The 230686-nt window shown below is 60.3% G+C and carries 193 protein-coding genes, 3 tRNA genes, 3 rRNA genes and 1 riboswitch (2 of these 200 only partly in view); of the genes, 103 read left to right on the forward strand and 96 right to left on the reverse strand.

The genetic code is table 11. The annotated features are described in order from the left end of the window. Nucleotides 1–90, forward strand: partial view of a type II toxin-antitoxin system VapC family toxin gene (locus tag ACYF6X_RS22900; RefSeq protein ID WP_130018329.1) — the final stretch only. Its footprint begins 390 nt before the window's first position; only the last 90 of its 480 coding nucleotides appear in the window; its start codon lies beyond the left edge, outside the window; its stop codon occupies nucleotides 88–90. Between the two features lie 34 nt (nucleotides 91–124). Here the strand turns inward: ACYF6X_RS22900 and envZ are convergent, their stop codons facing one another. The 4 genes from envZ to cbpA all read right to left on the reverse strand — a co-directional run bounded on the left by envZ (nucleotide 125) and on the right by cbpA (nucleotide 3742). Then, nucleotides 125–1495: a two-component system sensor histidine kinase EnvZ gene (gene envZ, locus ACYF6X_RS22905; protein WP_038881686.1), complete on the reverse strand. Its 1371-nt coding sequence runs from the start codon at nucleotides 1493–1495 to the stop codon at nucleotides 125–127. Next, entirely contained in the window at nucleotides 1492–2211 is a 720-nt protein-coding gene (gene ompR / locus ACYF6X_RS22910; RefSeq protein WP_004709363.1) for an osmolarity response regulator transcription factor OmpR, read from the reverse strand. Before ompR ends, envZ begins: the two co-directional genes overlap by 4 nt. A 257-nt stretch (nucleotides 2212–2468) precedes the next feature. Beyond that, nucleotides 2469–2774: a chaperone modulator CbpM gene (locus ACYF6X_RS22915; protein WP_049202813.1), complete on the reverse strand. Its 306-nt coding sequence runs from the start codon at nucleotides 2772–2774 to the stop codon at nucleotides 2469–2471. Nucleotides 2775–2779: 5 nt separating this feature from the next. Then, on the reverse strand, nucleotides 2780–3742 hold the full coding sequence (cbpA, locus tag ACYF6X_RS22920; RefSeq protein ID WP_107227974.1) for a curved DNA-binding protein: 963 nt from the start codon (nucleotides 3740–3742) through the stop codon (nucleotides 2780–2782). A 230-nt stretch (nucleotides 3743–3972) separates the two neighbouring features. On the opposite strand from cbpA, the gene greB reads away from it, so the two are divergent. From greB to ACYF6X_RS22945, 5 genes are all read left to right on the forward strand, one after another. Next, nucleotides 3973–4446, forward strand: a complete 474-nt coding sequence (gene greB / locus ACYF6X_RS22925) for a transcription elongation factor GreB (RefSeq protein WP_038878177.1) — start codon at nucleotides 3973–3975, stop codon at nucleotides 4444–4446. A gap of 157 nt (nucleotides 4447–4603) precedes the next feature. Then, nucleotides 4604–6937, forward strand: coding sequence for a Tex family protein (locus ACYF6X_RS22930; RefSeq protein ID WP_107227975.1), 2334 nt, complete (start codon nucleotides 4604–4606; stop codon nucleotides 6935–6937). A 606-nt stretch (nucleotides 6938–7543) separates the two neighbouring features. Then, complete coding sequence (feoA, locus tag ACYF6X_RS22935; RefSeq protein WP_025304553.1) at nucleotides 7544–7768, forward strand: ferrous iron transporter A; 225 nt, start codon at nucleotides 7544–7546, stop codon at nucleotides 7766–7768. A gap of 62 nt (nucleotides 7769–7830) precedes the next feature. Further along, a complete protein-coding gene (gene feoB, locus ACYF6X_RS22940; RefSeq protein ID WP_063991704.1) occupies nucleotides 7831–10146 on the forward strand; it encodes a Fe(2+) transporter permease subunit FeoB in 2316 nt (771 codons plus the stop codon). Continuing rightward, the gene (locus ACYF6X_RS22945) at nucleotides 10146–10385 is read left to right on the forward strand and encodes a FeoC-like transcriptional regulator (RefSeq protein ID WP_063991705.1); all 240 of its coding nucleotides are present in this window, start codon (nucleotides 10146–10148) and stop codon (nucleotides 10383–10385) included. Before feoB ends, ACYF6X_RS22945 begins: the two co-directional genes overlap by 1 nt. A 43-nt stretch (nucleotides 10386–10428) precedes the next feature. Here ACYF6X_RS22945 and ACYF6X_RS22950 read toward each other — a convergent pair whose 3' ends face one another. After that, nucleotides 10429–10713: a YdgH/BhsA/McbA-like domain containing protein gene (locus ACYF6X_RS22950; protein WP_004930765.1), complete on the reverse strand. Its 285-nt coding sequence runs from the start codon at nucleotides 10711–10713 to the stop codon at nucleotides 10429–10431. A gap of 270 nt (nucleotides 10714–10983) precedes the next feature. After that, entirely contained in the window at nucleotides 10984–11754 is a 771-nt protein-coding gene (gene bioH, locus ACYF6X_RS22955) for a pimeloyl-ACP methyl ester esterase BioH (RefSeq protein WP_130018328.1), read from the reverse strand. Nucleotides 11755–11794: 40 nt separating this feature from the next. Between bioH and gntX the strand changes: the two genes are divergently transcribed. Next, on the forward strand, nucleotides 11795–12478 hold the full coding sequence (gene gntX, locus ACYF6X_RS22960) for a DNA utilization protein GntX (protein ID WP_130018327.1): 684 nt from the start codon (nucleotides 11795–11797) through the stop codon (nucleotides 12476–12478). A 58-nt stretch (nucleotides 12479–12536) separates the two neighbouring features. Next, the gene (gene nfuA, locus ACYF6X_RS22965) at nucleotides 12537–13112 is read left to right on the forward strand and encodes a Fe-S biogenesis protein NfuA (RefSeq protein WP_025304558.1); all 576 of its coding nucleotides are present in this window, start codon (nucleotides 12537–12539) and stop codon (nucleotides 13110–13112) included. A gap of 69 nt (nucleotides 13113–13181) precedes the next feature. On the opposite strand, the gene malQ is transcribed toward nfuA, so the two are convergent. Beyond that, nucleotides 13182–15272 (reverse strand): 4-alpha-glucanotransferase, encoded by a 2091-nt coding sequence (gene malQ, locus ACYF6X_RS22970; protein ID WP_130018326.1) that lies wholly within the window; start codon nucleotides 15270–15272, stop codon nucleotides 13182–13184. Between the two features lie 9 nt (nucleotides 15273–15281). Next, nucleotides 15282–17687, reverse strand: coding sequence for a maltodextrin phosphorylase (malP, locus tag ACYF6X_RS22975; RefSeq protein ID WP_063991709.1), 2406 nt, complete (start codon nucleotides 17685–17687; stop codon nucleotides 15282–15284). Between the two features lie 460 nt (nucleotides 17688–18147). Here malP and malT point away from each other — a divergent pair, with 460 nt between their 5' ends. The 5 genes from malT (at nucleotide 18148) to glpD (ending at nucleotide 24844) form a co-directional block, all read left to right on the forward strand. Then, nucleotides 18148–20862 carry an HTH-type transcriptional regulator MalT gene (gene malT / locus ACYF6X_RS22980; protein ID WP_063991710.1) on the forward strand — a complete coding sequence of 905 codons (2715 nt, stop codon included), beginning with the start codon at nucleotides 18148–18150 and terminating at the stop codon, nucleotides 20860–20862. 82 nt (nucleotides 20863–20944) lie between these two features. Continuing rightward, nucleotides 20945–21271: a thiosulfate sulfurtransferase GlpE gene (glpE, locus tag ACYF6X_RS22985; protein WP_063991711.1), complete on the forward strand. Its 327-nt coding sequence runs from the start codon at nucleotides 20945–20947 to the stop codon at nucleotides 21269–21271. Nucleotides 21272–21442: 171 nt separating this feature from the next. After that, on the forward strand, nucleotides 21443–22279 hold the full coding sequence (gene glpG / locus ACYF6X_RS22990; protein ID WP_063991712.1) for a rhomboid family intramembrane serine protease GlpG: 837 nt from the start codon (nucleotides 21443–21445) through the stop codon (nucleotides 22277–22279). A gap of 50 nt (nucleotides 22280–22329) precedes the next feature. After that, on the forward strand, nucleotides 22330–23088 hold the full coding sequence (locus tag ACYF6X_RS22995) for a DeoR/GlpR family transcriptional regulator (RefSeq protein ID WP_004930797.1): 759 nt from the start codon (nucleotides 22330–22332) through the stop codon (nucleotides 23086–23088). A gap of 247 nt (nucleotides 23089–23335) precedes the next feature. Then, a complete protein-coding gene (gene glpD, locus ACYF6X_RS23000) occupies nucleotides 23336–24844 on the forward strand; it encodes a glycerol-3-phosphate dehydrogenase (protein ID WP_107227978.1) in 1509 nt (502 codons plus the stop codon). Between the two features lie 59 nt (nucleotides 24845–24903). Here glpD and glgP read toward each other — a convergent pair whose 3' ends face one another. From glgP to asd, 6 genes are all read right to left on the reverse strand, one after another. Continuing rightward, a complete protein-coding gene (glgP, locus tag ACYF6X_RS23005; protein ID WP_130018325.1) occupies nucleotides 24904–27351 on the reverse strand; it encodes a glycogen phosphorylase in 2448 nt (815 codons plus the stop codon). 141 nt (nucleotides 27352–27492) lie between these two features. Beyond that, nucleotides 27493–28923: a glycogen synthase GlgA gene (glgA, locus tag ACYF6X_RS23010; protein ID WP_063991715.1), complete on the reverse strand. Its 1431-nt coding sequence runs from the start codon at nucleotides 28921–28923 to the stop codon at nucleotides 27493–27495. A 135-nt stretch (nucleotides 28924–29058) separates the two neighbouring features. Next, nucleotides 29059–30336 carry a glucose-1-phosphate adenylyltransferase gene (gene glgC / locus ACYF6X_RS23015; protein WP_004930810.1) on the reverse strand — a complete coding sequence of 426 codons (1278 nt, stop codon included), beginning with the start codon at nucleotides 30334–30336 and terminating at the stop codon, nucleotides 29059–29061. A gap of 15 nt (nucleotides 30337–30351) precedes the next feature. Further along, nucleotides 30352–32334: a glycogen debranching protein GlgX gene (glgX, locus tag ACYF6X_RS23020; RefSeq protein WP_406880185.1), complete on the reverse strand. Its 1983-nt coding sequence runs from the start codon at nucleotides 32332–32334 to the stop codon at nucleotides 30352–30354. Continuing rightward, the gene (gene glgB, locus ACYF6X_RS23025) at nucleotides 32331–34517 is read right to left on the reverse strand and encodes a 1,4-alpha-glucan branching protein GlgB (protein ID WP_063991717.1); all 2187 of its coding nucleotides are present in this window, start codon (nucleotides 34515–34517) and stop codon (nucleotides 32331–32333) included. Before glgB ends, glgX begins: the two co-directional genes overlap by 4 nt. Before the next feature lie 443 nt (nucleotides 34518–34960). After that, nucleotides 34961–36064, reverse strand: coding sequence for an aspartate-semialdehyde dehydrogenase (gene asd / locus ACYF6X_RS23030; protein ID WP_049205578.1), 1104 nt, complete (start codon nucleotides 36062–36064; stop codon nucleotides 34961–34963). 193 nt (nucleotides 36065–36257) lie between these two features. Between asd and ACYF6X_RS23035 the strand changes: the two genes are divergently transcribed. After that, on the forward strand, nucleotides 36258–36851 hold the full coding sequence (locus tag ACYF6X_RS23035; RefSeq protein WP_060431488.1) for a YhgN family NAAT transporter: 594 nt from the start codon (nucleotides 36258–36260) through the stop codon (nucleotides 36849–36851). A 30-nt stretch (nucleotides 36852–36881) separates the two neighbouring features. Here the strand turns inward: ACYF6X_RS23035 and gntK are convergent, their stop codons facing one another. The 4 genes from gntK to ACYF6X_RS23055 form a co-directional block, all read right to left on the reverse strand. Next, nucleotides 36882–37409, reverse strand: a complete 528-nt coding sequence (gene gntK, locus ACYF6X_RS23040; RefSeq protein WP_063991718.1) for a gluconokinase — start codon at nucleotides 37407–37409, stop codon at nucleotides 36882–36884. A gap of 101 nt (nucleotides 37410–37510) precedes the next feature. Beyond that, a complete protein-coding gene (gene gntT / locus ACYF6X_RS23045; protein ID WP_033636339.1) occupies nucleotides 37511–38827 on the reverse strand; it encodes a gluconate transporter in 1317 nt (438 codons plus the stop codon). A 340-nt stretch (nucleotides 38828–39167) separates the two neighbouring features. Beyond that, nucleotides 39168–40163: a gluconate operon transcriptional repressor GntR gene (gene gntR / locus ACYF6X_RS23050; RefSeq protein WP_063991719.1), complete on the reverse strand. Its 996-nt coding sequence runs from the start codon at nucleotides 40161–40163 to the stop codon at nucleotides 39168–39170. Between the two features lie 291 nt (nucleotides 40164–40454). Further along, complete coding sequence (locus ACYF6X_RS23055) at nucleotides 40455–41150, reverse strand: pirin family protein (RefSeq protein WP_130018323.1); 696 nt, start codon at nucleotides 41148–41150, stop codon at nucleotides 40455–40457. 389 nt (nucleotides 41151–41539) lie between these two features. Here ACYF6X_RS23055 and ACYF6X_RS23060 point away from each other — a divergent pair, with 389 nt between their 5' ends. Then, the gene (locus ACYF6X_RS23060) at nucleotides 41540–42055 is read left to right on the forward strand and encodes a GNAT family N-acetyltransferase (protein ID WP_060441401.1); all 516 of its coding nucleotides are present in this window, start codon (nucleotides 41540–41542) and stop codon (nucleotides 42053–42055) included. Further along, nucleotides 42048–43226: a P1 family peptidase gene (locus tag ACYF6X_RS23065; protein WP_107227983.1), complete on the forward strand. Its 1179-nt coding sequence runs from the start codon at nucleotides 42048–42050 to the stop codon at nucleotides 43224–43226. The genes ACYF6X_RS23060 and ACYF6X_RS23065 overlap by 8 nt, the downstream gene beginning before the upstream one ends. Nucleotides 43227–43287: 61 nt before the next feature. On the opposite strand, the gene iolE is transcribed toward ACYF6X_RS23065, so the two are convergent. The 4 genes from iolE to iolD are packed head-to-tail and all read right to left on the reverse strand — an operon-like array spanning nucleotide 43288 to nucleotide 48164. Then, the gene (iolE, locus tag ACYF6X_RS23070) at nucleotides 43288–44184 is read right to left on the reverse strand and encodes a myo-inosose-2 dehydratase (protein ID WP_019455194.1); all 897 of its coding nucleotides are present in this window, start codon (nucleotides 44182–44184) and stop codon (nucleotides 43288–43290) included. Nucleotides 44185–44243: 59 nt separating this feature from the next. Beyond that, nucleotides 44244–45128, reverse strand: coding sequence for a sugar phosphate isomerase/epimerase family protein (locus ACYF6X_RS23075; protein ID WP_063991722.1), 885 nt, complete (start codon nucleotides 45126–45128; stop codon nucleotides 44244–44246). 40 nt (nucleotides 45129–45168) lie between these two features. Continuing rightward, nucleotides 45169–46182, reverse strand: coding sequence for a bifunctional inositol 2-dehydrogenase/D-chiro-inositol 1-dehydrogenase (iolG, locus tag ACYF6X_RS23080; protein WP_033649354.1), 1014 nt, complete (start codon nucleotides 46180–46182; stop codon nucleotides 45169–45171). A gap of 41 nt (nucleotides 46183–46223) precedes the next feature. Beyond that, on the reverse strand, nucleotides 46224–48164 hold the full coding sequence (iolD, locus tag ACYF6X_RS23085; RefSeq protein WP_107227984.1) for a 3D-(3,5/4)-trihydroxycyclohexane-1,2-dione acylhydrolase (decyclizing): 1941 nt from the start codon (nucleotides 48162–48164) through the stop codon (nucleotides 46224–46226). 546 nt (nucleotides 48165–48710) lie between these two features. Between iolD and ACYF6X_RS23090 the strand changes: the two genes are divergently transcribed. Both ACYF6X_RS23090 and ACYF6X_RS23095 read left to right on the forward strand, forming a co-directional pair. Next, nucleotides 48711–50642 (forward strand): bifunctional 5-dehydro-2-deoxygluconokinase/5-dehydro-2-deoxyphosphogluconate aldolase, encoded by a 1932-nt coding sequence (locus ACYF6X_RS23090; RefSeq protein WP_063991724.1) that lies wholly within the window; start codon nucleotides 48711–48713, stop codon nucleotides 50640–50642. 203 nt (nucleotides 50643–50845) lie between these two features. Beyond that, nucleotides 50846–51682, forward strand: a complete 837-nt coding sequence (locus ACYF6X_RS23095; RefSeq protein WP_004930856.1) for a MurR/RpiR family transcriptional regulator — start codon at nucleotides 50846–50848, stop codon at nucleotides 51680–51682. 41 nt (nucleotides 51683–51723) lie between these two features. Here the strand turns inward: ACYF6X_RS23095 and ACYF6X_RS23100 are convergent, their stop codons facing one another. The 4 genes from ACYF6X_RS23100 to ACYF6X_RS23115 form a co-directional block, all read right to left on the reverse strand. Beyond that, a complete protein-coding gene (locus ACYF6X_RS23100) occupies nucleotides 51724–52062 on the reverse strand; it encodes a type II toxin-antitoxin system RelE/ParE family toxin (RefSeq protein ID WP_038871444.1) in 339 nt (112 codons plus the stop codon). A gap of 14 nt (nucleotides 52063–52076) precedes the next feature. After that, nucleotides 52077–52346 (reverse strand): hypothetical protein, encoded by a 270-nt coding sequence (locus tag ACYF6X_RS23105; protein WP_033649358.1) that lies wholly within the window; start codon nucleotides 52344–52346, stop codon nucleotides 52077–52079. A gap of 174 nt (nucleotides 52347–52520) precedes the next feature. Beyond that, on the reverse strand, nucleotides 52521–53342 hold the full coding sequence (gene iolB / locus ACYF6X_RS23110; protein ID WP_033636349.1) for a 5-deoxy-glucuronate isomerase: 822 nt from the start codon (nucleotides 53340–53342) through the stop codon (nucleotides 52521–52523). A 77-nt stretch (nucleotides 53343–53419) separates the two neighbouring features. Beyond that, complete coding sequence (locus ACYF6X_RS23115; RefSeq protein WP_049202852.1) at nucleotides 53420–54925, reverse strand: CoA-acylating methylmalonate-semialdehyde dehydrogenase; 1506 nt, start codon at nucleotides 54923–54925, stop codon at nucleotides 53420–53422. 556 nt (nucleotides 54926–55481) lie between these two features. Here ACYF6X_RS23115 and ACYF6X_RS23120 point away from each other — a divergent pair. Continuing rightward, complete coding sequence (locus tag ACYF6X_RS23120; protein ID WP_130018322.1) at nucleotides 55482–56924, forward strand: sugar porter family MFS transporter; 1443 nt, start codon at nucleotides 55482–55484, stop codon at nucleotides 56922–56924. A gap of 32 nt (nucleotides 56925–56956) precedes the next feature. Further along, complete coding sequence (locus tag ACYF6X_RS23125) at nucleotides 56957–57793, forward strand: TIM barrel protein (protein WP_130018321.1); 837 nt, start codon at nucleotides 56957–56959, stop codon at nucleotides 57791–57793. A gap of 36 nt (nucleotides 57794–57829) precedes the next feature. On the opposite strand, the gene fetB is transcribed toward ACYF6X_RS23125, so the two are convergent. The 3 genes from fetB to ACYF6X_RS23140 form a co-directional block, all read right to left on the reverse strand. Then, entirely contained in the window at nucleotides 57830–58603 is a 774-nt protein-coding gene (gene fetB, locus ACYF6X_RS23130) for an iron efflux ABC transporter permease subunit FetB (protein WP_033645324.1), read from the reverse strand. Beyond that, the gene (gene fetA / locus ACYF6X_RS23135; protein WP_063991728.1) at nucleotides 58590–59267 is read right to left on the reverse strand and encodes an iron efflux ABC transporter ATP-binding subunit FetA; all 678 of its coding nucleotides are present in this window, start codon (nucleotides 59265–59267) and stop codon (nucleotides 58590–58592) included. The genes fetB and fetA overlap by 14 nt, the downstream gene beginning before the upstream one ends. A gap of 190 nt (nucleotides 59268–59457) precedes the next feature. Then, the gene (locus tag ACYF6X_RS23140) at nucleotides 59458–59745 is read right to left on the reverse strand and encodes a FaeA/PapI family transcriptional regulator (protein ID WP_063991729.1); all 288 of its coding nucleotides are present in this window, start codon (nucleotides 59743–59745) and stop codon (nucleotides 59458–59460) included. 1106 nt (nucleotides 59746–60851) lie between these two features. On the opposite strand from ACYF6X_RS23140, the gene ACYF6X_RS23145 reads away from it, so the two are divergent. The 9 genes from ACYF6X_RS23145 (at nucleotide 60852) to pdxR (ending at nucleotide 69765) form a co-directional block, all read left to right on the forward strand. Beyond that, nucleotides 60852–61382, forward strand: coding sequence for a fimbrial protein (locus ACYF6X_RS23145; RefSeq protein WP_063991730.1), 531 nt, complete (start codon nucleotides 60852–60854; stop codon nucleotides 61380–61382). Nucleotides 61383–61470: 88 nt separating this feature from the next. Beyond that, the gene (locus ACYF6X_RS23150) at nucleotides 61471–62022 is read left to right on the forward strand and encodes a fimbrial protein (RefSeq protein WP_060424946.1); all 552 of its coding nucleotides are present in this window, start codon (nucleotides 61471–61473) and stop codon (nucleotides 62020–62022) included. Nucleotides 62023–62101: 79 nt separating this feature from the next. Continuing rightward, on the forward strand, nucleotides 62102–64603 hold the full coding sequence (locus ACYF6X_RS23155) for a fimbria/pilus outer membrane usher protein (protein WP_130017738.1): 2502 nt from the start codon (nucleotides 62102–62104) through the stop codon (nucleotides 64601–64603). Nucleotides 64604–64633: 30 nt separating this feature from the next. Continuing rightward, nucleotides 64634–65377 carry a fimbrial biogenesis chaperone gene (locus ACYF6X_RS23160; RefSeq protein ID WP_063991732.1) on the forward strand — a complete coding sequence of 248 codons (744 nt, stop codon included), beginning with the start codon at nucleotides 64634–64636 and terminating at the stop codon, nucleotides 65375–65377. An 11-nt stretch (nucleotides 65378–65388) separates the two neighbouring features. Further along, nucleotides 65389–66000: a fimbrial protein gene (locus ACYF6X_RS23165; RefSeq protein WP_063991733.1), complete on the forward strand. Its 612-nt coding sequence runs from the start codon at nucleotides 65389–65391 to the stop codon at nucleotides 65998–66000. Next, nucleotides 65978–66922: a fimbrial protein gene (locus tag ACYF6X_RS23170; RefSeq protein WP_049209137.1), complete on the forward strand. Its 945-nt coding sequence runs from the start codon at nucleotides 65978–65980 to the stop codon at nucleotides 66920–66922. Before ACYF6X_RS23165 ends, ACYF6X_RS23170 begins: the two co-directional genes overlap by 23 nt. Before the next feature lie 8 nt (nucleotides 66923–66930). Continuing rightward, nucleotides 66931–67461 (forward strand): fimbrial protein, encoded by a 531-nt coding sequence (locus ACYF6X_RS23175; protein WP_233221940.1) that lies wholly within the window; start codon nucleotides 66931–66933, stop codon nucleotides 67459–67461. A 107-nt stretch (nucleotides 67462–67568) separates the two neighbouring features. Continuing rightward, nucleotides 67569–68192 carry a LuxR C-terminal-related transcriptional regulator gene (locus ACYF6X_RS23180; RefSeq protein ID WP_063991736.1) on the forward strand — a complete coding sequence of 208 codons (624 nt, stop codon included), beginning with the start codon at nucleotides 67569–67571 and terminating at the stop codon, nucleotides 68190–68192. 79 nt (nucleotides 68193–68271) lie between these two features. Continuing rightward, nucleotides 68272–69765 carry a MocR-like pyridoxine biosynthesis transcription factor PdxR gene (pdxR, locus tag ACYF6X_RS23185; RefSeq protein ID WP_130017739.1) on the forward strand — a complete coding sequence of 498 codons (1494 nt, stop codon included), beginning with the start codon at nucleotides 68272–68274 and terminating at the stop codon, nucleotides 69763–69765. Here the strand turns inward: pdxR and ACYF6X_RS23190 are convergent. Further along, nucleotides 69762–70601, reverse strand: coding sequence for a DMT family transporter (locus tag ACYF6X_RS23190; protein WP_242512536.1), 840 nt, complete (start codon nucleotides 70599–70601; stop codon nucleotides 69762–69764). The two genes, pdxR and ACYF6X_RS23190, sit on opposite strands and share 4 nt — an antisense overlap. Nucleotides 70602–70973: 372 nt before the next feature. Between ACYF6X_RS23190 and ACYF6X_RS23195 the strand changes: the two genes are divergently transcribed. From ACYF6X_RS23195 to ACYF6X_RS23215, 5 genes are all read left to right on the forward strand, one after another. Next, entirely contained in the window at nucleotides 70974–72224 is a 1251-nt protein-coding gene (locus ACYF6X_RS23195) for an SrfA family protein (protein ID WP_130017741.1), read from the forward strand. Continuing rightward, nucleotides 72224–75169 (forward strand): virulence factor SrfB, encoded by a 2946-nt coding sequence (locus ACYF6X_RS23200; RefSeq protein WP_165384373.1) that lies wholly within the window; start codon nucleotides 72224–72226, stop codon nucleotides 75167–75169. The genes ACYF6X_RS23195 and ACYF6X_RS23200 overlap by 1 nt, the downstream gene beginning before the upstream one ends. Next, the gene (locus ACYF6X_RS23205; RefSeq protein ID WP_130017743.1) at nucleotides 75166–77346 is read left to right on the forward strand and encodes a virulence factor SrfC family protein; all 2181 of its coding nucleotides are present in this window, start codon (nucleotides 75166–75168) and stop codon (nucleotides 77344–77346) included. The genes ACYF6X_RS23200 and ACYF6X_RS23205 overlap by 4 nt, the downstream gene beginning before the upstream one ends. A 94-nt stretch (nucleotides 77347–77440) precedes the next feature. Continuing rightward, a complete protein-coding gene (locus ACYF6X_RS23210; protein WP_130017744.1) occupies nucleotides 77441–77851 on the forward strand; it encodes a VOC family protein in 411 nt (136 codons plus the stop codon). Nucleotides 77852–78374: 523 nt separating this feature from the next. Then, nucleotides 78375–80072 carry an AIPR family protein gene (locus ACYF6X_RS23215; RefSeq protein WP_130018492.1) on the forward strand — a complete coding sequence of 566 codons (1698 nt, stop codon included), beginning with the start codon at nucleotides 78375–78377 and terminating at the stop codon, nucleotides 80070–80072. Between the two features lie 63 nt (nucleotides 80073–80135). Here the strand turns inward: ACYF6X_RS23215 and ACYF6X_RS23220 are convergent, their stop codons facing one another. After that, on the reverse strand, nucleotides 80136–81332 hold the full coding sequence (locus ACYF6X_RS23220; RefSeq protein WP_130018491.1) for a BaiN/RdsA family NAD(P)/FAD-dependent oxidoreductase: 1197 nt from the start codon (nucleotides 81330–81332) through the stop codon (nucleotides 80136–80138). A gap of 300 nt (nucleotides 81333–81632) precedes the next feature. Here ACYF6X_RS23220 and pitA point away from each other — a divergent pair, with 300 nt between their 5' ends. Then, nucleotides 81633–83135 carry an inorganic phosphate transporter PitA gene (gene pitA, locus ACYF6X_RS23225; protein WP_063991745.1) on the forward strand — a complete coding sequence of 501 codons (1503 nt, stop codon included), beginning with the start codon at nucleotides 81633–81635 and terminating at the stop codon, nucleotides 83133–83135. Between the two features lie 79 nt (nucleotides 83136–83214). On the opposite strand, the gene uspB is transcribed toward pitA, so the two are convergent. Continuing rightward, nucleotides 83215–83550, reverse strand: coding sequence for a universal stress protein UspB (uspB, locus tag ACYF6X_RS23230; protein ID WP_016930435.1), 336 nt, complete (start codon nucleotides 83548–83550; stop codon nucleotides 83215–83217). Between the two features lie 439 nt (nucleotides 83551–83989). Between uspB and ACYF6X_RS23235 the strand changes: the two genes are divergently transcribed. The 13 genes from ACYF6X_RS23235 (at nucleotide 83990) to ACYF6X_RS23295 (ending at nucleotide 97742) form a co-directional block, all read left to right on the forward strand. Beyond that, nucleotides 83990–84763, forward strand: coding sequence for an SDR family oxidoreductase (locus ACYF6X_RS23235; RefSeq protein ID WP_107227998.1), 774 nt, complete (start codon nucleotides 83990–83992; stop codon nucleotides 84761–84763). Nucleotides 84764–84828: 65 nt separating this feature from the next. Beyond that, nucleotides 84829–85098, forward strand: coding sequence for a hypothetical protein (locus tag ACYF6X_RS23240; RefSeq protein WP_063991747.1), 270 nt, complete (start codon nucleotides 84829–84831; stop codon nucleotides 85096–85098). Continuing rightward, on the forward strand, nucleotides 85091–86845 hold the full coding sequence (locus ACYF6X_RS23245; protein WP_130018490.1) for a monovalent cation:proton antiporter-2 (CPA2) family protein: 1755 nt from the start codon (nucleotides 85091–85093) through the stop codon (nucleotides 86843–86845). The genes ACYF6X_RS23240 and ACYF6X_RS23245 overlap by 8 nt, the downstream gene beginning before the upstream one ends. 5 nt (nucleotides 86846–86850) lie before the next feature. Continuing rightward, a complete protein-coding gene (locus tag ACYF6X_RS23250; RefSeq protein WP_197817126.1) occupies nucleotides 86851–87432 on the forward strand; it encodes a DUF924 family protein in 582 nt (193 codons plus the stop codon). Nucleotides 87433–87480: 48 nt separating this feature from the next. Continuing rightward, nucleotides 87481–88389: a LysR family transcriptional regulator gene (locus ACYF6X_RS23255; RefSeq protein WP_063991750.1), complete on the forward strand. Its 909-nt coding sequence runs from the start codon at nucleotides 87481–87483 to the stop codon at nucleotides 88387–88389. Between the two features lie 267 nt (nucleotides 88390–88656). Further along, nucleotides 88657–89094, forward strand: a complete 438-nt coding sequence (gene uspA / locus ACYF6X_RS23260; protein ID WP_004930988.1) for a universal stress protein UspA — start codon at nucleotides 88657–88659, stop codon at nucleotides 89092–89094. Between the two features lie 199 nt (nucleotides 89095–89293). After that, entirely contained in the window at nucleotides 89294–90637 is a 1344-nt protein-coding gene (gene gdhA, locus ACYF6X_RS23265) for an NADP-specific glutamate dehydrogenase (protein WP_460924773.1), read from the forward strand. A 329-nt stretch (nucleotides 90638–90966) separates the two neighbouring features. Beyond that, nucleotides 90967–91953, forward strand: a complete 987-nt coding sequence (locus ACYF6X_RS23270) for an autoinducer 2 ABC transporter substrate-binding protein (protein WP_033636379.1) — start codon at nucleotides 90967–90969, stop codon at nucleotides 91951–91953. Between the two features lie 105 nt (nucleotides 91954–92058). Beyond that, complete coding sequence (locus ACYF6X_RS23275; RefSeq protein WP_063991753.1) at nucleotides 92059–93558, forward strand: sugar ABC transporter ATP-binding protein; 1500 nt, start codon at nucleotides 92059–92061, stop codon at nucleotides 93556–93558. Next, complete coding sequence (locus ACYF6X_RS23280; RefSeq protein ID WP_063991754.1) at nucleotides 93551–94540, forward strand: ABC transporter permease; 990 nt, start codon at nucleotides 93551–93553, stop codon at nucleotides 94538–94540. The genes ACYF6X_RS23275 and ACYF6X_RS23280 overlap by 8 nt, the downstream gene beginning before the upstream one ends. 1 nt (nucleotide 94541) lies before the next feature. Beyond that, the gene (locus ACYF6X_RS23285) at nucleotides 94542–95495 is read left to right on the forward strand and encodes an ABC transporter permease (RefSeq protein ID WP_130018489.1); all 954 of its coding nucleotides are present in this window, start codon (nucleotides 94542–94544) and stop codon (nucleotides 95493–95495) included. A 10-nt stretch (nucleotides 95496–95505) separates the two neighbouring features. Then, a complete protein-coding gene (locus ACYF6X_RS23290) occupies nucleotides 95506–97143 on the forward strand; it encodes an FGGY-family carbohydrate kinase (RefSeq protein WP_130018488.1) in 1638 nt (545 codons plus the stop codon). After that, nucleotides 97143–97742, forward strand: a complete 600-nt coding sequence (locus ACYF6X_RS23295; RefSeq protein WP_060433490.1) for a KpsF/GutQ family sugar-phosphate isomerase — start codon at nucleotides 97143–97145, stop codon at nucleotides 97740–97742. Before ACYF6X_RS23290 ends, ACYF6X_RS23295 begins: the two co-directional genes overlap by 1 nt. Before the next feature lie 28 nt (nucleotides 97743–97770). On the opposite strand, the gene rsmJ is transcribed toward ACYF6X_RS23295, so the two are convergent. The 4 genes from rsmJ to ACYF6X_RS23315 all read right to left on the reverse strand — a co-directional run bounded on the left by rsmJ (nucleotide 97771) and on the right by ACYF6X_RS23315 (nucleotide 102678). Beyond that, nucleotides 97771–98517 carry a 16S rRNA (guanine(1516)-N(2))-methyltransferase RsmJ gene (rsmJ, locus tag ACYF6X_RS23300; RefSeq protein WP_063991756.1) on the reverse strand — a complete coding sequence of 249 codons (747 nt, stop codon included), beginning with the start codon at nucleotides 98515–98517 and terminating at the stop codon, nucleotides 97771–97773. An 8-nt stretch (nucleotides 98518–98525) separates the two neighbouring features. Next, the gene (gene prlC, locus ACYF6X_RS23305; RefSeq protein WP_063991757.1) at nucleotides 98526–100568 is read right to left on the reverse strand and encodes an oligopeptidase A; all 2043 of its coding nucleotides are present in this window, start codon (nucleotides 100566–100568) and stop codon (nucleotides 98526–98528) included. A gap of 118 nt (nucleotides 100569–100686) precedes the next feature. After that, nucleotides 100687–101148, reverse strand: a complete 462-nt coding sequence (locus ACYF6X_RS23310; RefSeq protein ID WP_107228001.1) for an HIT family protein — start codon at nucleotides 101146–101148, stop codon at nucleotides 100687–100689. An 87-nt stretch (nucleotides 101149–101235) separates the two neighbouring features. Further along, nucleotides 101236–102678 carry an amidase gene (locus ACYF6X_RS23315; RefSeq protein WP_242512576.1) on the reverse strand — a complete coding sequence of 481 codons (1443 nt, stop codon included), beginning with the start codon at nucleotides 102676–102678 and terminating at the stop codon, nucleotides 101236–101238. A gap of 106 nt (nucleotides 102679–102784) precedes the next feature. Between ACYF6X_RS23315 and ACYF6X_RS23320 the strand changes: the two genes are divergently transcribed. Then, on the forward strand, nucleotides 102785–103690 hold the full coding sequence (locus ACYF6X_RS23320; protein ID WP_033649404.1) for a LysR family transcriptional regulator: 906 nt from the start codon (nucleotides 102785–102787) through the stop codon (nucleotides 103688–103690). Here ACYF6X_RS23320 and ACYF6X_RS23325 read toward each other — a convergent pair. After that, a complete protein-coding gene (locus ACYF6X_RS23325; protein WP_063991759.1) occupies nucleotides 103685–104089 on the reverse strand; it encodes an ASCH domain-containing protein in 405 nt (134 codons plus the stop codon). The two genes, ACYF6X_RS23320 and ACYF6X_RS23325, sit on opposite strands and share 6 nt — an antisense overlap. A 135-nt stretch (nucleotides 104090–104224) precedes the next feature. On the opposite strand from ACYF6X_RS23325, the gene ACYF6X_RS23330 reads away from it, so the two are divergent. Next, the gene (locus ACYF6X_RS23330; protein WP_063991760.1) at nucleotides 104225–105067 is read left to right on the forward strand and encodes a 23S rRNA (adenine(2030)-N(6))-methyltransferase RlmJ; all 843 of its coding nucleotides are present in this window, start codon (nucleotides 104225–104227) and stop codon (nucleotides 105065–105067) included. Between the two features lie 130 nt (nucleotides 105068–105197). Continuing rightward, nucleotides 105198–106550, forward strand: coding sequence for a glutathione-disulfide reductase (gene gorA / locus ACYF6X_RS23335; RefSeq protein WP_063991761.1), 1353 nt, complete (start codon nucleotides 105198–105200; stop codon nucleotides 106548–106550). Nucleotides 106551–106627: 77 nt separating this feature from the next. Here gorA and ACYF6X_RS23340 read toward each other — a convergent pair whose 3' ends face one another. From ACYF6X_RS23340 to ACYF6X_RS23350, 3 genes are all read right to left on the reverse strand, one after another. Beyond that, nucleotides 106628–107146, reverse strand: coding sequence for a DinB family protein (locus ACYF6X_RS23340; RefSeq protein ID WP_063991762.1), 519 nt, complete (start codon nucleotides 107144–107146; stop codon nucleotides 106628–106630). Nucleotides 107147–107212: 66 nt separating this feature from the next. Continuing rightward, nucleotides 107213–108064 (reverse strand): PhzF family phenazine biosynthesis protein, encoded by an 852-nt coding sequence (locus tag ACYF6X_RS23345; RefSeq protein WP_063991763.1) that lies wholly within the window; start codon nucleotides 108062–108064, stop codon nucleotides 107213–107215. Nucleotides 108065–108100: 36 nt separating this feature from the next. Continuing rightward, entirely contained in the window at nucleotides 108101–108730 is a 630-nt protein-coding gene (locus tag ACYF6X_RS23350) for a LysE family translocator (protein ID WP_063991764.1), read from the reverse strand. Between the two features lie 137 nt (nucleotides 108731–108867). Here ACYF6X_RS23350 and ACYF6X_RS23355 point away from each other — a divergent pair, with 137 nt between their 5' ends. The 3 genes from ACYF6X_RS23355 to ACYF6X_RS23365 all read left to right on the forward strand — a co-directional run bounded on the left by ACYF6X_RS23355 (nucleotide 108868) and on the right by ACYF6X_RS23365 (nucleotide 112654). Continuing rightward, the gene (locus ACYF6X_RS23355; protein ID WP_130018487.1) at nucleotides 108868–110217 is read left to right on the forward strand and encodes an aminotransferase-like domain-containing protein; all 1350 of its coding nucleotides are present in this window, start codon (nucleotides 108868–108870) and stop codon (nucleotides 110215–110217) included. A gap of 161 nt (nucleotides 110218–110378) precedes the next feature. Continuing rightward, nucleotides 110379–110873 carry a putative pterin-binding protein gene (locus ACYF6X_RS23360; protein ID WP_033631849.1) on the forward strand — a complete coding sequence of 165 codons (495 nt, stop codon included), beginning with the start codon at nucleotides 110379–110381 and terminating at the stop codon, nucleotides 110871–110873. Beyond that, a complete protein-coding gene (locus ACYF6X_RS23365) occupies nucleotides 110870–112654 on the forward strand; it encodes an ATP-binding response regulator (protein ID WP_107228005.1) in 1785 nt (594 codons plus the stop codon). Before ACYF6X_RS23360 ends, ACYF6X_RS23365 begins: the two co-directional genes overlap by 4 nt. On the opposite strand, the gene ACYF6X_RS23370 is transcribed toward ACYF6X_RS23365, so the two are convergent. From ACYF6X_RS23370 to ACYF6X_RS23385, 4 genes are all read right to left on the reverse strand, one after another. Then, entirely contained in the window at nucleotides 112644–113495 is an 852-nt protein-coding gene (locus ACYF6X_RS23370) for a helix-turn-helix domain-containing protein (protein ID WP_063991767.1), read from the reverse strand. The genes ACYF6X_RS23365 and ACYF6X_RS23370 overlap by 11 nt on opposite strands. A 455-nt stretch (nucleotides 113496–113950) precedes the next feature. Then, entirely contained in the window at nucleotides 113951–116977 is a 3027-nt protein-coding gene (locus tag ACYF6X_RS23375) for an autotransporter outer membrane beta-barrel domain-containing protein (protein ID WP_460925818.1), read from the reverse strand. A gap of 202 nt (nucleotides 116978–117179) precedes the next feature. Further along, nucleotides 117180–120203: an autotransporter outer membrane beta-barrel domain-containing protein gene (locus ACYF6X_RS23380; protein WP_460924782.1), complete on the reverse strand. Its 3024-nt coding sequence runs from the start codon at nucleotides 120201–120203 to the stop codon at nucleotides 117180–117182. Between the two features lie 478 nt (nucleotides 120204–120681). Beyond that, entirely contained in the window at nucleotides 120682–121335 is a 654-nt protein-coding gene (locus ACYF6X_RS23385; RefSeq protein ID WP_063990809.1) for a TetR/AcrR family transcriptional regulator, read from the reverse strand. A gap of 248 nt (nucleotides 121336–121583) precedes the next feature. On the opposite strand from ACYF6X_RS23385, the gene ACYF6X_RS23390 reads away from it, so the two are divergent. Continuing rightward, a complete protein-coding gene (locus ACYF6X_RS23390) occupies nucleotides 121584–122801 on the forward strand; it encodes a Tm-1-like ATP-binding domain-containing protein (protein ID WP_130018748.1) in 1218 nt (405 codons plus the stop codon). A gap of 94 nt (nucleotides 122802–122895) precedes the next feature. Here the strand turns inward: ACYF6X_RS23390 and spy are convergent, their stop codons facing one another. Further along, nucleotides 122896–123384 (reverse strand): ATP-independent periplasmic protein-refolding chaperone Spy, encoded by a 489-nt coding sequence (gene spy / locus ACYF6X_RS23395; protein ID WP_063990806.1) that lies wholly within the window; start codon nucleotides 123382–123384, stop codon nucleotides 122896–122898. Between the two features lie 534 nt (nucleotides 123385–123918). On the opposite strand from spy, the gene pdeR reads away from it, so the two are divergent. After that, on the forward strand, nucleotides 123919–125913 hold the full coding sequence (gene pdeR / locus ACYF6X_RS23400) for a cyclic di-GMP phosphodiesterase (RefSeq protein ID WP_063990805.1): 1995 nt from the start codon (nucleotides 123919–123921) through the stop codon (nucleotides 125911–125913). A gap of 16 nt (nucleotides 125914–125929) precedes the next feature. Here the strand turns inward: pdeR and ACYF6X_RS23405 are convergent, their stop codons facing one another. Continuing rightward, on the reverse strand, nucleotides 125930–126796 hold the full coding sequence (locus tag ACYF6X_RS23405) for a crotonase/enoyl-CoA hydratase family protein (protein ID WP_063990804.1): 867 nt from the start codon (nucleotides 126794–126796) through the stop codon (nucleotides 125930–125932). A gap of 341 nt (nucleotides 126797–127137) precedes the next feature. Between ACYF6X_RS23405 and yhjD the strand changes: the two genes are divergently transcribed. The 3 genes from yhjD to ACYF6X_RS23420 all read left to right on the forward strand — a co-directional run bounded on the left by yhjD (nucleotide 127138) and on the right by ACYF6X_RS23420 (nucleotide 130678). After that, nucleotides 127138–128157 (forward strand): inner membrane protein YhjD, encoded by a 1020-nt coding sequence (gene yhjD, locus ACYF6X_RS23410; protein WP_130018747.1) that lies wholly within the window; start codon nucleotides 127138–127140, stop codon nucleotides 128155–128157. A gap of 328 nt (nucleotides 128158–128485) precedes the next feature. Continuing rightward, nucleotides 128486–129808, forward strand: coding sequence for an MFS transporter (locus ACYF6X_RS23415; protein ID WP_063990802.1), 1323 nt, complete (start codon nucleotides 128486–128488; stop codon nucleotides 129806–129808). A 102-nt stretch (nucleotides 129809–129910) separates the two neighbouring features. Then, entirely contained in the window at nucleotides 129911–130678 is a 768-nt protein-coding gene (locus tag ACYF6X_RS23420) for a CDP-diacylglycerol diphosphatase (RefSeq protein WP_107228010.1), read from the forward strand. Here the strand turns inward: ACYF6X_RS23420 and ACYF6X_RS23425 are convergent, their stop codons facing one another. After that, the gene (locus ACYF6X_RS23425) at nucleotides 130679–132718 is read right to left on the reverse strand and encodes an AsmA family protein (protein ID WP_063990800.1); all 2040 of its coding nucleotides are present in this window, start codon (nucleotides 132716–132718) and stop codon (nucleotides 130679–130681) included. 90 nt (nucleotides 132719–132808) lie between these two features. Next, entirely contained in the window at nucleotides 132809–133600 is a 792-nt protein-coding gene (pdeH, locus tag ACYF6X_RS23430; RefSeq protein WP_130018746.1) for a cyclic-guanylate-specific phosphodiesterase, read from the reverse strand. A gap of 240 nt (nucleotides 133601–133840) precedes the next feature. Between pdeH and kdgK the strand changes: the two genes are divergently transcribed. Further along, a complete protein-coding gene (gene kdgK, locus ACYF6X_RS23435; RefSeq protein WP_130018745.1) occupies nucleotides 133841–134776 on the forward strand; it encodes a 2-dehydro-3-deoxygluconokinase in 936 nt (311 codons plus the stop codon). Nucleotides 134777–134824: 48 nt separating this feature from the next. On the opposite strand, the gene ilvC is transcribed toward kdgK, so the two are convergent. Further along, nucleotides 134825–136300: a ketol-acid reductoisomerase gene (gene ilvC / locus ACYF6X_RS23440; RefSeq protein ID WP_038874693.1), complete on the reverse strand. Its 1476-nt coding sequence runs from the start codon at nucleotides 136298–136300 to the stop codon at nucleotides 134825–134827. A gap of 168 nt (nucleotides 136301–136468) precedes the next feature. On the opposite strand from ilvC, the gene ilvY reads away from it, so the two are divergent. Next, a complete protein-coding gene (gene ilvY, locus ACYF6X_RS23445; RefSeq protein WP_063990808.1) occupies nucleotides 136469–137359 on the forward strand; it encodes an HTH-type transcriptional activator IlvY in 891 nt (296 codons plus the stop codon). A 10-nt stretch (nucleotides 137360–137369) separates the two neighbouring features. On the opposite strand, the gene ACYF6X_RS23450 is transcribed toward ilvY, so the two are convergent. The 10 genes from ACYF6X_RS23450 to ACYF6X_RS23495 all read right to left on the reverse strand — a co-directional run bounded on the left by ACYF6X_RS23450 (nucleotide 137370) and on the right by ACYF6X_RS23495 (nucleotide 147713). Beyond that, nucleotides 137370–138071, reverse strand: a complete 702-nt coding sequence (locus tag ACYF6X_RS23450; protein ID WP_063990797.1) for a DUF2461 domain-containing protein — start codon at nucleotides 138069–138071, stop codon at nucleotides 137370–137372. Nucleotides 138072–138092: 21 nt separating this feature from the next. After that, entirely contained in the window at nucleotides 138093–138671 is a 579-nt protein-coding gene (locus tag ACYF6X_RS23455; protein ID WP_063990796.1) for a hypothetical protein, read from the reverse strand. Then, entirely contained in the window at nucleotides 138671–139666 is a 996-nt protein-coding gene (locus ACYF6X_RS23460; protein ID WP_063990795.1) for a hypothetical protein, read from the reverse strand. Before ACYF6X_RS23460 ends, ACYF6X_RS23455 begins: the two co-directional genes overlap by 1 nt. A gap of 112 nt (nucleotides 139667–139778) precedes the next feature. After that, nucleotides 139779–141323 carry a threonine ammonia-lyase, biosynthetic gene (gene ilvA, locus ACYF6X_RS23465; protein ID WP_033654502.1) on the reverse strand — a complete coding sequence of 515 codons (1545 nt, stop codon included), beginning with the start codon at nucleotides 141321–141323 and terminating at the stop codon, nucleotides 139779–139781. 5 nt (nucleotides 141324–141328) lie between these two features. After that, entirely contained in the window at nucleotides 141329–143179 is a 1851-nt protein-coding gene (gene ilvD, locus ACYF6X_RS23470; protein WP_033649965.1) for a dihydroxy-acid dehydratase, read from the reverse strand. Nucleotides 143180–143255: 76 nt separating this feature from the next. After that, the gene (locus tag ACYF6X_RS23475) at nucleotides 143256–144182 is read right to left on the reverse strand and encodes a branched-chain amino acid transaminase (protein WP_033636413.1); all 927 of its coding nucleotides are present in this window, start codon (nucleotides 144180–144182) and stop codon (nucleotides 143256–143258) included. 23 nt (nucleotides 144183–144205) lie between these two features. Then, on the reverse strand, nucleotides 144206–144463 hold the full coding sequence (ilvM, locus tag ACYF6X_RS23480) for an acetolactate synthase 2 small subunit (RefSeq protein ID WP_130018744.1): 258 nt from the start codon (nucleotides 144461–144463) through the stop codon (nucleotides 144206–144208). Next, nucleotides 144460–146106: an acetolactate synthase 2 catalytic subunit gene (gene ilvG / locus ACYF6X_RS23485; RefSeq protein ID WP_063990792.1), complete on the reverse strand. Its 1647-nt coding sequence runs from the start codon at nucleotides 146104–146106 to the stop codon at nucleotides 144460–144462. The genes ilvM and ilvG overlap by 4 nt, the downstream gene beginning before the upstream one ends. Before the next feature lie 142 nt (nucleotides 146107–146248). Next, complete coding sequence (ilvL, locus tag ACYF6X_RS23490) at nucleotides 146249–146347, reverse strand: ilv operon leader peptide (protein WP_013814970.1); 99 nt, start codon at nucleotides 146345–146347, stop codon at nucleotides 146249–146251. A gap of 133 nt (nucleotides 146348–146480) precedes the next feature. Continuing rightward, a complete protein-coding gene (locus ACYF6X_RS23495) occupies nucleotides 146481–147713 on the reverse strand; it encodes an MFS transporter (protein ID WP_063990791.1) in 1233 nt (410 codons plus the stop codon). A gap of 341 nt (nucleotides 147714–148054) precedes the next feature. On the opposite strand from ACYF6X_RS23495, the gene ACYF6X_RS23500 reads away from it, so the two are divergent. Then, nucleotides 148055–149578 (forward strand): YifB family Mg chelatase-like AAA ATPase, encoded by a 1524-nt coding sequence (locus ACYF6X_RS23500; RefSeq protein WP_107228014.1) that lies wholly within the window; start codon nucleotides 148055–148057, stop codon nucleotides 149576–149578. Between the two features lie 27 nt (nucleotides 149579–149605). Here ACYF6X_RS23500 and ACYF6X_RS23505 read toward each other — a convergent pair whose 3' ends face one another. Further along, complete coding sequence (locus tag ACYF6X_RS23505) at nucleotides 149606–149944, reverse strand: MaoP family protein (protein ID WP_004929946.1); 339 nt, start codon at nucleotides 149942–149944, stop codon at nucleotides 149606–149608. Between the two features lie 119 nt (nucleotides 149945–150063). Here ACYF6X_RS23505 and hdfR point away from each other — a divergent pair, with 119 nt between their 5' ends. Beyond that, nucleotides 150064–150891, forward strand: coding sequence for an HTH-type transcriptional regulator HdfR (gene hdfR, locus ACYF6X_RS23510; protein ID WP_063990789.1), 828 nt, complete (start codon nucleotides 150064–150066; stop codon nucleotides 150889–150891). Between the two features lie 260 nt (nucleotides 150892–151151). Here hdfR and ACYF6X_RS23515 read toward each other — a convergent pair. The 8 genes from ACYF6X_RS23515 to btuB all read right to left on the reverse strand — a co-directional run bounded on the left by ACYF6X_RS23515 (nucleotide 151152) and on the right by btuB (nucleotide 159711). Then, nucleotides 151152–151227: transfer RNA gene (locus ACYF6X_RS23515), tRNA-Trp, on the reverse strand. A gap of 51 nt (nucleotides 151228–151278) precedes the next feature. Then, nucleotides 151279–151355 (reverse strand) — tRNA-Asp (locus tag ACYF6X_RS23520). Nucleotides 151356–151449: 94 nt separating this feature from the next. Continuing rightward, nucleotides 151450–151565: ribosomal RNA gene (rrf, locus tag ACYF6X_RS23525) — 5S ribosomal RNA — on the reverse strand. A 106-nt stretch (nucleotides 151566–151671) separates the two neighbouring features. After that, a 23S ribosomal RNA gene (locus ACYF6X_RS23530) occupies nucleotides 151672–154579 on the reverse strand. A gap of 234 nt (nucleotides 154580–154813) precedes the next feature. Next, a tRNA-Glu gene (locus tag ACYF6X_RS23535) sits at nucleotides 154814–154889 on the reverse strand. A 206-nt stretch (nucleotides 154890–155095) separates the two neighbouring features. Continuing rightward, nucleotides 155096–156637, reverse strand: a 16S ribosomal RNA gene (locus ACYF6X_RS23540). Together the 16S, 23S and 5S rRNA genes with 3 tRNA genes alongside form the textbook arrangement of a ribosomal RNA operon. Before the next feature lie 373 nt (nucleotides 156638–157010). Further along, nucleotides 157011–157874, reverse strand: a complete 864-nt coding sequence (gene murI, locus ACYF6X_RS23545; RefSeq protein ID WP_107228017.1) for a glutamate racemase — start codon at nucleotides 157872–157874, stop codon at nucleotides 157011–157013. Next, nucleotides 157819–159711 carry a TonB-dependent vitamin B12 receptor BtuB gene (gene btuB / locus ACYF6X_RS23550; RefSeq protein ID WP_130017745.1) on the reverse strand — a complete coding sequence of 631 codons (1893 nt, stop codon included), beginning with the start codon at nucleotides 159709–159711 and terminating at the stop codon, nucleotides 157819–157821. Before btuB ends, murI begins: the two co-directional genes overlap by 56 nt. 69 nt (nucleotides 159712–159780) lie before the next feature. Next, a riboswitch (cobalamin riboswitch) is annotated at nucleotides 159781–160000 on the reverse strand. 115 nt (nucleotides 160001–160115) lie between these two features. Here btuB and trmA point away from each other — a divergent pair. Continuing rightward, nucleotides 160116–161219 carry a tRNA (uridine(54)-C5)-methyltransferase TrmA gene (gene trmA, locus ACYF6X_RS23555; protein WP_107228019.1) on the forward strand — a complete coding sequence of 368 codons (1104 nt, stop codon included), beginning with the start codon at nucleotides 160116–160118 and terminating at the stop codon, nucleotides 161217–161219. A 34-nt stretch (nucleotides 161220–161253) separates the two neighbouring features. Here the strand turns inward: trmA and ACYF6X_RS23560 are convergent, their stop codons facing one another. Both ACYF6X_RS23560 and fabR read right to left on the reverse strand, forming a co-directional pair. Further along, nucleotides 161254–161625, reverse strand: a complete 372-nt coding sequence (locus tag ACYF6X_RS23560; protein WP_049201879.1) for a YijD family membrane protein — start codon at nucleotides 161623–161625, stop codon at nucleotides 161254–161256. A 15-nt stretch (nucleotides 161626–161640) separates the two neighbouring features. Next, a complete protein-coding gene (gene fabR / locus ACYF6X_RS23565; protein WP_004931044.1) occupies nucleotides 161641–162273 on the reverse strand; it encodes an HTH-type transcriptional repressor FabR in 633 nt (210 codons plus the stop codon). A gap of 218 nt (nucleotides 162274–162491) precedes the next feature. Here fabR and sthA point away from each other — a divergent pair, with 218 nt between their 5' ends. Continuing rightward, nucleotides 162492–163889 carry a Si-specific NAD(P)(+) transhydrogenase gene (gene sthA / locus ACYF6X_RS23570; protein WP_004931047.1) on the forward strand — a complete coding sequence of 466 codons (1398 nt, stop codon included), beginning with the start codon at nucleotides 162492–162494 and terminating at the stop codon, nucleotides 163887–163889. On the opposite strand, the gene oxyR is transcribed toward sthA, so the two are convergent. Continuing rightward, complete coding sequence (gene oxyR, locus ACYF6X_RS23575; RefSeq protein ID WP_033636422.1) at nucleotides 163872–164789, reverse strand: DNA-binding transcriptional regulator OxyR; 918 nt, start codon at nucleotides 164787–164789, stop codon at nucleotides 163872–163874. The two genes, sthA and oxyR, sit on opposite strands and share 18 nt — an antisense overlap. A 151-nt stretch (nucleotides 164790–164940) precedes the next feature. On the opposite strand from oxyR, the gene ACYF6X_RS23580 reads away from it, so the two are divergent. From ACYF6X_RS23580 to ACYF6X_RS23595, 4 genes are all read left to right on the forward strand, one after another. Continuing rightward, complete coding sequence (locus tag ACYF6X_RS23580; protein WP_019452251.1) at nucleotides 164941–165672, forward strand: glutathione peroxidase; 732 nt, start codon at nucleotides 164941–164943, stop codon at nucleotides 165670–165672. Between the two features lie 72 nt (nucleotides 165673–165744). Next, nucleotides 165745–167193: a dihydrolipoyl dehydrogenase gene (locus ACYF6X_RS23585; RefSeq protein WP_130017746.1), complete on the forward strand. Its 1449-nt coding sequence runs from the start codon at nucleotides 165745–165747 to the stop codon at nucleotides 167191–167193. A gap of 162 nt (nucleotides 167194–167355) precedes the next feature. After that, nucleotides 167356–167616: a hypothetical protein gene (locus ACYF6X_RS23590; protein ID WP_063991336.1), complete on the forward strand. Its 261-nt coding sequence runs from the start codon at nucleotides 167356–167358 to the stop codon at nucleotides 167614–167616. Beyond that, on the forward strand, nucleotides 167603–167929 hold the full coding sequence (locus ACYF6X_RS23595) for a type II toxin-antitoxin system HicB family antitoxin (protein ID WP_019452249.1): 327 nt from the start codon (nucleotides 167603–167605) through the stop codon (nucleotides 167927–167929). The genes ACYF6X_RS23590 and ACYF6X_RS23595 overlap by 14 nt, the downstream gene beginning before the upstream one ends. A gap of 36 nt (nucleotides 167930–167965) precedes the next feature. Here the strand turns inward: ACYF6X_RS23595 and argH are convergent, their stop codons facing one another. The 4 genes from argH to argC all read right to left on the reverse strand — a co-directional run bounded on the left by argH (nucleotide 167966) and on the right by argC (nucleotide 172576). Next, complete coding sequence (gene argH, locus ACYF6X_RS23600; protein WP_130017747.1) at nucleotides 167966–169339, reverse strand: argininosuccinate lyase; 1374 nt, start codon at nucleotides 169337–169339, stop codon at nucleotides 167966–167968. Nucleotides 169340–169531: 192 nt separating this feature from the next. Next, entirely contained in the window at nucleotides 169532–170752 is a 1221-nt protein-coding gene (locus tag ACYF6X_RS23605) for an argininosuccinate synthase (protein ID WP_019452247.1), read from the reverse strand. Nucleotides 170753–170777: 25 nt separating this feature from the next. After that, complete coding sequence (gene argB / locus ACYF6X_RS23610; protein ID WP_063991333.1) at nucleotides 170778–171551, reverse strand: acetylglutamate kinase; 774 nt, start codon at nucleotides 171549–171551, stop codon at nucleotides 170778–170780. A 20-nt stretch (nucleotides 171552–171571) separates the two neighbouring features. After that, nucleotides 171572–172576, reverse strand: coding sequence for an N-acetyl-gamma-glutamyl-phosphate reductase (gene argC / locus ACYF6X_RS23615; protein WP_063991332.1), 1005 nt, complete (start codon nucleotides 172574–172576; stop codon nucleotides 171572–171574). Nucleotides 172577–172792: 216 nt separating this feature from the next. On the opposite strand from argC, the gene argE reads away from it, so the two are divergent. Then, a complete protein-coding gene (gene argE / locus ACYF6X_RS23620; RefSeq protein ID WP_165384375.1) occupies nucleotides 172793–173938 on the forward strand; it encodes an acetylornithine deacetylase in 1146 nt (381 codons plus the stop codon). Nucleotides 173939–174196: 258 nt separating this feature from the next. After that, on the forward strand, nucleotides 174197–176833 hold the full coding sequence (gene ppc, locus ACYF6X_RS23625) for a phosphoenolpyruvate carboxylase (protein ID WP_107228025.1): 2637 nt from the start codon (nucleotides 174197–174199) through the stop codon (nucleotides 176831–176833). Between the two features lie 104 nt (nucleotides 176834–176937). Here the strand turns inward: ppc and metF are convergent, their stop codons facing one another. The 3 genes from metF to metB all read right to left on the reverse strand — a co-directional run bounded on the left by metF (nucleotide 176938) and on the right by metB (nucleotide 181661). Then, a complete protein-coding gene (metF, locus tag ACYF6X_RS23630) occupies nucleotides 176938–177834 on the reverse strand; it encodes a methylenetetrahydrofolate reductase (RefSeq protein WP_033645217.1) in 897 nt (298 codons plus the stop codon). A gap of 228 nt (nucleotides 177835–178062) precedes the next feature. After that, nucleotides 178063–180498 (reverse strand): bifunctional aspartate kinase/homoserine dehydrogenase II, encoded by a 2436-nt coding sequence (locus ACYF6X_RS23635; RefSeq protein WP_107228026.1) that lies wholly within the window; start codon nucleotides 180496–180498, stop codon nucleotides 178063–178065. A 2-nt stretch (nucleotides 180499–180500) separates the two neighbouring features. Next, nucleotides 180501–181661, reverse strand: a complete 1161-nt coding sequence (metB, locus tag ACYF6X_RS23640; RefSeq protein ID WP_130017749.1) for a cystathionine gamma-synthase — start codon at nucleotides 181659–181661, stop codon at nucleotides 180501–180503. Nucleotides 181662–181965: 304 nt separating this feature from the next. On the opposite strand from metB, the gene metJ reads away from it, so the two are divergent. Continuing rightward, nucleotides 181966–182283 carry a met regulon transcriptional regulator MetJ gene (metJ, locus tag ACYF6X_RS23645; RefSeq protein ID WP_006317756.1) on the forward strand — a complete coding sequence of 106 codons (318 nt, stop codon included), beginning with the start codon at nucleotides 181966–181968 and terminating at the stop codon, nucleotides 182281–182283. A 77-nt stretch (nucleotides 182284–182360) separates the two neighbouring features. On the opposite strand, the gene rpmE is transcribed toward metJ, so the two are convergent. Further along, nucleotides 182361–182576, reverse strand: coding sequence for a 50S ribosomal protein L31 (gene rpmE / locus ACYF6X_RS23650; protein ID WP_004931078.1), 216 nt, complete (start codon nucleotides 182574–182576; stop codon nucleotides 182361–182363). A 199-nt stretch (nucleotides 182577–182775) separates the two neighbouring features. Between rpmE and priA the strand changes: the two genes are divergently transcribed. The 7 genes from priA to rraA all read left to right on the forward strand — a co-directional run bounded on the left by priA (nucleotide 182776) and on the right by rraA (nucleotide 190833). Beyond that, nucleotides 182776–184971, forward strand: coding sequence for a primosomal protein N' (gene priA, locus ACYF6X_RS23655; protein WP_130017750.1), 2196 nt, complete (start codon nucleotides 182776–182778; stop codon nucleotides 184969–184971). 291 nt (nucleotides 184972–185262) lie between these two features. Continuing rightward, nucleotides 185263–186291: a DNA-binding transcriptional regulator CytR gene (gene cytR / locus ACYF6X_RS23660; protein ID WP_063991329.1), complete on the forward strand. Its 1029-nt coding sequence runs from the start codon at nucleotides 185263–185265 to the stop codon at nucleotides 186289–186291. 65 nt (nucleotides 186292–186356) lie between these two features. After that, nucleotides 186357–187292 carry a cell division protein FtsN gene (gene ftsN, locus ACYF6X_RS23665; protein ID WP_107228027.1) on the forward strand — a complete coding sequence of 312 codons (936 nt, stop codon included), beginning with the start codon at nucleotides 186357–186359 and terminating at the stop codon, nucleotides 187290–187292. A 102-nt stretch (nucleotides 187293–187394) separates the two neighbouring features. Beyond that, a complete protein-coding gene (hslV, locus tag ACYF6X_RS23670; RefSeq protein WP_033649891.1) occupies nucleotides 187395–187925 on the forward strand; it encodes an ATP-dependent protease subunit HslV in 531 nt (176 codons plus the stop codon). A 12-nt stretch (nucleotides 187926–187937) separates the two neighbouring features. Then, the gene (gene hslU / locus ACYF6X_RS23675) at nucleotides 187938–189272 is read left to right on the forward strand and encodes an HslU--HslV peptidase ATPase subunit (RefSeq protein WP_025304663.1); all 1335 of its coding nucleotides are present in this window, start codon (nucleotides 187938–187940) and stop codon (nucleotides 189270–189272) included. An 82-nt stretch (nucleotides 189273–189354) separates the two neighbouring features. Further along, the gene (locus ACYF6X_RS23680) at nucleotides 189355–190272 is read left to right on the forward strand and encodes a 1,4-dihydroxy-2-naphthoate polyprenyltransferase (RefSeq protein ID WP_015379416.1); all 918 of its coding nucleotides are present in this window, start codon (nucleotides 189355–189357) and stop codon (nucleotides 190270–190272) included. A gap of 75 nt (nucleotides 190273–190347) precedes the next feature. Further along, nucleotides 190348–190833: a ribonuclease E activity regulator RraA gene (gene rraA / locus ACYF6X_RS23685; protein WP_038872664.1), complete on the forward strand. Its 486-nt coding sequence runs from the start codon at nucleotides 190348–190350 to the stop codon at nucleotides 190831–190833. Nucleotides 190834–190893: 60 nt separating this feature from the next. Here the strand turns inward: rraA and zapB are convergent, their stop codons facing one another. After that, nucleotides 190894–191133 carry a septal ring assembly protein ZapB gene (gene zapB, locus ACYF6X_RS23690; protein ID WP_004931092.1) on the reverse strand — a complete coding sequence of 80 codons (240 nt, stop codon included), beginning with the start codon at nucleotides 191131–191133 and terminating at the stop codon, nucleotides 190894–190896. Between the two features lie 524 nt (nucleotides 191134–191657). Between zapB and ACYF6X_RS23695 the strand changes: the two genes are divergently transcribed. From ACYF6X_RS23695 to glpX, 3 genes are all read left to right on the forward strand, one after another. After that, a complete protein-coding gene (locus ACYF6X_RS23695) occupies nucleotides 191658–192503 on the forward strand; it encodes an MIP/aquaporin family protein (protein WP_039569603.1) in 846 nt (281 codons plus the stop codon). A 42-nt stretch (nucleotides 192504–192545) separates the two neighbouring features. Then, nucleotides 192546–194054 (forward strand): glycerol kinase GlpK, encoded by a 1509-nt coding sequence (gene glpK / locus ACYF6X_RS23700; RefSeq protein WP_063991327.1) that lies wholly within the window; start codon nucleotides 192546–192548, stop codon nucleotides 194052–194054. Nucleotides 194055–194183: 129 nt separating this feature from the next. Continuing rightward, nucleotides 194184–195194, forward strand: coding sequence for a class II fructose-bisphosphatase (gene glpX / locus ACYF6X_RS23705; protein ID WP_130017751.1), 1011 nt, complete (start codon nucleotides 194184–194186; stop codon nucleotides 195192–195194). Nucleotides 195195–195234: 40 nt separating this feature from the next. Here glpX and tehA read toward each other — a convergent pair whose 3' ends face one another. Both tehA and emrD read right to left on the reverse strand, forming a co-directional pair. Further along, nucleotides 195235–196209, reverse strand: coding sequence for a dicarboxylate transporter/tellurite-resistance protein TehA (gene tehA / locus ACYF6X_RS23710; protein ID WP_130017752.1), 975 nt, complete (start codon nucleotides 196207–196209; stop codon nucleotides 195235–195237). Nucleotides 196210–196344: 135 nt separating this feature from the next. Beyond that, the gene (gene emrD, locus ACYF6X_RS23715) at nucleotides 196345–197529 is read right to left on the reverse strand and encodes a multidrug efflux MFS transporter EmrD (protein WP_130017753.1); all 1185 of its coding nucleotides are present in this window, start codon (nucleotides 197527–197529) and stop codon (nucleotides 196345–196347) included. Between the two features lie 297 nt (nucleotides 197530–197826). Between emrD and ACYF6X_RS23720 the strand changes: the two genes are divergently transcribed. Together ACYF6X_RS23720 and fpr are read left to right on the forward strand one after the other, a co-directional pair. Next, nucleotides 197827–198438 carry a helix-turn-helix transcriptional regulator gene (locus ACYF6X_RS23720; protein WP_063991323.1) on the forward strand — a complete coding sequence of 204 codons (612 nt, stop codon included), beginning with the start codon at nucleotides 197827–197829 and terminating at the stop codon, nucleotides 198436–198438. Nucleotides 198439–198441: 3 nt separating this feature from the next. Continuing rightward, nucleotides 198442–199188 (forward strand): ferredoxin--NADP(+) reductase, encoded by a 747-nt coding sequence (gene fpr, locus ACYF6X_RS23725; protein ID WP_107228031.1) that lies wholly within the window; start codon nucleotides 198442–198444, stop codon nucleotides 199186–199188. An 11-nt stretch (nucleotides 199189–199199) separates the two neighbouring features. Here the strand turns inward: fpr and ACYF6X_RS23730 are convergent, their stop codons facing one another. Further along, nucleotides 199200–199619, reverse strand: a complete 420-nt coding sequence (locus ACYF6X_RS23730; protein WP_063991321.1) for a DUF805 domain-containing protein — start codon at nucleotides 199617–199619, stop codon at nucleotides 199200–199202. Between the two features lie 199 nt (nucleotides 199620–199818). Between ACYF6X_RS23730 and ACYF6X_RS23735 the strand changes: the two genes are divergently transcribed. After that, nucleotides 199819–200403 carry a DUF1454 family protein gene (locus ACYF6X_RS23735; RefSeq protein ID WP_063991320.1) on the forward strand — a complete coding sequence of 195 codons (585 nt, stop codon included), beginning with the start codon at nucleotides 199819–199821 and terminating at the stop codon, nucleotides 200401–200403. 127 nt (nucleotides 200404–200530) lie between these two features. Continuing rightward, nucleotides 200531–201298, forward strand: coding sequence for a triose-phosphate isomerase (gene tpiA / locus ACYF6X_RS23740; protein WP_130017754.1), 768 nt, complete (start codon nucleotides 200531–200533; stop codon nucleotides 201296–201298). Nucleotides 201299–201363: 65 nt separating this feature from the next. Here the strand turns inward: tpiA and ACYF6X_RS23745 are convergent, their stop codons facing one another. The 4 genes from ACYF6X_RS23745 to cpxP all read right to left on the reverse strand — a co-directional run bounded on the left by ACYF6X_RS23745 (nucleotide 201364) and on the right by cpxP (nucleotide 205248). Further along, the gene (locus tag ACYF6X_RS23745) at nucleotides 201364–202353 is read right to left on the reverse strand and encodes a sulfate ABC transporter substrate-binding protein (protein WP_063991318.1); all 990 of its coding nucleotides are present in this window, start codon (nucleotides 202351–202353) and stop codon (nucleotides 201364–201366) included. 186 nt (nucleotides 202354–202539) lie between these two features. Continuing rightward, entirely contained in the window at nucleotides 202540–203502 is a 963-nt protein-coding gene (gene pfkA / locus ACYF6X_RS23750; RefSeq protein WP_004931116.1) for a 6-phosphofructokinase, read from the reverse strand. 231 nt (nucleotides 203503–203733) lie between these two features. Then, entirely contained in the window at nucleotides 203734–204636 is a 903-nt protein-coding gene (gene fieF, locus ACYF6X_RS23755) for a CDF family cation-efflux transporter FieF (protein WP_130017755.1), read from the reverse strand. A 132-nt stretch (nucleotides 204637–204768) separates the two neighbouring features. Beyond that, entirely contained in the window at nucleotides 204769–205248 is a 480-nt protein-coding gene (gene cpxP / locus ACYF6X_RS23760; RefSeq protein ID WP_004931122.1) for a cell-envelope stress modulator CpxP, read from the reverse strand. A 148-nt stretch (nucleotides 205249–205396) separates the two neighbouring features. Here cpxP and cpxR point away from each other — a divergent pair, with 148 nt between their 5' ends. The 5 genes from cpxR (at nucleotide 205397) to ACYF6X_RS23785 (ending at nucleotide 209599) form a co-directional block, all read left to right on the forward strand. Beyond that, on the forward strand, nucleotides 205397–206092 hold the full coding sequence (cpxR, locus tag ACYF6X_RS23765) for an envelope stress response regulator transcription factor CpxR (RefSeq protein WP_063991316.1): 696 nt from the start codon (nucleotides 205397–205399) through the stop codon (nucleotides 206090–206092). Then, on the forward strand, nucleotides 206089–207483 hold the full coding sequence (gene cpxA / locus ACYF6X_RS23770) for an envelope stress sensor histidine kinase CpxA (protein WP_048232185.1): 1395 nt from the start codon (nucleotides 206089–206091) through the stop codon (nucleotides 207481–207483). The genes cpxR and cpxA overlap by 4 nt, the downstream gene beginning before the upstream one ends. 42 nt (nucleotides 207484–207525) lie before the next feature. After that, nucleotides 207526–207999, forward strand: coding sequence for a tRNA (uridine(34)/cytosine(34)/5-carboxymethylaminomethyluridine(34)-2'-O)-methyltransferase TrmL (gene trmL, locus ACYF6X_RS23775; protein ID WP_063991315.1), 474 nt, complete (start codon nucleotides 207526–207528; stop codon nucleotides 207997–207999). A 50-nt stretch (nucleotides 208000–208049) separates the two neighbouring features. Next, entirely contained in the window at nucleotides 208050–208823 is a 774-nt protein-coding gene (locus tag ACYF6X_RS23780) for a CHAD domain-containing protein (RefSeq protein ID WP_130017757.1), read from the forward strand. Nucleotides 208824–208927: 104 nt separating this feature from the next. Then, nucleotides 208928–209599, forward strand: a complete 672-nt coding sequence (locus tag ACYF6X_RS23785) for a DUF3313 domain-containing protein (protein ID WP_063991313.1) — start codon at nucleotides 208928–208930, stop codon at nucleotides 209597–209599. Nucleotides 209600–209660: 61 nt separating this feature from the next. Here the strand turns inward: ACYF6X_RS23785 and cysE are convergent, their stop codons facing one another. From cysE to ACYF6X_RS23810, 5 genes are all read right to left on the reverse strand, one after another. Then, nucleotides 209661–210482 carry a serine O-acetyltransferase gene (gene cysE / locus ACYF6X_RS23790; protein WP_063991312.1) on the reverse strand — a complete coding sequence of 274 codons (822 nt, stop codon included), beginning with the start codon at nucleotides 210480–210482 and terminating at the stop codon, nucleotides 209661–209663. Between the two features lie 106 nt (nucleotides 210483–210588). Further along, entirely contained in the window at nucleotides 210589–211608 is a 1020-nt protein-coding gene (gene gpsA, locus ACYF6X_RS23795) for an NAD(P)H-dependent glycerol-3-phosphate dehydrogenase (protein WP_025304677.1), read from the reverse strand. After that, nucleotides 211608–212078 (reverse strand): protein-export chaperone SecB, encoded by a 471-nt coding sequence (gene secB, locus ACYF6X_RS23800; protein WP_025304678.1) that lies wholly within the window; start codon nucleotides 212076–212078, stop codon nucleotides 211608–211610. Before secB ends, gpsA begins: the two co-directional genes overlap by 1 nt. Nucleotides 212079–212135: 57 nt before the next feature. Next, nucleotides 212136–212384 (reverse strand): glutaredoxin 3, encoded by a 249-nt coding sequence (gene grxC / locus ACYF6X_RS23805; protein ID WP_004931142.1) that lies wholly within the window; start codon nucleotides 212382–212384, stop codon nucleotides 212136–212138. A 28-nt stretch (nucleotides 212385–212412) separates the two neighbouring features. Next, complete coding sequence (locus tag ACYF6X_RS23810) at nucleotides 212413–212847, reverse strand: rhodanese-like domain-containing protein (RefSeq protein ID WP_063991310.1); 435 nt, start codon at nucleotides 212845–212847, stop codon at nucleotides 212413–212415. Between the two features lie 297 nt (nucleotides 212848–213144). On the opposite strand from ACYF6X_RS23810, the gene gpmM reads away from it, so the two are divergent. Genes gpmM through ACYF6X_RS23825 form a run of 3 tightly spaced genes read left to right on the forward strand, consistent with a single transcriptional unit; the run spans nucleotide 213145 to nucleotide 216986 of the window. Next, complete coding sequence (gene gpmM / locus ACYF6X_RS23815; protein WP_130017758.1) at nucleotides 213145–214689, forward strand: 2,3-bisphosphoglycerate-independent phosphoglycerate mutase; 1545 nt, start codon at nucleotides 213145–213147, stop codon at nucleotides 214687–214689. Nucleotides 214690–214698: 9 nt separating this feature from the next. After that, entirely contained in the window at nucleotides 214699–216033 is a 1335-nt protein-coding gene (envC, locus tag ACYF6X_RS23820) for a murein hydrolase activator EnvC (RefSeq protein ID WP_130017759.1), read from the forward strand. 2 nt (nucleotides 216034–216035) lie between these two features. After that, the gene (locus ACYF6X_RS23825; protein ID WP_063991307.1) at nucleotides 216036–216986 is read left to right on the forward strand and encodes a divergent polysaccharide deacetylase family protein; all 951 of its coding nucleotides are present in this window, start codon (nucleotides 216036–216038) and stop codon (nucleotides 216984–216986) included. Nucleotides 216987–217027: 41 nt separating this feature from the next. Here the strand turns inward: ACYF6X_RS23825 and tdh are convergent, their stop codons facing one another. Next, nucleotides 217028–218053: an L-threonine 3-dehydrogenase gene (gene tdh / locus ACYF6X_RS23830; RefSeq protein ID WP_025304682.1), complete on the reverse strand. Its 1026-nt coding sequence runs from the start codon at nucleotides 218051–218053 to the stop codon at nucleotides 217028–217030. A gap of 9 nt (nucleotides 218054–218062) precedes the next feature. Then, nucleotides 218063–219259 (reverse strand): glycine C-acetyltransferase, encoded by a 1197-nt coding sequence (gene kbl, locus ACYF6X_RS23835; RefSeq protein WP_004931154.1) that lies wholly within the window; start codon nucleotides 219257–219259, stop codon nucleotides 218063–218065. A 239-nt stretch (nucleotides 219260–219498) separates the two neighbouring features. Here kbl and rfaD point away from each other — a divergent pair, with 239 nt between their 5' ends. From rfaD to ACYF6X_RS23865, 6 genes are read left to right on the forward strand one after another with little or no spacing between them, the layout of a single operon-like run. Then, nucleotides 219499–220428 (forward strand): ADP-glyceromanno-heptose 6-epimerase, encoded by a 930-nt coding sequence (gene rfaD, locus ACYF6X_RS23840; protein WP_060453247.1) that lies wholly within the window; start codon nucleotides 219499–219501, stop codon nucleotides 220426–220428. Between the two features lie 22 nt (nucleotides 220429–220450). Next, complete coding sequence (gene rfaF / locus ACYF6X_RS23845) at nucleotides 220451–221497, forward strand: ADP-heptose--LPS heptosyltransferase RfaF (RefSeq protein ID WP_130017760.1); 1047 nt, start codon at nucleotides 220451–220453, stop codon at nucleotides 221495–221497. A gap of 2 nt (nucleotides 221498–221499) precedes the next feature. After that, a complete protein-coding gene (gene rfaC / locus ACYF6X_RS23850; protein ID WP_063991305.1) occupies nucleotides 221500–222465 on the forward strand; it encodes a lipopolysaccharide heptosyltransferase RfaC in 966 nt (321 codons plus the stop codon). Beyond that, nucleotides 222462–223631: a glycosyltransferase gene (locus tag ACYF6X_RS23855; RefSeq protein WP_130017761.1), complete on the forward strand. Its 1170-nt coding sequence runs from the start codon at nucleotides 222462–222464 to the stop codon at nucleotides 223629–223631. Before rfaC ends, ACYF6X_RS23855 begins: the two co-directional genes overlap by 4 nt. Nucleotides 223632–223655: 24 nt before the next feature. Then, on the forward strand, nucleotides 223656–224897 hold the full coding sequence (locus ACYF6X_RS23860) for an O-antigen ligase family protein (protein ID WP_130017762.1): 1242 nt from the start codon (nucleotides 223656–223658) through the stop codon (nucleotides 224895–224897). Next, on the forward strand, nucleotides 224894–225871 hold the full coding sequence (locus ACYF6X_RS23865; protein WP_130017763.1) for a glycosyltransferase: 978 nt from the start codon (nucleotides 224894–224896) through the stop codon (nucleotides 225869–225871). Before ACYF6X_RS23860 ends, ACYF6X_RS23865 begins: the two co-directional genes overlap by 4 nt. A 36-nt stretch (nucleotides 225872–225907) precedes the next feature. Here the strand turns inward: ACYF6X_RS23865 and ACYF6X_RS23870 are convergent, their stop codons facing one another. Together ACYF6X_RS23870 and ACYF6X_RS23875 are read right to left on the reverse strand one after the other, a co-directional pair. Next, on the reverse strand, nucleotides 225908–227002 hold the full coding sequence (locus ACYF6X_RS23870) for a glycosyltransferase family 9 protein (RefSeq protein ID WP_130017764.1): 1095 nt from the start codon (nucleotides 227000–227002) through the stop codon (nucleotides 225908–225910). A gap of 8 nt (nucleotides 227003–227010) precedes the next feature. Further along, nucleotides 227011–227967, reverse strand: a complete 957-nt coding sequence (locus ACYF6X_RS23875; protein WP_130017765.1) for a polysaccharide deacetylase family protein — start codon at nucleotides 227965–227967, stop codon at nucleotides 227011–227013. Between the two features lie 210 nt (nucleotides 227968–228177). Here ACYF6X_RS23875 and rfaQ point away from each other — a divergent pair, with 210 nt between their 5' ends. The 3 genes in view from rfaQ to ACYF6X_RS23890 are tightly spaced (at most 2 nt apart) and all read left to right on the forward strand, a layout consistent with a single transcriptional unit that may run on beyond the window. Next, nucleotides 228178–229260, forward strand: coding sequence for a putative lipopolysaccharide heptosyltransferase III (rfaQ, locus tag ACYF6X_RS23880; protein ID WP_063991299.1), 1083 nt, complete (start codon nucleotides 228178–228180; stop codon nucleotides 229258–229260). After that, nucleotides 229257–230384: a glycosyltransferase family 4 protein gene (locus tag ACYF6X_RS23885; RefSeq protein WP_130017766.1), complete on the forward strand. Its 1128-nt coding sequence runs from the start codon at nucleotides 229257–229259 to the stop codon at nucleotides 230382–230384. The genes rfaQ and ACYF6X_RS23885 overlap by 4 nt, the downstream gene beginning before the upstream one ends. Nucleotides 230385–230386: 2 nt before the next feature. Beyond that, nucleotides 230387–230686 carry the beginning of a glycosyltransferase gene (locus tag ACYF6X_RS23890; RefSeq protein WP_130017767.1) on the forward strand. Its footprint extends 801 nt past the window's final position, so 300 of the gene's 1101 nt are visible here — the first part of the coding sequence; its start codon is at nucleotides 230387–230389; its stop codon lies beyond the right edge, outside the window.

The following is a 230686-nucleotide window of genomic DNA, read 5'->3' on the forward strand; positions in this document are numbered from 1 at the left end:
ATCGAGTTAATCGATCCGTGGCAGGCACCGACCGGCCGTCGGTTGCATGAGGATGCGGCGGAATACTACGTGATGAGCCGGAAGTCCTGACGGGGCCGCAACGATGCGGCCCGCGCCAAGAGCGTCAGGCGTTTTCTCTGGCGGTTTGATGGCCGTTGGCCGACTCTTTTTTCTCCATCGGCAACGGAATATACGCGCGGATCAATAGCCCGCCGCGCTCGCTGGTACCGATATCCAGCTCGCCGTCGTGCGCGTCGATAATACGCTGCACGATCGCCAGCCCCAGACCGGTGCCGCTGGTGCTGCGCGCGCTGTCACCGCGTACGAACGGCTGCAGCAGGTGCTTCAATTCTTCCGGCTTGATGCCCGGGCCGTCATCCTCCACCTGGAACCAGCCGCGCTGCAGCTCGCGGCCGCTGCTGACCTTGATCCAGCCGTTGCCGTAACGCGCCGCGTTCACCACCATGTTCACCGCCGCCCGCTTAATCGACAGCGGGTGCACGTTCATCATCAGCTCACCCGGCGACAGCGCGGTTTCAATCACCCGCTCATAGCCGCTTTCCGCCGCGACCACCTCGCCCAAAATGGCGTTCAGATCGCTGCTTTCGGTCGGCATCTCCTGCCCGGTGCGCAGATAATCGATGAACTGCTCGATGATGGCGTTGCACTCTTCGATGTCTTTATTGATCGACTCGGCCAGATAGCCGTCTTCGGCGCTCATCATCTCGGTCGCCAGCCGGATGCGCGTCAACGGCGTGCGCAGGTCATGGCTGACCCCGGCCATCAGCAAGGTGCGGTCATCCGCCAGCTGCTTGACGCCCGACGCCATCTGATTGAATGCGCGAGTCACCGATCGCACTTCGGAAGCGCCATACTCGCGCAGCGGCGGCGGAATGATGCCCTTGCCCACCTGCAGCGCCGCATGTTCCAGCTCCACCAGTGGGCGGTTTTGAATGCGAATAAACAACCAGGCGCCGCCGATTGCCAGCAACATGATCGCCAGCGTATAGCGGAACAGCGGAGAGAAGTCGCCCTGGTGGATTTCCGTCAGCGGCACGCGCACCCAGATATCGGGCTGCAGCCAGGTTTTCAGCCACACCACCGGGGAGTTCTTGTTCACCTCCACCCGCACATCGGTCGGCCCGCCGAGCTGCTGCGCCATCTGCTGACTGAGGAACTGATAGTGCTGCGCCCAGCGCAGGCCGCTCTCCTCCGCCGCCGAGTTGGTGTAAAGAGAGATGCCCAGTTCGCGGTAGATCTCACGGCGGAACGCCGGCGGCACTTCCAGCAGCGTGCCGTCCTCCAGCTGCAGCCGATCGGTCATCAGCATACGCACTTCGTACGCCAATACCTTGTTGAACTGCTGCAGGCTGGGCAGGATGGCGAAGTTCAGCACCACCAGATAGGTCGTCACCAGGCTGACGAACAGCAAGGTGACGATCAACAACAGGGTTCGGGCAAACGAGCTACGCGGTGAAAAGCGCAATCGCCTCATGCCTTGCTGCCGTCCGGGACGAACACGTAGCCGAGACCCCAAACGGTCTGGATATAACGCGGATGCGCCGGATCTTCTTCAACCATGCGGCGCAGGCGAGAAATCTGCACGTCGATCGAGCGCTCCATGGCGCTGTATTCGCGGCCACGCGCCAGGTTCATCAGCTTATCGCGCGACAGCGGTTCACGCGGGTGGCTGACCAGCGCCTTCAGGACCGCGAACTCGCCGCTGGTCAACGGCATCGGTTCGTCTTCGCGGAACATCTCGCGGGTGCCGAGGTTCAGTTTGAATTTCCCGAACGCGATCACCGCTTCTTCCTGCGAAGGCGCGCCCGGCAGTTCGTTAGCCTGGCGGCGCAGCACCGCGCGGATGCGAGCCAACAGCTCACGCGGGTTGAACGGTTTAGGAATGTAGTCGTCGGCGCCGATTTCCAGCCCCACGATGCGATCGACCTCTTCGCCTTTGGCGGTAACCATAATGATTGGCATCGGGTTGCTCTGGCTGCGCAGGCGGCGGCAGATGGACAGCCCATCTTCGCCCGGCAACATCAGATCGAGCACCATCAGATGGAAGGATTCACGGGTCAGCAAGCGATCCATTTGCTCAGCGTTGGCAACGCTGCGAACCTGGAAGCCCTGCTCGGTTAAATAACGTTCTAAAAGCGCGCGCAGGCGCATGTCATCATCGACAACCAGGATCTTATGATTCTCTTGCATGGTATTACTCCCAAAGGCTTTATTGCCTGACTCGAATATTGTTAGAAAACCTTGCCATTTGAGACAGCGTTTAATGGTATGTATTCTAGACGAAATTGTTACAAAGCTTATTCTTTTCCCCATTTATCAACAATTTTCATCGAATGTCGACGGGGGTTCGTCAAAATTTCGCCCTTTATCGGCGCAATGTGGGGCGGCGGCCCAATTTTACGCAATTTCGCCACCGGCGAACCGCACGGTGGCGTTTTGGCGGCGAGTCAGGAAGTCTGCAGGAAACGCGCCAGCTGCCGACGCAGCTGCCGGTTCTCTTGCTGCAGCGCATCAACCCGGTCGAGCAGCGTCAGCGCCATGGCGATCCCCGGCCAATCCAGATCCAGCTCGGCCCGCAGCCTGCGCGCACGCTGTAGATGGCTCAGCGCCGGGTAATCGAACTCCCAGCTCGGCTGCGCCGGCTCCAGCGGCACGATCACGCCCAGGCCGACGATCTCGACCAGCTCATCCTCTGAAATCTCCACCCGTTGGCACAGTTCCACCACGGTGAATGTGATCTCTTTTTTCATCATGTGCTTTACTCCCATTCCGCGCGCGGGTTGAACGCCGCCTGTTCAGCCAGTTCACGCCACAGGGCGCTGGCCTTCTCGTTCGGCTTCGGCGGCATCACTACCTTGAGAATGACATACAGATCGCCGGGCTCTTTCTTGCCTGCCAGCCCCTTGCCCTTGACCCGCAGCCGTTTGCCGCTTTGGCTGCCGGCCGGCACGGTCAGCGCGATTTTGCCGGTCAGCGTCGGCACCTCGATGCTGGCCCCCAGCGCCGCTTCCCACGGGGCGAGCGGCGCCACGATGCTCAGGTTGTGGCCGTCAATCTCGAACAGCGGATGCGGCGCGAGGCGGATGACCAGATACAGGTCGCCGTTCTGGCCGCCGCCCACGCCGGCAACGCCCTGCCCCTTAAGGCGAATGCGCTCGCCGTCGCCCACGCCGGCCGGGATTTTCACGTTCAGCGTTTTGCTGGCTTCGCTCACCTGCCGCCCCAGCTCGTCATACACCGGCAGCTTATAGGAGATCTCGCGGCTTTGGCCATGCAGCGTTTCCTCGAGGAACAGCGGCACCTCCATCTCGAGATCCTGGCCGCGGAAGCCATGTCCGCCGTGCGAGTGCGAAGCGGAGCGATGCCCGCCCGCCGCCCGCCCGCCGAACATGCTTTCGAAGAAATCGGAGAAGTCTTGCGCGTCGGCGCCGCCGCCGTGCCATGAAGCGCTCTGCTGGTAGCCGCCTTGATCGCCGCGCGCCTGGCGGCCAAAGTTCGGATCGTTGCGGTGCAGCCGGATCTGATCGTACTCAGCGCGGCGTTCTTCGTCCTTCAGCACCTCATAGGCTTCGGCCAGCTCCTTGAATTTGCTCTCGGCGTCGTCTTCAGTGCTCACGTCAGGGTGATATTTACGCGCCAGCCGGCGGTAGGCCGTTTTGATGGTTTTCAGATCGGCGTTGGGCTCAACGCCCATCGTTGCGTAGTAATCTTTAAATTCCATGCGGTAATACCTTCAATGTGTTGGGTTGTGCGCCAAAATTCCTTGTCTCTCTCGCCAGATATCCTCCTTTCGTCACATTCCTTTTCCGCTATCGCTAAGCATACTCCCGATTGTTAAAAGCTGCGCAAACTGAATAAAAACCGTGCGACAACGCACAGGCCCGCGCGCCATTTCTAAAGCCCCCCGCATTCACGTACACTGTGGCGGTGGCCCCATAAAGATAAATCACCATGAGAACTCAACTGATAACCCGTGAAGGGTATGACAAGCTCAAACAAGAGCTGGATTACCTCTGGCGCGAAGAACGCCCCGAGGTGACCAAGAAAGTGACCTGGGCCGCCAGCCTGGGCGACAGAAGCGAAAACGCCGACTACCAGTACAACAAGAAGCGGCTGCGCGAGATCGACCGCCGCGTCCGCTATCTGACCAAATGCCTGGAGCAGCTGAAGATCGTCGATTACTCCCCGCAGCAGGAAGGCAAGGTATTCTTCGGCGCCTGGGTGGAAGTAGAGAACGAAGACGGCGAGACCAAACGCTTTCGCATCGTCGGTTACGACGAAATCTTCGGCCGCAAGGATTACATCTCCATCGACGCGCCGATGGCGCGCGCCCTGCTGAAAAAAGAGGTCGGGGACGTCGCCACCGTCAATACGCCACTGGGCGAGGCGCAGTGGTACGTTAACGAGATAGACTACCCAAAGTAAGCTTTCAGCTTTTTCCGAACCGCCGCCAACGCCGCCGCCTGCGCAGTTCTCCACGCCGCAGCCGCGCGGCGGCGGCCCGCTCCACTGGCATTTTCCCCGATCAATCCGTATAACTGTCCCCTGTTTATTCACCGTTCTCAATACAGATACCAGACCTATGAATGACCCACTGAGCCGCATTATTGCAACAGAACTGCAGGCCCGGCCGGAGCAAGTCGACTCCGCCATCCGTCTGCTGGATGAAGGTAATACCGTGCCTTTTATTGCACGCTATCGTAAGGAAGTCACCGGGGGTTTGGACGACACCCAACTGCGCCAGCTGGAAACCCGCCTGGGTTATCTGCGTGAACTGGAAGATCGTCGCCAGACTATCCTGAAGTCGATCGATGAACAGGGCAAACTGACCGAACAACTGGCGGGGGCGATCAACGCCACGCTGAGCAAGACCGAGCTCGAAGACCTCTATCTGCCGTACAAACCGAAGCGCCGCACCCGCGGCCAGATCGCCATCGAAGCCGGCCTGGAACCGCTGGCGGACGCGCTGTGGCAGGATCCGCAACAGCAGCCGGAACAGCTGGCTGAACGCTACGTCGACGCCGACAAAGGCGTGGCGGACGTCAAAGCCGCCCTCGACGGCGCGCGCTATATCCTGATGGAGCGCTTCGCCGAAGATGCCTCGCTGCTGGCCAAGGTGCGCGACTACCTGTGGAAAAACGCCCATCTGGTGTCCAAAGTGGTCGAGGGCAAGGAAGAAGAAGGCGCCAAATTCCGCGACTATTTCGATCACCACGAACCGATTTCCCAGGTGCCTTCGCACCGCGCGCTGGCGATGTTCCGCGGCCGCAACGAAGGCGTGCTGCAGCTGGCGCTAAACGCCGATCCGCAGTTTGAGGAAGCGCCGCGTGAAAGCCAGGCGGAGCTGATCATCATCAATCACCTCAACCTGCGTCTGAATAACGCCCCGGCCGACGCCTGGCGCAAGGCGGTGGTCAACTGGACCTGGCGCATCAAGGTGCTGCTGCACCTGGAAACCGAGCTGATGGGCACGGTGCGCGAGCGCGCGGAAGATGAAGCGATCAACGTTTTCGCCCGCAATATGCACGATCTGCTGATGGCCGCGCCGGCCGGCATGCGCGCCACCATGGGCCTCGATCCGGGCCTGCGCACCGGGGTGAAAGTGGCCGTGGTCGACGCGACCGGCAAGCTGGTCGCCACCGACACCGTCTACCCGCACACCGGGCAAGCGGCCAAAGCCGCCGCCATCGTCGCGGCGCTGTGCATCAAACATAACGTGGAGCTGGTGGCCATCGGCAACGGCACCGCTTCGCGTGAGACCGAGCGCTTCTATCTCGACCTGCAAAAGCAGTTCGGCGAGGTCCGGGCGCAGAAAGTGATCGTCAGCGAAGCGGGCGCGTCGGTGTATTCCGCGTCCGAACTGGCGGCGCTTGAGTTCCCGGATCTCGACGTGTCGCTGCGCGGCGCGGTATCCATTGCCCGTCGCCTGCAGGATCCGCTGGCGGAGCTGGTGAAGATCGATCCGAAATCCATCGGCGTCGGCCAGTATCAGCACGACGTCAGCCAGAGCCAGTTGGCGAAGAAGCTGGATTCGGTGGTGGAAGACTGCGTGAACGCCGTCGGCGTCGATCTGAACACCGCGTCGGTGCCGCTGCTGACCCGCGTGGCCGGCCTGACGCGCATGATGGCGCAGAACATCGTCAACTGGCGCGACGAGAACGGCCGCTTCAGCAACCGTGAACAGCTGCTTAAGGTCAGCCGCCTAGGGCCGAAAGCCTTCGAACAGTGCGCCGGCTTCCTGCGCATCAACCACGGCGACAACCCGCTGGACGCCTCCACCGTTCACCCGGAAGCTTATCCGGTGGTGCAGCGCATTCTGGCCGCCACCGAGCAGGCGCTGCAGGATCTGATGGGCAACGCTTCGGCGGTGCGCAGCCTGAAAGCGGTCGATTTCACCGACGACAAGTTCGGCGTGCCGACGGTCACCGATATCCTGAAAGAGCTGGAGAAGCCGGGCCGCGATCCGCGTCCGGAGTTCAAAACCGCAACCTTTGCCGAAGGGGTGGAAACCCTCAACGATCTGCAGGTGGGCATGATCCTGGAAGGGTCGGTCACCAACGTCACCAACTTCGGCGCCTTCGTGGATATCGGCGTGCATCAGGACGGCCTGGTGCACATCTCCTCGCTGGCAGACAAGTTCGTCGAAGATCCGCACACCGTGGTGAAGGCCGGTGACATCGTCAAAGTGAAGGTGATGGAAGTCGATCTGCAGCGTAAACGCATTGCGTTGAGCATGCGCCTGGATGAGCAGCCGGGCGAAGGTTCACCGCGCCGCGGCGGCAACGCGCCTGCGCAGACGCGCGACAACGCCAACCGTTCGGCGGGCGGCAACAAGGCCAAACCGCGCAACGCGGCGCCGGCCGGCAACAGCGCCATGGGCGACGCGCTGGCGGCGGCATTCGGCAAGAAACGCTAAGTCGGAACCGACAGGGCGGAGCCTGCTCCGCCCTTTCCGATGAATAAAACTTGCGGCATTTCTTGACCCGCCTCAATAAACCGCCATCTTTTTATTTCCCGTTCCTGCGTGACCGCCCTCCCATTATTCAGACAACAAAAATGCCTTCTGCAGCCATTTATTAACAACTTTGTTAACACGCATTTTTCATCTTGCGAATTGTGAGAGAAACACAAATGGTTACCGCTCGCATTACGGTGGAATAATGTTATCGAATTGCCTTTAGGCGGAAATAAATAAAGGGAAAACATCATCGATATTTGCAAATGAGAGAACTCGGCTACAAATACGTAACTGATTTAACTCGCCATTCTCATTTGTTCCCGCTCGCAAGCGGTGGTAAAACGTCGTTAATCAAGACAACGCCATCAAAAACTGTCGCCGCCATAATAATTGGTTACAATACCCTTACTTTTTGTATTGAATGCGATAATGATAATTACTATTATTTGCGCTCATTTTATTGCATGACCTTATGGATGAATACCGCCGACGGCGTGGCATTTTCGCCGGCAACGTCCAATTATCATCAGCCCAATGTTCATCGGCACCCGGAAGGTTAATCACATGCAGCTTCAACCTAAACGCACCTATAAGATTGTCGGCTTTTCCGGTGAAATTGCGCCGGCCTACCGCCAGAAACTGTTATCGCTCGGCATGCTGCCCGGCTCTTCATTCGACGTGGTGCGCGTCGCGCCGCTGGGCGATCCGATAGAAATTAAAACTCGCCGCGTCAGCCTGGTGCTGCGCAGGAAGGATCTGGCACTGCTGCAGCTCGACGGCCAGCCCTGACCTCCGTTTGCCGACGCGCTCTTGCGCCGGCGCTGTTCTCCTTGAAGACGACACGCTGAACTATGAAAAAACTCACCATCGGCTTAATCGGTAATCCGAACTCCGGCAAAACCACGCTGTTCAACCAGCTGACCGGCGCACGCCAACGGGTCGGCAACTGGGCGGGCGTGACGGTCGAACGCAAAGAAGGCCATTTCACCACCCCGCAGTCCGATGTGCGGCTGGTCGATTTGCCCGGCACCTACTCCCTGACCACCATTTCAGAGCAAACCTCGCTCGATGAGCAGATCGCCTGCCACTACATTTTGAGCGGCGACGCCGATCTGCTGATCAACGTGGTCGACGCCTCCAACCTGGAGCGCAACCTCTATCTGACGCTGCAATTGCTGGAGCTGGGCATCCCCTGCATCGTGGCGCTGAACATGCTCGACATCGCCACAAGCCAGCATATCGATATCGACGTCGCCGCGCTGTCGGCGCGCCTCGGCTGCCCGGTAGTGCCGATGATCTCCACCCGCGCCGACGGCATCGGCGTGCTGAAACAGATGATCGACAATCATCACATCAACGAACAGCAGGCGCTGGTGAACTATCCGCCGCTGTTGCTGAAAGAGGTCGCCACGCTGAGCGACGCCATGCCGCAAACGCTGCCGGCGGTGCAGCGCCGCTGGTTGGCATTGCAAATGCTGGAAGGCGACATCTACAGCCACCGGCTGGCCGGTCCCGCCGTCGCGCTGTTGCCTGCGGCCATTCAGGCATTGCAACAGCAGGAGCAAGAAGACCCGGCGCTGGTGATCGCCGACGCACGCTACCAGTCTATCGCCGCCCTGTGCGACGCGGTCAGCAACTCGCAGCAGGCAATGCCCAACCGCCTGACCGAGCTGCTGGATAAAGTGATCCTCAACCGCTGGCTGGGCGTGCCGATCTTCCTGCTGGTGATGTACCTGATGTTCCTGCTGGCGATCAACATCGGCGGCGCGCTGCAGCCGATCTTCGATATCGGCTCGGCGGCGATCTTTATTCAGGGCATTCAGTGGCTCGGCTACACCCTGCACTTCCCCGACTGGCTGACCGTTTTCCTGGCGCAGGGCGTCGGCGGCGGCATCAACACCGTGCTGCCGCTGGTGCCGCAGATCGGCATGATGTACCTGTTCCTGTCCTTCCTGGAGGATTCCGGCTACATGGCGCGCGCAGCGTTCGTGATGGATCGCCTGATGCAGGCGCTCGGGCTGCCGGGCAAATCCTTCGTGCCGCTGATCGTCGGCTTCGGCTGCAATGTGCCGTCCATCATGGGCGCTCGGACGCTGGATGCCCAGCGCGAGCGCCTGATCACCATCATGATGGCGCCGTTCATGTCGTGCGGCGCCCGTCTGGCGATCTTTGCGGTGTTCGCCGCCGCCTTCTTCGGCCAGGACGGCGCCGGGGTGGTATTCTCGCTGTACATGCTCGGCATTGCGGTGGCGATCCTCACCGGTCTGGTGCTCAAATACACCCTCATGCGCGGCGAAGCCTCGCCGTTCGTGATGGAGCTGCCGGTCTACCATGTGCCGCACCTGAAAAGCCTGCTGCTGCAAACCTGGCAGCGCTTGAAAGGCTTCGTGTTGCGCGCCGGTAAGGTGATCGTGGTGGCCAGCATATTCATCGGCGGCCTGAACAGCTTCTCGTTTAGCGGCAAGACGGTCGACAACATCAACGACTCCGCGCTGGCCTCGGTCTCCAAAGTGCTGACGCCGCTGCTGCAGCCGATGGGCGTCCACAGCGATAACTGGCAGGCCACCGTCGGCCTGGTAACCGGTGCGATGGCGAAAGAAGTGGTGGTCGGCACGCTGAATACGCTGTATACCGCCGAGCACATCAACAAAGAGGCGTTCGACGCCGCCAACTTCAACCTGCTTGATGAACTGGGCGGCGCACTGAACGAAACCTGGGACGGCCTGAAAAACACCTTCAGCCTGAGCGTGCTCTCCAACCCGATCGAAGCCAGCAAGGGCGACGGCGAGATGGGCGTCGGCTCAATGGGTGTGATGAGCAGCAAATTCGGCTCCGGCATCTCCGCCTACAGCTATCTGATCTTCGTGCTGTTGTATGTGCCTTGCGTCTCGGTGATGGGCGCCATCGCCCGTGAATCGAGCCGCGGCTGGATGACCTTCTCTATTCTGTGGGGGCTGAACGTGGCCTACTCGCTGGCGACGCTGTTCTATCAGGTGGCCACCTTCAACCAACACCCGCAGTACAGCCTGACGGCGATCCTGGTGGTGGTGCTGGTGAATCTGCTGGTGCTGTTCGGCCTGCGAAGGGCACGCAGCCGCGTCACGGTGCGCCTGGGCAACGCCACGCCGGCGGCCTGTTGCCAGAGCGCCAAAGGGAGCTGTCACTGATGGCCGGGCTGCTGCAGGTGCGCGATGCGCTGGCGCTGCGCGGCAGCGCCCAGGCGCAGCAGCTCAGCCAATCGCTGGCGACGCCGCTGCCGCTGGTGCAGGCGATGCTGGACCGTTTGACGGCGATGGGAAAAGTGGAACGCATCGAACAGGATGACGGCGCCTGTCTGAGCGGCAGTTGCAAACGCTGCCCGCAGGGCCAGGGATGCAGCACGGTGTTCTACCGGCTGAAGGCCTGACGATCAGGGGCGCCATGACGGGCGCCCCTCTGCCGTTCAAGGCTTATTGCTTGTCTTTGTAAACTTCGGCGATGGCGCTGAATTTACCGTGTTCACGGCCTGCCAGGATCACGTAGTATTGACCGCCTTTTTCGTCCGCCAGTTTGGACAGCTCTTCCTTGGCATCCATCGGTGACGTGGTTTCCGCCGTCGTGGTGACGGTGCCGATCTTCTCGTATTTACCCGGATTCTTATCCAGATCTTCCTTGGTCAGCAGGGTTGCCGCCATGGAGCCGAAAGACACCGAACCCAGCACTGCCGCTGCAATAATCATCTTCAATGATTTCATGACACTAACCTCTCAATGGATAATTTATCTGTTATGAAAGCCGTCAAGAATCCATGCGTAGTACCGCAGGCTGCCGCGACATCCTCAGGCCTCGTTGCTTTCCCTGACGGGGCCTGTTTCCCAGAGACGAAACGCCAAAATGAGAAGCGCCGCACGCGGTCTTTTCATTTTGCAGCCAACGCATTGACTCACTAAGTATCGAACAGCTTTGTCTTTTATCCACCCGGCGGCGTTTTTTTTAGCGCTCTATCGTGCGTTTTCCCACCGGATTCAATGTGCTGCAATAAACGCTTCGATCATCGTCACAAATTCATCGGGATGAGAAATAAACGGCGCATGGGCGGCTTTGGCCACGATCTGCGACGCAGAATTCGGCCAGGCGGTATCGAGCAGCTCGGCGACCTTGCGCGGCACCAGCCCGTCCAGATAACCGTAGATCCGCAGCAGCGGCAGCTCCAGCGCGGCCAACGGCGCGCGCAGATCGGCGGTGCGCAGGATCTCCAGCCCGCCGTTCAACACCTCGACGCTCGGCGTCGGCTGGTTGAGCACCACCGCTTTCAGCTGGCGCGCATCCTGACGCGCGCTCTCGGTGCCCAGGGTCTGCAACGCCAGAAAACGCTCGACGGTGCGCTGGAAATCCAGGCTCAACTGATGCTGGAAACCGCTCAGCACGTCCGGGCGGATCCCCGGCCACTCATCGCGGGCGGCAAAGCACGGCGAGGAGGCCACGGTGATAAGCCCCTTGAGTCGCTCGGGCTGCATCAGCGCCGCCTGGCTGGCCACCAGCCCGCCGAGCGACCAACCTAGCCACCAGGCCTGCAGCGGGGCGGCCGCCAGCACGATTTCCGTCATCTGCTCCAGCGGCAGGGCGCCGAACCCCTGGCTGCGGCCATAACCCGGCAGATCGACCAGGTGCAGGCGAAAATGCGGCGCCAGTCGCGCCTGAATGCAACTCCACACTTCGGCGTTCAATCCCCAGCCGTGCAGCAGCACAAGATCGCGTTCGCCTTCACCTATTGTTTGCCAATACAGCGCTGTCATGGGTTATTGTCCTTTCATGCTTATCCGTCTCGGAGGCTCTATGCTATCAATCCGCAGCCGCTGTTGGCTATGCCGACAGCCGTTGAGCCTGATGCGTCATGGCATCTGCAGCTGCTGCCTGCGCCATCTGCCGGCCCACCCGCCGTGTTGCCCGTGCTGCGGATTGCCCGCCGGGGAAACGCAAATGCCCTGCGGTCGCTGCCTGCAACGGCCGCCGCCCTGGCAGCGGCTGGTGTTCGTCGGCGACTACGTAGTGCCCCTCAGCCAACTGGTAAAGAGGTTCAAGTTTCACCGCGCGCCCGAGCTGGCGCCGACGCTGGCACGCCTGATGCTGTTGCGGTGGCAGCAGGCGCGCAGAGAGCAGAATCTGAACAGACCCGACCTGATTTTAGCGGTACCCTTGCATACATCACGCTGTTGGCGCCGTGGTTATAACCAGAGCGATCTGCTGGCCCGGCCGCTGGCGCGCTGGCTGGGCTGCGTCTATCGCCCTGCGGCCTTGCGCCGGGTGCGCAAAACCGCCTTGCAACAGCGGCTGAGCGCCGGGGCACGCAGGCGCAATTTGCAGCGCGCCTTCGTCTGCACGGCATCGGTTGCCGGCCGGCATATCGCCCTGGTGGATGACGTGGTGACCACCGGCAGCACCGTCGCGGAGATCGCGGCGCTGCTGCGGCGGCAAGGCGCCGCCTCGGTGCAGATATGGTGCGTTTGCCGCACGTTGTAGTGCCACGGCAATGGGCGTATTATAACCGACTATAGAAGTCAACTATTGAGCTAATGCTATGATCCGTATAACAGATACTGCACAGGAACACTTTGCCAAACTGCTGGCAAATCAAGAAGAAGGCACCCAAATCCGCGTATTCGTGATCAACCCGGGCACGCCGACGGCCGAATGCGGTGTCTCTTATTGCCCGCCGGACGCGGTAGAAGCGACGGATACCGAACTGAAGTTCGACAAGCTGTCCGCCTATGTCGATGAGCTGAGCGCGCCGTATCTGGAAGACGCCGAAATCGACTTCGTGACCGACCAGCTGGGTTCTCAGCTGACGCTGAAGGCGCCAAACGCCAAGATGCGCAAGGTCGATGACGACGCGCCGCTGATGGAACGCGTGGAATACGTGTTGCAGTCGCAGATCAACCCACAGCTGGCGGGCCACGGCGGCCGCGTGACGCTGATGGAGATCACCGACGACAACATGGCGATCCTGCAGTTCGGCGGCGGTTGCAACGGTTGTTCGATGGTCGACGTCACGCTGAAAGAAGGCATCGAGAAAGAGCTGCTGCAGAAGTTCCCGGAACTGAAGGGCGTGCGCGATTTGACCGAGCACCAGCGCGGCGAGCACTCCTATTACTGATCCCCGGCGCTCGCGCCGCGGTGGATAACACAATGCCGGAAGGGGGAACCCGTTCCGGCATTGTCGTTTTCACCCCACCGACACCTTGCGTCGCCGTTTGTCCAAATCCTTCAGCAGCCGGTTTATTCGCGGATCGGCGAACATCTCCTCCAGCGTTTGGATCAGCTTGCGCCGCCAGTTAGGGTACTGGTCACTGGTGCCAGGAATATTGACCGGGTCTGCCATGTCCAGCCAGTCTTCCGGCTGCAGGCCGAGCAAGGCGCTGGCGCTGTCGGCGACATAGCGCTGCAGGCCGCGGTTGAGCAGCGGGCTCATGCCGAGCAGCGCCGCCTTCTTGCCCACCTTCTGCGGCACGCAGCCATAGCGATGCAACCCGTCCAGCAGCCCTTGCTTGGCGCGTTCCCGATCGGCGAACAGCTCCCGCAGGATCTCCGCGTCCGGATAGAGCCCCAGCCGGTCGCCGAGCGTCAGATCGCCGCTCTGCCAGTAACCCCGCAGCGTCGGCAGATCGTGGGTGGTGATGGTCGCCATCGCCTGCACCGGATAGGCCTGCGGCGCGCGGAAATGATGTTCGCCGTCGCTTTCGAAGTACAGCACTTTGTAGGAATAGACGCCGCTGTCGCGCAGCTTGCCGACGATCTCCACCGGTACCGTGCCGAGATCCTCGCCGATCACCATGCAGCGGTGGCGCTGGCTTTCCAGCGCCAGCACCGCCAGCAGATCGTCCACCGGGTATTTGACGTAGGCGCCGCGATCGGCGGTTTCGCCATAAGGGATCCACCACAGCCGCAGCAGCGCCATGACGTGATCGATACGCAACGCGCCGCAGCTGGTCATGTTGGCGCGCAAAAGATCGATGAACGGCTGATAACCGCGCGCCGCCATCACGTGCGGATCCATCGGCGGCAGGCCCCAGTTTTGCCCCAGCGGCCCCAGGATGTCCGGCGGCGCGCCGACCGACGCTTTCAGGCAGTACAGTTCACGGTCGCACCAGGTTTCCGCTCCGCCTTCCGCCACCCCGACCGCCAAATCGCGATACAGACCAATCGGCATCTGCTGCTGCCGGCTCTGCTCAAAACACTGCGCAAACTGCGTGCCTGCCAGCCATTGCAGCCACAGGTAAAAGCGGACCGCGTCCTGATGTTCGTCGCAGAATTGCCGCACCGCTTCGCTCTGCCCCCGTTGATAGCGCTCGGGCCAGGCCGGCCACCCCCACTGGCTGGCGTCTTTGGCTGCCAGATGGGCATGCAGCGCGTCGAACGCCGCCTGCTGATATAGGCTATCGCCGCCCTCAGTCACGAACCGTTCGAACGCCTGACGCTGCGCGTCGTTCGGCTTGCGCGCCTGAAACAGCGGGAACGCCAACTTCAGCCCCGCCAGCTTCAGCTGCATCACGGCGGTGTAATCCACCCACTCCGCGGCGCGCGCCTTGGCCAGCTGCTTCTGCGTCGCCGGCGTCTGCCACCAGCGCTGAGCCGCGTCGCTGCGTTGGAAATCCTCCACCGCGTTGACGTCGATATACGCCAGATTCAGCCAACGGCGCGACGAGGGGCTGTAAGGGCTGGCGCTCTCCGGGTTAGCCGGATACAGCGCATGGATCGGATTGAGACCGACGAAGGCGCCGCCGCGTTCCCCCACCTGCTCCACCATCAGGCGCAGATCGCCGAAATCGCCAATGCCCCAGTTGCGATCGGAACGCAGCGTATACAGCTGAACGCAGGCGCCCCACAGTTTCTTGCCGGTCAGCAAGGCGTCCGGTTCGAAGCAGCGCTTCGGCGCGACGATCACTCGGCATGGCCACTGCCGTGCGCCCTGGCTCAGCGTCAATTGGTGGTAACCCGCCGGCAGATCGCCCGGCAGCGTCAGGGTCTTGCGCGCGCCGACGCGCCCCTGCAGGCATTCGCCGTCTTCACGCTGCAGCGCCCACAGGTACTCGCCTTCGCCCGCCGGAGTCAGCGCCAGCGGCGCGCCCTGATAGAACACCTTGACCGCCGGTAACGGCGATGCCGCCCCTTCCTGCGCGGCATCGGCCCGGTTCATGGCCGCCAGCAGCTTGCGCTTGGTCTCCGCTTCAATCGCCTGCCGCTTGCCGTGGGCATTGATGAAATCGGCAGCGATCCCCGCCTGCGCTGCCGCCTGATCGATACGCTTGCGATCCATTCGCTCTCCTTAACGTTTGGCTTGCCAGATGCGCTGCTGGTAATCGCGAATCGAGCGATCCGAGCTGAACATGCCGACGCGCGCAGTGTTAAGGATAGTCCGCCGCGTCCACTCGTCCCGATCGCGGTACAGTTCATCGACCCGGCGCTGCGCCTGGCAGTACGAGGCGAAGTCCGCCAGCACCAGATAGGGATCGCCGCCTTCCAGCAGGCTGTGCAGCATCATGTCGAACGCGTGCTTGTCGCCGTGGCTGAACGCGCCGCTCGCCAGCTCGTCCAAAATCGCCTTCAGGTGCTTGTCTTTCTTGCGGTAGCTGAGCGGATCGTAGCCCTTTGCCAGTATCGCTTTCACCTGCTCCACGGTATTGCCGAAGATAAAGATATTGTCTTCGCCCACCTGCTCGGCAATTTCGACGTTGGCGCCGTCCAGCGTGCCGACCGTCAGCGCGCCGTTCAGCGCCAGCTTCATGTTACCGGTGCCGGAGGCCTCTTTACCGGCGGTGGAGATCTGCTCGGAGATATCCGCCGCCGGGATCATCAGTTCGGCCACCGACACGCGGTAGTCGGGAATGAACGCCACTTTCAGGCGATCTTTCACCAACGGATCGTGATTGATCTTCTCGGCCGCCTGATTGATGGCGTAGATGATGTTCTTCGCCAGGTAGTAGCCCGGCGCGGCCTTGGCGCCGAACAGGAAGACGCGCGGCACAATGTCCAGATTCGGGTTGTCGCGCAGCTGGCGATACAGCGACAGGATGTGCAGCAGGTTCAGATGCTGGCGTTTGTATTCGTGCAGACGCTTGATCTGCACGTCGAAAATCGCATCCGGGTCGAGCGTCAACCCCATCACACCGTGCACGTAATGGGCCAGCGCTACCTTGTTGTCGCGTTTGATCTGCTGATAACGCTGGCGGAACGCCGCGTCGTCGGCGAATTTTTCCAGCCCGCGCAACGCGTCGAGATCGTTCGCCCACTCCACCTTCAGCGTCTCGTCGATCAGGCCCGACAGCGCCGGGTTGCACTGTTTCAGCCAGCGGCGTGGCGTGATGCCGTTGGTGACGTTATGGAATTTGTTCGGCCACAGCTGGTGATATTCCGGGAACAGATCTTTCACCACCAGATCCGAGTGCAGCTGCGCCACGCCGTTGACCGCAAAGCCGCTGACCACGCACAGGTTGGCCATGCGCACCTGCTTGTTGTGGTGCACTGCCAGTTTGGCCCACACCGCCTCGTCGCCCGGCCAGTGCTTATCCACCTGCTTTTTGAACCTGGCGTTGATCTGTTTGATGATGGAGAAATGGCGCGGCAGCAGGCTGCGCACCAGTTTTTCATCCCAGCATTCCAGCGCTTCCGGCATCAGGGTGTGGTTGGTGTAGGCGAAGGTGTTGCTGGTGATCGCCCAGGCCGCCTCCCACTCCAGCTGGTGTTCGTCCAGCAGAATGCGCAGCATTTCCGGAATGGCGATGGTCGGGTGGGTGTCGTTCAGCTGGATCACTTCGTACTTCGGCAGCTCTTCAATCTTGCGGCCGGCCTGATGGTGCTTGCGCAAAATGTCCGCCACCGAGCAGGCGCACTGGAAATACTGCTGCATCAGGCGCAGGCGCTTGCCGGCCTGATGGTTGTCGTTCGGGTAGAGCACCTTGGTCAGCTTGTCGGCTTCTACGCCCTGCTTCTCCGCCTGCAAGAATTTGCCGTCGTTGAAATCGCTCAGGTTGAACGGATGCTGATGGGTCGCCTGCCACAGGCGCAGCGGCTGTGCCACGCCGTTGCGATACCCCAGCACCGGCAGATCCCAGGCTTCGCCGCGCAGGGTGAAGGCCGGGCGCCACAGTTCGCGGCCGTCGGCCTGCTTTTCCAGCTTGCCGCCGATGCCCACGTCCACCGCCAGCGCAGCGTTGTGGCGGAACCACGGGTAGCTCTCGCGCTGCCAGTTATCCGGCGCCTCTTGCTGCTGCCCGCCCTGGAACGACTGGCGGAACAGCCCGTACTGGTAGTTCAGCCCATAGCCGGTGGCCGGTTGCTCCACCGTCGCCATCGAGTCGAGGAAACAGGCCGCCAAGCGCCCCAGCCCGCCGTTGCCCAGCGCAGGATCGGTTTCCTGCTCCAGCAGATCCGCCAGCTTGACGTCCTGCTCCGCCAGCGCCTGCTCGACGGTGTCGTACCAGCCCAGGTTGATCAGGTTGTTCGCCGTCAGCCGGCCGATCAGAAACTCCATCGAGATGTAGTTCACGTGGCGCAGCGGTTTGGCGCTTTTGCGCGGCGCCGGCTGTGCGGCCAGCTGCTCGGCCAGCGCCGCACTGACGGCTTCCCACCATTGATGTTGCGTCATCTGCTGTGCGGAACTGAGGCCGAACCGTTGCCACTGGCGGGCAAGCGCCGCCAGAAAAGCATCCTTCTTGAGCGTAGGCTGTGACATAAGGAAAACTCTCTATCCAGTAAGTGGGTCAAATTGCCGCTATCGTGCCGGTGAGAAAGCCTGACGGCATCATCCCGCCTGGGGATTAGCTGGGGAGGAGGATTGGGGCGTAGCTGGAATTGTGATCTCAGGCACTTTTTGACTCCCTTGCAACGATGCAAAAAAGCCCGCCAACGCGTGCGGCGAGCACTGAGAACGTTAACCATGACGTTAGCACAAGTATTCGCGCTGCTGAAGTTTTGTCCATGGCCGGAAATGCGATCCGCAACCGCATCGCCGCGCGCCGGCGCTAAACGTAAAAAAGTGTGATCGATAGCAACTTAACTCCAAGCCGATGCGGAAGCTTGTTGCAATACGTTTAGGGTTGGCAGAAGTTAGGGGGAGCTATTAATTACGAACCATAAAATAATTAGCGCCACTCCAATCCCGGCGGGAACCGCGATTTATACCCTGGAATACTATGCTGATCCCATCAAAACTGAGCCGCCCGGTACGGCTGCAAAATACCGTGATCCGCGATCGCCTGCTGGCCAAACTGGCCAGCGCGGGCAACTATCGCCTGACACTGGTCAATTGCCCGGCGGGATACGGGAAAACCACGCTGATCGCCCAATGGGCGGCCGGCAAGGCCGATCTGGGCTGGTATTCCCTGGATGAGAGCGACAACCAGCCGGAACGCTTCGCCAGCTACCTGATCGCCGCGCTGCAGCAGGCCAGCGGCGGCCGCTGCGTCAAGAGCGAGGCGCTGAGCCAGAAACATCAGTACGCCAGCCTGTCGGCGCTGTTCGCCCAGCTGTTTATCGAGCTGGCCGACTGGCACCAGCCGCTGTACCTGGTGATCGACGACTACCACCTGATCACCAACGACGCCATCCACGAAGCCATGCGCTTTTTCCTGCGCCATCAGCCGGAAAACCTGACGCTGATCCTGCTCTCACGCACCCTGCCACCGCTCGGCATCGCCAATCTGCGGGTGCGCGATCAGTTGCTGGAAATGGGCACGCAGCAGCTGGCGTTTACCCATCAGGAGGCCAAACAGTTCTTCGACTGCCGCCTGGCGGCGCCGATGGAACAGCAGGACAGCAGCCGCCTGTGCGACGAAGTCGAAGGCTGGGCCACCGCGCTGCAGCTGATCGCGCTGTCGGCTCGCCAGTCCGCCTCGTCGGCCCAGCTGTCGGCCAAGCGCCTGGCGGGGCTGAACGCCAGTCACCTGTCCGACTACCTGGTGGACGAAGTGCTGGACCACGTCGATGCCGAGGCGCGCGCCTTCCTGCTGCGCTGTTCGGTGCTGCGTTCGATGAACGATGCGCTGATCGTGCGGCTGACCGGCGAAGACAACGGCCAGCAACGGCTGGAGGAGCTGGAACGCCAGGGGCTGTTTATCCACCGCATGGACGACACCGGCGAATGGTTCAACTTCCATCCGCTGTTCGCCTCTTTCCTGCGCCAGCGTTGCCAATGGGAACTGGCGCTGGAGCTGCCGGGGTTGCACCGCGCCGCCGCAGAGGGCTGGCTGGCGTTGGGATATCCGGCGGAGGCCATTCACCATGCGCTGGCGGCCAGCGACGTCAGCATGCTGCGCGATATCCTGCTGCAACACGCTTGGTCGCTGTTCCACCACAGCGAACTGGCCCTGCTGGAGGAGTGCCTGAACGCACTGCCCTATGAGCGCCTGATTCAGAACCCCAAGCTGGCGCTGCTGCAGGCCTGGCTGGCGCAGAGCCAGCACCGCTACGGCGAGGTCAACACGCTGCTGGAGCGCGCCGAGCGCACCATGCGCGAACAGAAAATCGAGATAGACCAAACGCTGCACGCCGAGTTCGACGCCCTGCGCGCCCAGGTGGCGATCAACGCCGGCAAACCGGAAGAGGCCGAACGGCTGGCGACCGAAGCGTTGAAATTCCTGCCGCTGTCCAGCTATTACAGCCGCATCGTCGCCACCTCGGTGACCGGCGAAGTGCACCACTGTAAGGGCGAGCTGGCACGCGCGCTGCCGATGATGCAGCAAACGGAGCAGATGGCGCGTCGTCATCAGGCCAACCACTACGCGCTCTGGGCGCTGCTGCAGCAGAGCGAAATCCTCATCGCCCAGGGCTTCCTGCAGGCCGCTTACGAAACCCAGGACAAGGCGTTCGAACTCATCCGCGAACAGCATCTGGAACAGCTGCCGATGCACGAATTCCTGCTGCGCATTCGCGCGCAGATCCTGTGGTCGTGGTCGCGGCTGGACGAGGCGGAAGACGCGGCGCGCACCGGGCTGAAAATCTTGGCGAACTACCAGCCGCAACAACAGCTGCAGTGCATCGCCATGCTGGCCAAGTGCTCGCTGGCGCGCGGCGATCTGGACAATGCCAATACCCACCTGCAGCGCTGCGAAACCCTGCTGCACGGCGCCCACTACCATCGCGACTGGCTGACCAACACCGACAAGTCGCGGGTGATCCACTGGCAGATGACCGGCGACACCGCTGCCGCCGCCCAGTGGCTGCGCCACACCGAAAAGCCCGGCATGGCGGACAACCACTTCACGCAGGGCCAGTGGCGCAACATCGCGCGGGTGCAGATCCTGCTCGGCCAGTATGATGAGGCCGGCGTGGTGCTGGATGAGCTGAACGAGAACGCCCGCCGCCTGCGGCTGGTGAGCGATCTCAACCGCAATCTGCTCCTCAGCAACCAGCTGTACTGGCTGCAAGAGCGCAAGGGCGAAGCGCAGCAGGCGTTGATCGAAGCGCTGTCGCTGGCTAACCGCACCGGCTTTATCAGCCATTTCGTCATCGAGGGCGAAGCGATGGCGCAACAGCTGCGCCAGCTGATCCAGCTCAACACGCTGCCGGAACTGGAACAGCATCGCGCCCAGCGCATCCTGCGCGACATCAACCAGCATCATCGGCACAAGTTCGCGCATTTTGACGAGAACTTCGTCGATAAGCTGTTGACCCACCCGCAGGTGCCGGAGCTGATCCGCACCAGCCCGCTCACCCAGCGCGAATGGCAGGTGCTGGGGCTGATTTATTCCGGTTACAGCAACGACCAGATCGCCGGCGAACTGGACGTGGCGGCCACCACCATCAAGACGCACATCCGCAACCTGTACCAAAAGCTCGGCGTGGCCCATCGCCAGGAGGCAGTGCAGCAGGCGCAGCAGCTGTTGAAGATGATGGGGTACGGCGCTTAAAAACCCTGATGTCCCTCTGGTCTTAAACGCCGCAGAGTTGGTTACAATAGCGGCGTCCCCCAATTACGAGGCAGTCAGCAGTATGGAACAGTTCGAAGCGATCAACGTTGAGCAGGCGTACAGCCGCTGGAAAGAGGGCAGTGCCGCCCTGGTCGACATCCGCGATCCGCAAAGTTTTGAAGCCGGGCATACGCCAGGCGCCTTTCATCTCACCAACGCCACCCTGTCGGCCTTTATGCAACAAAACGACTTCGAGCGACCGGTGATGGTGATGTGCTACCACGGCAACAGCAGCCGCAGCGCGGCGCAGTATCTGCTGCACCAGGGGTTCGACGCGGTCTACAGCATCGACGGCGGCTTCGAAGCCTGGGCTCGCCAGTATCCGCAAGACGTGGAAACCTCTGCCTGATTCCCGCCGCCCGCCGCTCGTCGGCGGGCTTTCCCTTCGATTTTATGCGCGTTTTCGCGGGTTTTTCGCAGATCCGTTTGCCAGCGCTCAGGATTTCGACGTTATAATCGGCCGTCAGGGTCGCCGACGAGCAAGCCGCGGCCAAAATCATTCACTTACGACGGAAGAGCAATGGTTAGAGTAATCGCCATATCCAACCCGCGCCTGGCGCTGGCCTTTGTCGACTATATGGCGACCCAGGGCATCCGGCTTGAGCTGCGCAACAGCGGCGAGGCGGCGGAAATCTGGCTGGCCGACGACGGCCACCTCGAACAGGTGCAGCACGAACTGCAGCAGTTTCTGGCCGATCCGCTCAACCGCCGTTATCAGGCCGCCAGCTGGCAGACCGGCCATACCGACGCCGGCCTGCACTATCAGAGCGAATCCTACCTGCACACCCTGCGCAGCAAGGCCGGGCCGCTGACGCTCGGCGTGATGGTACTGTGCATCGCGGTCTACATCCTGATGCAGGCGCTGGGCGACGACACCGTGATGTACTGGCTCTCCTGGCCACAGGACAGCAGCCAATACACGCAGCTGTGGCGCTGGGTCAGCCATGCGTTCCTGCATTTCTCCCTGCTGCATATCCTGTTTAACCTGATGTGGTGGTGGTATCTCGGCGGCCAGATGGAAAAACGCCTCGGCGCCGGCAAGCTGTTCGTGCTGGCGGTGGTGTCGGCCTTCTTCAGCGGCTGGGCGCAATCGCTGTTCAGCGGCGCGCTGTTCGGCGGGCTGTCGGGCGTGGTTTACGCGCTGATGGGCTATGTGTGGCTGACGGGTGAACGGGCGCCGGAGCGCGGCCTGATGCTGCCGCGTGGCCTGATGGTGTTCTCGGTGCTGTGGCTGGTGGCCGGATATTTCGATATTTTAGGAATGTCGATCGCCAACGCGGCACACGTAGCCGGTTTAGTGTTAGGGTTATTGATGGCATTTTGGGATACGCGTCATCGCGCACACAACGAACAATAACAGCCGGGAGCTGTGCCCAGCGGGCATAGCGGGCGTTTTAGGGGATTATCGTGAAGCAAACACAGCGTCATGACGCAATTATCGAGCTGGTGCGCCTGCAGGGTTACGTCAGCACGGAAGAGCTGGTCGAACATTTTGACGTCAGCCCGCAAACGATTCGCCGCGATTTGAATGACCTGGCCGACCAGAACAAGATCCAGCGTCACCACGGCGGCGCGGCGCTGCCCTCCAGCTCGGTCAACGCTGCCTATAACGATCGCAAGGTGATGTGGTCGGAAGAGAAAGCCCGCATCGCGCAGCGCGTCGCCAGCCAGATCCCGGACGGCGCCACGCTGTTCATCGATATCGGCACCACGCCGGAAGCGGTGGCCCATGCGCTGATGAACCACAAGAACCTGCGCGTGGTCACCAACAACCTCAACGTTGCCACCCTGCTGACCGCCAAGGAAGACTTCCGCCTGATCCTGGCCGGCGGCGAAGTGCGCACCCGCGACGGCGGCATCATGGGCGAAGCCACCCTGGACTTCATCTCCCAATTCCGCCTCGATTACGGCATTCTCGGCATCAGCGGCATCGATATGGACGGCTCGCTGCTCGAATTCGACTATCATGAAGTGCGCACCAAACGCGCGATTATCGAAAATTCCCGCTGCGTGATGCTGGTCACCGACCACTCCAAATTCGGCCGCAACGCCATGGTCAACCTGGGCAACATGAATCTGATCGACTACCTGTTTACCGATCAGTTACCGCCGCCGAGCGTGATGAAAATCATCGAACAGTACGACGTGCAGCTGGAGCTGTGCTGATTCAGCCTTAACCTGTGGGGCGGCGCGCCACCGCCCCGTTTCCCGCCCTCGCCCCCTTATCGACAGCCGTTTGCGCGCTCGCGCCATATCCACATCATTTATGTGACTATCATCACCAAACTGTTACCTCTATCACGCCTAAATGTTTTTGTTTGGTTAAGTCTTGGCTTGCTTGTTGGTTTTTGATTACAATCATGAGCGAAAACGAACATGAAAGAGCTATTTCGAACATCTGGAGGAAGATGACGTGGAAACCAAAGACTTGATCGTTATCGGTGGCGGCATCAACGGTGCCGGCATCGCGGCGGATGCTGCCGGGCGCGGGCTGTCGGTACTGCTACTGGAAGCGCAAGACTTGGCCTGTGCTACGTCTTCCGCCAGTTCCAAACTGATCCACGGTGGCCTGCGCTACCTGGAACACTACGAATTCCGTCTGGTGAGCGAAGCGCTGGCCGAGCGTGAAGTGCTGCTGAAGTTGGCGCCGCACATCGCGTTCCCGATGCGCTTCCGCCTGCCGCATCAGCCGCACCTGCGTCCGGCCTGGATGATCCGTATCGGCCTGTTCCTGTACGATCACCTGGGCAAACGCACCAGCCTGCCGGGCAGCAAGGGTTTGCGCTTTGGACCAGAGTCGGTGCTGAAGCCTGAACTGAAGCGCGGTTTCGAATATTCCGACTGCTGGGTCGACGATGCTCGCCTGGTGGTGCTAAACGCGCAGGAAGTGGAAAAACGCGGCGGAGAAGTGCGCACCCGCACCAAAGTGACCCGCGCATGGCGTGAAAACGGCCTGTGGATGGTGGAAGCGGTCGATATCGACAGCGGCAAAACCTTCACCTGGCGCGCCAAAGGCCTGGTGAACGCCACCGGCCCGTGGGTGAAAAACTTCTTCGACGACGGCCTGAAGCTGAAATCGCCTTACGGCATCCGCCTGATCAAAGGCAGCCACATCGTGGTGCCGCGCGTGCACGATCAGCCGCAGTCTTACATTCTGCAGAACGAAGACCACCGCATCGTGTTCGTGATCCCGTGGAATGACGAGTTCTCCATCATCGGTACCACCGACGTGGAGTACAAAGGCGATCCGAAAGATGTGAAGATCGACGAGAATGAAATCGCTTATCTGCTGAAAGTGTACAACGATCACTTCAAGAAGCAGCTGGGCCGCGACGACATCGTCTGGACATACTCCGGCGTGCGTCCGCTGTGCGACGACGAATCCGATTCACCGCAGGCGATCACCCGCGATTACACGCTGGACGTGCACGACGAACAAGGCAAGGCGCCGCTGCTGTCGGTCTTCGGCGGCAAGCTGACCACCTACCGCAAGCTGGCCGAGCACGCGATGGAAAAACTGGCCCACTACTACCCAGGCTGCGGCCCGGCGTGGACCAAAAACGCCACGCTGCCAGGCGGCGACATCGGCGGCGATCGCGACGGCTACGCGGCCAAACTGCGCCGTGCGCACGGCTGGCTGCCGGAAGCCCTGGCGCGCCGCTATGCCCGTACCTACGGCAGCCAGAGCGAGCTGATCCTGGCCGGCGCCAACGGCCTCGCCGATCTGGGCGAAGATTTCGGCCACGGTCTGTATGAAGCCGAACTGCGCTACCTGACCGAGAAAGAGTGGGTCGTAGAGCTGGCCGACGCCATCTGGCGCCGCACCAAGCTGGGCATGTGGCTGGACGAAGCGCAGCAGGCGCGAGTGCAAGCCTGGCTGGCAGAACACGCGAAAACGAAAGCGCTGTCTCTGGCTTCCTGAGCCACAGCGTAACGAAAAAGGGCCGGTTATCCGGCCCTTTGTTTTTTTCCTCTCCCGCTTTACAGCTTCACCGGCTGAATGTGCCAGATTTCGTCCGCGTATTCCTGAATGGTGCGATCGGAGGAGAAGTAGCCCATGTTGGCGATATTCAGCACCGCACGCCGCGTCCACTCGTCCTGATTGAGATACACCTCGTCCACCTTATCCTGCGTGTCCACATAGCTGCGGTAATCCGCCAACAGCTGATAGTGATCGCCGAGGTTGACCAGCGAGTCGAACAAATTGCCATAGCATTTCGGCTCTTCCGGGCTGAACACGCCGGTGGCGATCTGCGTCAGCGCCTGATGCAGCTCTGGGTCTTGCTCATAGTACTGGCGCGGGTTGTAACCGTTGCGGCGCAGTTCCTCGACCTGCTCGGCGGTATTGCCGAAGATAAAGATATTCTCCTCCCCCACGTGCTCGCGCATCTCGACGTTGGCGCCGTCCAGCGTACCGATGGTCAGCGCACCGTTCAGCGCGAACTTCATGTTGCTGGTGCCCGAGGCCTCGGTGCCCGCCAGCGAGATCTGTTCCGACAGATCCGCCGCCGGGATAATGATCTGCGCCAGGCTGACGCCGTAGTTCGGAATGAACACCACCTTCAGCTGGGTATGCACGCGCGGATCGTTGTTGATCACTTTGGCCACGTCGTTGATCAAGCGGATGATCTGCTTGGCGGCATAGTAGGCCGACGCCGCCTTGCCGGCGAAGATCACCACCCGCGGCACGCGCTCGATCTCCGGATCGTCCAGCAGACGGTTATACAGCGTGATGACGTGCAGCACGTTGAGCAGCTGCCGTTTGTACTCGTGGATGCGCTTGATCTGCACGTCGAACAGCGCATCCGGGTTGACCACCACGTTGAGCGTTTTGGCGATGTACAGCGCCAGCCGCTCCTTGTTCTGCCGCTTGGCGCGCTGCACCGCCTGCAGGAAACTCGGGTAATCGACGTTGGCTTTGATCTCGCTCAGCTGGCTGAGATCGGTGCGCCAGGTCTGGCCGATGCAGTCGTCCAACACCGCCGCCAGCGGCGGGTTGGCCAGCGCCAGCCAACGGCGCGGCGTCACCCCGTTGGTTTTGTTGCAGAAACGATTGGGGAACAGCCGGGCGAAGTCGGCGAACAGCGACTGCACCATCAGTTCGGAATGCAGGGCGGAAACGCCGTTGACCTTGTGGCTGGCTACCACCGCCAGCCAAGCCATGCGTACCCGGCGGCCGTTGGTTTCGTCGATGATCGAGACCCGCGCCAGCAGGTCGTTGTCGCCCGGCGCCACTTCCTGCACCATCTTGAGGAAGTGATCGTTGATTTCGAAAATCAGCTGCAGATGGCGCGGCAAGATGCGGCCAATCATATCCAGCGGCCAGGTCTCCAGCGCCTCGCTCATCAGCGTGTGGTTGGTGTAGGAAAACACCTGCTCCACCACTTCCCAGGCGTCGAGCCACTTGAATTTGTGCTCGTCGATCAGCCGGTGCATCAGCTCGGGAATCGACAACACCGGGTGGGTGTCGTTGAGGTGAATGGCGATCTTGTCCGCCAGGTTGTCGAAGGTTTTGTGCATCAGCCAATGGCGGTTGAGAATATCCTGCACCGTGGCCGACACCAGGAAATACTCCTGTCGCAGCCGCAGCTCACGCCCGGAGGAGGTCGAGTCGTCCGGATACAGCACGCGCGACACGTTCTCCGAGTGGTTTTTATCTTCCACCGCCGCGAAGTAATCGCCCTGGTTGAACTTGCCGAGGTTGATCTCGTTACTGGCCTGCGCGCCCCACAACCGCAGGGTGTTGGTGGCATCGGTGTCGAAACCGGGGATCACCTGATCGTAGGCGATGGCCACGACCTCTTCGGTCTCCAGCCAGCGCGCCTTGGCGCCCTCTTGCTGCACGCGGCCGCCGAAGCGCACCTTGTAGCGGGTGTTATGGCGCGGAAACTCCCACGGATTACCGTACTCCAGCCAGTAGTCCGGCGACTCCATCTGTTGGCCGTTGACGATGTTCTGTTTGAACATGCCGTACTCGTAGCGAATGCCGTAGCCGCGCCCCGGCAGCGCCAGCGTCGCCAGCGAGTCGAGGAAGCAGGCCGCCAGGCGGCCCAGACCGCCGTTACCGAGCCCGGGATCGTTCTCTTCCTCCAGCAGCTCCGCCAGGTTCAGCCCCATCTCGTTCAGCGCGTTGTCGATATCCTGATAGATGCCCATCGACAGCAGCGCGTTCGACAGCGTGCGACCGATCAGGAACTCCATCGACAGGTAATACACCTGCCGCACGTCTTGAGACAGCTGGGCGCGGTTGGAACGCAGCCAGCGCTCCACCATGCGATCGCGCACCGCGAACAGCACGGCGTTCAACCAGTCGTGCCGGTTGGCGATGGCCGGATCCTTGCCGACGATAAACATCAGCTTATAGGCGATGGAGTGTTTCAGCGCTTCCACACTGACCGTAGGTGAGGTGTAACTAAACGGTGAAGTCATGGCTTTTTAATCCCTTGTAGGGAGCCCAGCCATTCGCCGCGGAATAGCTGGCCCCGCTGAACATGGACGCGTTACGCCGCGCCCCGACAATCTACCCTTATGGCTGCCCGCCGCGCGTCAACCCGAGACGCGAAACGCGGGCTACAAGCGTTGATAAAGCGATAAATACTCTTTCGCCGCCACCGGCCAGCCGAAGTCCACGCTCATGGCGTGGCGCTGAACGTGGCGCCAGTGTTTCGGCCGGCTCCACAGCACCATGGCGCGGCGGATGGCGTTGCCCAGCGCGACGGCGTCGCAATCGTCGAACACGAAGCCGCTGGCGGTGCCGTCGGCCAGGTTTTCCAGCGCGCAGTCCACCACCGTGTCCGCCAGCCCACCGGTGCGGCGCACCAGCGGCAGCGTGCCGTATTTCAGGCCGTAGAGCTGCGTCAGGCCGCAGGGCTCGAAGCGGCTCGGCACCAGAATCACGTCGGCGCCGCCGATGATGCGGTGGGAGAAGGATTCGTGATAGCCGATCTGCACCCCTACCTGCTCGGGATAATCGGCGGCGGCGGCCAGAAACGCCTGTTGCAGCACCGCATCGCCGGCGCCCAGCAGCGCCAACTGCCCACCCTGCGCCAGCAGTTCAGGCAATGCCTGCAGCACCAGGTCCAGACCTTTTTGGCTGGTCAATCGGCTCACTACCGCGAACACCGGCAGCGATTCGTCCACCTTCAGCCCCATGGCCTTTTGCAGATGCAGCTTGTTTTTGACCTTGCTTTTCAGATCGTCGGCGTCGTAGCGGGCACTCAGCCGCGGGTCGTGGGCCGGATCCCAAATCTTGTCGTCCACCCCGTTGAGGATGCCGCTCAGCTTGCCCTGCCGCTGCCGCTCCTGCAGCAGCCCCTCCATGCCATAGCCGAACTCCGGCCGGGTGATCTCGCGCGCATAGGTCGGGCTGACGGCGGTCACGTGGTCGGCATAAAACAGCCCGGCCTTGAGGAACGACATCTGGCCGTAGAACTCCAGGCCATAAACGTCGTAAAACGACGCCGGCAGCCACAGCTCGGTCACGTGATGGCCGGAAAACAGCCCCTGATAGGCCAGGTTGTGTACGGTGAACACCGAACGCGCCGGGTGGCCGTTGGCGGCCAGATAGGCGCAGCTCAGGCCGGCGTGCCAGTCGTGGGCGTGCACCAGCTGCGGGCGCCAGTAGCGATCCAGCCCCTTGGCCAGCTCGCAGGCCATCCAGCCCAGCAGCGCAAAGCGGCGGTGGTTGTCGGGGTAGGCGTACATGGATTGATCGTGGTACGGGCTGCCCGGCCGGTCATACAGCCAGGGCGCATCGATGAGATAGATGCCCACGCCATGATAGGTGCCGTAACGCAGGCCGACCCGGCCGGCGAACGAGTCGATTTCCGCCACCAGCGAGGTGTCGGGGATGCCGTTGCGTACGTCAGGGAAAGCGGGCAATAGCACCCGAACATCGGCGCCTTCGGCGATTTGCGCCGCCGGCAACGCGCCAACCACGTCTGCGAGTCCGCCCGTTTTCAGCAGGGGGAACATTTCAGAACATACGTGTAAGACCTGCATTATCACTCCTGAAAGTCGGCCGAAGGCCTCTGGATAAGAAATAAAGCAGGCTTGCCGCTGTTATGCGTGCCGCGTTGCGCAAGCCATCGAACCGTTCATCAGGCGGCAGGCTATCGTTCTGCCGCCCACGTTAACTCACAATTTTGACAACATTTCGCGCGTCACCAGCACGATGCCGCCTTCCGAGCGATAAAAGCGCTTGCTGTCCTCATCGGCGTTTTCCCCGATCACCATGCCCTCCGGAATGTGGCAGGCGCGGTCGATGATGCAGCGCCGCAGGCGGCAGGAACGGCCGACGTTCACGTCCGGCAATAATACGGTAGAGTCGATGGTGCAGAACGAGTTCACTCGCACGCGCGGGAACAGCACCGAATGCACCACCACCGAGCCCGAGACGATACAGCCGCCGGACACCAGCGAGTTCATGGTCATGCCGTGGCTGCCGGAGCGATCCTGCACGAACTTGGCCGGCGGCAGCGGCTCCATGTGGGTGCGGATAGGCCAGGCGCGGTCGTACATGTCCAGCTCCGGCGTCACCGACGCCAGATCGAGATTGGCGCGCCAGTAGGCGTCCAGCGTGCCCACATCGCGCCAGTACGGCGGCAGATCGGGGTTGGACGTCACGCAGGACAAGGTAAACGGATGCGCCCACGCCGCCTGCTGCGCGGTGATTTTCGGGATCAGATCCTTGCCGAAATCGTGGCTGGAGCCGGGAGTCGACATATCCTCTTCCAGCAGTTGAAACAGGTAGGCGGCATTAAAAATATAGATGCCCATGCTGGCCAGCGACATATCCGGGTTGCCCGGCATCGCCGGCGGATCGGCGGGCTTTTCCAGAAACTCGATGATGCGGTCGCTTTCATCCACTTTCATCACGCCGAATTCGCCGGCCTCGCTGCGCGGCACCGGCAGGCAGGCCACGGTGCACTGGGCACCTTTCTCGACGTGGTCGATCAGCATGCGCGAGTAATCCATCTTGTAGATATGGTCGCCCGCCAGGATCACCACGTATTCGGCCTCATAGCGGCGGATGATATCCAGGTTCTGGTACACCGCGTCGGCGGTGCCCTTGTACCAATGTTCGGTGCTGAGGCGCTGCTGGGCCGGCAGCAGGTCGACGAACTCGTTCATCTCTTCGTTGAGGAACGACCAGCCGCGCTGAATGTGCTGCACCAGCGTGTGCGACTGGTATTGGGTGATCACGCCGATGCGGCGGATGCCGGAGTTCAGGCAGTTCGACAGGGCGAAATCGATGATGCGGAACTTGCCGCCAAAGTGGACGGCGGGCTTGGCGCGGGTGGAGGTCAAATCTTTCAGACGCGAGCCGCGGCCGCCGGCCAGGATCAGCGCTACGGATTTAATCGGCAACTGGCGCGCCAACATCAGGGGGTCTTTATTTTCAAACCTAACCATAGCGGACTCCTTTTATTATTTCCGTACCAGAACGCATAGCGAGCGCGCGTCCTGGTGCCAGGCGGGTAACACCGCCCGTGAGTCTTCCTGAGTGAACGGAGCGACAACCTGCCAATCGCCTTCCGGCAACCTCATCTCCACCGTTTGCGGCGTGGCGTTGACCAGCAGCAGCCAGCGCTGCGACAGCAGGATCTGCATGAGCAGATCGCCCTGCTCCCACTGCTGCGCGTCGAGCGGCTGGCCTTGCGCGTTCAGCCACTGCACGCAGCCATCGTCCTGCTGCCACCAGCGATCCTGTTGCAACGCGGGGATCTGGCGGCGCAGCGCGATCAGCGCCGCGACGTAGTCGGTCAGCGCGTCATCCGCCGTGGACCAGTCGAGCCAGGTGGTGGCGTTGTCCTGACAATAGGCGTTGTTGTTCCCCTGCTGGCTGTGTCCCTGTTCATCGCCGGCCAGCAGCATCGGCGTTCCCTGGGACAGCAACAGCGTGGCGAGCATCGCCCGCTGGCTGGCCCTGCGGCGTTGCACAATGGCGTCGTCGGCGACCAGGCCTTCCACACCGTGGTTGTTGCTGAAATTACGATCGCTGCCGTCGCGGTTGCCTTCGCCGTTCGGCTGGTTGTGTTTCTCGTTGAAGCTGACCACGTCCTGCAGGGTGAAGCCGTCATGGGCGGTCAGCATGTTGACGGTGGCGTATGGCGCTCGCCCGCGCTGGTTGTACACATCGCTGGAGGCGGCAAAACGCCGGGCGAACTGGCCGAGCGACACGCCGCTCTGCAGCCAGAAACGGCGCATGTCGTCGCGGTAATGGTCGTTCCATTCGGCGAAGCGGCCGGGAAACGCCCCCACCTGATAGCCGCCGGGGCCAACGTCCCAGGGTTCGGCGATCAGCTTGCAGCGCGACAGCACATCGTCCGCCAGCATCGCCTGGAACAGCGGGGCATCGCGATCGAACCCCGGCGTGCGGCCGAGCACGCTGCCCAGATCGAAACGGAAACCGTCGATGTGGCACTCCCGTACCCAAAAACGCAGGCAATCCATCACCCAGGCCACGCCCTGCGGCTGATCCAATCGCAGGGTGTTGCCGCAGCCGGTGTCGTTGACGTAGTCACCCTCCGGCGTCAGCCAGTAGTAGCTCAGGTTATCGATGCCGCTCAGCGACAGCATCGGCCCGTCCCTGTCCAGCTCAGCGCTGTGGTTGAACACCACATCCAGGATCACCTCGATACCGGCTTGGTGCAGCGCCTTGACCGCATCGCGAAATTCGTTCAGCAGCGTGCCCTCGGTGCTCAGGCTGGCGTAGCGGTTGTCCGGCGCATAGGGCGCCAGCACGTTATAGCCCCAGTAGTTGATCAGCCCCAGCCGCTGCAGGCGCGGTTCGGAGGTATGCTGCTGCACCGGCAGCAGTTCCAGCGCGGTGATGCCGAGGCGTTTGAAGTGGGCGATCATCACCGGGTGCCCCAGCGCGGCGAAACTGCCGCGCAGCGCCGGCGGGATTTTCGGGTGCAGCAGCGTCAGGCCGCGCACGTGCGCTTCGTAAATCACCGTCTGCCCCCATGGCGTGGCGGGCGGGCGATCGTCCTGCCAGTCGTACCGTTCGTCCACCACCACGCATTTCGGCATCAGCTCCGCGCTGTCGTGCGGATCCGGTTGCTCATAACCGCCGTGCAGGTGCGGGTGGTCCCCCACCGGCCCTTCTACCGCGCGCGCGGCCGGATCGAGCGCCAGTTTGTTGGGGTTGAAACGCTGCCCGTTCGCCGGGTCAAACGGGCCGTAGACGCGGAAACCGTAACGTTGCCCCGGCCTGCCGCCCGGCAAATAGCCATGCCAGATATCACCGCTGCGCGCCGGCAGCGGCAGGCGCACCTCGCGCTGCTGGCCGTCGAACAGGCACAGTTCCACCCGCTCGGCGTGCGCCGAATACAGGGTAAAGTTGATGCCTTCGCCGTCGTAATGGGCGCCCAGCGGCGCGGCGAGGCCGGCCGTCAGCTCCGTCATGACGCCTCCCGCAGCAAATAAATGGTCGCCAGCGGCGGCAGCGTCACGCAGATGGAAAAGTCGCGGCCATGGCTGCCGACCGCTTCGGAAGAGACCCGCCCCTGATTGCCGGCGTTGCTGCCATGATAGTGGTGCGAATCGGTATTGAGGATCTCGCGGTAGCCGCCGGCGCGCGAGAGGCCAATGCGGTAGCGGTAGCGCGGCACCGGGGTAAAGTTGCTGATGGCGATCAGCTCATTGCCCTGCGAATCGTAGCGCGCGAAGGCGAACACCGAATTGTCGTGATCGTCAACCACCAGCCACTCGAAGCCGTCCGGGCGGTAGTCACGCTCGTACAGCGGCGCCTGCTGCCGGTAGCAATGGTTCAGATCGCGCACCAGCCGCTGCACGCCGTTGTGCCAGTTATCCAACCCCTCCAGCAAATGCCAGTCGAGGCTGGTATCGAAATTCCACTCACGCCCCTGCGCGAACTCGCAGCCCATAAAAAGCAGCTTTTTGCCCGGATGCGCCCACATAAACCCGTAATAGGCGCGCAGGTTGGCGAACTTTTGCCAGGCGTCGCCCGGCATGCGGTCGAGGATCGATTTTTTGCCGTGCACCACTTCATCGTGCGAGATAGGCAACACGAAGTTCTCGGTATAGGCGTACAGCATGCCGAAGGTCATCTGGTTGTGGTGATACTTGCGGTGCACCGGATCGCACTTCATGTAATTGAGCGTGTCGTGCATCCAGCCGAGGTTCCATTTGTAGTGGAACCCAAGACCGTTGGCGTCCGGCGGCAGGGTGACGCCGGGATAGTCGGTGGACTCCTCCGCCAGCGTCACCGCGCCCGGCTGCGCCTGCCCGATAGTCTGGTTGGTATAACGCAGGAAGGCGATCGCCTCCAGGTTCTCGTTGCCGCCGTAGTAATTCGGCACCCACTCGCCGTCGGCGCGGCTGTAATCGCGATAGATCATCGACGCCACCGCATCGACCCGCAGCGCGTCGATACCGAAACGCTCCAGCCAATACAGCGCGTTGCCCGCCAGGTAGTTGCGCACCTCGTGGCGGCCGTAGTTATAGATCAGCGTATTCCAGTCCTGGTGGTAGCCCTCGCGCGGATCGGCATATTCGTACAGCGCGGTGCCGTCGAAATTCGCCAGGCCGTAGGCATCGCTCGGGAAGTGCCCCGGCACCCAGTCGAGGATCACGTTGATGCCCGCCTCATGCGCCGCCGCCACGAACGCCCTGAAATCGGCCGGCGTGCCGAAGCGCCGGGTCGGCGCATACAGCCCCAGCGGCTGGTAGCCCCAGCTGCCGTCGAACGGGTGCTCGTTGATCGGCAGCAGCTCGATATGGGTGAATCCCATGTCCTTCACATAGTCGATAAGCTGCACCGCCAGCTCGCCGTAGCTGAGCCAGAAGTGGTTATCGGTGTGGCGGCGCCATGAGCCGAGATGCACCTCGTAGATGGCGATCGGCTGGTCAAAATCGTTGGCGCGGCGGCGCGCCTGCGTCGACGGCACCACCTCCGGCAGCGGCGCCACCAGCGAGGCGGTGTCCGGGCGCATCTGCGCCTCGAAGGCGTAAGGATCGGCTTTCAGTTGGGTATTGCCGTAGCAATCGACGATTTCATATTTGTACAACTGGCCGGCCCGCACGCCGGGCAGGAACAGCTCCCAGATGCCGTTTTCACGCCGCAGACGCATCGGATGGCGGCGGCCGTCCCAGAAGTTGAACTCCCCCACCACCGAGACGCGCTGGGCGTTGGGCGCCCAAACGGCAAAGCTGACGCCGTCGACGTCATCCAACGTGGCGAGGTGAGCTCCCAGGCGTTCATAGGGGCGCAGGTGCGTGCCCTCGGCCAGCAGCCAGCTGTCGATATCCTGCAGCAGCGGGCCGAACCGATAGGGATCGTCGACCGTCTGTTGGTGATCGCGCCAGCTGACCTGCAGCTGATAGCGGAAAGGATTTTTGCGCCGCGGCACCACGGCACTGAAGAAGCCGCGCGGATCGTCGCAGTTCAACTGCACCAGCCGCCGGCCGGTTTGCTGTTCCACCAGCCAGACTGCGCCGGCGTCCGGCAGCAGCGCGCGCACCTGCAGACCGTTATCGGTCGCATGCATGCCAAGCAGAGCAAAGGGGTCGGCGTAATGGCCGGAGATGATCTGATCAATCACGTCACGATCGGGAAGTACAGGCATAGTCTTCTTCCTTAGATTAACAGCATGATCTAAGCACGGCTTGTTGGTTATTCCTTGGCCGTTTTGGTCATCATGCAATGCATTCGGTATCCAAAGCGTGATTGCGGTCGGTTATTGACCAATCTTTACTCTGCCGACCTGAATTTCGCTCTTTATGCTTATTTTTTGAAATATTTCAGTCATGGTGAAAAATTGTTCGCCCATGCGTTAAGCATAGCCAATGTCTGTTAAAAACTGCTCAGCATTGCTCAGGAAAATTCTTCATTAAGAAAACTGCCAGCCTGCCGTCATCTGCATGCGGCGGCCGACGAGGAGATATGCGGGGTAGAGCCCGGTGAAACGAGGCTTGCGGTGACGTTGCCCGGCGCGGTGCGCGGCGAACAAAAAAGCGGAAAATAAGGCTTTAGGGGGCTGAAAGCAGCCAGCCCCCTGAAAGCAAGGATTTACAGCAGGATACGCAGCATGCGGCGCAGCGGCTCGGCCGCGCCCCACAGCAGTTGGTCGCCCACGGTGAACGCCGACAGGTATTCCGGCCCCATATTCAGCTTGCGCAGACGGCCGACCGGCGTATTCAGCGTACCGGTCACCGCCGCCGGCGTCAGTTCGCGCATGGTCAGCTCGCGGTCGTTCGGGATCACGCGCACCCAGTCGTTGTGCGTCGCCAGCATCTGCTCGATGTCCGGCAGCGACACGTCTTTTTTCAGCTTCAGGGTGAACGCCTGGCTGTGGCAACGCAGCGCGCCAACGCGCACGCACAGACCATCGACCGGGATCACGCTGCCGGTGTTCAGAATCTTGTTGGTTTCCGCCTGGCCTTTCCACTCTTCACGGCTCTGGCCGTTGTCGAGTTGCTTGTCGATCCACGGGATCAGGCTGCCGGCCAGCGGCACGCCGAAGTTATCGGTCGGCAGTTTGCCGCTGCGGGTGGCCTCGGTCACCTTGCGTTCGATATCCAGAATGGCGGAAGCCGGGTCCTGCAGCTCCTTCGCCACGTCGGCATGCAGCATGCCCATCTGGGTCAGCAGCTCGCGCATGTGGCGCGCGCCGCCGCCGGAAGCCGCCTGGTAAGTGGCGACCGACGCCCACTCCACCAGATCGTTGGCGAACAGACCGCCGAGCGACATCAGCATCAGGCTGACGGTGCAGTTGCCGCCGACGAAGGTTTTGATGCCTTTGTCCAGGCCCTGCTGAATCACCGCGTGGTTGACCGGATCCAGGATAATGATGGCGTCGTCCTGCATGCGCAGCGAAGAGGCCGCGTCAATCCAGTACCCCTGCCAACCACTGGCGCGCAGCTTAGGATAAACTTCGTTGGTATAATCGCCGCCCTGACAGGTAATAATGATATCGAGCGCGCTCAGCGCGTCGATGTCATACGCATCCTGCAGCGTGCCCTGCTGGCCGCCGAAGGCCGGCGCGGCGGAACCGTGCTGCGAGGTGGAGAAAAAGACCGGGCGAATGGCGTCGAAATCGCGCTCTTCCGTCATGCGTTGCATGAGAACCGAGCCGACCATTCCGCGCCAACCGATGAAACCAACGTTTTTCATAATATCTGTGTCCCGCCCGGATAAGGGCTTATGTAGGTGATAACGAGTTGTGTGCAATATCTCCTCACCTTACAAAATGTCGGCGCGGGCGCAAAGTGAATTTATTCGATGGCTGGGGATTTCTCAGCAATCCTTCTTATAGGCAAGGACGCGGCCGGAAAGGCCGAGGCGTTTTCCCGATCACGAGGTCACCATGACAGAGATGATTTCCGCTACGGTATTGCTGTTTTTAATTATGGATCCGCTGGGCAATCTGCCGATTTTCATGTCGGTGCTCAAGCACCTGGAGCCGCGCAGGCGCCGGGTGGTGCTGATCCGCGAGCTGCTGATCGCCCTGCTGCTGATGCTGATCTTCCTGTTCGCCGGCGAGAAAATTCTGGCGTTCCTCAACCTGCGCACTGAAACCGTCTCCATTTCCGGCGGCATCATCCTGTTTCTGATCGCCATCAAGATGATTTTCCCGTCTCAGGAGGGCAACAGCTCCGGGCTGTCCGCCGGCGAGGAGCCCTTCCTGGTGCCGCTGGCGATCCCGCTGGTGGCCGGGCCGTCGATTCTGGCGGCGCTGATGCTGCTGTCGCACCAGTATCCGCATCAGCTGCCCCATCTGGTGGCGGCGCTGTTGATCGCCTGGGGCCTCTCTGCGGCCATTTTGTTGATGTCGAACCTGTTCCTGCGCCTGCTGGGCAGCAAAGGTGTCAGCGCGCTGGAACGGTTGATGGGGCTGATTCTGGTGATGCTGTCGACCCAGATGTTCCTGGACGGCATACGGGCTTACATGAAGCTGTAGGCGCCTGGCGGCGCCGACGACGGCCCGCGCTTAGCGGGCGGTGATGCGGTTGATGCAGGCGAGCGTATCGGCGACCACGCCGTCCAGCGGCTGGTTGATGTCGATCGCTTGCACATCCGGCTCCTGCTCGCCCGGCTCTTCCAGCGTGGCGAACTGCGAAACCAGCATCTGCGGTTTGAAGAAGTGACCTTTCCGCTGCTTCAGGCGTTCTTCGATCACCGCCTTGTCGCCTTTCAGGTAGAGGAAATGCAGGTTGCTATTTCCTTCACGCAGGCGGTCGCGATAGCTTTTTTTCAGCGCCGAACACACCAGCAGCGACACCGGATTGGTGCGTTGCATGGCGAAGATGGCGTCGTTCAAGGCCGCCAGCCACGGGGCGCGATCGTTGTCGTCCAGCGCGTGCCCGGCAGCCATTTTGTTGATGTTGGCGCGCGGATGCAGGTAATCGCCGTCCAGCATGGCGGCCTCGGCCTCGTGGGCGACGGTGCTGGCTACGGCGGATTTGCCGCTGCCGGACACCCCCATCAGGATAAATACGTGATTCTGCGGATTACTCATTGTGTCATGCCCCTATGGGAACTGGCGCGAGCGCGCCAAATGCGTCCCAACTGATAAAGATACTCTGGAACGCCGACGCCCCGCAGGGCGTCGGATAAAGATTATACGACCGTCGCCAGCAGCAGGCAGCCCACCAGGCCGCACACCGAGATGATGGTTTCCAGCACCGACCAGGATTTGATGGTTTCCATGATGCTCAGGTTGAAGTACTCCTTGAACAGCCAGAAGCCCGGATCGTTAACGTGCGAGAAGATAACGCTGCCGGAGCCGACCGCAATCACCATCAGCTCAGGGCTGACGCCGGTGGTGGCGATCAGCGGGGCGACGATGCCGCCGGCGGTGATCGCCGCCACGGTGGCGGAACCCAGCGCCAGACGCAGCGCGGCGGCGATCGACCAGGCCATCAGAATCGGCGAAACGTTGCTGCCTTCCATCAGGCCGGCGATGTACTGCTCGACGCCGCTGTCCACCAGCACCTGCTTGAAGGCACCGCCGCCGCCGATGATCAACAGCATCATGGCGATGATTTTAATCGAATCGGTGATGGTGCCCATCACTTCATCCATGGTGCGGCCGCGGTTCAGGCCGAAGGTGAAGATGGCGATCAGCACGGCGATCAGGGTCGCCATCACCGGGTCGCCGAAGAACTCGGCGAAGCGCAGCAGGCTGTGGCCCTTCGGCAGCACCATTTCAGCCACCGCGCGCAGCGCCATCAGGATCACCGGCACCAGCGACGTGGCGACGCTGACGCCGAAGCTCGGCATCTCCGCTTCGGTAAAGGTTTTCGGGTTGTACAGGCCTTCCGGCACCGGCTTGTCGATGCCTTTCAGGAAGCGGGCATAGACCGGGCCGGCCAGGATCACCGTCGGGATCGCCAGCAGCGTGCCGTACAGCAGGGTTTTACCCATATCGGCATGGAAGATGGTGGCGATGGCGGTCGGGCCCGGGTGCGGCGGCAGGAAGCCGTGAGTCACCGACAGCGCGGCGGCCATCGGCACGCCGACGTACAGCAGCGGGATGCGCGCGGAGGCGGCGATGGTGAACACCAGCGGCAGCAGCAGCACGAAGCCCACTTCGTAGAACAGCGCGAAGCCAACGGTGAAGCCGGTCAGCACCACCGCCCATTGAATATGTTTTCTGCCGAACTTGTCGATCAGCGTGGTGGCGATGCGCTGCGCGCCGCCGCAGTCCGCCAGCAGTTTGCCGAGCATGGCGCCGAAGCCCATGATCAGCGCCAGGCTGCCCAACGTGCCGCCCACGCCAGCCTTGATGGAGCCGATGACTTTATCGACCGGCATACCCTGTGCGATCCCGACCGCCAGAGCAACCAGCACCAGAGAGATAAAGCCGTTCAGCTTGAAGCGGATCATCAGCAGCAGCAGCAGCGCTACGCCGCCTGCAACAATCACTAATGGCATAATTTTTCTCCAACCTTTTATCGCGACTCTCTTTACGATAGGCGTAAAGCGTGCGGTTGTTTTATTTTTAGGCTCTGTCCCGGTGTTTAAGAAGAGCTGTAGGTGTTGTTGAGTCAGAGGTTCAGTCTTGCAGCAAGATGACCGCACACTCGTTGTTACCGGTATCATGATACCGGTAACAGAATAAGCACCGGAACCGGGTAAGCGGCTAAAATTCGCGTTCTGGGACAGAGATCAAACTTATGCCGGCAACGAGCGGCGGGCTTACAGGCGGGATAACCCGCGCGCCTCAGGGCGCGCTGCAAAAAGAAAGGGTGTTAAAACAGAACGTTAAAATGGCTCAGATACTGCCGCCGGGGATCACGGTGAAACCGACGTCCACCATGCGCGGGCACACCGTTTCGCCGCGCAGCCGGGCCAGCAAGCGCTCGGCGCCGATCTGCCCCATGCGTTCGCGCGGTGTCAGCACGCTGGCCAGCTTCGGCACCATCACCTGGCCGATATCATGGCCGTGGAAACCGGCGATCGCCATGTCCTGCGGGATCGACAGCCCCTGCCGCTGGCACTCGAAGGCCGCACCGATCGCCAGGTCGTCGTTGGTGCAGAAGATACTGTCGATCTGCGGGTAGTCGCGCTGCGCCAGGCGCAGCAGCTCGCCGCCGGCAGAATAGGAGGAAGAGCGCGCGGTCATGATGCTGTACGGCTCCAGGCCGGATTCGCGCATCGCCTGCTCATACCCCTGCTGCTTGATGATGGTACGCTCATCCTGACGGGCGCCGAAATAGACCACGTGACGGTGGCCGTGCGCGATGATCTGCTGGGTCATCTGGCGCGCCGCCTCGAAGTTGTTGAAGCCCACCGCCAGATCGATGCACGGCGAGACGCAGTCCATCAGCTCCACCACCGGAATGCCCGCCACCTCGATCATTTTCAGGGTGCGCGGCGTGTGATGGCGCTCAGACAGGATCAGGCCGTCGATATTGTAAGAAAGCAGCGAGGTCAAACGCTCTTCTTCACGCTCCGGCAGGTAGCCATAGTGCGCCAGCATGGTCTGGTAGTTGTGCGCGTCGGTAACGCTTTCGATACCGCGCAGCACTTCGGCGAACACCTGGTTGGTCAATGACGGCAACAGCACGCCAATCGCCCGGCTGGTGGCGTTGGAGAGGATGTCCGGCGCGCGGTTGGGGATGTAGCCCAGCTCATCCAGCGCGACGGCGATTTTTTGCTGCAGGGCGGCAGAAACCTGGTCGGGATTGCGCAGATAACGGCTCACCGTCATCTTGGTCACGCCCACCTTGTCCGCCACATCCTGGAGTACCGGCCGTTTTTTCTTCATTATCAATGAACTGACTAACCGTGAATGGGCAGTCATTTTAGCAAAAAAAACGGCGGGCCGATATTGTCGGTTATGCGACGGTCAACGCAAAAAAGGGCTCACATCGTGAGCCCTTCATACGGTGACAAAGGGGAAAAAGCGTGGTTTTTCCCCTTTGTGATTGTCAGCCGAAAATCAATAAATTGATTTTCCTTGTTTTTATATGCTGCCGGCTTTCAGTCGGGCAACGTCATCAGGCTTGTCGTTAACCTCAAGGGCTCACATCGTGAGCCCTTGAAATTTACCGCTTAATCACACCGGCGGCAGATCGAACAGCAGGATTTCGCTCTCTTCGTCGGCCTGAATCGTCAGCGCCGATTCATCCCACACTGCGAATGCGTCGCTGATGCCGGCGGCCTCGCCGTTGACCGAGACTTTGCCGCGCACCACCTGGATCCAAATGCGACGGCCGGCGGCGATCGGATACTCACCCTGTTCGCCTTTATTCAGCGCCCAACGCGACAGCGTCATATCCTGGAACACCTTCAGCGAACCGTCGCGCGCATCCGGCGACAGCACCAGCTGACGGCCCTGCGGCGCGTCGAACATGCGCTGCTCGTAGCGCGGCTCCAGCCCGACCTGATCCGGAATGATCCAAATCTGATACAGGTGCAGCGGACGATCCTGATTGGCATTGTACTCGGAGTGACGTACCCCGGTGCCCGCGCTCATGATCTGGAATTCGCCGGCCTGGATCTGCTCCTTGTTGCCCATGCTGTCCTGATGCTCCACCGTGCCGCTCAGCACGTAGGTCAGGATTTCCATGTCTTTATGCGGGTGGGTACCGAAACCCTGCCCCGCGTCGATCACGTCTTCGTTGATCACACGCAGCGCCGAGAACCCCATAAAGTTCGGATCGTAGTAGTCGGCAAATGAGAAGGTGTGCCAGCTATCCAGCCAGCCATGATTGGCGTGGCCGCGGTCTTCCGCTTTACGTACATAAATCATATTCAACTCTCCTCAATGTTTTTTTACAGTCTAGTCCTGCGGGCAGAATAAGAAAGCGTAAAAAACTCATGCCTCTGTTCAAAAATTTCGATGGAATGAAACGGCGGATGGGCAACGGATTTGTTGAAGGCGGAAGCGGTTGAAAAAGGGCAAAAAAAAAGCCAGCACCCGAGCTGGCTAAGTAAACACTGGAAGCAATGTGAGCAATGTCGTGCCTTCGCAGCGAGAGTATCAAGGGTTGATGCCCTCCCCGGAACGCATCGCAATAATAATCATTATCATTCGCACCTGTAAAGCGTTTTTTTTGACCCGTTCAAATAATATTGACTCAAGGCAGTAAACGGATAAATTCAGAGGTTATTCAACCGGTAAGCAACAGGAGCAGCGAGATGAGCGAGATCGTGATACGCCACGTGGAAACGACGGATGCGCAGGCTCTGCATCATCTTTATTCTCAGACGCCCGTCTATCGCGATACGCTGCAGCTCCCGCTACCGTCCGTCGAGTCCTGGCAGAAGCGCCTCGCCAATCCCGAACCGGGTACGCATAACCTGGCGGCCTTCATCGACGGGCAGCTTGCCGGCCAGTTGGCCGTCATGCTGAATCAGCGCGTGCGCCGCCGCCATGTGGCCACCTTCGGCATCGGCGTCGATCCGCGCTACCACGGCAAAGGCGTCGGCAGCCGCCTGATGCAGGCGATGATTGATCTGTGCGACAACTGGGCGGCCATCGAGCGCATCGAGCTGACGGTGTTCACCGACAACCCGGCGGCCATTGCGCTGTACCGCAAATTCGGTTTCGAGATAGAGGGCACCAGCCGCGCCTATGCCATGCGCGACGGTGTGCTGGTCGACGCCTACCATATGGCCCGTTTGCGCTCCGGGCAGCCGCACGGCGATGCGTAATCGTCCTCACCCGCAGGGGCCGCTGCGCCGGCCCCTGTGCATCAACCGCCGAACCTTTTTACAAGCGCTGGCCGGCCTGACCGCCGCCGGCATATTCTCTCCTCTCACCCCATTAGGTGCCGCTATGCCAACTTCCGCCGCCGGGCGCCCAGGCGCCCGCAACCTGATTACCGATGTGCCGGGCCTGAAGGTCGGCGTGGCGCAGGACAGCCGGGTGCGTACCGGCGCGACGGTTATCCTGCCGGACAGCCCGGCGATCGCCGCCGTGGACGTGCGCGGCGGCGGCCCCGCCACCCGGGAAACTGACGCGCTGGGTGAAGACAATTTGGTGCAGACCGTCGATGCGCTGACGTTCAGCGGCGGCTCGGTTTACGGCCTGGCGGCGGCGGACGGCGTCGCGGCCTGGCTGGGGCAACAGGGCCGAGGCTACGCGCTGCGCCCGGCCCCCGGCGTGCCGGTCTCCCCTATCGTGCCCACCGCCTGCCTGTACGATCTGGCCAACGGCGGCGACAAAAACTGGCAGCTCACGCCGCCGTATCGCCAACTGGGCATCGATGCGGTCGGCAAGGCCGGATTGGACTTTCCGCTGGGCACCGTCGGCGCCGGCTACGGCGCCATGACCGGCATGGGTAAGCTGAAAGGCGGCCTCGGCTCGGCATCTATCATTGCCACCAATGGCGCTACCGTCGGCGCACTGGTGGCGGTCAACAGTTTGGGTGCAGTGGTCGCACCCGGCACCCGCGCCTTCTGGGCGACCCCCTATGAAATTGACGGTGAATTCGGCAACGGCGGCGCAGCGGCGCTGGCGCAACTGCGTGCGCAGGGCGAAGACTGGATGGAACAAGAGCCGCAGGGCGGCAGAAAGAACACCACCCTGGCCTGCATCGCCACCGATCTGGCGCTGACGCGGGTGGAGTTGAAACGGGTGGCCATCATGGCGCAAGACGGCATGGCGCGCGCCATCCGCCCGCTGCACAGCCCGTTTGATGGCGACGTCGTGTTCGCCCTGTCCACCGGGCAGCGCGAGGTTCAGGGCAGCCGTGAACTGGCGGTGCTGCAAATCGGCGCGCTGGCGGCGGACACCCTGGCCCGGGCGATCGCCCGTGGCGTGCATGCCGCCACGCCGTGGCCGGGCAGCCAGGTCGCAACCTGGCAAACGCTCGGCGGCTAACACGCCGCCATCAAAAAAGGGGCGCCGGCGGCGCCCCTCGATCTTTATTGACCCTCGCCGCTTAAATACCGGCGGTTTCCCGAATATAGCGGCGCGCTTTCACCGCATACTCGAACGGGTTGGCCAGCGCCGGATCCTGCTCGGCCTCCACCACCATCCACCCTTTGTAACCACGCTCGTCCAGCAGCTTGAACACCGGCCTGAAGTCGATCACGCCATCACCCGGCACGGTGAAGGTGCCCTTCTTCACGCCATCGAGGAAGCTCAGCTTGTTGGCCTTCACTTCCGCCACCACCTCATCGCGCACGTCCTTCAGGTGGACGTGGTTGATGCGCGGCAGATACTTCTCCAGGATCGCCATCATCGCCTGCTGGCTGCCTTCCGAATAGTAGGCGTGGCCGGTATCGAACAGCAGGTAGACGTCGTCGTTGACCATGCTCATGTAGCGATCGATTTCGGCCGTGGTCTGAATGCCGGTGCCCATGTGGTGGTGCAGACACACCTGCATGCCTTTGCCGGCGGCGATCTTCGCCAGCTCGTTGTAACCGTCGGCCACCCGCTGCCACTCTTCATCGCTGAAGTACGGCTTCTCTTCGAATACGCCTTTGGTGGTGCCCTGAATGCTCTTGCTCTGCTCGGAGCAGCCGATCACCCTGGCGCCCATGGCATGCAGGAAATTCATATGGTTGATAAATTCATCGATGGTTTTGTCTTTCTGGCCGTCGGCGAAAAAGGTGCTGAACCAGGCATTGCAGATCTGGATGCCGCGAATGTCCAGCATCGGTTTCAGCACCGCCGGATCGCGCGGGTATTTGCTGCCCACTTCGCTGCCGGTGAAGCCGGCCAGCGCCATTTCGCTGACGCACTGCTGGAAGGTGTTTTCCTTGCCCAGATCGGGCATGTCGTCGTTGGTCCAGCCGATTGGCGCGATGGCCAATTTCACGTTGTCTTTATTCATGGTCTGCCTCGGTCCTTGGAGGGCCGCCGGTGCAAACGCCGCCGGCGAGCCGAATAAGATTATTTGCCCAACAGCTCTCTTTCGATGCGCTCTCTGGTCGCCACCGCCTGGCTCGGCATCTTTTCCGGGTAGCCGAACAGCGAGGTGCAGATGATCGATTCGCCGCCGACCTTGAAGCTGCGGTTGGCAAATTCCATGTCGCGCAGCGTCTGGAACAGGGCGTCGAAATTCACCTCGCCTTCGCCGATGCCGACGTGCTGGTGCACCGCAGCGTCAACGCCCGGCGGGTTGACGATATAACGGCAATGTTTGGTGTGATTCATGGTGTCGGCGATCAGCACGTGGGAAAGATCGTCCCCGGCGTACTGCAACATGCCGGCCACGTTGCCCTGCCCCTTGTCGTAGTAGAAGGTGTGCGGCACGCTGTAGAGGTATTTGACGTGGTCGCTGCGCAGCGATTTCACCAGATCGGCGGTTTCGTTGCTCAGCTCGCAGAAGTCCCACGGGTGCGACTGGATCTCCATACGGATGCCCTCGCGCTCGACGATCGGCAGCAGCTCCTCCATCGAGCGATACCACAGCTCCTCGCAGATCTCCGGTTCGTTGGGGTTGCCCGCCAATTCGGTGTTGATCACCTGCACGCCCATTTCCACCGCGATTTCGATCATCCGCCGCCAGTTTTTGACCGCCGCCTGACGGCGATCTTCGCCCGGCCCGGACCAGCGATACACCACGATAAATGAGGAGATCTCCACGCCGGTCGCTTTCAGGGCGTTTTTATACTCCGCCATGATTTCGCGGCTAGCCTTCGGATGCTTGTAAAACGGGTTGATCTGCGGGTGCGGTGACTGCTCGATGTATTTGTAGCCCCAGTCCGCCACCTGTTGAACCATTTTGGTGACGCCCAAATCCCGTATAACGTCGACATCAAAAGCGATCTTCATGGTCACTCCTCTGCAATCGTGGGTACGTGGTGCAAGCCGGTTATTTGTTGTAAAACGCCGGGCGCGCCGGCAGGGTCACCGGCACGATTTCGCCGCTGAGCTGGGCCGCCACGCAGGCGTCGGCGGTCACCGCGGCGGCGTAGCCGTCCCAGGCGGAAGGCCCGGTCAGCTTGCCTGCGGCCACGTCGTTGATGAAGCCCTGCAGCTCGACGTCATAGGCGTCGATAAAGCGATCTTTCCAGTCGGTCAGGATTTCGGTCGACAGGCGGGCGCCGCTGCGCATCTGCACCGAGGACGGCTCCGGCAGTTTGGCGATGCCGGTTTCCCCCACCACTTCACACTGAATGTCGTAGCCGTACTGGCAGTTGACGAAGATTTCGACGTCGATGCGCGTACCCTTGGCGGTTTCAAACAGCACAATCTGCGGATCTTTCAGGTGCGGGAACGCCTTCGGGCTCTTGCGCGGGAACACCACCTGCACCGACACATAGTCGTCGTCGAGCAGCCAGCGCAGCACGTCGATTTCGTGGATCAGGGTGTCGGTGATCGCCATATCGGTGGTGTAGGCCTCGCCGACCGTCGGGTTACGGTGCGCGCAGTGCAGCATCAGCGGCTCGCCGATCTGGCCGCTGGTCAGCACCTGTTTCAACGCGCGGTAGCCCTGGTCATAAGGGCGCATAAAGCCGACCTGCACCAGCCGCTTGCCGTGTTTCGCTTCGGCATCGACGATGTTTTTGCAGCCCTGCGCGGTCACCGCCAGCGGCTTCTCGCAGAACACCGGTTTGCCGGCGGCGATGGCCGCCAACACGAACTCTTCGTGGCTCGGCCCCCAAGAGGTGACCAGTACCGCCTGCACATCGGCGGCCTTGATCAGATCGTGGCCGTTGTCATACACCCGCGCATCCAGCTGCAGATCGCTCACCACCTTGGCGGCGTTGTCGCGATTGATGTCGTTCACCGCCACTACGCGGGCGCCCTGCAACACTTTGCTGCAGCGACGGATATGATCGCGGCCGATGGCGCCGGTGCCGATAACCCCAATGTTCAATGTCATTTTCGCTACCCTCTGGAAAGTGTGTTGTGTTCGAAAACGAATCAGTAATCGCGCGCCTTATCGATGTTTTCCTGCAGCTTGCGCGCCACTGCGACGATTTTCTCGCTGTCGGCCACCTGAGCGCCGCCCACGCGCCACCAGCTGAGATATTTGTGCACCATGGTCTTCGGCAGCACCTTGATGTCCAGCAGCGTGGACACGGTCTGCCTGCGGGCGTCGGCCAGCGCATCGAGCAGCTGCTGCTCGGTGGTGACGCGATAGGTTTTACAGCCGTAAGCCGCCGCCAGCATGGCGAAATCGACCGGCACCAGTTTGCCGTCGAGCTTGCCGCCCTCTGGATTGCGGAAGCGGAATTCGGTGGTGTAGCTGTCCATGCCGTGTTCCATCTGCAAATTATTGATGCAGCCGTTGGTCATGTTGTCGAACAGCACCACGTTGATCTTGCAGCCTTCCTGAATCGAGGTGACCAGTTCGGAATGCAGCATCATGAAGGCACCGTCGCCCACCATCGCGTACACTTCGCGCTGCGGCTCGGCCAACTTGACCCCCAGCGCGGCGTTCACCTCGTACCCCATGCAGGAGTAGCCGTATTCCACGTGATAACCGTGCTCGCCGCGGTTGTGCCACACTCGCTGCAGGTCGCCCGGCAGGCTGCCGGCGGCGGCGACGATCACGCTGTCCGGCGGCAGCTCGCGATTCAGCACCCCCAGCACTCGGCTTTGCGTCATCGCCGAGTCGGTCTGGGCGATAAATTCGGCGAACACCCGCTCGCGATCGAGGTGATCGTCGATCTCCGGCACAAAGCCCGCGCCGCTGTATTCCACCGCGTAAACCCGCGCGGTCTCTTCACGCTGGGCACCGCGTGCCGCGGCGATGGCGTCCCCCCAGCCTGCGCGATAATCAGCCTGCGCCAGCCGCGCGCCCAGTTCGCTCAGGGCCTCGCGGGCGTCCGCCAGCACCTGCACGCCGTCGAGCTTGCCGGCGTCAAAGGCGCTGACGTTGATATTGAGGAAGCTGACGTCCGGGTGTTGGAACAGCCATTTGGACGAGGTGGTGAAATCGGTGTAACGGGTGCCGACGCCAATCACCAGATCGGCCTGCCGGGCCAACGTGTTGGCCGCCAGGCAGCCGGTTTCGCCTATGCCGCCGAGGTTGAACTCATGGTCGCTCGGCACCGTGCCTTTGCCTGCCTGGGTCTCGGCGAACGGAATGCCGAAGCGCTCGGCGAATTCGCGCAGCGCCCGCCCGGCCTGCGAATATTTCACGCCGCCGCCGCACACCAGCAGCGGTTTGCGCTTGGCGGTCAGCAGCGCCAGCGCGTCCGCCAACATACCGTCGGTCGCCGGGCGGCGATCGAGCCGATGCACGCGTTTTTGGAAGAAATAGTCGGGGTAGTCGTAGGCTTCACCCTGCACGTCCTGCGGCAGACACAGCGTCACCGCGCCGGTATCCGCCGGATCGGTCAGCACGCGCATCGCGTTGATGCAGGCGCTCATCAGCTGTTCCGGCCGCACGATGCGGTCCCAGTATTTGCTCACCGCGCGGAACGCGTCGTTGGTGCTGATACTGAGATCGTAAGATTGTTCGATTTGCTGCAGCACCGGATCCGGCTGGCGGGAAGCGTAAACGTCGCCCGGCAGCAGCAATAAAGGAATGCGGTTGGCGGTTGCGGTGGCCGCGGCGGTGATCATATTGGCGGCGCCGGGGCCGACCGATGAAGTGCAGGCGTAGATCTGCCGGCGCAGCTTCTGTTTGGCGAAGCCGATCGCCGCATGGGCCATGCCCTGCTCGTTGCGGCCCTGATGCACCCGCAGCTCGCCGCTATCCTGCTCCAGCGCTTGCCCCAGCCCCAGTACGTTGCCGTGGCCGAAAATCGCGAAAATGCCCGCGACGAATTTGGTTTCCACGCCGTCGGCCAGCAGATACTGGTTATCGAGGAATCTGACGAGCGCCTGCGCCATGGTTAGCCTGATCTTGCCCATTTACTCACCCTTTAGATTGAGGGCCGCCCCGGAAAGGGCTCGCGCCGAGCCGACAATCCCGTGTTTGTATTACGCGGCGGCAGCTATTATCTTGAGCAGGCGATGCCCGCTGCTCACGAAGTCGACAACCTGAAACGTGAAGCGATTATAAACAAATATATTTTTCATAAAATCACATTACAGAAGAAACATTTCATTTTGCGATAAAGATCGCATATTGCATGAAAAGCCCGTTTCATCTCGTGATTCAGCTTTCACTGGCTTCGCGCCGCGCACCGGCCGATAGAAGCCGTTAGCACACCAGCTGACAGCCTTTTATCCTGACCTAACCCTCCTTTTCTGCGCGCGCCAGGTCGCCGTCTTATAGCCGCTTCATCGGCTTTTCCCGTTCCCCTGCCGATGTTTTAAACGCATCACATTTTCGGGGTGTAAATTTCATTCTATATTGAAATTGAAATTTTCATTCCCCATACTGACCACATGCTTCCTGCAGGGCGCCACGCTCGGGCCGCCGCCGGAGTTTTGCTTAAACAGAAGGAAACGGGTATGGCTACACAAGAAAAACAGCTTGATGTCATTTGTCTCGGGCGCATCGCCGTCGATTTCTATGCTCAGCAGATCGGCGCGCGGCTGGAAGACGCCGGCACATTCGCCAAGTACCTCGGCGGCTCTTCCGGCAACGTGGCCTACGGCACCGCCATTCAGGGGTTAAAATCCGGCATGCTGGCGCGGGTCGGCGACGAGCACATGGGCCGCTTTCTGCGCGAAGAGCTGCAGCGCGTCGGGGCCGATACCCGCTGTCTGATCACCGACAAACGTCGGTTAACCGGCCTGGTGATCCTCGGCATCAAAGATCAGGAAACCTTCCCGCTGATCTTCTACCGCGAAAACTGCGCGGACATGGCGCTGACGCCGGACGACATCGACGAGGCCTACATCGCCTCCGCGCGCGCGCTGGCCATCACCGGCACGCACCTGTCGCACCCGAACACCCGCGCCGCGGTGCTGAAGGCGCTGGAATACGCGCGCCGCCACGGCCTGCGCACCGCGCTGGACATCGATTACCGCCCGGTGCTGTGGGGGCTGACGTCGCTGGGCGACGGCGAAACCCGCTTTGTGGAATCGGACCAGGTCACGCGCGAGCTGCAGGAGGTCCTGCACCATTTCGATCTGATCGTCGGCACCGAAGAGGAGTTTCATATTGCCGGCGGCAGCACCGACACGCTGGCGGCGCTGAAAAACGTGCGCCGGGCCACGGCGGCCACGCTGGTGTGCAAGCGTGGCGCGCAGGGCTGCTCGGTATTCGAAGGCGAAATCGCCGACGACTGGGCGCAGGTGAAACTGCACGCCGGCGTGCGGGTTGAGGTGCTGAACGTACTGGGAGCCGGCGACGCCTTTATGTCCGGCCTGCTGCGCGGCTACCTGAACGATGAGGGCTGGGATCAGGCCTGCCGCTACGCCAACGCCTGCGGCGCATTGGTGGTCTCGCGCCACGGCTGCGCGCCGGCCATGCCGACCAAGCAGGAGTTGGATGACTATCTGCAGCGTGAACAACAGGTCACGCGCCCGGACCGCGACGCACGCCTGAATCACCTGCACCGGGTCACCACCCGCAGGCAACAGTGGCCGGAGCTCTGCGTGTTCGCTTTCGATCACCGCAAGCAGCTGGCGGACATGGCGCGCGAAGCCGGCGTCGGCGAGGAACGCATTCCGCGCCTGAAAACCCTGCTGCTCACCGCGGCGCAACAGGCTGCCGCGCAGGCGGGGCTCAACGGCAACAGCGGCATTCTGGCCGACACCACCTACGGACAGGCGGCGCTGAACGAAATCACCGGCCAGGGATGGTGGATCGGCCGGCCGGTAGAGTTGCCCAGCTCGCGCCCGCTGCGCCTGGAGCACGGCAATATTGGCTCGCAATTGATCGACTGGCCGCAGGAGCACGTGGTGAAGTGCCTGGTGTTTTATCACCCGCACGACGCGGCGGAACTGCGCCGCGAACAGGATGAGCTGATTGCCGACGTTTACCGCGGCTGCTGCAAATCCGGCCACGAGCTGCTGCTGGAGGTGATCCTGCCGGACAGTAACCCCGACAAGGATGAGCGCCATTACCTGGAGATGATTGAACACTTCTACCGGTTGGGCATTCAGCCGGACTGGTGGAAACTGCCGCCGCTGAGTGCGGAAAACTGGCAGCGGGTCGGCGCGCTGATCGACACCTACGATCCCCACTGCCGCGGCGTGCTGATCCTGGGGCTCGACTCCCCGGAGGCGGTGCTGAAGGCGGGCTTTGCCGCCGCTGCGGATGCGCGCTGGGTGAAAGGTTTCGCCGTCGGCCGCACCATCTTCGGCCAGCCTTCGCGCCGCTGGCTGCAGGGTGAAATCGACGACGCGGCCCTGATCGAGCAGGTGAAACAAAAATACCTGACGCTGATCGGTTTCTGGCGCCAGTACCGTCCGCAGGCGAGCGGCGCGCACTGACAGCGAGCGCGAGTTCACGTCCCCTTAAGGCTATTTCGCCGCTTTAAGGGGATTTTTTTGCCCCTTTTCTGTGAAGTCGCGCAATGTGCGATCGAATAAATCGCTTTTTGAGGAAATGAAATTTCCGCTCCGTCTGTTAAAATACCCTGTCAATATTTCAGGCGTCAGGCCCCTGCGCCTTCACCCCACTGCGAGCCGAATGGATGAACAACCCAACTCAACTTTCGCTGTTACAGGACGAGATTCGCCACCGTTATGAAACGCTGAGCAAGCGTTTGAAGCAGGTGGCGCGCTATATTTTGGATAACAGTAACAGCATCGCTTTCGATACCGTTGCCTCCATCGCCGCACAGGCCAGCGTGCCGCCTTCCACCCTGATCCGTTTCGCCAATGCCTTCGGCTTCAGCGGCTTCAACGAAATGAAGCAGGTGTTCCGTCAGCATCTGATGGAAGAAACGGTGAACTATACCGAGCGCGCGCGCCTGTTCCGCCAAACCTCTACCGACGACAACGTCGCACCGGAGAAACCGGCGGAAATTCTCAACGTATTCACCATGGTCAACGCGCAAGCGCTGCAGCAGCTGGCGATGCAGATCGCCCCCGAGCAGCTGGATCGCGCCGTCGAACTGCTCAACAACGCCGAAAACATCTACGTGATCGGCCTGCGCCGTTCGTTCAGCGTCGCCTCCTATCTCACCTATGCGCTGCGCCATCTGGAGCGCCGCGCGTTTCTGATCGACGGCCTGGGCGGCATGTTCACCGAACAGCTGAGCATGGTGAAACCGAAAGACGTGGTGATCGCCATCAGCTATTCGCCGTACGCCCGCGAGGCGGTGGAACTGGTGGAATTGGGCGCCAAGCGCGGCGCGCAGCAGATCGCCATCACCGACAGCCAGGTCAGCCCGCTGGCCGCCTTTAGCGATGTCTGTTTCGTGGTGCGCGAAGCGCAGGTGGACGGCTTCCGCTCGCAGGTGGCTTCGATGTGCCTGGCGCAGACGCTGGCAGTCTCGCTGGCGCTGAATAACGCCCGGGACGAGTAAGGCTGGGGTGAACGCGCCCGGCAGGCTCGGGCGCGGCGGGATTATTGCAACAACAAATAGCGGTAGAGCGCGCTTTCCAGATCTTGCTTCATGCTGATGAAAAGCAGAATCTCCACCGTCTGGCCGTCGTAGTCATAAATGACGCGATATTCGCTGTCGGGATCCAATCGCTCGTGCAACCGTACCCCCATGCCCGCCAGCACGGCGTTGAAGCGATAGCGGGCAGGATCGTCCGCGATTGCCGCAAGAGACGATAGCAACAGATTATCCACGAACACCCCGGCGGCGGCGGCCCCTATCGTTCCACTCTTGTAAGACTCGATGTCTTTCAGGCTCCATTCCGCCGCCGGCGCGACGGTAAAACGTATTTCCTGAGGCATCCTGCACCTCGGGCCTATTTCCGCGCGTCACGCAGCCGCTGCAAGGTTTCTTCGGGCGACAGACCGCGCTGATTTTTAATCTCTTGTTTCGCCAGCATAGTCAGTTTCAACAACGCATTGGACTGGCGCTCCAGATTGCGTTCCCGAATTTCGGCCTCTCTCTCAGCCGCCGTTTGCACAAACAGTTCGGCAACACCATTTTTTGTGACGTAAACCCCGCCTTCAAACAGATCGGGTGAACCTAATCCTTCGCGCGCCGCTTTTTGGGACATGGTGGTCGTCATGGTTTTTCCTCCTGCGCATAGGCAATCTCGCTGTATCACAGCGGTTCTTTGGAGTCACTCAGTCGGGGAGCGATCGCGTGCGGACAGGTTATCATTTGAGCAAGAGGGAGGGCAAATTTAGGTCAAATTTATACCCTGATAAAAAGAAGGCCCGGCAAGCCGGGCCTCAAACGCTTATTGCGCGGCGGGATAGCCGTCGCCGTTAATCCAGGCGTGGTCTTTTTCCCAGGTGAATTTCCACTGCCGCACCGGCCCGGCCATCACGTTAAGATAATAGTTGTCGTAGCCTGCCAGGGTCGCCACCGGGTGATAACCACGCGGCACTTTCACCACGTCGCGATTGTAGACCGGCATGCACTCGTCGAGCGTGCGATCGTCGGTATAGACGCGCTGCATGCAGAACCCCTGCTCCGGCTGAATGCGGTGATAATAGGTCTCTTCGAGATAGGTTTCGTCCGGCGAGTCTTCCCGATCGTGCTTGTGGCTCGGGTAGGAACTGGTGTTGCCCTCGTCGGTGTAAACCTCCACCACCAGCAGGCTGTCGGCCGGTTCGCTGTCCGGCAGAATGTTGTGCACCAACCGCTGGTTACGCCCCTTGCCGCGCCGCTCCACGCCGATATCCGCCGGCGTGATCAGCCGTGAGGGCAGGTGGCCGCTGCCGGGCGCGCTGCACACCGCCAGCTCCAGATCGGTTTCTGCCCGCACGTCGATACGATCGTGGTGCGGCACATACACCGCGTAAGGCGGCGTGCGCTCGAACGGGCTCATGCGTTTGCCGATATGCGGGTACTCGGCGCGCAGCGTGGCGACGGAGGCGATACCGGCCACCAGCACCAGGCACAGCTCCTTATCGCCGCACTCAAGCTGCAGCGACTGCCCGGCGGCCAGGCGATAAACGTCAAAGCCGACATAGCGCCACCCGGCATTTTCCGGCGTCACGTGCTGGATGCGCCCCTCGGCGTTCGGCGTCTGACATTTGGCAAGCAGTGAAGACATCTCGATTCTCCTGTTAACTCCCCGTGCAAAGGCCGTTGCCCCAAGGGAACAACGGCCCGTTTATACTCTGCGATCGCTTAACCCAGCGTCGGCATGCTGAATTCGGACACCGTCTGCTGCCCGGCCGGCCAGCGCGCGGTGGCGGTCTTCATGCGCGTATAGAAGCGCACGCCGTCGGTGCCGTGCACGTTCAGCGCGCCGAACACCGAGCGCTTCCAGCCACCGAAGCTGTGGAACGCCATCGGCACCGGTACCGGCACGTTGACGCCGACCATCCCGGCCTGCACTTCTTGTACGAACTGGCGCGCGTAGTGGCCGCTGCCGGTAAAGATGGCGCTGCCGTTGCCGAACTCGTGGCCGTTCACCGTGTCGATGGCGGTACGGTAGTCCGGCACTCGCACGATGCCCAGCACCGGCCCGAAGATCTCTTCGCGGTAGATGCGCATATTCGGTTTCACATGGTCGAACAGCGTGCCGCCGACGTAGTAGCCTTCAGGGTAGCCCGGCACCTGATAATTGCGGCCGTCGGCCACCAGGGTCGCGCCTTCTTCCACGCCCAGATCGATGTAGCCCAGCACCTTCTTCTGGTGGGCGGACGACACCAGCGGCCCCATTTCATTCTCTTCGCCGCCCTGCTGCAAGCCCGGCCCGACGCGCAGCTGCGCGATCAGCGGCTTCAATTTGGCGATCAGTTTGTCGGCGGTATCGTCACCGACCACCACGGCGATCGGCAACGCCATGCAGCGCTCGCCGGCGGAGCCGAACGCGCCGCCCATCAGCGCGTTGACCGTGGCGTCCAGATCGGCGTCCGGCATGACGATCGCCTGGTTCTTCGCCGCGCCGAAGGCCTGCACCCGCTTGCCGTGCGCGCTGGCGGTGGTGTAGATATGTTCCGCTACGGTGGAGGAGCCGACGAAGCTCACCGCCTGAATGCGCGGATCGGTGCACAGCTGCGCCGCGTCTTCATTGGCGCAGTGCACCACGTTGAACACGCCGTCCGGCAGGCCGGCTTCTTTCAGCAGCTCCGCCAGGCGCACCGAGGCGGAAGGCACCAGCGCCGGCGGCTTGAGGATGAAGGTGTTGCCGCAGGCCAGCGCGATAGGGAACATCCACATCGGCACCATCGCCGGGAAGTTGAACGGGGTAATGCCCGCCACCACGCCCAGCGGCTGCATCAGCGAGAAGCTGTCGACGCCGCTGCCGACGTCCGGCGAATACTCGCCCTTGATCAGATGCGGGATGCCGCAGGCGAATTCGACCACTTCCATGCCGCGCGTCAGTTCGCCCAGCGCATCCGAGTACACCTTGCCGTGCTCGCTGACGATAAGCTCGGCCAGCTCGTCGCGGTGTTGTTCCAGCAGCGCCTTGAAATTGAACATGATGCGCGCGCGACGCAGCGGCGTGGTGCGCGACCAGTCGGCAAACGCCCGATGGGCCACGTCGATGGCCTGTTTGACTTCGGCGGCGGTGCTCTGCGTGACGCGCCGCTCAACCTGCCCGCTGGCCGGGTTGTGCACGTCGACGGTTTGATTGCTGCTGCTCAGGCATACCTGCCCGCCAATAAAGTTACCCACGGTTTTCATGTCACGCCCTCTTTTCAAGTCCGCTGTCGCCTGGCCACACGCCGGCGGCGCGGCGTTAATCGTCCCGCTCGCCAAACCCCGTCGGCAAGCCGGCTAAATCCTGACCGGATGCAGCAAACTCTATTTCATTGAAAAAAAAGTTTCAAATAAATTGTTTTGAAAAATTTGTTTTTAGTGCGTGAGGTCGCAATTTTGTAGTGTCGATCGGATTAGCGCTTTCATTAGCGTGCCAGGGAAAGCGCAACGACGGCGGAGAAAACAAGGGTAATACACACTGACTTTGCTACAGAAAACCCGCGCTGCGCCAGCGCTGTCGTCGTTATCGCCCGCCCCCGAGCACCCAAGGTGCCCGAATCACTCGCGACGGTTTTTTTTGAACTGGATCTAAAAATCAATATTCCATTATTCACTAATTATGAAATAAATGTTCTTGTTTGTTCCAGCATTTATCGACGACATCGCCTTGATGACAGGCACGGTTCACACCCTTCCGCTCGCCCTCTTCCCGACACCCCAACCGTGCGGACGGAAGCCAGGATAAAAATCGGAGCAACACATGTCATATCAGCGTAAGCACAATACCGGCTACATATTGCGAATTTGCGGCATCGCCGCCCTGGGCGGCATTCTGTTCGGTTACGATACCGCCGTGATCTCCGGCGCGATCGAAGCGTTGAAAACCTATTTCAGTCTCAGCCCGACCGAAACCGGTTGGGCAGTCTCCAACGTGGTGATCGGCTGCGTCGTCGGCGCCTTTGCCGCCGGGCCGCTGGCGGCGCGCTGGGGCCGTAAAAAGGCGCTGATGCTGGCGGCGCTGCTGTTCACCGTGTCCGCCGTCGGCGCAGCCTTGGCCCCGACTTTCACCTGGTTCGTCATCTACCGCATCATCGGCGGGCTGGCGGTCGGCATTGCCGCCACCGTGTCGCCGATGTACATGTCGGAAGTGTCGCCAAAGGACATGCGCGGGCGGGCACTCAGCATGCAGCAGTTCGCCATCGTGTTCGGCCAGATCGTGATTTTCTACGTCAACTTCAAAATCGCCAGCATCGCCAGCGAAGCCTGGCTGGTGGAAATGGGCTGGCGCTGGATGTTCGCCTCGGGCGTGATCCCCTGCATTCTGTTCTGCATCCTGGTGTTCGTCATTCCTGAATCGCCGCGCTGGAACGTGATGATGGGCCGTGACGATCAGGCGCTGGCGATGTTGACCAAGGTCTCGAACGCCGCCCACGCGCAGAATCTGCTGAAAGAAATCAAAGATTCGCTGCAGCAGGATCAACAGCAGCAGCACCGGAAGCTGAACTACGGCGATGCGCGGGTGCGTTTCATCCTGTTCGTCGGCTGCATGATCGCCATGCTGCAGCAGGTGACCGGCGTCAACGTAATGATGTACTACGCACCGGTGGTGCTGAAAACCGTCACCGAAAACGCGCAGGAAGCGCTGTTCCAGACCATCTGGATCGGCGTGCTGCAGCTGGTCGGTTCGGTCATCGGCGCCATGCTGATGGATCGCATGGGCCGCATTCCCTTGATGCGTTACGGCACGCTGGGCGCCATCGCCGGCCTGCTGCTTACCTCGTACGCGCTCTATACCCAGGCCACCGGCTATTTCGCGTTGTTCGGCATGCTGTTCTTCATGGTGTTTTATGCGCTGTCCTGGGGCGTCGGCGCCTGGGTGCTGGTGTCGGAAATCTTCCCGAACCGCATGCGCGCGCAGGGGATGAGCATCGCCGTCGGCTGCATGTGGGTCGCCAACTTCGCGGTGTCGCAGTCGTTCCCGATGATCAACGACCACCCTTACCTGTTCTCGCATTTCCACGGCGCCTTCCCGATGTGGATCTTTGCCGCCTGCTGCCTGTTCAGCTACTGGTTCATCGGCCGCTATATTCCGGAAACCAAAGGCGTTTCGCTGGAAAAGATGGAGCAGGTGGTGCTGGCCAAACGCCACCGCCACCCCCTGCCCGACGGCAAGCCGCTGCCGCTGGAAAACGGCAAATCCTGATCTCTCAACCCTGACCGCTGGAGTAATGCCTCATGACCATTGCGCTGGACCGCTTCTGCATTAACCGCAAGATCGCGCCGAATCTCGATCTGGACAGTTTTTTCCGCCTGGTGAAACGCTGCGGGCTCAGCAACGTTGAGCTGCGCAACGACATGCCCAGCGGCAAGGTAACCGACGATCTGAGCGACGCGCAGCTCAATGCGCTCGCTGCGCAATACGGCATCGAGATCGTCACGATCAACGCCCTCGGCATGTTCAATCTGATGGATAATCCGGCGGCGCTGCTGCAGCGCGCCGAAGCATTGCTGGCGCAGGCGCAGGCCATCCACAGCCGAGCGCTGGTGCTGTGCCCGCACTGCAGCGCCGACGACATGCGCAGCGAGCAGCAAAAACGGGACGACACCCTCGCCGCGCTGCAGCTGCTGGCGCCGCTGTTTGCGCGCTATGGCGTGCAGGGATACGTCGAGCCTCTGGGCTTCGGCATCAGCTCGCTGCGATCGTCGCTGCTGACCCAGGCGCTCATCCGCGATTCGGGCGCACCGTACCGCATCGTGCTCGATACTTTCCACCACTACCTGAGCGGCGTGACGCAGGCCGACTTCGACGCGCAAATCCAGGTGGCGCAGATCGGCCTGGTGCATCTGTCCGGCGTGGAGGATGGGCGGGATAAAGGCGCGCTGAGCGACGAAGAACGCATCATGCTGAGCGAGGGCGATCGGCTGGAGAGCCGCCGCCAGGTACAGAACCTGGAACGCCTGGGCTATACCGGCATCTATGCCTTCGAGCCTTTCTCTTCGCAGTTGGACGGCTGGAGCGAAGCGGATATCGAACGGGAAATCCGCCAGAGCATCGCCCTGCTGCAAGAGTGAAAAAAACGGCCTCCGCGGAGGCCGTTTTTCATGGCGTTACTTCAGGTTGCCGACCACCAGCTGGTGGCGCTCGTTGTAAAACTTACGGTAGGCCAAATAGCAGGCGATGATGGTCGACAGGCTGGCGGTGGAAAGCAGCATGAAGGTCACCATAATCTGGTATTTGATCGCTTTCACCGGGTCGATACCGGCGAAGATCAGCCCAGACATCATGCCCGGCAGGCTAACCAGCCCAACGGTTTTCGCCGAGTCCACGGTCGGAATCAGCGAAGCGCGGATGCTGTCGCGGATCAGCGCCGCCGAAGCGAACTTGGGCGTCGCCCCCAGGCTGAGCATCTCCTGAATCTTCTGCTGTTCGCTCTTGAAACGCTGGCCGAGGTTGGTGTAGCACAGCCCCACCGCCACCATGGCGTTACCGGCGATCATCCCGGAGATGGGGATCACCTGCATCGGCGTAAATTCGATGGAGCCGGTCAATACCAGCACCGCCAGCGTCAGCACCGCGCCGGTGGTGATGGCGATAAACGACGTCACGAACGCATGTTCGACGTACTTGCTGCGTTTCTTGGCGTTGTAGGCCGCGTTAAAACAGATGAACAGCACCATCAACACGGTGAGCACCGCGTTATCCAGGTCGAAAATATACTTCAGCACGTAGCCGACGATGATCAGCTGCACCACCGCGCGGCAGATACTCCAGATAATGTCCTTTTCCAGCGCCAGCTTTTCCCGGTGGCTGATCAGGATGGCGACCACCACCAGCACCATCGACAAGCCTAAGGATTCGTTGGTGATGTTATGCTGATTCATGCTGTTGCTCCTGTTGTTCGGCGCCGTGCGCGCGCAGGGTGATCACCTCATCCGCATGCGCTATCTCTTCGGTATCGTGCGTCACCCACAGCACCGCCAGCCGGTGCTCCGCTACCAGCTGATGAACGATTTCGTTGACGTTGCGCTTGTTTTCTTCGTCCAGCGCGCTGGTGATCTCATCGAGCAACAGCACCCGGGGCATAAACTGCAGGTTGCGGATCAGGGACACGCGCTGCTTCTCCCCGCCGGACAGCTCATTGATGCTTTTGGTCAGCATCGCCTCCGGCAACCCAAAACGCGTCAGATCGGCCTGCATTTTTCGTTCATCCGGCGACTGTTGACGGATCTGGTAGGGCAGCGCCAGATTGTCGTAAACCGTATTGCCGAACAGCGCCGGCGTCTGGAAGCAGTAGGAAACCTGCTTGCGATACGCCTCCGGCGATATCTCGCCGATCGCCCGTCCGTCGAAATAGAGGTTCCCGCTCGTCGGATCCATTAAAGAGGAGATGATTTTCAGCAGCGTGCTTTTCCCGCAGCCGGAAGGCCCGGTGATCAGTTTGAACTCGCCTTCACCCAGCGTGAAAGAGACGGAGTCCAGGATCACCTGGTTGTCTATTTGATAATGAATATCATCCAATCTCAGTATGTCTTTCTTTTCCTTCATTACGATGCCGGCTCCCTACACCTGTTCCCGTCTGAGCGATAAGTATATGGCTGCAAAAAACATCTTAGCAACGCCTGCGCGGGTGGCAGAGAGCGGAGAGGAGGATTGGCGGAGCAAAACGCCCCGCCAAATGATAAATTTAATTAATCATTAGCTGTAGGAATAGTCAAAAGCGACCGCCAGGGTCGAATCACTCTTTTTTTATCGCTGCCTGTTCGTCGCAGCTGTACCAGCGTAGAGAATTGTTGATGCTGCGGTGGGTGCAGTGAACCTTGCCCTCCTTTTCCAGCGCCAGCAGCAGGGTGCGGGTGGTATAAATGTTTTCACCGCATTTATCCGCCAGTTCACGCGTCTTCGGCCATTGCTCCGGCGGGGGATGATGGCCCCCGGCCCCTTCCACACGCTCCCTGCACAATCCTTGCAACACATCCAGCATCAGCGATTTTCTACTTTCAAACGTTTTCGGCACCTTGGCCATAGCATTCCTCCTGAGTGGTTACTGCTGAGCTCCCCGCTCATGGCTGCACGTCAGCGATGCGCAGGGGGATAAATCACGGCGGTGTCCGCGCAAACGGCGTTGTTCCGATAAAATAGACCTAGCGCTGTCGAACACCGCGAGAATGAATATTTATTAATGAATCCAACCTTTGCAGATAAAATGTCATGCATTGATCCTCGGATTTTTCACTAGGATTTTTCTGTGCAATTTTTTTCACGGTTATCATGGTACGAAGATGTTTAAACAATCCCATAACGAACCGCGAAGAAATAATTACCAACATCGTCAACGCATTCGCCTTACCTCTGCTAAAAGCATTAATCTCAGTAATCATTCCATTGATCATCCTTTCATTATCACTTAGGTCATTATTATATGATGAACATGGCATTTCCTGCCCTTTTCTGGTTAATCACAATGGGTTAAATAACATAAATGCGTCAAAAAAATAGCATCGGATAAGAATAATCTCCCCTCCATCATATTGTTATTTTTTTGTTAAAAACACGTCGTCACCCCAGGAATTGGCGTTGGAACGCCATACGGACAACTAATCACACAAAATTATATAAAACAAATGCTTATGTTTTTCATTTTGTTTCATAAAGAAAATTTTTCAATGACCGTCAAAGCGTAATATTAGCAAAGCGATATTGCGCATTGTAGGGCAACAGCTATTCCAGTCGATCTAATATCTCGCATAACCTTATTTATACAGTGATTTATTCTGGATAATATTTACATACGATCTATTGGTTTTTGATCTTATATTTAACTTTTTCCTTTTGGTTTTATATTCTGAATTTGACTTATTTTAATAAAATCTATTTCCAAGCAATGCTATTGTTTGCAAGAATATTCCCAGCAAAACGCCATGCCGACATTCGGTTTTTAAAATCAAATAAAACCGACTAAACATCACATAACCATTTCGTTATTGAAAACAAATAACGAAGGGTGTGCGTATTGCCCAAAGCAAAAGGATCTGGCTCCCATCGCAGCGCAGCTGACAAGGCGTTGCCGCTCTGCGGGGATTTAGGTGTGCTTTTCTTTTTATTTAAATACTCTCTACAGGAACCTGAGAAATGAAACTGAATAAATTAATGCTGGCGACCGTCATTGCTTTTTCCACCGCCTCCGTTGCACATGCGGCGCCTAACCAGGGCAGCGGCACCGTGACCTTTAGCGGTGAAATTATCGATGCGCCTTGCAGCATCACGCCGGACTCCGTCGATCAAACCGTCCCGATGGGCCAGATCAGCAGCCGCATCCTGGCCAAAGAAGGCAAATCCAGCGCCGAACCCTTCAGCATTGAGCTGAAAGACTGCGCGCTCAACACCATGAAAAACGTCAAGGTGACCTTCACCGGCACGCCGGATGCCGTCAACAGCAAACTGCTGGCGTTGAGCGGTTCCGCCAGCGGCGCGGGCATCGTGATTTACGACCAGTTGCACGCCAAGGACGTTGAGTTGGGCACCGCAACGGACGGCCAGGGCCTGAACGAAGGCAACAACGCCCTGAAATTCGCCGCATACCTGCAAGGCAACAGCGCTTCCGGCGCCGTCGTGCCGGGCAAGTTCACCAGCGTGGCGAACTTTACCCTGGCTTATCAGTAAGCCTCGTTGGGGATGCCGGCACGGGCATCCCCATGCTTAACGACGCCGGCTCCGGCAAAGGAACCGATCTCGACAGGGAGAAGCCAGCATGACCATCCATTGGCGAGGCGCATTGCTGATCGCGCTCAGCATCGGCAGCGCTAGCGCCACGGCGAAAACTCAGGGCCACGGCAAAGTCAGCCTGGGCGGCGAAATCGTCGAAACGCCATGCAACATCGCCGGTGACAGTCTGGATCAAACCGTTGATTTCGGGCTGGTTTCAATGAGCGACGCCGGGCGGGATGCCCAGCCGAGCCTCATCGGAAGCCGCCGCCACTTCGCCATCAGGCTGGTGAACTGCGAACTGGCCAGCCAGATAAAGCCCGATTTTATTTATCGCGCGGCCAACCTCACCTTCAGCGGCATCGCGGATAGCCAAGATCCGCAATGGCTCGCCGTCCAAGGCGAGGCGCGCGGCATGGCTATCGAGTTGCTGACCGACGCCGGTACCCCGATCCCGCTCGGCAGCACGACCGCAGATTATCTGATCGTCGCCGGCGACAACACGCTGCGCTTTGGCGCCCAGTTGCGCATTCACCCCGACAGGGCACGGGCGGGCGGTTTCAGCTCATTGGCCAAATTTACCCTGTCTTATCTGTAGCCGGTTTTCGTTAGGAACGCTGTACAGCATTACGTATTCAGGTCGTACGGGATGACCTGCTATTAGGCGCGGATTTGCCATGAGTGATCATTCTATGACGTCTTTACTGACAATAAAAAAAACGCCCATCATCGTCATTCTCTCTTTTCTCTGGGCAAAACCGGTCTTTTCCGCCACGGAATTCAATACCGACGTGTTGGATATCGGCGAACGCAGCAAAGTGGACTTATCCCGCTTTTCCGACGCCGGTTACGTCATGCCGGGCACCTATCTGCTGGATATCAAAATCAACCAGAAAACGCTGCCCCAGCGCAGCATTCAGTATTTCCCGTCGCCGGATGACAAGAGCGGCAGCCAGGTGTGCCTGCCGCCTGACCTAGTGGAAAAAATGGCGCTGAAAGAAGAAGTGGCCAAAAAAGTCACCCTGTGGCACGACAACCAGTGTGCCGACATTCACGGCATCAAAGGCGCAACCATTTCCGACCGCATCAGCGGCGGCGTACTGGCGATCACCATTCCGCAGGCCTGGATGAAATATTCCGATCCCGACTGGACGCCGCCCGAGCAGTGGGACGATGGCATCCCCGGCATGCTGCTGGATTACAATCTCAGCGGCCAAATCGGCAAACAGCACCACGACAACGGAACCACCGAAAGCCTCAGCAGCTACGGTACGTTGGGCGCCAACCTGGGCGCCTGGCGCCTGCGCGCCGATTACCAGACCGACTTCAACCAACAATACGGCCGGCGCGACAGCAATTTCGACTGGAATCAGATCTACGCATACCGCGCGCTGCCGATGCAGGCCGCCAGGCTGACGCTGGGCGAAATCTACCTGAATTCGCCGGTGTTCGACGCCTACCGTTTTACCGGCCTCAACCTCGCCAGCGACGAGCGCATGCTGCCGCCCAACCTGCAGGGTTACGCGCCTGAAGTACGCGGCATCGCCAAAAGCAATGCCCGGATCACCGTCTCTCAGGAAGGCCGCACGCTGTATCAAACCACAGTGCCCGCCGGGCCGTTCGCCATCCAGGATCTCAGCAGTTCGGTACGCGGCAAACTGGATGTGAAAGTGGAAGAACAAGACGGCAGCGTTTCCACTTTTCAGGTAGATACCGCCAGCATTCCTTATCTGACCCGCCCCGGCTACGTGCGCTATAACATGGCGCTGGGCAAGCCGTCTGCCTACGATCACCGCACGCAAGGGCCGGTGTTCTCTGCCGGCGATTTCTCCTGGGGGTTGAGCAACGCCTGGTCGCTATACGGCGGCACACTGATCGGCGGCGATTACAACGCCTGGGCCCTCGGCCTGGGGCGTGACCTGAACCTGTTCGGCGCCCTGTCGGTGGACGCCACGCAGTCGATCGCGCGCCTGCCCAATGAACCCAGCGCCAAAGGCATGTCATTCAAGGTCAACTACGCCAAACGTTTCGACGAACTCAACGGCCAAATCACCTTTGCCGGCTACCGCTTTTCGCAGCGCAAATTTATGACCATGTCGCAGTACCTGCAGGCACGCTACGGCGACATTGACGATCGCTACAGCGGCCGACAAAAAGAGTTGTATACCGTCACCGCCAGCAAAACCTTTATGGCGGAGGACAGCGCTCAGGCGATCACCGCTTATCTGACCTACTCACACCAGACTTACTGGGACGCCGGTGCGCAAAATCGCTACGGCATGTCGACCAGCAAGCTGTTCGACTTCGGCGGGATCAGCAATATCACCGCCTCGTTGGCGGCCTATCGCACTCACTATCGGGGCCGCACCGACGATAGCGCGATGCTCAATTTCACCGTGCCTATCGGCGAGCACAACCGCCTGGGCTACGCGCTGCAGGTCAATAACCACGACGTGACCCAAACGGCGACCTACACCGACAACAGCGACATCAACAATACCTGGCAGGTCGGCAGCGGCGTCACCCAGTCCGGCAAACCGACGGCGAGCGGTTACTACACCCATAACGCGTCGTTCGGCACGCTCAACGCCAACGCGTCTTATCAGCAGGGCAGTTACTCCTCGATAGGCGGAACTTTCCGCGGCGGCCTGACCGCTACCCGGCACGGCGTCGCCGCGCACCAGAACGCCAGCAACGGCGGCAGCCGCATGATGCTGGATACCAACGGTGTCGCCGGCGTGCCGATCAACAACGGCCGCGCTTACAGCAACCGCTTCGGGTTGGCGGTGATCTCGGATATCACCAGCTACTACAACACCGATACGCGCATCGACGTCAACAAGCTGGCGGACGACGTTGAAGCCACACGCGCGGTGGTGCAGGGCACGCTGACTGAAGGCGCCATCGGTTATCGCCACTTCGAGGTGGTGAAAGGCAGCAAGCTGTTGGCCACCATCAAGCTGGCGGACGGCAGCGAACCGCCGTTCGGCGCCACGGTGCTGAATGCGACCGGACGGGAGATCGCGGTGGTGAACGACGGCGGATCGGTGTATCTGACCGGCGTCCAACCGGAAGAACGGTTGGACGTCGCCTGGGAAGGCCGCCGTCAGTGCCGCATCGCCATCCCGGGCGCCGCCAAACCGCTGGACCGGCTGCTGTTGCCGTGCGCCAAACCGTAATCCGCAACACATTGAGAGTAGACGAATAACATGAACAAACATTCGATAGCAGTAACCGCGGGCAGCCTGGCGTTGATGACGCTGGTTTCGACGGCCGACGCGGCGATCGCGTTGGATCGCACGCGCGCCATCTATGTGAGCGACGCCAAATCGATCAGCCTTAACATAACCAATGAGAACAAAGAGTTGCCATTTCTTGCTCAGGCCTGGATCGAGAATGCGCAACATCAAAAGATCGTTTCGCCGCTGGTGGTATTGCCGCCGCTGCAACGGGTGGAAGCCGGAGAACGCAGCGTCGTGCGCATTACCAAAACGCCGGAAGCCGAGCTATTGCCGCAAGATCGCGAATCGGTGTTTTATTTCAATTTGCGCGAAATTCCGCCCAAAAGCAGCAAAGCCAACGTGATGCAGCTGGCGCTGCAAACGCAGATCAAACTGTTCTTCCGCCCGAAGGCCATCGTCGCCCCGCAGGGTGAGATATGGCAAGAGCAGCTGGTGTTCCACAAAACCGCCGACGGTTTCACCATCGAAAACCCGACGCCGTTCCACATCACGCTGACCGGTATCGCCCGTCAGACGCAGAAACAAGGCGGTGGCGCGATCGGCGATTTTCAGCCGGTGATGCTGTCCCCCAAATCCAGCGAAAAAGTGCGTTTGCGCGACAATGGGTTCGACGCCTTCGTCGTCACCTATATCAATGATTTCGGCGGCCACCCCGAGTTGCGCTTCACCTGCAGCGTTAACCTCTGCACCGCCGCAACCGGGAAAAAATAAGGAGATACGGCATGGCTGACTTCACCGGCCGCCTGCGGCCTCTGCTGATCGGCGCCTTGCTGCTCGGCAACGGCGCCGCAATGGCCTCTCCGCCGGGAGAGGTTCAGGGCACCAGCGGCACCGTCGGTTTTCAGGGCGCTCTGCTGAGCTCTCCCTGCAGCCTGGCGCCGGATAGCCGCGATCAGTCGGTCGATCTCGGTGAGATCGGCACGATCGCCTTCCGGCATGTCGGCGATCAAAGCGCGCCGGTACGTTTTCGTCTCGCCTTTAACCATTGCCTGCTGGGCGCCAGGGCGCTGGCAGACAATCCGGCCGGGATGCGCAATGGCGATGCCGGCCTGCTCTACCTGCGGGGGGAGCAGGCCGCCACGCTGGTGTTCCTCGGTGAAAGCGATCCCGACAATCCGCAGTTGCTGAAGCTGCACGGCGGCGTACAAGGCGTTGGCCTGCGGCTGAAAGATCAACGGGGCCGCGCATTGTCCCTCAACCAACCCGGCGCCCCCTATGTCTTGCAGCCCGGCGGCAATACGTTGTGGTTCAGCGCTCAGTTGGAATCAACCCGTCAGTTCATCGAAGCAAACCAATTCAAAGGAGTGGTGCATGTCCAGTTGGTCTATTTATAAACGCCTGGCGTTGCTGGGTTGCCTGGCGACGCCATTCGGCGCTCAGGCGCTGGAATGCCACCTGAATACCGAGAACGGCATTACCGAAGAGAGTGAGGATATCGGCCGGTTGACAATACCGGCCACCTTACCGGTCGGCAGCCGGCTTTGGACCTCTAAACCGATGAGCCGCGACGTTATGTGCTGGGCGCACTCCAGCAAACCCAAAGGGGAATGGGTTTATTTCTATCCCAATCCGGACAACCGGCAATTCGCCGCCGGCATCTCCATGGGGGTGATTTATAACGGCCAGGATCTTGGCCTGATCAATTCCCGGGTACAAACCGATATGTTTCGTACCCCCAAGCAACGGGAGCTCGGTCACGTCAATTACCAGGTTTATTTGCAAAAAACCGGAGAAATCATCGCGGGAGGCGCCAGCCAGATCGCCGTTTTTCAGCTCGATGGCGTAGGCGGCATCAACGTCCACCCAGGGAAAAATTACCGTTTCACCCTAACCGGGCTGGATAAAATCAAGGTCATCCAGTGCGCCGCTTCGGTGGAACTTTCAACCCCGGAAGGCGTTGATTTCGGTGAAATCCCCACCTGGAAACCCAATGCGGGCACCGTAGCGAGCAAGGATTTCAGCATCTTGATCCGTAAAAACGGCTGCAGCGACAGCTTCGCGCTGGACGCCAATTTCATGGTGAAAAACGGCACGCTGACCGACGCTACCGGCTTGAATATGGACAATGGTTCAACCTTGCGCATCCACGATAATTCCAACCCCAAATGGATTAAATACAATCAGTTCGACAGCTTCGCCGACATGAATGGTCGCGATCAGGTGCAAAAATCCTACAGCGCCTCATTGCAGGCCACCGGGGAAGGACAGGAAGGCAATTTCCGTAAGACCGTAATCTTGCTGATTAATTATATTTAAGGGGGGTGATGATGAATAACTACCGGACAATCACCCTTCTGTGCAGCATCGGTTTTCTATTTTCCTCCGCAGTCGCGGCGGAAAATAAGGAAATAGACTTTTTCGGCTCCGTGGTAAGCAGGCCCTGCAATATCGACCCGCAGTCTCTTCACCAGACCGTCGAGATGGATACGGTGTTGATCAAAACGTTGTACCGCTACGGCCACACCAACCCCGTGTCATTTTCCATTCGCTTAACCGACTGTAAAACCGCCGTTTTCAAATCGGTCACCGCCACCTTTACCGGCACTGAAGATGCCGAACTGCCGGGCAAACTGGCGATCAACAATGGCGCCAACGGCGCCGCCATCGCGCTGTTCGACGGTGCGGGCAAAGCGATTGAGCTGGGTACGCCGGCTGATGCGGTGACATTGCAAGACGGACCCAATGCCCTGAGGTTCAGCGCCTATGTCCAGGCCCGGCCGAGCGCGATTAAAGATAAAACCCTTACCGAAGGCGCATTCAGTTCAGTCGCCAATTTTGTGCTGGCGTACCAATAAGCTCGCACTACCCCAGGGAAATCAGGAAAACGCCGGCGCCCCTTGCCGACGATGGGTCGTTACCGTTCGCCACGGCCCGGTACGACGACCTTTTAAAGGAGCCCTCCATGCCAGATATTCGCTTCACGCTGTTCGACAGCGATAACTTCTACCGGCAGGGGTTGCACCTGCTGCTGCAGGATTATCTGCACTCCCTGAACGAATGCCACCGCCTGTACCCTCAGTTCGCGCCGTTGGCGCTGCAGACGCTGGATAACATCGAAATCGTGTTCCGCACGCCGGAAGAACGTTGGGGTTGCGCCTGCTGCTACCAGAGCCCCTACGGCATCCCGCTCCAGCGGCAGCTGACCCTGCTGATCCTCGACGATGCGACCCAACAACAGGTGAAAAACCTGCCGCAGCTGTTCAGTATCCATCGCCGCGATTCGGCTTACGCCATCCGCCTCAAGCTCCAGATGGCGCTGGAAAAATTCATCCAGCATCCGTGGATGGCGCTGCATGCCGCCGGCGTGTGGAAATGCCAGGCTTGCCGCATCGCTGCACTCAGCCACTGCGAAAAAAAGGTGTTGGGGTTGATGAGCAGCGGCATGTCCGCCTGCCGCATCGCCGGCCTGCTGCAGCGCAGCCAGAAAACCATCAGCGCCCATAAGCGCTCGGCAATGCGCAAGCTGAACGTGCGGAAAAACAGCGAGTTGAATAAGGTGCTGCTGAATCAGCGGGGGCTTGGCTGAGCGACAACAGGCTCGCGAGTGACACCAGAGTGGTTTACTCTGAATACTCATTTTCGTACTGTAAAGCGAGCCGGAATCCATGCCAAGAACAGCCAAAGTCGTTGACGTCCCCGCCCTCGGCGAACTCGATCGTCAGGCGGGCCAGCTTAGCCACCAGCTGGCGCAGGCCCTGCGCCAGGCCATCCACCGGGGCGATCTGAAAGCGGGCGACCTGCTGCCTTCGACGCGTCGGCTGTCGGCGGCGCTGAATCTGGCGCGCGGTACGGTATTGGAAGCATTTGCTCAGCTGACGGCGGAAGGCTTTCTCGAACCGCAGCCCGGCTCCGGCACCCGGGTCGCTCACTATCAGGCGCCGCGCCGCACGCCGCACGCCAAGGTGCAGGCGAGCTCGGCGGTAGCGGTGCCGCTTTCTTCACAGGCGCAGCATCTGGCGCGCTTCGCCGCCCAGGCGCGGGCGCTGCCGCCGGTGCCATTCACCGTCTCGGTGCCGATCGGCGATACCGCGCCCGACGATGTCTGGCGGCGGCTCGGCAACCGCATCCGGGCGCGTGGCCCCGGCGCCCCGTCAGGTTACGGCGATCCGCTGGGCGCGTTGCCGCTGCGCGAAGCCATCTGCGACTACGTGCGCCGTTCCCGCTCGGTAAACTGCACGCCGCAGCAAATCCTCATTACCTCCGGCACGCAACAAGGGCTCTATTTGGCCGCCCAGATCCTGCTGGACGCCGGCGACAGCGCCTGGGTCGAAGATCCCGCCTACGCTGGCATTACCGCCATTTTCGACAGTCTGTTTCGCGATCGGCGCATGATTAGGGTGCCCGTCGCCGACGACGGCATCGACGTTACCGCCGGCGTGCGTCTGGCCGCCGACGCCCGCGCCGCCTTTGTCACGCCGTCGCATCAATATCCGCTGGGCATGCCGATGAGCATGGCGAAAAGAAGCGCCCTGCTGGCCTGGGCCAAAGAGCGGCAGGCCTGGATCGTGGAAGACGATTACGACAGCGAGATGCGCTACGCCGGCCACCCGTTCCCTTCGCTGCAGGGGCTGGCGCCCGAGCGGACGCTCTATCTCGGCACCTTCAGCAAGGTGCTGTTCCCTTCGCTGCGGCTGGGTTACGCCATCGTGCCGCCGCCGCTGGTCGACGCCTTTTGCGGCGCCAGGATCCTGATGGATCGCCATCCGCCCAGCGCGGACCAACACGTGCTGGCCGCCTTTATCGCCGAAGGGTATCTCGACCGGCATATCCGCAAAATGCGCGGCGTCTACGCCGAGAAACGCCGGGTGCTGATCGAGGCGATCAACACGCACATCCCCGCTGAGCTGGCGGTAGTGCAGCCCTGCGATCAGGGCGTGCACATGGTGCTGTGGCTGAGGAAAGATCTCGATGACGTGCGGGTCGCCCAGTGCGCCAACGAAGCCGGATTGGCGCTGCGGGCGGTGTCGCCGATGTATGCACCCGGCCACGGTGAACCGGGCCTGGTGCTGGGATTGGGCGGTTACGCCGACCGCCAGGTGCAACAGGCGGTGGAACGGCTTGGACAGGTGATCCTGGCCTGCGCCGGCAGCAGCGCCTAGCGGGAAAAACGTTTGGCGCCAAACACGCAAACCACCACGCCGGCCATCACGGCGATCATCATCGGCTGGACGGTCTCATGCAGCAGCCAGCCCGCCAGCGCCAGGCCGAAGAACGGTTGCAGCAGCTGCAACTGCCCGACGGCGGCGATGCCGCCCTGCGCCAGGCCGCGATACCAGAAAATAAACCCAATCCACATGCTGAACACCGAGACGTAAACCAGCGACAGCCAGGCGGCGCCGCTGATCACGGGCCAACCGGCCGGCGCCGCCAGCCAGGTGGCCGCCAGCGTCAACGGCAACGCCACCACCAGCGCCCAGGAGATCACCTGCCAGCCGCCGATCCGGCGCGACAGCACCGCCCCTTCGGCATAACCCAGGCCGCACAGCAACACCGCCCCGACCATCAGCGCATCCCCTTGCCAGACACCGCCGCTCCCCTGGCTCAACGCGAAAGCGCCCACCAGCACGGCGCCGACGCCTGAAAAAGCCCAAAAAGCGGGCTTGGGCCGTTCTCCGCCGCGCAAAACGCCAAAACCGGCGGTCGCCAGCGGCAGCAGACCGATGTACACCAACGAATGCGCCGACGTGGTGTGCTGCAGCGCCAGCGCCGTCAGCAGCGGAAAACCGATGACCACGCCGAGCGCCACAAACAGCAGCGGCGGCAAATCGGCCCGCGTCGGCCGCGCCTGCCGGGTGATCAGCAACGCACACAGGGCCAGCAAGGCGGCGATCGCCGCCCTGACCGCCGTCAGGAACAGCGGATCGAGCTCCAGCACCGCCACTCGCGTGGCGGGCAGCGAGCCGCTGAAGATCATCATGCCGAGGAAACCGTTCATCCAGCCCTGGGCCGACTGCCCGGCAGCGGGATGTGCAGGGGGAACAACGAGAGTTTTTTCAGACTGACTGTCCGTCATGTGAACGCTCCGCACGCCTGAGGCATACCGAAATCGGCAACCCGCGAGGCGATGTCATAGTGAAAGAGAACATCGTTCCCCGGCGTCGCTTGCCGGGGCCAGGTTCTATTTTTCAGATAAAGCGGTTCACAGACAGGTCCAGATAGCGAGATTTTCACTGTGCCGGTTAGCAAAGCATGCCGCTAACGCCAAAGAAGGGCGTTTTTCGGGCTGTCCTTGGCCGTTTGGCGGCTCGGCCTGCGGGGTATCATGGACTTTTATGCGTTTTTGCAGAACAGGACAAGGTGCGGTGCCGTGGTGAAACCCTTCTTACGCAGTGGCAGTTTGGATGATGTGCTGGCTTTAGGCGAAAACGGGCAACCGGTTTACGCCTGTGCGCAGCAGCTGCGGGAAACCCTGCGTCTTCGCCGGCAGCAGCAGGCCGCCGACTGTCTGGCGATCCCCCAACCGAACGAAAGCGGCACCCGCATCGACTGGTATGCGCCCTTCCCCGGCAAAGTCACCTCCTGGCTAGCGGCGAGCGACGCCCAGCGCGCGCAGGCGGTGCGCCACCTGGAACACTGCCTGACGACCTTCCGCAGCCTGACGGAACAGGCCCAGGCGACCGATCACCCCAGCCATCGCCTGTTCGGCGCGCTGCTGGCCAAAGCGATGCACATGCCCGATCCCAACCACGTTTATCTGGTGGACGACCGGCCGGTGCTGACCTTCTGGGGCTTTATCAAGCCGCAGGCGCAGAGCCCGGACGATCCGTTGGCCTGCCTGCGCCCGATCGAAGCAGAGGTGAAAGTCGAAGTGGAAAAACCGGCGCCGATCGCCGCCGCTCCGCGTAAACCGGCCATTGTCGAACCGGTAAAACCGGCCCCGGCCGCCGAGTCCGAACCGGTGCCTGCCCCGGCAGCGCCTATCGAATCCCCTGCCGCCGTTCGCCCACGCCGGCGCCACGGGCTGTGGCTGTTGTCCGTACTGCTGCTAGGCAGTGCGGCGCTGGCCGCCTGGCTGCATCGCTCACCACCGCCGCAACCGGCGATGCCGACTGAGGTGCAGCATCCGGCGCCGCCGGAAAAAACCGCCGCGCCGTTGCCTAAGCTGCGTTTGCCGCTGGCGCACGCGACGCTGATGCCGCCGCCACCGGCGCCGGTCATCCCGCAGCCGGCGGACAAAAATGCGCTGGTGCTGCCGCCCGAGGCGGTGAAGGCCGGCTCCACCCGTTTCCTTAACGGCAAATGGCGCGCCACGGTGGCGCTGAAAGATCCGATCACCGGCAAACGCCCCAGCCTGCAATACCGCCTGAACGCAGGCAAAGGCAACGCCATCATCGCCTACGGCGACGGCGTCAGCTGCCGGGTGGCGGTCGAAGCCGGGCTGATGCAGTCCGGCAATCTGGTGATCAACAGCCGCACCAAGGCGCGCTGCAGCGACGGCAGCCGCTACCAGATCCCGGAGATCGTTTGCCGCCAGGGCGAAACCGGCGCGGCGGAGTGCACCGGCCGCTACGATGCGGACACCACCTATCCCATGACGTTCAAGCGCGAGAGTAAATGATGCTGGCACCCCTTACGGACTACAAACACGGCATTACGCTGATTCAGGACAGCGGCATTCAGTTTCTGGACTTTGCCCTGACGCCGCTGCTGGACGCCGAGTTTCCCGGCAAATTCGTGCGCAAGACCGCCAGCGGCCCGCTGCTGCGCCTGCAATGGGAGGCCGAGAGCGGCAAATACCAGCTGCCGGCCGTGAGCGACCAGGCCGCCGAAGTGGTGCGGCCGGAGTTCAGCTATCCGCTGCAGCAGTCGCTGCGCCTGCTGGATAAGCTCTGGCTGCCGCTGCCCTTCTTGCGCCACACCCCGGCGGGCCTGTTTTTGTCGGGCCCGGACAACTGGGCGCGCCTGCAGGTGGTGCAGTTGGATGAACCGGATCAGGACGGCAACCTGCTGCGCGTGGTGCTGGCCTTCGACACCCGTGCCGCCGCGCCCGGCCAGGAGGCGCTGGCGCCGGGCGAAAGCGATCTCGGCACCGGACTGAACTTCGCGCTGGCGCACCGCAACCACGAGCTGGGCGAATTTCTCGATCTGACCTGGGTAGACGGCTGGCTGCGCGAGGCGTTCAGCCAGCGCGCCGCCGAGCGGGAGCAGCGCGCCGAAGTGGAGATCAACGCCGGGCTGAAAACCTTCGAGTATCAGGCGCACTACCTCAACCTGCTGCACATGCTCGGCCACCAGCTCGCGGTGCCGCAGATAAAGATGGTGGCGGCGACGCTGCAGCAACCGGCGATCGACGTCGATCTGGTGCTGGACGTCGGCAATTCTCACACCTGCGGCGTGCTGGTCGAAGACCACCCGGAAGAGAGCAACGGCCTGAAGCAAACCTACGAGCTGCAGCTGCGTTCGCTGTCCGAACCGCACCGCGTCTACAACGAACTGTTCGAGAGCCGGGTGGAGTTTTCTCAGGTCAGCTTCGGCAAGCCGCATCTGTCGTTCCAGAGCGGGCGCGACGACGCCTTCCAGTGGCCCTCCATCACCCGCGTCGGCCGCGAAGCCGCGCAATTGGCGCAGCGGCGAACAGGCCATGAAGGCACTACCGGCATTTCCAGCCCGCGCCGCTACCTGTGGGACGAGGAGCGCTATGCGCCCGGCTGGCGCTTCAACGAGCGGCACGAGCCGATGGCCGCCGCCGCACCGTTGACCGCCCTCATCAACGACGAAGGCGTGCCACTGTCCGCCCTGCAGACGGCGCAACGGCTGCCGGTGTTCGCCGCCCATTACAGCCGCAGCGCGGTGATGACGCTGATGCTGAGCGAGCTGTTGGCGCAGGCGCTGATGCAGATCAACAGCATCGCCCAACGCAGCCGCATGCCGAACGCCGCCGCGCCGCGCCGTTTGCGCGCCATCATCCTGACGCTGCCTTCGGCCATGCCGAAGCCCGAGCGCGAGATCTTCCGCCGCCGCATGCAGGAGGCGATCGGGCTGGTGTGGAAGGCCCTCGGCTGGCACCCGCAGGATGCGCCGTTCGACGGCGCGCACGCCCGCTTCCCGGTGCCGCAGGTGCAGATGGAGTGGGACGAGGCCACCTGCGGCCAGATGGTCTATCTGTACAACGAAACCCAGGTGAACTTCGCCGGCCGCACCGACGCCTTTTTCGCCGCCATGGCCCGGCCCGACCGGCCGCTGGCGCCGGGCGAGCAGGCGGGTAAAACGCTGCGCATCGCCTCCATCGACATCGGCGGCGGCACCACCGATCTGGCGATCACGCACTATTCGCTCGACGACGGCGTGGGCAACAACATCAAAATCAACCCGCGCCTGCTGTTCCGCGAGGGCTTTAAAGTCGCCGGCGACGACATCCTGCTGGACGCCATCCAGCAGTTTATCCTGCCCGCCGTGCAGCAGGCGTTCGAAGCCGCCGGCGTGAGCGCCGCCGCGGCGCTGATGGACAAACTGTTCGGCAACGAAGGGCGCATGGACGGGCTTTCCACCCTACGTCAGCAGGCCGCGCTGCAGATTTTCATGCCCGCCGGACGCGCGCTGCTCGGCGCCTATGAAGAATACGATCCGCTGGACAGCCGGGCGGAAATCGCCGCCAGCCTCGGCGATCTGCTGCCGCAGCCGCCGACGCCGCAGGTGCTGGCGTTTATCAACGGCGAAGTGCAGCGCGAAGCCGACAGCGACGCCTTCAATATTCTGCACACCCCGCTGGTGATCCGCCTGGCCGACCTGCACGCCGCCTTCTTGTCCGATCGCATCGGCATCGGCCGCTGCCTGCGCCTGCTGGCCGAGGTGGTGGCGCTGTATACCTGCGACGTGCTGCTGTTGACCGGCCGCCCGGCGCGTTTCCCCGGCGTGCAGGCGCTGCTGCGCCATCTGCAACCGCTGCCCGCCAGCCGCATTCTGCCGCTCGAGGGCTACCACACCCGCAGCTGGTACCCGTTCAACAAACGCGGCCGCATCGACAACCCGAAATCCACCGCCGCGGTGGGCGCCATGCTGTGCCTGCTGGCGATCGACCTGCGGCTGGAGAGCTTTTACTTCAACGTCGGCGATTTCCAGCCCTACTCCACCATTCGCCATCTGGGCATGCTGGACGGCAATAACATGCTGGCGGACGATAACGTCTATTACCGCGACATCGATCTGGATCGCGCCGACTTCGCGCTCGACCCCGCCGGCAGCTTCCAGCTGCGCGGCCCGCTGCGCCTGGGCTTCCGCCAACTGGACAACGAGCGCTGGCCGGCCTCGCCGCTCTATACGCTGACCATCAATGACGCCCAGCTGGCGCGCAAACTGGCCGGCGATGCGGTGATCACCCTGCGGCTGGCTATTACCGCCAGCGCCGAACAGGGCGCAGAAAGCGTCAAGATCGCGCAGGCGGTGCTGGCCGACGGCAGCCCCGTCCCGGCGCACCACCTGCAACTGAAACTCAATACCCTGGCTGCCAGCGCCTCCGGCGCGACCCACTACTGGATAGACAGCGGGAGCATTTACCCACGATGAAAGCCACCACTACCGCCCAATCGGCCCCGAACCACGCACTCAGCACCGGCATTCTGCAGGCGATCGCCTGGGTGGACGCCGCACGCCGGCAGTCCACCCGTTTGGAACAGGAGGCGGATCGCCTGACGCTGCGCCTGCGCCGTTGCCATAACCGCGCGCTGCAATTGGCGAATGCGCAACCTGAGCAGGTCGCTATCGGCCTGTACGGCCACAACGCCGCCGCCAAGGCCCACCTGCTGGCGGCGCTGGCCCCCGGCGCAGAAAGGCTGCACGCAGACGCCGCGCTGGCGGTGCGTTACTGCGCCGCCGCGCCGTCGCCGTGTGCCGAGTATCCTCTCGCCCTCGCGCTGCTCGATGAAGCGCAGTGGCTGGCCATCACGCTCGATGCCGCCGCGATGGGCGGCTTCCGGCTGGACTGGGACGCCCGCGCGATCGCCAGCCACCTGCAAGCGTTGGCACGCCACCGCCAAGCCGTCGCCCTCGACGGCCTCAGCGACAGCGATGTGCTGGCGCTGTGGGATAGCCAACGCCGCCACGGCGACAAAGGGCAACAGACGCTGGACAGGCATTTCTGGCCGCAGGCCGTGGCGCTGGCGCCGCAGTTGAGCATCGACGATCGCGCGCGCCTGTTTGCGCCGCTGTGGGGAGAGGAAACGACGCTGACGGCGCGTTATCGCCAGTTGGCACACACGCTGCATGCCCTCGGCGGCAGCCGACAGGTTCATGCCCCGCACCGCGTCTTGCCGCTGTTGACCGCGAGCGCCGCAGCGGAAAACGCGACGATCGTCGTGATGGCCGAACACGGCGGTGAACGGGAGATCGCGCTGAGCGATCTGACCTGGCTGACCGCCGAAGTCACCACCGTTCTGCCGCAAACGGCGCAGGCGGGCCTGCCCGCCGACGTGGCGCTGATCGACCTGCCCGGCAGCTGCGCCTGCCCGCAGGCGGAACCGACGCAGCGTCTGCAACAGGCGAAACGCGCCCATTTGCTGACCCGCTGCGCAGACGGCCTGCACGCCAACCTGCTGCTGGTGGCCGATGCGGCCGCCACGCCGCAGGATGCCGCCCGCATCGGCCAGGCGCTCGCCAACTGGGTCAACCAGACTCAGGGGGAAACCCCGACGCTGCGCCAGCGCCGCAAGCCTGGCCTGATCTGGGCGATCACACCGTTCGATCAACGCGGGGAAGGCAAAGCGCGTCCCGACGACGCCGTACAGCGCCAGGTCGGCGAGCCCGGCGACAGCTGGGCCACGCTGCTAGCGCTGGATGAACAGGATTGCCGCCGCATGGTGAGCTACCTGGCCGCCCAGGCGCGCCCGGTCCAGAAGCAAGCGCGCCTGCTCGAACAGCGCGAAGAGTTGCAGCGCGAACTGACGGAAAGCCTGCTCGGCAACTGGCTCACCGCCGCCGATCCACACGCGGCGCAGCAACGCGGCCAACAGCTGCTGCGCGCGCTGCAGGCGCAGGCCGGCCGCCACGGCGAACTGCTGGAGCGGCTGTTGCCCCAGCGCGATACGTTGCGCCAACTTTATCAGCAACAGCAGCACGCCGTACCGGCCCCGGCGGCGACGCCTGCGCCGTTCGGGCTCGATATCGATCTGTTCGGCGCACCGGAAACCCCGGCGCCCGGTGAGTCCCCCGGGTCATCCTTTGCCGCGCGGGTATTCGCAGATTGGATCAACCATCTGCGCAGCCTGCCGGACAGCCGCCGGTTGCTGGAGCTGCTCGGCGTCGAAAAGCCGCATCTGGAACTGCTGGTCGATGCACTGATCGGCGCCGCCTGCCGCCTGCAGCTCAATGATGAGCTGGAACGCGCGCTGTGCGCCGGGGGCCTGCCGGAACAGAGCGAAGATCGGCAAATCAGCCAGGCGCTGGCGCTACTGGGCGACTTCGTCGCCTGGCTCGGCTTCCAGCGGCGCGATGCGGCAACGCGCCCCGAGAGCCGCGTCAATCCCGGCCAGCCGATCTTTACCCCGCCGCCGCAGCCGGCGGTGGACTGGAGCGGCCAGCAGCGGCTAACCCGGCTGGCGCCGACGCCGACCAAAAATACCGCGTTTTATATCTATGATTGGCTGATCGGCCTGCAAACCCTGCTGGCGGAGAATGCAGCGACGGAAAGCGCGCTCGGCGAGGCGCAGCGCGCGGCGTTGGAAGAGATCGTGGCAACTCTGCGATAAGCGGCAGCTCTGGCAGCAATAGGGGGCGAAAACAGGATAAATCGGGCGTTGCCGATTATGCTGATGAGTAACGCAGCGATTCTGGGAGAAAATCATGCCCCCTTTCAGCCTGAAGACTATCGATCATGTGGTGTTACGCGTGCGCGATGCGGAAAAAAGCCTGCGGTTCTATACCCAGACGCTGGGTTGCGACATCGCCAAACGGCGGCCCGATTTGGGGCTGGTGCACCTGCGCGCCGGGGCGGCCATGATTGATCTGGTCGACGTTAACGGCCAGCTTGGAAAAAAAGGCGGCGACGCGCCCGATCCTCACCGGCAAAATGTCGATCACCTCTGCCTGCGCATCGATCCTTTCAACGAAGACGAGCTGTTGACCTATCTGCGATCGCAAGGGATCGCCGTCGATCCCGCTGAATCTCGCTACGGCGCGGAAGGCGACGGGCCGTCGATTTACTTCAACGATCCGGACGGCAACCGCGTGGAATTAAAAGGGCCGGCGGCATAGCTGTAATGGATTTGCTAAAAACTCAGTTTTCCTGCTCTTGAACAACGTTGTCCGTACTGTCATCCCATATCTGAGAGCAGATAAAGCCATGAGAAGGCTTTCACTAAAAAGAACTGTGAAACTTTGACATAGTATATTGGTTCATTCGGACTTCATGATAGGAGTAATAACATTAATTTTCTAATACTTATCTTTAATTAAAATTATTTCTAATATTTTTTAAAATTCGCTGAAAAAGTGATGAGATTTTTTAATGTGCTAGATCAAATTAACTTAACACATTAACCAATGAATTTTAATAAAAAACCAATAATTAACATATTAATAATCAAAGACTATTATTTATAAAAATAAAATCATATCACTTATGAAGTGTGACGACCTCCCTGCATTTTGCATATAAATCTAACTAACTCAAAACAAACTTGAATTTTTATTTTTTCGTAAGATAATAAAATAGAATTTAACAACAACATTATTTCTTACTGGTATTATTTATTAATCAATTATATAAGGGCTTATAATGACTAAAAACTCAAACTCTCAGTCAATAATGGAAAAGATCATAAGAGATGAGGCTGAGGAAGCAGAGAAGACATATGAGGATTATTTCGAAATATACTCTGCATCTCAAATATTAAAAGACTATGATGTATCGTACGCTGATATCGAATACAGCATTGTTGGGGATGGTGGCGACGGTGGCGTAGACTCCATATACACTTTTCTTAACGGTGAGCTGATTAAAGAAGACACTGATTATAATGTAAGTGGCCGGAATAACAAAATAGATGTCGTAATAATTCAATCAAAAACATCAAAGGGATTCTCAGAAACGCCTATATTAAAATTGAATGAAGTAGCCCGAGATCTTTTCGATTTATCTGTCGACATTGATAATATCGAAGATTTCAAATCAAGATATAATGAAGACTTGCTTAGCAAAGTAAATATATTTAGAAATGTATATGCGAATCTAATTAAAGGATTCCCAGATGTTACATTCTACTACTACTACGCGTCGATGGGTGAAGAAGTTCATAGGAATGTTCAGGGAAAAACAAGAAACCTCGAGAAATTAATAATTAGCATGTTTACTGGTGCAAAATTCTCATTCCAGTTTATAGGTGCATCTGAGTTAATTGAGCTCAACAGAAAGATAAAGAAAACGTCAAGGAATATGACACTATCAGAATCGCCAATTGCAACTGCAAATGGCAGCTACTTATGTCTTGTAAATCTAACTAATTATTACAGTTTTATCTCAGATAATGATACATTATCAAGAAGTATATTTGAATCAAATGTAAGAGATCATAATGGCGACGTTGTTGTTAATGTTGGAATTCAAGAGACTTTAAAAAAAGGGAAAGAAGATTTTTGGTTCTTAAATAATGGAATTACGATTATAACTCCTAAGGCTGTTTTATCAGGAAAAACACTAACGATTGAGAATCCTCAAGTAGTCAATGGACTACAGACATCTCATGAGATTTATAAATATTTCTCTGAGCACAGTAACATAAATGATGAACGTAATCTTTTAGTTCGCGTCATTTGTGAAGCAAATGAAGAGTCTCGAGACAGAATCATTCGAGCTACAAATAGCCAAACGAGTATCCCTCCAGCATCGCTGAGAAGTGCAGATATTATTCATAGAGATATAGAAGATTTTTTCAAAGCTCATGGTTATTACTATGACAGAAGAAAAAATTTTTATAAAAATGAAGGGAAGCCGTCTTCAAAAATTATATCAATAGCATTTTTGGCTCAATGCGTAATCTCAATACTTCTTCAGCAACCAAACAACGCCAGAGCACGCCCATCAACATTAATTAATGATAATGCAAGATATGAAACAATATTCAATAAAAATTTAAATATGAGCCTATATTTAAATTGTGTCCTAATCGTTAAAACTGTCGAACGGTTAATGAAAGAATATGAGTTTGATAATAGGAGAGACTTTAATAATATAATCTACCATTGTTCATTGGCGGTTTTTCTAAACTGTATGAATAAAAATAAAATCCCACACACTTATAAAGGGATGACAGATTATCTAAGTGATTTTGATATTTCAAACATAACTACTGAAATGTTCGACTCTGTTTTTAAGGGGATTTGGGAAGTTTATTGTAAATTAGGAAGAGATGATACCACAGCTAAAGGCAACGATTTTGTGCTAGAAATAATAAAATGCTATACGCCTAATAAATAAATAAAGGAGCCGTATCATATCGGCTCCACTTTTTAATTAGTGCATAACTTAGTTTTTCTTTATCTAGCGATGTGCCGCCAGCGCCTGGGCGCAGGCCCAGGCCGAGCTCCACGCCCACTGGAAGTTGTAACCGCCCAACCACCCGGTCACATCCACCACTTCGCCGATGAAGTAGAGCCCCGGCGCCTTGTGGGCCTCCATCGTCTTGGAGGAAAGTTCACTGGTGTCGACGCCACCGAGCGTCACTTCCGCCGTGCGGTAGCCTTCGGTGCCGTTCGGCTGCACGCGCCAGTTCTGCAACAGATCCACCAGCGCCGCCTGCTGCGGCGCATTCAGCTGCTTCAGCGTGGCCTCCGGCAGTTGTCCCAGGGTCTGCAAGCACTCCACCAGCCGCTTCGGCAATTGCAGCGCCAGGGTGTTTTTCAGGCTTTGGTTCGGGTGCTCTCGGCGTTGATCATCCAGGAAGGCCGCCAAATCCAGCTCAGGAAGTAAGTTAACGCTCACATACTCACCCGGTTGCCAGTAGCTGGACAGCTGCAGCACCGCCGGGCCGGACAGGCCGCGATGGGTAAACAGGATGCTTTCACGGAAGCTGACACCGTTCTCGGCGGTGATCACCGCCGGCACCGAGACGCCGGACAGCGTCTGCACATGCTCCAGCAGCGGCTTATGCAGGGTAAAAGGCACCAGCCCGGCGCGCGTCGGCAGCACCTTGAGGCCGAACTGCTCCGCCAGTTTGTAACCGAACGGCGAAGCGCCCAGCCCCGGCATGGACAATCCGCCGCTGGCCACCACAAGTGAGCGAGCACTCACTTTTTCACCATTCAGCGCCAGCGAGTAGCCATGTTCGGTTTTCTCCACGCCCAGCACTTCGCTGCGCAGGCGCATCGTCACCTGGCCCAGCTCGCACTCTTTGACCAGCAGATCCACCACCTGCTGCGCCGAGTCGTCGCAGAACAGCTGCCCCAGCGTTTTTTCATGGTAGGCGATGCCGTAGCGGTTGATCAGATCGATGAAGTCCCACTGGGTGTAGCGCGCCAACGCCGACTTGCAGAAGTGCGGGTTGTTCGACAGATAGGCCGCCGGCTCGGCGTACATATTGGTAAAGTTGCAGCGCCCGCCGCCGGACATCAGGATCTTGCGGCCCGGTTTTTTGCCGTTGTCGAGCAGCAACACGCGGCAACCGAGTTGCCCCGCCTGCGCGGCGCAAAACATGCCGGCGGCGCCCGCCCCAATCACTACGACATCAAACTGTTCCACCTGAGCCTCACTTATCAAAACCACAATCGCGACAAAAGAGCGCCATATTACGCCGTTTCGCCGCCGGTCACCGCCAAATTCACGGCGGCAGATTGTAAAGCCCCGGCGTCGCCAACGCCATAGTAAGAAAATATTACAGAGGTCAGAGGAGATTAACGCGTTGATATTCCATATTTTTGTTATAGGCGCGTCATCGTTTCGTCATGTCCAAATCAAAAAAACGTCATATTTTCCTTTTCCCCGGCCCCGGTTGTCACTGATAATGCGCGGCGTTCATGTCCACAAACTGGCGTAACGCTTATGCTGCATTTGTTCGCTGGCCTGGATTTCCATACCGGCCTGATGTTAATTCTCGCATTGTTGTTCGTGTTGTTTTATGAAGCCATCAACGGTTTTCATGATACGGCCAATGCGGTCGCTACAGTTATTTATACCCGCGCCATGCGCTCGCAACTTGCGGTCGTGATGGCAGGTTTGTTCAACTTTCTTGGCGTAATGCTCGGCGGTTTGAGTGTTGCTTACGCCATCGTCCATTTGCTGCCTACCGATCTGTTGTTGAACGTCAGTTCAGCACACGGATTAGCCATGGTCTTCTCCATGCTGTTGGCGGCAATCATCTGGAACCTCGGCACCTGGTATTTCGGTCTGCCGGCCTCCAGTTCCCATACGCTGATAGGCGCAATCATCGGTGTCGGTTTAACCAACGCCCTGATGACCCACACTTCGGTGGTGGATGCGCTTAACGTCCCGAAAATGATTGGCATTTTCCTTTCTCTGCTGTTCTCGCCGCTGGTCGGCATGATGGTGGCGGGAGTGATGGTGTTCGCCTTGCGCCGCTATTGGAGTGGCACCAAGAAACGCCAGCGTATCCACATGACCCCTGCGGAACGTGAAAAGGTCGACGGCAAACGCAAGCCGCCGTTCTGGACCCGTATCGCACTGATCCTGTCGGCGATTGGCGTCAGCTTCTCGCACGGCGCCAACGACGGCCAGAAAGGCATCGGCCTTATCATGCTGGTGCTGATCGGCGTTGCGCCGGCCGGCTTCGTGGTCAATATGAATGCAACCGGTTATGACATCACCCGTACGCGTGATGCCGTGGCCCACCTGCAGCAATATTACCAGCAGCACGGCGACGCGCTGTCGCATGCGGTGTCGCTGACGCCGCTGGTGCCAAGCCCGGATGACGAAGCCGCGCCTAACAAGCCGGCCGAGTTCCACTGCGACAGTTCGCGCGCCATGCCGGCGATCGAGCTGGCTCAGGGCATGCTGACCAACCTGCAGAGCTACGATCAGCTGACGGTTGACCAGCGCAGCCACCTGCGCCGCCTGCTGATGTGCGTAACCGACACGGCGGATAAAGTCGCCAAGCTGCCGGAAACCTCATCCGCCGACCAGCGCTTCCTGAAGAACCTGCGTCAGGATCTGCTGCAGACCGTCGAGTACGCGCCGATGTGGATCATCGTCGCCGTCGCGCTGGCACTGTCGCTCGGTACTATGGTGGGCTGGAAACGCGTAGCCACCACCATCGGCGAGAAGATCGGCAAGAAAGGCATGACGTATGCCCAGGGCGTATCGGCCCAGATGACCGCGGCGCTGTCGATCGGCGTGGCGAGTTATACCGGCATGCCGGTCTCCACCACCCACGTCCTCTCTTCGGCGGTTGCCGGGACGATGATCGTGGACGGCGGCGGCGTGCAGAGCAAAACCGTGAAGAACATCCTGTTGGCCTGGGTGCTGACCCTGCCAATCTCGATTCTGCTTTCCGGTGCGCTGTATTGGGTTGCGTTGAAGCTGATCTAAGCGATAAAAGCGATAAGCATGAGAAAGGCGGCCGCAGGGCCGCCTTTTTTTTGCCTGCATCAAGGGAAACAGAAAGGCATTAATACCAGATCATCAGCGCTATCAGGCTGATGACCACCAGGCCGCACAGGGCCGAGGTCAGCATAAACTGCCCGCGCACCCGCTCGCAGCGGCGAATAAACTCCGGATCGTGGTGCTCGACATAGCGCTGCGCGAAGATATAGCGCACCAGCCTCAGCTGCTTGCTGGGTTGCCCGTGGGCGGTGAAGAAACCGCCGCCGTCGACGTATTGGTACAGCAACGGGTCACAGCCGCGCAATACCACCAGCAGCGCGCGCAGAGAAGAGTAATACCGCACCATGTTTACCACACACACCACACATAAGGCCCAAAACAGCGCGACGGTACTGATCATGATTGCCCCCTCAAGGCGTTGTTATCCTCGGCCATCCGCCGGGTCCAACCGCCCTACCTCATTACCCGATACTCTGCTGGAGCTTACCGCTCTCATCCCTTTTTTTGCCTGCACGGGCCACGCCCATAACCCACCGCCTCCGGAGACGTTACCGCACCGCACAGAGAGATTTGCACAGCGAGGTTCCACTCAGAGGGGAAATGATGAGGCCCATATCCATCATTGTAGGTTAATGAAACGCAAACTGGCCTGATCAGTGGATAAAATTTACCGCCACGCGCCGGGAAGTCACCCACCGGGCCGTTATAAGTGATAACCGTCCGTCTGCAATTAGTCGTTTTTCCTGGATAGTCTATCCCGCCCCACGCCGCTGATCTTTCGCCCAACGCTGGTTAGACTCAAGTTTCCGTTACATTCACCCGCACCCAAGGAAACTGTTATGGCCAATCATTCAATCAAAGGAAAAACCGTCCTGATCGCCGGCGGCGCCAAAAATCTCGGCGGGCTGATCGCACGCGATTTAGCGGAACAAGGCGCCAAAGCGGTGGTGATCCACTACAACAGCGCCGCCTCCAAAGCCGAGGCGGATAAGACCGTCGCCGCCATCCAGGCCGCCGGGGCGCAAGGCGTCGCACTGCAGGCCGATCTGACCACCGCGGACGCCGTCGAGAAGCTGTTCGCCGATGCGGTCGCCGCCGTCGGCAAGCCGGATATCGCCATCAATACCGTCGGCAAAGTGCTGAAAAAACCCATGGTCGACATCAGCGAAGCCGAGTACGACGAGATGACGGCGGTCAACGCCAAAAGCGCGTTCTTCTTCCTGAAAGAGGCGGGCAAGCATCTCAACGACAACGGTAAAATCTGCACGCTGGTCACTTCGCTGCTCGGCGCCTTTACGCCGTTTTACGCCGCGTACGCCGGCACCAAGGCGCCGGTGGAACACTTCACCCGCGCCGCCGCCAAAGAGTTCGGTGAACGCGGCATCTCCGTGACCGCCATCGGCCCGGGCCCAATGGATACGCCGTTCTTCTATCCGGCCGAAGGCGCCGATGCAGTGGCGTATCACCAAAGCGCAGCCGCGTTGTCACCGTTCAGTAAAACCGGCCTGACCGACATCCAGGATGTGGTGCCGTTCGTTCGCCACCTGGTCAGCGACGGCTGGTGGATAACCGGCCAAACCATCCTGATCAACGGCGGCTACACCACCAAATAACGCTGAATGGGGGCGGCGCGTCTGGCACCGCCCCAGCCAGAAAGCGCAGCGTAGAGGATATTGCAATGCACATGCTGATGGTTATTGGTGGAGGCGTGGTTCTCCTGGGAGTGTTCGTGCTGTTTGGCTGGCTCTGGGGCGCCAGCGCGGCGGGTATGGCGCTGGCGGCCAAAATTTTCGTGCCGGCCTGGCTGCTGATCGCAGGAGTCAATATGTGGGTGGGCGTCGCCCACGCGGGCTACAGCGTGCGGGCAGAATTGCCGATCCTGCTGCTGGTGTTCGCGATCCCCGCCGCCATCGCCGCGCTGGTATTCTGGCGCCTCGTTCATGTCTGAAAGCGCCGGCGATCTGCTCAACGTAGTGACGCTACTGGGCGCCGCGGTGGTGGCCGTGCCGCTGTTCAAACGGTTGGGGCTGGGTTCGGTGCTGGGTTATCTGGCCGCCGGTTTGGCGATTGGGCCGTTCGGCTTCGGTTTGTTCAACGACGCGCAGACCATCCTGCACACCGCCGAGCTTGGGGTGGTGATGTTTCTCTTCGTCATCGGCCTGGAGATGCGGCCTTCTCATCTGTGGAACATGCGGCGCGACATTTTCGGCCTGGGCAGCCTGCAGGTGTTGAGCTGCGGGCTGCTGCTCACCGCCATCGGCGTGGTCTTCGGTTTTTCACTGGCCATCTCGTTCGTTTGCGGCATGGGGTTCGTGCTGACGTCTACCGCCATCGTCATGCAGCTGTTGGGCGAGCGCGGCGACATCGCCAGCCCGCGCGGGCAGAAAATCGTCGCCGTATTGCTGTTTGAAGATCTGATGATTGTCCCGCTGCTGGCGCTGGTGGCGTTCCTCGCGCCGGCCGATTCATCAACGCCGGTATCCGGTTCCGCCTGGGGCGGCATCGCCATCGCCGCCGGTGCGCTGGCCGCGCTGGTGGCGGCCGGCATCTGGCTGCTGAATCCGCTGTTTCGCATTCTGGCGAACGCCAAAGCGCGCGAAGTGATGACCGCAGCCGCGCTGCTGGTGGTGCTCGGCGCCGCTTTGCTGATGCAACTGGGTGGCCTCTCCATGGCCATGGGCGCCTTTTTGGCCGGCGTGCTGCTGTCGGAATCGACGTTCCGCCATCAACTCGAAGCCGACATTGAGCCCTTTCGCGGTTTGCTGTTGGGGTTGTTCTTCCTCGGCGTCGGCATGTCGCTCGATCTGGCCGTGGTGGCGCGCAACTGGCCGCTGATCGTCAGCGGCGTGCTGGCGATGATGTTGATCAAAGGCCTGTGCATCTACTGCGTGGCGCGGTTGGCGAGAAGCTCGCACGGCGATGCTCTCGACCGTGCCGTGCTCATGGCACAAGGGGGAGAATTCGCTTTTGTGCTGTTCGCCGCCGCGCTGGCCAACCATGTGCTGCCAGCGGAAACCAACGCCAACATGACGGCCGTCGTGGTGCTGTCGATGGCGTTGACACCGCTGGTGGTGCTGATTCACCAACGGCTGCGCGCCTCGTCCGGCGCCTCGTTGGACGGCGCTGAACAGCCCGCAGGCTTGACCAACAGCGTGCTGATCGTCGGATTCGGCCGCTTTGGCCAGATAGTCAGCCAGCACGTTTTGGCGATGGGCGCCGATATCGCCATCATCGACCACGAACCCCAGGTTGCCCGCGACGCGCAAGAATTCGGCTTCAAGGTTTACTATGGCGACGGCGCACGCATAGATGTGCTGCATGCGGCAGGTGCCGATCACGCCCGCGCCATCTTGGTTTGCCTTGACGATCCGCTCGCTGCCACGCAGATTGTCGAACACGCCAAAAGCCATTTCCCACAAGCCCGCGTGCTGGCTCGCGCTTACGATCGCGAACATGCCATCGCTTTGATCAAGGCCGACGTGGATTACCAAATTCGCGCCACCTTCGAGTCCGCCATGTCTTTCGGGCATGAGGCCGTCATGGCATTGGGCACCGATCCGGAAACCGCTACGGACCTGATGGCCGAACTACGGCGCAAGGACGCCGAACGTTTGGCGATGGAAGTGTCCGGCGGCATTTACGCCGGCACATCGATGATTTTGGGCAATGCGCCGACCAAAACGAAGAAGGAATGACTGGCATGCAGACCTTTTTCCGCCGGCGCAGCGATGCGCTCGCGGCCGATAATCAAACGGCCGATGAGATGATTCGGTTTTGGCGAGACGCTGGCGCCGGTCAATGGTTCCGGCAGGATCTGCGCTTCGACCAACATTTTCGTACACGCTTTTTGGGCCTGCATCTGGCGGCGGCCCGGCGTGAACGTGACGACTGGCTCAAAGCGCCGGAAAGTGCGCTGGCGCTGATAATCCTGCTCGACCAATTTCCACGCAATGCTTTTCGCAATACCGCCCACATGTACGCCACCGATCCGCTGGCGCGCCGCTTCGCCCGCATCGCCGTTACGGCGAGCTACATGCAGGCCGTCGAGCCGGCGTTGCGCCTGTTTTTTTGCCTGCCGTTCGCCCACTCGGAAAATCTCGCCGATCAGGATCTGTCCGTAGCGCTAAACTCTCAACTGGGGTCGGCCGAACGTGCGCATGCCGAGGAGCACCGCGATATCATCCGCCGTTTCGGTCGTTTCCCGCATCGCAATCGGCTGCTGCTGCGCGATACGACTGAGCAGGAGCAAGCCTTCCTGGAACAAGGAGGGTTTTCCGGATAACTCCGCTGGAAGACATTAAACAACAACAAGGACAATACAGGCGCACCAATGGACAGATTCAATCAATACCGCGTATTCGTACAGGTGGCGGAAATGGGCAGCTTTATCCGGGCAGCCCATGCGCTGGAGATACCGCGCGCCTCGGTGTCCGCCGCCGTGCAACAACTGGAAACGCAGCTGGGCGTGCGCCTGCTGCACCGCACCACGCGGCAGGTGCGGCTGACCGCCGACGGCGAACAGCTGCTCGAGCGGCTGCGCCCGCTGCTGGCCGAGGTGGAAGACATCGATCAGTCATTTCAGGCCAGCCAGCGCCAGGCCTCCGGCCGGCTCAGCGTCGATGTGCCGAGCCGCATCGCCCGCCGGATGATCGCCCCGGCGCTGCCCGGCCTGCTGCGGCGCCACCCTCATCTGCAGCTGGTACTCGGCTCCGCCGATCGCGCCATCGATCTGGTCCAGGAAGGGGTCGACTGCGCGGTGCGCGTCGGCGATCTGCACGACAGCAGCCTGGTGATGCGCCCGCTCGGCCATATCGCGCTGATCAACTGCGCCAGCCCCGCCTACCTGAGCGAATTCGGCCATCCGCGCCAGCCCGGCGATCTCGTCGAGGGGCACTGGAGCATCGGCTACGCCTCGCCCAAAACCGGCCGTGAGTCCCCCTGGGAATACCTGACCGACGACGGCCATACGCAACGGCTCGAACTGCCCAGCCGGGTGGTGGTCAACAACGCCGAAAGCTACATCGCCTGCTGCCGCGCCGGGCTGGGGCTGATGCAGATCCCGCGCTACGACGTGCAACACCTGCTCGACGCCGGTGAACTGGTAGAAGTCCTGCCCGGTTACCGCGCCGCCTCCATGCCGATCGCCCTGATCTACCCCCATCGCCGCCAGCGATCGCGCCGCCTGGCGGTGTTTCATGAGTGGTTTGAAAGCCTGCTGCAGCCGCATCTGGAGCGCTGATTGCACATTTAGCGCTATACTTTGTTTAATAACGCTTATAATTCAAGCGGTCAGACCGTCAGCATCCGCATAACCCATAGGCTTTTACGCCGCGCGGGTGTACAACGAAAGGTATCGGGCGGAGAGATTTTCGATGCGGCGCAGTGTGATCGCCCCAACATATCATTGCGTTATCCGAATGATACTATGGAACCAAAAGCGCCAGGCGGGTAAACGGAACGCCTGCTAACCCTTTTTAATCGGCATGTTTATGGAAGGAGTATTCTTATGGCTTACAAACACATACTGATCGCGGTGGACCTATCCCCGGAAAGCAAGATCCTGGTAGAAAAAGCCGTCTCGATGGCGCGGCCGTACAACGCTAAAGTTTCTCTGATCCACGTCGATGTCAACTATTCCGACCTCTATACCGGCCTTATCGACGTCAATCTCGGCGACATGCAAAAACGCATCTCCGAGGAAACCCATCAGGCGCTGACCGAGCTGTCGCAGAACGCCGGCTACCCGATCACCGAGACCCTGAGCGGCAGCGGCGATCTGGCGCAGGTATTGGTCGATGCCATCAAGAAATACGACATGGACCTGGTGCTGTGTGGCCACCACCAGGACTTCTGGAGCAAGCTGATGTCTTCCGCTCGCCAGCTGATCAATACCGTGCACATCGATATGCTGATCGTGCCGCTGCGCGATGAAGAAGACGAATAAAGTAAGCACTTGCTAACTTAATTGCTCAACGCCCGCGCCCTGCGGGCGTTTTTCATGCCGCCATGCCGATTAATCGCTTGATAATCAACCGCCCTCCGATGATATAGTCGCTAAAGACACAACATCCTCCCCCGGGCATCGCCTATACCCATATCTATAAGAAATAGCGGGGGAAATTTAATGCGAAAAGGAGTTATCCATGGAATATGCCGTATCGGTAGAGTCTTTCCTGTCCTCGTTACAACGCCATAACCCCCACCAGCCGGAATATTTGCAGGCGGTGCGCGAAGTATTCACCTCGCTGTGGCCGTTTATCGAACGCAACCCGCGCTATCGCGAACAGGCGCTGCTGGAGCGCCTGGTGGAGCCCGAGCGCGTCATTCAGTTCCGCGTCAGCTGGGTGGACGATCGCGGCCAGGTGCAGGTCAACCGCGCCTTCCGCGTACAGTTCAACTCGGCCATCGGCCCCTACAAGGGCGGCATGCGCTTCCACCCGTCGGTAAACCTGTCGCTCCTGAAGTTCCTCGGTTTTGAGCAGACCTTCAAGAACGCGTTGACCACCCTGCCGATGGGCGGCGGCAAAGGCGGTTCCGATTTCGATCCCAAGGGTAAAAGCCAGGGCGAGATCATGCGCTTCTGCCAGGCGCTGATGACCGAGCTGTACCGCCATCTGGGGCCGGACACCGACGTGCCGGCCGGCGATATCGGCGTCGGCGGCCGCGAAGTCGGCTTTATGGCCGGCATGATGAAAAAACTGTCCAACAATACCGCCTGCGTATTTACCGGCAAGGGTCTCTCCTTCGGCGGCAGCCTGATCCGCCCCGAGGCGACCGGCTATGGTCTGGTGTACTTCACCGACGCCATGCTGCAGCGCCACGGCCTGGGCTTTGAGGGCATGCGGGTGGCGGTATCCGGCTCCGGCAACGTGGCGCAGTACACCATAGAGAAAGCGCTGGAACTGGATGCGCGCGTGATCACCGTGTCGGATTCCGGCGGCACCCTGGTGGACGAAGACGGCTTCACCACCGAGAAGCTGGCGCACCTGGCGGAGATCAAAAACCAGCGTTATGGCCGGGTGGCGGACTATGCCCGCGAACGCGGCCTGACCTATCTGGCCGGCCAGCAGCCGTGGAACGTGCCGGTGGATATCGCCCTGCCGTGCGCCACCCAGAACGAACTGGATCTCGAGGCGGCGCAGACGCTGATCCGCAACGGGGTGAAAGCGGTCGCGGAAGGCGCCAACATGCCGACCACCATCCAGGCCACCGACGCCTTCCTCGACGCCGGCGTGCTGTTCGCGCCGGGCAAGGCGGCCAACGCCGGCGGGGTGGCCACCTCGGGGCTGGAGATGGCGCAAAACGCCGCGCGCATCGGCTGGCGGGCAGAGAAAGTGGATGTACGTTTACAACATATCATGGCCGATATTCACCACGCCTGCGTGGAATACGGCGGCGAAGGCAAGCAAACCCACTACGTGCACGGCGCGAATATCGCCGGTTTCGTCAAGGTCGCGGACGCCATGCTGGCGCAGGGCGTGCTGTAATCCGCCTTAAAGGTGATCTTGTTCACACATCGATTAAATGCTTCAATGCCGGCCTCTGCGCCGGCATTTTTTTATGCTTTCACGCCATCAAAATGATGCCGACACGTTAAATAAAAGTTAATAATAGGTTATTTATTGCTTCTTAATCGGTAGTAAATTTACCACCATCAAATAATTAAACATTTATTTAACATTAAATATGTCATTATTTTACTTAAATGTGCGCAGATCACATTTCATTAACTTCAGCTACGCCCCCTCTTCCATTCCTTTGTAATCTGCAGCGGTGGAAAAACCGCCACCCCTACAGATAAAAAAAGGTACAGCTAATGAAATTTAACCTCGCATTATTAAATGCATGTGTGGTTTCTGCGTGCATGTTATCGACAACACCTGTGTTCGCCGCTGATAAGTATGAGATTGCCGTGGTCGCTAAAGTGACCGGCATTCCGTGGTTCAACCGCATGGAAGTGGGCGTCAACGAAGCGGCGAAAAAACTCGACGTCAACGCCTACCAAACCGGCCCTTCTACGCCGGATCCGGCCGCGCAGGTCAAGGTGATTGAGGATCTGATCGCCAAGAACGTCAACGCCATCATCGTGGTGCCGAACGACGCCAAGGTGCTGGAGCCGGTGCTGAAAAAAGCGCGCGACAAAGGCATCGTGGTGCTGACCCATGAATCCCCGGACCAGCAGATCGGCCAGTGGGACATCGAGACCATCGACAGCGAGAAATACGCGCAGGCCAACGTCGATGAGCTGGCGAAAGACATGGGCGGCAAAGGCGGCTACGCGATCTACGTCGGCTCGCTGACCGTGCCGCTGCACAACGCCTGGGCCGACTCCGCCATCAAATACCAGAAAGAAAAATACCCGGACATGTTTGAAGTCACCTCGCGCCTGCCGGTGGCGGAAAGCATCGACAAATCTTACGCCACCACGCTGGATCTGATGAAAACCTATCCGCAGATGAAGGGCATCATCGGCTTCGGCTCGCTCGGCCCGATCGGCGCCGGCCAGGCGGTGGCCAAGAAACGCGCCAAGGACAAGATCGCGGTAGTGGGCATCGCCATGCCGGCGCAGGCCGCCCCTTACCTGATGCGCGGCGACATCAAGAAAGCGCTGCTGTGGGATCCGAAAGACGCCGGTTATGCGCTGGTGACGGTGGCCGACCAGCTGCTGCAGGGCAAGGAAGTGAATAAGGACCTGTCGATCGAGGGCCTCGGCAAGGCCGACGTCGACATGGAACACAAAGTGATTCGGTTTAATAAGATTTTGGAAGTGACCAAAGACAACGCCCAATCGCTTGGATTCTGATTTTTCGCGTAATTTCGCCACACCGGGAAAGTAGTTAAACCCTCGTAGGGGCGCAGCATTGCTGCGCCCAGGGCTTCGGCCGCTACGCAAGCACAGGTTAACGTTATGACAGCCTCCCCCGCATTTATCACCCTGGAGAATATCAGCAAGCGATTCCCAGGCGTGCTGGCATTAGACCAGATCAACCTGACGCTGAATAAAGGCGAAGTGCACTGCCTGGCCGGGCAAAACGGCTGCGGCAAAAGCACCATCATTAAAATCATCTCCGGCGTCTATCAGCCGGAAAAAGGCGCCAACATTTCGCTGGAAGGCAAACTCTTCCACGCCCTGACGCCGCAGCTGTCCGGTTATTACGGCATACAGGTGATCTACCAGGACCTGTCGCTGTTCCCCAACCTGACGGTGGCGGAGAACATCGCCATCCACCGTTACCTGCCCGGCGGCCATTTCTGGGTGCGCAAGCGGGTGATGCGCCAGACGGCACTCGACGCCATGGCACGGGTCGGCATACGCATCGATCCCGATAAAAAGGTGGAAAAACTGTCGATCGCCGATCGGCAGCTGGTGGCGATTTGCCGCGCCATCGCCGCCGAGGCGCGGTTGGTTATCATGGACGAACCGACCGCCTCGCTGACCCGCCAGGAGGTCGACGGCCTGCTGCGGGTGGTCAACGAGCTGAAGGCGGCCGGCATCTGCGTGGTATTCGTCAGCCACAGATTGGACGAAGTGATGGAAGTCGCCGATCGCATCAGCGTGATGCGCGACGGCAAGCTGGTAGGCACCTGGCCGGCCAGCGAACTGGACAGCCATGAACTGGCGTTCCTGATGACCGGCCAACGCTTCCACTACAGCCCGCTGCCGCCGCTGCCGCCGGCCGAACAGGCACCGCTGCTCGAGGTGCGCAACCTCAGCCGCGGCGAGAAATACCGCAACGTCAATCTGGCGCTGCGCGGCGGCGAGATCGTCTCTATCGTCGGCCTGCTCGGCGCCGGCCGTACCGAACTGTGCCTCAGCCTGTTCGGCATGACGCGACCCGACAGCGGCGAGATCCGCATCGAGGGCCGGGCGGTGCAACTGCACAACAACCGCGAAGCGGTGCGCCACGGCATCGGCTATGTGTCGGAGGATCGCCTGACGCAGGGGCTGATCATGGAACAATCGATCTACGACAACACCATCGTCACCGTCTTCGATCGGCTGCATACCTCGCTCGGGCTGCTGGATCACGCCAAGGCGACCGAGCTGGTCAACCGGCTGATCCGCGATCTGAACATCAAGGTGTCCGACAGCGCATTGCCGGTGAAAACCCTGTCCGGCGGCAACGCCCAGCGCATCGCCATCGCCAAATGGGTGGCGACCCAGCCGAAGATCCTGATCCTCGACTCACCCACCGTCGGCGTGGACATCGCCAACAAAGAGGGGATCTACCAGATCGCCCGCGATCTGGCGCAGCTGGGCATGGCGGTGCTGATGATCTGCGACGAGATCCCGGAAGCCTATTACAACAGCCATCGGGTGATGGTGATGCGCAAGGGCGAACTGATCGCCGAGTTTGCGCCGCACCAGAGTACCGAGCAACAGATCGCCGAGGTGGTGAATGGATAAGTCATTATTGGCCCGCCTGGCGGGGCGGCACGAGTTTTATCTCGGCCTGTTGGTGCTGCTGCTGGCGATCGGCCTGAGCGCCGGCACCGACGAATTTCTGACGCTCGGCAACCTGACCGACGTCGCCACCAGCTACGCCATTCTCGGCATCCTGGCCTGCGGGCTGTTCGTGGTGCTGATCGCCGGCGGCATCGACATTTCGTTCCCGGCGGTCACCGCCATCGCCCAGTATGTGATGGCCAGCTGGGTGATCCAGCACGGCGGCAGCTTCCCGCTGGCGTTCGCCCTGGCGATTGGCGTCGGCCTGCTGCTCGGGCTGGTGAACGGTTTCCTGGTGTACTGGCTGAAAGTGCCGGCGATCATCATCACCATCGCCACCCTTAACCTGTTCTACGGCCTGCTGGTGTACGTCACCAACGGCACCTGGCTGTACGGCTTCCCGGACTGGTTCATGAACGGTATCAACTGGTTCTCGTTCCAGGGCGCCGACGGCTACGACTACGGCCTGACGCTGCCGCTGCTGTGCCTGCTGGCGACCATCGTCGTCACCGGCGTGCTGATGAACCGCACCCGGCTGGGGCGCCAGATCTACGCCATGGGCGGCAACCGCGACGCGGCATCGCGCCTGGGGTTGAACCTGCTGCGGCTGCATTTTTGCGTCTACGGCTACATGGGCATTCTGGCCGGCGTCGCGGCGGTGGTGCAGGCGCAGATTACCCAGTCGGTGGCCCCCAATTCTCTGCTCGGCTTCGAGCTGACGGTATTGGCGGCGGTGGTGCTGGGCGGCACCAGCATGAGCGGCGGCCGCGGCTCGTTGACCGGCACCCTGCTCGGCGTGGTGCTGCTGGCCTTCCTGCAAAACGGGCTGACGCTGCTCAGCGTCTCGGCCTATTGGCACCAGGTGTTCAGCGGCGCGATCATTTTGATCAGCATCAGCACCACCGCCTGGAACGAAAAACGCAAGCTGCTCAAGGAGATCTGACATGACGCAGTTAACTCGGTTGATCCCAAGCGATCGGATCATTCGCCTGCAGGGCGCGATCATCATCGCGGTGGCGCTGCTCTTCGCCGGGCTGCTCGGATCGCGCTTCTTCAGCCTCGGCAACTTCCAGTCGATCGCCTCGCAGCTGCCGATCCTCGGCCTGCTGGCGCTCGGCATGGGCATCACCATGCTGACCGGCGGCATCAACCTGTCGATCATCGCCGGCGCCAACGCCTGTTCGCTGGTGATGGCGGCGATCATCGTCAGCCATCCCGACCAGCCGCTGTTCCTGGTGCTGGCGCTGTTGGCCGGCCTGCTGGTGGCGATGGCGATCGGTGCGCTGAACGGCGCGCTGGTGGCCTGGATCGGCGTCTCGCCGATCCTCGCCTCGCTCGGCACCATGACGCTGATCACCGGCCTGAATATCCTGCTGTCCAACGGCGCGGTGATCTCCGGCTTCCCGGCGGCGATTCAATTTCTCGGCAACGGCGCCGTGCTCGGCGTGCCGGTGGCGCTGATCCTGTTCCTGCTGGTGGCGGCCGGGCTGTGGCTGCTGCTGGAGCACACCACGCTGGGCCGCAGCCTGTACCTGATCGGCTCCAACGAGCAGGCCACCCGCTTTAGCGGCGTGAATACCGCGCGGGTGCAGATCGCGGTGTATATCCTGTCGGCGCTGCTCGGCTGGGGCGCCGCGCTGCTGATGATGGCCAAGTTCAACTCGGCCAAGGCCGGCTACGGCGAATCTTATCTGCTGGTGACCATTCTGGCCTCGGTGCTGGGCGGCATTAATCCGGACGGCGGTTTCGGCCGTATTCTGGGGCTGGTGCTGGCGCTGATCGTGCTGCAAATGTTGGAAAGCGGCCTCAATCTGCTGGGGGTCAGCAGCTACCTGACCATGGCCCTGTGGGGCGGCGTGCTGATCCTGTTTATCGCGTTACAGAATCGAAAAGCCTGAGGAGAAAATAATGGCGAGCTATTTTATTGGCGTAGATGTGGGTACCGGAAGCGCGCGCGCAGGCGTATTCGATCTCAACGGCCGCATGGTCGGCCAGGCCAGCCGGGCCATCGATCTGTACCGGCCGAAGGCGGATTTCGTCGAGCAGTCGTCGGATAACATCTGGCAGGCGGTGTGCAATGCGGTGCGCGACGCGGTCAACCAGGCCGACATCAACCCGATCCAGGTCAAGGGGTTGGGCTTCGACGCCACCTGTTCGCTGGTGGTGCTGGATAAAGAGGGCAAGCCGCTGACCGTCAGCCCCTCTGGCCGCACCGAACAGAACATCATCGTGTGGATGGATCACCGGGCGATCGCCCAGGCCGAGCGCATCAACGCCACCAAACACCGGGTGCTGGACTTCGTCGGCGGCATTATCTCGCCGGAGATGCAGACGCCGAAACTGCTGTGGCTGAAACAGCACATGCCCACCACCTGGGCCAACGCCGGCTACCTGTTCGATCTGCCGGACTTCCTCACCTGGCGCGCTACCCAGGACGCCACCCGCTCGCTGTGTTCGACGGTGTGCAAGTGGACCTATCTCGGCCACGAACAGCGCTGGGACAAGAGCTACTTCCAGCAGATCGGGCTGGAAGACGTGCTGGAACATGACGCGGCCAAGATCGGCAGCGATGTCAAAATGATGGGCGAGCCGCTGGGCCACGGCCTGACCCAGCGCGCCGCCAGCGAGATGGGGCTGATCGCCGGTACGGCGGTGAGCGTGTCGATCATCGACGCCCACGCCGGCACCCTCGGCACGCTGGGCGCCACCGGCGTCTCCGGTGAGGTGGCCGACTTCAACCGCCGCGTCGCGCTGATCGGCGGCACCTCTACCGGCCACATGGCGATGTCGCGCACCGCGCGCTTTATCGGCGGCGTCTGGGGGCCGTATTACTCGGCGATCCTGCCGGAATACTGGCTGAACGAGGGCGGCCAGTCCGCCACCGGCGCACTGATAGACCACGTCATCCAGTCGCACCCGTGCTACCCAGAGCTGCTGGCGCAGGCGAAAACCCAAGGGCAGACCATCTATGAGGTGCTGAACGCCATTCTGCGCCGCATGGCCGGCGAGCCGGAGAATATCGCCTTCTTGACGCAGGACATCCATATGCTGCCGTATTTCCACGGCAACCGCTCGCCGCGCGCCAACCCGACGCTGACCGGCATCCTGACCGGGCTGAAGCTGTCGCGCACGCCGGAGGACATGGCGCTGCACTACCTGGCCACCATTCAGGCCATCGCGCTCGGCACCCGCCACATCATCGAAACCATGAACCAAAGCGGCTACTGCATCGACACCATCATGGCCAGCGGCGGCGGCACCAAGAACCCGATCTTCGTGCAGGAGCACGCCAACGCCACCGGCTGCGCCATGCTGTTGCCGGAGGAGAGCGAAGCGATGCTGCTCGGCGGCGCCATGATGGGCACCGTGGCGGCGGGCGTGTTCGACACCCTGCCGGAGGCAATGAGCGCCATGAGCCGCATCGGCAAGACGGTCACGCCGCAGACCAACCAGATAAAAAGCTACTACGACCGCAAATACCGGGTATTCCACGAGCTGTACAACGACCACATGAAATACCGCCGGTTGATGCAGGAGGAGGCGTGATGCAGCAGGAATGGCGGCAGGCCGTGCAGGGTTGGCAAACCTACAGCCAGGAGCTGGCGCAGCTGGGCGAGCGCCTCGACGCACGCACCTGGCAACGGCTGCTGGCGTTGCTGGCCGACTGCCGCGGTAAAATCGCCGTCACCGGCGTCGGCACCTCGGGAATTGCGGCGCGCAAGATAGCCCACATGCTCGCCTGCGTGGAACGGCCGGCGGTCTACCTCGACGCCACCGGCGCGGCGCACGGCGATCTGGGTTTTCTGCGTGCCGACGATCTGCTGATCCTGATCTCGCGCGGCGGCAACTCCGACGAACTGACCCGCCTGCTGCCGACGCTGCAGGCCAAGGGCGTGACGCTGATCGCGGTGACGGAAAACCCGCATTCCGCCATCGCACAGGCGGCGCAGCTGACGATCGCCACCGGGGTGCAAAAGGAGATAGATCCGCTGAACATGCTGGCCACCACCTCAATTGTGCTGGTGTTGGCGATCTTCGACGCCGCCTGCGCCTGCCTGATGGCGCGCAGCGGTTATGACAAGGATACCTTGCTGGCGGTGCATCCGGGCGGCGGCGTGGGGAAAAGCTTGCGGGAGGAAAACTGAGGGCCCGACACGGCGGGCCCGGCAGACATTACAGGGGCATGTAGATATCGAAACGGTGGCTTTTGGTCAGCGTGGCGGCGTGCGCCGGCACGTCGGCCAGCGGCGGCGCGTAGTCCGGGCGTTTCACCACCACGCGCTTGGTCGCCAAACGGCGCGCCGGCTCCAGCAGGCCGTCGGCGTCATCGTCGCTGCCCACCAGCGATTGAAACACCCGCATCTCTTTCTTCACCAGCGCGCTTTTCTGCTTGTGCGGGAACATCGGATCGAGATACACCACCTCGGGGCGCGGGCTGAGATCCACCAGCGCCGTCAGGCTGGAGGCGTGCAGCAGCGTCAGGCGCTCGCGCAGCCACGGGCCGATTTCCGCATCCTGATAGCCGCGCTGCAGGCCGTCGTCCAGCAACGCCGCCACCACCGGATTGCGCTCCAGCATCCGCACCCGGCAACCCAGCGCCGCCAGCACGAAGGCGTCGCGCCCCAGCCCGGCAGTGGCGTCCACCACGTCCGGCAGATAGCTGCCCTTGATGCCGACCGCTTTGGCCACCGCCTCGCCGCGGCCGCCGCCGAAGCGGCGCCGGTGCGCCATGGCGCCGGTGACGAAATCGACGTAGATCCCGCCGAGCTTCGGCTCGTCGCGCTTGCGCAGCTCCAGCCGCTGCGGGGTCAGTACCAGCGCCATCGGCGCGTCGTCGTCGGACGTCAGTTGCCAGCGCTGCGCCAAAACAGACAAGGCGCCGGGATCGGCGCCTGCTTCACACAATAAACACACGCTCACGTGTCGGGTTATCCTTTAATGCCGTAATGGCGCAGCATAGCATCCAGCTGCGGCTCGCGGCCACGGAAGCGTTTGAACAGCGCCATCGGCTCTTCCGAACCGCCGCGCGACAGAATGTTGTCGAGGAAGGATTTGCCGGTTTCGGCGTTGAAGATCCCCTCTTCTTCGAAGCGCGAGTAGGCGTCTGCCGACAGCACTTCCGCCCACAGGTAGCTGTAGTAACCGGCCGCATAGCCGCCGGCGAAGATGTGGCTGAAGGCGTGCGGGAAACGGCCCCAGCTCGGCGAAGGCACCACCGCCACCATTTTCTTCACTTCCGCCAGCGTCGGCAGGATCTGCGCCCCTTTTTCCGGGCTGTATTCGAAGTGCATGCGGAAATCGAACAGGCCGAACTCCAGCTGGCGCAGGATGAACAGCGCCGCCTGGTAATTCTTGGCTGCCAGCAGCTTGTCGAGCATGGCCTTCGGCAGCGGCTCGCCGCTCTGGTAGTGGCCCGAGATAAACGCCAGCGCTTCCGGCTCCCAGCACCAGTTTTCCATAAACTGGCTCGGCAGTTCGACCGCATCCCACGGCACCCCGTTGATGCCGGAGACGCCGGCGGTATCGATCTGCGTCAGCATGTGATGCAGACCGTGGCCGAACTCGTGGAACAGCGTGGTCACTTCGTTATGGGTGAACAGCGCCGGCTGGTCGCCCAGCGGGCGGTTGAAGTTGCAGGTCAGGTAAGCGACTGGTTTTTGCAGCGTGCCGTCGGCCTTGCGCAGGCTGCCGACGCAGTCGTCCATCCAGGCGCCGCCGCGTTTGTTTTCGCGGGCGTACAGATCGAGGTAGAAGCTACCGCGCAGCTCGCCGTTAGCGTCGAACAGATCGAAGAAACGCACGTCCGGATGCCAGGTTTCCACGTCTTTACGCTCTTTAGCGGTGATGCCGTAGATGCGTTTCACCACTTCGAACAGCCCTTCCACCACCCGCTGCTCCGGGAAGTACGGGCGCAGCTGCTCGTCGCTGATGGAGAACAGGTGCTGCTTCTGTTTTTCGCCGTAATAGGTGATGTCCCAGGCGTCGAGCTCGTCCACGCCATAGTGCTGTTTGGCGAAGGCGCGCAGCTGCGCCAGCTCTTGCTCGGCCTGCGGGCGGGCGCGCTTGGCCAGATCGCTCAGGAAGCCGATCACCTGCTCCGGGCTCTCCGCCATTTTGGTCGCCAGCGACTTGTCGGCGTAGGTGTCGAAGCCCAGCAGCTGAGCCAGCTCGTGGCGCAGCGCCAGCGTTTCCGCCATCACTTCGCTGTTGTCCCATTTGCCGGCGTTCGGCCCCTGGTCAGAGGCGCGGGTGGCGAAGGCGCGGTACATCTCTTCACGCAGCGCGCGGTTGTCGGCATAGGTCAACACCGGCAGGTAGCTCGGCATGTCCAGCGTCAGCAGCCAGCCGTCCTGCTCTTTGGCCTGCGCCATCGCCTGCGCCTGCGCCAGGGCGCTTTCCGGCAGGCCGCTCAACTCGGCTTCGTCGGTAATCAGTTTGCTCCAGCCCATGGTGGCGTCGAGCACGTTGTTGCTGTAGGTGGAACCCAGTTCGGACAGGCGCGCGACGATCTCGCCGTAGCGCTGCTGTTTATCCGCCGACAGGCCGATGCCCGACAGTTCAAAATCGCGCAGCGCGTTGTCCACCGCCTTGCGCTGCGGCACGCTCAGCGCCTCGAACGCCGCGCCTTCTTTCAGGCTGCGGTAGGCCTGGTACAGCCCTTCGTGCTGGCCGACCCAGGTGCCGTACTCGGACAGCAGCGGCAGCGCCTGTTCATAGGCGGCGCGCAGCTCCGGGCTGTTTTTCACCGAGTTCAGGTGGCCGATCGGCGACCAGATGCGCGACAGGCGATCGTCCGACTCCGCCAGCGGCTGACACAGATTATCCCAGGTGAACGGCCCCGGCTGCGCGACCACGCGCTCTACCGCGGCGCGGCAGTCCGCCAGCGCGGATTGCACCGCAGGCACGATATCTTCAGGGCGGATCGCCGAGAACGGCGGCAGGGAAAACGGGGTCAGCAACGGATTTGTCATAGGGCAGTCCTGATTAGCGTTGGGGCCCGCCGCGGGGGCGAGCCTTAAAATGCGTATGAATCTCTAACATGGAGCCAGACAACAGGAAAATCAATGCCCGGCGTTGATCGTTCGTGCCTTAAACGGCGCTTTGGCGGATGCGGGCGGCCAGCGCCGCCAGTTGTTCGTCGTCGGCGCGCGCGGCGTCGTGGGAGGAGATATAGCCCTCGTAACGTTCGAAAAACTTCGGCGAGGTCGATTCGATCGGCCGCCACTGTGCCAGCGACGCGGTGCCGTGCAGCGGGATCAGTTTGGCGTGTACATGGTCGACGCCGTAGCCCTCGAACACCATGCCGCAGCGGCCGACGTCGTCGAATGCGCGATCCAGCTGCTTCGCCACCCGCTTGGTCGCCAGCATCAGCGCGCTCAACACCTCGTCCGGCAGGTCAAAGGCGTAGCTCGGGTGGTGTGCCTTGGGGATCACCACGCTGAAACCGTCGGTGTTGGGAAAGATGGACAGGAACGCCAGATGGTCGTCGTCTTCCCAGATTTTATGGCACGGCGCCTTGCCCGCCACGATATCGCAAAAAATGCAGCTCATATCGCCTCCAGGGTGCAGCGTCGAGCCGACGGCCCGCCATCAAGCACCTCTCGGCAACATAGCGGATATTTTGCTTTTTTACCGCTATTAAACGGCATTCCCCGCCCAAATCGCCGGACGCCGCCCATGCCAGGGCGCGGCGCGTTCCAGCTGTCCGGCCAGCTGCAACAACCGATCCTCACGGCCAAAACCGGCGACAAACTGCATGCCTATCGGCAGGTTATGCTGCGCATCCTGGGCCAGCGGCACCGACATCGCCGGTACGCCGGCGACGTTAAATACCGGGGTGAACGGTGAATGATCGAACAAATGCGCCGTCCATTCCAGCCCGTCCATATTCGCCGCATTCGCGCCATAACGGCCAAGCCGCCAGGGCAGGTCGGGTAGCGTCGGCGTCAGCAGCAGGTCGTATTGCTGGAAATAGGCGCCGACTGCGCGAGTCACCCGGTTGCGTATCTCGAGCGCACGCACCATATCCACCGCCCTGGCCGCCTGGCCGTAGCGATAGCAGGCCAGCGTTTCCGGCTCCAGCGTTTCGCTTGAAATAGCCCGTCCGCTCGCTTGGCTCAGACCATCGACCCAGCCAACCAGATTGGCGCACCAGATTTGCGCATTGGCGAACACCAACTCTTGCCAACTGACGCCGATCGCCATTTCCGTTTCGCTGACCTGATGCCCCAACGCCGCCAATAACACCGCCGTTTCCGCCGTGGCGCCGGCGATGTTCGACTCGGTTTTTCCGCCGTTCCACGCCTCGGTCATCATGCCGATGCGCAGCCTGCCCGGTTGCCGCGTCACCTGCGATAACCAGCTGTACGCCGGCGGCGCCGTGTAATACGGCTCGCCAACGTGAGGACGCTGCATCGCATCCAGCAACGCGGCGCTGTCACGCACCGTGCGGCTGAGCCCCAGCTGGACGCCAAAGCCGTTGAAGACCTCATCCATCACCGGGCCATGCGGCACCCGACCGCGCGTAGGCTTGAGACCAAATACCCCGTTTGACGAAGCCGGTACGCGAATCGAGCCGGCGGCGTCGGTGGCGTGAGCGATGGGCACCATACCGGCGGCAACCGCCGCACCGGCGCCACCGCTGGATCCACCGGCGCTGAAATCCAGGTTCCAGGGGTTGCGCGTTGCACCGTAAAGCACGGCCTCGGTGGTGGTGCTGAACGCCATTTCCGGCATGCTGGTGCGGCCAAAGGTCACCAGTCCGGCCCGGCGGATATTGCTCATCAGATGGCTGTCGGCGGCGGCGACGCTGCCCTGCGCCAACCGGCTGCCCAGCTCAACGCGCTTGCCTGCCATGCTGATGGCGATGTCCTTGATCAGGAAAGGCACGCCCGACAAAGGCCCGTCGTCTTGTTCCGGCGGCTGCTCCCAGTGTTCCACCACCGCGTTAATCGCCGGGTTCACCGCCTCGACGGCGGCCCGCGCCGCCTGTTGCAGCGCCGCTGCGCTGACCTCGCCACGCCGCACCAATTCGGCCAATCCCAGCGCATCGTAGCTCACGTATTCGCTCAATTTCATCATCGTCCCCCTCTCCGTTGCGGTTTCACCGGTCTGTTCCGGCGTCCGTTCCACGGTAGGGAGATCGGCGCTATAGTTGAAATTGATAGATTTAATTCGGGGAATAGTTATCAACAATTTAAAGCGGCTCGATCTCAATCTTTTGGTCACATTGGAAGCGTTGCTCAGCGAGCGCAGCGTGACGCGGGCGGCGGCGCGCCTCAATCTCAGCCAGCCTTCGGTCAGCATTCAGCTTGCCAAGCTGCGTGAGATCTACCGTGACCCGCTGCTGCTGCCGAACCCGCGCGGCATGCTGCCGACGGCGCGCGCGCTCGGCCTGTTGGCACCGCTGCGCCAAACGCTGGCCGATGTGGGCCGCCTGGTCGCGCCGGAGCAGCCCTTTGATCCGCGGCAGGCGGAAGTCACCTGGCAGCTGGCCGCCGCCGATGCCGCTGAATACGCAATTTTGCTGCCGATGCTGCCCCGTCTGCGGCTGGCGGCGCCGAAATCCCGTCTGGCGATCCGCGAAGCGGCGCCCAAACGCATGAGCCGCGATTTGGCGGACGGGGTGATCGATCTCGGTTTTCTGAGCCGGGAAGAAGCGCCGGCGGAGCTGCGCCATCGGCCGCTGTTTCACGAGAACTACCTGCTGGTCGGCCGCCGGGATCACCCGCTGTTGCAACGGCCGCCCTCACTCGAACAGTTCTGCCAGCTTGAGTTTGTGATGGTTTCGCAAGATGGCGGCGGTTTTCGTACCCAGATCGATACGCTGCTGGCCGCACAGGGGTTAACCCGACGGGTCGTAATGTCGGTGCCGCACTTCCTGTTTATTCCCGCGTTGCTGGCGAAGTCCGATATGGTCGCCATGCTGCCTTCGCGCATGCTGGGGGAACTGTTGGGGGAATTGCGCACCTGCGCGGCTCCGCTGGAGATGCCGGGTTACGACATGGTGATGGTATGGCATGAACGCTCCCATCTCGACCCGGCCCACAGCTGGCTGCGCGAGCAGGTGGTGGCCGCGCTGGGGCCGCTATAAAATCTCCACCAGCGCAAACTCTTCGAACACCAGCCACATGTCCGGCGCAAAAGTACCCTCGCGGGTAAAGAACGCCTGATGCCCCTCGCGCCAAAACGCCAGGCTTTTGTCGCCTTCGCCCTCTTTGGCTGCCATCTCGGCGGTCACCTGGTCGTAGCGCACCAGGCGCAGCGCCAGGGTTTTGATCACGCAGGCCGGTTGGCCGCGGCCGTCGAGAATAATGCTATCGTCGCCGATCATCGGCGCTTGCTCCCGGCGATAGCTCGCATAGGAGCTGCAGGTGGCGGTCTTTTCCCCGCTCAGCACCAACTGCAACAGTTCGTCGGCCAACTCGGGGCCGTCGCCGAACGCCCAGCGCGCCGCGTCGGGGTAGTTCGCCAAAATCGCCTGTTTGCTCATCGTCCTGTCCCTTTCTGTGAACGTCTGCGGCAACGGAGTCCGGTTTTTCCCGGCCAGACAGTTTATACTGTGCAGATTATAAGCCTTATTGCATTGAATGCTCCGTCTGCGGAGCACAAGGAACCGCCACCCGTCATGTTAAGTTATCGCCACAGTTTCCACGCCGGCAACCACGCCGACGTGCTCAAGCACACCGTTCAGAGCCTGATCATCGAGTCGCTGAAGGAAAAAGAGAAGCCGTTCCTGTATCTGGATACCCACTCGGGGGCGGGCCGTTATCAGCTCAGCGGCGAACACGCCGAGCGCACCGGCGAATACCTGGAAGGCATCGGCTTGCTGTGGCAACGCGACGATCTGCCGGAAGAGCTGGCGGCCTACATGAGCGTGGTGCACAACTTCAACCGTTCCGGCACGCTGCGCTACTATCCCGGTTCGCCGCTGATCGCCCGCCAGCTGCTGCGCCCGCAGGACAAAATTCACCTGACCGAGCTGCACCCGAGCGACTACCCGCTGCTGCGCAGCGAATTCCAGAAAGACGAGCGCGCCAAAGTGCAGCGCGCCGACGGCTATCAGCAGCTGAAATCCCAGCTGCCGCCCCTGTCGCGCCGCGGCCTGATCCTGATGGACCCGCCGTATGAAATGAAGACCGATTACCAGGACGTGGTCAAAGGCATTCAGGAAGGCTACAAGCGTTTCGCCACCGGCACCTACGCGCTGTGGTACCCGGTGGTGATGCGCCAGCAGATCAAACGCATGCTGCGCGATCTGGAAGCCACCGGCATTCGCCGCATTCTGCAGATCGAACTGGCGGTGAAACCCGACAGCGATCAGCGCGGCATGACCGCCTCCGGCATGATCGTCATCAACCCGCCGTGGAAGCTGGAACAGCAGATGAAAAACGTGCTGCCGTGGCTGCACAAGACGTTGGTGCCGTCGGGCATCGGCCACCATCTGGTGAACTGGGTGGTACCGGAATAATCCCCAGCAGGGCGCGGTTCGCCGCGCCCTGCGTCCACCTATCGCAGCCATCGACGCAATCTTTGCGACAAACCCCGGTCAGGCGTTAAACTCTTACCCTCTTCAAATTCACAACTCATGGAAATCCCAGATGACGAAACATTACGATTATCTAGCAATTGGCGGCGGCAGCGGCGGTATCGCATCGATCAACCGGGCAGCCATGTACGGCCAAAAGTGTGCGCTGATTGAAGCCAAAGAGCTGGGCGGCACCTGTGTAAACGTGGGTTGTGTACCGAAAAAAGTCATGTGGCACGCGGCGCAGATCGCCGAGGCCATCCATCAGTACGGCCCGGACTACGGCTTTGACACCACCGTCAACGCCTTCGACTGGAAGAAGCTGGTCGCCAACCGCACCGCCTATATCGACCGCATCCACAATTCCTACGATAACGTGCTGGGCAAGAACAAGGTCGACGTGATCAAAGGCTTCGCGCGCTTCGTGGATGCGCACACCGTGGAAGTGAACGGCGAGACCATCACCGCCGACCACATCCTGATCGCCACCGGCGGCCGCCCGAGCCACCCGGCTATTCCGGGCGCGGAATACGGCATCGACTCCGACGGCTTCTTTGAGCTGGATGCCATGCCGAAGCGCGTCGCCGTAGTCGGGGCCGGCTATATCGCCGTGGAGATCGCCGGCGTGCTGAACGCGCTGGGCGCGGAAACGCACCTGTTCGTGCGCAAGCACGCGCCGCTGCGCACCTTCGATCCGATGATCGTCGAAACCCTGGTGGAAGTGATGAACACCGAAGGACCGAGCCTGCACACCGAATCGGTGCCGAAAGCGATCGTCAAGAACGCCGACGGCAGCCTGACGCTGCAGCTGGAAAACGGCAAAGCATTCACCGTCGACTGCCTGATTTGGGCCATCGGCCGCGAACCGGCGACCGACAACCTGAACCTCGGCGTTACCGGGGTGAAGACCAACGAGCAGGGCTACATTGACGTCGATAAGTTCCAGAACACCAACGTCAAAGGCATCTACGCGGTGGGCGACAACACCGGCGCGGTAGAGCTGACCCCGGTCGCCGTAGCCGCCGGCCGCCGCCTGTCCGAGCGCCTGTTCAACAACAAGCCGGACGAACACCTGGATTACAGCAATATCGCCACCGTGGTGTTCAGCCACCCGCCGATCGGCACTATCGGCCTGACCGAGCCGGAAGCTATCGAGAAGTTCGGCGCGGACAACGTGAAGGTGTACAAATCCTCCTTCACCGCCATGTACAGCGCTGTGACGCAGCACCGCCAGCCGTGCCGCATGAAGCTGGTGTGCGCAGGTAAGGAAGAGAAGATCGTCGGCCTGCACGGCATCGGCTTCGGCATGGATGAAATCCTGCAGGGCTTCGCGGTAGCGGTGAAGATGGGTGCCACCAAGAAGGACTTCGACAACACCGTGGCCATCCACCCGACCGCGGCGGAAGAGTTCGTTACCATGCGCTGAGGCGCAACCTCGCCGAGTTCCGGCGCGTAACAGGCCAGGCGCGCAAGCGTCTGGCTTTTTTATTTATCTCGCTCGCCTCACGGCGCCCGGCGGTAATGATCGCGAAGAAACACCGGCAAATCGTTCGCCGGCGAGGCGAAGGGCACCTGATAGAGCATATCGCCGACAAAACCGCGATGATAGGTCGCGTGGTTGACGACATGCAGCACGATTTCATGGCGCGTCATGCGGCCTTCCCCCCCGCCGACGAACTCGAAATGCACCACCTGCGCCAGCGCCTCGGGTGACCAGTTGTCCACCTGTTCGATATACCAGCGGTCCATTTCCTCCACCGCACACCGCAAGTCGTCAAGCGCAGGCGTTTGCTCGGTGTTGCGCGCGAGGTAGCCATGTTTTCGACCTTGCAGATGGTGCCTGAAGATATCGTCCACCACATACACATGATTCAAGGTATGCACCATATTGCCAAAACGGGTCGGCCGCTGCCGCAAGGCTTCACCGGCCGGCAAGGCCGCCACACAGTCAAAGGTCAAGGCGTTCGCCCAGGCTTTGTAACGCACCAGCATTTTCAAGGTATCGATGGCCGTTGCAGACATACTGCTCACTCCTTATCGGATGAAAATCGATATTCCGTTCAGTCGCACGCAGTGCGGCGACGCGTTCTACGCCGTGCCAATCCCTTGCAACCGCCCTTCGACCTGAGTGCGTGTATTGCCGCCCACCCAAATCCGGCCCCCCTCGTCGCGGGTGATATGCACGTGCCCGTTGCGCCCACGACAGCGGCCCTGAGCGGCAATATATCCGCCGCTGACCACGCCGCTTGCGAACAACCACTGGGCCAGGGAGGCATTGAGACTGCCGGTGACCGGATCTTCGACGATAGCGCCAAGATGATCGCTCAAAAAAGCGCGCACTTCGAAGGCTGCGTCACCCTCAGCATGTGGGCCGACGACGCCAATGTCCACTCTGCGCGGCCAGCTTCTCGCCGGCGTCAGGGAAAGCACCCGCTCGGCGCTGGCCAGCCGGATCCCCAGCCACCCCGGGCCATTATCGATCCAGGCGGCATCGAGCACCTCATCAGACGCGATCCCCAAAAATCGCAACGCGTCGGCTAACGTCTCTCCTGACGGCGCCCCGGAACGAATCAACGGTGGCGCGGCAAAACATAACCGCCCGCCCGCGCGACGAATGCTCACCAATCCTGCTCCGCACTCCTGGATGATCTCCGTCTCGTTGCTGGGCGCGCCTCCCATAGCGAGCCAGGCATGGCAACTGCCCAACGTCGGATGCCCGGCAAACGGCATTTCACGATCCAGCGTGAATATTCGCACCCGGTAATCCGCCTGCGGGTGCGTCGGCGGCAGTAAAAAGGCCGTCTCCGACAGGTTGAACCAACGCGTCAAGCGCTGCATGTCCTCCGTCGACAACGCTCCGGCGCCCGCGATCACCGCCAACGGATTGCCGGCGAGTGGCCCGGCGCCAAAGACATCCACCATCTGCATGCCAAAAACCATCGCTTCTCTCCTCAGGTTAACGCCGGGCGTGCGTGATTACCCCCGCGATATCAACAGCTCCAGGCCCACGCAAGCAAACAACAACGCAAGCATGCCTTCAATCCAGCGCCTCACCCGGGTATAAAACGCGATCATCGGCGCCGTTGAGAACAGCAGGGCATACCCCCCGAAAATCGTCACGCCGAGCAACGCACAACCGCCGATAATCGCCGGTAAAACACCTTCAGGCGCCCCTTGTCGCAAACCCAGCGACATGATCGCCATCCAGGACATGATGGCCTTGGGATTACCGAGATGCATCAGCACGCCCTGCCGATACAACTTCCGATAAGATCGCCCGCCACCCCCTGCCGCTATCCCTGTCGAGACGGGAGACGCCCGTAATGCGGATTGGCCGGCGCGCAGCGCCAGATACAGCATATACACGCCGCCGACGATTTTGATGGCCCACAGCGCCTGCGCATACCTGGCCAGCACGGCGGAAAGACCGGTCGCCGCCAACAGTGCCCAGCACAGCGATCCGGTCACCACCCCGGCCGCCAGCGCCAGTGCGGGTGAGCGGCCGTCACGCATCGCCACGCCCATGATCGCCATGTTGCTGGGGCCCGGGCTGGCAGTAGCGAGAAGGTATGCGCCATAAACCAACGCAAGCTGACTGACATTCATGGAAAAACTCCGCTGACCCGCCTTGCGGCCGAGACGTTGTTGAAAACTCAGGGACTCTTCACCAACATAGTATGTGTTACACTTTTCACCTATTTAAATAGTGTCACGTGACACTATTCGTTTTTCGGAGCATCACCATGCGGCTTCAATCGCCCTGGCAACCTCGCCTGGCCAATGCGGAAGTCACCACCGTCGAGCGGCTGGTGCTGGCGTTAGGCGACGACATTATCGAGGGTAAACTGCAGGGTGGCGATCGTCTGCCGGCCCACCGTACGCTCGCCTGGCAATTGGAGATCGGTCTGGGCACGGTGACCAAAGCCTATGCCATCCTCGAACGACGCGGGTTGGTACGCAGCGTGAAAGGCCGCGGGATGTTCGTGGCGATTCGCCGCGCCCGTGAAAAACGCGAAATCGATCTTTCGTCCAATGCGCCGCCGGCGATGCTGACCGATCGTTTGCTGGCGCGCACGCTGGCCGGTATTGCGCGGAAAATGGATGCGAACCATTTGAACATCTATGCCCCTCCGACCGGGCATCTGGAGCACCGACGTTTGTTGACCCGCTGGCTCGAAAACGTCGGCGTCACGATCGAACCGTCGAATCTGGCGCTGACCAGCAATGCCCGTCAGGCGATTTCACTGGCTTTTGACCTGGCCTGCGGGCCACGCGGGACGATACTGACGGAGAGAATCACCTATCCCGGCGCGATCGCGCTGGCCCGGCGCCAAGGCCATTGCTTGATCGGTATCGATATCGATGCGCAAGGCATGGTGCCGCAAGCGCTGTCTAGCGCGCTTGAGCGTGTTTCCTGCGGCCATACTGCGGTCTATCTGACCCCGACGCTGCATAACCCGACAACGGCCACCATGAGCGCCGAGCGCAGGCAGGCTATCATCGAGATATGCCGGCAGGCGAATGTCTGGATCATCGAGGATGGCGTGTATGCCCTGGGGCATTCAGCAGCGCCTGCGCTCGCGACATTGGCACCCGAGCGGGTGTTCCATGTCAATGGTCTGTCGAAAACGCTCGGCCCGGGGCTGCGGATCGGTATGCTGACTCTGCCGCCCGGTATGCAAAACGCGGCGGAAGAAGCCTTGCAAGAGATTCCCTTCGCGCCTTCGCCACTGTCTTGCGCAGTGGTGGGGGAGTGGCTGTCCAGCGGCGCGATCGAGGCGATACCGCAAGCGTTGCGCCATGAGGCTCAGCGCAGAGTGCATCTGGCCACCTCGATATTCGACGCCGGCGAATGCGTATCGCATCCCGACGCTTATCATGTCTGGCTGCCGATGCCGCGCGAAACCGCCGAGTCTGTGGCCGCCGCCGCCGCATTGGCCAACATAAAAGTGACGCCGCCGGACACCGTGATGGTGGACCGCGACGAACGGGCAACGGGCATTCGCCTGTGCCTGGGTTCCCCTTCGTTGGACGAACTAACGGCAGGCCTGACGCAGCTGGCGCAGCTGTTGAAAGCACATCGGAACGGCTGACAAACGGAAGGGAAAGGTTACGCGCACGGGTCGTCCGGCTCAGGCCTGTTCTTTTTGTGCGGTTTACTATTCCCTTCGCACCCGCCTGCTTTTTCTGCCATTATTCTGCCTGATAAATTAGCGGGACTGATACAACCTCCCCGCGCCTCTGGAGAACACCGATGCTGTTCAAACTATGCAAAACCCTTGCGATGGCCTGTGTGGCCCTGATTATCGCCCAGAGCAGCGCGCTCAGCTTTACCCTGGAAGTGGCGGGCAAGATCGACAACGTGACCGACCCGGTCAAAAAAAGCTATCTGTTCACCGATAAGCAGCTGTTGGCGATGCCGGTGCGCAGCATCACCACCTCCACGTCCTGGACGCCGCAGAGAAAATTCGAAGGGATCTCGGTGGCCGATATCCTGGAGCGCGTCGGCGCCAAGGGCGAGACGCTGACCTTCTACGCGCTGAACGATTATTACATCGACGTGCCGCTGTCCGACGTCAAGAAATACAACATGATCCTGGCCTACAAGATGGACGGGGAGATGCTGAAGCTCAGAAACTTCGGCCCGCTGTTCCTGGTGTACCCGCGCGACGCCGCCGGGCCTGAACTGAACTCGCCGTTGTACAATTCGCGCTTTATCTGGCAAGTCGACAGGATCGTGATCAAATGAAGCTGACGACCTTTAAGAACGGCAGCAGGCTGGCGATCCCGGCCATCTTCGCCGCGCTGTTTTTAGTGGCTTCGACCGTCACGCTCTATTACTACAGCGCCACTCTGTCGAAGAAAGGGCTGTATGCCATCGCCGGCACGCAGGAGAACTACTCGTGGTCGATCGCCAAGTTCTCCATCAAGCTGGCGGAGTTCGACACGCTGGTCGAGCAGCAAAGCCATGCCGCGCAGGTGGACAACGACAACCTGCGGCTGCGGTTCGAAATCCTCTATTCGCGCTTTTACGTGCTGGAAACCGTCTCCGAATCGACCCAGCCGCTGTACGCCGAGCCGGGTTACCCGGAAGTGGTCAAACAGATGCGCCTGCAGATGGATCGCATCGATAAGCTGCTGGACAGCCCGAAAATCGACTTCAGCCAAGTGTCCGCGGCCATGAGGGCCATCAAACCTTACGCCATCGAAATGGCCAACCTGACCGACCACGCAGAGGTGAAGCAGCGCACCGCCGCCTATGAGGATTACATCGAGAAACGGCACATCATTTTCTATGGGTTGGTGATCGTCATGTTCTCGGTGATCGCGCTGATCGCCATCACCCTGATCGTGTTCCGTCAGCAGCGGCTGACCATTCGCCAGCAGGCCAAGGCCATTGAGGCGGAGAAAGCGACACGCACCAAAAACGCCTTCCTCGGCGCCATCGGCCACGAACTGCGCACCTCATTGCAGAGCGTGATGTCGGCCATCGACGTGCTGGTGAACACCCGGGTGTCGGCGGAGCATGCGGACACTTTCCAGCGGCTGGAGACCGCCGCGCAGCAAATCGAAAGCCAGATGAAGGATCTGACCGACTACGCGCACCTCGACAGCGGCATGATGGAATTGCGCATCGTGCCGTTCGACGCGCAGAAGCTGATCGCGGAAACCGCCAACGAAATCGCCACCCTGACCCGCAAAGAGCAGGTCAAACTGAGCTGCGAAGTGGAATGCAGCCACCTGCTGGTGCACTCCGATCCGCTGCGCATCCGGCAGATTATCGTCAACCTGCTGACCAACGCCTACAAATACACCGAAAGCGGCAGCATTACGCTGCACAGCTGCCTGCGCCGCCAGCCGGGCGGCAATTCGTTGATCATCGAAGTGACCGACACCGGCATCGGTATTGAAAAAGACCAGCTCGATCAGATCTTCAAACCCTTTACCCAGTTGGATCAGTCGCATACTAAACAGTATGCCGGCGTCGGGATGGGGCTGGCGATCGTGCACGGCCTGGTGACGCTGCTCAACGGCACCATCACGGTATACAGCGAAATCAAGAAAGGCAGCACCTTTATCGTCAGCATTCCGGTGCAGATCAGTGAAGACGAACGTGCCGACGAGCCCGCCGCCGCCAATGCCTCTCTGCAGCAGAAGCCGCAGCAGGTGCTGGTGGTGGATGACAACAAGTCGGTGGGTGACGCCTTTGCGGCGCTATTGGACAAGCTGGGCTATCAGCACGAACTGTGCGACTCGCCGGAACGCGCGCTGCAGAAGCTGCTCAGACGCCCTTACGACGCGCTGTTGCTGGATCTGCAGATGCCGGGCATCGACGGGGCCGCCCTGGCCAGGCAGCTGCGCAACCGTCGCGGCCCCAACCGCCATGTGCCGATCATCGGCATCAGCGCCTATACGCCTGAGCAGCTGACGGCGGACCAGCGCGCCCTGTTCGACAACTACCTGATGAAGCCGGTCCGGCTGGATGCGCTGTCGAGCGCGCTGGCCGAGGTGTTCCCCGCTAAAGATTAAAACAGCGTTGCAGTGCGGCTTCGATCACATGGAGCCGCACCGGCTTTTCATAAGGGCCGAGCACGTCGTACTCGCGCATCGCCTGAGCGATCTCCGACTCACGTCGGTCGGTCCCCAGCTCGCCGGTCAGCACCAGTACCGGCGCGTCCGGGTTGTCGGAGGCGCGGATGGTGGCGATACAGCGATCCGCCGTTTCCTCACCGATCAGCCAGTCCACTACGTAGCCGTCGAACAGGCTTTGCTGCAACGCCTGACAGAAACTGTCGACGTCGTAAAACGCCACCGCGTTGAAGCCGCAGCCGCCGAGATACTTGGCCAGCTCATCGGCCGCCTGATGCGAATCGTCCAATACCGCGATGCTCAGCCGCTCGTCGTCACCGAAGCCGGGCCGGATTTCGATCAGATCGACGCCGTAACGCGGGCCTGCCGGCGCCTCATCGGCGCGATAGATATGCCACTGCCCTTCCACGCGCAGCGCCACAAATTCCGCCGGCCGCCCGGCAGGAAGCTCGTCGCTGACGTGCCCGACGCAAGGTATCGCCACACCCGCCACGAAAAAGATGGCATCGCGCGCCATATTTGGCTCGGTGGGTTCGTGTTCGGCGCTCAAATCGGCGATCGCCGCCGGCGTTTCTCCCAACGCGGCCGCGACGCTGTTGATCTGTTCCAGCGTCCAGGGGCTTTGCCCTTTCAGTTTGCGGTGCGCATGTGAAAAACTCAGATCCAAGATGCGGCTGAGTTCGCGAGCATGCTGACGTTTTCCAATTCCGTAATGTAAAAACAGCTCCCTGACCCGATTGGCAATCGACTGTGAATCGAATTTTTGGTGATTGTTATCCATTTGTTCCTTCGATTTTTTTTACTGATTTATCAGTCGTTTTGATTATTTCCGCTGAAAAAGCCACATCTAAAACTAGCATCCCATGCAATTATGCGTTAAAAACGTTGCTTGACATACCATGTTGCATCGTCAAACATGGTATCAAAAGAGACATACAGCAATACACTATAAAAAATAACACCAGCACGTTTTTTAATAATAACCATAGTAACACCAGGGAAAATTTGTTCCGTTGCCGCTACTGAGACGATGAGCACATCGCTTGGACTGCGCAAATCAAACGGGGCTTGAGCCTTTAGCGCTAATCTGTTTTACCCACTTTTAAGCCGGGATCCGTCAGGGTCCCGGTTTTTTATTGCCCTGGCGCCGCGCCATCATACGGACTCACCCCACAGCCGCAAATAAAAACGGAGCCGGCATGCCGGCTCCGTTGTCCTTGAGATTGCCGCTGAAGGTCAGAAGCGCCAGGTGAAGCCGGCGTTGACGCTGTTGTCCTGGTGGTGCTGCGACAGCAGCCCGCCGTAGCCCAGCGACAGCGTGGCGTTCTCGTTCACCGCCACTTCCGCTCCCGCCTTCAGCACCATCCCGTCGCGCGAGACCGGTACGCTGTCCACCACGAACGGCGCATTGCCGCCGTTGAACCGCAGCCCGGTGCCTCGCTCCAGACCGCCATACTGGTGCTGCCACCCCAGCTCGCTGCGCAGCGCCACCGTCGTGCCCGGGCTCACCTGCCAGGCGGTGTCCGCACGCAGGCCCAGCGTCGACACCGTCGCATCCGTGTGCTGCTTGTCGCCGCGCAATGCCGCCGCGCCGCCGCTTTCCGCGATGCCGTTGTTCTCGAAGTTCACGTACGCCAGGTTCACGAACGGCTCCAGGTTCAGCCATTCACCCTGCACGCTGTAGCCCGCTTCCGCGAACAGCTGCTCGGTGCGCGCGCTGTACTTCGCCGTGTCGCGGTCCGACTGCATCCCGTAGTTCACCGACCGCTTGGTGTCGATGCGATGCCAGGTGTAGCCCGCCCCGCCGCGCAGCGCCAGCGCCCCGAACTGCTTGTCGCCGTACGCCGCCAGGTGGTAGTTGTCGCTGTCCGCCTTCGACCCGTACCCGCCGTGCAGCGAGGTGCGGGTGTAGCCGGTCGCCACCCCCAGCCGCCAGTCGTCCGCCGCCGCCGAGTCCAGCCCCACCAACACCCCGTAGGTCGAGGCCTGATAACCCGTGGCGTTGGCGTCGCCCGACGCGTGGTCCCACGCCCCCAGCAGCTGCGCCCAGGCCCCGCCCTCGTCCGCCTTGATGGCCGACGAGCTCGCCAGCCCTTCCGCCTGACGCAGACGCCCGTTCAGCGCCTCACGCAGGTAGCGGCTGTCGTTCACCAGCGCCGACGCGATATCCGCATGGATTTGCCCCGACAGCTGACGGAACGCCTGCCGCGCCTCGCCCGCCGTGCCGCTGTTGAGCAGGCTTTCGTACACCGGGTTGCCCGCCGCCAGCGCATCCGCCGCCGCCGCCACCGCCCGCTCGTTCGCCGTCTGCGCCACGCTGGCGAAGCTGGTGCCATTGCGCCCGACGCTCAGCGTTACTCCGGTCGGCTGGTAGCTCAGCCCGGTGCCGAGGAACAGGTAGTTCGGCGCCACCGCATCAAACTGCCCGCTCACCCCCTGCTGCGCGCTCAGGATGGTGTACTGCTGGCCCAGCAGGCTGCGCACTTCGCTTTGCGTCAGCAGGTTGGGGCTGTTCTCCAGCGTCACCGCCACCTCGCCGCCGCCGATCGTCGCCGATCCGCTGCTCTGGATCCGATCGCTCTGGCCATTCGCCCCCACTTCCACCGCGTAGCGCGACCCCGATTCGAAGCTGACGTTGCCCGCCACGTTCAGGGTGCCGATCGAGTTGCCCGGCGCCACGGTGCCGCCCTGACGGGCGGTCAGCGAACCGACCGTGCCGCTGCCGCCGACGATGCCGCCGTTCTGCACGCTGACGGCCGAGGTGACCGAGCCGTTGACTGCCAACCGCCCCTGATTGACCAGCGTCGGGCCGGCATAGGTGTTGGCGCCGGTCATGACCAGCGTGCCCATTCCTTCTTTGGTGAGGCCGCCGTGGCCAGAGATGTTGTTGGAGTAAACTTCCAGCTCGCAGCTGATGTCGGCACACTTCCTGGCGTGCAGCGTGCCGGCATCCACCTCGGCACCCAGGCCCGGAATATTGGCGACAAACTGGGTCGAGCCGTAGGCCACGCCCGTCGGATCCGGGATGCGGAACTCCGCAGGAATATCGTCGACGGTATAGAACATGCCCGGACCGTTGATGGCCTTGCCCAGGTTAATCATCCCCCAGCCGTAGAGCGCGTCGATGCCCGGCGCGCCCATGTCGGTGGCGGTGGTTTTCAGCACGTCGGCAATCTGCGCCGAGCTCATGTACGGGAAGCGCTGCAGCAACACCGCCACCGCGCCGGTGACGTGCGGCGTCGCCATCGAGGTGCCGTTTTTATTGCCGTAGTCCGACACCAGGTTGGCCGGATCGGAACCGTTGGCCACGGTGCTGTAGATTTTGCTGCCCGGCGACGAGACGCAGAAGCTGGCGGTATAGCCGCAGCGGGAAGAGAAGCTGCTGATGGTGTAAGGCACGCTGTTGGTCGATGCCGCATCCTGCGCCACGCTGGCGACCGATAGCCAATTCGGCGCAATGTCCGGCACGAAGTAGGCCAGCCCACTGATCACATCCGGCTGGTTGTAGTTGCCGTCGTTCCCGGCGGCGAACAGCACCAGAATATTTTTGCGCGCCGCGTCGATAGCGCCCTGATAGCCTGCGCCGGCCAGGCTGCCGAGCAGCGGTTTGACCTGATCGAATTGTTCCTGCGCATCCTTCAGCTCAAAGTGCAGCGCGTTAGGATCGCGGCCGCCATCGGACAGAAAGTCGGGAATACTGACGCCCCAGCTGTTGTTGATCACCCGCACGCCGCTGTTGATCATCGCCTGCCAGCCGGCATTGGTGACGGCGCCGTCCAGGCCGAGGAATTCGCCGTAGGCCGGGCCGTCGTTGTCGTTATCGACACTGATCACCTGCGAATCGAAGGCCACGCCGTGCATCCCGACGCCGTCGCGGTTGGCGGCGCTGATGCCCGCAACGTGCACCCCGTGATTGCTCAGCATGCCCTGTGAGCCGCTGTAGAAGTGGAAGGTGCCGTCGAAGTAAAAGCGGTCACCGGCGTTAATGCCCGGCCGGTGCGGATCGGTGTAGGCGCGATAGCCTTCGGTGACCACGTTGATCAGTTTGCCGTCGCCGGCGAACTCGGGATGGCGGTTGACCGGGGTATCGAAAATGCCCACCTTCTGCCCTTTGCCGGTATAGCCGGCGGCATAGGCCTCATCGGCGTGGATCGCCCCCAGCCCCCAGTTGGCGTTGAATTCGGCGTTGCGCCAGCTGGCCGGATCGCCGGCTTGACCGTTCACCTCGTACGGCGCCGCCTGCGCATACCCCGCCAGCGCCATGCAGCAGACCAGCGCGTTCAGCCGCCACGGCGAGCGACGAGCGTTTCCTTTGTTATCAAAACCCATTGTTGTTGTCATTTCCTTACCTTTTGCTTGTTATTGGCCGACGCCCCAGGTGCGCCGGGTTCTCATTAGCAGGATGTGAAAAAGGAACCGCCCGCAGACGGTTCCCCTACAAGGATTGAGTCGATGGTGCTTGTGCTTAGAAGCGCCAGGTGAAGCCGGCGTTGACGCTGTTGTCCTGGTGGTGCTGCGACAGCAGCCCGCCGTAGCCCAGCGACAGCGTGGCGTTCTCATTCACCGCCACTTCCGCTCCCGCCTTCAGCACCATCCCGTCGCGCGAGACCGGTACGCTGTCCACCACGAACGGCGCATTGCCGCCGTTGAACCGCAGCCCGGTGCCTCGCTCCAGACCGCCATACTGGTGCTGCCACCCCAGCTCGCTGCGCAGCGCCACCGTCGTGCCCGGGCTCACCTGCCAGGCGGTGTCCGCACGCAGGCCCAGCGTCGACACCGTCGCATCCGTGTGCTGCTTGTCGCCGCGCAATGCCGCCGCGCCGCCGCTTTCCGCGATGCCGTTGTTCTCGAAGTTCACGTACGCCAGGTTCACGAACGGCTCCAGGTTCAGCCATTCACCCTGCACGCTGTAGCCCGCTTCCGCGAACAGCTGCTCGGTGCGCGCGCTGTACTTCGCCGTGTCGTGGTCCGACTGCATCCCGTAGTTCACCGACCGCTTGGTGTCGATGCGATGCCAGGTGTAGCCCGCCCCGCCGCGCAGCGCCAGCGCCCCGAACTGCTTGTCGCCGTACGCCGCCAGGTGGTAGTTGTCGCTGTCCGCCTTCGACCCATACCCGCCGTGCAGCGAGGTGCGGGTGTAGCCGGTCGCCACCCCCAGCCGCCAGTCGTCCGCCGCCGCCGAGTCCAGCCCCACCAGCACCCCGTAGGTCGAGGCCTGATAACCCGTGGCGTTGGCGTCGCCCGACGCGTGGTCCCACGCCCCCAGCAGCTGCGCCCAGGCCCCGCCTTCATCCGCCTTGATGGCCGACGAGCTCGCCAGCCCTTCCGCCTGACGCAGACGCCCGTTCAGCGCCTCACGCAGGTAGCGGCTGTCGTTCACCAGCGCCGACGCGATATCCGCATGGATTTGCCCCGACAGCTGACGGAACGCCTGCCGCGCCTCGCCCGCCGTGCCGCTGTTGAGCAGGCTTTCGTACACCGGGTTGCCCGCCGCCAGCGCATCCGCCGCCGCCGCCACCGCCCGCTCGTTCGCCGTCTGCGCCACGCTGGCGAAGCTGGTGCCATTGCGCCCGACGCTCAGCGTTACTCCGGTCGGCTGGTAGCTCAGCCCGGTGCCGAGGAACAGGTAGTTCGGCGCCACCGCATCAAACTGCCCGCTCACCCCCTGCTGCGCGCTCAGGATGGTGTACTGCTGGCCCAGCAGGCTGCGCACTTCGCTTTGCGTCAGCAGGTTGGGGCTGTTCTCCAGCGTCACCGCCACCTCGCCGCCGCCGATCGTCGCCGATCCGCTGCTCTGGATCCGATCGCTCTGGCCATTCGCCCCCACTTCCACCGCGTAGCGCGACCCCGGTTCGAAGCTGACGTTGCCCGCCACGTTCAGGGTGCCGATCGAGTTGCCCGGCGCCACGGTGCCGCCCTGACGGGCGGCCAGCGAACCGACCGTGCCGCTGCCGCCGACGATGCCGCCGTTCTGCACGCTGACGGCCGAGGTGACCGAGCCGTTGACTGCCAGCCGCCCCTGATTGACCAGCGTCGGGCCGGCATAGGTGTTGGCGCCGGTCATGACCAGCGTGCCCATCCCTTCTTTGGTGAGGCCGCCGTGGCCAGAGATGTCGTTGTTCCAGAAGTCTAGGCCGCACAGTACATCGCTGCAGACGCGCTCGGTCGGTTTGCCCTTGTCCAGCACCGCGCCGACGCCCGGCAAATCCACCACGAACTGGGTCGGGCCGTAGGCCACGCCCGTCGGATCCGGGATGCGGAACTCCGCAGGAATATCCTCGACGGTCACCAACATGCCCGGGCCGTTGATGGCCTTGCCCAGGTTGATCATCCCCCAACCGTAGAGCGCGTCGATGCCCGGCGCGCCCATGTCGGTGGCGGTGGTTTTCAGCACTTCCGCCACCTGTGCGCCATTCAAATACGGGAAACGCTCCATCAGCACCGCAACGCTGCCGGCCACGTGCGGCGCCGCCATCGAGGTGCCGCTGTATTTGGCGTAGCCGGTCGTCAGATTCTCCACGCTGGTGCCTTCGATTACCGAGCTGTATACCCGGGTGCCCGGTGCCGAGACGCACAAACTGGCGGTGTAGCCGCAGCGGGAAGAGAAGGTGCTGATGCTGTAATCGCCGGTATTGGTGGGATCCTGCAGGCTGGCGACCGACAGCCAGTTCGGCGCGATGTCCGGCACGAAATACGCCAGGCCGGCCATGGCGTCCGGGTTGTTGAGGTTGCCGTCGTTGCCGGCGGCGAAGATGGTGACCACGCCGCTGCGCGCCGCATCGATCGCGCCCTGATAGGCGCCGCCGGGCTTGGTGCCCAGGATCACGCTAATCTGATCGAACTGCTTTTGCGCGTCGTTCACCGTGAAGTGCGGATAAGCCGGGTCATACCCGCCTTTATCGAACTTCTCAGTGATGCCAATGCCCCAGCTGTTGTTGATGATGCGCGCGCCGCTGGCCACCAGCGCATTCCAACCGGCCTGGTAAACCGCGCCGTCGTTACCGAGGATGATGCCGTCTTCTGGACCGGGATCGCCGTTTTCGGCGCTGATGATCTGCGCATTGAACGCCACGCCGTGCATAGCGCCGCCGTCGCGGCTGCCGGCGGCGATGCCGCCCACGTGAGTGCCATGCGAACCGAGCGTGCCATCGGAATCCACGCTCGGCGTACCGTCATAACGGAAAACGTCGCCTTTTTTTACCGGAATATAGGGATCGGTGTATTCACGAATGCCTTCGGTGACCAGATTGATCACCTTATTCTCACCGGCAAATTCGGGGTGCTTAGCGTAGACCGGCTGATCGAAAATGCCGAGTTTGATGCCTTTGCCGGTATAACCGGCGGCGTAGGCCTGGTCGGCGTGGATCGCCCCCAGCCCCCATTCCGCGTTGAATTCACTGCTGCGCCAGCTGGCCGGATCGCCCGCTTTGCCGTTCTCTATATAGGTGGCAGCCTGCGCCCCGCCGATCGCCGTCAGGCAGATCAGCATCGCGCTCCATTGTGCGCGATGAACTCCGATTTCAGGCCAGCCGAAGGCCGCCCGAGCGGATTTGACTCCTCTAAGTTTCTTCTCCATCCCAGATACCGTCCGTTGTTGTTTGCAAATGTTTTATAAGATTTTTTGTGTAACAGTTTGGTAACACCAAATAAATAAAGCACAACAATCTCAAGTACGCTTAATGTGTCATCCGGCAGTCAGGAGGGAGGAGAGAAAGTTTCAGGGGTGAATCAGGCCAGTGCCGATAAGAAATGGCAATGACGCTTACCGGCATCGAAGCGGCAATAACAAGTGGAGAAATAAATTATAATTCACTGATAAATAAAGATATAATTCAGAATGGAGTGATGGGCGTGGCCGCCTGAAAAGTGCTTCACAGGCGTCTTTTATCACTTTTTATTATAAATTTTGCCAATATTCACTTAGTGAATTATGCTGGATTTTCACTCAGCCATCGGCAAAAATTGGATTATCCTGCTGATGTTTTTTTGCGGTTCATCGCGTCCTCTTCCGCCTGACGCAGGATGGCTTTGGCCATCCATTGCGTGACGTCCTGGATGCTCTCAAGCTCCAGCCCCCAGATATCTTTCAGCACCAGGAACACTTCCGAGCCGTAAATCAGCGAGAAAGCATAAATCACTCTCTGCAGAGAGTCCGGCGGCAGTTTGCCCTGCAGCGGTTCTACCGCCAGCGTCAACAAACGCTTGCGGTTGCCGCGCACGAATTTTTCACCCGGTGTAGCGTTCGCCCACTGCTGCAAAGAGAGCTGCAGTGCCGCGCGCAATGCACCCTCGTGCCGCTCCATCTGAGGATAGGCGAAGGTCAGCAACTGCTGGATGCGCTTCAGGGCATCATCGTCTTGCGGGCGCCATTCCAGAATAGGCCCCAGGCTTTCCGCCACCACGGCGCTAATCAGCGCACTCTGGGTCGGAAAGTAGCGATAAGCCGTCGCGCGCGAGACCTGTGCATGCGTCGCCAGTTCGGTGATCGAAGGAAACGCCCCTTCGTCATACAACGCCATCGCGCTGGCCAGCAACAAACGGTAGGTTTTTGCCCGGGTGGAGGTCAATGAAGGATCGAACGGAGTGGAAAAAGCATCTATCGGCACATAAACCTCATGCATCTGCACACGCTTGCGCAACAGAGGATGCGCCTCTGTCGACTGGCCGCCGGCAAAGCGCCGGCCACATTGAAAAGCTCAAAAATGAGACAGAAGTCCCATTTTGCATCGAGCAGCCCTTGCAAAAATGATACTGCCGTCTCATTATATAAATACATTAATCAATTTAATTTAAATGCCAACACCAGGGCACTAAAAAAATATAATATATTAATTTTCAAATAAAAATTATAATCCCCTCGGAAAAATACATGAGAAACACTTCAAGTTTTGTCTATATTGCTACCACAGCAGATACCAAAGGACAAGAGTTGGAGTACGTACAGCGATTGATCGCTGCCCTGAATTTACCTACGCGAACCGTCGATCTCTCCACCCGCAGCCTGCCGTTTGATTCCCCCGCCGATATCAGCCCAGAGGACGTTGCCCGCCACCATCCGGCAGGCGCCGGCGCGGTCTTCTGTGCCAGCCGCGGCCAGGCGATCGCGGCCATGGCAACCGCTTTCGAACGCTTTATCCTGACGCGCCGCGATATTGCTGCCCTGCTTGGTCTGGGCGGCTCCGGCGGCACCGCCATCATCACGCCGGCCATGCAGCTGCTGCCGATCGGCCTGCCGAAAATAATGGTCTCAAGCATGGCGGCGGGAGACGTTTCCCCCTATGTCGGCGCCAGTGATATCAACATGCTGTATTCGGTCACCGATCTCGCCGGCCTGAACCGCATCTCGCGACGGGTGCTCGGCAATGCGGCGCGCCAGATAGCCGGCGCAGTGCACTTCGCCGCCGTCGACTATGACGACCACAAACCCGCGATCGGCCTGACGACGTTTGGTGTTACCACACCCTGCGTTCAGGCGTTAGTTGCCGAACTGGGATCGCAATGGGATTGTCTGACGTTTCATGCGACCGGCAGCGGCGGCAGATCGTTGGAAAAACTGATCGATAACCGCCAGCTGCACGGCGCCATCGATTTGACCACCACCGAAGTGGCCGATTACCTGTTTGGCGGCGTGCTGCCCTGCACTACAGATCGTTTCGGCGCCATCGCACGTACCGGCATCCCGTGCGTGCTTTCCTGCGGCGCGATAGACATGATTAACTTCGGCGCGCCGCATACGGTACCGGCTCGCTATACCAACCGTCTGCGTCACCCTCACAACCCGCAAGTGACGCTGGTGCGCACCAGCGTGCGGGAGAATGCGTTAATGGGGCGTTGGATGGGCGAAAAGATCAATGCCTGCGTAGGCGAAGTGCGTTTCGTTATCCCAACGGGCGGCGTATCGGCTTTGGATGCGCCCGGACAACCGTTCTGGGATCCGGCGGCGCTGGCCGCCTTTATGCAAGCGCTGGAAGAAACGGTACACGCCACCGACAAACGCCGGGTGATAAAAACGCCTTATCATATTAACGACCCATGCTTTGCCCAGGCCGTAGCCGAACAGTTCCGGTACATTGTCGGCGGAGAATGATTATCACTCACTGCATAGCCTGCCAGTGATAACGCCAAATAGAAAAAGGGCCAGACAAATAGTCTTGCCCTTTTTTATTCATCGCGAGCGGATATTACTGACCGGAGGACATCTGCTCCTTCATTTTATTCATGTGGTCCATCATCTTTTGCTCACGTTTCTGATAATTCTCATTGTATTGTTTTTTCTGCTCAGGCGTCAGCAGGTTATACATTTTATTTTCCGCTTTGGCGCGCTCCAGCATGCGTTCGGATTGCGCTTTGCCGATCGCGTCAATTTGCGCCTTCGCCTTCGCTTCGTCAAAGCTGTCGGAAGCGACCAGATTGTGCAGCGCCTGGCGTTCCTCTTTCATGCCCGGCCCGCGCTTCTGGTGCGACTCTTTCATGATATCGCGCATCTGCTGGCGCTGTTGCTCGGTCAGGTTCAGCCCGGCGAACGGGCCGCCTTTGCCTTCACCCTTGTGATGCATCATTTTCATCGGTGCCGCATCCGCCGCCGGCGCCGTCGTGTCGGCAGCGAACGCTGCGGAAGCAGAACCCAGAGCCAGCGTGGAAGCAATAAATAAAGCCGTCAATTTACGCATAATCATTTCCTTAAAAGTTTTTCTTCATCAGGAGCGCTGTACGTTAACAGGCTCATCGTCGTCGGAGATAATAATAGGCTGATAAATTTCAAGTAATGAGAGGGTGTGTAAACTTTTTAAAACCCGTCTCGGATTTATTCACCAATTATGAGAAAACTATGAAGATGGCGTTTATTTGATGGAAATTTTAATTTCCCGGCAAAAATCCCCCCGGTGGAGTTATTTTTCCGTTTTCCCCTCACCGCTATAATTTACTCGCCTGCAAGGCAACCTTGCATCAACCGTTTTCCGACAGCAGGGGAAATCAGTACAAGCATCATACGATCCGATGTTCTCCTACACTTGAAGACAAGCGGCCGCCGGGCGACGTTTACACCGCAAAACTAATCATTGCTTATATAATAGTTTCTATCACCCGCCCCGCCTGTGAAAACCTGTTATATGATGCACAGAGGCGTACGGCGATCGCTTTCGGGCCAACAGACTGCCCGGAGCTGCGCCGGCCGCCCGCCCGTGCTCTTTTGAGGAATTGTCATGCCCGCAGACCAAGGCCCTGAGCTTCTTAGCGCTCACTTCGGCACCCAAAGCCCCCACTGGCGGCTGGCGTTTGACAGCCATGCCCTGGAGCTGTCCGCCGTTAAGGGCAAAGCCCACGTCGCGGTGGCGCTCAGCGCCATGGAAGCGGCGAAAATCCGCCGTCTGACCGGCGTGACCGCCAGTCTCGAGCTGACCATTACGCTAGCCGGTGAACCGCTGCATCTGCATCTGGTCGGGCGCCGCGTCAACAACCTCGAATGGGCGGGCACCGCTTCCGCCTTCAGCGACACCCAATCCGTGGCGCGCGACCTGGTGCACGGTCTCTCCTTCGCCGAGCAGGTGGTGTCCGAAGCCAACTCGGTGATCGTGATCGTCGATCAGCACGGCCGCATTCAGCGTTTCAACCGGCTGAGCGAGGAGTACACCGGGCTGCGCGAACACGAGGTGATCGGCAAAAACGTTTTCCAGCTGTTTATGAGCCCGGAAGAAGCCGCCGCCTCGCGGCGCAACATCGCCGGCTTCTTTCGCAACGGTTCGTCCTATGAGGTGGAACGCTGGGTAAAGACGGTCAAGGGTGAACGGCTGTTCCTGTTCCGCAACAAATTCGTGCACAGCGGCAGCGGCAAAAACGAGGTATATCTTATCTGCTCCGGTACCGACATCACCGAAGAACGCCGGGCGCAGGAACGGCTGCGGGTTCTGGCCAACACCGATCTCATCACCGGCCTGCCAAACCGTAACGCCATACAGGACAAGATCAATCACGCCATCGCCACGCGCGGCGAAGAGAGTTTCGGCCTGGTGTACCTCGATCTCGACAACTTCAAAAAGGTCAACGACGCCTACGGCCATATGTTCGGCGATCGGCTGCTGGTCGAGGTCGCGCTGGCGATCCTCGGCTGCCTGAGCCCGGATCAGGTGCTCGCCCGCCTCGGCGGCGACGAATTCTTGGTGCTGGCGCCGCAAACCGATCGCGAGCGCCTGCAAACGCTGGCGCAGCGCATTATCGACAGGCTGAAGACCCCTTTCCGCATTGGTCTGATTGAGGTGTATACCGGCTGTTCAATCGGCATCGCGCTGTGCCCGGAGCACGGCAACGATCTCGACAGCCTGATCCGCAGCGCCGATACCGCCATGTACGTCGCCAAGGAGCATGGCAAACGCACCTATACCGTCTTCTCGCCGGAGATGAACAAGCGCGTCGCCGAGTACATGTGGCTGGACACCAACCTGCGCAAAGGGCTGGAGCAAAATCAGCTGGTGCTGTATTACCAGCCTAAAATCGACGCACGCAGCGGCGAAGTGCACAGCGTGGAAGCGTTGGTGCGCTGGGATTCGCCGGAGCGCGGTCTGATCCCGCCGCTGCAGTTCATTTCCTACGCCGAGGAGTCCGGCCTGATCGGCCCGCTCGGCCAATGGGTGCTGCAGACCGCCGCCGGGCAGGCGGCGCAGTGGCAAGAACAGGGCTTGAATCTGCGAGTGGCGGTCAACCTCTCTGCCCGGCAGCTGGCCGATGACAGCATCGTCAACGACTTGCTCGGGGTGCTGCGCCGTCACCGTATGGCCCCCTGTCTGCTGGACTTCGAGTTGACCGAAAGCAGCCTGATTGAAGACGAGAACCGCGCGCGCTCACTGATCACCCGGTTGCGCGAACTGGGCGCACAGGTGCATCTCGACGACTTTGGCACCGGCTATTCGTCGCTGGCGCAGCTGGCGCGCATTCCGCTGGACGCCATCAAGCTGGATAAAAGCTTCGTGCGCGGGGTGAATTTCAACCCGGTATCGCAATCGCTGGTGCGCGCGATCGTCGCGGCGGCGGAGGCGTTGGCCTTCCGCGTGATCGCCGAAGGGGTGGAGACCGAGAGCGAAAACCAGTTCCTCGACGAGGTCGGTGTGGACGAAAAACAGGGCTTTCTGTTTGCGCGGCCAATGCTCCCGGAACAGCTGGAGCATTGGCTGCAGTCCTATCGCCCGCGCTCACCCTCCGCATGAGGCGGGCGCGTTAACGTTAGCCGGCACGACGCAGGTTCAGGGTATGGCGATCCTGCAACATCACCAGCCGCTCGATGTAGGCGCGGTCTTTTTCCTCGATGGTAAAGGCCGAGTGCACCCAATCTTCGGTAATGTCCATCAGCTCCGAACGCGTCAGCTGCAACACGCGCTGACGCGCCCGCAGCATGGCGCGCATGCCATTGAGCTTCGGCCGGATGGTATCGATAAAGGTGCGCGTCGCCATGTAGGCGTCGCCGGGCTGGAACAGCTGGTCCACCAACCCGCGGCTCTCGAACCATTCTGCGGTGTGCGACTCGCCGCCCCAAATCAGCTCCTCGGCCAAGCGCATGCCCGCCTTGCGCGCCACCAGCGAGTAACCGCCCATACCGGGAAACAGGTTGAACGCGATCTCCGGAAACCCCATGCGCGCGTTGTTCTGCGCCAGCACGAAATGGTGCGCCAGCGCCGCTTCAAAACCGCCGCCCAACGCGCTGCCCTCGATCATCGCAATGCTGACCGCGCCGGTGTCGAAACCGCGCGCCGCCGCATGCACGCAGTCGATGCAGGCGCGCGCGTAGGCCATCATCGCCTCGCGCTTGCGGTTTTTGATCGCTTCGGCGAAGAACTGCAGATCGCCGCCGACGTTGAACATGTTCGGCACCAGCGAGCCGGTGACCCAAAAATCGAACCGCAGCGAAGACTCCTTCGCCGCCTGCGCCAGCGTCATGATGTCTTCGATCAGCGCCTGGTTGAAGCAGGGGCGCGGCGCGGCGCGCAGCAGCATCCACATAATGTGCCGCCCTTCTTCATAGTAGGCGGAAAGCTGCGACAGATTGCCCGCTTCGGTAAACGGACGGCAGGTGGGATGATTAAGCAATTTCATAAGACCTTCCAGTTTTTCTGTTGATGACGGATGAGACCGTTCCAGCCCCTACGGCTGCAGCGGAGCGGCGGTCGGCAAAGCGCGACGCCACATCATGAGTAAACGCTTTCTCGCCGACGAAACAGATAAAAATTGGAGGTAGGGAAGTGAAAAAAACCGAGGCGCCACGCGGTTTTCATAGGAATTTTACCTATCGGTCCCTCCCCGGCATTTCATGCCGGGCGCTAACGCGCTAAGCTCGGAAAATAACCGTTTGCCGCTCCGGCGCTCAAAACGCCGCGGGGCTTTGGCTATAATCAATGCTGAAACATGCCGTTTAACGTTAAGGAAATCGTGAAGTAATGCCTACAGGACCAGACCAGGAACAGCGCCAGCCCGCACAAGACACGCCGCCGAAGCCGCTTATCGCCATCAAGACCGGCCATGAGACCCTCGACCGCCGCATCGGTGGTTTTTCACGTCTGATTGAACGCATCAAAGCCTGGCCGAGCGTGGCGCACCTGCTGCGTGCGGCCGAACGCTTTAACGATCGGCTGGGTAGCCAGTTCGGCGCCGCCATCACCTATTTTTCATTCCTCTCGCTGATCCCGATCCTGATGGTGTCGTTCGCCGCCGCCGGCTTCGTGCTGGCCTCCAATCCGGATCTGCTGGCCCGATTGATCAACCGCATCGTCGGCAGCATCAGCGATCCGACGCTGGCCAGCACGCTGAAGAACACCGTCAACACCGCTATTCAGCAGCGCACCACCGTGGGGTTGACCGGTCTGGCGCTGGCGCTCTATTCCGGCATCAGCTGGATGGGCAACCTGCGTGAAGCGATCCGCGCGCAGTCGCGCGATGTCTGGGAGCGCAATCCGCAGGATCAGGAGAAAATCTACTTCAAGTACACCCGCGACTTCATCTCGCTGACCGGCCTGGTGGTCGCGCTGATCATTACGCTGTCGCTGACTTCGGTCGCCGGGTCGGCGCAGGCGGCGATCGTCAATGCGCTGGGGCTGGACGGCATCGAATGGCTGCGGCCGGCGCTGACGCTGATCGCGCTGTCGATCTCGATTTTCGCCAACTATCTGCTGTTCCTGTGGATTTTCTGGATGCTGCCGCGCCACAAACCGAAGAAAAAAGCGCTGCTGCGCGGCACCTTGCTCGCCGCCATCGGCTTTGAGGTGATCAAGTTCGTGATGACGATGACGCTGCCGCAGGTAGCGAAGTCGCCTTCCGGCGCGGCCTTCGGTTCGGTGATCGGACTGATGGCGTTCTTCTACTTCTTCGCCCGTTTGACGCTGTTTTGCGCCGCCTGGATCGCGACCGCCGACTACAAAGGCGACAAAGCGTTGCCGGAACGCGAGCCGCCGGCGCGCTGAAGCCATGCAATCGTGCCGGTGTTATCGCACACACCGGCACTTTCCCCTGGTTAACAACCAAAAAACCAGTCAATTCATCTGAATCGTGCGGTAAGCCATCCGGCAAACCAGCATAACAAACTGCCCCATCACTTTTCTTTGCCGTTTTTTCAGCCATTCCCTCTGCACGAAAGCCATTTCTCAACGTTTAACGCTGCAGAAAAGAATTCTGGTAAAACATTAGTCTTTTTAACCGGTTAGGCGCGGCATTGCCCAAAGCGCCCGCGTTGAAAACGCCGCATGCTGTCACTAAGATGGATTTTTACCCCCTCCAACAATAAGAAATATTATGCAAGCCACCATCGCACCCCCACTCGACGCCGACGAGGCATCCACACCGGTGAACTCCCGCGGGAAAGTCATCGTCGCCTCACTGGTCGGCACCGCCATCGAGTTCTTCGACTTTTACATCTATGCCACCGCGGCCGTGATCGTGTTCCCGCATATTTTCTTCCCGCAGGGCGACCCGACCACCGCGACGCTGCAGTCGCTGGCCACCTTCGCCGTCGCCTTTGTCGCGCGCCCTATCGGTTCAGCGCTGTTCGGCCACTTCGGCGATCGCGTGGGGCGCAAGGTGACGCTGGTCGCCTCGCTGCTGACCATGGGGGTTTCCACCGTGCTGATCGGCCTGCTGCCGAGCTATGAAACCATCGGCATCTTCGCCCCTATCCTGCTGGCGCTGGCGCGCTTTGGCCAGGGCCTGGGGCTGGGCGGTGAGTGGGGCGGTGCCGCCCTGCTGGCGACGGAGAACGCGCCGGCCAAAAAGCGCGCGCTGTACGGCTCTTTCCCCCAGTTGGGTGCGCCGATCGGCTTCTTCTTCGCCAACGGCACTTTCCTGCTGCTCTCCTGGCTGCTGAGCGACCAGCAATTTATGGAATGGGGCTGGCGCGTGCCGTTCATCCTCTCCGCGGCGCTGGTGCTGATTGGCCTGTATGTTCGGGTATCGCTGCATGAAACGCCGGTGTTCGCCAAAGCGGCCAAGGCCGGCAAACAGGTGAAAGTGCCGCTCGGCACGCTGCTGAGCAAGCATCTGAAAGCCACCATCCTCGGCACCTTCATCATGCTGGCGACCTACACGCTGTTTTATCTGATGACGGTGTATTCGATGACTTACGGCACCGCGCCGCAGCCGCTGGGCCTCGGCTACTCCCGCAATAGCTTCCTGTGGATGCTGATGGTGGCGGTGATCGGTTTCGGCGTGATGGTGCCGATCGCCGGCCTGCTGGCGGACGCGTTCGGCCGCCGCAAGACCATGATCGCCATTACCCTGTTGATGATCGGCTTCGCGTTCCTGTTCCCGACCCTGCTCGGTTCCGGCAACCAGGCGCTGGTGATGGGCTTCCTGCTGTGCGGCCTGAGCATCATGGGGCTGACCTTTGGCCCGATGGGCGCGCTGCTGCCGGAGCTGTTCCCTACCGAAGTGCGCTATACCGGCGCGTCGTTCTCCTACAACGTCGCGTCGATCCTCGGCGCGTCCGTGGCGCCTTATATCGCCACCTGGCTGGCGGCCCATTACGGGCTGTTCTACGTCGGCATGTACCTGGCGGCAATGGCCGGGCTGACGCTGCTGGCCCTGCTGCTGATGAAAGAAACCCGCCACCAGTCGCTGTGATCCCCTATGGCCCCCCTCACTGCGGGGGGCCGCACGCGTTGTTCGTTTCCTGTCATAAAACCGGGCTATGCTGGATGTTTATCTCGGTAATAGGATCGGCCGATGTCTCTGCGTCGTGGGGTATTTATCTGCGTTGCGCTGCTGGCGGCTCTCGCCATCGCGCTCTATTACGGGTTGAAACCTGACCATCCCGATGCGCTGTGGCGCATCGTCAGCCAGCAATGTCTACCCAATCAACAAGCGCATGACAACCCGGCGCCCTGCGCGCAGGTGGATGTGCCGGCCGGCTTCGTGGTGTTTAAAGATCGCAACGGACCGCTGCAATACCTGCTGATGCCCAGCGCCAAAATCACCGGGATAGAAAGCCCGGCGGTGCTGGACGCCGACACGCCGAATTTCTTCGCCCAGGCCTGGCGCGCGCGCCACGTGATGGCGGAACGCTATGGCAAACCGATTGACGACGGCGATATTTCACTGGCGATCAACTCGGAATATGGCCGCACGCAAAACCAGCTGCATATTCATATCTCCTGCCTGTTGCCGGCGGTCAAACAGCGGCTGGCGCAGATCGGCCCCGATTTCATCGATCAATGGCAACCGCTGCCCGGTGGTCTGTTGGGGCATGATTATCTGGGACGGCGGGTGACCCCCGCCGAGCTGGAACAACAGGGCGCCTTCCGCCTGTTGGCCTCCGGCCTGCCGCGCGCCGACGGGCGCATGGGCAGCTTCGGCCTGGCGATGACCGCGCTGCCGGATGGTGATTTCCTGCTGCTGGCGACCGAGCGCAGCCTGCTGCCGTTCACCCTGGCCTCGGCGGAAGAGATCCAGGATCACGACTGCCGGCTGCTCACGCCGCCGCCGCGCGCCTGATTATTTTTTGCCTTTCATCTCCCTCAGGATCTGCCCGCACTGGTTCTCCTCGCCGCCTTCACTGGGCGAGACCAGCGCCAGCAGCGCCGCCGCCGGCGTCAGCACCGCCCCCAACGCTACCGCCGCCGCGCCGCGCGCGATCAGCGGCCCGGCTTTCACCCCGGCGTCCGGGTGCTTGAAGGTGCCTTTCACGTACAGCGGCGAACGCAGGGTCAGCACGCGCATCCCCTTGCTTTCCGGATCGATGGATAAATCCAGCCGTTCGGTGGCGAGGTTGGTGTTGCCGGTGATGTTGATCACCGCGTTCTCGGTGTCGAACACGAACAGCCGCGGCGCGGCGACGCCGCTGCGGATGCCGACGTCCGCCGCCGCGCAGTTGATGCCCACCACGTCGTCGCCGAACAGTTGCGCCACCAGATAGTTGCCGACGTTCAGGCCAAGGATCTCCATCAGGCTACGGCTGATCACCCCGTTATTGATCAACAGGCGCAGGTCGCCGTTGCTGGTCGCCAGCAGCTCGGCCACCGAATTGCCGCTGCCCGCCAGCCTGGCGTCGCCGTTCATCTGCCCGAGGCTACGCTTCATCGCCGCTACGTTCGGCAACAGCTGTTTGAGCTGGAGTTTGCGCGCGTGCATATCCACCTGGCCACGCATCGGCTTTTTGCCGCCGTCGAGGCGCACGACGGCGTTCAGGCTGCCGCCCGCCATGCCGAAGCGCAGCGGATCCAGGCGCAGTTCGCCATTGTTCAGCTTCAGGTGCGTGGCCAAATCGCTCAGCGGCAAATCGCTGCCGCGTTCAATGCGTGCGGCGGCAAACTTCACGTCCGCATCCATCTTGCGCCAGCTTTGCGTATCGAACTGTTCGACCGGCAGCACTTTATCCGCCGGCTGGCGGCTCTTCTCGCCGCGCCCGGCTTTGGCGGCGTTGGAGTCCGCGCCGATCAGCGGCGCCAGATCCGCCAACCTCAGCTGCCGGGAGCTCACCGCACCGCTCAGCGTCGGCCGCGGTTTACCAGCAACGTATTTCAAGTCGCCGTGAATGTCGCTGTCGCCGATTTTGCCGTCGAATTTCTGATATTCGAACACGGCGCCGCCCGGCTGATGCAGGCGGGCAATCAGATGGCCATCGGTCGCATACGGCGGCGTGTTCGGCAGCAGCACGCCGGTCAAGCCATAGAGGTTACCCAGGCTTTCGCCGGAAAATTTCAGCTGCACGTCCAAGCCGCCGAGATTCAGCGGATCGGACAAGGTGCCCGCCACCGCCACCCGGGTGCTGCCGGAGCGCACGTCGGCCTGTAGTGGGAACGGCAAATCGGCGCTCTGCAGCGACAGCATGCCGCCAATCTTGCCGCTGCCGCTCAGCGGTTCGCCGTTATATTTGCCCTTGACCTGCCAACCGAAGACGTAGTCAGGGGTGGCGGCCTTGCCGCCGCTCTGTTTGCCGGTCACTTCACTGAACGGCAGCGGTTTGCCGAGCGGGTCGATGACGGCGCGGAAATCCGCCTTCAGGGTGGCGTCTTTAAAAGCGATCTGCCCCTTGTCGAACACGATGTCATGAACGGTGAACGACCAAGTGGAAGGCGGTTGCTGCGGATCCTGGCCAGCGGCCAGGTCAAACGTCCAGTTGTTGTCGCCGTTAGCCAGCCGTTGCAACGACGCATTCGGCTGCTTGAGCCAGATGCGCGGGATCAGCAGTTCTTTTCTCAGCAGCGCCAGCGGTGCGATGCTGGCGTCGACGCGCTGCAGCGTCACCATACTGTCGCCGGGCATGTTTTTCGGGTTACCCAGCCACACGTCTTCGGCGTGAATATGCGGCCAGGGCACCCAGGCGCGCCAGCCGCCCTCATCCCGGTTACGCGACCAGTCGACGCCCAGATCGCCGCGGATGGCGAACGGCCGCCGCAGCTCGGCCGACACTTTGTCGTTGATGGTGGGTTTGAGTCGATTCCAGTCGAAGGTAGCGATGAAGATCGCCAGCGCAACGATCGCCAGCAGCACAATGCCGCCAAGCCAGCTGAAAACCTTTCCTGTTCTTGTCATAGGGCTCCCTCAGCACATAAACCGGGCTGCCGAATGAAAGGAAAAGGAATGAGCAGCCCCGTTTAAGCCTAGCTGAGGATAGGCCGGAGTTCACGCCGGCGCGCCGGGCGCGGCGAACAACGTCGGTACGCTGTGCAGAGTTTCAAAGCACGCAGGGCGGGAAAGATAGTAACCCTGCGCAGCCAACGCGCCGGAACGCTGCACCAGCCGCCACTCCTGCTCGGTTTCCACGCCTTCAACGATCACCCCGTCGCTGTGCTGGTTCATCATCTTGATCAGGGTGCCGAGCAACTGTACACCCTCTTCAGACTGTTTAAGCAAGGTGAACAACTCGCGCGCCACCTTGATGTATTGATAGCGCCAGGCGCCGACGGCGGAGAAGTTGGCCAGCCCGCTGCCGAAATCGTCCAGCCACAGCCGTTCGCCGCCGACAATCTGCTGCAACGGGCGGTTTGACGCCGTTTCGGCGTGCTCCACCAGCTCGAAGCGCAGATAGGACATCTCGGCGATCTGCCGTTGCAGCTCGGTATGGCGCTGCAACGCTTGCAGCGCCATACCGTCGATATTGACTGACACCATCACCGCGTGGCGAATGAACAACGCCTGCCAGCGCTGCAACAGCGCCAGCTGCTCCTGGATCACCCGTAAACGCTGTGCGACGCCGAGCGAGGCGAAATACTGTTCGGGGGATTGTCGTTTGTCCGGCTCATTCGGGTGATATACCGCCGTCAGCAGTTCCACCGCCAGCAACGCGCCGCTGGTGCGATAAATCGGCTGGAAGGTATACAAGCGCCGGCATTGCCGCCAGTAGCGCCGCGATTTGGCGCAGGCATAGAGGGCAAAACAGGGCGCCAGCAGACCCGAGATCAGGTTGGTTATCATCGGTACTATCGCCGTGGCGGGGAAGTGAGAGCGCTGCCGCTGTTTCTTTACCGAACTTATCGGCCGCGTCGCGTAAAACTTTAAGCACGAATTGCCGCACGGTTTCTTCTTCACCCTGTTTTGGCATGGGCCGATCGCGATCATAAAAAATCAAAACACTGTTTTAATTTATTGACTGCCCCACCACCTTGCATGGAGACTGGCGGTTGTTGCTTCTTCTTTAGCCAGGGCTTATTGACGATGTCTATCCGAAATCTCGCCGTGATCGGCGAATGCATGATCGAACTGTCGCAGCAGGGCGCGCAGCTGACGCGCGGCTTTGGCGGCGATACCCTCAACACCGCCGTCTACCTCGCCCGCCAAATGCCGGAACAGGCGCTGCAGGTGCATTACGTCACCGCACTCGGCACCGACAGCTTCAGCGGCGAGATGCTGCAGGCCTGGCGGCAAGAGAAGATCGAGACCGGGCTGATTCAGCAGTTGGAAAACAAACTGCCAGGCCTGTACGTGATCGAAACCGACGCCGCCGGCGAACGCACCTTTTACTACTGGCGCAACGACGCCGCCGCCCGGTATTGGCTGGCGGGCCCCCAGGCCGAGGCACTGTGCGCCCGGCTGGCGCAGTTCGATTATCTGTACCTCAGCGGCATTAGCCTGGCGATCCTCGCGCCTGCCGACCGCGCGAAGTTGCTGGCGCTGCTGCGCCGCTGCCGCGCCAACGGCGGCCAGGTTATCTTCGATAACAACTATCGCCCGCGCCTGTGGCCCAGCCATGAGGAAACGCAGCAGGCCTACCGTGAGGTGCTGGCCTGCACCGACATCGCCTTCCTGACGCTGGATGACGAAGAGCTGCTGTGGGGCGCACAGCCGGTTGAACAGGCGGTGGCACGCACGCAGGCGCTCGGCGTCGGTGAGATCGTGATCAAACGCGGCGCGGATGCCTGCCTGGTATTCAGCGTGGAGGGAGAGCGGCTTGAGGTACCGGCGATCACGCTGCCGCCGGAGCGCGTGGTGGATACCACCGCGGCGGGCGACTCTTTCAGCGCCGGTTATCTGGCGGAACGCCTGAACGGCGGCAGCGCCCGGCAGGCGGCTCAGCGCGGCCACCGGCTTGCCGCGACGGTGATCCAACATCGCGGCGCCATCATTCCCGCCGCGGTCATGCCGGAGGCATAAAAAAAGCCGGCATCGCAGCCGGCGTTTTGTTATTTGCCTTGCGGAAAATCAGCCCGCAACGGCGATGCGTTTCATGTCGGTCATGTAGCCACGCAGTTTGCGGCCGACGGTTTCGATAGGGTGGCTGCGCACCGCTTCGTTCACGTCGCGCAGCTGCGCGTTGTCCACCGCCGTACCCGCCGCGGCTTTACCCAAATCGCCCGCCTGCAGGGTGGTCATGAAGTCCTTCAGCAACGGCACCGCCGCGTTGGCGAACAGGTAGTTGCCGTACTCTGCGGTATCGGAGATGACCACGTTCATTTCATACAAACGCTTACGCGCAATGGTGTTGGCGATCAACGGCAGCTCGTGCAGCGACTCGTAGTAAGCCGACTCCTCGATGATGCCGGCATCGACCATGGTTTCGAACGCCAGCTCAACGCCCGCTTTCACCATCGCCACCATCAGCACGCCGTGATCGAAGTACTCTTGCTCGCTGATTTTTCCTTCAAACTGCGGCGCATTCTCGAACGCGGTTTTGCCGGTCTCTTCGCGCCAAGTCAGCAATTTCACATCGTCTTCCGCCCAGTCGGCCATCATGCCGCTCGAGAAAGCGCCGGAGATGATGTCGTCCATGTGCTTCTGGAACAGCGGCGCCATGATGGTTTTCAGCTGTTCGGACAGCGCATAGGCACGCAGCTTGGCCGGGTTGGACAGGCGATCCATCATCAGGGTGATACCGCCCTGCTTCAGCGCTTCGGTGATGGTTTCCCAGCCGAACTGAATCAGTTTCTCGGCGTAAGCCGGATCGGTTCCCTCAGCAACCAGCTTGTCGAAGCACAGCAGCGAACCCGCCTGCAGCATGCCGCACAGAATGGTCTGCTCGCCCATCAGGTCGGATTTCACTTCGGCGACGAAGGAGGACTCCAGCACGCCGGCGCGGTGGCCGCCGGTCGCCGCCGCCCAGGCCTTGGCGATCGCCATGCCTTCGCCTTTCGGATCGTTTTCCGGGTGAACCGCAATCAGGGTCGGCACGCCGAAGCCGCGTTTGTACTCTTCGCGCACTTCGGTGCCCGGGCATTTCGGCGCGACCATCACCACGGTGATGTCTTTACGCACCTGCTCACCCACTTCAACGATGTTGAAGCCGTGGGAGTAACCCAGCGCAGCGCCGTCTTTCATCAGCGGCTGCACCGCACGCACCACGGAAGAGTGCTGCTTGTCCGGGGTCAGGTTGACCACCAGATCCGCCTGCGGGATCAGGTCTTCGTAGGTGCCGACCTTAAAGCCGTTTTCGGTCGCCTTGCGCCAGGAAGCGCGCTTCTCGTCGATCGCTTCTTTGCGCAGGGCATAGGCAACGTCCAGACCGGAATCGCGCATGTTCAGCCCCTGGTTCAGACCCTGGGCGCCACAGCCGACAATCACCACTTTTTTACCTTTCAGGTAGCCGGCTTCGTCAGCAAATTCGTCGCGCGCCATAAAGCGGCATTTACCCAATTGCGCCAACTGCTGACGCAGGTTCAATGTGTTGAAATAGTTAGCCATGGTGGTACTCCGGTTTGATGTTGTCTTGCATTGTTATTTTCATTCCCCGCCCTGTCTGTGCGGAGATTCGTTAAACTCAATGTATAACAGGAAATGCGTTGCTTAAATTGATATATTGAGAACGTGATATTGCAATTTTTGCAACACTCTCACTGCGAGCGCATCGATATGGATTTACGTGATTTAAAGCTGTTCCTGCATCTGGCCGAAAGCCATCACTTCGGGCGCACCGCCAAGGCGATGCACGTCAGCCCGTCGACGCTCTCCCGCCAGATCCAGCGGCTGGAAGAGATCCTCGGGCAGCCGCTGTTCCTGCGCGATAACCGCACCGTGCAGCTGACCGACGCCGGCGAACAGCTGAAAGAATTCGCCCAGCAAACGCTGCTGCAGTATCAGCAGCTGAAGCACTCGCTCGGCCAGCACGGCCCTTCGCTGAGCGGCGAACTGCGGCTGTTCTGCTCGGTGACCGCGGCGTACAGCCACCTGCCGCCGATCCTCGATCGCTTCCGCGCTCAGCACCCGCTGGTTGAGATTAAGCTGACCACCGGCGACGCCGCCGATGCGGTCGACAAGGTGCAATCCAACGAGGCCGATCTCGGCATAGCCGGCCGGCCGGAAACGCTGCCCACCAGCGTGGCGTTCACCAAAATCGGCGAAATTCCGCTGGTGCTGATCGCGCCGGCGCTGCCCTGCGCGGTGCGCAGCCAGGCGTTCGCCGACAAGCCCGACTGGACCGAAATCCCGTTCATCCTGCCGGAGCACGGCCCTTCGCGAAAACGCATCGAGCTGTGGTTCCGCCGCCACCGCATCAGCAATCCGCTGATTTACGCCACCGTCGGCGGCCACGAAGCCATCGTGTCGATGGTCGCTCTGGGCTGCGGCATCGCACTGATCCCGAGCGTGGTGGTGGACAACAGCCCAGAGCCGGTACGCAACCGCATCTCGCAGCTGGATAACATCTCGATGGTCGAACCGTTCGAGCTGGGGGTCTGCGTCCAGAAAAAGCGCCTCAGCGATCCGCTGATCGATGCCTTTTGGCGCTTGCTGCATCCCCGCTAACGCGGGGCTTTTAAAGGTCCGCCGGATCGACCTGCTTCATCGCCTCTACCTGCATCAGCCAGTGGTAGAGCGGCTCAAGCTGCAAAAATGCCCCGGCCAGCAGCGGCGCCAGTTCGGCGCTGAACAGCTTTTCCACTTCGCTGTCAGTCACCATCACCGCGAACGATTTGCGGTTGTACCAGGTGGCGATCTCCGCCGCCTGCTCCTTAACCAGCGGGCGCTTGTAGCTTTCGCCCACCAGCTCGAATGGCGGCCGGCAGCAGGCGGCCACCTCAAGGAAAGGCTGCGGCCGCTGCCTCAGCGTATGGCGGAACAGATCCATGGTCGGCTTGTTGGCGCTGTAGTAGCCGAGCCCATAGCGCAGCATGTCCGGCCCCAGTTCGAAAAAGTAGACCGGCGCGTCTTTCCAGTCTTTGCTCGGGCGCTTGAACGTCAGCCACATGCGGCTGCGGTAGCGCGATTTGTCATGTGAAAAGCGCGTATCGCGATGAATGCGCGACAGCGTTTTGCCGATAGCCGGGCGAGTCTCGAACAGCGGATCGATCGCCAGCATGCCGGGAGCCAGCTGCTCCACCAGCGCGCGAAACGGCGCCAGCAGCTCGCGATCGTAGATGTCGCGGTTGCCATCGAACCACGCCTTATCGTTCTCGATCCGCACCTGTTGCAGGAAATTCAGACCCTGCTGGCTAAAGCCGGAGAAGGGTTGCGTCATAAGTTTTTCCGTTCTGACGGTTTATCGGGTGTTGCGCAGATCTTCTCTCTGCCAACGGCGTTTGATAAATACGCGCCGACGCGTGCGAAAATAAGCGACATAGAGATAGAACGCCGCCCGGTTGCTGAATAGCGCACCGCCAACCACGCCCCCCAGCAGCATGGCGACAGTGGCGATGCCGGTCATCCCCGCCGCCCACGCCGCCACGGCGCCAAGGCAAAACAGGCCGAGCATGCCAAGGTAATATTGCAACAATACCACCCCGCTGTTTTTACCCTGCACCAGTTGGAACAGGATCAACGTCATCCACACCGCCACGATCGCGCCGCTGCACATGAGAACGGCGGCGGAAGTCTTGCCGCTCCAGGCGGCCGCCACGTCCGTGGCCAGGCCCATCACGCCCGCCAGCCCCAGCGTCAGGCATACCATCAGCAACATGACATTGCCGACGCCCGGCGGCGACAGCCGCTGGCCCGGCGTCAGGAAATGCTGCTCGAGCGGCGCATCCACGCCGGCGAAAAGCGCGCGATCGCGCGCCGCGATTTGGCGTTCCATCTCCCGGCCCTGCGCGATCAGGCGTTTAATCATCCAGTCCGCCATTACCTCACCATCTGCGGCAATTTCTGCATAATGCCCACAAAATACTGCCCGGTGGTTTTCACATTCACCGGCGCAGACAGGGTGCCGCTGATGCCGCTGCCCACGAACGTCAATGAGTTATTGAGCGCCGAATGCAATTGCTGGCGCAGCCCGTTTTGGATCGCTTCCGTCGGGTAGCGCTTCGGGTATAAGCCGTTCTTCACCATCTCTTTCAAGACGTTATTGGAAATTCCCGGATTTTCCGCCCGAATGATGTTTTCGGTCAGCCGCTTCCTTTCGCTACGGGGCATGCTTTTCAGCCATTCCGTCGCCTTGCGCGCCGAAATGCGGCGCATGGCGCGGTAGGTCATCGCCGCTTCCTTCAGGGCAGCCCCGGCACTGGCCAGCGAGATCACATCGAGCACGGTACTGGTGGCGATATACCACTGTTCTGAGTCGAGCTGAGCCAGTTCATCGCCTTTCCCGTCATAAAGCTTGTTGACGCGGTACAGCCCATTGCCGCACTGCAACGCGCTGGCGGCCATGCCGGCATAGCCCAGATAAGCCACCGCCGAGCTGGTGCCGCCGGTAAACGGCACGGCGACGCTGCCCGACGCCAGTAAAAACACCGATACCAGCAGCGTTCCGCACGACAGCGCGGCCGAGGCCAACTCTTTGCTGACGCTGGGTTTGCTCAACGCTTCCGACAACGTATTGGTCGCGGCAACGCGTGAAGTATGAGCCACCGTTTTGCTGATGACCACGTGGGTAACCTGCGAAGCGTTCGAGTAACCGGTGTGCTGCGTCGGGCGGACTAAAAATGAGTTCTGCCCGTCGGAAAAAATAATGCCCACCCCATGAAAGGCGAGGCTGCAGTCCAGCGAGTCCTGCAAGGCTTGCAGATTAATATCGCGATAGAATTCTTGTACGCCGGTATTGCCCAACAGGCGGGCAAACTCGGCGTTGGTCAAATCGTCTTCGGGGGAACCGAACGGCGTAGAAAAAGCGGTTTTCATTGTCGTGCATCCCTATACGTCAGAAGTCTTGGCAGTATAAAAATGCACGACAAAATCACAACCATGCAACCCATAAACTGACTAACGCGTCACGGTTGCTTATCAATCCGACTCACCCCTGCAAAAAGAAGCGGAACGCCGGGTTGTCGGTTTCGTCGTGGCAATCGTAGCCCAGCGCCTGCAGGTGCCGCTCGAATTCCGGCTCGGTTTGCGCCAGTTCGAAGGCCGCCAGCACCCGGCCGAAGTCGGTGCCGTGGCTGCGATAGTGGAACAGCGAAATGTTCCAGTGCGTACCCAGCGTCTGCAGGAACTTCAGCAGCGCGCCCGGCGACTCCGGAAACTCAAAGCTGTACAGCCGTTCACGCAGCGGCTTCGACGGACGCCCGCCCACCATGTAGCGCACGTGCAGCTTGGCCATCTCGTCATCCGACAGATCCACCACCTGATAACCGTCAGCGTTGAGCTCGTCGATGATTTCCCGCCGTTCGGCGTGCCCACGCGTCAGGCGCACACCGACAAAAATACAGGCGTTGTCGGCATCGGCGTAGCGGTAGTTGAATTCGGTCACCGAGCGGCCGCCCAGCAGCTGGCAGAACTTGAGGAAGCTGCCCTGCTGTTCCGGAATGGTTACCGCCAACAGCGCTTCGCGTTGTTCGCCCAGTTCGCAACGTTCGGAAACGTAGCGCAGCCCATGGAAGTTGAGGTTGGCACCGGACAGCACGTGCGCCAGACGCTCACCCTGAATGTTGTGCTGCTGGACGTACTTTTTCAGCCCCGCCAGCGCCAGCGCGCCGGAAGGTTCAGCAATCGCACGCACGTCCTCGAACAGATCTTTGACCGCCGCGCAGATAGCGTCGCTGTCCACGGTGATCACGTCGTCCAGATACTCACGGCACAGGCGGAAGGTTTCGTCGCCGATGCGCTTCACCGCCACGCCTTCGGCGAACAGCCCGACGCGCGCCAGATCCACCGGATGGCCGGCATCCAGCGCCGCGCGCAGGCAGGCGGAGTCTTCCGCTTCGACGCCAATCACTTTGATCTGCGGCATCAGTTGCTTGATCAGCACCGCCACCCCGGCAGCCAGGCCGCCGCCGCCGACCGGCACGAAGACCCGATCAAGATGCGCGTCTTGCTGCAGCAGCTCCATCGCCAACGTGCCCTGGCCGGCGATCACCGTCGGGTGATCGAACGGCGGCACGAAGGTCATTCCTTGCTGTTGGGAAAGCTCGATCGCCTTCGCTTTCGCCTCGTCGAAATTGGCGCCGTGCAGCAGCACTTCGCCGCCGAAACCGCGCACCGCATCCACCTTGATGTCCGCGGTGGACACCGGCATCACGATCAGCGTTTTGATGCCCAGCCGTTTACCGGAGAAGGCGACGCCCTGCGCGTGGTTGCCGGCCGAAGCCGTTACGACGCCGCGCGCCTTCTGCTCTTCGTCCAGCCCGGCGATCATCGCATAGGCCCCGCGCAGCTTGAAGCTGTGCACCGGCTGGCGATCTTCGCGCTTCACCAAAATGGTGTTGCCGAGGCGCGAAGAAATTTTGCTCATGGCTTGCAACGGGGTGACCTGCGCCACCTCGTAGACCGGCGAGCGCAGTACCGCTCGCAGATATTCCGCGCCGCAGGGGGCGCTGGGTAGGGGTTGAGAGACCGCCATGCTGCTTATCCCCCCAGTTTGCTCTTGTCGCGCACAGCGCCTTTGTCGGCGCTGGTGGCCAACGAGGCGTAGGCGCGCAGCGCGAAGGACACCTGACGTTCACGGTTTTTCGGCGTCCAGGCCGCATCGCCGCGCGCCAGTTCCGCCTCATGCCGCGCCGCCAGCTCCTGCTCGCTGACATCCAGTTGGATGCCGCGATGAGGAATGTCGATCGCGATCATGTCGCCGTCCTGCACCAGGGCGATCAGGCCACCGTTGGCCGCCTCCGGCGAGGCGTGGCCGATGGACAGCCCGGAGGTGCCGCCGGAGAAACGCCCGTCGGTGATCAACGCGCACGCCTTGCCCAGCCCCATCGATTTCAGATACGTGGTTGGGTAAAGCATTTCCTGCATGCCCGGCCCGCCTTTCGGCCCTTCGTAACGGATAACGACCACGTCGCCCGCCACCACTTTGCCGCCGAGGATCGCTTCTACCGCATCATCCTGGCTTTCATAGACTTTGGCAGGGCCGCGGAAGGTGAGGATTTCCTTGTCTACGCCGGCGGTTTTGACGATACAGCCGTTTTCCGCCAGGTTGCCGTACAGCACCGCCAACCCGCCGTCCTGACTGTAGGCGTGCTCGCGGGTACGGATGCAACCCTCTTTGCGGTCGGTGTCCAGCGAATCCCAACGGCAATCCTGCGAAAATGCCTGCGTGGTGCGGATACCGGCCGGCCCGGCGGAGTACATTTTCTTGACGCTTTCGTCGCGGGTCAGCATCACGTCGTAGGCTTCCAGCGTCTGCGGCAGAGTCAGCCCCAGCACGTTGTTCACCTCGCGGTTCAGCAAGCCGGCGCGATCCAGCTCGCCGAGGATGCCGATTACGCCGCCGGCGCGGTGCACGTCTTCCATATGGTATTTCTGCGTGCTCGGCGCCACCTTGCACAGATGCGGCACTTTGCGCGACAGGCGATCGATGTCTTCCATGGTGAAGTCCACCTCGCCTTCCTGCGCCGAAGCCAGCAGGTGCAGCACGGTGTTGGTCGAGCCGCCCATGGCGATGTCCAGCGTCATGGCGTTCTCAAACGCCGCCTTGTTGGCGATGTTGCGCGGCAGCGCGCTCTCGTCGTCCTGCTCGTAATAGCGTTTGGTCAGCTCGACGATGCGCTTGCCGGCGTTGAGGAACAGCGCTTTGCGATCGGCATGAGTGGCCAACAGCGAGCCGTTGCCCGGCTGCGACAGGCCCAGCGCCTCAGTCAGGCAGTTCATCGAGTTGGCGGTGAACATGCCGGAGCAGGAGCCGCAGGTCGGGCAGGCGGAACGCTCGATCTGCTCGCTGTCGGCGTCGCTGACGTTCGGGTTAGCGCCCTGGATCATCGCGTCCACCAGATCCAGTTTGATAATCTGGTTGGAGAGTTTGGTTTTGCCGGCTTCCATCGGGCCGCCGGAGACGAAGATCACCGGAATATTCAGGCGCAACGCCGCCATCAGCATGCCCGGGGTGATTTTGTCGCAGTTGGAGATGCACACCATCGCGTCGGCGCAGTGGGCGTTCACCATGTATTCGACCGAGTCGGCGATCAGCTCGCGCGAAGGCAGGGAATAGAGCATGCCGCCGTGGCCCATGGCGATGCCGTCATCCACCGCGATGGTGTTGAACTCTTTGGCCACGCCGCCGGAGGCTTCGATCTGTTCGGCGACCAGTTTGCCCAGATCGCGCAGATGCACGTGGCCCGGCACGAACTGGGTAAAGGAGTTGACCACGGCGATGATCGGCTTACCGAAATCGGCGTCGGTCATCCCGGTCGCGCGCCACAATGCGCGGGCACCCGCCATATTGCGGCCGTGGGTGGTGGTGGCGGAACGGTACTTAGGCATGCTCTTTTCACTCCAAATGTATTTATGACAGGCGGCGAACGAACCGCCTGGATATTCTTATCTGTCTGTCTTGTCGTTACGGATTTACCGGATCCAGCCAGCCGTATTTGTCTTCTGTCTTGCCACTGAACAGGCCGAAGAACGCCTGTTGGATCTGTTTGGTCACCGGGCCGCATTTGCCGATGCCGACCTGAATGCCGTCCACGCTGCGCACCGGCGTGATTTCCGCCGCGGTGCCGGACATGAACACTTCGTCGGCCAGGTACAGCGATTCGCGAGACAGCACCTGCTCACGCACTTCGAAGCCCATGTCTTTCGCCAGCTTGATGATCGCGTCGCGGGTGATGCCCGGCAGCGCCGAAGAGGTAAACGGCGGGGTGTAAATCACGCCGTCTTTCACTTCAAACAGGTTCTCGCCCGCCCCTTCGGAAATGTAACCGTGGACGTCGAGCGCAATGCCTTCCTGATAGCCGTGGCGACGCGCTTCGCTGCCCACCAGCAGAGAGGAAAGATAGTTGCCGCCAGCCTTGGCCGCAGTGGGGATCGTGTTTGGTGCGACGCGGTGCCAGGAGGAGACCATCGCGTCGATGCCTTGATCCAGCGCCTCTTCACCCAGATAAGCGCCCCAAGGAAACGCCGCGATAATCACGTCCGTTTTGTAACCGGCCGGCGGGTTGACGCCCATGCCAACATCACCGACGAACACCAGCGGGCGAATATACGCGCTGACCAGGTTGTTCTTGCGCAGCGTGGCGCGGCAGGCTTCCATCAGCTCATCGACGCTTTGCGAAACCGGCATACGGTAGATTTTCGCCGAATCGTGCAGACGCTGCATATGCTCGCGATGACGGAATACCACCGGCCCCAAGTGCGAGTCGTAGCAGCGTACGCCTTCAAACACCGACGTGCCATAATGCAGCGCGTGCGACATCACGTGCACTTTGGCCTCGGCCCAAGGAACCATCTCACCATTGAACCAAATGTAATCGGCTTTCTTTGTCATTGTTATTTATCCTTCTCGGCGCCTCAGGCGCGTATTTGTTGTGATGTTGGCTGCAGGATCTCGACGCAGGAGACGTCCAGCAGTTTGCTTAACTGAGATGACAACAGGGCGACCGGACGCGGGCTGGCAACGGTCAATTCGATATTGATGCTGTCGGCGTTGGCCGGGGAAACCATATTCATAGCACAAACCTGAAAGCCGCGATGACGCACGACCCGCAATACGCGCTCTAACATTTCGGGGCGAAAACGCGCCTGGATCGAGAGTTGATGCTGCATCATGATATTTCCTCCAACATGGTTTCGTTGCCGGCGCCCGGCGGCACCAGCGGCCAGACGTTTTCGAGTTCGTCGATAGAGACCTGCAGCAGATAAGGGCCTTCGGTGTTGAACAGCGCCTCGAGCGCGCCCTCCACCTGATCCTTGCGGCTGATGCGCTGGCCGGGAATGCCGAAGGCGGCGGCCAGCATCAGGAAGTCGGGGTTATCGGACAGGTTGGTTTCGCTGTAGCGACCGTCGAAGAACAGCTGCTGCCATTGACGCACCATTCCGAGGCGCTGGTTGTCCAGCAGCACGATCTTCAGCGGCAGCTGTTTGCGCTTGATGGTGCCCAGCTCCTGCACGTTCATCATGAAGGAGCCATCGCCCGAGACGCAGATCACCGTATCTTGCGGGCGCGCGATCTGGGCCCCTACCGCCGCCGGCACGCCGAACCCCATGGTGCCGAGGCCGCTGGAGGTGATGAAATTCTCCGGGCGTTCGAACGTCATGTGTTGCGCGCTCCACATCTGGTGCTGCCCCACGTCGGTGGTCACCACGCTGTTGGCCGGCTTGCGGGCGGACAGCTGGCGCAAGAACAGCGGCGCGTAGATCGGCTGGCCGGGGTGATCGTAGCGACAGGCGTGCTCGGCTTTCAGCGCCGTCACCTGCTGCTGCCAGGCGGCGATGTTCAGCGGGCGCTGCAACGCCGGCAGCAACGTTTTCAAATCGCCCTGCAGGGCGACATGCGCCTGGCGCAGCTTGCTCATTTCCGCCGGGTCGATATCCATGTGGATCACTTTGGCATGCGGTGCGAAGGCGTTCAGTTTGCCGGTCACGCGATCATCGAAACGCGCGCCGACGGCAATCAGCAAATCGCACGCCTGTACCGCCAGGTTGGCAGCCTTGGTACCGTGCATGCCCAACATGCCGAGGTACAGCGGATCTTGCGCATCCGGCGCGCCCAGTCCCTTCAGGGTGGCGACGTTCGGCATACGGGTCACGGCGATAAATTCACGCAGTGCCGGCACCGCCTGCGCCATGCCCACGCCGCCGCCGACGTACAGCATCGGTTTGTGCGCCTGCGCCAGCAGCTCGGCCGCTTCTGCCAACGCCGTCGCCGGGAACATCGGCGCTTCGTCGACCGGCATCAGATGCGGGTGCAAGTCGCCCTGCGCCAGCTGGATGTCTTTCGGGATATCGATCAGCACCGGGCCGGGACGGCCGCCCGCAGCGATGGCAAAGGCTTCCGCCATGATGCCCGGCAAGGCGTCCAGCGACTCCACCAGGAAGCTGTGCTTGGTGCAGGCCAGAGACAGGCCGAGAACATCGATCTCCTGAAAGGCATCGGTGCCGATCAGCGCGGAACCCACCTGACCGGTGATGGCGACAACGGGAACGGAATCGAGCAGCGCATCAGCCAGGCCAGTGATCAGGTTGGTGGCGCCAGGGCCGGAAGTGGCGATGCAAACGCCAACTTTGCCGGTGGCGCGAGCGTAGCCGATGGCTGCCATCGCGGCGCCCTGTTCATGGCGGCACAGCAGGTGTTCCACTCCGCCGTCGTACAGCGCATCGTACACCGGCATGATTGCCCCACCCGGATAGCCGAATACGGTATCCACACCCTGCGCACGCAACGCTTGAACTACCCACTGAGCGCCATTCATAGTTATTTTCCCGCCTTACTTCGACAACCGCAGGATTTTGTTCTGTTTTTCATTCTCTGCCCCTTGCTCCACTTTTCTCTTGCCAATAAAAAACCCCCGGACCTGACGGTGCGGGGGTTCTCTTGCGATTCCGGCTTGTTTGCTAAGCCTTTCTTCGTCCAAGTGCAGCCCCGCACGGTGGGATAATAATCACCACCACGCTAATCACGACTAGGCTAATCACTTGGGCAAAGGCTTTCATAATGGGTTTGTTCACTGTGCTCATTCAGAACTAATGCTTACAGAGGTACCATAGTCGCGCGCGGCATGACAACACTTTTTTTGCGTTATTATTCGGCGCAATCTGGTCATACCTCACGCGAATCGCCCGGATTTCACACGTTGGCGCGCATGTCCGGATTTTTCACCGCGTCGGTGATCGCCTTGCCGCGCGTATCCTTGCCGAAGAACACCAACAGGGCGATCGCCACCGCCACCGAACCGGCGACGATCGCCATCGCCAGGCCATAGTTCTGACCATGATGTTCGGCGATGGTCGCCTGCAGCGTGGCGTTGACCGAGGCGATGAGGTTACCCAGCTGGTACACAAACCCCGGCAGCACCGCGCGCGTGTTGGCCGGCACCAATTCGGTCAGGTAGGTCGGTATCACGCCCCAAGCGCCCTGCACCATGAACTGCATCAGGAAAGCGCCGATCCCCAGCATCAGTGAGCCGCTGGAAAACGCCCACAGCGGGATCACCGGCAGCGCCAGCAACGCGGCGATGATGATCGCTTTTTTGCGGCCGATCTTTTCCGATAATGAACCGAAGAAGACGCCGCCGATAATTGACGCGATATTGTAGCTAATAGCGATAATACTGACGGTTTTTGGATCGAAACCGTGCTGAACTTTCAAAAATACCGGATACAGATCCTGTGTGCCGTGGGAGAAGAAATTGAACGCCGCCATCAACAGCACCAGATAGCAGCACAGCTTCCAGTGGCTCTTCAATACCGGCAGCAAGGCGGTGCTTTCTTTGCGTTCACGCGCCGCCAGCCACACCGGCGACTCCTGCACGCAATAATAAATAAACGGCAGCAGCAGGATCGGCGCCGCGCCGATAACGAACATTCCGCGCCAGCCGACCGTTTCGAACAGCAGGCCGTACACCACCGCCGCCAGCAGATAACCGAACGGATAGCCGGCCTGGAAAATGCCCGACATCAGGCCGCGTGAGCGGTCCGGTATGGTTTCCATCGCCAACGACGACGCCACGCCCCAGATGCCGCCCATCGCAACGCCGTACAACACCCGCAACAGCAAGAAGACCGTCAGCGAGGGCGCAGCGGCGGAGAGCAGCTCAAACACCGAGAAGAAGACAATATTCAACATCAGGATCGGCTTACGGCCATATTTTTCCGCCGCACGCCCGAAGATCAGCGCGCCGATCGGGCGCACCGCCAGCGTGAGCAGAATCGCCAGCGTGACCTGTTCCAGGCCGACGTGAAAGGATTGCGCGATGTCGCTAAGTAAGAATACCAACACGAAAAAATCGAAAGCGTCGAGCGTCCAGCTTGAAAAGCTGGCGATTGCCGCGTTGCGTTGCAGCGGGGTCCAACCAAACATAGTGTTATCCCTACCGTAGAGTACGAAGTCAGGAGGTTTAGCGGCTGCCGGGCAGAATGCGGCGGCGGTCGGGGTTTGTTAAAGAAGTGATTTTTCTTTTAATCAATTGTTAAATACACCCGTTAACCCTATGGTTGCAATGCGTATGGGCCGCTAATATGTTGCAGCCTTCAGCGAATTGTTAATGGGTATTGCCGCAGGTTGCGAGGCGGCTCGCACAATCTCATTTACTGAGATGAAAATCTGCGATTAGGCTGCGAAATTCATGGAAAAATCACCAATAATGTCGCGCAATGCCAGGATGAATCGCGCATCATGTCGCCCTCAGCAAGGAGAGCGACATGTCACTGGCGGTAATCTATAGCCGCGCCATCATCGGCGTTCAGGCCCCTTCCGTGACGGTGGAGGTGCATATCAGCAATGGCCTGCCCGGCCTGACGCTGGTCGGCCTGCCGGAAACCACGGTAAAAGAGGCGCGCGATCGGGTGCGCAGCGCCCTGATCAACAACGGTTTCACCTTTCCCGCCCGGCGCATCACCGTTAATTTGGCCCCCGCCGATCTGCCGAAAGAAGGCGGACGTTACGATCTGCCGATAGCGCTGGCGATCCTCGCCGCCTCCGAGCAATTACCCCTCGCACCGTTGGCGCGCTACGAGTTTCTTGGCGAGCTCGCGCTGTCCGGCTCACTGCGCGCGGTCAGGGGCGCGATCCCGGCGGCGCTGGCGGCGGCTGATGCCGGGCGGCAACTGATCCTCTCGACGGACAACGCCGCCGAAGTCGGCCTGATCGCGCAGTCACACTCCCATACCGCCCAGCACCTGTTGGAAGTCTGCGCTTTTCTGCTCGGCCAGGGCGAACTGCCGGTGGCGGCCACGCCTCCCGCTGCGGACACCGCCTGCGACAGCGCCGATCTGCGCGACATCATCGGCCAGGAGCAGGCCAAGCGGGCACTGGAGATCGCCGCCGCCGGCGGGCATAACCTATTGCTGATTGGGCCGCCCGGCACCGGTAAAACCATGCTGGCCAGCCGCCTAACGGGCCTACTGCCACCGCTCACGGAGCATGAGGCGCTGGAAAGCCTGGCGGTCGCCAGCTTGCAGCATCACATTCCCGCTGCCCTACCATGGCGCCAGAGGCCGTTTCGCGCACCGCACCACAGCGCCTCGATGGCGGCATTGGTCGGCGGCGGTTCACTGCCGCGACCGGGTGAGATCTCGATGGCACATAACGGCGTGCTGTTTCTGGATGAACTGCCGGAATTCGAGCGTAAGGTACTGGATGCGCTGCGTGAGCCGTTGGAATCCGGTGAGATCGTGATTTCACGCGCCAACGCCAAGGTCTGTTTCCCCGCCAGAGTACAACTAATCGCGGCAATGAACCCCAGCCCGACAGGGCATTATCAGGGGTTGCACAATCGCGCCTCACCGCAGCAGGTGTTGCGCTATCTGGCCCGGCTGTCAGGGCCTTTTCTCGACCGTTTCGATCTGTCTATCGAAGTCCCGCTGTTGCCGCCGGGTACACTCAGTCAGCGGAAAACGCATGGAGAAAGCAGCGAACAAGTGCGGAAAAGGGTGCAACAGGCACGCGCCAGGCAGCTCGAACGCGCCGGTAAAGTCAACGCGCTGTTGAGCAACCGCGAAGTGGAACGAGATTGCGTTCTGCAGGCGGCAGACGCCGAGTTTTTGGAAGCGACATTAAACGCGCTGGGGTTATCGGTTCGCGCCTGGCAGCGCATCTTGAAAGTGGCGCGCACGCTGGCGGATTTGGCGGGAGATGCTGAGCTCGACAGATGCCACCTCAGCGAAGCGCTGGGCTATCGCTGTATGGACCGGTTGCTGTTACAACTGCATCGTAGTCTGGAATGAAAATGGGGCCCGCAGGCCCCATCGTCTTTAGTCTTCGCTGTCGCTGTAATCTTCTACAGCGTCAGCCTGCGGTTTACCGCCGGACAGAGTATGGAATTTCTTCGGGCGACGTGTGCGCGCCAGATATTTAGCCCATACTTTTTCCTGCTCGGTAGCCGCTTCGCGCTCACCGCGGCACACTGCGACGAACAGCTGTTCTTCTTCAGTGGCTGGCTGGCGTTTGCCCGAGTCCAGCTCGTTAAACGCGTAGCCGAAGCGCTCTAGCAATTGCGCCTCTTTAATGGTGAAATCGCCGTGACGGGAGAACCCGCGAGGGTAATGTTTATTATCAAAAAAACGATTGGTCGTGGTGAAGCTATCCGCCATCTGACACGCTCCTAATTCTCTTATGGCCGTGCTGTTTATGGCGCGGAGTATTAGATAGGCTTGACAGCGTGTAAAACAAAACATTTAAATCTTAACGACAAATTTTTTTGGAGATAGGTGTGGATACCGAATTACTGAAAACCTTTTTGGAGGTCAGTAGAACGCGTCACTTTGGCAGAGCCGCAGAATCTTTGTACTTAACGCAATCCGCGGTCAGTTTCCGCATCCGTCAGTTAGAAAACCAGTTGGGCGCCAATTTATTTACCCGTCATCGCAATAATATCCGCCTGACGCCTGCCGGCGAGCGGCTTCTGCCCTATGCCGAGAGCCTGATGAACACCTGGCAGTTGGCGAAGAAGGAGGTCGTGCGTTCGCTGCAACACACCGAGTTGTCGATCGGCGCTACCGCTTCGCTGTGGGAGGCCTATCTGACCCCCTGGTTGCAAGCGCTCTATCAACAACGCGAGGCGCTGCAGCTAGAAGCCAGGGTGGCATTAAGGCACTCTTTGGTAAAACAACTGCATGAAAGGCAGCTCGATTTACTGATCACCACTGAACCGCCGAAGATGGATGAGTTGGCCAGCCAGCAGCTGAGCAATTTCTCATTACGCCTGTTCTCATCCGCTTATCGTGACAAACAGGCCCCAATGCCCTACATCAAGCTGGAATGGGGAGCCGACTTCCACCAACAGGAAAACCGCATGTTGGAAGGTGATAACGTACCGGTGCTTACCACCACCTCTGCCCACCTGACGCGTCAGCTGTTGGAAACCACGGGCGGATGCGCTTTCCTGCCCAGCCAGTGGGAAAAAGAGTATCCACAGCTGGTGGCCGCCGCCGAGATCCCGCCGATTATCCGCCCGCTGTATGCCGTCTGGTTGCAAAATAGCGATCAACAGCCTTTGATTCGGCAATTACTTAAAATACCTTTAAATACCGCAGCCTAAAGCGTTATGACGGCCTTAAACGCCGTCATCGTGGTAATGACTGTCTATCACGCAAAAACGCGCTCATCGCCTTCTGAGAGAAGATAATGCAAAACGATATAAGAATCAGGAGGCCGGCAGGGCAGAGTTCGGAGAAACATGAAGCAACCAGGATCGGGTAAACATCGGCACATAGCGCCCATGAGATCTGTTCCAAAACGGTAAAGAAGAGAAATAATAGGCAAAAAAAAACCCTTTGCTTTCGCAAAGGGTTCTTAATATGGCAGGGGCGGAGAGACTCGAACTCGCGACACCCGGTTTTGGAGACCGGTGCTCTACCAACTGAGCTACGCCCCTAAATCTCGCTTAACATTATGCCTGCTTTATCAGCAGGCATAATTAAATAAGTGGCGGAACGGACGGGGCTCGAACCCGCGACCCCCTGCGTGACAGGCAGGTATTCTAACCAACTGAACTACCGCTCCACCGATTCTTTTACGTCGCATCTCTCGATGCCGGCAAATTCGCGCTCTGCGATTTGCGCATTACCAGTCGTCACACTGATAACGTTTATTTGATGCCTGGCAGTGTCCTACTCTCGCATGGGGAGACCCCACACTACCATCGGCGCTACGGCGTTTCACTTCTGAGTTCGGCATGGGGTCAGGTGGGACCACCGCGCTATTGCCGCCAGGCAAATTCTGTTTCATTCCAACCGCTTCACTCTCGTGTCGCCATCAGAACCAATCTGTAAACAAGCTGAATATTGTCTCGGTCTCACCAAAACACCTTCGGTGTTGTAAGGTTAAGCCTCACGGATCATTAGTACTGGTTAGCTCAATGCATCGCTGCACTTACACACCCAGCCTATCAACGTCTTAGTCTTAAACGTTCCTTCAGGGACCTTAAAGGCCCAGGGAAGACTCATCTTGAGGCAAGTTTCGCGCTTAGATGCTTTCAGCGCTTATCTTTTCCGCACTTAGCTACCGGGCAATGCCATTGGCATGACAACCCGAACACCAGTGGTGCGTTCACTCCGGTCCTCTCGTACTAGGAGCAACCCCTCTCAATCTTCCAACGCCCACGGCAGATAGGGACCGAACTGTCTCACGACGTTCTAAACCCAGCTCGCGTACCACTTTAAATGGCGAACAGCCATACCCTTGGGACCTACTTCAGCCCCAGGATGTGATGAGCCGACATCGAGGTGCCAAACACCGCCGTCGATATGAACTCTTGGGCGGTATCAGCCTGTTATCCCCGGAGTACCTTTTATCCGTTGAGCGATGGCCCTTCCATTCAGAACCACCGGATCACTAAGACCTACTTTCGTACCTGCTCGAGCCGTCACTCTCGCAGTCAAGCTAGCTTATGCCTTTGCACTAACCTCACGATGTCCGACCGTGATTAGCTAACCTTCGTGCTCCTCCGTTACTCTTTGGGAGGAGACCGCCCCAGTCAAACTACCCACCAGACACTGTCCTCACCCCGGATCACGGGGCCGAGTTAGAACATCAAACATTAAAGGGTGGTATTTCAAGGATGGCTCCACGCAGACTGGCGTCCACGCTTCAAAGCCTCCCACCTATCCTACACATCAAGGCTCAATGTTCAGTGTCAAGCTATAGTAAAGGTTCACGGGGTCTTTCCGTCTTGCCGCGGGTACACTGCATCTTCACAGCGAGTTCAATTTCACTGAGTCTCGGGTGGAGACAGCCTGGCCATCATTACGCCATTCGTGCAGGTCGGAACTTACCCGACAAGGAATTTCGCTACCTTAGGACCGTTATAGTTACGGCCGCCGTTTACTGGGGCTTCGATCAAGAGCTTCGCCTTGCGGCTGACCCCATCAATTAACCTTCCAGCACCGGGCAGGCGTCACACCGTATACGTCCACTTTCGTGTTTGCACAGTGCTGTGTTTTTATTAAACAGTTGCAGCCAGCTGGTATCTTCGACTGGCTTCAGCTCCATCCGCAAGGGACTTCACCTACATGCCAGCGTGCCTTCTCCCGAAGTTACGGCACCATTTTGCCTAGTTCCTTCACCCGAGTTCTCTCAAGCGCCTTGGTATTCTCTACCTGACCACCTGTGTCGGTTTGGGGTACGATTTAATGTTACCTGATGCTTAGAGGCTTTTCCTGGAAGCAGGGCATCAACTACTTCTGCACCGTAGTGCATCGTCATCACGCCTCAGGGTTAGTATGCAACCGGATTTACCAGGTCACACCCCCTACACGCTTAAACCGGGACAACCGTCGCCCGGCTAGCCTAGCCTTCTCCGTCCCCCCTTCGCAGTAACACCAAGTACAGGAATATTAACCTGTTTCCCATCGACTACGCTTTTCAGCCTCGCCTTAGGGGTCGACTCACCCTGCCCCGATTAACGTTGGACAGGAACCCTTGGTCTTCCGGCGAGCGGGCTTTTCACCCGCTTTATCGTTACTTATGTCAGCATTCGCACTTCTGATACCTCCAGCAACCCTCACAGGCCACCTTCAACGGCTTACAGAACGCTCCCCTACCCAACAACGCCTAAGCGTCGCTGCCGCAGCTTCGGTGCATGGTTTAGCCCCGTTACATCTTCCGCGCAGGCCGACTCGACCAGTGAGCTATTACGCTTTCTTTAAATGATGGCTGCTTCTAAGCCAACATCCTGGCTGTCTATGCCTTCCCACATCGTTTCCCACTTAACCATGACTTTGGGACCTTAGCTGGCGGTCTGGGTTGTTTCCCTCTTCACGACGGACGTTAGCACCCGCCGTGTGTCTCCCGTGATAACATTCTTCGGTATTCGGAGTTTGCATCGGTTTGGTAAGCCGGGATGGCCCCCTAGCCGAAACAGTGCTCTACCCCCGAAGATGAGTTCACGAGGCGCTACCTAAATAGCTTTCGGGGAGAACCAGCTATCTCCCGGTTTGATTGGCCTTTCACCCCCAGCCACAAGTCATCCGCTAATTTTTCAACATTAGTCGGTTCGGTCCTCCAGTTAGTGTTACCCAACCTTCAACCTGCCCATGGCTAGATCACCGGGTTTCGGGTCTATACCTTGCAACTATTCGCCCAGTTAAGACTCGGTTTCCCTACGGCTCCCCTATACGGTTAACCTTGCTACAAAATATAAGTCGCTGACCCATTATACAAAAGGTACGCAGTCACACCACGAAGGTGCTCCCACTGCTTGTACGTACACGGTTTCAGGTTCTATTTCACTCCCCTCGCCGGGGTTCTTTTCGCCTTTCCCTCACGGTACTGGTTCACTATCGGTCAGTCAGGAGTATTTAGCCTTGGAGGATGGTCCCCCCATATTCAGACAGGATGTCACGTGTCCCGCCCTACTCATCGAACTCACGACCTGTGCATTTTAGTGTACGGGGCTATCACCCTTTGCTGCGCGACTTTCCAGACGCTTCCACTAACACACAAGCCGATTCAGGTTCTGGGCTCCTCCCCGTTCGCTCGCCGCTACTGGGGGAATCTCGGTTGATTTCTTTTCCTCGGGGTACTTAGATGTTTCAGTTCCCCCGGTTCGCCTCATGCCACTATGTATTCATGACATGATAGTGTGTCGAAACACACTGGGTTTCCCCATTCGGGTATCGCCGGTTGTAACGGTTCATATCACCTTACCGACGCTTTTCGCAGATTAGCACGCCCTTCATCGCCTCTGACTGCCTAGGCATCCACCGTGTACGCTTAGTCACTTAACCTCACAACCCGAAGATGTTTCCATCGTTCGTGCTGCAAACATTTGAGAGACTCTATGACAGGTTACTCTTTATCCCAATACATCTACGGAGGGATAAATTTCAGCCGTCATGTTTCAATTTTCAGCTTGTTCCAGATTGTTAAAGAGCAATATCTTAAACATGACTCGCAAGTCATCTTTAAGATTTTTTCGGTTATCGCTAACCGGTGATAATGTCTTTCACTCATTATCGGAATGGCGTCCCCAAGGGGATTCGAACCCCTGTTACAGCCGTGAAAGGGCAGTGTCCTAGGCCTCTAGACGATGGGGACCCGAAATTGGCTTATCGAATCACCGATTCGATAATTTCGGGTAAAGGTGAGATTTTTCGTGAAAAATCGAGCGCCATTGTCGTTTGTCACTGCACTGGACAGTCACAAATCTCCTGGCACTTACCTATACCACAAGGTTTTGTTTGCTCATTACTTTTTCATCAGACAATCTGTGTGAGCACGCCACTCGAATCAATATCTTTAGGTAAGGAGGTGATCCAACCGCAGGTTCCCCTACGGTTACCTTGTTACGACTTCACCCCAGTCATGAATCACAAAGTGGTAAGCGCCCTCCCGAAGGTTAAGCTACCTACTTCTTTTGCAACCCACTCCCATGGTGTGACGGGCGGTGTGTACAAGGCCCGGGAACGTATTCACCGTAGCATTCTGATCTACGATTACTAGCGATTCCGACTTCATGGAGTCGAGTTGCAGACTCCAATCCGGACTACGACATACTTTATGAGGTCCGCTTGCTCTCGCGAGGTCGCTTCTCTTTGTATATGCCATTGTAGCACGTGTGTAGCCCTACTCGTAAGGGCCATGATGACTTGACGTCATCCCCACCTTCCTCCAGTTTATCACTGGCAGTCTCCTTTGAGTTCCCGGCCGAACCGCTGGCAACAAAGGATAAGGGTTGCGCTCGTTGCGGGACTTAACCCAACATTTCACAACACGAGCTGACGACAGCCATGCAGCACCTGTCTCAGAGTTCCCGAAGGCACCAATCCATCTCTGGAAAGTTCTCTGGATGTCAAGAGTAGGTAAGGTTCTTCGCGTTGCATCGAATTAAACCACATGCTCCACCGCTTGTGCGGGCCCCCGTCAATTCATTTGAGTTTTAACCTTGCGGCCGTACTCCCCAGGCGGTCGATTTAACGCGTTAGCTCCGGAAGCCACGCCTCAAGGGCACAACCTCCAAATCGACATCGTTTACAGCGTGGACTACCAGGGTATCTAATCCTGTTTGCTCCCCACGCTTTCGCACCTGAGCGTCAGTCTTCGTCCAGGGGGCCGCCTTCGCCACCGGTATTCCTCCAGATCTCTACGCATTTCACCGCTACACCTGGAATTCTACCCCCCTCTACGAGACTCTAGCTTGCCAGTTTCAAATGCAGTTCCCAGGTTGAGCCCGGGGATTTCACATCTGACTTAACAAACCGCCTGCGTGCGCTTTACGCCCAGTAATTCCGATTAACGCTTGCACCCTCCGTATTACCGCGGCTGCTGGCACGGAGTTAGCCGGTGCTTCTTCTGCGAGTAACGTCAATTGATGAGCGTATTAAGCTCACCACCTTCCTCCTCGCTGAAAGTGCTTTACAACCCGAAGGCCTTCTTCACACACGCGGCATGGCTGCATCAGGCTTGCGCCCATTGTGCAATATTCCCCACTGCTGCCTCCCGTAGGAGTCTGGACCGTGTCTCAGTTCCAGTGTGGCTGGTCATCCTCTCAGACCAGCTAGGGATCGTCGCCTAGGTGAGCCATTACCCCACCTACTAGCTAATCCCATCTGGGCACATCTGATGGCAAGAGGCCCGAAGGTCCCCCTCTTTGGTCTTGCGACGTTATGCGGTATTAGCTACCGTTTCCAGTAGTTATCCCCCTCCATCAGGCAGTTTCCCAGACATTACTCACCCGTCCGCCGCTCGTCACCCAGGGAGCAAGCTCCCCTGTGCTACCGCTCGACTTGCATGTGTTAAGCCTGCCGCCAGCGTTCAATCTGAGCCATGATCAAACTCTTCAATTAAAAGCTTGATTTGCTTCCACTCGAGAAGCGATGCTCAAAGATTTACTGCATGAATTTTACTTCAGTTAGTCACTCTTCAAGACTTGATATTTTTTTGCATCCGAAGATGCTGGATATCGTCTTGTGGAGTGCCCACACAGATTGTCTGATAAATTGTTAAAGAGCAGTGCCGAGAAACTCATCGGCGCGGGCTGCGTATATTACGCTTTTCGCCCTGAGAGTCAAGCGTTTATTTCGCTTTCTTCTCGCTGACCCGGCGGCTTGTCAGTCGTTGTTCCCGGTCAGTGGAGGCGCATTATAGGGAGTTCTCGGCGGGCCGCAACCCCTATTTTCAATATTTTTTCCGACCGTTGAATGTTTGACCAAAACACCGTTAAAGTGGCAGTTTTTTCAACGATTTAAAGCCGTAGCCCTGCAAAACGGGTAATAAAGCGTCAGTGTCTTCATTTAACGCCATGCAATACGCCAGATTCTCTTCCTGGCTTGAGACCAGATTTTCCTGCGTCGAGATGAGCCAGGCGGTACGACGGGCAATCGCTGCGCCGGAATCCACCAGCCGGGTGCCTTCCGGCAACACCTGCATCAGCTCTTCAGCTAATAGAGGGAAATGGGTACAGCCCAGCACGACGGTATCCGGCGGCTCGCGCATGCTCAGCCACGGATGCAGGATCTTCTTCAGCACCGGCAACGGCACGGCTTCGCCGTGCAGCTTGGCCTCCGCCAGCTCCACCAGCTCTGAAGAGCCCAGCAGTTCAATCTTGCAGTCGGTAGCAAAACGGGAAATCAGTTCGTGGGTGTAGCTGCGCTGTACGGTGCCGCGGGTCGCCAACAGGCCGACAATGCCGTTGACGGTAAGACGGGCGGCAGGCTTGATGGCGGGCACCACGCCCACGACCGGGAAACTGAAACGCTCGCGCAGGGCCGGCAAGGAAACGGTGCTGGCGGTGTTGCAGGCAATGACGACAATCGCCAGAGGATGCCGCTGCTGCACCGCGCCGACAATCTCCAGTACGCGCTCAACGATAAACTCTTCGGACTTCTCGCCGTAGGGGAACGCCACGTTGTCGAAAGCGTATATATAGTGGAGATCCGGCAGCAACTGCCGAATCTCCTGATATACCGACAGCCCGCCGACGCCGGAATCGAAAACCAGCACCGTCGGGCGAGGTGTGGCGGTACTGTTAGAAGGTATAGCTTCCAGTGAGGTAATATTCTCTTCCTGGAGTAGCGTAGCCATAGGCCGTCTCATAATCTTTATCAAACAGGTTGGCAATTCTACCACGAACTGTCAGATGAGATGTGACCGGATACGAAACTGCGAGATCCCACAGGCTCACGCCGCCAAGTTTAACCGTACGCGTAGTGTAGCCGCTGTAATCACCGTCGTAGCGCTCTCCCAGATACTGGTAGGTTACCGCCCAGTCAAAGTCATACAACTGCCAGTCCAGCTCATATTTCACCTGCTGTTTGGCACGGCGCAGCAGCACTTCGTTGGTCTTGGCGTTGCGAGGATCGACATAGTCATAGCCAATCTGGTGCGTCAACGGGCCGGTATCAAAAGACGCCGTCGCTTCAATACCTTTAATCCTTGCCTGATTAACATTGTAATAGGCAGAACCTGAACCGCTTGATGCATAGCTGATCAGATTATCTATATCATTGCGATAACCGGTGACGCGCCAGGTAACCGGGCCGGTCAGCCCCTCAAATCCCCCTTCCCACTGTTTGCTTTCTTCCGGTTTCAAATCTGGGTTGCCGCCAAAGCTGCCGTACTGTTGCCCCAAATTCGGCGCTTTAAACGCAGTACCATAAGACGCGATGGCACGATAGCCCTCAACAAACTCCCAAGCCACGCTGGTTTGCCAAGTACCATGCCAACCAAACTGCGAGTTATCGTCACCGCGCACCGCACCTTCCAAAGTAAAGGCATCCACTTGTTGCTGCGCCGTCAGATAAAGCCCGGTATTACGTTGGCTCTTGCTATCAGTGATGTAAGCCGTACCCGGCTCGATTTTTTGATTCTGCCAATCGACACCCGTACTGATATGGCCTTGAGCAACCTGGAACGTATTGCCCCACTGCACATTGTATTGCGTGGAATCATCCAGGGTTGCAGATGCAGAATAAGGGCCGTATTTGGGATCATAGTTATAGTCTTTGGTATGGCTATAGCTCGCGATCAACTGCGCAGCATAGATGCCGTCCTGATAGCGCAGACCGCTATCCCAACTTTGGCTATAGAGTTGGCGAGTGTCGGGCAACGCATCCAAATGTGCCGGATCCGCATAACTGTAATTACCGTCATAAGCCGTGCGATTGTCATAACCATAGCCACGAACAAAGCCGCTGAACGCCTCATTGAACTTGTGCTCAATGCCGCCATACAGAGATTTGCTCATGAAACCGTCGCGGTCAGGCTGCGCCGGATTGCCGAAGCTGTCCGGCAAATTAGCCACTACATTATATCCTTTGGTATAGGTGTAATTCCCTGCCACCGTCGCCACGGTGCTGTCGCCAAGCTGTTGCTGGGTCGACGCGTCATAGGACTGATAGCCGTTGGAACCGACGCCTGCGGAGAGCGTAGTGCCGTTCTTTTCGCGGGTGGTGATGATGTTGACCACGCCGCCGATGGCGTCGGAGCCGTACACCGCCGAACGCGGGCCGCGAATGTATTCGACTTTCTGCACCAGCGAAATCGGGATTTGGCTGAGATCGGAAGAGCCGCTGACGCCCGCCTGATTAAGACGAATGCCGTCAATTAGCACCAGCACATGGCTGGAGTTGGTGCCGCGAATAAACAGCGAACTTTGTTGCCCCAGGCCGCCATTCTGCGAAATATCCACGCCCGGCAGGCGGCGCATCACGTCGGTCAGGCTCTTGGCCTGCCAGCGATCGATATCGTTGCGGGTGACGATGGAAGTCGGCGCCAGCACGGAAGAAACCGGCTGCGGGAAGCGGTTGGCGGTCACCACCAGGTTATCGCCATTCGTGGCTGCCGTGTTGTCTTGCGCCCATCCAGAAAAAGCCGTGACGGAGGAGACCACCGCCAGCAGCGTATTTTTTGTAATTGTCATGAGAAAAGCATCCAAACTTAATTGGCGGATGCCGCAGGATCATGGCCGGTAGTTCGCGACGACCACGGACATTGCGACGTAACACCGGCAGGTCTTCGGGCTTGGGATTTGCGGGCCGCGGGGCGCGACCGGCAACGGGCGATGACTTCCCATCCTGCAGTGGACAGTGTCTGCGTCGAAACGCTATCGCCGTGACTTCCCCTTACCGCTGCGCGTCAGCTCCGGATTCACACCGGATTCCCTTTTCACTCGCTGCTTGAGGCCGGACGGCAATGCTACGATCAATGAAAATAGATGTCTAGACTGCTACTAATGTTACAAATAATAAACGCGACAAAACTGGACTTCACGGGCTGATTCCCTACAATCCCCGCTGATCAAATTTGCCTGACGAGAAGACACACATGACGCCCGAGAATTTGCCTATTGAACGTTACGATGACCAACTGGCGGAGAAAGTCGCCCGCCTGAAGACGTTGATGTCACCGTTCGCGGCGCCCGAGCCGGAAGTGTTCCGCTCGCCAGTCGACCACTACCGCATGCGCGCCGAATTCCGCATCTGGCACGACGCGGACGACATGTACCACATCATGTTCGATCAGCAGACCAAGCAGCGTATTCGCGTCGATCGGTTCCCTGCCGCCAGCGAACTGATCAACCGCCTGATGAGCGCCCTGATCGCCGCACTGAAACCGGAGCCGATCCTGCGTCACAAGCTGTTCCAGATCGATTATCTGTCGACGCAAAGCGGCAAAATCATCGCCTCGCTGCTGTACCACCGCAAGCTGGATGACGTTTGGCAACGGCGCGCCGAGCAGCTGCGCGACGAACTGCGCGCTCAGGGTTTCGATCTGCAACTGATCGGCCGGGCGTCGAAGACCAAAATCATGCTCGACCAGGATTATGTTGACGAAGTGCTGCCGGTCGCCGGCCGCGACATGATCTACCGCCAGGTGGAGAACAGCTTTACTCAGCCCAACGCGGCCATGAACGTGCAGATGCTGGAATGGGCGCTGGCGGTGACCGCCGGTTCCAAAGGCGATTTGCTGGAGCTGTATTGCGGCAACGGCAACTTCTCGCTGGCGCTGGCGCGCAATTTCGAGCGCGTGCTGGCGACCGAGATCGCCAAACCGTCGGTGGCGGCGGCGCAATACAACATCGCTGCCAACCATATCGACAATGTGCAGATCATCCGCATGGCGGCAGAAGACTTCACTCAGGCAATGAACGGCGTGCGCGAATTCAACCGATTGAAAGGCATCGATCTGAGCGGCTACAACTGCGAGACGATTTTCGTCGATCCGCCGCGCAGTGGGCTGGACGCTGAAACGGTGAAGATGGTGCAGGCTTACCCGCGCATTCTGTATATCTCATGCAACCCGGAAACGCTGTGCGCCAATCTGGAAACGCTGCAGACCACGCACCGGGTCAGCCGCCTGGCGCTGTTCGATCAGTTCCCGTATACCCATCACATGGAATGCGGCGTGCTGCTGGAAAAGCACCGCTGATACGACAGGGGCGCCATCATGGCGCCCCGTTTCATTACGACTCTTGAGTCGGCGCATCCGGCGCCTTGCGCGCCTTCAGCTTGACCCCGATCCACAGCACCAGCGCCACGCAGATTACCGACGGCAGGAAGTTGGAACCGATCTGCGGGTATTCGGCGCGCACGATGGCGCTGTACATCAGCAGCCCCAGCAGGAAGCAGGCCGCCGCCAGCTTCGGCATGCCGTCCGGCATAGCGCGGTTCAGGTAACGCTGATGCAGGCAGTACACCGCCAGCACCAATGCGATCAGCGGGAAGATCGAAAACGGCACCACCGAGCTGAACAGCGCGGCAAAGGAACCGTTGATCGAAAGGCCGGCAATCAACGCCAGCAGTAAGGTGCCATTTTCACGGCCTGGTTTTTCCATCACTTTTTACCTTTTTTATACGTGGGACACAGAAGCTTTTTCTTGTTCGCGGCGATACCAGTAATACGCCCCTTTGGAGATCATCCGCAGCTGCAGCACCAGCCGTTCTTCCAGCTGCTGCCGCTGCTCGACGTCGATATCCAGCGCTTCCGCGCCGGCGCTGAACACGATGGTGACCATCGCCTCCGCCTGCGCTTCGGTAAAGCTGCGCGGCATGTGGTTTTCCAACTCGAGGTAGTCCGCCAATTCGGCGATGAAATGCTGGATCTCGCGCGCCACCGCCGCACGGAATGCCGCCGACGTACCGGAACGCTCGCGCAACAGCAGACGGAAGGCATTCGGGTTGTTGCCGATAAATTCCATAAAGGTGGACACCGAGGTGCGGATCACGCTGCCACCCTTGGCGATGCGTTGGCGCGCCTGGCGCATCAACTGACGCAGCATCAGGCCGCTTTCGTCCACCATGGTCAGCCCCAGCTCATCCACATCGCGGAAATGGCGGTAAAACGACGTGGGCGCGATGCCCGCCTCGCGTGAAACTTCCCGCAGGCTCAGGCTGGCGAAGCTGCGTTCGGCGCTCAGCTGGCTGAATGCGGCTTCGATCAGGGAACGACGAGTCCGTTCTTTTTGTTGTGCTCTGACGCCCATATGCATATCCGGATAGGTTCCATTCTCTCAGTCTAACGCCCTAGACTCGGCAATATAGCAAATTTTATTGCAACAGCATTTATACTAACGCGCTCTATCACACTTCCGCCCTGAGCCGATTGTGCTTTGCCTCAAAAAGCCTAATGGTGATTGGGTGAGCAGCGCTATGATGTTAAGATACCGTTGTAATCTTGTATAAAAAAACAGGTCTCTCCTACATGCAACAGCACTATCAATTTGATGCCATTGTGATTGGCTCGGGCCCTGGTGGTGAAGGTGCCGCCATGGGGCTGGTGAAACAGGGCGCCCGCGTGGCCGTTATCGAACGGTACAACAACGTAGGCGGCGGATGTACCCACTGGGGCACCATCCCTTCCAAAGCCCTCCGCCACGCCGTCAGCCGCATTATCGAATTCAACCAGAACCCGCTTTACAACAACTCGCGCACGCTCAGCGCGACCTTCCCTGACATTTTACGCCATGCCGATAACGTCATCAGCCAGCAGACCCGCATGCGCCAAGGCTTCTATGAGCGGAACCAGTGCAAACTGTTCGCCGGCGACGCGCGCTTCATCGACGCCAACACCGTTAGCGTCAGCTATATGGACGGCACCCAGGACACCATCCGCGCCGACCACATCGTGATCGCCTGCGGCTCGCGCCCTTACCATCCGGCCAGCGTCGATTTCAATCACCCGCGCATCTACGACAGCGACTCCATTCTCGAGCTGAGTCATGAACCGCGCCACGTGATCATTTACGGCGCCGGGGTGATCGGCTGCGAGTATGCGTCTATCTTCCGCGGCCTGAACGTCAAGGTGGATCTGATCAACACCCGCGATCGCCTGCTGGCGTTCCTCGATCAGGAGATGTCGGATTCGCTCTCTTACCACTTCTGGAACAACGGCGTGGTGATCCGCCACAACGAGGAGTTCGAGAAGATTGAAGGCACCGAAGACGGCGTGATCGTGCACCTGAAGTCCGGCAAGAAGGTGAAAGCGGACTGCCTGCTGTACGCCAACGGCCGTACCGGCAACACCGACTCGCTGGGCTTGGAAAACGTCGGCCTGGAATCGGACAGCCGCGGGCTGCTGAAGGTGAACAGCATGTACCAAACCGCGCTGTCGCACATCTACGCGGTCGGTGACGTGATCGGCTATCCGAGCCTGGCTTCCGCCGCCTACGATCAGGGCCGCATCGCCGCGCAGGCGATCGCTTCCGGCGAAGCCAGCGGTCACTTAATCGAAGATATCCCGACCGGCATCTACACCATTCCGGAAATCAGCTCCGTCGGCAAAACCGAACAGGAACTGACGGCGATGAAGGTGCCGTATGAAGTGGGCCGCGCCCAGTTCAAACATCTGGCGCGTGCGCAGATCGCCGGGATGAACGTCGGCAGCCTGAAGATCCTGTTCCATCGCGACACCCTGCAGATCCTCGGGATCCACTGCTTCGGCGAGCGTGCGGCGGAGATCATCCACATCGGCCAGGCGATCATGGAACAGAAAGGTGAAGGCAATACTATCGAGTATTTCGTTAATACGACCTTCAACTATCCGACCATGGCCGAAGCCTACCGGGTGGCGGCGCTTAACGGCTTAAACCGCCTGTTTTAACGCGTTGTCGATGTAACCCTGCATGTGCTCGCGGATCGCTTCGGCCAACTGTTCATAACGGCTGCGCAGTGGGGAACCGGGGCGATACACCAACGCGATGGTGCGCTTCGGCTCCGGCTTGTAGCAATCCAGATAGCAGACGCCGTCGCGTTCGCGCTGCGGCGGCACCGCCAGTGACGGCAGCAGGGTAATGCCGCTGCCGGCCGCGACCATATTGCGCAGCGTTTCCAGACTGGTGGCGCGGAAGTGAGTATCTTCGTCCGCGCCCGCCTGGAAGCAGAAGCCCATCGCCTGATCGCGCAGACAGTGGCCATCCTCCAGCATCAGCAGCTTCTCTCCCGCCAAATCCGGCATCGCCACGCGCTCGCGCTGCGCCCACGGGTGATCGGAATACACCGCCAGCTTCATCGGTTCATCGAACAGAGGCACTTCGATAAACGCCTCGGTTTCCTTCACCAAGGCCAGAATGGCGCAGTCCAATTTGCCGCTGTCGAGTTGCGCCAGCAGTTGCTGGGTTTGCGCTTCGTGCAGGTACATTTCCAGTTTCGGGAAGGTTTTGTGCAGCGTCGGGATGATCTGCGGCAGCAGATAAGGCCCCACGGTCGGGATCAGGCCGATGTGCAGCGGCCCGGACATGGCTTCGCCCTGCTGGCTGGCCATCTCCTTCAATACTTTCACTTCGCGCAGCACGGTACGCGCCTGCTCCACCAGCAGCAGACCCGCCTGGGTGAACAGCACCTTGCGGCTGGTGCGCTCGAGCAGCATGACGCCCAACTCGTCTTCCAGCTTGCGGATCTGCCCGCTCAGCGTGGGCTGGCTCACATGGCATGAATCGGCCGCACGGCGGAAGTGCCGGTGCTCGGCCAAGGCGACCAGATACTCTAAATCACGAATATTCATTGTTTCCCTCCATTCCATGATAGCTCATGGCGATAGATAAGATAGCAATGAGCGATTAGATCTATCAAGCCCAAGCGACAATAATGTGTCCCAACGAAGCGATATCGCGCTAAATGCTAAAAATTACTTTTCCTAATTAAGGGGTTAATCAATGTTTACCAGTCAAGAAGGCAAGAAAGTTCCTCAGGTTACTTTCCACACCCGTCAGGGCGACCAATGGATTGATGTGACCACTGATGACCTGTTCAAAAACAAAACCGTTATCGTGTTCTCGTTGCCGGGCGCGTTTACGCCAACCTGTTCTTCGAGCCATCTGCCGCGCTACAACGAGCTGTCCAGCGTATTCAAGCAGCACGGCGTCGACGGCATTCTGTGCGTCTCGGTGAACGACACCTTCGTGATGAACGCCTGGAAGGCCGATCAGCATGCGGAAAACATCACCTTCGTGCCGGACGGCAACGGTGAATTCACCAAAGGCATGAACATGCTGGTCGAGAAAGCGGATCTGGGCTTTGGCCCACGTTCATGGCGCTACTCGATGCTGGTGCGCGACGGCGTGGTCGAGAAAATGTTCGTCGAGCCGAACAAGCCGGGCGACCCGTTTGAAGTGTCCGACGCCGACACCATGCTGAAATACCTGGCGCCGGAATTCAAAGTGCAGGAATCGGTCTCCCTGTTCACCAAGCCGGGCTGCCCATTCTGCGCCAAAGCCAAGCAGATGCTGCAAGAGCGCGGCATTCAGTATGAAGAGATCGTACTGGGCAAAGACGCCACCACCGTCAGCCTGCGCGCCGTCAGCGGCCGCGCCACGGTACCGCAAGTGTTCATCGGCGGCCGTCACATCGGTGGCAGCGACGATCTGGAAACTTTCCTGTCAGCTTAATAAGTAATAACAAAGCCAACGTGAACTTTGGCGGGCTACGGCCCGCCCTTTTTTTACCTTTCAGGAGCGGATATGAAACTGTTGAACGTTGATGTCGCGGTCATCGGCGGCGGCACCGCAGGGCTCGGCGCCTATCGCGCGGCCAAACTGTCTACCCCCAGCGTGGTGATGATCGAAGGCGGGCCTTACGGCACCACCTGCGCGCGCGTTGGCTGTATGCCATCCAAGTTGCTGATCGCCGCTGCCGAAGCGGTGCATCAAATCGAACGCGCGCCGGGCTTTGGCGTGCACCCAACCGGTAAAACCCGCATCGACGGGCGCGAAGTGATGGCGCGCGTCAAGCGCGAATGCGATCGCTTCGTCGGCTTCGTGCTGGAAGGCGTGGACGAGATCCCGGCCGGCGACAAAATTCAGGGCTATGCCCGGTTTATCGACGACAACACGCTGCAGGTCGATGAGCATACACGTATCGTGGCGCAGCGCATCGTAATCGCCACCGGTTCCCGCCCCAGTTGGCCGACGCAGTGGAACGAACTGGGCGATCGTCTGATCGTCAACGACGATCTGTTCAACTGGGATGATTTGCCACAGTCAGTAGCGGTATTCGGCCCTGGCGTCATCGGGCTGGAGCTGGGGCAAGCGCTGCACCGCCTCGGCGTCGACACCAAGGTCTTCGGCATCGGCGGCGCGGTTGGGCCGCTGACCGACAGCGCCGTGCGCGATTACGCCGCCAAAGCGCTGGGGGAAGAGTTCTTCCTCGACGCCGACGTGAAGGTAGAGATGATGCAGCGCGAAGGCGACAAGGTGTTTATCCGCTATCAGGATTTGCAGGGCCAACCGCAGGAGATCCTGGTGGACTACGTGCTGGCCGCCACCGGCCGCCGCCCCAACGTCGATCGGCTGGGTCTCGACAACACCGGCCTGCAGCTCGACGCCCGAGGCGTGCCGCTGGCCGACCGCCTGACGATGCAAACCAGCGTGCCGCATATTTTCATCGCCGGCGACGCCAGCAACCAGCTGCCGCTGCTGCATGAGGCCAGCGATCAGGCGCGCATCGCCGGCGCCAACGCCGGCAGCTTCCCAGAGATCAATCCGGGCCTGCGCCGCAGCGCGATTTCGGTGGTGTTCTCCGATCCGCAGATCGCCATGGTCGGCTCAACCTTCCGCGAGCTGAGCGAGAAGTTCAGCGCCTGCGGCTGCTTTGAAGTGGGCAACGTCTCGTTTGAGAATCAGGGCCGCTCGCGGGTGATGCTGCGCAACAAGGGCATTCTGCACGTCTACGGCGAGCAAGGCACTGGCCGTTTCCTCGGCGCGGAAATGATCGGCCCAGACGCCGAGCACATCGCACACCTGCTGGCCTGGGCGCACCAGCAGCAGATGACCGTCGATCAGATGCTGGACATGCCGTTCTATCATCCGGTGATCGAAGAAGGCTTGCGCACCGCGCTGCGCGATCTGCAGGCGAAGCTCAAACTCGGCGCGACCGAAATCGAGCGCTGCCAGCGCTGTCCGGGCGAATAACCTCTCATTCTCCGTTCAACCCCACCGGGCCTTCAGGCCCGGTTTTTTTGCGCGGCACTTTCCACATTTTCCTCCCTCCTCTTGCCTCACGGCCCTTCTGCGCTCATTTTTTATGCTTCGACATTGAAATGATACCAATAATGATACTAAAATGGAGGCAGCATGAACGAGATCAGGGATGATATCACTGATTTGCAACAGCGGCAGAACAGCATCAAATTCGCCGAGTTAGCGAAAATCTGCGTGCGATGGTTTGGGCCGCCGCGCATAAACGGTAGCAGCCATCACGTTTATCGCATGCCCTGGTCAGGCGATCCGCGCATCAATATCCAACGCGGCAACAACGGCGCAGCCAAGGCATATCAGGTTAAGCAGGTCATCGCCGCACTGGCCAGAATGGAGGAAGAACATGGAAAAGCATGAACACTATACCTATCGCATCACCTGGTCAGCGGAAGATCGCGAATATGTCGGGCTGTGCGCCGAATTCCCCTCGCTGTCCTGGCTGGCCGCCACGCGTACCGGCGCACTCGAGGGTATCGAAAAAGTGGTGAGCGAAACGATCGCCGATATGCTGGCGCAAGGCGAAACGCCGCCGCAGGCGCTGGCGGAAAAGAACTTCAGCGGAAAACTGGTGTTGCGCATGACGCCGGAACAGCATCGGCGGCTGGCGATCGGCGCGATGGAGGAAGGCGTGAGCCTGAACCGTTATCTGTGCGCACGGCTGGCGGGGTAGCGGTTTAAGGGCGGCGCCGGGCCGCCCTTGACGTCGTCAGGCCAAACGCTGTTTCGCTGCGGCGATTGCCGCGGCCACCTGCTGCGGTGCGACGCCGCCTTTGGCCGCACGCTTGTCCAGGCAGGATTGCAACGCCAGGATCGGATAAACGTCGTCACCGATCGTCGCGCTAAACTGCTGCAAGTCCGCCAGCGGCAGCGCTTCCAGCGGTTTACCCTGGCGAATCGCCTCTACCACCGCCTCGCCGACGATATGGTGCGCTTCGCGGAACGGCACGCCCTTGGCGACCAGGTAATCCGCCAGCTCGGTGGCATTGGCATAGCCCTGCTCAGCCGCTTCCTGGCAGCGCGGGCGTTTCACCTGAATGCCGTCCAGCACCAGCGCCGCCATCTGCAGGCAGTCCATCCAGGTATCGAGCGCGTCGAACAGCCCTTCTTTGTCTTCCTGCATGTCTTTGTTGTACGCCAGCGGCAGGCCTTTCAGCGTCATCATCATGCCGGTCAGTGCGCCTTGTACGCGCCCGCATTTGCCGCGGATCAGCTCCAGCGCGTCCGGGTTTTTCTTCTGCGGCATCAGCGAAGAGCCGGAGGTCACGCGGTCGGACAGCTCGACAAACGCCGCTTCGCCGCTGTTGAAGAAGATCAGATCTTCGGCGAAGCGCGACAGGTGCACCATGCTGATGGCGGCATTGGACAGCAGCTCCAGCACGTGATCGCGATCGGATACGCTGTCCAGGCTGTTGCGGGTCGCCGAGGCGAAGCCCAGCCAGCCGGCCAGCTGCTCGCGATCGATAGGATAAGCGGTGCCGGCCAGCGCGCCGCTGCCCAGCGGGCTGACGTCCAGCCGTTTCAGGGTATCCTGCAGACGGCTCTCATCGCGCGCCAGCATCTCGACATAGGCCAGGCACCAGTGCGCGAAAGTCACCGGCTGCGCGCGTTGCAGGTGGGTATACCCCGGCATCACCGCATCCTGGTTGGCTTCGGCGGTTTCCACCAGTGCCTGCTGCAGCTGGACGATTGCCTGATGCAGATCGCCGATCTGCTGTTTGCACCACAGCTTCAGATCGGTCGCGACCTGATCGTTGCGGCTGCGGCCGGTGTGCAGCTTCTTGCCCAAATCGCCGACTTTCTCGATCAGTTGCTGCTCTACCCAGCTGTGGATGTCTTCCGCATCGCTTTGGACGATCGCCAAAGGATCGGCCTGAACTTCCGCCAGTAGCGCATCCAGCGCCTGTTCCAGCTGCTGTTGCTCCGTTGCCGTCAACACGTTAACGGTCACCAGCGCCTTAGACCAGGCCACCGAGCCCTCGATATCCTGCTCCGCCAGGCGATAATCGAACCGCAGCGAATCGTTAAGTTGCTTGAACCGCTGATCCGCCGCCTGAGTGAACCGTCCGCCCCAAAGTGCCATATCTTACTCCTGTCCCCGTCATACTTCGAGCCGCAGGTGTGTTGGCTGCGAGCGCTCACCCGAATCACTTACCGATGTAAGCTCATCGGGACTCTCGCCCTTGCCGCCTTCCTGCAACTCGAATTATTTAGGGTATGAATTTTATACGAAAAGGCGCAGCATGCTGCGCCCTTGCAGAGTCACGCCAATCGATTATTTATTCTTTTTCTCGTTCAACGCGCGGATGCGTGAAGACAGAGAGAACAGACGGATAAAGCCGCCCGCGTGGCTGTGATCGTAAACTTCATCTTCGCCGAAGGTGGCGAATTCTTCGGAGTACAGGCTGTTGGCCGATTTCTTCTGGGTCGCCGTCACCTGGCCTTTGTACAGCTGCAGCACGACTTCGCCGTTCACCTCTTCAGCCAGCGCTTCGGCGGAAGCCTGCAGCGAGCGGCGTAGCGGCGCAAACCAGCGGCCGTCGTACACCACATAAGACATCTCCAGGCCCAGCTGCTCGCGCCATTTGAAGCTGTCGCGGTCCAGCACCAGCTGCTCGACGGCGCGCAGCGCCGCCACCATGATGGTGCCCCCCGGGGTTTCATAGCAGCCGCGGGATTTGATGCCCACCAGGCGGTTTTCCACGATGTCGATACGGCCGACGCCGTGCTTGGCGCCCAGCGCGTTCAGGGTTTCCAGGCACTGGTACGGCGACAGCGCTTTACCGTTAACCGCCACAACGCGGCCTTTCTCAACGGTGACGGTCACCTGCTCAGGCTGATCCGGCGCTTCCTGCGGATCGACGGTCCACACCCAGCAATCTTTGTTCGGCGCATTCCACGGGCTTTCCAGCACGCCGCCTTCGGTCGAGATGTGCCAGGCGTTTTCATCGCGGCTGTAGATCTTCTCCAACGATGCGGTGGTCGGGATGTTGCGCTCTTTCAGGTAATCCAGCAGCGCTTCACGGGAACGCAGGTTCCACTCACGCCACGGCGCCACCACTTTCAGCTGCGGCGCCAGCGCGGTGTAGGTGGTCTCGAAACGCACCTGGTCGTTGCCTTTGCCGGTCGCACCGTGGCACAGCGCGTCGGCGCCCACTTTCAGCGCCAGCTCGACCTGCGCCTTGGCGATGATCGGCCGCGCCATCGACGTGCCCAGCAGGTAGCTGCCTTCGTACAGGGCGCCGGTCTGCAGCACCGGATAAACGTAATCGCGGATAAATTCTTCACGCAGATCGACCACGTGACATTCAGAGGCACCGGACTGCAGGGCTTTTTGCTCCACGCCTTCCAGATCGCTGCGCTCCTGACCGATGTCCGCCACGAACGCCACCACTTCACAGCCGCCGTAGTTCTCTTTCAGCCATGGAATGATGGCCGAGGTATCCAGGCCGCCGGAGTACGCCAGAACGATTTTTTTGATGCCTTGGTTTTGCATGATCTATTCCTTTCTAATTCTAAAATTAAGCGAGGATCCGGGTGCCAATCGACACGCCGTTAAACAAAGCAGAAAGCTGATCGGCATGGCGCCAGCTGGCGATATCCACCGGGCGGCCGAGGGTGCGGGCCGCGTCGAGCGCCGCATTCACCTTCACCACCATACCATCGGTGATGATGCCTTGCGCGATCAGTTGTTCCGCTTTTTGCGCCGTCATTTCCGCAATGCGTTGCCCCTTGCCGTCGAGGATGCCGCTGACGTCCGACAGCAGGATCAGATCCGCCCCCAGCGTCGCCGCCAGCGCCGTCGCCGCCTGATCGGCGTTCACGTTCATTAACTGCCCTTCGGCAGTGATGCCGATGGAGCTGACAACCGGCAGGTAGCCAGCGCTCAGCAGGGTATTGAGCAGCGCGGGCGAACCGGGCTGCGCGTTGCCGACGTGGCCCAATGCCGGATCGAGAGGGGTCACGACCGCGCTGCCGCCATCCGCCAGGCTCAGGCCGACGGCGTTGATTTGGTGTTTAATCGCCCACGCCAGCAGCGTTTTGTTGGCGGTGCCGGCCAGCGCGCCGGTGATGATGTCGATCTGATCGGCCGGCGTGACCCGCAGGCCGTTCTTTTTCACCACCGGCAAAGCGAGCTGCTTCATCAGTTCGTCCACCACGCAGCCGCCGCCGTGCACGATCACCAGCGGACGCTGATGCTGCTGCCGGTAGCTGTCCAGCGCGGTAAACAGACGCTCCAGCGCTTCTTCACTGTCTAATAACACGCCACCTAACTTGATAATTAACGGGTTCATTGCTGTTTACTCACGCTGGTTTAAAGGAGTGACTGGGTTTCCGGGAAGCCGAAACGGATATTCAGGCATTGCACCGCCTGCGCCGCCGCGCCTTTCAGCAGGTTGTCTTCCACCGCTACGGCGATCAGATGCTCGCCCTGCACCGCAAAACCGATGTCGCAGAACGGCAGCCCCACCACCGCTTTCAGCGCCGGCACGCCCTGGTCGTACAACCGCACCAGCGGCTTGTCGTCATAGGCGGCATGATAGGCGGCGGCGACGTCCTGCGCGGTCACGCCGGCCTTCAGGCGGCAGGTGATGGTTTCAAGGATGCCGCGCGGGAAATTGCCCAGGTGCGGCGTAAAGATGACCGGCACGCCCAGGTGCGCGGCGATCTCCGGCTGGTGCCGATGAGTGAAAATACCGTACGGCTGCAGGCTCACTTCGCAGAAGCTAGTGGTCATGCTGGCCTTGCGCCCGGCGCCGCTGACGCCGCTGGTGGCGTTAATCACCGGCCACTGGTCGAGGTTCAGCAGCTGTTTTTCGATCAACGGTTTCAGCGCCAGCTGCGCCGCCGTCGGGTAACACCCCGGCACGGCAATCAGCTGCGCCTGTTTAATCTTGTCGCTCTGCCATTCCGCCAGGCCGTATACCGCCTGCTCCAGCAGGGCGCCATGCTGATGTTCGAAACCGTAGTACTGGCTATAAAAACCGGCGTCCTGCACGCGGAAGGCGCCCGACAGATCGAACACCACGCAGCCCGCCGCCAGAAAGGCCGGTGCGATATCGTGGCTGACTTCATGGGCGGTGGCGAGGAACACCACGTCGATGCCCTGCGCCGCCTTGGCAACGTCGATCAACGGCTGCAGCGGCAGATCGACGATGCCTTTCAACTGGGGATGGAGATCGGAAAGCAACTTTCCTGCATCTGCACTTTGCGCTGAAACCGCTAAAGCGGTTATGTTCATGTGTGGGTGGCGATTCAGGTAAGCCGTGAGCTCCGCTCCGGCGTAACCGCTGGCACCAACGATCAGCGTATTCAACATGTGGCCTTTCACCTTCTAAACTGACGTGCGGTCGCTTGCGACCCAGGTAACAGGGCTAGCCAGCGTTGATGCGCCGTTCACCCACGGAGCCAGGCGTTGATGCTTTTATAAACATCTGGGTATCGGGTTCCCTTATGCACCGGCTTACTGTATTTTTATTCAAAATAAATGCATGAATATTGATACTATCCTAACCAAAGGCTGTCAACAGTGAAGATGAAATTACCTCCATTTATTGAGCTGTACCGGGCGTTGATCGCCACTCCGTCAATCAGCGCCACCGATGCCGGCCTCGATCAGAGCAATGAGGCGTTAATCAACTTGCTGGCCGGATGGTTTGCCGACCTGGGCTTTCGCGTCGACGTACAGCCGGTGCCGGAATCGCGCCACAAATTCAACCTGCTGGCCAGCATCGGCGAAGGCAGCGGCGGCCTGCTGCTGGCCGGCCATACCGACACGGTGCCTTACGACGAAGGCCGCTGGACGCGCGATCCCTTCACCCTGACCGAGCACGACAACAAGCTCTACGGCCTGGGCACCGCCGACATGAAAGGCTTCTTCGCCTTTATTCTGGATGCGGTGCGCGACATCGACGCGAGCAAACTGACCAAGCCACTGTACATTCTGGCTACCGCAGATGAAGAAACGACGATGGCCGGCGCGCGTTATTTCGCCGCCTCCACCGCCATTCGTCCGGATTTCGCCATCATCGGCGAACCGACCTCGCTGCAGCCGGTGCGCGCGCACAAGGGCCACATGGCCAACGCCATTCGCATCGTCGGCCAGTCCGGCCATTCCAGTGATCCGGCGCGCGGCGTCAACGCCATCGATCTGATGCACGACTCCATCGGCCGCCTGATGGAGCTGCGTAAAACCCTGCAGGAACGCTACAACAATCCGGCGTTCGCCGTGCCTTATCCCACCATGAACTTTGGCCATATCAGCGGCGGCGACGCGGCCAACCGCATCTGTGCCTGCTGCGAGCTGCACCTGGATATCCGTCCGCTGCCCGGCATGACGCTCGACAACATCAACGAGCTGATGCATCAGGCATTGGAGCCGGTGAGCCAACGCTGGCCGGGCCGCCTGACCATCGAAGAGCTGCACGCGTCGGTGCCGGGTTACGAATGCCCGACCGACCACCGCATGGTGGCGGTGATCGAGGAACTGCTGGGCACCCGCACGCAGGTGGTCAACTACTGCACCGAAGCGCCGTTCGTGCAGCAGGTTTGCCCGACGTTGGTGCTCGGCCCCGGCTCCATCGATCAGGCCCACCAGCCGGACGAATACATCGACACCGCCTTTATCGAACCGACGCGCAAACTGTTGGGCCAGCTGGTCAATCACTTTTGCCGGCAATAAACCCGACATTTAACAGGGGAAATGCTTTATGCTTTTCCCTACCTCAAAATAAGTAGAAACCGGCGAAATAAGCCACGCTGATAACCGACGCGGCGTAATTAAATTTCAGAAAAAGCGCCGATTTTGATGTTTTTTTGCTAAAAATAGTGTCAATTGACGATTGGACAGGAACGCGATGTGATCAGGCAGGCGGTCTGCGCCTGACGCGTGAAATTTATTTACAAGATAAAAATCATACAGAACTGGGTCAGGGGTTATATGAACGAACAATATTCGGCAATGCGCAGTAATGTCAGTATGCTCGGCAAATTGCTCGGCGATACCATCAAAGAAGCGCTGGGCGAGCATATTCTCGATCGCGTTGAGACCATCCGTAAGCTTTCCAAATCCTCACGCGCCGGCAACGAAGCGCATCGCCAGGAGCTGCTCTCCACCCTGCAGAACCTGTCCAACGACGAGCTGCTGCCGGTGGCGCGCGCCTTCAGCCAGTTCCTCAACCTGACCAACGTCGCCGAGCAGTACCACAGCATTTCGCCCAACGGCGAGGCCGCCAGCAACCCGGAAGCGCTGGCTCAGCTGTTCAGCCGTCTCAAAGACAAAAAGCTCAGCGACAAAGAGTTGCAGCACGCGGTGTCGCAACTCTCCATCGAGCTGGTGCTGACGGCACACCCGACGGAGATCACCCGCCGCACCCTGATCCACAAGCTGGTGGAGGTCAACACCTGCCTCAGCCAGCTCGATCACAACGATCTGGCCGACTACGAGCGCAACAAGATCATGCGCCGCCTGCGCCAACTGGTGGCCCAGTCGTGGCACACCGATGAAATTCGCAAACATCGCCCCTCCCCGATTGACGAAGCCAAATGGGGCTTCGCGGTGGTGGAAAACAGCCTGTGGGAAGGCGTGCCGGCGTTCCTGCGCGAGTTCAACGAACAGCTGGAAAACTCCATCGATTACAGCCTGCCGGCGGAAGCGGTGCCGGTGCGCTTCACCTCCTGGATGGGCGGCGACCGCGACGGCAACCCGAACGTGACCGCCGAAATTACCCGCCATGTGCTGCTGCTCAGCCGCTGGAAAGCCTGCGACCTGTTCACCCGCGATATTCAGGTGCTGGTCTCCGAGCTGTCGATGACCGAATGCACCCCGGAGCTGCGCGCCCGCGCCGGCGGTGACGAAGTTCAGGAACCGTACCGCGAAATCATGAAGCAGCTGCGCAGCCAGCTGATGAGCTCCCAGGCCTATCTGGAAGGCCGCCTGAAAGGCGAGCGCGTACTGAAACCGCACGACCTGCTGGTGAACAACGAGCAGCTGTGGGAGCCGCTGTATGCCTGCTACCAGTCGCTGCAGGCCTGCGGCATGGGCATCATCGCCAACGGTCAACTGCTGGATACCCTGCGCCGCGTGCGCTGCTTCGGTGTGCCGCTGGTGCGCATCGACGTGCGCCAGGAGAGCACCCGCCATACCGAAGCCATCGCCGAGCTGACCCGTTATCTGGGGCTGGGCGACTATGAAAGCTGGTCGGAAGCCGATAAACAGGCGTTCCTGATCCGCGAACTGAACTCCAAACGCCCGCTGGTGCCGCTGAAATGGCAACCGAGCGCCGATACGCAGGAAGTGCTGGAAACCTGCCGGGTGATCGCCGAAGCGCCGCAGGGCTCGATCGCCGCCTACGTGATTTCGATGGCGCGCACGCCTTCCGACGTGCTGGCGGTGCACCTGCTGCTGAAAGAGGCCGGCTGCCCGTTCGCGCTGCCGGTCGCCCCGCTGTTCGAAACCCTCGACGATCTGAACAACGCCGACGACGTGATGACCCAGTTGCTGAACATCGACTGGTATCGCGGATTTATTCAAGGCAAACAGATGGTAATGATCGGCTACTCCGACTCGGCGAAAGACGCCGGCGTGATGGCCGCCTCCTGGGCGCAGTACCGTGCGCAGGACGCGTTGATCAAAACCTGCGAAAAGGCCGGCGTGGCGCTGACGCTGTTCCACGGCCGAGGCGGCTCCATCGGCCGCGGCGGCGCACCGGCGCATGCGGCGCTGCTGTCGCAGCCGCCGGGCAGCCTGAAGGGCGGCCTGCGCGTCACCGAACAGGGTGAGATGATTCGCTTCAAATTCGGCCTGCCGGAGGTCACCATCAGCAGCCTGGCGCTGTATGCCGGCGCGATCCTCGAGGCCAACCTGCTGCCGCCGCCGGAACCGAAGAAAGAATGGCGGGCGTTGATGGACGACCTGTCCGAGACTTCCTGCCGGATGTATCGCGGCTACGTGCGTGAAAACCCGGACTTCGTGCCTTACTTCCGCGCGGCCACGCCGGAGCTGGAGCTGGGTAAACTGCCGCTGGGCTCACGCCCGGCCAAACGCAAGCCGAACGGCGGCGTGGAGAGCCTGCGCGCCATTCCGTGGATCTTCGCCTGGACGCAGAACCGCCTGATGCTGCCGGCCTGGCTCGGCGCCGGTGCCGGATTGCAGGAAGCGGTGAAAGCCGGTAAGCAGGCGGAACTGGAGGCGATGTGTCGCGACTGGCCGTTCTTCTCCACCCGCATCGCCATGCTGGAAATGGTGTTCGCCAAGGCCGACCTGTGGCTGGCGGAATACTACGATCAGCGCCTGGTGGATAAATCGTTGTGGCCGCTGGGCCAACAGCTGCGCGATCAGCTGGAAAGCGACATCAAGGTGGTGCTGACCATCGCCAACGATGCCCACCTGATGGAAGACCTGCCGTGGATCGCCGAATCCATCGCGCTGCGCAACGTTTATACCGACCCGCTGAACGTCTTGCAGGCCGAGCTGCTGCACCGTTCACGCCAGCAGGATCAGCCGGACGCCCGCGTTGAGCAAGCGCTGATGGTCACCATCGCCGGCGTCGCCGCCGGGATGCGCAACACCGGCTAGTGAGCCTAATCGCGGCCCCGTTTATCGGGGCCGTTTTTTTATGTTTCCCCACAAAAAAAGGGCGCCGCGGTAAAGCGGCGCCCTTTTTCAACAGAACAGGCCTGTCAGGCGGCGGCCACCGGGCGCACGCCCAGCGTGTGGCAGATCGCGTAGCTCATCTCCGCACGGTTCAGCGTATAGAAGTGGAAATCTTTCACCCCTTCGCGGCTGAGGATCTTCACCATGTCCATGGCGATGTTGGCGCCGACCATTTTGCGGGTCTCCGCATCGTCGTCCAGCCCTTCGAACATGCTGGTCATCCAGCTTGGCACCCGCACGTTGGTCATGGTGGCGAAACGCTGCAGCTGCTTGAAGTTGGACACCGGCAGAATGCCCGGCACGATTTCCACGTCGATACCGGCGGCGACGCAGCGGTCGCGAAAACGCAGGTAGCTCTCGACGTCAAAGAAGAACTGGGTGATGGCGCGGCTGGCGCCGGCGTCGATCTTGCGCTTCAGGTTGATTAAATCGGCCTGGGCGCTCTTCGCCTCCGGGTGCACTTCCGGGTAGGCGGCGACGGAAATGTCGAAGTCGCCCACGTCTTTCAGCAGCGCCACCAGATCGGTCGCGTACATTTCCGGCTTGCCGCCGCCCGGCGGCAGATCGCCACGCAGCGCCACGATATGGCGGATGCCGCTGTTCCAGTAATCGGTCGCGATGTCGCGCAGCTGCGCCGGGCTGGCGTCGATGCAGGTCAGGTGCGGCGCCGCCTCCAGGCCGGTGCGTTCCTTGATCCCCTTGATGATGCTGTGGGTGCGATCGCGCTCGCCGGAGTTGGCACCGTAGGTGACGGAAACGAATTTGGGTTTGAGGATGCTCAGACGATCGATCGACTGCCACAGGGTCTCCTCCATCTCGCTGGTGCGCGGCGGGAAGAACTCGAATGATACGTTAATCTGGCCGTTCAACTCCGCCAGACTCTGATTCAGCGCTTCCCGCTGGTTTGCGTGGAAAAAACTCATACCCTGCTCACCTCTTATCGATCACTGTTTTTATTTCATCTTGATGAGCGTCTATACGTTTAGACGTCTAGATAGAAAATGCCGCATGTTGGCTAAAGAGTCAACAGGAAAATGAGGGGAATAAGATGATTAATCCTCACCCGCTCAACGAGGGAATTTCATGACGGCGACAGGGATAAGTATGGCAGTAAAAGCAAAGGGGCGCGGTGAACCCGCGCCCGCAGAGGATTAAAGCAGCTGCGCCAACCGGTTAAGGTCTGACTGGATCGCGCCGGCGGTCACGTCGCGGCCGGCGCCCGGCCCGCGGATCACCAGCGGATTATCGCGATACCAGCGGCTTTCGATGGCGAACACATTGTCGCACGGCAGCAGCGAGGCCAGCGGATGCTCAGGACGCACCGCCTCCACGCCGACCCGCGCCTTGCCGTTGGCGTCGAAACGCGCCACGTGACGCAGCACCAGGCCCATTTCGCTGGCGGCCTCAAAGCGCTGCTGCATCTGCTGGTTCAGCGCCTCGCCGTTCTCGAAGAACTGATCGACGGAACCCTGCTCGCAGCCCGCCGGCACCAGCGACTCGACCCGCACCTGGTTCGGTTCGATGTCGTAGCCCGCCTCGCGTGCCAGGATCACCAGCTTGCGCATCACGTCCTGACCGGAGAGATCAACCCGCGGATCCGGTTCGGTCAGCCCCTGCTGCCAGGCCTGATCCACCAGCTCGGTGAAAGGCACCGTGCCGTCATACTGCAAGAACAGCCAGGAAAGCGTGCCGGAGAAGATGCCGCTGATCGCCAAAATGCTGTCGCCGCTGTCGCGCAGATCGCGCACCGTATGGTTGACCGGCAGGCCGGCGCCAACGGTGGCGTTATACAGCCAGTGGCGGCCGGTTTTGGCGAAGGCGTCGCGAATTTGGCGATAGGTATCGCTGCATGAGGCACCCGCCAGCTTGTTGGCGCCGATCACGTGGAAACCGTAGCTGGCGAAATCCAGATACTGCCCGGCCAGCTCTTCGCTGGCGGTCACGTCGAGCACCACCAGATCGTCGAACGGGTGCGCGCGCATCCACAGGAACAGCGACTCTTCGTCGAGCGCCTGCGCCTCGTCCTCAAAGAACGCCAATGCGCGGCTGGCATCCAACCCGTCGTAGTTCAGCAGGCTGCGGCGGCTGTCCACCACCCCCGCCAGGATAAATTCGAAACCGCTGCGCGCGGAAATATTGGTCTGCTCGCGGGCAAACAGCTCCAGCCAGCGCGACCCGATGTTGCCCTTGCCGAACAGCACCAGACCGATGCGCTTCTCGGCGCGGAACAGGCTTTGGTGCAGCCCCTGAATCAGCAGCGCGGTCGGCCCCTGGCGCAATACCGCCACCAGGCTGATGCCATCTTCCGCCTGCCAAATAAACTCGACCGGCTGATCTTTCAGCTGCTGATAGAAACGGTGGCTGTGCAGCGGGTTCTTGCAAACCCCGGCGCCGACCATCGCCACCAGCGCCAACCCTTCGCGCAGGTGCAGTTCACCCGGCAGCGCCGAGGCCTGCAGGGTCGCCAGCGCGCTGTTGACCACCTCGGAGGTGTAGCACAGCTGCACCCGATTGCGGTCAGGATGAATGCCCACCGCCAGCGGTTTGATCTGCGCGCGCTTGAGCACCAGATCCAACTCTTTCTGCGCCAGTTTGAAGTCGTGCTGAGCGGCGACGTGCAGCTCAATCAGACACACGTCATCGTGGCTGGTGACAATCTTGGCGCCGGTGCCGGACGCCAATACGCGCTCGATGCGCGTCGAGCCCTGCTCCGGCTGGTAGCTGCAGCGCAGCTGAAGATCGATATCGCTGCCGGAGACCGGCTGCAGGGTGCGGGTATGCAGCACCGGCGCCGCCAGGCGCGCCAGCTCGCTGGCTTCGTCCAGGCGCAGCAGCGGCAACAGGCAGGCGTCTTTCACCTTGCGCGGGTCGGCGCTGTATACCCCGGCCACGTCGCTCCAGATGGTGACGCGCGCCGCGCCGGCCAACGCGCCGACCTGAGTGGCAGAGTAATCGCTGCCGTTACGCCCCAACAGCACGGTTTCCCCGGCGTCGTTACGCGAAATGAAGCCGGTCACCACCAGGCGTTTGCCCGGATGTTGAGCCAACAATTGCTGCAGCAGCGGATAAGAACGGCCTTCATCCACCTGTGGCTGCGCGGCGCGCTCGGCGCGCAGGAAATCACGCGCGTCCAGCCAGGCCGCCTGCATATCCAGGTGGTTGAGCACTGCCGCCATCAGGCGCGCCGACCAGATCTCGCCGTGCCCGACCACTTCGGCATAGCACACCTCGTCGACTTTGCCGTCCAGCAGCACCGCCAGACGTTCCAGATCCTGAATGAACTCGGCGATCAGCGGCTCGGCGCTTTCCGCCGGCAGCAGGCCGCCGATAAGATCGCTGTGATAGCGACGCAACGTCTGCTGCACCTGGTGCGCAGACAGGCGGTCGCTCTGGCTGAGCTTCAGCCAGTTGATCAACTGGTTGGTGGTACTGCCGGCGGCCGATACCACCATCATGTCGCCCGGCTGGCTGTATTCCGCCATAATCCCGGCCACACGCAGATAACACTTCACATCCGCCAGACTGCTGCCGCCAAACTTGTGCAGTTGACGCCCGCTCACCGGCCCTGCTACAGCAATTGCATTCATGCTTACCTCGTTGCCGCCGCCTGGAACGCGCGTTCCAGATCGGCAATCAAATCTTCACTGTCTTCAATACCCACGGAAATGCGCAGCAGGCTCTCGGAGATGCCGGCCGCTGCCCGCGCCTCCGCCGCCATGCCGGCGTGGGTCATGGTCGCTGCATGCGAGATCAGGCTTTCTACGCCGCCCAGCGATTCTGCCAGAGTAAACAGCTCAAGGGCAGAGAGAAAACGGCGCAGCACCGCTTCATCGCCGTCCAGTTCAAAACTCAGCATCGCGCCGAAGCCGCGCTGCTGCCGGCGGGCGATCTCATGCCCCGGATTTTCCGGCAGGGAGGGATGATACAGCTTTTTCACCAGCGGTTGCTGCTGTAAATAGCCGACAATCGCTTCGGCGTTTTGCTGCGCCGCCTTGATGCGTGGCGACAGCGTGCGCATGCCGCGCAGCAGCAGATAGCTGTCGAACGCGCCGCCGGTCACGCCGATATTGTTCGCCCACCAGGCCAATTCGACCGCCAGCTCGGGATCTTTGGCAATCACCGCACCGGCCACCACGTCCGAATGCCCGTTCAGGTATTTGGTGCAAGAATGGACCACCAGATCGGCACCCAGTTCGATCGGCTGTTGCAGGGCCGGGCTGAGGAAGGTGTTGTCCACCACCGTCAACGCGCCCGCTGCGTGTGCGGCGGCGCAGATCGCCGCGATGTCCACCACCCGCAGCAGCGGATTGCTGGGGCTTTCAATCAGCACCAGCTTCGGCTTTTGCGCCAGCGCCTGCTGCAGGGAGGCTTCATTACCCTGATCGACGAACAGCACGCGATAGGCGCCACGCTTGCTCAGGCTGTCGAACAACCGATAGCTGCCGCCGTAACAGTCGTGCGGCGCCACCAGCAGATCGCCCGGCTTCAACAGCACGGTGGTCACCAGATGGATCGCCGACATCCCGCTGCCGGTCATCACCGCGCCGGCGCCGCCTTCCAGCTCCGCCAACGCGCGTTGCACCACGTCGCGCGTCGGGTTGCCGCGGCGCGAGTAATCATGGGCTCGGGGTTGGTTGAAGTCGGTAAAGTTATAGGTGCTGGACAAATGAATCGGCGGGACAACGCAGCCATACTGTTCGTCGTCGTTCAGGCCGCTGCGTACGGCAATCGTGGCTGGTTTACGCGTCATGGGCTCGCTCGGCTCTCGGTTCGGTGAATGAGGCCTAAAGAGTAATCGCAGGATTGATAGACGTCAATACATCTGGACATCTAAACTTCTCTGCGTATAGATTGAGCAATGGCACAATACCCGCTAAAATTATGCCGATATGACATGACGATAAGATGTTAAGCCACAATGTCCGGCCAAGGCGGGGCATTCAGTGACCCTGGTCGCGTAAAATTGACATTTATTTAGTGAGAACAGTGAAGATCGGGCATAATTGGCCGGTTTTTAGAATTTTGTAATTTTTCTGACAAAGTTAAGGTGTCCCATGGCTGAGTGGAACGGCGAGTATGTCAGCCCTTACGCTGAACACGGTAAAAAAAGCGAGCAAGTCAAAAAGATCACGGTATCCATTCCGCTGAAGGTCCTGAAAATCCTCACCGACGAACGGACCCGTCGCCAGGTGAACAACCTGCGCCACGCCACCAACAGCGAACTGCTGTGCGAAGCGTTTCTGCATGCCTTTACCGGCCAGCCGCTGCCGAACGATGAAGACCTGCGCAAAGAGCGCAGCGATGAAATCCCGGAAGCCGCAAAAGTGTTGATGCGCGAACTGGGTGTCGATCCCGATACCTGGGAATATTGAGAACCGCCCGGCGAACGCCGGCGGCAGAAACGAAAAAAGGCGCCAAAGGCGCCTTTTTCATCGGACGATAAGAAATCTTATTTCTTAGCGCCTGGTACGCTGAAACGCTTGTTGAAGCGGTCAACGCGGCCACCGGTAGCAACGTCACGCTGCTTGCCAGTGTAGAACGGGTGGCATGCGCCACAAACGTCCAGGTTCAGATCGTGGCCCACGGTGGAGCGGATCTTCATCACGTTACCGCAAGAGCAGTTAGCAGTAACTTCTTCGTATTTTGGGTGGATACCTTGTTTCATGGGAAACCTCAGTTAAGGCCGTGTCGCTATCCAGCCCTGTTTCGCCAGACACCACACGTGGTTGATAATAGAATTTTGGTATCGAATTATACCAAAGGCGGCAAATTATACAGCATTAGTCGGGGCGCGCAATCGGAACCGTACATTTGCCGATGCGCCGTGTAAACTGATGCCCACTTTTTTCAATTTGGATGAGATCATGCCCGTCGTACACGTTGCCTTGCCGGTCCCCCTCGCCCGCACCTTCGACTATCTGCTGCCGCCCGGCATGCAGCCGGTGGCCGGCGCGCGCGTGGGCGTCCCTTGGGGCAGGCAGCATGCGATCGGCATCGTCACCGGCTGCAGCGACACCAGCGAACTGCCGCTGGACAAGCTCAAACCGATCGACAGCGTGATCGACGCCGAGTCTCTGTTCTCCCCCAGCCTGTGGCGCATCCTGCGCTGGGCCAGCGATTACTATCACTACCCCATAGGCGAAGTGCTGTTTCACGCGCTACCGATCCTGCTGCGGCAAGGCAAACCGGCCGAAGCCGCGCCGCTGTGGCAATGGTTCGCCACCGAAGAGGGGCGCGCCACCCCGCCCGAAAGCCTGAAACGCGCGCCGAAACAGCAGCAGGCGCTGGCGGCGCTGCTGCAACGCCCGGTCTACCGCCATCAGGTCAGCCAGCTGGAACTGACGGAAAGCGCCCTGCAGGCGCTGCGTGCCAAAGGGCTGATCGATCTGCGCGCTCAGGTCGCGGATACGCACGACTGGCGCCCCAATTTCGCGGTGCTCGGCGAGCGGCTGCGGCTGAACACTGAACAGGCTACCGCCGTCGGGGCGATCAGAAGCGAGGATGAGCAGTTCGCCGCCTGGCTGCTGGCCGGGGTGACCGGCTCCGGCAAAACCGAGGTCTACCTCAGCGTGCTGGAGAACGTGCTGGCTAAAGGCCGGCAGGCGCTGGTGCTGGTGCCGGAAATCGGCCTGACGCCGCAAACCATCGCCCGCTTTCGCGAGCGCTTCAACGCGCCGATAGACGTGCTGCACTCCGGGCTGAACGACAGCGAGCGGCTGGCGGTTTGGCTGCGCGCGCGCAGCGGCGAAGCCGCCATCGTCATCGGCACCCGTTCGGCGCTGTTCACGCCGTTCCGTCAGCTGGGCGTGATCATCATCGACGAAGAGCACGACAGCTCTTATAAACAGCAGGAAGGCTGGCGCTATCACGCCCGCGATCTGGCGGTGTTCCGCGCCCGGGAAGAGGACATCCCGATGGTGATGGGCTCCGCGACCCCGGCATTGGAAACGCTGCACAACGTGCAACTGGGCAAATATCGCCAGCTGAAGCTCACCCAGCGCGCGGGCAACGCCAAACCGGCAGCGCAGCACCTGATCGATCTGAAGGGGCTGCCGCTGAAGGTCGGCCTGTCGCAGCCGCTGCTGAAGAGCATGCAGCACCATTTAAAAGCCGGCAATCAGGTGATGTTGTTCCTCAACCGCCGCGGTTACGCCCCGGCGCTGCTGTGCCACGAATGCGGCTGGATTGCCGAGTGCCAACGCTGCGATCACTACTACACCTTCCACCAGCACCAGCGTCAGCTGCGTTGCCACCACTGCGACAGCCAGCGGCCGGTGCCGCACCAGTGCCCGCAGTGCGGCTCCACCCACCTGGTATCGGTCGGCGTCGGCACCGAACAGCTGGAGCAGGAGCTGGCGCCGCTGTTCCCCGATACGCCGATCACTCGCATCGATCGCGACACCACCAGCCGCAAGGGAGCGCTTGAGCAGCACCTGGCGGATATCCATCGCGGCGAAGCGCGCATTCTGATCGGCACGCAGATGCTGGCCAAGGGCCACCATTTTCCCGACGTCACCCTGGTGGCGTTGCTGGACGTGGACGGTGCGCTGTTCTCCGCCGACTTCCGCTCCGCCGAGCGTTTCGCCCAGCTGTATACCCAGGTCTCCGGGCGGGCCGGCCGCGCAGGCAAACAGGGGGAAGTGCTGCTGCAAACCCACCATCCGGAGCATCCGCTGCTGCAGGTGCTGCTGCAACAGGGTTACGACGCCTTCGCCAAACAGACGCTGGCGGAGCGCAACAGCGTGTTTCTGCCGCCTTACACCAGCCATATCATCGTGCGCGCCGAAGATCACGATAACCAGCAGGCTCCGCTATTCCTGCAGCAGCTGCGCAACCTGCTGGAAGCCAGCCCGCTGAAGGACGATTCGCTGTGGGTAATGGGGCCGGTGCCGGCGCTGCAGTCCAAACGCGGCGGCCGTTTCCGCTGGCAGCTGCTGCTGCAGCACCCGACGCGGCGCGTCCTGCAACAGCTGATGAAAAGCTCGCTGCCGCTGATCGGCACCCTGCCGCAAACGCGCAAGGTGAAATGGACGCTGGATGTCGATCCGATCGACAGCTGATCCCGGAAAAGTCCGATTTAGCTGCCGCAGTGCAAACGTTTACCCTTGAAATTGCGAGCGAACGCTAAAAAACCTTCTCAGGTCACATTTTTTATGCAAATTAGGTAACAAAGGCGGGACATATTCTGTTTAGAATGTCTGCGAGGGCAAATTTTGTCGCCACATCGCAGCGCGACGGAGTGCCCGAACGCGAGTGGCGCTCAATGACAACAATCTCGCCACCGCATGCCGGACATTGTGAGCAAACAGCAGTAGTGGCGTCGGCATGGGGCTGACGCAAGGAGAAAGGCGTTGGAACACAAGAAAGAGTTATCCATGGCGACCATGAAAGACGTCGCCGAAATGGCGGGCGTTTCAACGGCTACCGTATCGCGTGCGCTGATGAACCCGGAAAAGGTGTCAACGCCGACGCGCCAAAAGGTGGAACAGGCCGTGCTGGCCGTGGGTTATTCTCCTCATGCTCTGTCACGCAATATCAAGCGCAACGAATCCCGCACCATCCTGGTGATCGTGCCCGACATCTGCGATCCGTTTTTCGCCGATGTGATCCAGGGGATCGAACAGACCGCTGCCCAGCAAGGCTATCTGGTGCTGATCGGCGACTGCGCCCAGCAAAACCAGCAAGAGCGTACCTTCGTCAATCTGATCATCACCAAACAGATCGACGGCATGTTGCTGCTGGGCTCCAACCTGCCGTTCGACGCCAGCAAGGAAGAGCAGCGCAACCTGCCACCGATGGTGATGGCCAACGAATTCGCCCCCGAGCTGGAACTGCCGACGGTGCATATCGACAACCTGACCGCCGCCTTTGAAGCCGTGCATTATTTGCATCAATTGGGCCACCGGCAGATCGCCTGTATCGCCGGGCCGGAACAGATGCCGCTGAGCCATTATCGGCTGCAGGGTTACGTTCAAGCGCTACGTCGTAATGGCATTACCGTCGAAAGCAGCTATATTACCCGGGGTGATTTTACCTACGAAGCCGGCGCGCAAGCGCTGACGGCGCTGATGGCTCAGCCGAAACCGCCGACGGCGGTGTTCTGCCACAGCGACGTCATGGCGATCGGCGTGCTGTCCCAGGCGAAGAAAATGGGGCTGCGGGTACCGCAGGATCTGTCGATCGTCGGCTTTGACGACCTCAAGCTGGCGCAGTATTGCGATCCGCCGCTGACCACGGTGGCGCAGCCGCGCTTCCAGATCGGCCAGCAGGCGATGTTGTTGCTGTTGGAGCAGTTGAACGGCCAGACGGTGGCCAGCGGCTCCCGGCTATTGGACAGTGAATTGATTATCAGAGGCAGCACCGCTGCCCCGAAACGCTAGTCAAATATTTTAGGGTTCAGTAACATGACGGACTTATCCTTTCATCAGGACACAGCGGAATAATAGTGGCACAAAAAGACTATGTAAGCCGTGGGCGCGCAGCAGGAGCTAAGCGTAAAACCCCCAGCCGTAAAAAACGCAGTTCTCCGAAGGTTTCCAAAACCGTGCTGGCGTTAGCCGCCGCGTTGCTGGTTGTCTTTGTCGGTGGCCTCTATTTCATTACGCACAACAAGCCAGAAGACGCGCCGTTGTTGCCTGCGCACACCACGCGCCCCGGCAACGGCCTGCCGCCGAAGCCGGAAGAGCGCTGGCGCTACATCAAAGAGCTGGAAAATCGGCAGATCGGCGTGCAAACCCCGACCGAACCGACGGCCGGCGGCGAGCTCAACTCCAAAACTCAGTTGACCGCCGAACAGCGGCAGCTGCTGGAGCAGATGCAGGCCGACATGCAGCAGCGCCCGACGCAGCTGAACGAAGTGCCGTATAACGATCCGGGCCAGGCCAACGCGCGCAGCAACCGCCAGCAGCAGCAGATGCAACAACAGCAAATGCAGCAGCAACCTGTGCAGCAACAGCAGCAGGTCAGCCAGCCGCCGCGCAACCCGTTCAACAACGGGGCCACCACCGCGCCGGTGCAGCAGCACCCGCAGCCAAAACCGACTACCCAACAACCGGTGCAGGTGAAACAGCCTGAGCCGAAGCCGCAACCGAAGCCGGAGCCGAAACCGGAAGTGAAACAGGAAACGGCCAAGCAGGAAACCAAACCGGAGTCGAAGCAGAAGTGGATGGTGCAATGCGGTTCGTTCCGCGCCACCGATCAGGCTGAATCCGTGCGCGCGCGCCTGGCGTTCGAAGGCATCGAGAGCCGCATCACCGCCGGCGGCGGTTGGAATCGCGTCGTGCTCGGCCCTTACAGCAGCCGCGCCGCCGCGGACAAAACCCTTTCGCGCCTGAAGGGCGTCGGCATGTCGAGTTGCATTCCCCTCTCCGTTGGGGGTTGAAAAGCGTCAATCCCCCCCCATCTATACTCTCAATATGCCTCGTAGCGTCTGCGAAAGCAGGCGCTGCGGGGACTTCTTTCCGTCTTTAACGAGGGTCTGCTCGTGACAACAATTGTAAGCGTACGCCGCAACGGCCAGGTCGTCATCGGTGGTGATGGCCAGGCAACCCTGGGTAATACGGTGATGAAGGGTAACGTCAAGAAAGTGCGTCGCCTGTATAACGACAAAGTGATCGCCGGTTTCGCTGGTGGCACCGCTGACGCCTTCACGCTGTTTGAACTGTTTGAACGCAAACTGGAAATGCATCAGGGCCACCTGGTGAAAGCCGCCGTCGAGCTGGCGAAAGACTGGCGCACCGATCGCATGCTGCGCAAGCTCGAAGCGCTGCTGGCGGTCGCCGATGAAAACGCTTCGCTGATCATCACCGGCAACGGCGATGTGGTGCAGCCGGAAAACGATCTGATCGCCATCGGCTCCGGCGGCCCGTACGCCCAGGCCGCAGCCCGCGCCATGTTGGAAAATACCGAACTGAGCGCCCGCGACATCGTTGAGAAATCCCTCAACATCGCTGGCGACATCTGTATTTACACCAACCATTTCCACACCATTGAAGAATTGCCTTCCAAAGCGTAAGGATCGAATACCATGTCTGAAATGACCCCGCGCGAGATCGTCAGCGAACTGGACAGCTATATCATTGGCCAAAACAAGGCCAAACGCGCTGTCGCCATTGCCCTGCGCAACCGCTGGCGCCGGATGCAGCTCAACGAGATGCTGCGCCACGAAGTGACCCCGAAAAACATTCTGATGATCGGCCCGACCGGTGTCGGTAAAACCGAAATCGCCCGTCGTCTGGCGAAGCTGGCCAACGCGCCGTTCATCAAGGTTGAAGCCACCAAGTTCACCGAAGTGGGCTATGTGGGCAAAGAAGTGGATTCCATCATCCGCGATCTGACCGATGCCGCCATCAAAATGGTGCGCATGCAGTCGATCGAGAAAAACCGCACCCGTGCCGAAGAGTTGGCCGAAGAGCGCATTCTCGACGTGCTGATCCCGCCGGCCAAGAACAACTGGGGCCAGCCGGAAGAGCATCAGGAGCCGTCCGCCGCCCGCCAGGCATTCCGCAAGAAACTGCGCGAAGGCCAGTTGGACGACAAAGAGATCGAAATCGATCTGGCCGCCGCGCCGATGGGCGTGGAAATCATGGCGCCTCCGGGCATGGAAGAGATGACCAACCAGCTGCAGTCGATGTTCCAGAACCTCGGCGGCCAGAAGCAAAAGCCGCGCAAGGTGAAGATCAAAGAAGCCTTCAAGCTGCTGGTGGAAGAAGAAGCCGCCAAGCTGGTGAACCCGGAAGAGCTGAAAGAGCAGGCGATCGAAGCGGTTGAACAGCACGGCATCGTGTTTATCGACGAGATCGACAAAATCTGTAAGCGCGGCGGCCAGAGCTCCGGCCCGGACGTCTCGCGCGAAGGCGTGCAGCGCGATCTGCTGCCGCTGGTGGAAGGCTGCACCGTGTCGACCAAGCACGGTATGGTGAAGACCGACCACATCCTGTTCATCGCTTCCGGCGCATTCCAGACCGCCAATCCGTCGGATCTGATCCCGGAACTGCAGGGCCGTCTGCCGATCCGCGTTGAGCTGCAGGCGCTGACTACCGAAGACTTCGAGCGCATCCTGACCGAACCGAGCGCGTCGCTGACCGAGCAGTACAAAGCGCTGATGGGCACCGAAGGCGTCAACATCGAGTTCACCGCCGACGGCATCCGCCGCATCGCCGAAGCCGCGTGGCAGGTCAACGAAAGCACCGAGAACATCGGCGCGCGTCGTCTGCACACCGTGCTGGAGCGTCTGATGGAAGATATTTCCTACGATGCGAGTGAAATTAATGGCCAATCCATTACAATTGATGCGGATTACGTGCGCAGTCATCTGGATGAACTGGTGGCGGATGAAGATTTGAGTCGTTTTATCCTATAATCGCTCAATCATTGTCTTGTCAGTCATCTGTGTGGGAGGCATTGCCTCCCACAATTATTTGTAACGGACACAGAAGCGAAACATGAGCTCATCAACCTCCACCACCCCGATCTCCGCCTGGCTGGAAAGTCTACGCCCCCGCACCCTGCCGTTGGCTTTTGCCTCCATCGTGGTCGGCTCGGCCATCGCCGCCTGGCACGGCAGCCTGAAACCTGAAGTGGCGCTGCTGGCGCTGTTGACCGCCGGCCTGCTGCAGATCCTCTCCAACCTGGCGAACGACTACGGCGATGCGGTCAAAGGCAGCGACAAAGAAGATCGCATCGGGCCCTTGCGCGGCATGCAAAAAGGCATGATCACCCAGGCGCAGATGAAACGGGCGCTGGTGGTGACGGTGGTGCTGATCGCCCTCGCCGGCTGTTCGCTGATCGCCGTCGCCTGCGAGCAACCCAGCGACGTAGTGGGCTTCCTGGTGCTGGGCGGGCTGTCTATCGTGGCGGCCATCACCTATACCGTCGGCAACAAGCCCTACGGGTATTTGGGGCTGGGCGACATCTCGGTGCTGGTGTTCTTCGGCTGGCTGAGCGTAGCCGGCACCTACTATCTGCAAACGCACACCTTCGACAGCGTCGTGATGCTGCCGGCCACCGCCTGCGGTCTGCTGGCGACGGCGGTGCTCAACATCAACAATCTGCGCGATATCGAGAGCGATCGCGAAAACGGCAAGAACACGCTGGCGGTGCGTCTCGGCCCGCACAAGGCGCGCATTTACCATGCCCTGCTGCTCGGCGGCGCGGTGCTGTGTTTCGCGCTGTTTACGCTGTTCAATCTCCACAGCCCGTGGGGCTGGCTGTTCGTGCTGGCGATCCCGCTGTTGGTGCGTCACGGCCTGCGCGTACTGCGCGATCCGACGCCGGTCGGCATGCGGCCGATGCTGGAGCACATGGTCAAGGCGGCGTTGCTGGCCAACCTGCTGTTCGCCATCGGCGTGGCGCTCAGTTAAAAACTGATGATTTTGCCAACAGGGCGAATAAAGGGATATACTGAACATTCCAGCGGCAAACAGACGTAAAATCCTATGAAATACGATACTTCCGAACTTTGCGACATCTATCATGAAGAGGTGAACGTTGTTGAACCTCTGTTCTCCAATTTTGGCGGGCGTACTTCATTTGGCGGGCAGATCACCACGGTGAAATGCTTTGAGGATAACGGCCTGTTGTTCGATCTGCTTGAAGAAAACGGCCGCGGCCGCGTGCTGTTGGTCGACGGCGGCGGGTCGGTACGCCGGGCGCTGATCAACGCCGAACTGGCGCGCCTGGCCGCCCAGAACGAATGGGAAGGCATCGTGGTGTACGGCGCGGTGCGTCAGGTGGACGATCTGGAAGAGCTCGACATCGGCATTCAGGCGATGGCGGCGATCCCGGTGGGTGCCGTGAGCGAAGGCGTGGGCGAAAGCGATATCCGCGTCAACTTCGGTGGCGTCACCTTCTTCTCCGGCGATCACCTGTATGCCGACAACACCGGCATCATCCTCTCCGAAGACCCGCTCGACATCGAGTGATTTTCGGTCATGAAAAAGGGCGCCTGAGGCGCCCTTTTCGTTGCTGCATGGCGTGAGGAATCAGACCTCTTCCATTTTGCCCAGCAGAGCGCGCAGGCGATCTTGCCATACGTGCTGTTCTTCTTTCAGCTGTTGGTTTTCGCGCACCAGCGCTTCGTGGTTGCCGGAGGCAGCCTGAACTTCCTGCGACAGAGAATTGTTTTTGTCTTTCAGCTCTTCAATTTCCATCTGCAACAAGGTGATGGTATCAATCGCCTGCTGTACTTTTGCTTCCAGTTTCTCAAATACTTCAAATGACATGCTTCAGTCCCCTCATGATAGCAAGGCGTACATCTATAAGTAGCGGCCGCAACATCGGCTGCAGCTACTGCGAATATTGCATCGCGCTCAGTGACGCGCGCCGTTACGGAAGGCGCGCCAGTCTCGATTCGTTAAAAACGATTGTAAGTAGCCAGTCTCCGCCTGTCTAGCAACATACCGGATCATCGCGCAGTCTGTTGCAATTTTCCTGCCCCCGCCATCAGCAAAAACTGAAAATCCCCGCCGCCGCCACCGCGAGTTGTTAACAACCCTCGCCAAATCACTGGTCAGATCACACTTTTATGGCTCAGAAAGAACACTAAACGACGCGAAATCGCTCAATTTTATGACGCGCCACACACATTTTGATTTCGCTATTTCTCGTTTATGTTCGTTAACGATAAATTTACATCACGTCCTTATTCAATAATTGGACGAGATGAAAAAAACTGTGCCCATAGGCCGGATGTATACCCAACTGAGCCTATAAACCAACAACCGCCGTTTTGCAGGACAACAACATTATGAGCCAAACCACCAGTCCGACATTAAAAGGCCAGTGCATCGCCGAGTTCCTCGGCACGGCGCTGCTGATCTTCTTTGGCGTAGGCTGCGTTGCCGCGCTGAAACTGGCGGGCGCCAGCTTCGGCCAGTGGGAAATCAGCATCATTTGGGGCCTGGGCGTCGCCATGGCCATCTATCTGACCGCCGCCATTTCCGGCGCGCATCTCAACCCCGCGGTCACCCTCGCCCTGTGGCTGTTCGCCTGCTTCGACGGGCGCAAAGTGGTGCCTTACATCATTGCGCAGGTCGCCGGTGCCTTCTGCGCCGCCGCCCTGGTCTATGGGCTGTACTACAACCTGTTCTTCGACTTCGAAGCGGCTCACCACATGGTGCGCGGCAGCAACGAAAGCCTCGAACTGGCCAGCATCTTCTCGACTTACCCTAACGCGCACATCTCCGTCGGCCAGGCCTTCCTGGTAGAAATGGTGATCGCCGCCATTCTGATGTGCCTGATCCTGGCGCTGACCGACGACGGCAACGGCATTCCGCGCGGCCCGCTGGCGCCGCTGCTGATCGGTATTCTGATTGCCGTGATCGGCGCCTCCATGGGACCATTGACCGGCTTTGCGTTGAACCCGGCGCGCGACTTCGGGCCGAAACTGTTCGCCTACCTGGCCGGCTGGGGCAAAGTCGCCTTCACCGGCGCACGCGACATCCCGTACTTCCTGGTGCCGATCTTCGCCCCTATCGTCGGCTGTGGCCTGGGCGCTTTCGGTTACCGCGCGCTGATTGGCCGCCACCTGCCGTGCGACGTCTGCGTGACGGAAGAAGAGCCTGATGCCAAGACCCAGCAGCGCAAAGCGTGATGGGTGCAGTTTTAAACGGTTAACAACAGCAGGATAATTACCATGACTGTAGAAAAAAAATACATTGTCGCACTCGACCAAGGGACCACCAGTTCACGCGCCGTCGTGCTCGATCACGACGCCAACATCGTTGCGGTATCGCAGCGCGAATTCCCGCAGATCTATCCAAAGGCCGGCTGGGTTGAGCACGACCCGATGGAGATCTGGGCGTCGCAAAGCTCGACGCTGGTAGAAGTGCTGGCGAAAGCCGACATCAGTTCCGATCAGATCGCCGGCATCGGCATCACCAACCAGCGCGAAACCACCATCGTCTGGGAAAAAGAGACCGGCAAGCCGATTTACAACGCCATCGTCTGGCAGTGCCGCCGCACCGCCGACATCTGCGAGAAGCTCAAGCGCGACGGTCTGGAAGAGTACATCCGTCACAACACCGGCCTGGTGGTTGACCCGTACTTCTCCGGCACCAAGGTGAAGTGGATCCTGGACAACGTCGAAGGCGCCCGCGAGCGCGCCAAGCGCGGCGAACTGCTGTTCGGTACCGTCGATACCTGGCTGGTGTGGAAAATGACCCAGGGGCGCGTACACGTCACCGATTACACCAACGCCTCACGCACCATGATGTTCAACATCCACGAGCTGGACTGGGATGAGCGCATGCTGGAAGTGCTGGATATCCCGCGCGCCATGCTGCCGAAAGTCCGTCCTTCCTCCGAGGTATACGGCCAGACCAACATCGGCGGTAAGGGCGGCACGCGTATTCCTATCGCCGGTATCGCCGGAGACCAGCAGGCGGCGCTGTACGGCCAGCTGTGCGTTCAACCGGGCATGGCGAAGAATACCTACGGCACCGGCTGCTTCCTGCTGATGAACACCGGCAAAGAAGCGGTGCGCTCGAAAAACGGCCTGCTGACCACCATCGCCTGCGGCCCGCGCGGCGAAGTGAACTATGCGCTGGAAGGCGCGGTGTTCATCGGCGGTGCGTCTATCCAGTGGCTGCGCGACGAGCTGAAATTGATCAGCGACGCCGCCGACTCCGAATACTTCGCCACCAAGGTGAAAGACAGCAACGGCGTCTATGTGGTGCCGGCCTTCACCGGCCTGGGCGCCCCTTACTGGGATCCGTATGCTCGCGGCGCCATCTTCGGCCTGACCCGTGGCGCCAACAGCAACCACATCATCCGCGCCACGCTGGAATCCATCGCCTTCCAGACCCGTGACGTGCTGGACGCCATGCAGGCCGACGCCGACACCCGCCTGCAATCGCTGCGCGTGGACGGCGGCGCGGTCGCCAACAACTTCCTGATGCAGTTCCAGTCCGATATCCTCGGCACCCGCGTGGAACGCCCTGAAGTGCGTGAATCGACGGCGCTGGGCGCCGCGTTCCTGGCGGGCCTGGCCATCGGCTACTGGAACGATCTGGATGAAGTGAAGAGCAAAGCGGTGATTGAGCGTGAATTCCGCCCAAGCATCGAAACCACCGAACGTAACTACCGCTACAGCGGCTGGAAAAAAGCGGTGGCTCGCGCTCAGGCGTGGGAAGATCACGACTAAACCCAGCCTTGTCGTTCCCCCCAAATTGCGCTGCCTGCGGGCGGCGCTTTTTTTTGCCCCGCCCCGCCACCGCTGCGCTGTGATAGACTTTGCCGATATTTTCTTCCCTTTCTCACAGACAGGTTTGCCATGAAACGTGAATTAGCCATCGAATTCTCCCGCGTTACCGAAGCCGCCGCGCTGGCGGGCTACAAATGGCTGGGACGCGGCGACAAGAACGCCGCCGACGGCGCGGCGGTCCACGCCATGCGCATCATGCTCAACAAAGTGGATATCGATGGCCGCATCGTGATCGGCGAAGGCGAGATCGACGAAGCGCCGATGCTGTATATCGGCGAACAGGTCGGCACCGGCCAGGGCGACGCGGTCGACATCGCGGTCGATCCGATCGAAGGCACCCGCATGACCGCCATGGGCCAGTCCAATGCGCTGGCGGTATTGGCGGTGGGCGATCGCGGCACCTTCCTGCACGCGCCGGACATGTACATGGAGAAGCTGGTGGTCGGCCCGGCAGCGCGCGGCGCCATCGATCTCAACCTGCCGCTGGCGGAGAACCTGCAGAACGTCGCCGCACGGCTGGGCAAACTGCTGTCGCAGCTGACGGTGATCGTCTTGGCCAAACCGCGCCACGACGGCGTCATCGCGCAGATGCAGCAGCTGGGCGTGCGGGTGTTCGCCATTCCTGACGGCGACGTGGCGGCCTCCATTCTCACCTGCATGCCGGAAAGCGAGGTCGATGTGATGTATGGCATCGGCGGCGCGCCGGAAGGGGTGATCTCCGCGGCGGTGATCCGCGCGCTGGACGGCGACATGCAGGCGCGTTTGCTGCCGCGCCATAAGGTGAAAGGCGACAGCGCCGAGAACCGCCGCATCGGCGAACAGGAGCTAGCGCGCTGCCGGGAAATGGGTATCGAGGCCGGTCAGGTGCTGCGCATGGACCAGATGGCGCGCAACGACAACGTGATCTTCTCCGCCACCGGCATCACCAAGGGCGATCTGCTGGAGGGCATCAGCCGCCAGGGCAACATGGCCACGACCGAAACCCTGCTGATCCGCGGCAAGTCGCGCACCATCCGCCGCATCCGCTCAACCCACTATCTGGATCGCAAGGACCCGGCGCTGCACGAATTTTTGCTGTAAGCCGGCAAGAGACCGCCCCCAGCCGCCGCTGAGGGCGGGTTCATCCCGCCACCGGCGTTTTGGCGGGCAGCAGTTTTCCACGCAACAGCAGCCACAGCGTCTTCACCATCAGGCCGATGAGCAGCAGGTTGGCCAACGCGAACAGCCCCCAGGCAAGCACTTGCATATCTGCTCCGCGCTGGCTCTGCAGCAACCGCAGCGACGCGTTCGCCATCGCCGATAAGCCGAACGAGAAAGCCCACATGCCCGGGCTGAAGCCACCGGCAAAAAACCAACGCACCAACCTGAACATAAAAAACAGCTGCAGCAGGCCGTAGCCCAACAGGATTAAGGCGAACGTATCGAAGTCGTTGCCATTGACGCATAACCACGCATAGCAGGCGACAAAGGCCGGAGCCAGCTGAATACCGATAACGCCGCGGGCAGCGGCCGGCAGCGCGGTCTTGGTGCGCAGGCGGTGGATGATGGCGGGTTCGAGGGTCAGCCATGAAATCAAACCGGCGCCAAGAAACATCATGCCGATATCATGATGGCCGGCGGTGCCAAACGCCATCGCGCAGATAAAGTTAGCGGCCACCGTCGGCAGGTAGAATCCCGGCGTCGTGGCCTCCGATGCGAACTCGCCGCGCCACAACGGCGCGCAGCGCCAGGCCGAGAAAATGAGCTGGCCGATGGAGCCCGTGACCATCAGCCCATTCGCCAACGGCAGGCTGTAGGGGTGCAGGCCGATGGACACCAGCACGCCGCCCGCCGGGAGCAAGCTGATAAAACTGAACTGAGTGTTGCTGCGAAACTCGTCACGCACCGCGCGTGGTTCTGTCAGGCCGCGACAGAGATAGACCAGCGCCAGCACCAGCCAGATGGCACTGCCGAGAAAGATGAGCGACTCGCCCAGCCAGCCGGGCCCATAGCCGAGCGTGGCGGCGTATCGCCAGGCGCTGCCGAGGCCGAAAACCCCCAGAACCATCCCAAAGAAGCCGACGGGAACACGTTGAATGAACTGCAGTGATGACATAGCGAATAACCCGGAAAAACACTGTCGGTAAAGTGTATACCGATCGCCGCAGCGCAGTAATAATCTGGGTCAAAACCGGCGGCATGACCTTAGTCGTCTTGCAAGACTAAGGCCTGCACCGGTTCGGGAAGGGTGTTATGCGGTATGCCCCTGATGTTGCATCCGGTTGGACAGCGGCCACCAGCACAGCAGGATCAGCAGCGCCATCGCGAACATCAGCAATCCGAGGCTGAACTGCCCGGTTTGCGGCAGCATGGCAGAAAGCCAGGTCGCGAGCCCCGATCCCATATTCTGCATGCCGCCCACCAGCGCGCCCGCCGCGCCGGCCAGGTAAGGGAACGGCTCCATCGCCCCGGTGGTTGCCAGCGGGAACAGCATGCCGGCGCCGAAGAAGAACAGCGCAGCCGGCACGATCAGCGTCCAGATGTTCATCACGCCGAACCAGCCCGGGATCCACATCATCGCCCCCGCCAGCAGGCAGCTAATCACCGAATGCCACATCAGCGTGTGGAAGGTCTTGCCGTCGCGCCCGGCGTACCAGGCGCCGAAAAACGCCGCCGGGATCGGCAGAATGAACAGGATGCTGACGGTCAGGCCACTGAGCCCCAACACGCCGCCCATCAACACGCCACAGCTGGCCTCGAATACCGCAATGCCCGCCAGCGCGCCGATCAACATCACCAGATAGCAGCTGAAGGTGCTGTCGCCCAGCAGCTGGCGGAAACTGGCCAGCATGCGGCGTTTTTCCGTTTGCACCGGGCGGGTTTCCGGCAGCCAGCGGAACATGGCGAAGGCGACGCAGGCGCACAGCGCCAGCAGAAAGGCGTAGCTGGCACGCCAGCCGAACACCATCGCCAATGCGCCGCCGATCACCGGCGCCAGCAGCGGGCTGACCAAAATCCCCATGTTCAACAAACTGTTGGCATAGCGCAGCGCGGTGCCGGCATACAGATCGCGCGGCATAGTGCGCGCCATCACGCCCGCCACGCCGGTGCCCATCCCCTGGATGGCGCTGGCGGCGACCAGCATCGTCAGGTTGGTGGACAGCAGCGCGCCCAGCGCGCCGACCAGGAAGATCATCATGCCGGTCAGGATCACCGGGCGACGCCCGATACGATCCGATATCGGCCCGTAAATCAGCTGGGAGAAACCGTAGGTCAGCAGATATGCCGCCATCACCCGTTGCACGGAGCCGGTGCGAACCGACAGATCGTGGGCGATATCAGCAATAACGGGAACATAAATGGTTTGCGCCATCTGGCCGACGGCGACTAACAGGATAAGCATCACCAGCAGGTGAAAATTTTCTAGTTTTCTCATTATCTTCGTTAACGTTTCAACTCGTCACAGCGTCCCGGTATGGCCGTTGCAGCAGCCAGAACGGCGAGCAGCCCTCTATGGCGGCATAAACTAATCAAATCTGATTTTTTTAGCGAGTTTCAGGCAGATATTGATCCAGGTCACACTGGCAGAAAACCCGACCAGGCTCGTAAATTAAACTGTACGTCTAACGCTTTAGAGTTAAAAATAGCGCCCTTGCAGTAGCCGCGCTTTAGCATTTAATCGATAATTATTTTCATCAACTTGAAATAAAATAACACCATAGGGATTTGGTTCATGAAAACACCTGAGCTGATTTTATTGCAGTTAAAGGCTCTCGGCCCGCACTCGGCCAAAATGCTGGCGGAGCGTCTGGACATCACGCCGATGGGCATCCGACAACATCTGCAATCCCTGGAAAAACGTGAGTTGGTTTGTTACGAAGAAGCGCGTAGCAAGGTCGGCCGCCCGACGCGTTACTGGTCACTGACCGAGCGAGGGCATGCCTTTGCCGCCGCCGATCAGGAGCGGCTGCGGGCATCCGCGCTGGAGCTGTTTGGCGGCGCCGGGGTGGAGCCGTTGCTCAGCGCGCGCGAAGAGCAGCTTTATCTGCGTTATGCCGAAGAGCTGTCCGCCGAGCGCAGCCATCAGGACCGGTTAGCCCGCCTGGTGCGCCTGCGGCAACACGACGGTTACATGGCCGAATTGCTCGACCACCCGCACGGCGCGCTGCTGGTGGAAAACCACTGCCCGATCGGCGTGGCCGGCTCCAACTGCAGCAGCCTGTGCAATTCCGAGCTGCAGCTGTTTCACCGCCTGTTCGGCAACGACTACCGGGTAGAGCGCACCGCGCACGCCATTTCCGGCTCACGACATTGTGCTTATTTGATTCGACCACGGGAGCTTTAGAGTATGGCTGAATGGGTAAACGGCAAGGTTACGCAGGTAAAACAATGGACCGACGGGCTGTTCAGCCTGGTGGTCAATGCCCCCATCGATCCTTTCACCGCCGGGCAATTCGCCAAGCTGGCGCTGGAGATCGACGGCGAACGGGTGCAGCGCGCCTACTCCTACGTCAATGCCCCCGACGACGCTAATCTGGAGTTCTATCTGGTCACCGTGCCGGAAGGCAAACTGAGCCCGCGCCTCAGTCAGCTGCAGCCGGGATCGGACGTGATGGTAACCAAAGAAGCGGCCGGCTTCTTCGTGCTGGACGAGGTGCCCGACTGCGACACGCTGTGGATGCTGGCGACCGGCACCGCCATCGGCCCCTATTTATCGATTCTGCAGCAGGGCATCGGCCTGGAGCGCTTTAACAACCTGGTGCTGGTGCACGCCGCGCGCTTTGCGCGTGACCTCAGCTACCTGCCGCTGATGCAACAACTGCAGCAGCGCTACAACGGCAAGCTGCGCATCCAGACCGTCGTCAGCCGCGAAGAAACACCCGGTTCACTGACCGGCCGTGTACCGGCGCTGATCGAGGACGGCCGGCTGGAAGCGGCGATCGGCTTGACCATCGACGCCGAAACCAGCCACGTGATGCTGTGCGGCAACCCGCAAATGGTGCGGGACACGCAGCAAACGCTGAAAGATCACCGCGAGATGCGCAAGCATCTGCGCCGCAAGCCGGGCCACATCACCAGCGAACACTACTGGTAACCCGAAGGGGATCAGCGGAACTTCACCGGTTCGGCTTCCGGGCCGAACCGATTGTCTCCCGGCGTGCCGACGAAGGCGCCCAGATCGATCATCATCATCACGATAATCAGCGTCGGGATGAAACGCCCGACGCCCCATTGCCAGATCGGCGCCAGCATCTGCCAGTTCCCCGCCGCCAGCATCCATGCCAGGATCAGCAGCAGCGCCCACCAGCCGGCCTTGTTGCGATCGTGCAGGCGTTTGACCAGCACCGCCGCCGTCGGCCACAGCAGCGCCACGATAAAGAAGGCGATGGATTGGATGGCGATCAGCTGATAATTGGCCAGCGTAAACGCCACCGCCATCAGCACCAACCACAGCCCCATCCAAATCCAGAAGTCGCGCCGCCCGATGCGGCCCTTAAAAGAAAAACACCACTGTTGTAACGTCATCGATTCCTGCGCTCTAAGCCTGCCCATATTCTGCGCCGCAGTGTAACATAGGCGCTGCCAGGCCGAGTTTTCCGCCTCGTATAACGCGGTGCGCCGCACAGCTTTCTCGTCAGCGAACCGATAACGGCGTGGGATCTTTGACAAGCCCCGCGGGTTATCGCTTTAATCGGAGCCATCTTTGTCCTTGATGCCATACGCCATGCTGAGAAAAACCCTCGTCATCGCCTGCCTGTTGCAGGCCGCCGCCAACGCCTGGGCCGATCCGCCGCCCGCCGATGCAACGCCCGCCGCACCTTACCTGCTGGCCGGGGCGCCGACGTTCGATCTGACGGTGGTCAAATTCCGCGAAAAATACAATCGCGACAACCCGAAGCTGCCGATTGGCGAATTCCGCGCCATTCCCGCCGCCGAAGACGATTCGCCACTGCTGACGCGCGCCGCCAGCAAACTCAACGAAAACCTGTACGCCTCCACCGCGCTGGAGAAAGGCACAGGTAAAATCAAAACGTTGCAGATCACTCACCTGCCGCTGCAGCAGGCCAATGAAGAAAAAGCCGCGCGCGCCATCGCCATCAGCTATATGGCGGCGCTGATGCGCCAGTTCGAACCGGCATTGACGGTGGAACAGAGCCAGAACAAGGTGAACAGCCTGCTGGAAAAAGGCAAAGGATCGCGTTTTTACCAACAGCAGGTCGGCGCCATTCGCTATGTCGTCTCGGACAACGGCGATAAAGGCGTAACCTTCGCGGTTGAACCGATTAAGCTGGCGCTTTCCGAGCCGTAACGGCGCGGCATTTAATGACGAAAAGCAAAGCCTTCGCGCTTAATGATCTCTATACTGTTGGGCAGGTAAACTGCCGGTCCGGCAGTTGTCATTTCGACTCTCGCGTTCCCTAGTTGGAGGAAAAAACATGCGTCATCCATTAGTTATGGGTAACTGGAAGCTTAACGGCAGCACCCACATGGTCAACGAACTGATCGCCGGCCTGCGCAATGAGCTGAGCAGCGTTGACGGCTGTGGCGTCGCCATCGCCCCGCCGGTGATGTACCTGGATCAGGCCAAGCACGCGCTGGCCGGCAGCCGCATCGCGCTGGGCGCGCAGAACGTGGACGTTAACCTGTCCGGCGCCTTCACCGGTGAAGTTTCCGCCAACATGCTGAAAGACGTCGGCGCCCAGTACATCATCATCGGCCACTCCGAGCGTCGCACCTACCACAAAGAAAGCGACGAAGTCATCGCCGAGAAATTCGCCGTGCTGCAAGAAGCCGGCCTGATCCCGGTGCTGTGCATCGGTGAAACCGAAGCGGAAAACGAAGCGGGCAAAACCGAAGAAGTGTGCGCACGCCAGATCGACGCCGTGCTGAAAACGCTGGGCGCGCCGGCGATGAAAGGCACCGTGATCGCCTATGAGCCGGTCTGGGCCATCGGCACCGGCAAGTCCGCTACCCCTGCGCAGGCGCAGGCCGTACACAAATTTATCCGTGACCACATCGCCAAGCACGATGCCGCGGTTGCCGCTGAAATCATCATCCAGTACGGCGGTTCGGTGAACGACAAGAACGCCGCAGAGCTGTTCGGTCAGCCAGACATCGACGGTGCGCTGGTTGGCGGCGCCTCGCTGAAAGCCGACGCTTTCGCCGTGATCGTCAAAGCCGCTGCCGCAGCGAAAAAAGCCTGATTGCCTTAGGCTTGCCATAAAAAAACCCCGGCTTGCCGGGGTTTTTTATTGCCGCTCAACCGGCATCAGCGTTTGCTTATCTCGTCGAACACGCCGCCGGTGGCGAAGTGCACCTTCTGCGCTTCGGTCCAGCCGCCGAAGGTATCATCCACGGTGAACAGCTTCAACTGCGGGAACTGCCCGGCAAACTTGGCCGCCACCGCCGCATCGCGCGGACGGTAATAGTGCTGTGCCGCGATGGTCTGCCCTTCCGGCGAATACAGATACTTCAGGTAGGCGGTCGCCACGTCGCGGGTACCGCGTTTATCGACCACCTTATCCACCACCGACACCGTCGGTTCGGCCAGGATCGATTCACTCGGGGTGATAATCTCGAATTTGTCTTTGCCCAGCTCTTTCTCCGCCAGCAGCGCTTCGTTTTCCCAGGCGATCAGCACGTCGCCGATGCCGCGCTCAACGAAGGTGTTGGTCGAGCCGCGCGCGCCGGAATCCAGCACTTCGACGTTCTTGTACAGGTTTTTGACGAAGTCCTGCGCCTTGGTCTTATCGTTGTTGTTGTGGTGCAACGCGTAGCCCCAGGCGGCCAGGTAGTTCCAGCGGGCGCCGCCGGAGGTTTTCGGGTTCGGGGTGATCACCGACACGCCCGGCTTGAGCAAATCGGGCCAGTCGTGAATTTGTTTCGGGTTGCCTTTACGCACCAGGAAGACGATGGTCGAGGTGTAAGGCGCCGAGTTGTCCGGCAGGCGTTTGATCCAGTCTTTCTCGATACGCCCGCGTTCGGCAATGGCGTCGACGTCATAGGCCAACGCCAGCGTCACCACATCGGCCTCGATGCCGTTGATCACCGAGGTCGCCTGTTTGCCGGAACCGCCGTGCGACTGGCGCACCGTCACCTTGTCGCCGGTTTCCGCCTGATAGTGCTTGCTGAATGCCGTGTTGTAAGCCTGATAGAACTCACGCGTCGGATCGTATGACACGTTCAGCAACTGAATATCCTTCGCCATGGCGCCGGACGCCAACAGCACCAATGTCAGACCTACACCCCATTTACGCATCGACAGGCTCTCCCAGAAAATTAAGCGCAACCTTAATCGGTTGATTTAGCATCAGAGCCTGCCAGAAACTTTCCCGGCAATTAAAGAATAAAAAATTTTGGGATAGATGATTCCGGAATATATCGCCAACGGGCATAAAAAAACCCCCGCGAGCGGAGGCTTTTTTGTCGTACGATGAGCGGCGTATCAGTACAGCTTTTTCGCCGTTTCCAGCCAGTCGCCCTTGAACGGACGCTTCATGTTTTCGATCGCGTCGATGATGTCGTGGTGCACCATTTTTTCGTTCTGGATACCGACACAGCGGCCGCCGTAGCCCTGCAGCAGCAGCTCGATGGCGTAGGCGCCCATGCGCGAGGCCAGGATGCGGTCGTAGGCAACCGGTGAACCGCCGCGTTGAATATGGCCCAGCACGGTGGCGCGGGTTTCACGCTTGGTTTCCTGCTCGATGTGGCGCGCCAGCTCATCGATGTCGCAGATGTGCTCGGTGATCGCCACGATGGCGTGTTTTTTACCCTTGGCGATACCGGCCTTGATTTCGCACACCAGATCTTCGCGGTTGAATTCGATTTCAGGCAGCACGATGAATTCGCAACCGCCGGCAATCGCCGCCGCCAGCGTCAGATCGCCGCAGTAACGGCCCATCACTTCCACGATGGAGATACGCTGGTGCGAAGAGGAGGTATCGCGCAGGCGGTCGATCGCTTCCACCACGGTTTCCAACGCGGTGAAGTAACCGATGGTGTAGTCGGTGCCGGCAACGTCGTTATCGATGGTGCCCGGCAGACCGATGCACGGGAAGCCTTCTTCCGTCAGGCGTTTGGCGCCCATGTAGGAACCGTCGCCGCCGATCACCACCAGCGCGTCGATGCCGCGATTCTTCAGGTTTTCAATCGCCTTGGCGCGCACGTTCTCATCCCTGAATTCCGGGAAGCGGGCCGAGCCAAGGAAGGTGCCGCCGCGGTTGATCATGTCGGACACGCTATAGCGATCCAGCTGCTCCATGCGATCTTCGTACAAGCCAAGGTAGCCATCGTAAATACCAAAAACTTCCAGACCTTCTGAAAGCGCAGAACGCACAACGCCGCGGATTGCAGCGTTCATACCCGGCGAATCACCGCCGCTCGTCAGTACACCGATTTTCTTGATCATGACTACCTCTGAACTGTGTAGATGCAATTTCTTAAGAATTCTGTCTCCGCCGATCGTCTTGAAACCTCTCCGGCTGCAGAAAACCAGCTTTACGGCTTATTGCTGGATATTATATCAAAAACACCCAGCTGAATTGATTCAAGTCACGCAATATAACGGTAAAAACACCGCATGGCACGCTGAGCTAACTCAGATATTCATGATAATACTTCGATCTATGCCTCTATCTGATTATAGCTCCCAATGTCCCTGCCTACCCGGCGGCACCACGGAGCACGGATCCAGGTGAATAATGACGTCCGCCCCCGCAAAACGGCGCCGCAGCGCCTGTTCCACCTGATCGGCCAACCGGTGCGCCTCGCGCAGCGGCAGCGAGTCTTCCATCTCCAGATGCAGCTGGATGAAACGCGTCGGCCCCGACTGCCGCGTGCGCAGATCGTGCGCGCCTTTCACCCCGGGCCAGGAGGAAACCACCTCGATAATCGCCTGGCGTTCGTCATCCGGCAACGCCCGATCCAGCAGCGACTGCACCGCTTCGTAGCCCATGCGCAGCGCGCTATACAGGATGTAAACGCCGATGCCCAGCGCGAACAGCGCGTCCGCCCGCCGGAAGCCGTACCAGCTTAGCCCAAGAGCGATAAGAATAGCACCATTCATCATGACATCTGACTGATAATGCAGCATATCTGCGCGCACCGCCTGGCTGCGCGTTTTTCTGACCACCCAACGTTGATAGGTGACCAGAATCAGGGTACTGATCAACGCGATCACCGTCACGACGACCCCAACGCCGGGATCGCGCAGCGTTTGCGGCGCATACAAATGCTGGAAGCCGGTGAGGAACAGAAACAGGGCGGAGCCGGAAATAAACATGCTTTGCGCCAGCGCCGCCAGCGACTCCGCTTTGCCGTGGCCAAAGGTGTGCTCGGCATCGGCCGGCTGCAGCGAATAGCGCACCACCAGAAGGTTGGTCAGGGAGGCGGCGATATCGACCAGCGAATCCACCAGCGCCGCCAGCAGGCTGACCGAACCGGTGTGGTACCAGGCGACGATTTTGATTAACAGCAGCGACGACGCCAGCGCGGTAGCGGCCAACGCAGCGGACTTTACCAGGCGTGCATAGCGCTGTTCCATTAAGGGGTCCCGGTCAAAAGGTATGGCGCTCAATATAGCGAAATGTCGGATAAAAAAAACCCCGCCATCATGGCGGGGAAGACAGGGATGGTGTCTATGGCAAGGAAAAACAGGGGACTACTCAGTCGTACTTCACTTCTGGGCAGAAGCTTGCTGCAAACCAGAAATTTGTTGCTCCATCTGCTGCATACGCTGCTGATGTTTCTGGTCTAAAACACTTTTTTGCTCTGGCGTCAGCAGGTTATACATTTGGTTGCGCACCCGGGCCATTTCGACCTGGCGCTTGACCTGCTGCTGGGCCATCTTTTCCGCCTGGGCATACACGGCGGCTTCGTCAAATTTCTCTGCGGTCACCAGTTTATGCATGGCTTCCATTTCAGCTACATTGACACCAGGCAGATCGTGCCGGGCCTGGCGCATCAAATCGCGCATTTGCTGGCGCTGCTGTTCGCTGAGGCTGACACCGTCGAACATATGGTGCTGGCCGGGTATTCGGGTCATCGCGTCGTTGCCGGGAGGTTGGGCTGTGTCCGGTATAGTGTCGGCAGCGAAGGCAGCGGTCGAACCAATTGCCAGCAGTGATGCCATAACTAATGCGGTCACCTTACGCATTTCAACTCCTCAAGCTTTCTCACTTTGCGAATCAACGAGGAGCAGTGTACCGCTACACCTGAAAACCTGCGTCAGTGCATGTAAAACTACGTAAAGTCATGGAATGGCAACAGTTGATGACGTATTTTGCGTCTGGAGGTAAATCATAATGAACAAGATTCTGTTAGTTGACGACGACCGCGAGTTGACCTCGCTGTTAAAAGAACTGCTTGAAATGGAAGGTTTTAATATCGTCGTCGCGCACGATGGCGAGCAGGCGTTGTCGCTGCTGGACAGCTCCATCGATCTGCTGCTGCTCGACATCATGATGCCGAAGAAAAACGGCATCGATACGCTGAAAGAACTGCGCCAACATCACCAGACGCCGGTCATCATGCTGACCGCCCGCGGCAGCGAACTGGACCGCGTGCTGGGCCTGGAGCTGGGCGCCGATGATTATCTGCCGAAACCCTTCAACGATCGCGAGCTGGTCGCGCGCATTCGCGCCATTCTGCGCCGTTCCAACTGGAGCGAACAGCAGCAGGTCGACAGCGGCGCCCCGACGCTGGATGTCGATGGCCTGCAGCTGAACCCCGGCCGCCAGGAGGCCAGCTTCGACGGCCAGGTGCTGGATCTGACCGGCACCGAATTCACCCTGCTTTACCTGCTGGCGCAGCATCTCGGCCAGGTGGTGTCGCGCGAACTGCTGAGCCAGGAAGTGCTGGGCAAACGCCTGACCCCGTTCGATCGCGCCATCGACATGCATATCTCCAACCTGCGGCGTAAGCTGCCGGACCGCAAAGACGGGCATCCGTGGTTCAAAACCCTGCGCGGGCGGGGTTATTTGATGGTATCTGCAACATGATCAACAGTTTGACGGCACGCATCTTCGCCATTTTCTGGTTCACGTTAGCCCTGGTGCTAATGCTGGTGCTGATGGTGCCCAAGCTCGACTCCCGCCAAATGACCTCTCTGCTCGACAGCGAGCAGCGGCAGGGGTTGATGCTGGAACAGCACGTCGAGGCCGAGTTGCAAAACGATCCGGCCAACGATCTGATGTGGTGGCGCCGCCTGTTCCGCGCCATCGACAAATGGGCGCCGCCGGGCCAACGCCTGCTGCTGGTCACCAGCGAAGGCCGGGTGATCGGCGCGCAGCGCAACGAAATGCAGATCGTCCGCAACTTCATCGGCCAATCCGATAATTCGGATCATCCCAAGAAGAAAAAGTACGGCCGCGTTGAGCTGGTCGGGCCGTTCGCCGTGCGCGACGGCGAAGACAACTATCAGCTGTACCTGATCCGTCCCGCCAACAGCCCGCAATCCGATTTCATCAACCTGATGTTCGACCGGCCGCTGCTGCTGCTGATCGTCACCATGCTGATCAGCGCCCCGCTGCTGCTGTGGCTGGCCTGGAGCCTGGCGAAACCGGCACGCAAACTGAAAAACGCCGCCGATGACGTGGCGCGCGGCAACCTGAAGCAGCATCCGGAACTGGAGGCCGGCCCGCAGGAGTTTCTGGCCACCGGCGCCAGCTTCAACCAGATGGTCAGCGCGCTGGAGCGCATGATGAACGCGCAGCAACGGCTGATCTCGGACATCTCGCACGAGCTGCGCACGCCGCTGACGCGTCTGCAGCTGGCCACCGCGCTGATGCGCCGCCGCCACGGCGAAGGGCACGAGCTGGCGCGCATCGAAACAGAAGCGCAGCGGCTGGATTCGATGATCAACGATCTGCTGGCGCTGTCGCGCGGACAGCAAAAAGGCGAACTGGCGCGCGAGCAGCTGAAGGCCAACGACCTGTGGGCCGACGTGCTGGACAACGCCCGTTTCGAAGCGGAACAGATGGGCAAGCAGTTGGAAATCACCGCGCCGCCAGGCCCGTGGACGCTGTTCGGCAACGCGAGTGCGCTGGACAGCGCGTTGGAAAACATCGTGCGCAACGCCCTGCGTTATTCGCACACCCGCATTGCCGTGGCGTTCAGCGCCGACAATCAGGGCGTGACCATCCAGGTTGACGACGACGGCCCCGGCGTCAGCGCCGAAGATCGCGAACAGATCTTCCGTCCGTTCTACCGCACCGATGAAGCGCGCGACCGCGAATCCGGTGGCACCGGCCTCGGCCTGGCGATCGTCGAAGCGGCGGTCAATCAACATCGCGGCTGGGTGAAGGCCGAAGACAGCCCGCTTGGCGGCCTGCGACTGGTGCTGTGGCTGCCGCTGCATCATCAACGTTTGTCGACTAAGACAGAACAGTAAGAGTTTGCTATCCTGCGCCCCTCGTTCACGAGGGCCTGCAACATGCTGAACATCGTTTTATTTGAACCCGAAATTCCACCCAACACCGGCAATATCATCCGCCTGTGTGCCAATACCGGCTTTAACCTGCACCTGATTGAACCGCTGGGATTCCCGTGGGACGACAAGCGCCTGCGCCGCGCCGGGCTGGACTACCATGAGTTCACCCGCGTCAGCCGTCATGCCGATTACGCCGCCTTTCTCACCGCCGAAAACCCGCAGCGGCTGTTTGCTCTCACCACCAAGGGCACGCCGGCGCACAGTGCCGTCAGCTACCAGGCCGGCGACTACCTGCTGTTCGGCCCGGAAACGCGTGGATTGCCTGCCGACATCCTCGATGCGCTGCCCGCGCAGCAAAAAATCCGCATCCCGATGCAGGCGCAAAGCCGCAGCATGAACCTGTCGAATGCCGTATCGGTGGTGGTGTATGAAGCCTGGCGGCAGCTGGACTATGCCGGCGCGCTGATCAAGGCGTAATCCGCGACGACGCGCCATACTGGAAAGGTTAACCTCTCCAGGCACGGCACATGGCTTTCGTTGCAGATATTGTTACCCAGCTTCGCCGGCTCGAACCGGCGCTGAACGAGGCGCTGTTGCGGCTGCAACAGGCGCAAGACACCGAAGCGTTGCACGACTTGCGCGTCTGTCTGCGCCGCATTCGCAGCCTGCTGCGTCCGTTGCGCGGCTGCCCCGGCGCAACCCGGCTCGATCGGGCCGCCGCCGAGTTAGGGCGGCTCACGACGCCGCTGCGCGATCTCGAGGTGCTGATCGCCGAACTGGCACGCCATCGCCTCGATTGGCAGGCCAACGTGCGCCGGAGCGATCTTCAGGCTCGCTGCCGTCAACTGCTCACCCATCCGCAGCTCATCGACTTTCCCTCGCTGTTGCACGCCTGGCCGCGCCGCTTCCGCCGCACCGCGCGACGCACCGCCAAACACCGCCTAAATCGACGCCTGCAGCGCCAGCAGCGGCAATTGCGCCGGGCACTGGCCGATACCGGCTACGACCGCCACCGCCTGCGGCTGCTGATAAAACGCCTGCGTTACGCGGCTGAAGCCTATCCGCAACGCCTCCCCCTCTCTCCCACCGCGATAGCGAGCCTCAAGGCGGCGCAGAACGCCCTCGGCGATTGGCACGATCGGGAGGTCTGGTGCCTGCAGGCAGAACATCAGGCGGATCTCTGGCCCTTGTTGGCCCAATGGCAAACTGAGCAACGCCTGGCGCTGGCCAGCGCGAACGCCTTACTCGCCGCCTTATCGTCGGCGCTGGCGGCGAAAATCAGCGGCGCATCACGATCCTGAAAAAAGGCCACGGCAGGGCACGCCCGGCCCCGAAAATGCCCGATGAGGCGCAGATAATGCGCTATGTTTTGTAAGGGTAATCACCACTCATCATAGGAAACCATATGAAGAAACAACGCTTGAGCGTTGCCATGGCGGTTCTGGCAGCGGGCCTGTTGCTGGCAGGCTGTTCGTCCAAAGTCACCCAAACGTCGCAGTATTCGGGCTTCTTGTCCGATTACAGCAAGCTGCAGGAAACCACCTCGCCAAGCGGCCATAAAACGCTGCGATGGGTAGACCCAAGCTACAAGGAATCCAACTATCGCGGCATCTATTTCCAACCGGTGGTCTATTTCCCGGCGGAGAAGCCCACGGCGCGCGTCAGCCAGGACACGTTGAACAAGATTAAGGCCTACGCGACCCAGCGGATCAAAACCGCGCTGCAGAATCGCTTTACCATTCTGCCAAGCCCGACGGGCTCACGCGTGCTGGTGGCCAAGCTCGCCATCACCGCCGTTTCCGCCGAAAATGAAGACATGAAGTTCTATGAGGTGGTGCCGGTCGCCGCGGTGGTCGCCAGCACCATGGCAGCGACCGGGCACCGGACGCAAAATACCGCGCTGTATATCGAAGGTGAGCTGATCGACCAGGATACCGGTAAAACGGTGATGGAAGTGGTACGCAAGGCCTACGGTAAAACCGTCAACAACGACAGCACGCCGGTCACGGCGGATGACGTCAAGGCGGCGATCGACGACATCGTTACCGATATCACCAACTTCCCGAAACAGGGCTGACCGCCACCTGAAAAACGCAGGGGGAGCCGAAGCTCCCCCTGAATGGCTGCGCAGGCGGCGCTCAAATGCCGTCGCCGTACTCGAAGCCGTGATTGCTACCGTTGAAGTATTGGTCCATATCCATCGACGGCGTATCGCTCTCCGGCCGCCCGACGATGCGCGCCGGCACGCCGGCGGCGGTGGTGTGCGGCGGTATCGCCTGCAAGACCACCGAGCCCGCGCCGATCTTCGCACCCTTGCCCACTTCGATATTGCCGAGAATTTTGGCGCCGGCGCCAATCATCACCCCTTCGCGGATTTTCGGGTGACGGTCGCCGCTGGTTTTACCGGTACCGCCCAGGGTAACCGACTGCAGGATAGAGACGTTGTTCTCCACCACCGCCGTTTCACCGATCACGATGCCGGTGGCGTGGTCGAGCATGATGCCGCAGCCGATGGTCGCCGCCGGGTGGATGTCCACGCCGAAGGCGACGGAAATTTGATTTTGCAGGTAGATAGCCAGCGCTTGCCGCCCTTGCTGCCACAGCCAGTGACCGATGCGGTAAGCCTGCAGCGCATGGAACCCTTTCAGGTAAAGCAGCGGCGTGGAGTATTTATCGACCGCCGGATCGCGCAACCGCACCGCGAGAATATCGCGCGCCGCCGAAACGATCATCTGGTTGTCGGACTTGTAGGCCTCTTCCACCACCTCGCGCACCGCGATGGCGGGCATGATCGGCGTCGCCAGCTTGTTGGCCAGCATATAGCTGAGCGCGCTGCCCAGGTTCTCGTGCTTGAGCAACGTCGCATGGAAAAAGCTGGCCAGCATCGGTTCACAATCAGCCAGTGCTCGCGCTTCTGATTTAATGCTGTTCCAGACCTGTTCCAACTCTTCTGACGACATCACATACCCCTTTACCTTGCCAAACGGGCCGCTTCGCACGGTAGCGCGAAGCGGCCCAGGTCATTTGCGGGGTCAGCATTCTGCTGCCCCGGCATATCGTTTTATGTCACGCGCTGGGTTTTTCGTCCTTTCGGGCTCGCCCCAGCAGGCTCAGCGCCGCTTCGCGGGCGTCCTTGTGGCAGTAAAGCACCTGATAAATCTGTTCGGTGATCGGCATTTCCACGCCGTGCCGCTGCGCCAGCGCCAACACCTCTTTGGTATTGCGATAGCCCTCGACCACCTGGCCGATGCTGTCCTGCGCTTCCTGCACGCCTTTGCCTTGCCCCAGCATAATGCCGAAGCGGCGGTTGCGCGATTGGTTGTCCGTGCAGGTTAGCACCAGATCCCCCAGCCCCGCCATGCCCATGAACGTCGAAGGATCGGCGCCCAGCGCAGAACCCAGACGGCTCATTTCCGCCAGCCCGCGTGTAATCAACGCGGTGCGGGCGTTGGCGCCGAAACCGATGCCGTCGGACATGCCGGCGCCAATGGCGATCACGTTCTTCACCGCGCCGCCAAGCTGCACGCCGATGAAGTCGGGATTGCTGTAGACGCGGAAGCTCTTGCCGCAGTGCAACAGCTGTTGCAAATCGTCGGCGAACTGCGCATCGGTCGCCGCCAGCGCGATCGCCGTCGGCAAGCCGGCGGCCAGCTCTTTGGCGAACGTCGGCCCGGAGAGCACCGCCAGCGGGATCGTCTCGCCCAACGCCTCACGCGCCACGTCCTGCAGCAACCGGCCGGTTTCCGCTTCCAGTCCCTTGGTAGCCCACACGATGCGGGCGTCCGGGCGCAGATGCGGCTTCAGCTGGCGCAGCACGTCGCCGAACACGTGGCTCGGCACCACCACCAGCACGTCGCGGCTGGCCGCCAGCGCACGCGCCAAATCGGCTTCAAGCAGCAGGGTATCGGGGAAGGGAACGTCGGGCAGAAACGCCTGATTGCAGCGATCTTGCTGCAACGTTTGAATTTGCGCGGGGTTATGCCCCCACAGCACCACGGCGTGGCCGTTACGCGCCAGCGTAATGGCCAATGCGGTGCCGTACGAGCCGGCACCGATGACAGTCATTGAAGCATTGACGGTGTTCATCAGGCATCCTGATGTGGTGCGGCACCTTCGCCTTCCGCCTGCTGCTGCAGATAGTTCATGAACAGCGCGTCAAAGTTGACCGGTGCCAGGTTCAGCTGCGGGAATGTACCGCGGGAAACCAGGCTGGTGATGCACTCGCGCGCATACGGGAACAGGATGTTCGGGCAGTATGCACCCAGGCAATGCGCCAGCTGCGTGCCTTCGATGCCTGCTACCGAGAAGATGCCCGCCTGTTGCACTTCGCACAGGAACGCAGTTTCTTCGCCCAGGCTCGCCGTCACGGTTACGCGCAGTACCACTTCATACACTTCGTCAGCCAGCTGGCTGGACGCGGTATCCAGATCAAGTTTAACTTCCGGCTGCCATTCCTGCTGGAAAACCTGCGGCGCGTTCGGCGCTTCGAAGGAGATGTCCTTGGTATAAATACGTTGGATCTGGAAAGCCATTTCGGTGCTGTTTTGTTCTGACATGTGAGTAATACCCTTGGTTAAACGTCCTTATTGACACTCGGTGAACCGGCAAGCTGCTTAAAGCAGCGGATCCAGGCCGCCGCGAGCATCGAGTTCATATAAATCATCGCAGCCGCCGATATGCCGGCCGTCGATGAAAATCTGCGGCACCGTGGTACGCCCGCTGCGCTCGATCATCACTTCGCGTTTGGCGTTATCGCCGTCGATGGCGATCTCGTTAAACGCCGCGCCCTTGCTGTTCAACAGCGCCTTGGCGCGATGGCAGAACGGACAGGTCGCTTTGGTGTAGATATCAATGTTAGCCATGGATTGCCACCTCAAATAGGTTAAACGGTTACTTACCGCGCACCAGCGGCAGGTTTTCTCCGCTCCAGCCGGAAATGCCGTCTTTCAGCATCGTCACCTTTTCAAAACCGGCCTTGCTCAGGTTCTCCGCCGGCTCGCGGGAGGCGGTGCCGTTGGCGCATACGACGATGATCGGCTGCGCTTTGTGTTTTTCCAGCTCGCCGAGGCTGCCGCTTTTGATTTCGCTGGCGGTCAGGTTGATGGCGCTGGCCAGGTGACCACGGCGGAAATCGTCGCGGCTGCGGGTGTCGACCACCACGGCTTCTTCTTTGTTGATCAGGCGAATAGCTTCACCGCGTGCGATCTCTTTGACCTTGGAGAAACGGCTTTTGAAGGTCATGACGATCACGGCGACCAGCAGAGCGATCCAAGCCAGGCTCAGAATAGGGTGTCTGCTTACGAATGGCATAATTTCTTGCAGCATGGGGTGTAACAACTCCCGTCAGTTAAGGGATAAATAAGTCAAGGTTCCAGAGTATACCTGCCGAGTGCGGCAAATACAGCCAATAAGCAAGCGCGATTGTAGAAACTGCGGGCTGCGCTGAGAAATTCCCGACGTCAGAGCATAAAAGCCCGCGCGATTCGCCGCAACCTTGATCTCTTTGGGCTATTTATCGCCGCTGGCGGTGTAAAATCAGCCGGTTTTTCGAGGGTGAATAGCCATGCTTGCGGCGGGCGCATGGCTATTCGCAGCTTAAAAAGTTCATAAGAGGTCAATGCAATGTCGAGCAACAAAAAACCGATGGTACTGGTGATCCTGGACGGTTACGGCCATCGTGAAGAGCGGCAGGACAACGCGATCCTGAACGCCGGCACCCCGGTGATGGATCGCCTGTGGCGGGAGCAGCCGCATACGCTGATCGCCGCTTCCGGGCTGGATGTCGGCCTGCCCGACGGGCAAATGGGCAACTCTGAAGTCGGCCACGTCAACCTGGGCGCCGGGCGCATCGTGTACCAGGATCTGACCCGGCTGGACAAAGCTATCGCCGACGGCGACTTCTTCGCCAACCCTGTGCTGACCGCCGCTGTCGATAAGGCCGTAGCGGCCGGCAAGGCGGTGCACATCATGGGCCTGCTGTCGCCGGGCGGCGTGCACAGCCACGACGAGCACATCCTGGCCATGATCAAGCTGGCCGCCCAACGCGGCGCCAAAGCCGTTTATCTGCATGCCTTCCTCGACGGGCGCGACACGCCGCCGCGCAGCGCCGAAGCCCCGCTGCAACGCTGCAGCGACGCCTTCGCCGCGTTGGGCGTCGGGCGCATCGCCTCGCTGATCGGCCGCTACTACGCGATGGACCGCGACAACCGCTGGGATCGCGTGCAGCTGGCCTATGACCTGCTGACCGCGGCCAAAGGGGACTCCGTGGCCGAGGATGCGATCGCCGGGCTGCAGGCCGCCTATCAGCGCGGTGAAAACGACGAGTTCGTCAGACCGACCGTGATCCGCGCCGCCGGTGAGGCCGATGCCGCGATGCAGGACGGCGACGCGTTGATCTTCATGAACTTCCGCGCGGACCGCGCGCGCCAGATCACCCGTGCCTTCGTGAACGCGGATTTCGACGGTTTCCCACGCGCCAAACAGGTGCAGTTCGGCGATTTCGTGATGCTGACCGAATACGCCGCCGACATCGCGACCGCCTGCGCCTATCCGCCGGCGTCGCTGTCCAACACCTTCGGCGAATGGCTGATGAAGCACGACAAAACTCAGCTGCGCATCTCGGAAACCGAAAAATACGCCCACGTCACCTTCTTCTATAACGGCGGCGTGGAAGCGCCGTTCAAGGGCGAAGACCGCGTGCTGGTCAACTCGCCGAAGGTCGCCACCTACGATCTGCAGCCGGAGATGAGCGCCGCCGAGCTGACCGACAAGCTGCTGAGCGCCATCCGCAGCGGCAAATATGATGCCATTATCTGCAACTACCCGAACGGCGACATGGTAGGGCATACCGGCGTGTATGAAGCAGCGGTCAAAGCGGTGGAAACGCTGGACGCCTGCATCGCCCAGGTGGTTGATGCGGTGCGCGACGTCGACGGCCAGTTGCTGATCACCGCCGATCACGGCAACGCCGAGCAGATGCGCGATCCGGCCACCGGCCAGGCGCACACCGCCCACACCAGCCTGCTGGTACCGCTGATTTACGTCGGCAAACCGGCGCGGGCGGTCGAAGGCGGCAAGCTTTCGGACATCGCGCCAACCCTGTTAACGCTGATGGGAATGGAAATCCCGCAAGAGATGACTGGTAAGCCGCTGTTCATCGTGGAATAATCCTTCTCCATGAGGGAGAAGGCGTTTTTTGCACTATCAAGGGTAACCCGAAGCGCAAACGCAGGCAGCCGACCGCTGCCTGAACGCACCGCGCCAAGGACGTTCACCGCCATGTGCGCCAGCGTATTTTGCGCTGGCGTCTTGCTGTTGCCGCTCGCCGGCCAGGCGGCGGAAGACAATAAATCCCAGCTGAAAGACATCCAGCAGAGTATCGCCGAGAAAGAAAAAGCGGTGAAGCAGCAGCAACAGCAGCGCAGCTCACTGCAGGATCAGCTGCGTCAGCAGGAAAAAACCATCGCCCAGGCTAGCCGCCAGTTGCGCGACACCCAGGGCACGCTCACCCAGTTGGGCAAGGACATTTCCGGCCTGAACGCCTCGATAGCCAAACTGCAAAAGCAGCAATCGGCCCAACAAAACCTCCTCGCCAAACAGCTCGACGCCGCCTTCCGGCAAGGGCAGCACAGCGCCGTGCAGCTGATCCTCAGCGGTGAAGAAAGCCAGCGCAGCGAACGTATTCTGGCCTATTTCGGCTATCTGAACGAAGCGCGCCAGAAAACCATCGAAGAGCTGAAACAGACCCGCGCCGAGCTGGCGAAGCAAAAAACCACGCTGGTGGCCAAACAGGGCCAGCAAAAATCCTTACTGGGCGAGCAACAGACGCAGCAGCAGAAGCTGGAGCAGGCGCGCGGCGCCCGCAAAAAAACGCTGACCGCGCTGGAAGCCTCGCTGGAAAAAGACCAACAACGCCTGGTGGAACTGCGCCAGAACGAAGCCCGCATGCGCGACAAGATCGCTCGCGCGGAGCGCGAAGCCCGTGCGCGCGCCGAACGCGAAGCCCGTGAAGCGGCCAAGGTGCGCGAACAGGTGCGCATCAAGGAGCAGCAGGCGAAGAAAACCGGCACCACCTACAAACCTAGCGAAGCCGATCGCTCGCTGATGGCGCGCACCGGCGGCCTCGGTCGCCCGGCCGGCCAGCTGATGTGGCCGGTGCGCGGCCGCACGCTGCACGGCTTTGGCGAACAGCAGCAGGGCGAGCTACGCTGGAAAGGCATGGTGATCGAAGCCCGCGAAGGCAGCGAAGTGAAAGCCGTCGCCGATGGCCGCGTGCTGCTGGCCGACTGGCTGCAAGGTTATGGCCTGATGGTGGTGGTCGAACACGGTAAAGGCGACATGAGCGTGTACGGCTACAACCAAAGCGCGTTGGTCAACGTCGGGGCACAGGTGCGCGCCGGTCAGCCGATCGCTCTGGTCGGCACCAGCGGCGGCCAGGGAACGCCGTCGCTCTATTTCGAAATCCGTCGTCAGGGACAGGCGGTTAACCCACTGCCGTGGTTGGGAAGATAGATTTGCGCTATGTCAAAACCCGAACAGCTCTGTTAATAGGCTGTCTGCTGCAGGTTTACGCTGCACAGGCAGGAAAACTCTCCATCGTCATCGATGACGTGGGCTACCGCCCTCACGAAGAAAACGCGGTGCTGCAAATGCCGACGGCGATCTCGGTCGCGGTGTTGCCCAACGCGCCGCATGCCCGCCTGATGGCCACCCGCGCCCACAGCCAGGGCCGCGAAGTCTTGATCCACATGCCGATGGCGCCGCTCAGCAAGCAGCCGCTGGAGCGCGATACCCTGCAGCCCTCCATGAGCAGCGAAGAGATCCAGCGCATCATCCGCAATGCGGTGAACAACGTGCCCTACGCGGTCGGCATGAACAACCACATGGGCAGCGCTATGACCTCCAGCCTGCCGGGCATGCAGAAAGTGATGCAGGCGCTCGAAAGCTACCGCCTGTACTTTCTGGACAGCATGACCATCGGCAGCAGCCAAGCGACCCGCGCCGCGGCCGGCACCGGCGTGAAGGTGATCAAACGCAAGGTGTTCCTCGACGATACCGCGAACGAAGCCGACATCCGCCGCCAGTTCAATCGCGCGGTCGAATTGGCGCGGCGCAACGGCTCCGCCATCGCCATCGGCCACCCGCGCCCGGCGACGGTGAAGGTGCTGCAACAGATGCTGCCGTCGCTGCCCGCCGATATCGTGCTGGTTAAACCGAGCGCGCTGCTGAACGAACCGCAGGGCAACGGCGGTGGCAGCTACGTCCCGCCGGTCAAACCGCAAAAACCGCAGCCGAAGAACCCGTTCAGTGGCGGCATCAAGCAGTGCAAGGTCAAACCGCCGAAGGAAAAAACCAACGCCGGCACCGCGCTGGGCGTCATCGCCGATAGCATCGCCACCTCGCCGCCGGTGACCTTCATCAAGCGTCATTGGCAGCACTGGACGCAAGCCAAACCGCAAACATAAAAAAAGGGCCGGAATTCCGGCCCTTTTCACATCTGGCGAAATCAATCCCAGCTCAGCACCACTTTACCCGACTTGCCGGAGCGCATGGCGTCGAAGCCCTGCTGGAACTCGTCGATCGAGAATCGGTGGGTGATGATCGGGGTTAAATCCAGACCGGACTGGATCAGTGCCGCCATCTTGTACCAGGTTTCAAACATCTCACGGCCGTAAATCCCTTTGATAAACAGCCCCTTGAAGATGACCTGGTTCCAGTCGATCGACATGTCCGAAGGCGGAATGCCCAGCATGGCGATGCGCCCGCCGTGGTTCATCGCATTGAGCAGCGTGCGGAACGCCGGCGGCGCGCCGGACATTTCCAGACCGACGTCGAACCCTTCGGTCATGCCCAGCTCGGCCATCACGTCGTTAAGGTTTTCCTTGCTGACGTTCACCGCGCGGGTCACACCCATCTTGCGCGCCAGTTCCAGGCGGTATTCGTTAACGTCGGTGATCACCACATGGCGGGCGCCAACGTGTTTGCACACCGCCGCCGCCATGATGCCGATCGGGCCGGCGCCGGACACCAGCACGTCTTCCCCGACCAGATCGAACGACAGCGCGGTGTGCACCGCGTTGCCGAACGGATCGAAGATCGAAGCCAGTTCGTCGGAGATGTTATCCGGGATCTTGAAGGCGTTGAATGCCGGGATCACCAGGTATTCCGCGAAGCTGCCCGGGCGGTTCACGCCCACGCCGACGGTGTTGCGGCACAGGTGCGTGCGGCCGCCGCGGCAGTTGCGGCAGTGGCCGCAGGTGATGTGGCCTTCGCCGGACACGCGATCGCCGATGCTGAAGCCTTTGACTTCCTGACCGATCGCCACCACTTCGCCCACGTATTCATGGCCGACCACCATCGGAACCGGAATGGTTTTTTGCGACCACTCGTCCCAGTTGTAGATATGCACATCGGTGCCGCAGATCGCGGTTTTGCGGATTTTGATCATGATGTCGTTGTGACCCAGCTCCGGCTGAGGCACGTCGGTCATCCAAATCCCTTCTTCCGCTTTCAGTTTTGACAGTGCTTTCATGGTTTTACCTTATGCAATAACGCCAAGATCCTTACCGATACGTGTAAACGCCGCCACTGCGCGTTCGATTTGCTCCGGGGTGTGGTCGGCGGACATCTGGGTACGGATGCGCGCCTGGCCTTTCGGCACCACCGGATAGAAGAAACCGGTCACATAGATGCCTTCCTTGAGCAACGCATTGGCGAATTCCTGCGCCAACTTCGCCTCACCCAGCATCACCGGGATGATGGCGTGATCGGCACCGGCCAACGTGAAGCCGGCGGCGGTCATTTTTTCGCGGAACAGACGCGCGTTGGCCCACAGGCGATCGCGCAGGGCATCGCCCTCTTCCAGCAGTTCCAGCACTTTGATCGACGCGGCGACGATCGCCGGCGCCAGCGAGTTAGAGAACAGGTACGGCCGCGAACGCTGACGCAGCCACTCCACCACTTCTTTCTTGGCCGCGGTGTAGCCGCCGGACGCGCCGCCCAGCGCTTTGCCTAACGTACCGGTGATGATATCGACGCGGCCCATCACTTCGCAGTATTCATGGGTGCCGCGCCCGTTGGCGCCGACAAAGCCCACTGCATGGGAGTCATCCACCATCACCAACGCCTGGTACTCGTCTGCCAGATCGCACACCCCTTTCAGGTTGGCGATCACGCCGTCCATCGAGAAGACGCCGTCGGTGGCGATCAGAATGTGGCGCGCGCCGTCGGCTTTGGCCTGCTTCAGCTGCGCGGCCAGCTCGGTCATGTCGTTATTGGCGTAGCGATAGCGTTTGGCCTTGCACAGGCGCACGCCGTCAATGATCGACGCGTGGTTCAGCGCATCGGAGATAATGGCGTCTTCCGGGCCGAGCAGGGTTTCGAACAGCCCGCCGTTGGCGTCGAAGCAGGAGGAGTACAGGATCGCGTCTTCCATGCCCAAAAAGGCCGCCAGTTTCTGTTCCAGCTGCTTGTGGCTATCCTGGGTGCCGCAGATGAAGCGCACCGACGCCATGCCGAAACCGTGGCTGTCCATTCCCGACTTGGCGGCGGCGATCAGCGCCGGGTGGTTGGCCAGGCCCAGGTAGTTATTGGCGCAGAAGTTGATCACATGGCTGCCGTCGGCAACGGCGATATCCGCCTGTTGCGCGGAGGTGATGATGCGTTCTTCCTTGAACAGCCCTTCACTGCGAGTGGCGGCAAGCTGTTGTTCCAACTGCTGATAAAAAGACGCTGACATTCGGTTATCTCCAGGATTGGGCTATTTGCGGCATATTTTACTGATTTGTAACCAAACTGACGAGAATGCGCGGGAGAGAATATTAAAATTGCAGCAGATATCACGGCAAAAAGCGGACTTCAATGGCAATGCGGGATATTCGGAGCCCTTCCGCTGTTTGCCGCGGCATGAAATGCTATGATAACCGCCATTGAGCGTGGGGCATTGTGCCCCGCCAGCAGCTTAGCAGGGGTAACCCAATGATTATCGTCACTGGCGGCGCCGGCATGATCGGCAGCAACATCATTAAGGCACTGAACGACAAGGGATATCGCGATATCCTGGTGGTGGATAACCTGAAAGACGGCACCAAGTTCGTCAACCTGGTCGATCTGGACATCGCCGACTATATCGATAAAGAAGACTTTATCGCCAGCATCATGGCCGGCGACGATCTGGGCGATATCGAGGCGGTCTTCCACGAAGGCGCCTGCTCCGCGACCACCGAGTGGGACGGCAAGTACATGATGGACAATAACTATCAGTACTCCAAAGACCTGCTGCACTACTGCCTGGATCGCGAAATTCCGTTCCTGTACGCCTCCTCCGCCGCCACTTACGGCGGCCGCGAAGAGTTTATCGAAGAGCGTCAGTATGAAGCGCCGCTCAACGTGTACGGCTACTCCAAATTCCTGTTCGATCAGTACGTGCGTGAGATCCTGCCGGAAGCGGACTCGCAGATCTGCGGCTTCCGCTACTTCAACGTTTACGGCCCGCGCGAAGGCCACAAAGGCAGCATGGCCAGCGTCGCTTTCCACCTGAATACCCAGATCAACCGCGGCGAAAACCCGAAACTGTTCGCCGGCAGCGAAAACTTCAAGCGTGACTTCATCTACGTCGGCGACGTGGCGGCGGTTAACCTGTGGTTCTGGGAAACCGGCAAATCCGGCATCTTCAACTGCGGCACCGGCCGGGCGGAAACCTTCCAGGCGGTGGCCGACGCGGTGGTGGACTTCCACCAGAAGGGCGCGGTGGAATATATCGAGTTCCCGGAGAAGCTGAAGGGCCGCTATCAGGCGTACACCCAGGCCGATCTGACCAAGCTGCGCGCCGCCGGCTACGACGCACCGTTTAAAACGGTCGCCGAAGGCGTGAAAGAGTACATGGCCTGGTTGAACCGCACCGCATAAGCTGAAGGAATTAACGCTGGGTATGAAAATACTGGTTATCGGCCCTTCTTGGGTTGGCGACATGATGATGTCGCAAAGTCTCTATCGCACCCTGAAGGCCGAATACCCGTCGGCGGAGATCGATGTGATGGCGCCGGCCTGGTGCCGCCCACTGCTGGCGCGCATGCCGGAAGTCAATCAGGCGCTGGCGATGCCGCTGGGCCATGGCGCGCTGGGGCTCGGCGAACGCCGCCGCCTGGGGCGCGCCCTACGCGCCAACCGTTACGATCGCGCTTACGTTCTACCCAACTCGTTCAAATCCGCGCTGGTGCCCTTCTTCGCCGATATCCCGCAGCGCACCGGCTGGCGGGGCGAAATGCGCTACGGCCTGCTGAACGACGTCCGCGTGCTCGACAAGGCGGCCTTTCCGCTGATGGTGCAGCGCTACGTGGCGCTGGCCTATGACAAAGGCCGCATTCAGCGCGCCGACGATCTGCCGCAGCCGCTGCTGTGGCCACAGCTGCAGGTGAGCGACGAAGAGATCGCCGACACCACCGCAGCCTTCAACCTGACCGACAGCCGGCCGATCGTCGGCTTCTGCCCAGGTGCGGAGTTCGGCCCCGCCAAACGCTGGCCGCACTACCATTATGCGACGCTGGCTCAGCAGTTGATCGAGGGCGGCTATCAGATCGCGCTGTTCGGTTCGGCGAAAGACCACGAGGCCGGCGAACAGATCCGTGCCGCGTTGCAGGAAAACACTCGCGATTTCTGTCTTAACCTGGCCGGAAAAACCCAGCTGGAGCAGGCGGTGATCCTGATCGCGGCCTGCCGGGCGGTGGTCAGCAACGACTCCGGTTTAATGCACGTTGCCGCAGCGTTGAACAAACCGCTGATAGCCTTGTACGGCCCAAGCAGCCCCGACTTCACGCCGCCGCTCTCCGACAAGGCGCGGGTGATTCGCTTGATCAGCGGCTACCACAAGGTGCGTAAGGGCGATGCCGAGCAGGGATACCACCAAAGTTTGATCGATATTCAGCCGCAGCAAGTGTTGGATGCGCTGACGCCGTTACTTGTCGCCAGCGAGGAATAGTCATGCAGGTGTTAATCGTAAAAACCTCCTCGATGGGAGACGTGCTGCATACGCTACCCGCTCTGACCGACGCGCTGCAGGCCATTCCCGATATCCGTTTCGACTGGGTGGTGGAAGAAGGTTTCAGCCAAATCCCGACCTGGCACCCGGCGGTGGATCGCGTGATCCCGGTAGCCATTCGTCGCTGGCGCAAAAACTGGTTCGGCAACGACACCCGACAACAGCGCTGCGACTTCAAGCGCGCGCTGCAAGAACGCCGTTACGACGTGGTGATCGACGCGCAGGGCCTGATCAAAAGCGCCGCGCTGATCACGCGCATCGCCAAAGGCAACAAACATGGCCCGGACTGCAAGAGCGCGCGCGAGCCGTTCGCCAGTTGGTTCTACAACGTGCGCCATGAGATAGACAAGCAGCAGCACGCGGTGGAACGCACGCGCGAACTGTTCGCCAAAAGCCTCGGCTACGATAAACCGGGCAGCTACGGCGATTACGCCATCGCCGCACGCTTTCTCAGCCACCCGCCGGCCGATGCAGGGCAGTATTTGGTGTTTCTGCACGCGACGACCCGTGACGATAAACATTGGCCGGAGCAAAACTGGCGTGAGCTGATCGCGCTGACGGCGGACAGCGGGCTGAAGATCAAACTGCCGTGGGGCGCGGAGCATGAACATCAGCGCGCGCTGCGCTTGGCGGAAGGTTTCTCTCATGTCGAAGTGCTGCCGAAGCTCAGCCTGCAGCAGGTGGCCGAGGTGCTGGCCGGCGCCAAGGGCGTGGTCTCGGTCGACACCGGACTCAGCCATTTGACCGCCGCGCTCGACAAACCCAACATCACGCTGTTCGGGCCAACCGATCCCGGCCTGATCGGCGGCTACGGGCAAAATCAGCACTCGTTGATTTCTCCGGAAAAAAGCATGGCGACAATCGACGCCGATACGGCATGGCAGGCGTTGCAAAAGGTTCTAGCATGAAAAAACTGCATATTATCAACCTGGGTAAAATGGGCGGCGTCGAGCGTCTGTTCCTGCAGTACATCAATGATACCACCGACGGCAGCAACCAGGTCTTGTGCATCAGCGGTGACATCGGCGAAGAGATCCGCCGCCAGTTGCCTGCGCATCAGCCCGTCACCTTCGCCAACCGTCTGATCAATGCGTTGCCGTTGCGCTGCCCGCAGTTCCTGCGCAAATATTTGCTGAAGCGGAAAATCGAGCGGGCGAACGCCGACGTGGTGATCGTCTGGGACCTGGTGCCGGGGCTGGCGGCCAAACCCAAGCGCGGCAAGCTGGTTTATTACGATCACGGCTGCTCCTGGCGTTACCCCAAGAATAAAAAGACGCTGCGTTTCTTCGCCATGCTGGACGGCGTCATTTCCGCCTCACACGCGTCAAAGCGGGTGATGGAGCTGCGCTTTAATCTGCCTTGCCCAAATCACGTGGTGATCAACCGCATCAAGACGCCGGCGGGGATCGACACTGCGCCGAAAATGCTGTCGCAGCCGGTCAGGATCGGCACGGCCTCACGCCTGGTCAGCCTGAAAGGCATCAGCGTTTCATTATTGATGATGCAGGAACTGCTGCGGCGCGGGCATGACGTCACGCTGGAAGTGGCCGGCAAAGGGCCGGATCGCGCGGCGTTCGAGGCACTGGTGGCTCGGCTTCAGCTCGGCGACCGCATCACTTTCAGCGGTTATCAGGATGACGTCGCCGGCTTCTTCAATCGCACGCACATCTACATGAGCACGCCGATCACCGAGCCGTTCGGCTTGTCCTGTATGGAATCGCTCTATTTCGGCGTGCCGGTCATCTTCCCGCAGGTTGACGGCCAGCCGGAAGCGGTCAGGGATGGGGTCTGTGGCATTGGCCTGACGCCGTCGGTCACCATCGAACAGCACCGAGAGCTCACCAATATCGAGGTCGACTTCCCGCATGAGGTCTACGATCCGTTGACCGACAGCCTGGTGACGCCCAAGCTGCTGTCGCATATCGACTGCGCGGATGCGGTGGAAACACTGTTGGAACAGGGAACCTATCAAACCATGAGTCTGAATGCGCGGCGCTATCCTGCGGAACATTTCAACTATGCTCAGTTCAAAGTTGAATTCGACGACACGCTGCGATCTTTATCGCTTAATTGAAACGTGAGCCGGAAAACACGCCCGATGCTAAAACTCAGAACGCCGCACCCTGCCTTCAGCTATTTAATCTATCTGGGGTGCGCCATCGCTTTTTGTACCATTCCTTTCGGTTCCGCGACCGGACGCAATCTGTTTTACGTTTCCAGCTACATCGCCTTTATCGCCGTTTGCCTGTACCCACGCTACTACTTCAGCAACGTTAGAAATCTGCTGCTGCCCGCGCTGATGTTCAGCGTCGGCATGGGAACCATCCTCTGGATGCATCACTTCAAACAGCCGGGCGAGTATATCAATGTTTATCGTTCCTATATGTCAACCGGCAAACTGCAGCTCGCGACCGCTTTCATCTTGCTGATCGCGCTCAATGAGCGACTGTGCGTACAGCGGTTGCTCATCGTTATGGCCATCACCACCGGTCTGGCGATCAACGGTTATTCCCTCTATCAAGGGCTGCGTCTCGATATCCCGCGCGTAGAGCTCAACTTCGATCGCGCCACGGTCGCCGCCTACCTGATGACCGCCATCGATCTGGTGATGATGCAAGCCATCCTGATGCTGCGCACCCGTTACCGCCTGGCGTTGTACATCGCGGCGTTTCTGCTGTCCTTTTCTGCGCTGGTGCTCACCGGCACGCGTGCGGCCATGTTGGTCTACCCGGTGGCGGTCTGCCTGTCACTGCTGGCGACCAAACAACTGGTTTCCAGGAAACACAAGCTCGCGTTGGTAGCTTCGGTGCCGCTGCTGCTCGTAGCCTGCGGCCTGGTGTTCAAGCCGCAGATAGAAGAACGCATTCAGGCCTTTGAGACCGACATGCGCCTGATGGATCAGCCACAGACTGAAAACTCGATCATTTCTCGGCTGTCGATGCAAACGCTGGCATGGCGCACCGGTTCACAAGCTCCATGGGGCCAATCCGCCGAACAGCGCGGAGAAGAGATCCGCACCATGGTCGCACAGCAGCCTCGCCTGTCTGGCGTCATGCCCTATATCAACGTGCATCTGCATAACGAACTGCTGGAAACCTATTCGCTCAAGGGCGTTTGGGGGGGGCTGCTATTGCTGGCGCTCTACGTCTGCCTGTTCTTCTCTTCGTTCCGGCCGCAGCGCAACGCGCTGCTGCTGAGCGTCAGCGCCAGCCTGTTTGTCTACGGCTTGAGCGACGTCATCTTCTTCAGCACGGAAGGCACCGCTATGTTCTGTCTGGCGTTGATCGCCGGGGTGCTCTCCGTGGCGAGACAGCCTTACGCACAGGAGCAGGCCGCGTGAAAATTCAACCACCGCTGCTCAGCGTTATCGTGCCGTTTTATAATAACGAAGCGTTCGTTATCGCTGCGCTGGATTCGTTATTTGCACAGATTAGCGACGATATCGAGGTGGTGATCATCGATGATGGCTCCACCGACGCCTCCGGCGCGCTGGTCAGCCACTATCTGGCGCAGCGGCGGCACCCGCGCGTGATCTTTACTTCACAGGCCAACGGCGGCATTGCGCACGCCCGCAACGTCGGCTTACGGTTGGCTACCGGACGCTATCTCACCTTCCTCGACGGCGACGATCTGCTGAGCGACGACTATCTGGCCATCCTGCACCCCCTGCTACTCGCCGGTGAATATGACCTGATCGATTTTAATTATCAGAAGTTCACCGAACAACCGCCGAAATCAGAGAACCGCGCGACGCAGCCCGTAGCCTACGACTTTTCACAATTGGGGCCGAGCTGCCTGCAACCGCTTTTCGCACGCTCGATGTGGCATCTCTGGAGCCGCGTGTATAAACGCACGCTGCTGGAAGGGGAAACGTTCGAAGACGGCAGGCGCTATGAAGACGTGATTTTTACGCCTTTTCAGTATTTCAAAACCTGCCGCATCGCCCATCTAGACTGCGAGCTCTATTTCTATCGGGACAACAGCCAAGGCATCACTCGCAATATCAAACCCAAAGATATTGAAGATCTGCTGTTCGCCATGGAGAAGATGCTGCGTTTTGTGGCGCAGCATCCCGGGGATGAGCCGCTACGCCGGTTGGCCGCCCTGATGCTGGCCAACTGCTTTTCCGAGGTCAAAAGCATGTCGAAGGCGGTGTACGGCTATTACCATTACGCGCCGACAACGCTGCACATCCTGCGCCGCACCGCTGATATCTGCCGCAACAGCGACGTGCCGGGCAAAAAAGTCCGCCAGATGCGCTATGCGCGAGTGGATACCTTTCTTTCGAAGCTGCGCGGGCGCAAGCCGCGCTAACCGCATCGGCCGGGCGGCCGATGCGTCGTCGCTCCCTCAGCGTGTCAAAGGCACGTGCGCGACCAGCTCATCATAAATCCGCTGCGGCTGGATGACCCCCATCGGGCTTTCTGCCTCCAGTGGCATCGTATAGCCGGTACGCGACACCTGAATGATGCGGTGCAGTTCCGCATCCTGAATCGGGCCGGTGGAGCGTGAGTCGGCGGTCACGAACAGGCTGATGGTTTTCACCTTCAACGCTACCGCCAGATGCAACGGTCCGGTGTCGCCGGTGACAAGAACATGGAAACTGTCGAGCAACGTCAGCAAGCCTTGCAGCCCCGTTTTGCCGATCTGGTTATCCACGCAGGCCTGCGTTTGCGGGCCGATCAGGCTCATAAACTGTTTGGCCTTGCCGTCGTCAAACGGTGCGCCAATCAGCACGATGCGTACATTAGGGTGCTTCGCCACCAGCTCATCGGCCAGCCGCGCATAGTGCGAAACCGGCCAGCAACGCGACTCTGTTGACGCCCCCAGTTGAAAACCGATGGTGGGATGCTCGCTGCTTTTGACGCCGCGCTGATAATCCACGGGAATTTCCATCGTCGGATCGTCGCTACGGCAGCCTAAAATGGAAATCAGCTCCAGCTTGCGGCGTACGAAGTGGCCGTAATAATGGAAGATATAGTTGGTTAGCCAAGGCTCCAGCCCGCAAATGCCTGAGCTGTAGTTGTCCCTGATAATGTACTTCGCCCCGGCCAGTACGGCACTGATGATGTCATAAGGCAGATGGGAGTGCAGGATCAGCGCCAAATCCGGCTGATGTTCGCGCAACGATTTCAGCAACGGGCGGATCGTCTTGATCTTGCTGTCCCAATACACCACGCGATCGTAATAGCGGCCGTTTTCCACCAGCTCGCGGTTTTTCTTGTGCGCCACCAGCGTGATGTGCGCGTTGGGGTAGCGTTCCCTCATCGCCCTCAATGCCGGTGTGTTGAACATGAAGTCGCCCAACGCCGTGGTGGAATAGATGACGATATTGTCAAACTGCTGGGCGCCGTCGAACGTCGCCTTGTCCTGAAAACGGCCGTACTTCGCCGTATAACGCCGCAAGAACCAGTCGGTAACCTTGATTTTCCATTTCTTCGACATGTGCGTGCCTAGTTCGCTTTAAGTTGATAATACTCGGCCAGCGTCATGCCCACCGTGCGCTGCTGCAACCAGTCAAACAGCTGCTCCAGATCGCGGTACAGCCCTTCGATATCCTGCTCGGTTTTGAACGTCGGGCTGCCGCCCGGCATAAATTCGGAGGAGTGCAGCATAAACTCAACAAAATCATTACCTTGAGACAACGATGCTTCAGCCACAGTTTTCATCAGATCCAGGTTGCTGCCGCTTGGCCGCAACCAATAGACTGATGTCGGACGCCGTTTGCCACGCAGCCGATCGTACCCTTGCTTGAATGCATTAACGAATGCGGAGTGCTTATACTGGATACTCATCGGCACTTCCAGCAGCGACGAAGCACCCGGTTTGGCAATGTTCTGTGGATCGATGAAATAGGCCTGCGACGGGAACCGGCTGTAATCGGTGCCGCCGTTGCCCTGCGGATTGCCCGGCGAAAACTGCCAGTTGACCCGCGGCGTCACCGAACAGTCCACCTGATAGCCGTATTCCAGCAGCAGCGAGGCATAATATTCGTTGAACGCCCAGCGGCCGGCGCGATGGCTGAGCATTTTGGTCTGGAAGGCATCTTCCAGCAGCTTGGTCATGTGATCGACCTTGGCGCGGATTTGATCGGCGGGATACTCGATCAAATAAGGCTTGTAGCGCCAGTCGTCGTCGGTGAGCGGCGTCAACGGTGGGCTGTTCCAGGCATGCAGGTGCATGCCCACTTCACCCGCGCCGCGGGCAATCACATCACGCGCGAACTCGACGTAAGCCGGGTCCACCGCCATTTCATAGTTGGTGAGATAAACCGGTTTGAAGGCGTATTTTTCGCACAATGCCTGAAAGCGCGGCAAGAAACGCGTGTTTTCGGTCGCGATGCGATCGTGGTTTTGCCACAGATTATCGCCTTCGGTATCAATGGTGATGAGAAACGCCGGTTTAGTCATGAATATCGAGCCTGATATCAACAGAATGCACTATGTTACGCAGGCCGTTTCGCCAGGGCAAACGACTTTGCTGCCTGGTTTGGACAACGTTGAAACGCATTCGTCCCCGGCTCGGCGATTTTTTTGCGGCCCGGCAAGAAAACCTTGCAACAGTAGCCACATGCGATCGGGTCATTTAGAATCAAAGATTGGTTTCCCAGAAAGCGACTCATGATGAACGACGCGCCAGCCCCAACTTCCGCCCCATCCGTACAGCGTATTTTGATCATAAAACTGCGCCATCACGGCGATATGCTGCTGGTCACGCCGGTCATCAGCAGCCTGCGGCAAAACTACCCGCAGGCGCAGATCGATGTGCTGCTGTATCAGGAAACGCAGGAGATGCTGGCCAGCAATCCGGAACTGTCGACGTTGTTCGCCATCGACCGCCAATGGAAAAAACAGGGCACCCGCGCGCACCTGGGGCACGAGCTGGCGCTGCTGCGCCGCCTGAAGGCGCAGCGCTACGATCTGGTGGTCAACCTGGCCGATCAGTGGCGCAGCGCCATTATCACGCGCCTGACCGGCGCGCGCATCCGTCTGGGCTTCGATTTCCCCAAACGCCGCGGCTTCCTGTGGCGCCACTGCCACACGCAGCTGGTGCCGGTCGACAATCACGCCCACCTGCATACCGTCGAACAAAACCTCTCGCTGCTGGCGCCGCTGAACCTGCCCGTGCTCAGTGATCATGTGACCATGAGTTACGATCCGCAGGATTGGCAGACCTGTGAGCAACGATTGCAGAAACAGGGCGTCGCCGGCAGTTATATTGTGGTGCAGCCCACCTCGCGCTGGTTCTTCAAATGCTGGAGCGAAGAGAAAATGGCCGCCACCCTCACCGCCTTACAGGCCGACGGCCACCAGTTGGTGATCACCTCCGGCCCCGACGCCAGAGAACAAGCCATGGTAGAACGCATTTTGGCACTCTGCCCGCCGCAGGGCGTGATCTCGTTGGCCGGCCAGCTGACGCTGCGCCAACTGGCCGCCCTGATCGACCACGCCAAGCTGTTTATCGGCGTGGATTCGGTGCCGATGCACATGGCCGCCGCGCTGCAAACGCCGTGCGTGGCGCTGTTCGGCCCTTCCAAGCTGACGTTTTGGCGGCCGTGGCAGGCTACCGGCGCCGTGATCTGGGCCGGCGACTTCGGCGAACTGCCCGATCCGGACGCCATCGATACCGGCACCGACGAACGGTATCTCGACCTTATTCCTACAGACGCGGTGATTGCAGCCGCGCGGAGCACGCTGGCATGAAAGCATTTCGTTTGGCGATCGTTCGCCAAAAGTACCGCCCAGACGGCGGAGCCGAACGTTTCGTTTCCCGCGCCCTGGAAGCGCTGGAGCAACAGGATCTCGATCTGAACGTCATCACTCGCGAATGGCAGGGTGACGCCAATCCCAACTGGCACATCCACCTGTGCAATCCGTTAAAGCTCGGCCGTATCAGCCGTGAACGGGGCTTCGCCGTGGCGGCCAGGGCGCTGTGGCAGAAAGAGCGTTTCGATCTGGTGCAAAGCCACGAGCGCATTCCCGGCTGCGACATCTACCGCGCCGGCGACGGCGTGCACCGCCGCTGGCTGCTGCAGCGCGCGCGCCTGCTGCCGGAATGGCGCCGCAAGTGGCTGTTCTCCAATCGTTATCATCGCTATGTGATGTGCGCCGAACGCGCCATGTACGCCGCACCGGAGCTGAAAGCCGTCATCTGCAACGCCGAGATGATCAAGCAGGAAATCATCGCCGACTTTGGCGTACCCGCCGACAAAATCACGGTGATCTATAACGCCATCGACAATCAAAAATTCCCGCCCGCCGACGAGGCCCAGCGCCAACGTCTGCGCGAGCAGTATCAGATCCCGCAACAGGCGCACTGCCTGATCTTCGTCGGTTCCGGCTTTGAGCGCAAAGGGCTGGCCGCCGCCATCCGCGCCGTGGCGGCGACCGACAGCCACCTGCTGGTGGTCGGCAAAGACAAGGCCGAAAAACGCTACCGGGCGCTGGCGCAGTCGCTGGGCTGCGGCGATCGGGTTCACTTTATGGGCGTGCAGAAACAGACCTTGCCGTTCTATCAGGCCGCGGACGCGCTGCTGCTGCCGACGCTGTACGATCCGTTCCCGAATGTGATTCTGGAAGCGATGTCGTGCGGCCTGCCGGTTATCACCAGCACCACCTGCGGCGGCGCCGAGTTTATCACCCCCGGCCAGAACGGCTTCGTGACCGACGCGCTCGACGTACCGGCCATCACGGAGGCCATTCGGGCGCTGCCGCGCCAGGCGCTGGGATCATCCATGGGCGAAGCGGCGAGATTGCGCATTATGACGGCTACGCCGGCGCATCTGTCCGAACAGCTGATTTCCCTCTATAACCGGTTACTGGATTAGCTATGCGTATTCTGATGATCATCGACGGCCTGCCGGGAGGCGGCGCGGAAAAAGTGGTGCTGACCCTGTGCCAGGGCATGCAGCAACAGGGGCATGACGTCAGTCTGATCTCGCTGCGCGACGTCTGCAATTATCCTATCCCGTCAGGCATTGATTATCAGGTGGTGGCCGATCGCAGCCGCGCCCCCTGGCGCAAGCTGACCGAGCTGCCGCGCCGCGCCGCCGCGCTGGATCGGGCGATAGCCGAACACGAGCGCCAACGCGGCGCGTTCGATCTGGTGTTCTCCAACCTGCATAAAACC

This window comes from Serratia sp. ID 25-353 (assembly GCF_054792795.1).

Bases quoted from the DNA above. Each gene is read 5' to 3' on its own strand.
- envZ (WP_038881686.1), bottom strand. From the start codon at position 1,495: ATGAGGCGATTGCGCTTTTCACCGCGTAGCTCGTTTGCCCGAACCCTG.
- ompR (WP_004709363.1), bottom strand. From the start codon at position 2,211: ATGCAAGAGAATCATAAGATCCTGGTTGTCGATGATGACATGCGCCTG.
- ACYF6X_RS22915 (WP_049202813.1), bottom strand. From the start codon at position 2,774: ATGATGAAAAAAGAGATCACATTCACCGTGGTGGAACTGTGCCAACGG.
- cbpA (WP_107227974.1), bottom strand. From the start codon at position 3,742: ATGGAATTTAAAGATTACTACGCAACGATGGGCGTTGAGCCCAACGCC.
- greB (WP_038878177.1), top strand. From the start codon at position 3,973: ATGAGAACTCAACTGATAACCCGTGAAGGGTATGACAAGCTCAAACAA.
- ACYF6X_RS22930 (WP_107227975.1), top strand. From the start codon at position 4,604: ATGAATGACCCACTGAGCCGCATTATTGCAACAGAACTGCAGGCCCGG.
- feoA (WP_025304553.1), top strand. From the start codon at position 7,544: ATGCAGCTTCAACCTAAACGCACCTATAAGATTGTCGGCTTTTCCGGT.
- feoB (WP_063991704.1), top strand. From the start codon at position 7,831: ATGAAAAAACTCACCATCGGCTTAATCGGTAATCCGAACTCCGGCAAA.
- ACYF6X_RS22945 (WP_063991705.1), top strand. From the start codon at position 10,146: ATGGCCGGGCTGCTGCAGGTGCGCGATGCGCTGGCGCTGCGCGGCAGC.
- ACYF6X_RS22950 (WP_004930765.1), bottom strand. From the start codon at position 10,713: ATGAAATCATTGAAGATGATTATTGCAGCGGCAGTGCTGGGTTCGGTG.
- bioH (WP_130018328.1), bottom strand. From the start codon at position 11,754: ATGACAGCGCTGTATTGGCAAACAATAGGTGAAGGCGAACGCGATCTT.
- gntX (WP_130018327.1), top strand. From the start codon at position 11,795: ATGCTATCAATCCGCAGCCGCTGTTGGCTATGCCGACAGCCGTTGAGC.
- nfuA (WP_025304558.1), top strand. From the start codon at position 12,537: ATGATCCGTATAACAGATACTGCACAGGAACACTTTGCCAAACTGCTG.
- malQ (WP_130018326.1), bottom strand. From the start codon at position 15,272: ATGGATCGCAAGCGTATCGATCAGGCGGCAGCGCAGGCGGGGATCGCT.
- malP (WP_063991709.1), bottom strand. From the start codon at position 17,687: ATGTCACAGCCTACGCTCAAGAAGGATGCTTTTCTGGCGGCGCTTGCC.
- malT (WP_063991710.1), top strand. From the start codon at position 18,148: ATGCTGATCCCATCAAAACTGAGCCGCCCGGTACGGCTGCAAAATACC.
- glpE (WP_063991711.1), top strand. From the start codon at position 20,945: ATGGAACAGTTCGAAGCGATCAACGTTGAGCAGGCGTACAGCCGCTGG.
- glpG (WP_063991712.1), top strand. From the start codon at position 21,443: ATGGTTAGAGTAATCGCCATATCCAACCCGCGCCTGGCGCTGGCCTTT.
- glgP (WP_130018325.1), bottom strand. From the start codon at position 27,351: ATGACTTCACCGTTTAGTTACACCTCACCTACGGTCAGTGTGGAAGCG.
- glgA (WP_063991715.1), bottom strand. From the start codon at position 28,923: ATGCAGGTCTTACACGTATGTTCTGAAATGTTCCCCCTGCTGAAAACG.
- glgC (WP_004930810.1), bottom strand. From the start codon at position 30,336: ATGGTTAGGTTTGAAAATAAAGACCCCCTGATGTTGGCGCGCCAGTTG.
- glgX (WP_406880185.1), bottom strand. From the start codon at position 32,334: ATGACGGAGCTGACGGCCGGCCTCGCCGCGCCGCTGGGCGCCCATTAC.
- glgB (WP_063991717.1), bottom strand. From the start codon at position 34,517: ATGCCTGTACTTCCCGATCGTGACGTGATTGATCAGATCATCTCCGGC.
- asd (WP_049205578.1), bottom strand. From the start codon at position 36,064: ATGAAAAACGTTGGTTTCATCGGTTGGCGCGGAATGGTCGGCTCGGTT.
- ACYF6X_RS23035 (WP_060431488.1), top strand. From the start codon at position 36,258: ATGACAGAGATGATTTCCGCTACGGTATTGCTGTTTTTAATTATGGAT.
- gntK (WP_063991718.1), bottom strand. From the start codon at position 37,409: ATGAGTAATCCGCAGAATCACGTATTTATCCTGATGGGGGTGTCCGGC.
- gntT (WP_033636339.1), bottom strand. From the start codon at position 38,827: ATGCCATTAGTGATTGTTGCAGGCGGCGTAGCGCTGCTGCTGCTGCTG.
- gntR (WP_063991719.1), bottom strand. From the start codon at position 40,163: ATGAAGAAAAAACGGCCGGTACTCCAGGATGTGGCGGACAAGGTGGGC.
- ACYF6X_RS23055 (WP_130018323.1), bottom strand. From the start codon at position 41,150: ATGATTTATGTACGTAAAGCGGAAGACCGCGGCCACGCCAATCATGGC.
- ACYF6X_RS23060 (WP_060441401.1), top strand. From the start codon at position 41,540: ATGAGCGAGATCGTGATACGCCACGTGGAAACGACGGATGCGCAGGCT.
- ACYF6X_RS23065 (WP_107227983.1), top strand. From the start codon at position 42,048: ATGCGTAATCGTCCTCACCCGCAGGGGCCGCTGCGCCGGCCCCTGTGC.
- iolE (WP_019455194.1), bottom strand. From the start codon at position 44,184: ATGAATAAAGACAACGTGAAATTGGCCATCGCGCCAATCGGCTGGACC.
- ACYF6X_RS23075 (WP_063991722.1), bottom strand. From the start codon at position 45,128: ATGAAGATCGCTTTTGATGTCGACGTTATACGGGATTTGGGCGTCACC.
- iolG (WP_033649354.1), bottom strand. From the start codon at position 46,182: ATGACATTGAACATTGGGGTTATCGGCACCGGCGCCATCGGCCGCGAT.
- iolD (WP_107227984.1), bottom strand. From the start codon at position 48,164: ATGGGCAAGATCAGGCTAACCATGGCGCAGGCGCTCGTCAGATTCCTC.
- ACYF6X_RS23090 (WP_063991724.1), top strand. From the start codon at position 48,711: ATGGCTACACAAGAAAAACAGCTTGATGTCATTTGTCTCGGGCGCATC.
- ACYF6X_RS23095 (WP_004930856.1), top strand. From the start codon at position 50,846: ATGAACAACCCAACTCAACTTTCGCTGTTACAGGACGAGATTCGCCAC.
- ACYF6X_RS23100 (WP_038871444.1), bottom strand. From the start codon at position 52,062: ATGCCTCAGGAAATACGTTTTACCGTCGCGCCGGCGGCGGAATGGAGC.
- ACYF6X_RS23105 (WP_033649358.1), bottom strand. From the start codon at position 52,346: ATGACGACCACCATGTCCCAAAAAGCGGCGCGCGAAGGATTAGGTTCA.
- iolB (WP_033636349.1), bottom strand. From the start codon at position 53,342: ATGTCTTCACTGCTTGCCAAATGTCAGACGCCGAACGCCGAGGGGCGC.
- ACYF6X_RS23115 (WP_049202852.1), bottom strand. From the start codon at position 54,925: ATGAAAACCGTGGGTAACTTTATTGGCGGGCAGGTATGCCTGAGCAGC.
- ACYF6X_RS23120 (WP_130018322.1), top strand. From the start codon at position 55,482: ATGTCATATCAGCGTAAGCACAATACCGGCTACATATTGCGAATTTGC.
- ACYF6X_RS23125 (WP_130018321.1), top strand. From the start codon at position 56,957: ATGACCATTGCGCTGGACCGCTTCTGCATTAACCGCAAGATCGCGCCG.
- fetB (WP_033645324.1), bottom strand. From the start codon at position 58,603: ATGAATCAGCATAACATCACCAACGAATCCTTAGGCTTGTCGATGGTG.
- fetA (WP_063991728.1), bottom strand. From the start codon at position 59,267: ATGAAGGAAAAGAAAGACATACTGAGATTGGATGATATTCATTATCAA.
- ACYF6X_RS23140 (WP_063991729.1), bottom strand. From the start codon at position 59,745: ATGGCCAAGGTGCCGAAAACGTTTGAAAGTAGAAAATCGCTGATGCTG.
- ACYF6X_RS23145 (WP_063991730.1), top strand. From the start codon at position 60,852: ATGAAACTGAATAAATTAATGCTGGCGACCGTCATTGCTTTTTCCACC.
- ACYF6X_RS23150 (WP_060424946.1), top strand. From the start codon at position 61,471: ATGACCATCCATTGGCGAGGCGCATTGCTGATCGCGCTCAGCATCGGC.
- ACYF6X_RS23155 (WP_130017738.1), top strand. From the start codon at position 62,102: ATGAGTGATCATTCTATGACGTCTTTACTGACAATAAAAAAAACGCCC.
- ACYF6X_RS23160 (WP_063991732.1), top strand. From the start codon at position 64,634: ATGAACAAACATTCGATAGCAGTAACCGCGGGCAGCCTGGCGTTGATG.
- ACYF6X_RS23165 (WP_063991733.1), top strand. From the start codon at position 65,389: ATGGCTGACTTCACCGGCCGCCTGCGGCCTCTGCTGATCGGCGCCTTG.
- ACYF6X_RS23170 (WP_049209137.1), top strand. From the start codon at position 65,978: ATGTCCAGTTGGTCTATTTATAAACGCCTGGCGTTGCTGGGTTGCCTG.
- ACYF6X_RS23175 (WP_233221940.1), top strand. From the start codon at position 66,931: ATGATGAATAACTACCGGACAATCACCCTTCTGTGCAGCATCGGTTTT.
- ACYF6X_RS23180 (WP_063991736.1), top strand. From the start codon at position 67,569: ATGCCAGATATTCGCTTCACGCTGTTCGACAGCGATAACTTCTACCGG.
- pdxR (WP_130017739.1), top strand. From the start codon at position 68,272: ATGCCAAGAACAGCCAAAGTCGTTGACGTCCCCGCCCTCGGCGAACTC.
- ACYF6X_RS23190 (WP_242512536.1), bottom strand. From the start codon at position 70,601: ATGAACGGTTTCCTCGGCATGATGATCTTCAGCGGCTCGCTGCCCGCC.
- ACYF6X_RS23200 (WP_165384373.1), top strand. From the start codon at position 72,224: ATGCTGGCACCCCTTACGGACTACAAACACGGCATTACGCTGATTCAG.
- ACYF6X_RS23205 (WP_130017743.1), top strand. From the start codon at position 75,166: ATGAAAGCCACCACTACCGCCCAATCGGCCCCGAACCACGCACTCAGC.
- ACYF6X_RS23210 (WP_130017744.1), top strand. From the start codon at position 77,441: ATGCCCCCTTTCAGCCTGAAGACTATCGATCATGTGGTGTTACGCGTG.
- ACYF6X_RS23215 (WP_130018492.1), top strand. From the start codon at position 78,375: ATGACTAAAAACTCAAACTCTCAGTCAATAATGGAAAAGATCATAAGA.
- pitA (WP_063991745.1), top strand. From the start codon at position 81,633: ATGCTGCATTTGTTCGCTGGCCTGGATTTCCATACCGGCCTGATGTTA.
- uspB (WP_016930435.1), bottom strand. From the start codon at position 83,550: ATGATCAGTACCGTCGCGCTGTTTTGGGCCTTATGTGTGGTGTGTGTG.
- ACYF6X_RS23235 (WP_107227998.1), top strand. From the start codon at position 83,990: ATGGCCAATCATTCAATCAAAGGAAAAACCGTCCTGATCGCCGGCGGC.
- ACYF6X_RS23240 (WP_063991747.1), top strand. From the start codon at position 84,829: ATGCACATGCTGATGGTTATTGGTGGAGGCGTGGTTCTCCTGGGAGTG.
- ACYF6X_RS23245 (WP_130018490.1), top strand. From the start codon at position 85,091: ATGTCTGAAAGCGCCGGCGATCTGCTCAACGTAGTGACGCTACTGGGC.
- ACYF6X_RS23250 (WP_197817126.1), top strand. From the start codon at position 86,851: ATGCAGACCTTTTTCCGCCGGCGCAGCGATGCGCTCGCGGCCGATAAT.
- ACYF6X_RS23255 (WP_063991750.1), top strand. From the start codon at position 87,481: ATGGACAGATTCAATCAATACCGCGTATTCGTACAGGTGGCGGAAATG.
- uspA (WP_004930988.1), top strand. From the start codon at position 88,657: ATGGCTTACAAACACATACTGATCGCGGTGGACCTATCCCCGGAAAGC.
- gdhA (WP_460924773.1), top strand. From the start codon at position 89,294: ATGGAATATGCCGTATCGGTAGAGTCTTTCCTGTCCTCGTTACAACGC.
- ACYF6X_RS23270 (WP_033636379.1), top strand. From the start codon at position 90,967: ATGAAATTTAACCTCGCATTATTAAATGCATGTGTGGTTTCTGCGTGC.
- ACYF6X_RS23275 (WP_063991753.1), top strand. From the start codon at position 92,059: ATGACAGCCTCCCCCGCATTTATCACCCTGGAGAATATCAGCAAGCGA.
- ACYF6X_RS23280 (WP_063991754.1), top strand. From the start codon at position 93,551: ATGGATAAGTCATTATTGGCCCGCCTGGCGGGGCGGCACGAGTTTTAT.
- ACYF6X_RS23285 (WP_130018489.1), top strand. From the start codon at position 94,542: ATGACGCAGTTAACTCGGTTGATCCCAAGCGATCGGATCATTCGCCTG.
- ACYF6X_RS23290 (WP_130018488.1), top strand. From the start codon at position 95,506: ATGGCGAGCTATTTTATTGGCGTAGATGTGGGTACCGGAAGCGCGCGC.
- ACYF6X_RS23295 (WP_060433490.1), top strand. From the start codon at position 97,143: ATGCAGCAGGAATGGCGGCAGGCCGTGCAGGGTTGGCAAACCTACAGC.
- prlC (WP_063991757.1), bottom strand. From the start codon at position 100,568: ATGACAAATCCGTTGCTGACCCCGTTTTCCCTGCCGCCGTTCTCGGCG.
- ACYF6X_RS23310 (WP_107228001.1), bottom strand. From the start codon at position 101,148: ATGAGCTGCATTTTTTGCGATATCGTGGCGGGCAAGGCGCCGTGCCAT.
- ACYF6X_RS23315 (WP_242512576.1), bottom strand. From the start codon at position 102,678: ATGATGAAATTGAGCGAATACGTGAGCTACGATGCGCTGGGATTGGCC.
- ACYF6X_RS23325 (WP_063991759.1), bottom strand. From the start codon at position 104,089: ATGAGCAAACAGGCGATTTTGGCGAACTACCCCGACGCGGCGCGCTGG.
- ACYF6X_RS23330 (WP_063991760.1), top strand. From the start codon at position 104,225: ATGTTAAGTTATCGCCACAGTTTCCACGCCGGCAACCACGCCGACGTG.
- gorA (WP_063991761.1), top strand. From the start codon at position 105,198: ATGACGAAACATTACGATTATCTAGCAATTGGCGGCGGCAGCGGCGGT.
- ACYF6X_RS23340 (WP_063991762.1), bottom strand. From the start codon at position 107,146: ATGTCTGCAACGGCCATCGATACCTTGAAAATGCTGGTGCGTTACAAA.
- ACYF6X_RS23345 (WP_063991763.1), bottom strand. From the start codon at position 108,064: ATGGTTTTTGGCATGCAGATGGTGGATGTCTTTGGCGCCGGGCCACTC.
- ACYF6X_RS23350 (WP_063991764.1), bottom strand. From the start codon at position 108,730: ATGAATGTCAGTCAGCTTGCGTTGGTTTATGGCGCATACCTTCTCGCT.
- ACYF6X_RS23355 (WP_130018487.1), top strand. From the start codon at position 108,868: ATGCGGCTTCAATCGCCCTGGCAACCTCGCCTGGCCAATGCGGAAGTC.
- ACYF6X_RS23360 (WP_033631849.1), top strand. From the start codon at position 110,379: ATGCTGTTCAAACTATGCAAAACCCTTGCGATGGCCTGTGTGGCCCTG.
- ACYF6X_RS23365 (WP_107228005.1), top strand. From the start codon at position 110,870: ATGAAGCTGACGACCTTTAAGAACGGCAGCAGGCTGGCGATCCCGGCC.
- ACYF6X_RS23370 (WP_063991767.1), bottom strand. From the start codon at position 113,495: ATGGATAACAATCACCAAAAATTCGATTCACAGTCGATTGCCAATCGG.
- ACYF6X_RS23375 (WP_460925818.1), bottom strand. From the start codon at position 116,977: ATGGCGCTGGCGGGGTATGCGCAGGCGGCGCCGTACGAGGTGAACGGT.
- ACYF6X_RS23380 (WP_460924782.1), bottom strand. From the start codon at position 120,203: ATGCTGATCTGCCTGACGGCGATCGGCGGGGCGCAGGCTGCCACCTAT.
- ACYF6X_RS23385 (WP_063990809.1), bottom strand. From the start codon at position 121,335: ATGCATGAGGTTTATGTGCCGATAGATGCTTTTTCCACTCCGTTCGAT.
- ACYF6X_RS23390 (WP_130018748.1), top strand. From the start codon at position 121,584: ATGAGAAACACTTCAAGTTTTGTCTATATTGCTACCACAGCAGATACC.
- spy (WP_063990806.1), bottom strand. From the start codon at position 123,384: ATGCGTAAATTGACGGCTTTATTTATTGCTTCCACGCTGGCTCTGGGT.
- pdeR (WP_063990805.1), top strand. From the start codon at position 123,919: ATGCCCGCAGACCAAGGCCCTGAGCTTCTTAGCGCTCACTTCGGCACC.
- ACYF6X_RS23405 (WP_063990804.1), bottom strand. From the start codon at position 126,796: ATGAAATTGCTTAATCATCCCACCTGCCGTCCGTTTACCGAAGCGGGC.
- yhjD (WP_130018747.1), top strand. From the start codon at position 127,138: ATGCCTACAGGACCAGACCAGGAACAGCGCCAGCCCGCACAAGACACG.
- ACYF6X_RS23415 (WP_063990802.1), top strand. From the start codon at position 128,486: ATGCAAGCCACCATCGCACCCCCACTCGACGCCGACGAGGCATCCACA.
- ACYF6X_RS23420 (WP_107228010.1), top strand. From the start codon at position 129,911: ATGTCTCTGCGTCGTGGGGTATTTATCTGCGTTGCGCTGCTGGCGGCT.
- ACYF6X_RS23425 (WP_063990800.1), bottom strand. From the start codon at position 132,718: ATGACAAGAACAGGAAAGGTTTTCAGCTGGCTTGGCGGCATTGTGCTG.
- pdeH (WP_130018746.1), bottom strand. From the start codon at position 133,600: ATGATAACCAACCTGATCTCGGGTCTGCTGGCGCCCTGTTTTGCCCTC.
- kdgK (WP_130018745.1), top strand. From the start codon at position 133,841: ATGTCTATCCGAAATCTCGCCGTGATCGGCGAATGCATGATCGAACTG.
- ilvC (WP_038874693.1), bottom strand. From the start codon at position 136,300: ATGGCTAACTATTTCAACACATTGAACCTGCGTCAGCAGTTGGCGCAA.
- ilvY (WP_063990808.1), top strand. From the start codon at position 136,469: ATGGATTTACGTGATTTAAAGCTGTTCCTGCATCTGGCCGAAAGCCAT.
- ACYF6X_RS23450 (WP_063990797.1), bottom strand. From the start codon at position 138,071: ATGACGCAACCCTTCTCCGGCTTTAGCCAGCAGGGTCTGAATTTCCTG.
- ACYF6X_RS23455 (WP_063990796.1), bottom strand. From the start codon at position 138,671: ATGGCGGACTGGATGATTAAACGCCTGATCGCGCAGGGCCGGGAGATG.
- ACYF6X_RS23460 (WP_063990795.1), bottom strand. From the start codon at position 139,666: ATGAAAACCGCTTTTTCTACGCCGTTCGGTTCCCCCGAAGACGATTTG.
- ilvA (WP_033654502.1), bottom strand. From the start codon at position 141,323: ATGGCGGTCTCTCAACCCCTACCCAGCGCCCCCTGCGGCGCGGAATAT.
- ilvD (WP_033649965.1), bottom strand. From the start codon at position 143,179: ATGCCTAAGTACCGTTCCGCCACCACCACCCACGGCCGCAATATGGCG.
- ACYF6X_RS23475 (WP_033636413.1), bottom strand. From the start codon at position 144,182: ATGACAAAGAAAGCCGATTACATTTGGTTCAATGGTGAGATGGTTCCT.
- ilvM (WP_130018744.1), bottom strand. From the start codon at position 144,463: ATGATGCAGCATCAACTCTCGATCCAGGCGCGTTTTCGCCCCGAAATG.
- ilvG (WP_063990792.1), bottom strand. From the start codon at position 146,106: ATGAATGGCGCTCAGTGGGTAGTTCAAGCGTTGCGTGCGCAGGGTGTG.
- ilvL (WP_013814970.1), bottom strand. From the start codon at position 146,347: ATGAAAGCCTTTGCCCAAGTGATTAGCCTAGTCGTGATTAGCGTGGTG.
- ACYF6X_RS23495 (WP_063990791.1), bottom strand. From the start codon at position 147,713: ATGTTTGGTTGGACCCCGCTGCAACGCAACGCGGCAATCGCCAGCTTT.
- ACYF6X_RS23500 (WP_107228014.1), top strand. From the start codon at position 148,055: ATGTCACTGGCGGTAATCTATAGCCGCGCCATCATCGGCGTTCAGGCC.
- ACYF6X_RS23505 (WP_004929946.1), bottom strand. From the start codon at position 149,944: ATGGCGGATAGCTTCACCACGACCAATCGTTTTTTTGATAATAAACAT.
- murI (WP_107228017.1), bottom strand. From the start codon at position 157,874: ATGGCTACGCTACTCCAGGAAGAGAATATTACCTCACTGGAAGCTATA.
- btuB (WP_130017745.1), bottom strand. From the start codon at position 159,711: ATGACAATTACAAAAAATACGCTGCTGGCGGTGGTCTCCTCCGTCACG.
- trmA (WP_107228019.1), top strand. From the start codon at position 160,116: ATGACGCCCGAGAATTTGCCTATTGAACGTTACGATGACCAACTGGCG.
- ACYF6X_RS23560 (WP_049201879.1), bottom strand. From the start codon at position 161,625: ATGGAAAAACCAGGCCGTGAAAATGGCACCTTACTGCTGGCGTTGATT.
- fabR (WP_004931044.1), bottom strand. From the start codon at position 162,273: ATGGGCGTCAGAGCACAACAAAAAGAACGGACTCGTCGTTCCCTGATC.
- sthA (WP_004931047.1), top strand. From the start codon at position 162,492: ATGCAACAGCACTATCAATTTGATGCCATTGTGATTGGCTCGGGCCCT.
- oxyR (WP_033636422.1), bottom strand. From the start codon at position 164,789: ATGAATATTCGTGATTTAGAGTATCTGGTCGCCTTGGCCGAGCACCGG.
- ACYF6X_RS23580 (WP_019452251.1), top strand. From the start codon at position 164,941: ATGTTTACCAGTCAAGAAGGCAAGAAAGTTCCTCAGGTTACTTTCCAC.
- ACYF6X_RS23585 (WP_130017746.1), top strand. From the start codon at position 165,745: ATGAAACTGTTGAACGTTGATGTCGCGGTCATCGGCGGCGGCACCGCA.
- ACYF6X_RS23590 (WP_063991336.1), top strand. From the start codon at position 167,356: ATGAACGAGATCAGGGATGATATCACTGATTTGCAACAGCGGCAGAAC.
- ACYF6X_RS23595 (WP_019452249.1), top strand. From the start codon at position 167,603: ATGGAAAAGCATGAACACTATACCTATCGCATCACCTGGTCAGCGGAA.
- argH (WP_130017747.1), bottom strand. From the start codon at position 169,339: ATGGCACTTTGGGGCGGACGGTTCACTCAGGCGGCGGATCAGCGGTTC.
- ACYF6X_RS23605 (WP_019452247.1), bottom strand. From the start codon at position 170,752: ATGCAAAACCAAGGCATCAAAAAAATCGTTCTGGCGTACTCCGGCGGC.
- argB (WP_063991333.1), bottom strand. From the start codon at position 171,551: ATGAACCCGTTAATTATCAAGTTAGGTGGCGTGTTATTAGACAGTGAA.
- argC (WP_063991332.1), bottom strand. From the start codon at position 172,576: ATGTTGAATACGCTGATCGTTGGTGCCAGCGGTTACGCCGGAGCGGAG.
- argE (WP_165384375.1), top strand. From the start codon at position 172,793: ATGAAATTACCTCCATTTATTGAGCTGTACCGGGCGTTGATCGCCACT.
- ppc (WP_107228025.1), top strand. From the start codon at position 174,197: ATGAACGAACAATATTCGGCAATGCGCAGTAATGTCAGTATGCTCGGC.
- metF (WP_033645217.1), bottom strand. From the start codon at position 177,834: ATGAGTTTTTTCCACGCAAACCAGCGGGAAGCGCTGAATCAGAGTCTG.
- ACYF6X_RS23635 (WP_107228026.1), bottom strand. From the start codon at position 180,498: ATGAATGCAATTGCTGTAGCAGGGCCGGTGAGCGGGCGTCAACTGCAC.
- metB (WP_130017749.1), bottom strand. From the start codon at position 181,661: ATGACGCGTAAACCAGCCACGATTGCCGTACGCAGCGGCCTGAACGAC.
- metJ (WP_006317756.1), top strand. From the start codon at position 181,966: ATGGCTGAGTGGAACGGCGAGTATGTCAGCCCTTACGCTGAACACGGT.
- rpmE (WP_004931078.1), bottom strand. From the start codon at position 182,576: ATGAAACAAGGTATCCACCCAAAATACGAAGAAGTTACTGCTAACTGC.
- priA (WP_130017750.1), top strand. From the start codon at position 182,776: ATGCCCGTCGTACACGTTGCCTTGCCGGTCCCCCTCGCCCGCACCTTC.
- hslU (WP_025304663.1), top strand. From the start codon at position 187,938: ATGTCTGAAATGACCCCGCGCGAGATCGTCAGCGAACTGGACAGCTAT.
- ACYF6X_RS23680 (WP_015379416.1), top strand. From the start codon at position 189,355: ATGAGCTCATCAACCTCCACCACCCCGATCTCCGCCTGGCTGGAAAGT.
- rraA (WP_038872664.1), top strand. From the start codon at position 190,348: ATGAAATACGATACTTCCGAACTTTGCGACATCTATCATGAAGAGGTG.
- zapB (WP_004931092.1), bottom strand. From the start codon at position 191,133: ATGTCATTTGAAGTATTTGAGAAACTGGAAGCAAAAGTACAGCAGGCG.
- ACYF6X_RS23695 (WP_039569603.1), top strand. From the start codon at position 191,658: ATGAGCCAAACCACCAGTCCGACATTAAAAGGCCAGTGCATCGCCGAG.
- glpK (WP_063991327.1), top strand. From the start codon at position 192,546: ATGACTGTAGAAAAAAAATACATTGTCGCACTCGACCAAGGGACCACC.
- glpX (WP_130017751.1), top strand. From the start codon at position 194,184: ATGAAACGTGAATTAGCCATCGAATTCTCCCGCGTTACCGAAGCCGCC.
- tehA (WP_130017752.1), bottom strand. From the start codon at position 196,209: ATGTCATCACTGCAGTTCATTCAACGTGTTCCCGTCGGCTTCTTTGGG.
- emrD (WP_130017753.1), bottom strand. From the start codon at position 197,529: ATGAGAAAACTAGAAAATTTTCACCTGCTGGTGATGCTTATCCTGTTA.
- ACYF6X_RS23720 (WP_063991323.1), top strand. From the start codon at position 197,827: ATGAAAACACCTGAGCTGATTTTATTGCAGTTAAAGGCTCTCGGCCCG.
- fpr (WP_107228031.1), top strand. From the start codon at position 198,442: ATGGCTGAATGGGTAAACGGCAAGGTTACGCAGGTAAAACAATGGACC.
- ACYF6X_RS23730 (WP_063991321.1), bottom strand. From the start codon at position 199,619: ATGACGTTACAACAGTGGTGTTTTTCTTTTAAGGGCCGCATCGGGCGG.
- ACYF6X_RS23735 (WP_063991320.1), top strand. From the start codon at position 199,819: ATGCTGAGAAAAACCCTCGTCATCGCCTGCCTGTTGCAGGCCGCCGCC.
- tpiA (WP_130017754.1), top strand. From the start codon at position 200,531: ATGCGTCATCCATTAGTTATGGGTAACTGGAAGCTTAACGGCAGCACC.
- ACYF6X_RS23745 (WP_063991318.1), bottom strand. From the start codon at position 202,353: ATGCGTAAATGGGGTGTAGGTCTGACATTGGTGCTGTTGGCGTCCGGC.
- pfkA (WP_004931116.1), bottom strand. From the start codon at position 203,502: ATGATCAAGAAAATCGGTGTACTGACGAGCGGCGGTGATTCGCCGGGT.
- fieF (WP_130017755.1), bottom strand. From the start codon at position 204,636: ATGGAACAGCGCTATGCACGCCTGGTAAAGTCCGCTGCGTTGGCCGCT.
- cpxP (WP_004931122.1), bottom strand. From the start codon at position 205,248: ATGCGTAAGGTGACCGCATTAGTTATGGCATCACTGCTGGCAATTGGT.
- cpxR (WP_063991316.1), top strand. From the start codon at position 205,397: ATGAACAAGATTCTGTTAGTTGACGACGACCGCGAGTTGACCTCGCTG.
- cpxA (WP_048232185.1), top strand. From the start codon at position 206,089: ATGATCAACAGTTTGACGGCACGCATCTTCGCCATTTTCTGGTTCACG.
- trmL (WP_063991315.1), top strand. From the start codon at position 207,526: ATGCTGAACATCGTTTTATTTGAACCCGAAATTCCACCCAACACCGGC.
- ACYF6X_RS23780 (WP_130017757.1), top strand. From the start codon at position 208,050: ATGGCTTTCGTTGCAGATATTGTTACCCAGCTTCGCCGGCTCGAACCG.
- ACYF6X_RS23785 (WP_063991313.1), top strand. From the start codon at position 208,928: ATGAAGAAACAACGCTTGAGCGTTGCCATGGCGGTTCTGGCAGCGGGC.
- cysE (WP_063991312.1), bottom strand. From the start codon at position 210,482: ATGTCGTCAGAAGAGTTGGAACAGGTCTGGAACAGCATTAAATCAGAA.
- gpsA (WP_025304677.1), bottom strand. From the start codon at position 211,608: ATGAACACCGTCAATGCTTCAATGACTGTCATCGGTGCCGGCTCGTAC.
- secB (WP_025304678.1), bottom strand. From the start codon at position 212,078: ATGTCAGAACAAAACAGCACCGAAATGGCTTTCCAGATCCAACGTATT.
- grxC (WP_004931142.1), bottom strand. From the start codon at position 212,384: ATGGCTAACATTGATATCTACACCAAAGCGACCTGTCCGTTCTGCCAT.
- ACYF6X_RS23810 (WP_063991310.1), bottom strand. From the start codon at position 212,847: ATGCTGCAAGAAATTATGCCATTCGTAAGCAGACACCCTATTCTGAGC.
- gpmM (WP_130017758.1), top strand. From the start codon at position 213,145: ATGTCGAGCAACAAAAAACCGATGGTACTGGTGATCCTGGACGGTTAC.
- envC (WP_130017759.1), top strand. From the start codon at position 214,699: ATGAGGGAGAAGGCGTTTTTTGCACTATCAAGGGTAACCCGAAGCGCA.
- tdh (WP_025304682.1), bottom strand. From the start codon at position 218,053: ATGAAAGCACTGTCAAAACTGAAAGCGGAAGAAGGGATTTGGATGACC.
- kbl (WP_004931154.1), bottom strand. From the start codon at position 219,259: ATGTCAGCGTCTTTTTATCAGCAGTTGGAACAACAGCTTGCCGCCACT.
- rfaD (WP_060453247.1), top strand. From the start codon at position 219,499: ATGATTATCGTCACTGGCGGCGCCGGCATGATCGGCAGCAACATCATT.
- rfaF (WP_130017760.1), top strand. From the start codon at position 220,451: ATGAAAATACTGGTTATCGGCCCTTCTTGGGTTGGCGACATGATGATG.
- rfaC (WP_063991305.1), top strand. From the start codon at position 221,500: ATGCAGGTGTTAATCGTAAAAACCTCCTCGATGGGAGACGTGCTGCAT.
- ACYF6X_RS23855 (WP_130017761.1), top strand. From the start codon at position 222,462: ATGAAAAAACTGCATATTATCAACCTGGGTAAAATGGGCGGCGTCGAG.
- ACYF6X_RS23860 (WP_130017762.1), top strand. From the start codon at position 223,656: ATGCTAAAACTCAGAACGCCGCACCCTGCCTTCAGCTATTTAATCTAT.
- ACYF6X_RS23870 (WP_130017764.1), bottom strand. From the start codon at position 227,002: ATGTCGAAGAAATGGAAAATCAAGGTTACCGACTGGTTCTTGCGGCGT.
- ACYF6X_RS23875 (WP_130017765.1), bottom strand. From the start codon at position 227,967: ATGACTAAACCGGCGTTTCTCATCACCATTGATACCGAAGGCGATAAT.
- rfaQ (WP_063991299.1), top strand. From the start codon at position 228,178: ATGATGAACGACGCGCCAGCCCCAACTTCCGCCCCATCCGTACAGCGT.
- ACYF6X_RS23885 (WP_130017766.1), top strand. From the start codon at position 229,257: ATGAAAGCATTTCGTTTGGCGATCGTTCGCCAAAAGTACCGCCCAGAC.